Raw genomic sequence first — 221985 nt, 5'->3', positions numbered from 1 at the left:
GGACTGGCGGGCGCGATCATCTCGGAGGACTACCGCCAACTCAACTACTTCCGAGACCGCGCCGAAATCGGGCTCGCGTACGCGAATCTGCCGTGTATCGGCGCAGAGGTCCAGCTTCCCTTCGGCGGCGTCAAAAAGTCCGGCAACGGGTATCCGAGCGCCCGCGAGGCCATCGAAGCCGTCACCGAGCGGACGGCGTGGACGATGAACAACTCCAGGGAGATCGAGATGGCACAGGGGCTGTCGGCCGATATCAAGACGACCGAGGACTGACGGTAGTCGGCGAGCTATCGGTTCCGTGCCGATACGACGCTGACTCGCTCGCCAGTATCAACGAGCCACTCGACTTTCATTTTCTACCTCCGAACGAATCGCTTATCCGGGGATTCGTGGAAGGGAGGAGTACATGAAGGCAGTCGTTCTCGCGGCGGGTCAAGGGACACGGATGCGACCGTTGTCAGAATCGGTTCCGAAGCCCATGCTACCGGTCGCCGATCGACCGCTCGCGGCCCACACCGTCGACGCGGCGGTCGACGCTGGAGCCGACGAAATCGTCCTCGTAATCGGATACGAGGGCGAAACGGTCCGGAACTACTTCGGTGCCGAGCACCGCGGCGTCCCCGTTTCCTACGCCGTGCAGGAAGAACAGGCCGGGACCGCCGACGCGGTCAACGCCGCTCGAGACCACATCGAGGGTCCCTTCGCCGTGCTCAACGGCGACAATCTCTACGATCAGGCCGCGATCGACCGGTTGTTCGACGCCTGTCCGGCCGTGTGCGCGATCGAGGTCGACGAACCGAGCAACTACGGCGTTCTCAGTACCGACGGCGAGGACGGCCTGATAACGGAAATCGTCGAAAAGCCCGCCGATCCGCCGACGAACCTCGCCAACGCCGGGGCCTACGCCTTCCCCCCCGAAGCCCGCGAGTGGCTCGAGGTCCCCGCGAGCGAACGCGGCGAACACGAGATCACCGACGTCGTCGCGCGGGTGATCGACGAGTACGACGTGACGCCGATCACCCTCGAGCGGTGGCTCGACGTCGGCCGGCCCTGGGAGCTGCTCGAGGCCAACGAGTGGAAACTCGCGGAGATGGAGCGCCGGATCGACGGCGACGTGAGCGAAGATGCGACGCTCGAGGGAGCGGTCGTCGTCGAAGACGGCGCGACGGTCGAACCCGGCGTCGTGATCGAGGGACCGGCGCTGATCCGCGAGGGCGCTGAGATCGGGCCGAACGCGTACGTTCGCGGCGCGACGCTGGTCGGCCCGGACGCCGAAATCGGCCATTCGGTCGAGATCAAAAACAGCATCGTCTCGCGCGGAACGTCAGTCAGTCACCTCTCCTACGTCGGCGACAGCGTCCTCGGCCGCGACGTCAATTTCGGTGCGGGGACGAACGTGGCGAACCTCCGCCACGACGACGCCGATATCCGGTTTACGGTCAAGGGCGAGCGCGTCTCGACGGGCCGACGAAAGTTCGGCGTCGTCGCCGGCGACGAGGTCAAAACCGGGATCAACACGAGTCTCACACCCGGACTGAAACTCGAGACCGGAGCGACCACGATGTCCGGCGAAACCGTCGCACGGGATCGGTAACGGATCGGTTGCCGGCTCCGTCGAATCGTCCTCGGCGTCGTCGTCGGCTGCTGTAGTGTCTCAATTGCACTCCCATAGCCGACGGACGGCAATCACCCCTGGATATTCGATATCGAAACCAGCGATTCAACCCGTTCAGCGCCGAGACGCCGCCCCTTCCGGAAGTAGTTGCTCGAGGGCAACTATTTATGTAGCATTGGTATCAGTTACCACCCATGTCGACGGCGACGGTTCGCGGAACGATCAGGGGGATGGGAGAACGAGCGAATCCGGCCTTCGCGGTGGCTGTCGTGGTGGTGCCGCTGGCCGCGCTGGGTTACGCGGTGACGGTCGGGACGCTCCAACAACACACCTACGTGCACGTGATGGCGGGGATACTCTGGACCGGGTTCGATCTCTTCATCGGAGCGGTTCTCGGGCCGGTCATCGGCGGCCTCGACGACGACCAGAGTTCGGCCGTGTTCCAGCGACTCACGCCGAAGACGGCGTTTCTCCTTCCGTCACTGGCGTTCGTTACGATCGCCGGCGGCATCACATTGGCTCAGCGGATCGGCATGTTTCCCCACGCCGAGTCGTGGCTGGCGCTGTTCACCGCGGTGAACCTGATTCCAATCTTGCTCTTGCTCGGGTGGCGGCTGAACGCGTGGACCGACCGCCGCTGGCAGATTCCCTTCGCCGTCGCCACGATCGGCTCGCTGGCCTGGGTCGCGCTCACGATCGACGAGTTCGCGATGACCGAGCCGGCAATCGCTGTCGCGCTCGGTATCGTCACGATCCTCTCGGTACAGGGGTTCGGATTCTTGCTCCCCGGCGAGCTTCGGATGTACAAAGAGATGCGCTCGGCCACCCCCGATCCGTCGGTCATCGCCGCGATCGGCCAACAGAACGCGATGCTCGGCGGCGTTCAGGGCTTCTTCCAGCTCCTCTTGATCCTCGATATGGTGTATCTCCGATACGGCGGCTTCCCGTTCTGACTCGAGCGACAGTAGACAGCCGTCCACCGCAGTCTTGGTGACCTCCTCCTCGCCGTAAACGGCGAGGCTTCCCACGTCCGCACCGCAACGCTGGTTTGGGATATTTGCTGGTTGACGACCTGTCAGCATGACGGGCCGATGACGTGGCCACACCGCCGTTACTCCTCTCCCCGGCAGGGGGACTCAGAGTTATCTTGACCGAGACACCACAGCGGTTCGAGAGGGTGTCTCGAACGTTCTGGTTCTCGGAGTCCCCGATATTGTGCATTTAGGGTGGCGGTGAGACCGCCTCGGTATCCGTCATGTTACGACGTGATGACACTTAAATATCTGGAGTAGCGTCAAAATGAGGTTCGTGGAGGCATCGTCAGATTCACTCCCGCCGTAAACAGCGGGATTCTCTCCTCGAAGAAAGATTGCCCTCTCCTCAATACAGGGGAACTACATCTCACACCAAACCGACCATCCGGTGTCCGGTGGCGCGCGCTGGGCCGCGGTGAACTGCGAGGCCGGAACGAAGTGACGGCCTCGATGGTGTGAGCGGTGACCGCAGGGAGCCGCGAGCCACGGTGAACCGCGGCGCAACGTCGTGCGAGGTCTTCGCGAACTCGTGAGCGAAGGCTTGTCAGAGCTTGCTCTGACAGTGGATGAGCGAGAGAACGAAGTGAACGAGCGAATCGGCTGGGGAGGGCGTGGCCATTCCCTGTTGCCACGATAGCAGGACGCTTTGTCTCAACTGATCCCCTCAGAACACACCGTTCCATTCACAGATGGGGAGGGTAGTCACTTCGAATGGTCGGAGAACAATCTCTCTCGGTAAACTGTGCGCTGTATTCGGGTTCTGCTGAAGGTTCCACGTCGATCGAACTGACTCTCACTCGAGCGAACGGGCACGGAACTGAGATGAAAGGTGGGAGGCGAAAGGTGGGACGAGGCGGAGGAAGGTGCGGACGTGGTCGCTCGGTTCCCGCGGGAAACCGAGCGTGCGACGGGCCGGAGCGACGCGCTATGCCGGATAGACGTGAAAAGCGCCTGTGCCGGCATCCAAACCAAGGATCTGGTGAAGTAAAAAGTCAGCGGTCGGCGGCCGGTGACGGTCGCGGTGCAAAAGCGGTCACGGACGGCCGATTCCGAGCGGTCACAGCCGTCGATCCCGCAGCGCCGGGAACTCCGCGCGGACTCTGCCGACCGTTCCGGGGTCGATCTCCGTCGTGACCAGCGCTGGCTCGTCGCCGCTCGAGGCCAGCGAGACGCCCCAGGGATCGTAGACGCTCGAGCGCCCGAGCAACGTGGCGTCGTCGAACTCGCCGGCGCCGTTGATCGTCGCGACGTAGGCCTGATTCTCGATCGCGCGGGCTCGCGAGAGGGTCTCCCAGTGTTCGATACGCGGGTAGGGCCACGCGCTCGGGACGAGGACAAGTTCGACACCGTCGTCGACCAGTCGCCGGTAGAGTTCCGGAAACCGCAGATCGTAGCAGGTCGTCACGCCGACGGTGAAGTCGCCGATCGTCGCCGTCTCGAGGCGTTCGCCGGGGACGAGCAGTTCGGACTCCGCGGATTCGTAGCCGAAGAGGTGGTGCTTTCGGTAAACGAGTTGCAGGTCGCCGTCGGCGTCGAACAGCGCGGCGGTGTTCGCCAGTCCCTCGTCGGCCGGCGTCTCGACGCTATCGGTCGCCGCCAGATCCTCGACGATGCTCCCCGCGAGGACGGCAATATCGTGATCGTCGGCCGCCTCCCGAAGCCGAGTAAACGTCTCGCCGCCGAACGGTTCGGCGCTGCGCGCGTAGAGATCGAACGCGAAGTAGCCCACGGTGAACAGTTCCGGCAGGGCGACCAGGTCCGCGCCGCGATCAGCGGCCCGCGACACCGCCTCGAGCGCCCGGTCGACGTTCGCGTCGACCTCGCCGGCCTCGACGTGAATCTGTGCGAGTGCGAGCCTGAGCGAGTCGCCGGTCTCGGCGTCCGCAGCGGCGGCGTTCGCGTCAGCAGTCATCGTTCATCTGTGGCCGCCCCACCACCGTTACTGTGTCGGCTGCGGTACCGTGTCGACCGCATCACTGTGACAGCTGCGTTACTGCGTCGTCTGCAGGTCCCGCTCGAGCGCGCGCTGGAGGTTCTCGAGTTCCGAATCGAGATTTCGCTTGAAGAACCGTTCGACGCCCGGGAGCTTGCCGTTGACGACGAAGGCGTTCTCGAGGCGAGCACCGTCGTCGGTCTCGACGATCTCGTGTTCGCCGGTGACGTCCATCACTTTCGATTCGCCGACGAACTTGACGTACTCCGGCGGTCGTCGCGTGACGTCTTCGGTGTTGACGGTGACGGTTTTTCGAACGAGCGGGATCGGGAGCGAAACCTGCCAGGTCGCGCGCCGGCCTTCCGGATCGTCGATCGAATAGGATTCGACGACGCTGATCGCCTGGGCCCGGTTCGCCGGATCGACGATGAACTCCCAGACTCGTTCCCGCGACGCATCCACCGCAAATGATCGGTCGATCCGTACAGTCATGCCCGTACCTGTGCGATTGTCGGATAAAAAGACCGTGGACCGGCAGGGAAACCCGTCGCTGCGATCGTGGCGAGCCACAGCAAAATCGGGCGAGGGTGAGAAAGTCGAGCGATGGGACGTCGACGCCGATCAACTGATCGTGACTCGCCAGGTCGTCGACCGGGCGCGGCCCCATTTCTCGATATCGACATCGTCCGTTTTCTCCGCGAGGTGTGGCAGTCGAGCGCCGACCTGTTTCGACGAGAGTCCGATCGCGTCTGCGATGTTCTTCGCTCGGAAGTACTGCTCGCCGCGGGCAGCGCTCTCGCGGAGGTACGAGACAATTCGCCGCTCTTCGTCGGAGTAGTCGGTCATCGTCCGTACATCACTCTAGGTGGCCGTTGGTCTTAACTGTTAACGGCCGGGACGTGCCGGGTTCGGTACCGAGCGCCGGTCGATCGGCCGTCTCGAGCGCCGATTCGGTTCGAGCTGTCGATCCGATTCACCCGTCGATCCGTCGCTGCGCCTCGTCAGTCGAAGAGGTGAATGCCGACGACCGCGAGTGAGCTAAAGAGAACGGCCCCAGCGAAGCCCCACGCCGCCGTCACGTCCGGTGCACCAACGAGCATGACGAGTGCGCCGATCACTGCGAGTGCGCCCAGTGCGAGCGCCAGTCCGACGCCCTTGTCCGTCGTCTCGGTTTCCGTAGCCATGCTCGGGCGTTGTGTGTGGGGTCTCTTAACTTCTCTCTTTTGTGACCGAATGACGGCCGACAACGCCGGTCAAACCGGTGGCGCAGTCACTTGATCGTGGTGTGCTCGGACTCCTCGTTGAGCGAAAGGTTCGCCGCGATTTCGGCGTTTCGCATCGCGTACTGGGCGGTCTGCTGGAGGCTGACGAGCACTTCGCGGACCCGTAGCAGGTCTTCGTTATCCATCTCCGGTAACTCCGCGAGGATCTCCTGTTCGAGGTCGGAGATCTCGTGGAACAGCGCGCGGACCTCGTTGGACTTGTTGTAATCGCGTTCGACGGCCGCTTCGACGGCTCTGGACGTGATATCGTCGACCAGCTCGTTCAGTTCCCGAATGTCGCGCATCACGGAGCTGTCGACGTTGAGCGAGTGGCCTTCGGTCTCGATGACGATCTCGGCGATGTCCTCGCCGTTGTCAGCGGTCAGCTCGAGGTTCTTCGCGATCGAGCGGTAGCCGATCAGCGGGAAGCCCGTGTTGAGACCGACCGCTCGCGCGAGGTTCGGGTTCTGATAGGCCGTAAAGATCAGGCGAAGCAGGAGGACGAAGATCTTGTTCGCCTGTCGCTCCCTGTTCAGGGCGCGCTGGGCCAGATCGGGGTTGCCATGAGCTAGCGCCTTGATTCCCTCGCCGCGCATCGTCTGCCCGGTTCGCTCGAGGCGCTCGAGGAGGTTGTCGAGCGTGAAGTCATCGGGATCGACCGAGCAGCGGATCGAGATGCTCTCGGGGGTCTCCTCGATGACGCCCAGTCCCATCAGCTGGGTCTCGGCCTGATAGACGGCGTTGATGTGATCGGACTCGAGGGCGCCGTCCTCGCGCTCGATGCGGATGATGCGCCGCCCGAGGACGTACTGGGCGACGATCGCGCGCTCGACGGCGTCGGCGTCGAGTTCGTCGGTGTGGATGATCGCTTCGGTCTCCTCCGTGTTGGCCGACTCGGGCATCACAGTCAGTGTGCCCTTGCCGCTGGTCCGCAGCGATACTTCGTCGCCCTTTTCGACGGCGTGTTCGGACGCCCACTCCGCCGGGAGCGTCATGGCGAGCGTCGATGGACCGAGTCGTTGCACTTTCCGCGTTTCCATGTGACACCATACTACCGACTTGACCTTAATCTTGACTATATGGTCATTATCGTGAGTCCAATCGTTATATGGTTGCAGTCAGCGGCCGTTTCAACATCACCCTTATACAATTTGGTTCGCGGTCGTCCGTTGAGCGGTTTTCCGGGGTGCGGACGGCGGGGTTCGACCTGTGACCGAACCACGACGAGACGGTAACTGAGACGGCGACACTCGAGCGGACCAGAGAGGTCAGGCGACGGGAACCATCCGCGTGGTAAACCGACCCGTCCGAACCTGCAGCCACCCCTCGAGTCGGTCGTCGATCTCATCGTCGTCGGTATCGACGTGCAACGTATCGATTCCGTCCAGTTTCTCGTCGGCTGCGACGACCTCGATATCGTCGGCTCGGCGGATCACTGCCGGGGAAATCTGGTGGTTCCCCCGACCGAAAATGAACCCTTGCCCGCCGATCGGCGAGACGACGATGGTGACCGGATCCGCGAGCACCGCGAGGATATCCGACTCCGCGGCGTCGCGAGCGAGAACCGTACCGCGCTGGCCGGCAGACTCCGCATCACCTCCCTCCGTCCCGTCCGTTTCGCGCCCAGCGCGCCAGACATCGACGCCCAGCGGCGAGGGGTCGATTCCCAGTTCCCGCTCGATAGCCCCGACGGTGCTGCCGGGACCGAAGACGTAGGTCCGCCCCGGTTCGACTTCGCGAGCGAACCCGGCGGCCAGCGAGTCGACGCTGCCGCTCGAGACCTGCTTACCCGACTGCAACGCCGGCGCGACGGGGACCGGAACGATCGCCCGCAGTTCCGACCGGACCTCTCCCTCGCGGTAGGCCGCCTCGTCGATATCGTTGACCTCGCGGGGCTCGACGCGCTCGAACTCGGCGGCGATCCGGCCGGCGTCGGTCGGGGTGACGCCAAAGACCGACGAGTAGATCTTGACTCCGGCCGGCACGCCGAGCATCGGCGTCTCTTCCGCCGCTTCCTCGAGCACCGTGGCGACGTCGACCGCGGTGCCGTCGCCCCCGACGAACAGAACCAGGTCGACATCGCGCTCGAGCAGCGCGCGGACGGCAGCGCGGGTATCGTCCGCTGTCGTCTCGGCGGCTCCGGGATCGCCGGGTCTCGCCGGATCGCTCGAGTCGTCGTCGCCGGCCGCCGCCGGATCGTAGACGACCGTGGGCTCGAAGCCCGCGTCCTGGGCCGCCCGTTCGCCCAGCACGCCGGCGGCGGTGTAGACGGTGAGATCCGGTGCACGTTGGTAGAGCGAGCGCAACGCCTCGCGCGCTCGGTCCGGCGCTCGCGGCTCGGCACCCCGCCGGCGCGCCTCCTCGACGTTCCCGTCGGTCCCCTTCAATCCGACCCGACCGCCCATCCCCGCGATCGGGTTGACGACGACGCCGATTGACTCCATGGCTGGCTATCCGAACGCCAGTGGGAAAGCGGTATCGCAGCCGTCCGTCGGTCTCGCGCCGCGAGCGGTACTGCAACTGCCCTGTGACTCACTCGCGACTGCTCTACGATTCATCCACGACTGTCCCGGCCCAATCCGCAACTGTCCTGCAACTCACCTGCGACTCATCCACGCCTCGAGACCGACGAGCGACGACCTATCCGCTCGTTTTCTGAAGGATTAAGAGGGATGGGAACCGATCGCCGACCATGCCTGCACTGATCGACGCCGCCGTTCTCGCGACGGAAACGGAACTGCCCATGGATATCGTCGGCTGGAGCGCGCTCGCCCTGGGGCTGCTCGTAACGGTCGCCTGGATGGCCTACTTCTACCGCTGACGATCCGATCTGGTTACGGTGACTCGACTTGCTCGCGGAGCCACGCGGCCGCCTCCGCGACGGTCGCTTCGTCGGTTCCCGTGAGTTCGATCCGGACCGACTCGCCCGGATAGCTCCCGACGGAGACGTCGTAGCGCTCGCGGAGGGCGGCGATCCGATCGAGGAGCGCGCTTTCGGGTTCGTCGGCGACGACCGTCTTCCGGTAGGTCGGCGTCCCCGTGAACTCGTCGGCGATCATCTCGAACATCGCCTTCATCTCCGAGGGGACGCCGGGAAGCACGTACACGTCCTCGAGGACCGCGCCGGGAGCGACGCCGGTTTCGTTGTGCAGCGCCCGCGCACCCGCTGGGAGGTCGGCTGTCCCCGCCGCGAGGTCGTCACGAGTGTAGCCGTCCGTCTCGAGCCAGGCGAGGGCGTCGTCGTGTTCCTCGAGCGAGCGCCCGAGCGCGGCCGCGACGCCCTCCATCGTGAGGTCGTCGTGAGTCGGACCGAGCCCCCCGGTGACGATTACGGCGTCGTACTCGGCGCGGTACTCGTTGACGACGCGGGCGATGTCGTCGACCCGGTCGGGGAGCGTCGTCACGCGCTCGACGTCGACGCCGTGATCGTCGAGCTGCTCGCAGAGCCACGTTGCGTTGGTGTCCGCCGTTCGTCCGGCGAGCAGTTCGTCTCCGATCGTCACGACCGCGACGTTCATACCGCCTCGTTCGAGCCGAGTCCTCAAATGCGTCTCGCCCCTCGCCGACGCACGGATACACCACGCTACCAATGGGACCGACACCTCGGTCGTTTACTCTGCGAGTAGATATCACATTAGTTGTAGCCGTAATAACACTCTGTGAATGAGAGTGTTAATTGATCAGGTAATTCAGTATAACAGGTAACTCGTAATGACCAAAAGATTCAATTATGGTAATTGATAACGAGCGGAGTATGTCTCGCAGTCGGACGGAACGAACGGACGCGGATTCGGCCTCGGTGCTCTCCGCGCTAGGCAACAAATACAGCGCAGAAATACTCTGTGCGGCCGGAACGCCGAAATCGGCCCAATCACTGAGCGAAGCGATCGAGATTCCGATCGCGACCTGCTATCGGCGAATCGAAGAGCTCGTCGACGCCGGGCTGTTGACCTGCGAGGGCCGACAGCTCTCCGAGGAAGGACGACGAACGAACATCTACCGACGCACGCTCGACGAGATCGAGATCGACTTCTCGGACGACGCGCCCGAGTTTTCGCGCAAGCGTCGCACCGAGGCGAAAAATCGGCTCCAGGATCAACTCCAGGACTGATACGGACTGTTGTCAGTGCCGGAGCAACTGCGAACCGTTCTGCGATTGCTCCAGTGCACCGGTACAGCAGACCGTACGACGACGGCTTCGATACCGGGTCCTCGCTGCTTCGCCACCGATTGACGCCGTCCCTCGTTGCCGGGAACCGCCCCGTCGTCGACGCCGACCCCATTGGCCGTCCGTAATCGGCCATCTTTAAGTATTCTCTCGAGAATACCTGAATATGACTGAGTCAGTCGAAAGCCGCGAGTCCGGACCGGCTGCCATGGCGGACGACGGCGTCGTCGGGAGCCGTCGCGTCCTCCACGTCGGCCGCGACCGGCCGATCCGAATCAGCGCTGGTCACCGGATCAGACACCACGACGGCAAGTGTTCTCGGCCCCACGGACACAACTACGAGGTCGCAGTCACCGTCGCAGGCCACCTGACCGAGGAGGGATGGATCGCTGACAAAGGTGATATTACCGACGTAATATCCGAGTGGGACCACATGTTCCTCCTCGAGGCCGGCGACCCCCTCGTCGAGGCCTTCGAGACTGCCGGCGACGACGATGCCGTCGTCGTCCTCGAGCACCCGCCGACGGCCGAGGTGATGAGCGTGATTCTGGAGCGAAAACTCGAGGCGGCCCTGCCCGAGACGGTCACCGGCGTTTCCGTGCAGGTCAGCGAGACGCACGAACTCTGCGGCGGAAGCGGGTTCTGAGATGCCGGTTTCCGATTCAGTCGATCTCGAGAACGCGGCCGAGGACGCGGCCGAAGTCGACGCCGAGGACGGTCGTTCAACCGAGGGGCTCCCGATCAACGAACTGTTCTACTCGGTACAGGGAGAGGGAACGCTCGCGGGCATCCCCTCGGTATTCGTCCGGACGAGCGGCTGTAACCTCCGGTGTTGGTTCTGTGACTCCTATCACACCTCGTGGGAGCCGACCCACGCGTGGCTGGGACTCGAGGAAATTCTGGCGGAAATCGAGTCCCACGACGCCGATCACGTCGTCCTCACCGGCGGCGAACCGCTGATTCACGAGGAGAGCGTCGCCCTGCTCGAGGCGCTCGACGACCGCGGCTATCATACCACCGTCGAGACCAACGGGACGATCTACCGAGACGCGCCGATCGACCTCGCCTCCGTGAGCCCGAAACTCGAGAGCAGCACGCCGACGGCGGAGCGCGATCCCAACGGAGAGGGTGAGTGGGAAGCACGCCACGAGAGCGATCGAATCGAGATGGATTCGCTCGTTCGACTGGTCGAGAACTACGACGTTCAACTGAAGTTCGTCGTGACGGACGCCGAGGACATGCCGGAGATCCTCGCGTTACTTGACGACATCCGCACCGCCGCCGACGCTCCGATCAGCGACGACGACGTGCTCTTGATGCCCGAAGGGGCGACTCGAGAGCGCCTCGCAGAGACCCGCACCCAGGTGGCCGACCTCGCGATGGAGTACGGCTTCCGGTACACGCCGCGACTGCACGTCACCCTCTGGAACGACGCCCCCGAGACGTAATCACAGTTTTCGAGATCACTATGACCGAGACGACCACCGACTCCGCGACCGACGAATCGACCGCCAAACGCGCCGTCGTCCTTCTCTCGGGCGGCATGGACAGCGCCACCGCCGCCGCCGAAGCCCGCGAACGGGGATACGAGATCTACGCGCTGCACACCTCCTACGGCCAGCGAACGGAGGATCGCGAACTCGAGTGTGCGCGCCGACTCGCCGACGAGTTCGACGCGGCCGACTTCCTGCAGATCGAGACTGGTCACCTCTCGGCGATCGGGGCCTCGAGCCTCACCGACGACGAGATGGCCGTCGACGACGCCGACCTCGAGAGCGACGAGATCCCCTCGTCGTACGTCCCCTTCCGGAACGCGAACCTGCTCTCGATGGCGGTTTCCGCCGCCGAAGCGAACGATTGCGAGGCCGTCTTCATCGGTGCCCACAGCGAGGACTTTTCGGGGTATCCCGACTGCCGCCCCGAGTTCTTCGAGGCCTTCGAGGCGGTCGTCGATGTCGGCACGAAACCCGAGACCGAAATTTCGATCGAAGCACCCTTCGTCGACGACTCGAAGACCGACATCGCCGAGCGCGGCGTCGAACTCGAGGTCCCTTACGAACACACCTGGAGTTGCTACCGCGGGAACGAACCCGCCTGTGGCACCTGCGATTCGTGTGCGTTCCGGCTGCAGGCCTTCCAGACCATCGGCGTTCGCGACCCGATCGAGTACGCCGAGCGACCGTCGTACGCGGACGAAACCGGTGGTCAGTAGCCCGCTTGTAATACGTCAGGATCTATCGGGATCAGCCAGAATCAGACAGGGCTCGACAGAACCTGCCAGAAACCTCCGGGTTCCGGCACACGATGAAAACCTTCAATATCCGACACGTCGAACTGACTGCTCGTGACGCACCCCGTGTTTCGATGGTTCCGAGACGACGACGGGAGCTGGCAGTTCCCCGAGGGGCGTCGCGGCGAGTTCGTAACGCTCGCACTCTCTCTGCCGGCTCTGGCCACGTTCGTCCACATCGATGGGGGGCTTCCCCGGCCGCTCGAGTACTGGCCGGTCGTGATACTCGGTGTTTGTTCCGGCTTCCTGTACGTGACGTCTTTTCGAGAACCGATCCTCGAGCGCGTTCCCGATTGGGTCTCCGTCGGGCAGGTGATCTCCCTCCTGGCCGGCGGGCTCGGTCTCACGCTCCTCCGGCTCGTTCACGTCGCCGACCCCACGGTCCTGTTCATCCTCGCCGCCGGCGGGACGATCACGCTGGTCTACGGCGTCAGGTTGTGCTCGCCGTTCCACCCCGGTCTCGAGCCGCCGCGACGCGGGGTCGAACCGCCACCGGCGGTCGAATCGGGGTCGAAGATTCGGACGGAGACGACCGCGAACCGTGACCGCTGACCCCGACCGTCGCTACCGTGTCGCCTCGGGTCCGCGTTTCACTCGTTGCCGCCGGTCCGTCGGCGCAGCCACTCGAGGGCGAGTGCCCCGCCGGCGATGCTCGTCCCGGCGGTGAACCCGGGAGTTTCGTCGGCATCGTCGGACGATTCGGTATCGGTGTCGGCGGTCGATTCGTTCTCGGAGCCATCGATCGATTCGTTTCCGGCATCGGTCGATTCGTTCCCGTCGTCGGAAGAATTCTCGTCGCCGTCACCGCCTCCGTCGACTCGATCTTCGCCGTCGGTCCGAATCGCGAACAGGGAATCACCGCCGACGTAGACAGTTTCGCCGACGACCGCCACCTGCCGCGGCTCCGTCCCGGTGTCGACGCGCCACTCGCCGCGTCCGTCCGTTCGGGCGAACGCGGCCACGCCGGATTCCTCGAGCCCCACGTAGACGGAGTCATCATCGACGACCGCCGATGCGACCGATCCGTCGCCGTCCGACGGTTGCCAGACGCGATCCCCCGTCTCCGAATCGTAGCCGGTGACGGTCTTCCGGTCGCCGTCTTCGGCGTCGGTCACGGCGTACACGCGATCGTCGGTGAGGACGTCCAGCGAGTGGGTGGGTACCGTCGATCGCTCCGTACCGGTTTCGGCGTCGTATATCGTTACAACGCCGGCTTTGACGGCGGCGGCGACACCGTCGGCGGCGATCGGACGACCGGAGAACGTGCTCGAGGCCCAGTCGTCGACGCCGTCCGTCCACCGTTCGTCCCCGGTTTCGGCGTCCAGGGCGATCAGCCGCTTGTTGCTGAGGGCGAACACCGTTCCGCCGGCGACGGCGACGGAGTCTCGCTGCAGGTAATCGCCTCGTTCTCGCCCGTCGTCAGTCGTCACCGTGCCCGGTTCGAACTGCCAGCGCCGCTCACCGCCGTGTGCGTCGAGCGCGTACAGGACCTTGTCGGCGACGAGAAATACCAGTCCGCCCGCGACGGTGGGTGACAGATTCGTCTCGGACCCGAGCCCGCTCTCCTGCCAGCGGAGGTCTCCGGTTGCAACGTCGAGTGCGGTCAGATTCGGCTCGTCTCCCCTGCTGGTGACGTACACCGTGTCGTATGCGACCGCCGGTGGCCCCATGGCGCGCACCGGCTCCTCTCGACTCGCCGCCGCAATCTCGCTTTCCCACTCGAGCGAGCCGTCGACCGCGTCGATCGCGCGAACCTGCCCGTCGTCGGCGACGAGGTAAACCGTCCCGTCGACGACGGTGAACGTTCCCCCGTGATCGTCCTCCCAGGCGACGCTGACCGGCGGTTTCGGTCCTATCGAACCCGGAACGAAACCCGTGTTTCCCGCATCGCCGCGGATCGACGACCAGCCCCTCGAGCCGTCCGCAGTCACCGGTTCGTCGGTCGTCGATTCCCCGTCCGCGGTTTCGTCGCCCGCGGATCCGTCGGCGTCGGTTTTCTGGGCCGCTACCGTGCCCGTCGCCGCCCCCATTCCGGCAGCAAGCGTGAGCCCGGCGTACCGGAGAACGGTCCGTCTTTCGTGCTCGCTCATGATCTATCCGAACGGCGGTATCGAGCACTGTTATTTATCGGTCCGATAACAGCGTTCCGTCCCGGAAATGCGGGAGGTAGAACGGTTGCAACAGCGGAAATACTCGTCAGTGAAACGAGGTGCTGGCCGGTTTTTCGGCTCCTCACCACGCCCGCTCGAGCACGCCCTCGATTTCGTCGACGGTCGGCTCCAGTCCCGGTGGCGCGTTCGCCATGAACGCGTCGTTCAGAATCGCCTCTGCCACCGCGGGGAACGCCTCCGGGTCGGGGCCGTCGACGTCCCGTAGCCGCGAGGGAAGGCCGAGTCCGTCCCGAATTTCGGTGACCGCCTCGACGACCGCGGCCTCGTGATCCGCGGCGTCCCCGACCCCGAGCGCGTCCGCGAGCATCCCCGCTCGAGCGTCCACGCCGTCGCTCTCGAAGAGATACTCGAGGACGTGGGGGACGACGATGCCGTGGGCCGCCCCCTGCTGAACGTCGTCCGTCCGCGTGAGGCCGTGGCCGAAGGCGTGGACGATCGACGCCGTCGTCTCCCCGGGTCTCGAGATGCCGTACTGGACGAGGACGACCCCCTCGAGGATCGTCTCGAACGTCCCGATATCCCGCTCGCCGTCGCCGAACGCTCGCAGTCCGTCCTGGAGTGTCTCGAGGCCGTGGCGGGCGGTCGCATCGGTGATCGGCGTCGCGTTGCGCGCGTAGAGCGTCTCGATTCCCTTATCGAAGCCGTTCATGGCCGAGCCCGCGAGGATCGAGGCGGGCGTGGTCGCGACCAGTTCCGGATCGTAGACCGCCGCCGCGGGCATTAGTTCCGGATCGGCGATGCCGCCGCCGATCTCCTCGTCGACCAGCCCCGACTCGGGGGACGCGGTGACGCCGGCGACCATCGAGAGATCGGCCCCGGCCAGCGTCGTGGGAATCGCGACGATCGGAACCAGCCCCGAATCGGGGACCGTGATCGTCCCGGTCTCGGCGAACTCGGTGGCTACCTCCTGTGCCGTGCGATCGCTCGCCGCGAGGATACTGATGACTTTCGCGACGTCGAGGCTGCTGCCGCCGCCGAGGCTGACGAGCACGTCGGCGTCGTCCATTCGCAGCCGCTCGCGGCCGTCGATCGCCGTCGCGAGTCGTTTTGTCGGCGTCGTCTCGTCGAAGACGCCGGCCAGCCGATCACCCAGCCCCGTCCTGACCGGCTCGATCACGTCGGGCGTGCTCCCGACGGTCGAGCCGCAGACGACCAGCGCCCGCTCGAGACCCTGAGCCTCGAGTTCACCCTCGAGGTCGTCGATGCAGCCGGCTCCGAACCTAACGGTGGCGGGTTCGTACTCGAATCGGAAGGCCGGATCGCGGTCGCTCGAGTCGGATGCGGTCATGAGCATTCGTACGGGACGGGCAGTGTTAAAGGCGCGAGCAGCGGCGATCCGCTCGGACTCGTAGCCGGTTTGCAATCGCCCGTCGAGATCGACGCGTTATCGACCGGCTCGGTCGGCCCAGGGCCGCAAGATTGCGTGAACGGCCTCGTTCATCGGAACGTCGACATCGACCTCGCTCGCATGTCGAACGACGGAGCCGTGCAGTGCGTCGAGTTCCAGTCGCTTGTCGTGTGTCAGGTCGTAGTGGAGCGACGAGTACATGTCCGAATCCAACCCGCGCGCAAACTCAAGCCACTCGTCGACGGTTTCGTCGGGGTGATCGACGCCCTCCGCTCGAGCGACGGCACAGACCTCCTCGATGATCCGGCGGTACATCGTCCACGAAGCGTCCGTCTCGCGGAGTTCGCCGATCGGGAGCCGAGTCGTGGCGGTCATGCCCGCCTGCGCACAGATGAACGCGAACTTCCGCCAGAGTTCGACGCGGATGTCCGTGACAAGGACCGCGTCGATCCCATCGCTCGCCGACAGTGCGTCGTCGAGTCGTTCGATTCGGTCGGTTCGCTCGCCGTCGAGTTCGCCGTAGACGAACTGGGCCGGCCCGCCGGTGTGTTCGACGACGCCGGGCTCCCCGATGGTCGAGAAGATGTAGGCGACGCCACCGACGACGTGGTCCTCACCGATTTCGTCGGCGAGCCATCGTTCGTTGTCGACGCCGTTCTGGACGGAGACGACCGCCGTCCTCTCATCGAGTAGCGGGGCGAGATCCGCGGCCGCGTCTCGCGTATCGTGGGCCTTCACGCAGAACAGGACGACATCACACGGCCCGATATCCGCCGGGTCGTCGGTCGCCGGCAGCTCGACCGACGTATCGCCGCGGATGCTCTCGACGCGCAAACCGTCGGATCGGAGTGCAGCAAGGTGGTCGCCTCTCGCGATGAGATGGACCTCGTGGCCCGCGTCCGCGAGGCGAGCCCCGAGGTAGCCGCCAACGCCGCCGGCACCGAATACAGCGACTTTCATACCGTTCGTACGGAGAGATCAGTCAAAGGAATTGTGGGTTTCCGGCCCTCAGCGGCTCGAGTCAGTCCCCACTGGAGTCGACGTTCGGCCCCTCGAACTCGGGTAACTGGGCCTCGATCTCCTCGCGTTCGTTCTCGAGCCACCCCGGGAGCGCTAGCCGTTCGCCCAACTCCTCGAGGGCCTCGTCTTCCGTGAAGCCGGGCCCGGTCGTCGCCATCTCGAAGAGGACGCCGCCCGGTTCGCGCGTGTAGATCGACTGGAAGTACTTCCGGTCGATGACCTCGGAGGGCGACAGCCCCGCCGCGGCCAAGGCCTCGCGCCACTCCTCCTGTTCCTCGACGCTTTCCGCCATGAACGCGACGTGGTGAACGGTTCCGACGCCCATCTGCCCGCGTCCGGCATCGGTCTCGACGAGGTCGACCACCGAGCCCGGACCGCCCGTTGCGCTTCGGTAGCGCCGACGGCCGCCCGCTTCGGCCTCGAGTTCGTAGCCGAGGACGTCGGTCAGAATCGTCTCGGTCGGGCCGTAGTCGTCGACGGCGAGCGCGACGTTGTAGAAGCCCCGGAGCTGGTGCTCGGTCGGAACCGGGCCGTCCTCCCACGGCGTCGCGTCGAATACGTCATCGGTCGCGACGAGTTCGAGTTCGATCCCGTCCGGGTCCGAAAACCGGAGCACGGTCTCGTCGAACCGTTCTTCCGCCGTGAACTCGACGCCCCGGGACTCGAGGCGGTCGCGCCAGTAGTCGACCGAATCCGAAGCGATTCCGTAGGCAGTCGTCTGTGTCTGTCCAGCGCCGAATCGACCCTCGTGTCCCTGATCGGTCCACGGGAAGAAGGTGATATTCGTCCCGGGAGAGCCCTCGCCGTCGCCGAAGTAGAAGTGGTAGGTGCCCGTATCATCGTGGTTGACGGTCTTCTTCACGAATCGCAGGCCGAGCGTCCCGACGTAGAAGTCGGCGTTCGCCTGCGGGTCCCCGGCGATTGCCGTGACGTGGTGGAGTCCGGATGTGTTCGGTGACATTACCGCTGCTAGGGACCAAGCGCTTGAATCGTTTGCTCGCGTTCGCGTCACCGGGGGACACGCGGGTTACCGCTTATTCCAACTCGCCCAAAACCGGATCACTCGTGACTCGAGACGACGGTTCGGGACCGCACCTCGAGGTGGGCGACGGAAACAACAATGACTGGTAACGTATGCCATGGAACGTATGAGCTGTCCATCTCTCGAGTATCGTGACGGCGCCGAGAGCAACGCGCAACTGGTCGAACGCCGTTGTCCGCGTCGCGGCAGAACTGGGCCGCGAGGTCGCGACGCCGGCGCAGGCGTGGGAGATACTCGGGCTCTAGGTGTCGACCCGGTCGGCTGTGAAGCGCGACTCGGAACCGATGGAGAGCAGGAACCGTCCCATCAGGAATACACTGACGAGCGTCAGCGCGCCGAAGATGACGATTTGCGGGAGCGGTACCGGTTGCCCATCGCGGACCATGAACACCGACATCGCCAGCACAGCACCGCCGAGGGTCGCGATCTTGACGAGGAGGACAGCCGTGAACGCGTAGCCCCACGCCTGGCGCTGCCAGAGCCAGTACGCCGAGAGGGCGAACGCGGGAACGACGACGCCGAGATCGAGCGAGTAGATCACCGACGTCGGGAGTCCGGCGTCGGCGATGCTTGGCGGTGTCGTCCCCGAAACGGTCGCCGGCAGGATTTCCGACAGCCAGAGCAGCGAGATCAGGACGACCAGCAACAGCTGGAATCCGACGTACGCCCGGATCGACGTCTCACCGACCCGGCGTTTCAGCGCGGGCGCATCGAGACGGACCGTTCCGCCGACGAACGTAAACAGCGTCAGCCAGAGCAACGCGACGTAGACGAGGTAGAGTTCGTTGAACGCGGTCATGAACGCGTAGGAGGCGTACGTGTACAGCAGGTAGCCGGTGACGCCGAGCCACGAGACGTATCCTCTGAGCGAGCCGCGAGCGGCGAAGAACAGCGAGACGGCCAGCGCGGGGACGGCGACGACGAGCGTCAGCAGGTCCTGGCCGTATACCTGCGGGAGCAGTACCGGCGCGTCGCGGTAGAAGTCGGGGACGAACAGCCCCACCAGCGTCGCAACGACCGTCAGGACGAGTGTCACGAGCGATGCGATGCCGTACGAACGTGGAATGGGTGGGTGGGCGGCGGCCATTCGAGTCAGTTCGCGCTGCCTTCTTCGGGCGATCGCAGGCCGAGACGACCCTCGACGAACGCGGCGAAGTCCGCGGCAAAGGCCTCGACCTCGTCCCAGTCGGTGTACTCGTAGTCGCGGGAGGTGTCCGTATCGCCGGTTGCATCCGTGGCGATCCGTTTCATCATGAGCCGCTTGAGGAAGCCGTACTTCGAGTACCGGAGCGCGCCCCCGAAGCGGGCGATTCGGTCGGGCTGCCAGTCGGTCTCCTCGAGGAACGTCTCGACGTAGTCCGCCGCTTGCGCGCGTCGGGTTTCGTCGCTCACGGCATCGGACATGGACAACTGGAAGAACGCCGTCGGACGGGCGGCCAGCGTCTCGCGGTTGGTTCGCACGAAGTCCCGAACTGCCGGCTGGTGTTTCCCCATGTGGATCGACGCGCCGACGAGCACGGCATCGTACGCCTCGCAGTCGAAGTCCGCCGGAATCTCGTCGACGTTCATCACGGTGGCATCGTGCCCGCGGTCAGCGAACACGTCGCCGATTCGATCGGCGACCGTCGCCGTCTGTCCCTCACCGGTCCCGTAACTGACGAGAATCGAACCCATCGTTGCTCTCCGTTTCAGTACGGCCTACGAGCCGATAAAAGAGCAGGGCGGACCCCGCCCTCACCGCGCCGGACTCGAGCGATGGCCATGGACCCAAACGATTAGCCGGGTCCGGTAGTAGGTGCGGTATGGACGTTCTCGAGGCGCTCCGAGCGGAGTCGGGCATCGTCGCCGTCGTCGGTGCGGGCGGCAAGAAGACGACGCTCTATACGCTTGCCGAACGCGCCGCAAGCGATCGCTCCCTGCGAGCGGTCGTGACGGCGACGGTTCGGATCCCGATCTTCGATCGACACGTCGAGGAAGTCGCCGTGACTGACGACCCGGTTGCGACCCTCGAGCGAGCGGACGCGTGGCCCATCGGTGTCGTCCCGGAGCGGGAGGGCGAAGACCGATACGTGGGGTACGATCCTGATGTCGTCGACGACATCGCGACGGCCGACGTCGCCGATCTCGTTCTCGTCAAGGCCGATGGTGCGCGGACGCGGGAGTTCAAGGCGCCGAACGAGCGCGAACCGCAACTTCCCCGACACGTCGACACCGTCGTCCCGATCGCGAGCGTGCAGGCCGTCGGAAAACCGCTCTCGGCCGACCACGTCCACCGGCCGGAGCGAGTGGCGGCGATCACCGGGCTCGATCGCGGCGATGTGATCCGGCCCGAAGACGTCGCTCGAGTGCTCGCGAGCGATCGCGGCGGACACAAGGGAGTTCCGGACGGAGCGACGGTCGTCCCGCTCCTCAACAAGGTCGATGACGCCGAGATGCGGGATGTCGCAGCGGATATCGGACGGGAGTTGCTCGAGCGAGCGCCGGCCGTGAGGCAAGTTGTTTTGGCGCGGATGGTCGCTGAGGAACCGGTGATCGACGTCCTCGGGGCCTAGTTCCCGACTCGTGTCACAGTCCGAGGCCCAGGACGGGATCGGTTCGTTTCCTCGAGTCGATTCGTCGCTCTCTCGAACTCCTCGCGACTGTACTCGCGTTCTCTGGTCGAAAACGGGGTATGACGGAATCTCTCACGAGGAACGGACGACCCGGTCTTTCGACAGGTCCGATTCGAGCACGAATTGATACTGATTTCCCACCTGCCGTCGAGCGAGAATCCAGTGTGAACCAAAGAATTAGATATGTCTAATTTAATCTCGAGGAGTTGATAGCACGGTTGCATCGATCGAAGCGACTGTATCCAGAAAAAGCAGTGGTCGAATAACAGCTTCAGTTACTGTGGAACAAATGTGCAAGAATGTTCCAGTGGCGGTATATTGACCGAACTGTCCAGTCAGGCACGTCATCCGCGACTTCCCGTTTACCGATTGACTCGTTAGACGTTTTGATTAGACACGATCTAAATTTAGACGCGTCAAATTCATATAGAGGGTCGACTAACACCCGAACGTGAACGGACGAGTACCCAGATCGGAACCGAGACCATGCCATCACTAGAGTATACCAGCGCAGCTGAAATTACAGCACAGCTTGAGGACCGACTCGTCGAGGCAGTTGGGGAGAAACCGGACGTCAGCCGACGGTCTGTACTCGGCGGGCTCGGGGTTGCCGGGAGTGCAGCGGTCGGGATCGGGAGCACGCGGGCGGGTGCCGATTCCGGCCACGACGAGGACGAACACGGGACGTTCGGTGCCGTCGGCGAATACCGCGATTCGAATTTCGATCCCCACGAGTTCCTGACTACGTTCAACACCGGGGAGAGCGGCCAAGATGCCGTCCCACAGCGAATCTACGAGGAGAACGGCCGAACCGTTCGAGAGTTCGAGTTCACCGCAGTCGATACGACGATCACGATCGCGCCGGGCATCGAGTTCGAAGCCTGGGCGTTCAACGGGCAGGTACCGGGGCCGACGATCCGCGCCGTCGAGGGTGATCTCATTCGGGTCACGTTCGAAAACTTCGGGCGACACGCCCACACGATTCACCCGCACCTGAAGAATCTCGACCCCGAAATGGACGGCATTCCCCAGAACGGACCCGGCGTGCTCGAGACCGGCGAGTCGTACACCTACGAGTGGATCGCACAGCCCGCTGGCATGCACTTCTATCACTGCCACTCGCTGCCGTTGAAAGAGCACATCCACCGTGGCCTTTACGGCGCGATGATCGTCGATCCGGATCCCGAACGGGTCAGGGAGAACCCGGCCGATTACGTGACGGATCATCCGAGTCAGATCACCGACGCGATGGTCGACGATCTGGTCGACGAGGCCAAGACGCGCAACCACGAGTACGCCGAGAACGACGCCGTCAACGAGTTGGTGATCGTGATGAACTCGTTCGATACCAACTTCGACGGCGGAAACGAGGTCTACGCCGCGAACACCCGAGCCTTCGCCTACGGCGTCGGCGAGACCGACGGGAACGGCAACTGGACGGCTGGCGAGACGAAACGCCCCATCCGGATCGACAAGAACGAACGGCAGCGAGTGTATCTCGTGAACGCGACGGAGTTCGACCTTGTCAACTCTTTCCATACCCACTCGCAGTTCTTCGATTACTACGACCACGGGACGACGTTGCTGCCGACGCGCCAGACTGTCGACACGGTCATGCAGACGCAGGCCCAGCGAGGTATCATCGAACTCGACTACTCCGATCACGAGCCGGGGCTGTACATGTTCCACGCTCATCAGTCGGAGTTCGCCGAACTCGGCTGGATGAGCTTCTTCGAGGTGGTCTAAATGGCGGACGAACGGAAGGATACGACGACGGACGGAGGCCTACCGGCCGAAACCGAGGTCAGACAGCCACTCGGCGTCCCGCGATGGGTCACTGCGGTGCTCCCGATCGTATTGCTCGTCCTCGTCCTGGGCGCGTTCGTGTTCACCTCTCCCCTCGCGGGGATACAGAGCGGTGAACCGCTCCCCGACGTGACGGTTACTCACTCTACGCTGCCGAGCGATGACACCGTCGTCCTGCACGTCACGAACAACGGCCCGGAGGAAGTAACGATCTCGCAGGTCCTCGTCGACGAGGCCTACTGGAACTTCCGCGTCGAGGGCGCCGGCGGTGATCGGACGCTCGAGCCGCGAGAAAGCGCGCGCGTCGTCGTTCCGTATCACTGGAATCCGGGCTGGGACCTCGAAGTCGATCTCGTGCTCTCGGACGGCGCGACGGTCAGTCACGGTATCGAAGCGCCCCAGCAGAGTCCCGGCTTCGGCGCTGACATCCTGTGGACGCTGGCGCTTATCGGACTGTTCGTCGGGGTGATTCCCGTCGCGCTCGGCATGCTCTGGTTCCCGTACATCCGGACGATGAGCGACCGGACCTTGCACGCCGTTCTCCTGTTTGCCACCGGTGTGCTCGCGTTCCTCGCGTTCGACGCCGGATTCGAGGCGTTCGAACTCGCCGAGCGAATCCCGGGGGCTTACGAGGGCAACCTCCTGGTCGTCTCCGGGGTTCTCGGCGCACTGTTACTCGTGCAATCGATCAGTTCGTGGCGGGAGGGACGCGCCGCCGGCGACGGTCGAGCGGGCGGCGGTCTCTGGGTCGCGTATCTGGTGGCGCTTGGCATCGGCCTCCACAACCTCGCGGAGGGGCTCGCCATCGGGAGTTCGTTCGCGCTCGGTCGTGTCTCGCTCGGCGCGTTCCTCGTCATCGGGTTCATGCTCCACAACGTGACGGAAGGTCCGGCGGTCGTTGCGCCGGTCGCGCGTGACGAGCGCCCGGCCTGGTGGCACTTCGTGGCGCTCGGTCTCCTCGCCGGCGCACCGGTCATCCTCGGCGGATGGATCGGGAGCCTCGCCTACTCGCCGACGGTCGGTGCGTTCTTCCTCGCGATCGGCGTCGGTGCGATCCTGCAGGTCGTCTGGGAGATCACACGGATGGTTCGTGACGCGGGTGGACGCGTCGGCAGTGCGACGAATCTGCTGGCCTTCCTGATCGGCTTCGCCGTGATGTACGCGACCGATATATTCGTGGCGATCTGACACGGCCACGCTTCAATACCGTATTCATGCCATTCAACTGCGCTGATCGGCGGGCGATCCTCCGTCTCGGCGGTACCGCACTCGCGACGATCGGGACCGCCGGGTGTCTGCAGAGTCGGTCGTCGACCGATCGGACCGTTACGATGACCGGTGAGTTCGGGTTCGATCCGGCGGCGACGACGATAGCACCCGGACGGACCGTGACCTGGAAGAACACGAGCGACGTCGCTCACACGGTCACCGCCTCCGAAGCCGAGCTTCCGGACGGTGCCACGTACTTCGCGAGCGGCGGCTTCGAGTCCGAGCGCGCCGCGAGAAATACCCTGACAGCGGGTCTCATCGAACCGACTTCCGAGTACGAACGGACGTTCGAGGTGCCCGGCACGTACCACTACTACTGTATCCCCCACGAGAGTTCCGGGATGCTCGGGACCGTTCAGGTCGAGTAGGTCCGGACGCGAGTCTTCGCTGACACGGTGATTCAGTATCCACGAGAACGACCGCTGTGTTCCATCACAGTGGACTCATCAGTTGGCCCGGTTGGAATCGCGGTGTACCGAACCGATCCGCGCATTCCGATCGCGCGGGGGTCTGATTGTCCTCGAGCAGTGAGCAGTCAGACGTACTTGGCGTCACGCGCCGTCCTCCTTGAGTCGCTCGAGCGCCGCCTCGAACTCCTCGCGTGTGTTGACGTTCTCGAACGTCTCGAGCGGCGCGTACTCGCGTACCTCGTCCTCGTCGACGACGACGTAGTCGAGGTCCAGCAGGGGTTCAACGACTCTGCGCTCGTCGCGCTCGAGGGCGCGCTCGCAGGCTTCGGCCATCGGCCCGGCGCGATAGACGGCCTGGGTGGTCTGAAACCACTGGTCCTCGAGCCGCGGGACCGCGGCCTCGTGGCCGGCCGCTCGCTCGAAGAGGTGGTCGACGAGGGCTGGCTCGACGAAGGGCATGTCGCAGGCGATGACGACGGCGTACTCTCCGCTCGCGTCGCGAAGCCCAGTCATGATGCCCGCCATTGGCCCGCGGTCGGGGATCGGGTCGACCGCGAACGAGAACTCCGGTCCCCCCTCGAGGACCGAGCGGATCGCCGTCACCTGCTCGTCCCGGCAGTTGACGACGATTTCGTCGACCACGGGGTCGAGGCGATCGACGACGCGGCGGATCATCGGCGTCCCGGCGAGGTCGGCGACGGCCTTGTCCGCCTCGCCAAAGCGGGTCGAGTGACCGCCCGCGAGGATGATAGCCGTGCGCTCGTCTCGCCCGCTCTCGAGGGACATAGTCGACCGTTCGTCCAGCGATGGCAAAAGGGTCAGGGCGCGGTCCGGGTCGAATCGAACGGTGTCGCTCAGTCCGAGAGCCGCCAGAGCGCCCGATATAGCGTCCACAGATCGCAATCGAAGCGGTCGGCGAGCGAGCGACAGCGCTCGAGGTAGGTCTCGTACTGCGGAACCGACGGCGGATCCGGATACGAGTGAGAGAGTTCGTCCGCGTCCCGGAGCGTTGACCACTCGCGAGGACCGACGACGACGTACTTCGCTGGGTCGATAAACATGCAAAACGCCGAAGCGACGGGGACGTCGACGGCCTCGAGTTCGGTCAGCGAACTGATCCTCGCAGCGGCGTCGCTCGAGTCGTTTGTGTCGGCGGTATCGGTGGCGTCGGCGATGGCGTCTCTGACGGTTTCGAAGTCGTTGCTCCAGAATAGATCCTCCGCCTCGCGGCGTTCGTCGTCGGGGTAGCCGCCGAGAAATCGCCGGTAGTACCACCTGACGACCCAGGCCGCGTCCCGCCGGCCGTACTCGCCCGACTCGAACGCTGCCGGGAGCGTCTCGAGTTGTTCCGCCTCGACGGTGTACAGTGGCTCCCGCTCGAGGTACTCGCGCGCCTGGGATTCCACGAGCGACCGCGTGAGCTCCATCGCGTGACGCTTTCGCACGCGTGACCGTTAGCGTTTCCCCGTCGAGTACTCCCGGTTGATCCGTCGCTCGCTCCAACTTACCGTTTGCATGGTAGAAAGCCTCATGCACACTCGGATAGTGAGATGCGTCTAACGGGTGCGACACCTGGAGGCTATCCAATGTCCAGTGATCAGCAAGAGCCAGTCAAGACGATCTGTCCGTACTGTGGCGTCGGGTGTGGAATCAAGGTACAGCCGGGCGAGGAGCCCGGCGACGTCCAGTTCATGCCGTGGGGTGACGCCCCGGTCAACGAGGGGCGCATCTGCATTAAAGGCGGCGCGGCGACGGAGGTGGTCGACCACGAGGACCGACTCACCGACCCGCTGATCAAAGAAGAGGGGGAGTTCCGCGAGGCCTCCTGGGAGGAGGCCTACGAGTACATCGTCGGCGAACTCGAGCGGATTCGCGACGAGTACGGCCCGGACGCGATGGGCTTTTTCGGGTCCTCGAAGGTGATGAACGAGGAGAACTACCTCCTCCAGAAGCTGGCTCGCCGGTATGGCACCAACAACGTCGACAACTGCACGCGGATGTGTCACGCCTCGACGGTCTGGGCGCTCCGGACGAGTCTGGGCGCGGGCGCGATGACCAACAGCATGCGCGACCTCCGCGAGGAGGCCGACGTGTTCTGGATTCAGGGGGCGAACCCCGGCGAGCAACATCCGATCGCTAACAGCCAGTACTTCCGGCAGGCCGTCCTCGAGGGGGCGACCGTCATTCAGGTCGACCCGCACGCGAACAAGACGACGCGATCGTTCCAGATCGACGACACCGACCGACACCAGCACCTGCAGTTGAACCCCGGCACTGACATCCCGCTTCTCAATATCGTCCTCACGAAGATCCTCGAGCACCACGAGGACCACCCCGAGGACGGTTGGATCGACGAGGAGTTCATCGCGGCGCGCACCGAGGGGTTCGACCACCTGAAAGAGACCCTCGAGGATTTCGACACGGAAGCCGCGGCCGAGGAGTGTGGCGTGCCACTGGAAGCGATCGAACTCGCGGCCGAGAAGTACGCCGAAGCCGACAACGCGGCCATCTTCACCGGGATGGGGATGAGCCAGCACGCCTGCGGCGTCGATAACGTGCAAAACGAGATCAATCTCGCGCTGATCACGGGTAACCTTGGGCGACCCGGCACGGGCGTCAACCCGCTTCGCGGCCAGAACAACGTCCAGGGGACCTGCGACGTCGGCGCGATGCCGAACGTCCTGCCGGGCTACCAGCTCGTCGACGACGATGAAGCCCGCGAGTCCGTCGAGGAGGTCTGGGGCTTCGAGATTCCGGCCGAGCCCGGGCTGACGAACGTCGAAATCTCCTACGAGGCCGGCGACTCGATCAAGGGCCTCTACGTCATGGGCGAGAACCCCGTAATGAGCGAACCCGACGCTAACAACGTCGCCGACCGACTCGAAGACCTCGAGTTCACCGTCGTTCAGGACATCTTCCCGACCGAAACCGCGGAGTACGCCGACGTGATCCTCCCGGCGACGACCTGGGCCGAGCGCGGCGGCACCGTCACCAACACCGACCGCCGCGTCCAGCGGATGCGCGGCGTCGAGAAGGTCCACGAGAACACGAAACACGACCGCGAGATCGTGAGCGAGATCGGGACGCGCTTGTTCGATTCGGGCTTCGACTTCGAGGATCCCGAGGAAATCTTCGAGGAACTCCGGCAGGTCTGCCCGAGCTACCACGGGATGACCTACGATCTGCTGGGCGAGGAGGGGCTCCACTGGCCCTGCTATGAACCCGGCGACGAGGGCGACCCGTTCCTCTACGAACACGAGTTCGACACCGAGAGCGGCCTCGGCCGGATCGAGGGCGTCGCCCACCAGCCGCCGGCCGAGACGCCCGACGACGAGTACCCGCTGATCCTCACGACCGCGCGCCTCGAGGAACACTACAACACCGGGACGATGAGCACGCGATCGCCGACGCTCAACAAGCAGACCCCGGAGAACTTCGTCGACGTGCATCCGGCCGACGCCGAGCGCTACGGCATCGAGGACGGCGAGTACGTCCGCCTGCACTCGAGACGAGGCGAGATCACGCTCGAGGCCCACGTGACAGAAGACACCAAAGAGGGGGTCGTCTGGACGACGCCGCACTTCGCGGCCGCCTCGGCGAACAAGCTCACGAACCACGTGCTCGACGAGCGCTCGAAGATTCCCGAGTACAAAGCCGCCGCCGCGGAGATCGACGTCGATCTCGAACCCCTCGGCGAAACCGCGGATCCGGCGGCCGGGGACGACTGAGATGGCCGTATTACGCGGCTCGGTCTCTAGGGGGTGGACGCCGAGTCGTCCGCGACCGTCACCCCGGCTAACTCGAGCCACGGGTCGGCGCTCGACTCGGTGACGACGACCTCGACCAGCGGTCGATCACACGCCTCGCAGACCGATCGAATCCCGACGCGGGGCCGCCGACAGCAGTGCTCGAGGCGTTCGGCCGTCGTCGTCACCCCACTGTCACAGGCCGGACAGCGGTCTCGAAGCACTCGCAGTCCCGTCAGGAGGTCGCGACGCTCGTCGACCGCGAGCGCGTCCCATCCCTCGAGTCGGGTTCGGAGTTCGGCCGCCGCGGCTACGTCCGCCGCGAGCGCCGCGGTCGACTCCCATCGGACCTGTGTTCGACCGTCGAGAACGTACGATGCGTCGCCGAGTTGCCTGATTTCGTCCGCGCCGAGCATCGACCGCACGTCGTCCGAACGCGGTTCGGGAGCGCCGTCGCGCGGTAGTCGCTCGTTCCACTGCCGCTGAAAGGACGGTGCCAGTCGGATCTCGTCCCCGTGTTCAGTCGCAACGGTGGTGTCGGTCAGAACGGTCTCGAGGGTGTCGGGCGAGACCGTCTCGACCGTCAGGGCGTCCGACGGGGATTTGCCGAACACGGCGAGAAGGCGATCCGGAAAATACCGTCGGGTGATCGTCGGGGTGCCCGGAACGAGGTAGCCACGGAGGCGGATGAGTCCCAGAAAGACGGTGAGCGCGAGCGCGCCGACGGGTGCGGTGGTCGCGACACCGATCCCGACCGCGAGCGTAATCGCGATGACAACGTTGATCGCCGTACACGGGAGGCACCGGTTTTCACCGGTGTACGCGGGCTGCTCGAGTCGCGCGAGGACGTCGGGAAGATCGATCACCGGTCACCACTGTCGCCCGGTACGCGCCGGACGGTGAAAAACTGCTGCCGTCATCGCGTCGAGGACCGCGCTCGGTGGCGATACCGGTTCGCTGTCCCGATCGTATGCGACGGGCGGCGGTCACTTTCGGGAAGGCGACCGCTACAGGCCGTAATCGACACCGTACCGGACTCCGCCCGCTCTACGGGTTGGTCGCCGCCTGCGACGAGGGTCGAACGGACCGAAACCGGCTCTGTCCGCAACTTTATCTATTACAGTCTCACTCTCATTTAGACAGTCCGTAGCGATCCGGAATTCTTTGATAAGCATTATCAAAATACGTAATGGAGTTCTTTGTGGCGTGGTACCATGACACAAATATCCACTGCGTCAGATATGACGGTCGCGGAACAACGCGATCTGGCGACGGCTCTCGGCGTCGATACCCCAGGGGACGGGACGGTAACGTGGGAGCTACTCGCCGGACAGATCGAACCGCGGTCCGACTCGGCGTTCGCCTCTCGAGGCGAGGCGATCCGGGCCGACCTCGCCGGGCGACTCGATCAGGAGTTGCTCGAGCGAGAACGGGAGAACATCGCGGACGAAATCCGCCGTTTATCGGATGTCCGCGATGTCGGCGTCCCGGACGAACCGAGCGGACTGTATACGGACGTCGCAGCACCCGGCTGGCGACTGTACGACCACCTCCTCAAGGTGAACTTCTTCGAAAGTCTCGACGAGAACCTGCCGCGGTTCACGGCGGACCACATCGAGACCACGGCGCGCGAACTCCTCCTCGCGGACCCCCTGTCGTCGTCCCTCGACGACGTCGGGTTCGACGAGTCGGAGAAGACGGCGCTGTTGCTCGACGTGGCGAACAACGACGAGCGCCTCGCCCGCTGGGTCCCGTCGAATCAGATTCCGGACAGCGTCGAGTTCGAGACGGAAACCGTCCCGCCGCTCCACCAGCGCGCGATGGGCGGGGCGCTGCTGTGGATCCGCGGGCTCGACAGACACCTCTGGCAGAACGAGGTGATGATCACCGATGAGATCCTCGACGACGCGGTCAGGTACGTCAAGGCGATGCTGGGCGGACTGTTCGTGACGGCGACCGCTGCGTGCGACCTCGCCGGCGACGGGCAGTTCACGGACGAGCAGCTGACCGCCGCGCTCACCGCGGGTTCGGCCGTCCAGATTGTCAGCCAGGAGGAACTGCTGCATAGCGTCTTCTACATCAGAGACGACATGCGCGCTCCAAGCGAACTGAGGTGATTCCGTATGGCACTACGCAATGACAGGGCCGTTCAGGCCGCACGCGATATCGAACTGCAAGAAATCGAAGACGGCTATACCCTAGTCGGAGGCCCCGAGGAGGCGGTCACCGAACAGCATGACACCGACCGAATCCCCGAGGTCGACGTCGACCAGGAGATGCTGAGCAACACCGGGGACGATCCCGAGTCGTGGCTCATGTACGGCGGGAACTACGAACAGCACCGGGCCACACCCGCCGACGTCATTACGCCCGAGAACGTCTCCGACCTCGAGCTCGAGTACGAGCTGTCGGTCGGGACGGGCTCGAGCATGGAGGGAACGCCGATCGTCGTTCCGGGGGACCCGCCGGTGATGTACCAGACCAACGGACCGAATCACATGAAGGCGATCGATCCCCGCGAGGGGGAGGTCCTCTGGAGTTACACGTACGCGCCGCCGATCGGCGTCGAACTCTGTTGTGACGACAACAACCGCGGAGCGGCCGTTCTCGGCGACAAGGTGTACATGACGACGCTCGACTCGGGCGTCATCGCACTGGATCGCTACACCGGTGAGGAGGTCTGGCACACGAGTACAGCCGATCACGAGGAGGGGTACTCCGCGACGTGGGCTCCGGTGATCCGTGACGGGACGCTGTATACGGGCAGTGCCGGCGGCGAGTACGGCGTGCTCGGGTTCGTCGCCGCACTCGATGCGGAGAGCGGCGAAATGCAGTGGCAGACCGAGACGCTCCCGGAAGACGAGTGGGTCGGCGCGAGTCGAGAGCACGGCTGTGGGACGACCTGGATGACGCCGACGATCGACGAGGAGAGGGGCGTCCTCTACACAGCGGTCGCGAATCCCGGTCCCGACTTCGACGGCACGGTGCGGCCGGGACCGAACTTCCCCACCTGCGGAACCATCTCGCTGGACCTCGAGAGCGGCGAGTGGGAGTGGGGGTTCCAGAGCAGTCCGCACGACGTCTGGGACTACGACGCGGTCGCGCCGCGAGTGTTGGTACGCGACGTGGACGTCGAGGGCGAGTCGATGGACATCGTCGCTGGCTCGGACAAGACCGGCTGGGTCTACATGCTGGACGCCGAATCCGGCCAACTCCACGAGCGCAGCGAGGAGATCTGCCAACACATCAATATGTGGGAGATGATCCCACACATTAGCGAGGACGAGCGGATCCCGTTCGTCCCCGGTGCGCCGGGCGGCAACGACTGGCAGCCACCGTCGTACAACCCCGAAACGGGGCTAGTGTACGTCATCCACCAGAACTATCCGCAGGACCTCTACTGGCGCTACGAGGAGTTCAGCGAGGGCAACCCCTACTGGGGCGGCAACCTCGACGATCCGGCCAGCGAGTTCCCCGACGAGTGGAACGAGTCGATCACCGCCTTCGCGGCGGTCGATCCGGCGACGGGCGAGCGCGTCTGGCGCGAGTGGATCGAGAGCGAGGAAGAACGGTACATGTGGGGCGGCTCGCTGTCGACTGCGACCGGACTCGTCTTCAACGGGACCCAGAACGGCACCTTCGTCGCCTACGACGGCGAGAGCGGCGAGCGCCTCTGGGAACACGAGTTCGACGTGCCGATCAGTGCCTCGCCGATGAGCTGGTACGACCCCGACGAAGAGAAACAGTACGTCGCCGTGCAGGTCGGCGGCAGCGGCTGGCTCCGGCAGGGCCCGCGCGGCGACACGCTCGCCGTGTTCTCGATGGACGCCTGACCAGACAGACAATCGAATCCGACTGATACACGACACACCATGACGAACGAACAACGCTCACGCGTGGACGTTTCCCGTCGCGGCGTGCTGAAGGGAACGGCGACGATCGCCGGAGCGGCGGCGACCGCGGGTCGCGCAGGTGCGTATCGCGACCTCGATGTCACGTTGCCCGCTACCCAGAACGACGGCGAGGGCCGCACCTTTCAGTTACTCGGGATCGTCGGCGGCTGGATGGGGATCGCACCCCACGACGTCGACGCCGTCTCGAACCCGACGCTGCGATTGATCGAAGGCGAACAGCACGAAATCATCTGGACGAACGGCGACGGCGCGACCCACAACTTCAACATCACCAGCGGCAGCGCCGTCGGCGACAACGGCGAGGTGCTGGAAGCGACGGAGACGCTGACCGAACAGGGAGCGACCACCTCCCTCGAGTTCACTCCGCAGGAGGAGATGGAGGAGTACTTCTGTCAGCCGCATCCAGCCCAGATGCGCGGTCCGGTCGAACTGATCAGCCCTGACGAGGTCCGCGAGCTGGTGGTCCACGTCGAGGACGAGAACGGCGAGCCACTCGGCGCGGAGGTGCTCGTCGGCGACCGACACTCGTTCTCGAACATCGCCGCTCGGCCGACCCCGCCCGAGGAGACGTCGGACGAGCAGGCGATGGCTCGCTTCGACCTGCTCGAGGACGGCGAGTACGATATCGAGATCTGGACCTACGGCCACGAACGGATCACGGATACGGTGACGATCGATGGCAGCGACAGAGAGCTCGTCGCGACGCTATCACCCATCGAACCCGGCGAGCCGACCGAGACCTACTCGATGCGACTCGAGGAGGGCCAGTGGGTCGGCCAATCGCCCGACTCGATCGCCGACGAGACGAACCCGACGCTCGAACTTGAGGCGGGTGAAACCTACGCGGTCGAGTGGGAGAACGCGATCGGCCGCCACCAGCCGGAAGGGGAAAACAGACACTACGAACCCCTCCCCGGCCACAACTTCGCGATCGCAAGCAACGGTGAGACGAACCAGTGGGACACGTACGTCCGGTCGGACTTCACCGCCGACGAAGGCGCGACCCAGAGCGTCGAGTTCGTCGCCAAAGAAGAGATGGCCATCTATCTCGACCAGTCGCAACTCGATGCGCTCGGTGAAATCACCGTCAGCGGAGGGGACGGCGAAACAACCGGCGACTGAAACCGTTCCGCCGTTCGGCGATCATTTTTCTTCGGTGTGGTCCCGTTTCAGTCAGACCGTTCGATACGGATTCCAAGACTGTCGGGGCTGTCGCTCCGTCCGAATCGATGGAACTGACGCGGATCACACCGCTCGGACCGCATCATGCGACCGCGAATGAACACTTCAACGGTAGTCGGTCGGCCGCGATGCTCCAACGGTGGTCGGTCGGCCGCGATGAGGCGGCTCGACGGGAGTACCGGATCCTCGATCGAGTAGCCTCGGAGGCTGTCTAGGGGTCTGGAGCGTCACCAGCGAAGCCAACTCTGCCCGATTTCGGCGCGATAGTCCGGCCAGATACGGATGGACGAACACTCGTGGCGAGACGTTACGAAGAGAGTTCGTCGAATCTGTCGACGCCGGATTCCGCGACGTCCATGTCCTGCTCGACCGCTCCCCCGCTCACGCCGATCGACCCGACGACGTCACCGTCTCGAAGCAATGGGTAGCCGCCGCCGAAGATGACCATCCGGCCCTGGTTGGTGTTCTGCAGGCCGTACAGCGATTCGCCCGGACGGGTCGGGTCGGCCAGTTCGTCCGTCGGCATATCCAGGGCGGCCGCCGTGTAGGCCTTGTTCCGCGAAATGTCGACCGACGCGAGCCACGCGCCGTCCATCCGGTGTTGAGCGATGAGGTTTCCCTCGGAGTTCGCGACCGTTATCACCATTGGATTGTCGATCTCGTCGGCTCGCTGTTCGGCCGCGTCGATGACCTCCTTCGCTGTCTCGAGGCGTATTGTCTCTACCATGCGGGTTTCTCTCACACCCTAGAGCGCTATAAACACCCTCTATGAAAAAATTCATATATCTTGTATACTCACCTGTACTTTCCACTTAATGTAGCCATTTACACTCAGATAATGTGGTATTTATGTGTAATGGTAGTGTTCGCACGAACATTTACAACGGAGCTTGTGGTCCGTTCACCGGGGCTTGATAGCAAATGTCAATGGACGCCGTCGTCTACCAGGGACCGCACGACGTGGCCGTCGAAGCGGTTGACGAACCCGAGATCGAACACGAAAACGACATCATCGTCGATATCACGACCACGTGTATCTGTGGCTCGGACCTCCACATGTACGAGGGACGAACCGCGGCAGACCCGGGGATCGTCTTCGGTCACGAGAACATGGGGAACGTGATCGAGACCGGCGACGCCGTCACGTCGCTCGAGGAGGGCGACCGGGTCGTGATGCCGTTCAACGTGGCCTGCGGGTTCTGTCGGAACTGTGAGAACGGCTATACCGGATTCTGTACCAACGTCAACCCCGGCTTCGCCGGCGGTGCGTACGGATACGTCGCAATGGGACCGTACAAGGGCGGCCAGGCCGAGAAACTCCGGGTACCCTACGCCGACTTCAACGCGCTGAAGCTACCGGCGGGTGACGAACACGAGGACTCCTTCGCACTCCTCGCGGACATCTTCCCGACGGGGTGGCACGGCACCCGGCTCGCGAACCTCAAACCCGGCGAGTCGATCGCGATCTTCGGAGCCGGCCCCGTCGGCCTGATGGCCGCCTACAGCGCGAAGATTCAGGGAGCCTCCGAGATTTACGTCGTCGACCGCGTCGAGAGCCGCCTCGAGCTGGCCGAGGACCACTGCGACGCTCGCGCGATCAACTTCGAGGAGAGCGATCCCGTCGAACAGATCAAAGATTTGCACGGCGGGGGCGTCGACAACGGCGTCGATGCGGTGGGCTATCAGGCGATCGACCCCGAGACGGATCCGACCGACGACGCGTACGATCCGGCCCGCGAAAACCCTGCGGTCGTGCTCAACCAGCTCATCCAGACCGTGCGCCCGACCGGGGAACTCGGTATTCCGGGACTGTACGTCCCGTCGGACCCCGGTGCGCCCGACGAGATGGCGGCGCAGGGCCGTCTCGGCATCGACTTCGGGAAGCTCTTCGAGAAGGGACTGAAGCTGGGCACCGGCCAGTGTAACGTCAAGGAGTACAACCGGGAGCTTCGAGACATGATCATCGAGGGACGAGCCGATCCCAGCTGGGTCGTCTCCCACCGTGTCGACCTCGAGCGCGCGCCGGAGATGTACGAGAAGTTCGACGAACGCGAGGAAGGCGTCACCAAGGTCCTGCTCGAGCCCTAGCTGTTCCGGCCGGGCAGGATTTCGATCCGTCGGCAAAACCGACGTTAGCTCCGCAGCCACGCTGTCGGGTGTTCGTCGCGAAGGTGATCCTGATACCGTTTGATCAGCTCCGGATAGGATCCCGCAGCCTCGCGCCACTCGCAGCGATCGCACTCCCGTTCGACCCTGTCGGTCGCGCTACTGACGTAACCGCCCCGTCGGTTCATGCTCACCGTCGCGTTCTCACGTCGGCATAATCCTTCTGGTCCGACCGACGACCACCCGCGTTCGGTACCGCCGGGAGTTCGCTCCGCGCCTGCGATCGACTCGAGTGAGAGCGGCCGCTCGACCGGCAAAACTGGTATGGCAACGAACGACGTAGCCGATAGTATGTGCCAGTACTGCAGCTACTCCCTGCACGACGGCTGGACGCGGCTGCTCGAGTACGACGATATCTATCAGGACGCCCGTCCCGACCGGCCGACGGATCAGTCGATGCACGGCTTTCACGAATCCTGGGCGGAACTCAGTGACCAACTGGAGTCGTAGGGACGGCGTAACAGCTACAGCGGGAACGGATCGGCCGCGGCTTCCGTCCCGTCAGTCAGCTCCGTCTCGTCGCCGTCGATGACGCACGCCTCGAGGTCCTCGCGGATTCGCTCCTCGTTCATTTCTCGACCGATGAACACCAGTTGCGTCCGACGGTCGTCGTCCGGCCGCCACTCGCCGATCGGACCGGCCCTGACCGACGGCCCAGCCTGACTGACGCCGATCACCTCCTCGCGGTTCGCGACGTGACAGACGCCCTTTGCGCGGACGATCGCTCCGTCCCAGTCCTCGAGCCAGGCCGCGAGTCGCTCCGGGTGGAACGGTCGGTCGGACCGGAAGACGAACGAGGAGACGCCGTGGCGCTCGGCGGCGCGTCGCGCCTCGTCATGATCGTGCGCCTCGTGATCGTGGCCCTCCCCGCGCAGGTGACGTTTCCACCCCTGGGAGCGCTTCGCCGTCTCGAAGTCGAAGCGACCGGTGTCGAGAATGAGAGCCGGGTCCACCTCGCAGTGGGTCGTTCGGAGCCGTTTCGCCCGCGGCTGGAGGGTCTCGACGACCGATTCGATCTCCTCGAGGACGCCGTCGGGAACCATATCGGCCTTGTTGAGAAGCAGGACGTCGCAGAACTCGACTCCCTCGACGAGGACCTCGCTCAGGGGTCGGTCCTCGTCGGGCTGGGCGTCCTCCGGTAGCTGGGCCCCCGCGTCGAACTCCTTCCAGAAGCCGTACGTGTCGAGGACGGTCACCATCGTGTCCAGCCGAAAGAGGGTCGTCGGGTCCACGTTGCTGGCGTCCGTCCCCTCCGTGAACACCTGTGCAACGGGAATCGGTTCGCTGATCCCCGACGACTCGACCAGCAGGTAGTCGAACGCTCGGCTCTCCGCCAGTTGCGCTGCTTCCTCGAGGAGATCACCCTGTAACCGACAGCAGATACAGCCGTTCGAGAGGTCTACGATTCCCTCGTCGTCGTTCTCTCGTGCGATCAGCTTCGCGTCGACGTTCACCTCTCCCATGTCGTTGACGATCACCGCCACCCGTCGGCCGCCCGGATTCGACAGCACGTGATTGATCAGCGTCGTCTTTCCCGCACCGAGATAGCCGCTGACGACGGTGACTGGGGTCGTGACATCTTGTGACATGGTGTATCGGGCATCACGAGCGGAACGCTACTAAGGAACCGGGCGGTTCGCGCCGACAGTCTCGAGTGTGAGACTGTTCGTCGTCGGCCGGGACGCGCTCACGAAACGCTTTCGGCCTCGAAACCGCCCCTTCGCCGAATTCGTTACTGACCCCCTCTCGGACGATTCGAAAGACGCCGTTTCGCAGCCGAATTCGTCAGTCCGCCGTCCCGTGCCCTCGTTCCCGCTCGAGCGTCGTCACGAAGACCCCGGCGATCACGACGACGCCGCCGACGACCGTGATCGCATCGGGGACCTCCGCGAGTAAGACGAGCGCGAGCAGCGTCGCACCCACGGGCTCGCCGAGCCAGGCGACGCTGACGACGACCGACTCGAGGTGCTCGAGGACCCAGTTGCTCACCGTGTGGCCGAAGACGCCGGGCCCGACAGCAAGCCCGAGAAAGAGCAGCCACTCGCGAGCGGGGTAGCCGACGTACGAGTGGCCCTGCACATGGACGAGAACGAACAGGCTCACCGCGCAGGCCCCGTAGACGACTGTCACGTAGGGGAGGAGCGAAACGCGCTGGCGAATCGAGCGGCCGGCGAGCACGTAGCCGGCGACCGTCACCGCCCCCAGCAGCGCGAGCGCGTTGCCGTACGTCGTCGCCCCGGAGAGGGCCGCACGCCCGCCCTCCAGCGACATCGCGGCGGCCCCCACGATCGCGACAACGATACCGAGCACCGTCTCGCGGGAGATCCGTTCGCCGAGGAGGAGGCCCGCACCGAGCGCAACGAAGATCGGCTGGCTCTGGACGAGCGTGACGCTCGCGGCGACGCTGGTGTGCTCGAGGCTCTCGAACCAGGCCGCGAAGTGGACGGCCAGTGCAACGCCGGCGACGATGGCACCCGCGAGATCGCGCCGCGACAGTCGAGCGAAGGCTGCACGGTGGCGGATACCGGCGAGGGGTGCAACCAGCGCCGTCGTAAAGAGGACGCGGTAGAAGGCCGCGACCGAACTCGGGGCCGCGCTCCAGCGAACCAGAATCGCGCTGGTGCTCGTCGCGAACACCGCGACGGCGAGCGCGACCGCCGGCGTGACCTCGAGATCGACGTTCACGTCGTGTCCACTCGTCTCTTGGCGCAAACGAGTACCGAAATGATCGAGTCGTTACTCGTCGGGGAGCTGGCTCTCGCGATAGATCACCGCGATTTCCATGTCGACGTCCTCGAGGCCGACGATGATATCCTCCTCGGGTGTCAGGTCCTCCGCCTCCCACTCCTCGAGGAAGGCGACGGCGTCCTCGCGCTCGGCGTAGGGACGCGGATCGATCCCCATCGGGTCCTCGGCGGCCTCCTTGTCAGTGATGAGCACGAAGTGCGCCGCGGTCGCGTCGATGAGATCCCGGGTCTCGTAATCGGTCGTCCAGGCAGCCGCGATCGGCGAGTCGGGCGTCGACGACACCGTGTAGGCGAACAGACAGCCCGGCGAGTCGAAGACGGCTGCCTTCCCGTTTTCGTGGACGAGTTGCCCCGTTCCGAAGTACTTCTTCGCCGGCATTCCGCAGACCGCACAGCGCTCTCCGTCGGCGAAGTCGAACGGGCCGTCGCCGTCGAACTCGATTTCCATCGACGGCTCGTACACCTGCGCCTCGGAGTCATCGTTCCCGTCGCTTTCGGAACCGTCGTCGCCGAGACAGCCCCCGACGCACGCGGCCACGCCCACCCCGAGCGCGCCCAGCAGCCGCCGTCGCTCGAGTCCGTCCCGTTGAGTCATACCCCCAGTACGGAACCACCGATCAAAACCGACGTGGTTCGGGCATCGAATCCGACCGCATCGTCTCCGGTGACTGCGAGCGTGGCCCTCACTCGAGTTGCGCTTTCGCCAGTCGGTGGCGGGCCCGAAACATGGCTTCGAATCCCGGCTTCGAGACCGGTCCGACCGCGTCGCCGAGGCGACCGAACGGCAACTCGTAGTCGACTCGGTCCCGGATGACGGTCCGATCCCCGTCGGCGAAGAAGCTGTGCGTGTGCTCCCACCGATCGAACGGGCCGTGGACCATCTCGTCGCGGAAGTACGCCGAACCCTCGTCTCGCTCGCGGTCCGTGATCACCGAGGTCCAGTGCTGTCGCGGCCCCGCCCCGAACGGGCGCATTGAAAGTGCGACTTCCGAACCGGGCTCGAGCACGTTCGGATCCGGCTCGCCGTCGGGGCCGATCACGCGCTCGACGCGCAGATCCAGCCAGTCCGGCGTCACCGCCTCGAGGCCGGACACCTGTGAGTGAAACGCCCAAACGTCATCAAATGGCGAGTCGACAGTCGTTTCGCGTTCGTACGTCGGCATCGCTCGTGCGTCCTACGACGGCCAGCGGGAAAACGTTCGTCCCACGAACGGCGACGGCGGAGACGAGAGTCGAGCGACCTACTTCAACCGTTCCTGCAGGAACGAGGGATGCGCCGCGGTGACGCCGTCGATCTCGAGCAGTTCCTCGGAGATAATCTCGCCCAGCGAGTCGCCATCCTCGGCGCGCACTTCCGCCATCAGCATATGGTCCCCACTGGAGCTGTACAGCGCCTCGACCTCCTCGAGGTCCTTGATCGCCTGCGTCGCCTCGACGTAGCGTTCACTCGCGACGTCGAGCCCGACCAGGGCAATCGTCTGGCTCGAGAGTTTCTTCGGGTCGATGTCGGCCGAGTAGCCGATGATGACGCCGTCTTCCTCGAGTTGGTTGATATACTTCCGCACCGTCGGTTTCGAGACGTTCGCCCGGTCGGCGATCTCAGCGTAGGACGCCTGTGCGTCCTCTTCGAGAACCTCGAGGATACGATCTTCCGTCGCCTGAGTACTCATGGCCGTATGTTTTGCTCCGGCGGAAAAATATCTTTTGTATACGAAAACGACGGATATCCGAACGGAAGACGATGCGACGGCGGTTCCGACGGTTATCTACACGGGCACGTAACCGCCGGACTTATTCGCCCGCTGGCCGCAGGTTCGCTATCGATATGGTCGAACCGAATCTCGTCAGCGGTGCCGTCTGGGTCGTCTGCGGGCTCGCGATTCTCGGTCTCGGTTCGCTCATCGCGTTTCGTGGACGGGTGGACCTACACGCGAACTACGACGAGTCGGTCGACCCCGCACACGTCGCTCGCTGGGCCGGCGGGACGGCGCTGCTCATGGGGATTCTCGTCGTCGCCTACGGCGTTCGCGAGATGCGGTACGGATTCCAGCCCAGCCTGCTCGCCGGCCTGGTCGTTGCTCTGCTCGTTCTGAGCTACCTCTCGAAGCTCTTCGCTGGCGGCTTCGGTGCCGGTGAGTAGTCGACGGTAGTCGACTCGCTCCCGCCGTTGAACGGACCGATGCGTTAAAGAGACACGACAGGTGAAGTACAGAACATGTCCGTCGGTAATAGCGACATCCGGTCTGCGCTCCCCGTGCTGGCGCTGATACTGGTTTCCTTGACGGCTGGATGCGCCGCCCTTCCGAGTTCCGGTCCGACACCGGCGGACGTCGAGCAAGAGATTACCGCGGCCGACCCGCCCGACGAGGTCTCCGCGACGGTCGACGTCCGTCGGACGATCGACGGCGAAACGACCCGGTACACCGAGGACGTCTGGCTCCACGCAGACGGTCGGAGCCGCGTCGAAACGAGCGCCGACGGTACCGAGACCGTCGTCGTCGACGACGGCGACGGTCGCTGGCACTACGATGTCGCCTCCGAGTGGGCGACTCGCCTCGAGACCGACCCGAACGCGACGTCCTCCCTCGAGGGGATTTACGCACAGCAAGAACGGTACCTCGAGGCCTACGAGATCACGGGCGTCGAGGAGACGACGGTCGACGGCCGGGACACTTACCGCGTCACGTTCGATCCGCCGACCAACGAGACGATCGAGCGCTCGATCAGCGTCCTTATCGAGGACACCGAGTACGTCCTGCCGCTGGCGACCAGCGAGGGAGAAACCGCTCAGCGCGGCGCTGATCACGTCGAGGTCTGGTACGACCGGGAGACGCTGTTCCCGGTCAAACACACGATCGAGGGCGACGGCGTGACGCTGGAGCGAACCTATCGGAACCTCGAGATCGACGGCGGGATCGACGACGAGCGCTTCGCGTTTGATCCACAATCCGCGACGAGAAACGAGACGATCACGCTCCCGTCGATCAACTCCTACGAGACCGTCGACGCGGCCGACGAAGCAGTCCCGTTCGGTGTCGCCGAGCCGCCCGCGGACGCGCTGCCAGACGGGCTCGAACTCGACTCGATTACGGGCTATGAGTTCCACGGCGAGAACCGGACACAGGTGTCGCTCCAGTACCGGACGCCGGGCGACGAAACGGTATCGGTCGTCACGAGCGACGGCCCGCGGCGGTTCGCAGTCGGCGGTGACGCGGTCGCGATCGGGCGCGTCACGGGAACGATCGCCGAAACGGATCAGGGGACGGAGCTACAGTGGTCGTGTGGCGAGCGCTATCACTCGGTGTTCGCCAGTCACGCGTTCGACGACGGGACGGCGCTCCGGGTCGGGCAGTCGCTCGAAACCGGCTGTTAGCCGACTGAACGTCCTGCAAAACGGGACTGCGACTGACAGTCGGTACCGAGACGGCCTCCGACTGTCGGGCTATGGGAGCGGACCGCAATTCGGTGTGCGCTCAGGTGTGGCGCTCGAGCAGATCGTAGCTGCGCTCCCACTCGGCGTCTTCGTCGAAGTAGCGCTCGGCGAGGGGCTGGTCGGGGAGTTCGCCGACGGCCGACTTCTCTTCCTGGTAGGACGGCCGGTCTTCGTCGACGTAGTAGCGACCGGTCAGGACGGTGCCCTCGTTGAGGACGTCCTCGGTCTCGTGCATCATCTCGGCGGCCTCGCGTCGGTCGGTGATGTCGTGGTCGTAGTCCTCGGACTCCTGGATGTCGATGTAGGGGACGTACTGGCGAGCGTCCTTGTTCCAGGTCGGACACTGTGTCAGGAAGTCGACGTGGGCGAAGCCGTCGTGTTCGATGGCTTCCGCGATGATCTCCTTGGCCTGATTCGGGTTGACCGCAGCGGTGCGGGCGACGTAGCTCGCACCGGCGGTCAGCGACAGTGACAGCGGCCGGATCGGCGTCTTCGCGCTGCCCGAAGGCTGGGTCTTGGACTTGTGACCCTTCGGGCTCGTGGGCGAGGTCTGGCCCTTCGTCAGGCCGAAGATCTCGTTGTTGAACACGATATAGGTCATATCGTGGTTCTCCCGGGCCGTGTGGATGAAGTGGTTGCCGCCGATCCCATAGCCGTCGCCGTCACCGCCCGCCGCGATGACCTCGAGGTCGGTGTTCGCCAGCTTCGCGGCGCGAGCCACGGGCAGCGAACGGCCGTGGATCGTGTGGAAGCCGTAGGTGTCAAGATAACTGCTCAGTTTGCCCGAACAGCCGATCCCGGTGACCGTCAGCACCTCTTCGGGCGTCTTGCCGACTTCCGGCAGCGCCTGTTTCAGCGACTTCAGGACGCCGAAGTCGCCACAGCCTGGACACCAGGTCGGCTGGGGTTCGACGCCGGGGGTGAACTCCTCCCGGTCGATCTCTCGTTCCTCTCCGATTGCGTTGAATGCACTCATGGTTAGTCACCTGCCGCCGGTTCGATTCGTACCTGTGCGGTCGGTTCGCGGTCGTCGTCAGCGAGATTGACTTCGTAGCCCTCGACGATTTCGGCGGGCTCGAAGGGGTTGCCGTTGTACTTCAGCAGACTGGTCATCTTCTCGCCGAAGCGGCCCAGTTCCTTCTGGATCAGCCCGCGGAACTGCGCGGTGGCGTTCATCTCGACGACCATCGCCTCGTCGACGCTCTCGAGGAACTCCGTGACTTCGGCCTCGGGGAACGGCATCATGTCGGAGACGCTGACCCCCTTGACGGAGTGGCCGCTCTCGTTGAGCCGGTCGACCGCCTCGTTGACGGCACCGTGGGACGAGCCCCACGTGATGATGCCGTAGTCGGCCGTCTCGTCGCCGAAGTACGTCTGGTTGGAGTCGTGTTCCTCGTCGAGTTCCTCCCGGATGGTCTCGAGTTTCTCGATGCGCCGCGTCATCTGCGCGACGCGGTTGTCGGGATCCTCGCTAATGTGGCCCACTGGCGAGTGCTCGTTCCCGGTCGCGAGGTAGCGCCCGTCCTTCTGGCCAGGCAGCGACCGCGGGGCGACGTTGCTCTCGGTGTCCTCGTAGTTGAAGCGCTTGAACTTGCCGCTCGCGTCGTGGGCGGCTTCCGAGAGCTCGTCTTCGGTCAGCGTCGATCCCAGATCCGGCTGGGGCTCGCGGTCGAAGAACTCGACGTCGACGTTCTTGTTCTCGCCGGAGAGCTTCTGATCGTAGATGACGATCGCCGGAAGCTGGTAGTCCCACGCGATCTCGAACGCGAGTCTGGTCTGTTCGTAGGCCTCCTCGATGTTGCTCGGTGCGAAGACGACTCGCGAGGAGTCGCCCTGGCTCGTGTAGAGGACGAACTCGAGGTCGCCCTGCTCGGGCTTCGTCGGCATCCCGGTCGAGGGACCGGCCCGCATCGACTCGACGAGGACGAGCGGCGTCTCGGTCATCTCCGCCAGACCGAGCGGTTCGCTCATAAGCGCGAAGCCGCCGCCGGAGGAACCGGACATGGCCTTCGCGCCCGCGTGGCTCGCACCGAGTGCGAGCGCCGCGGCGGCGATCTCGTCTTCGACCTGTTCGGAGACGCCGCCCATGTCGGGGAAGTTCTGGGCGAGGATCGTGAACACGTCCGTCCACGGCGTCATCGGGTAGCCGGCGATGAATCGACAGCCGGCGTCGATCGCGCCGTAGGCGATCGCGTTCGAGCCCGACAGGAGCGCCTGCTCGGTCTCGTGAGAGCCCTCGGGTGCGCGAAGGTCGTGCTCGAACTCGTACTCCTCGTTGATCGTGTCGTAGGCCTCGTGGAGAATCTCGAGGTTCGCCTCGAGAACGTCGCCGCCCATGGCGTCGGACATCAGGTTCTCGATGTGCTCGAGATCCATGTCGAGCAGCGCCGCCGTGACGCCGACGCCGGCGGTGTTGCGCATGACTTCGCGGCCGTGTTCGCGTGCGAGCGACCGGAGGTCCATCGGGAAGACGTGCCAGTTGTTCTCCTCGGCGCGGGCCTCGAGATCGATCGCCTCGACGTCCTCCTCGCTGATGAGGCCCTCGTCGTAGACGATGATCCCGCCCTCGCGGAGGTCGTCTAAGTTCTCCGAGAGGGGTTTGATCTCCTCGTTTCCGTAGTAGGCCTCCTCCTGCGGGTTGCGGGCGAACGAGTCCCCCAGCGAGAGCAGGAAGTTGTAGCCGTCGCCGCGTGACTGTACCTCGCGGTCTGCGGCCCGAATTTCGACGTACGTGTGGCCACCGCGGATCCGCGACGGATAGTGGCGGTGGGTGAATACGTCGAGCCCCGAGCGCATCAGCGCCTTGGCAAAGTTCTGGCTCGTCGAGTCGATCCCGTCTCCGGAACCGCCCGCGATTCGCCAGATGAGTTCGTCGCTGCTCATATGTGGATCAGTGGCCTGTGGGCCAACCGTACTCGGAATTCGCACTACCGAACCTAAAGACTTTGCTATAGATTACCAAGGAACTTTCGTGAAGAATGGACATCCATTGAAGAATATGTGTGAAAGACCATTACTTTTGTCGCGAGGTCCGGCCATGATTGTTCACATTCGTTCATGGAACACGACCCCCGTTTCTCACTATTGAATTCAACGTGCGTTTCTCATCGTTGCTATGACGTTGACGTGATCCCGTCGGGGGTGACCGGCTCGAGGCCAGTCTCGTCGACGAACGCGGCAAGGAAGTCCGCGCGCTCGGGTATTTCGGTCGGGTGGTGGGAGTCGGTGCCGAGGGTGACGGCGACGTCGTGTTCGCGAAGCACCGTCAGGAACGACTCGGTGGGGTGGACGATCTCGGCGTCGGTCAGCGCCCGTCCGGCGTTGATCTCCGGGACCGTCCGCGAATCGGCGAGCGCTTGTGCCACCCGCCGATACTGGTCGGTCGTCGCCCGGCCCCGCAACGGCGGCGTTCGCTCGAGCAGATCCACGTGAGCCGCGATATCGAACAGTTCCGACTCGACGAGCGCAATCAGGGTCTCGAAGTACTCGTCGACGACCGCGTCGCGCTCGGCCTCGCTCATCTCGGCGAAGTGGGACGCGACCTGCACGTTGTTCCCGTCGATGTCGTGGACGCTTCCGATCGCGTAGTCGAAGCCAGCCTCCGAGAGGAACGCGTCGATGGCCGCCTCGTCGCGCGGATCGTAGTCCATCTCGATGGCGTCGTAGATCTCGAGGTCGAAATCCTGACGCAGGCGGTCGATTCCCCGCCGTCGTCGCTCGTAGGTCAGATCGAGATTGAACCCGTAGACGTTTCGCATCGACGCGTGGCGCTCGCGCGAGGCGACGTTACAGTGGTCGGCGAAGCCGACGCCCTCGAGGCCGACCGACTCGGCCGCTCGAACCATCGACCGGAGGAAGTCGCCGTCCGAGTAATTCGAGTGGACGTGAAAATCCCGCATATGTCGTCGACCATGGACTGCAGGTTAGGTGTTACGCTCGCGGAAGGCGTTTCGGAGTGGGGATCCGCCGGCGGTGTGGAGGGGGCACTCGTTCGCAGTCGACGGGGTGACCGGTTCGCTACGCAGGCGGAGTAACACTGGCGTAATCACCTAACACCGGTATCCGCGAGCGCTTAAGTCGATCTCGGCCCCAGACGAACGTACGGAACCACTAGATGTCACAGCAGAAATCCGATTACGTAGACGACGCCGAGATCGACGCGACGCTCGACGAACTGCCGACCGAGGAGGCCGTCGAGACGGCCGCAGAAAACCTCGAGGCCAACGGCTTCGAGGTCGTCGTCGCCGACTCGACCGAGGAAGCCCTCGAAACGATCCAGTCGCAAATCCCCGCTGGCGCATCGGTGATGAACGGCCACTCCACGACGCTCGAGGAGATCGGTTTCGCCGACTACCTCTCCGAGGGCGACCACGAGTGGGAAAGCCTGGCGGACGAGATCTGGAGCATCGACGACGACGCGAAGCGGCAGGCCGCCCGTCGCGAGGCACAGACCGCCGACTACTTCCTCGGCGGGATCAACGCGATCTCTCAGACCGGTGAACTCGTCGCGGCCGACCGCTCGGGCAGTCGGATCGGCGCGTACCCCTTCGCCGCGAGCAACGTCGTGATCGTCAGCGGCGTGAACAAGATCGTCCCGACGCTCGACGACGCGCTCGACCGCCTCGAGTCGGTGGCCTACCCCCTCGAGAACGAACGCGCACAGGAGGCCTACGGCGTCGATTCGGCCATCGCCAAGGAACTCATCTTCCGACAGGAACTCGAGGAGGGTCGCACGACCGTCGTCCTGATCCGCGATCAGCTGGGATACTAGCCCGATCGCGCTCGGAACGGTTCTCCGCGGTACGGAGACGCGCACTTGTTACGTCACTCCCGTTTCCGAACGCTCTCAATTCCGGCGTACCGTCTTCCTCTGGGGACAACCCCGTGAGACCAGGCTCCGACTGACGATCGGATCCCGACCGACGATCGGCTCCCGACTAACGACCGGCCCCCGACCGGCGAGCTACTCGTTGCGCGGACTGCTCGGGTGATAGTCAGTGTCGTACTCTCCGGGCTGATCGTCGACGCGGTCGGGGTTGAGCCGGCCCGACAGCAGCATGAAGTCCACCAGGGTCAGGGCGAGCATCGCCTCGACGACGGGGACACCTCGTGGCGGGAGAACGGGGTCGTGGCGGCCGATGACTTTCTCCTCTTTGAGTTCGCCGGTCTCCCAGTCCGCGGTCTGCTGGGACTTCGGGATCGACGTGGGCGCGTGCAGCGTCACTTCGCCGTAGATCGGCTCGCCGCTCGAGATGCCGCCCTGAATCCCGCCGTGGTCGTTCTCGACCGGCGTTGGATTCCCCTCACCGTCGAACTCCCAGTCGTCGTTCCGTTCCTTGCCTGTCCACTCGGCCGCGTCGGTGCCGAGACCGAATTCGAACGCCGTTGTCGCGGGGACGGCCATCATCGCCTGTCCTAGCCGGGCCGACAGCGAGTCAAATCGGGGCGCACCGAGGCCGACGGGAACGCCCTGCGCCTCGAAGTAGATGCTGCCGCCGATGGAGTCGCCTTCCTCCTGGTACTCCGCGATCAGCTCTTGCATCCGCTCGGCGGTCTCCGGATGAGCACAGCGGACGTCGTTTTCCTCCGAGTGCTCCACGATCTCCTCGAAGCTCACCTCGGGAGCCTCGATGTCGCCGATCTGGTTGACGTGGGCCGTGAGTTCGACGCCCTGTTGGGCGAGCAGTTTCTTCGCGATCGCACCCGCAGCGACCCAGTTGACCGTCTCGCGGGCCGACGAGCGGCCGCCGCCGCCCCAGTTGCGCGTCCCGAACTTCGCCGAGTAGGTGAAGTCGCCGTGAGAGGGACGGGGTGCGGTGATGAAGGGTTCGTACTTGCCCGAGCGGGCGTCCTTGTTCTGGATGACCAGCCCGATCGGCGTCCCGGTCGTGTAGCCGTCCTGAACGCCGGACTTGATCGAGACCGCGTCGGGTTCGCCGCGGCTGGTCGTGATCATCGACTGACCGGGCTTGCGCCGATCGAGGTCCTCCTGAATGTCCTCCTCGGAGAGCTCGAGGCCGGCGGGACAGCCCGAAACCGTACAGCCCATCGCCTCTCCGTGACTCTCGCCGAACGTGGTCACCTGAAAGAGGCGACCGAAGCGGTTGCCGTTCATTACCACGTCCTCGGTGGCGGGGCCACTTAGCGGTGCAGGATTCACGCAGGGCGTCCGAGATCGCTGCCTATCGAACTCGGTGATTATCGAACTCGCTGACTATCGAAGGCTCGGACCGGGTCGACGGCGGATCGTTCCCCCGCGTCGCTTCAGTTTCGAGCTGCCGATACACTCTTCACCATCGGAGTCATACAATCGTACTGGTATTTAATGGGACGACGCCGTCGGCGATCTCGAGGGGGGAGTACGAGACGCCGATTTCTCGCGAAGGGATCGCTCGTCGGCGGCGGAGTCTTGCTTTTCGGTGGGACGGGAGCGTTCTCACAGCTCGGCGCGAGCCGGGCCGTCTCGATAAACGCGACCGAGGACGGCAGCGCGTTGCTCGGACTCGACATCGCTTCGTCGGTGCGGGCCGGTACGGCCGACCAAAATCTGGTCGCCCTGACGAATAACTCGAGCGACACAATCGACGTCTCGCTCTCGCTCTCGAACCCCGGTCAGGGGACGCTCTCGCCGTCTTCCCTCTCGATCGAGAGCGGAGCGACTCGGTCCGTCTTCGTCTCCGTCGATGCCGACAGCCCGACCGGGAGCGACGCGCTGGCGTTCGACGTCATCGCATCGAACGAGACGCTAAGCGTGTCGCTGGAACGCCGCGTTACGGTCTCCGCTGGCCCGACGTTCAAACAGCAAATTCGCGACGATTCGCGGAACACCAACGCCGCGTTTACGATCTCCTACCGCGTGAGTCGACTTCCGAACTTCGACCGGGTGGAGCTCGAGGTCGAGAACCTCGACGCCGGTCACATCGGCACGACGACGTACGCCGAAGGAGTCACAGAGCAGACCCTCTCGTATCCGCCGGGAGGGGGCACCGACGGTGGCGCTGCCGGCGATACCTACGAGTTCCGGTTTCGGGTCTACGACGCCTCCGGCGAGGTCACCGATCGTTCCACGGTGGTCACGACGACCGCTGACGGTTCGAACCCGCCGGGCGACGATCTCGGTGACGAAGGCGATCCGACGCTCGTCGGATTCTCCGTCACGAACGATGTCCTGCATACGAACAATCGCTTCACCGTCGACTACGAAGTCGATCCGGGCGAGGACTTCGGGGAGGTCACCGTCGGTTTCGACAACACCGAACACGACTGGTCGGATGCCACGAAAACGAGCGATGCGGCACCGACCGGGACGGTCGTCTATCCGTCGGCGAATAACCGACAGGGCGGCGTCAACGGGGACACGTACGATGTCACCGTCTCCGTCTACAATCAAAGCGGTATCCCCGTCGACAGCGGTACCGTCTCTATCGTCGCCGGCTCCGGCGAAACGGTCGACTGGCCGTAATCGAACTCACTCGAGCGCCCCATCACCGTACAGCTATTTCAGTACAGCTCTCGTAGAATAACTAAATGGGCAACGACGAGTTCGAACCCGACCCGTTCGCCCTCGAAGCAGTGGCCGGTGAGCTCCCGGTCGATGACGTATTCCGACTGCTCGCGGATCGGCACGCCCGCTACGCGCTCATCTATCTTCACGACAACCCGACGCCGACGGTCGAGGAACTCGCGGACGTCCTCGCGGCCAAGGACGCGAGCGACCGAGCGACGATCGCGACGCCGGCCGATCGGAATCCGATCCGAATTCGGTTGTATCACGCGATACTCCCCTGGATCGACGCACTAGGGTTTATCGCGTTCGACCCCGGGACGAACGCCGTCACCGACACAGAGATCCCGACCGCAGTCACCGACGCCATGGGAGTAACCGATCCACCGCCATGAACTCGCTCGGAACCCTCATCGAGCGGATCGAACGACAGCGGAAAACGCTCGAGGTTCACACGGACGACGACGCGGTCGTCGCGGAACTGGGACGCCAGTTCGAGACGCGAACCGTCGACGTGACCCATCGATCGCTCGGCTCGCTCGACGATTCGGGGTTCGTGATCGTTCGGAGCGCCGACGGCGAGTTCCGCGGCGCGCTGGGGATTGACCAGTTTCGCGCGATTCTCTCGCCACAAATCCATCCACCCTGGGAACTCGCCGACGCCGATTACGATCGAGCGGAACTGTTCGATTTCCTCGAGAACACGCTGTTTACCACCTACGATCGCCGTCAGATGGTGGCCACAGCCCGCGAAATCGAAGAGCGGGCGTGGCGCGTCGGTTCCGGCCGGCTGTATACGGGGTTCCAGCGAGCGGCGGCGCTCGCTGCACAGACTGCGGTCTACGAACGACTGGGGAGCCACGGCTCGCTCGCGGTGGCAGTCTTCCTCGACGACGCGTGGGACGGGACGGAACCCGACGGCGTGACGGTCGTGTCCGAACCGGGCAGCGAACTCGGCGAGTTCTGGTTCGTGGCGTTCGATGGCGGTGACACCGAGATGGAATCCTGTGCGTTACTCGCTGAGGAACGCCGAGACGGCGAATTCTACGGCTTCTGGACGTACGACCCGTCGACGGTCGACGAGTTTGTTACGTATCTCGAGACGACGTACGACGTCTCATAGCTCCCGCTGATCGTCGCTCACTTCGTTTGCTCACGGCACGAAGTGCCGTTCGCACGGTATGCGGGACCAGAGGTCCCGCACTATTCGCGAAACGACCGAAAAACTCGGCGGAAGCGTCTCAGGGCAGTTCGAACTCGATCGCCGCTCCCTGTCCGAATCCGACGCACTCGGTCGCGATCCCGCGGTCGACCCCGCGGCGGTTCATCTCGTGGACGAGTGTCACCGGCAGGCGAGCGCCGGAACACCCCAGCGGGTGCCCGATCGCGATCGCGCCGCCGTTGACGTTGAGTTGGTCGTCCGGAATCCCGAGTTCGCGCTGGGAGTACAGCGTCTGACTCGCGAACGCTTCGTTGATCTCGACGAGGCCGTAGTCGTCGATCTCGCGGCCCGCTCGCTCGAGCAGGCCCTCGGTGGCGGGGACCGGGCCGACGCCCATGACGGTCGGATCGACGCCCGCGACGTAGCTGGTCCCGACCTCGGCGAGGACCTCGAGGTCGTTCTCATCGGCGAATTCTCGGCTGGTCAGCAGGACACCGGCCGCGCCGTCGGCGATCTGGGAGGCGTTGCCGGGCGTGACGGTGCCGTCTTCCTTGAAGACGGTCGGCAGTTCGGCGAGCTTTTCGGTAGTCGTTCCGGGACGCAGGCCCTCGTCCTCGTCGTGGACCCCCTCGTCGGTCTCGATGGGGACGATCTCGTCGTCGAACTTCCCGTCCTCGGTGGCCTCGACCGCACGCTGCTGGCTCCGCGCGCCGTACTCGTCCTGTTCCGCCCGGGAGATGTCGTGTTGCTCGGCGACCTTCTCCGCGGTCATCCCCATCTGGAGGTTCCGCATGCCGTACTCCTCGTCGAGTCCGGGGTACATTTCGCCGCTGTCGGCGGCCCCCATTTTGACGCGGCTCATGCTCTCGACGCCGCCGGCGATGACCGCGTGATGGCGTCCCGCGGCGATCGAGTCCGCGGCGCTGATGATCGCCTGCGCTGAGGAGGCACACTGGCGGTCGACGGTCGTCGCCGGAACCCCTTCGCCGAGTTCCGAGAAGAGCGCAATCTGTCGCGCGATGTTCGTCCGCTGTTCGGCTCGCTGCTGGGCACAGCCCCACATCAGGTCGTCGACGTCCTCGCCGTCGACGCCCGTCTCGGCGAGCATCTCGTCGACTAGCGGAATCGAGAGATCTTCGCTCCGGACGTCCGCGAGCGCACCGTCTTCTCTCCCCTGTGCCGTCCTAACAGCGCTAACGATTACCGGCGTATTGCTTGCCATTGTATGTCATAATTTTTCGAGGGCATAAATAGCTATCTCTCTGTCGGAACGCGAGGAGCGAACCCACTGAATCGCTGCCGGCGTCGCTCTCGAGCGGTCGGGACGGACGATACCCGAATCGTGACGCTCGCGGCCGACGACCAGGTCCGCGAACGCCACGACGCTCGAGACGGGGAACGCTGTCAATTCTGCCACGATCTCATCGTTCTGTCGCGTGCTATAGCACAAAATTCATTACATCACTTGGCATGTATTCCACACGATCCGCCGCCGCAAGATTCTGGTCGTGACAGTCGCCGCCGGAGCGGCCGGTATTGCGGGTTGCGTGAGCGACTCCCCCTCCGACGAACGCGCCGACAACAACGACGAGGACACCCCGTCGGATCTGGAGCCCACGGGCGACGGGGCCTATCGAGTCGATATAACCGCCCGTAGCGACCGATCGGCGTCGATCGATGACGTCAGTTATCGACCGTCGCTACTGCCGCCCGTCGCGCTCGAGTCCGACCCCTAACTCCTCGAGCATCCCGAAGAACCCCGGGAACGAGACGTCGACGTGGTCGGCCCCTTCGATAGTGGTTTCGCCGTCGGCGACCAGTCCCGCGAGCGCGAGCGCCATGATGATCCGGTGGTCGTCGCGTCCGGAGACGGTCGCTCCCGAGAGGCTCGAGTCGCCGCCGTGGACCGTCAGCGAGTCCCGTTCCTCGGTCGTTTCGACGCCCATCTTGCCCAACTCTTCGGCCATCGCGCTCACGCGGTCGGTCTCCTTGTACCGGACATGCTCCGCGTTCGTGATGTGCGTGTCGCCCTCCGCGACCGCACCGAGGGTCGCGATCGTCGGAAGCAGATCGGGCGTGTTCTCGACCTCGACTTCGATCCCGGAGAGCGGAGCCGTCGAAACGTCGATCGTTCCCGCGTCGCGGTCCCACTCCACGTCGGCACCCATGCGCTCGACGATGTCGACGATCGCGGTATCGCCCTGCGCGCTCGGATGAGCGCCCTCGATGCGGACGCCCTCGGTGCCGGCGATCGCACCCGCTGCCAGCGGATACGAGATCGACGAGAAGTCGCCGGGGACCGCGTAGTCGCCACCCGCGGGCGCGTAGGACTGCCCACCGTCGACCGCGAACCCGGCGTCCGTCTTCCGCGCCTCGACGCCGAAGTCGTCGAGCACCTCGAGCGTGATGTCGACGTACGGCGCGGACTTGAGTTCGGTCTCGAGTTCGATCGAAATCCCCTCGTCGGTGACTGCACCGGCCAGCAGCAAGGCGGTGATATACTGCGAGGAAACGTCGCCGGGGATCGACACGTCGCCGCCTGTGAGCGGGCCGGTGACGACCAGCGGGGCCTGGCCGTTCCCGCGGGTGCTGTCGGCTCGGGCACCGAGATCGGCGAGCGCCTCGAGCAGCGGGCCCTGGGGTCGCGAGCGCAGCGATCCGTCGCCGGTCAGCACCGAGGTACCGTCGGCCAGCGCCGCCGCGGCCGTGACGAGTCGTATCGTCGTCCCGCTGTTCGCGCAGTCGATGACGTTCGCCGGGACATCGGGTCGGCCGCCGAAGCCGTCGATCTCGAGGGTATCGGAGCCGTCCCCGTGCCGATCAACGGTCCCGCCGAACAGTTCCACCGCACGGGCGGTCGCCTGCGTGTCCGCGCTCCAGAGCGCGTCGCGGACGGTCGCCCCGTCGGCGTAGCCCGCCGCGAGGATTGCCCGGTGCGTGTAACTCTTCGAGGGCGGTGCTCGCGCCATCCCGCGGACGCTCGAGGGCGTGATAGTGACGTTCATGATCGCTCTGTGGAGGGGGCCCGCCTTACCGATACCGATCCCGTTAGTCCCGTCTCGAGAGAGATATCGACGAGCGAGTGATGGCGTGTTTCCGGGACTGCACCGCGCTTATCGGAATTCAGCAGATATCTCGGCGAACCTATAGTAGCCACTGCAAGTCACTGCATACCTGATCGCATGACAGCTGTGCGATCAGTGTGTAACTAGTTGCAGTTGTTACTATACTATCAAGCATCGTGTGAGAGGTGCTGTTCAGATAAGGCTGAAGGAGTGAGGCGTGGCGTTTTCAAAGTGATTCATGCCCGAAAACGCACGCCTCAGTCCTAGTATCGGCCAGTTCGACTTGGATTTTGTGGAGCGAGAAGCAACACCGCGGCTGTTGATGAAGCTCAGTATTCAACTCCATCTTGCTGGACTCTCGCTTTCGAATACTGTTCGAGTTCTCGAGATATTTGGTGTTGAACGGGCTCGATCGACGGTTCATAATTGGGTTCACAAGGCAGATTTACAGCCCGATCCCTGTCGAAGTCCGGATCACGTTGCGGTTGACGAGACGGTGATCCGGCTCGGCGATGAACAGTATTGGCTGTACGCCGCTGTCGATCCAGAGTCAAACGAATTACTGCATACAAAGCTTGAACCGACTAGAAACAAGGTCATAGCCAGTACGTTCTTCACGGAATTACGTGAGAAACACGACGTCGATGACGCCGTGTTTCTCGTCGATGGCGATAAATCGCTGAACTACGCTTGTCAACGACATGGCCTCGATTTCAGATACGAACGACATGGAAATCGGAACAGTATCGAACGTGTCTTTCGTGAGATAAAACGCCGAACCTCATCCTTCTCAAACTGCTTTAGTAACGCTCACGCAGACACTGCTGATCAGTGGCTCAGATCGTTCGCCTTCGCATGGAATCAGCTTATCTGAACACGATGGTGTGAGAGGACCCAATCGTTTTCACGTTCCTTAGCGTACCTCCATCATTGGGGAACGTTAACGTGAAACACTATACTAGAGACTCGCCGGTCGTCGACATAGCGTATCTCGCGCGGTCCGAACATCGCGTCCCGACGCTCGTCGCACTGACGGAGCGTCCCCGGAGCCGCTCCGAACTCTGCGAGTTGGCCGGGGTTTCGTCGTCCACGATGCGCCGGACGCTGGACGAATTCGACGACCGGCTCTGGATCCGCAAAGACGAGTACCAGTACGTCGCGACACGACTGGGAGAAGCTATCGCGTCCGGGATGGAGGACTTGATCGAACGGGTCGAAACCGAGCGAACGTTGCGTCACGTCTGGCACTGGCTCCCCGACGCGATTGGCGAGTTTCCGTTCGAGACGTGGTCGGAACTGACCGTAACCGTCGCCGAACCCGACGCTCCGTATCGTCCGGTGGGACGATTCGAGTCGCTTCTTCGGGAGACGACCACCGTACGGTCTCTTCGCCCGGAAGTCGCGCTGATGGATCCGTGTTTCGACGTGCTCCACCGACTGATCGACGAGGGCGTAGACGTGACGTTGATCGACCGGCCGGAGTGTCACGCGTACTTTATTTCGACGTACCCGGATCGCAGTTCGGCGATGATGCAACGGGACAATTTCACCGTTCTAGAGCACGATGACCTCCCTCCTTACGGAATCGGTCTGCTCGACGAACGCGTTACGATCAGTTGCTACGAGCAGGATAGTGGAACGGTACACGCACTGATCGACACCGACGCGCCGGCGGTCCGCGAGTGGGCGGCGTCCGCCTACGAAACCTACAGGTCCGATGCACGCCGCGTCGAACCGCAACCGAGCGTCGGGTAAGGCTTCCAGCGACGCAATCCGACCGATTACGTTCCACTCACTTTTGGCAGGAGTACGAGGCGTAACTGCTATAGTAGCCACTGAAAGTCATTGCACGCCTGATCGACCGACAGCTGTCCGATCAGTGTGTGAATCGTTTCGGTGGCTACTATAATTTACTGTGATCGGACTCGACGAGCGCCGGATTGCAGTCGGTGGTTCTTTTGCAGTGGGTGCATGAACGGCAGGAATTAGCGGTTTTTCACGAAATAGCTACTATACGCCAGGGTTCGTAATCACTCTCGCCGGCTGGAGACACAAAAAACGCTCTAACCGGGGGAGACACAAACAATGACTGACGAACGACAACTATTGCACGGTATCGACCTCGAAACACTCGAGGGGTTCGCCGCACACGCAGCGGAGAACCCCGAAGCCGTCCAGTTCGGCCTCGGGGCGTCCGCGACCTACGAGGGGACGGCCGCGCACAGCCTGGCGAAAGTCGATAGCTACGAGCTCGGGGGTGAGACGATTGCTCGTGAAACGCGCGAATACACGATTCCCTACGGTGCCTGGAAGGAAGTCTTGGACGCCGGTGGGTGGGTTGGCGGGACCGATCGGCTCGAACCGGTAGAAGCGGCGCTGTCGGCGCTGGCTGCCTGTATCAACGTCGGCATCACCATCAACGCCGCCGCGAACGGTGTGGATATCGACCACCTTCAGACGCACGTCCGGACCGATTTCGATCCAGCAGTTCTCTTCGGTCTCGAGGAACTCAAAGAGGCCGACTCGGTCTTCGAGAACCTCTCTGCCGAGGTCGAGATCGACGGCGAGGGTCTCGATCAGGACCTGATCGACGAATGGGCGCGGCGGGCACCCGTCTACACGTTCGTCTCTTTCGCCCAGGACGTCGATATGACCATCAACGCGCCCGCCGAGGTGGTGGGCGACGACTAACCGGTGACCACCAATGAGTAAATCGCTCGACACGGACAAACTCGAACGTGAGGTCAAGTCGATGTACCGGGACGTCGCCGAGTCCGTTGACGCGGCGTTTCACTTCGAGACGGGCCGCGACCTCGTCGACCGTCTCGGCTACGACCCCGACGATCTCGAGTACATTCCCGACGCGTCGATCGACTCGTTCGCGGGCGTCGGCTACCACTTCGATCTGGCTGAGCTCGAGCCGGGCGAGGCAGTGCTCGACCTCGGTAGCGGGTCGGGAATGGACACCTTCGTCGCGGGGGTACATGTCACTGAGACCGGCACGGTGACGGGTATCGATATGACCGACGAGCAGGTCGAGAAGGCTCGCAACCTGGCAGCGGATGCCGGCTTCCACAACGTAGAGTTCCACCAGGGGTACATCGAGACCCTTCCGTTCGAGGATGAATCGTTCGACGCGGCAATCTCGAACGGCGTGATCAACCTCTCGGCGGAGAAGGATCGTGTCTTCGAAGAGGTGAGCCGCGTGCTCAAGCCCGACGGTCGGTTAGCACTCTCGGATATCATCAGCGAGCAACGACTGTCTGAGAGCATCAAAACCAACGCGGACCTCTGGGCGGCCTGTATCGGTGGCGCCGAACAGGTCGACGACTACACGGCGATGATCGAAACACCTGGCTTCGAACTCATCGAAGTTCGGGATAACTCGCAGTACGAGTTCACCTCAGAACGGGCGCAGAGTGCGTGCCAGAAGTACGGCGTGAAAAGCATCTCACTCGTCGCTCGAAAGCGCTAACATCACTTTTCTATTGGACGGGTTCAGATCGTATGAAACGCCAGTACCGTGCTACATATAGTAGCCACTGCAAGTCACTGCACACCTGATCGCACGACAGCTGTGCGATCAGTGTGTAACTAGTTGCAGTTGGTACTATAGCTGCTCTCTGTTCAATACGCATTTCTAACGTCTTACTTATGTATCGGCTGTTGCTTCGGCACCTACCCAACCCGTACTGATCAGCGGGGCGTTCCTGGCTGAACGGCAGTCGAAGAGAGGCGTCTACGAACGAATCACGAACAGCCGATCGACGCCGCAATTTCGAGCAGCGGCGTATCGTCAGTGAGACTCGAGACCTCGTAGCTCAGGTCGTCGCACGTCCAGAAAATGCTTTGAATTCGCCCGTCGCGACGGTAGGCCGTGGTGCTGTCGACTTCGATTTCCTCCAGCGTCGGCGACGTCGGGCTGAACCGCTGGAACTCTCGGACGGCCACGTAGAGTTCGCGTGCGACCACGTTCGGATCGTTGTACCACAGCATCGCGGTGGTTCCACCGTACTCGTCTTCTCGATCGATGACGGTGATCCGATCGAGCGCGTACGCGTCCGGCACATCCGGTTCCGGAAGCTCGTACGGGAGGTGCGCTTCGGCGGACCCTCGATGCTCGAAGACACCTTCGGGCTCGCGGCCATCGGTAACGACGGTCACTCCGTTCGGTGGTTCGTACGTGAACGTCCCCGGTGCGAGCCCCTCGTCGATCGAGAGATCCTCGTACGTGACGGTCAGGTCGTGGCGCGTTTCGCCGTCTTCACGCATCGTGTTCCGTTCCTTGATCGGATACCGATACTCGTCGTCGATCCACACGGTTCGGGAGACATCCAGTTGCTCAAGATCTTGGATGATATTCACCGGCATGACGTACGTCGTGTCTCCGACGACGAGTTCGACCTTCGGGCCGATATCGTCGACCGGCGGTTTCGTCTCGACGACGTGTGCAGTGCGGCCGTCGACGGTCTCCGTCCCCTCGTAGCCGAGGCGGTACTCTTCGAGGAGGTTCTCGAGAACGAGGCGCGTCTGGTCGGTGTCGACCTTGTTCGGATGGTACTGTTTGTCCACCACCTCCGTTGACGGGTTGTACTCCCACGTGGTCGCCCGGTTCGTCACGGTGATTGAACCGACCGGGACGTCCGAATCGGTCGACTCGAGCACTTCGATCCGCTGTTTGGCCGGCGGCCGTCGAGCGATGTGCTCGACTCGTTCGACGGTCTCGTTCGAGGCGTCGACCGACACGGTTCGCCGGGCCTCGAGTGAACGCATGCGGCGGCGCATCTCGATCGCGTCTCGGACGAGATCCGCGCCCGTCGGCGTGCCGTCGTCGGAATCGCTGAGACAGCCGGCGAGTGCGACTGCGGCACTCGTTGCGAGGAGCCGACGACGGTTCATATCCGGGGATTACCATCACTATTGATAAGCTTGTGGGTATGAATCGATGGCCGGGAACCTCGGGATTATGTACGACGCTGTCACACGTGCGTCCATGAACCTCGACGTCGATCTCTCCGCCCTTCGCGAATTTCTCGAGGCCGAAGCGCCGGACGGCTATCTGATCGATGACGACGCCTCGGATTCCGACCAGCGGTACGTCTCCGGCTTCACGGCACCGGATCCCTTTCAGACGCTCGTGACCGCCGACGGAGTCCATCTGCTCGTCTCCGGCCTTGAGTACGGTCGCGCGAGCACGGCGGCGAGCGTCGACTCTGTCACTCGTCGAGCCGCGTACGAGTACCAGCAACTCGTGGCCGAGTACGGCCGCTACGAGGGGAAGATCCGTATGCTGGCGGCGTTTCTCGAGGATCACGACGTTGACTCGATCGCAGTCCCCCAGAACTTCCCGACGGGGACCGCAGACGGACTCCGCGAGCACGGTCTCGCGGTGACGGTCGAACGCGAGGGGATCGTGACGGACATTCGTGCGACGAAAACCGAGTGGGAGATCGACCAGATCCGGGCGAGCCAGCGTGCGAACGAGGCTGCGATGGCGAGAGCGGAGGAACTGATCGCCACCGCGGACGTCGAGGACGGCCTCCTCGTCCACGATGGCGAGGCGCTCACCAGCGAGCGCGTCACGGAGGAGATCGAGATCACCCTGCTCCGCCATGGCTGTGCGCTCGACGAGACCATCGTCGCCTGCGGAGCCGACGGCGCGGACCCCCACGACCGCGGGAGCGGGCCGCTCGAGTCCGACGAACTGATCGTGATCGACATCTTCCCGCGCGACAAGGAGACTGGCTACTTCGCCGATATGACCCGGACGTTCGCCCGCGGCGATCCCGGCGAGGAGGCCCGGCGACGCTACGAGGTCACGCGGGAGGCCTACGAGGCCGCGCTCGAGTCCGTCGCGGCCGGCGTGACGGGTGCCGACGTTCACGGTGCGGCCTGTGACGTGATCGAGGACGCGGGCTACGAGACGCTACGAAGCGATCCGAACACGGAGACGGGATTCATCCACAGCACCGGTCACGGCGTCGGCCTCGACATCCACGAGGAGCCCAGCGTCTCGCCCTCGGGCGGCGAGCTCGAGGCCGGCCACGTGATCTCGATCGAACCCGGCATCTACGATCCTGCGGTCGGCGGTGTCCGCATCGAGGATCTGATCGCCGTCACCGAGGACGGCTACGAGAACCTGACGGAGTATCGGATCGGACTCGAGCCGATGGTTGGCGGTGGACAGGACGGTGGGATGTCCGGGTGAAAGGGTCCAGCGGGAGACAGGGGGAAAACCCTGCATCCGTGACCGGGTCGTTCCCAGTCCCCCAGCAAAGCGGTGGGTATACACGGTCTCGGTTTGGCAGAACGGGACCTGCTGGTCCTCCTCGATAGCAACTCGGGAGAAAGGCTTCGCCGCCGAACGAAACACTGCCAGTCCGTGAGCGGGAGTACGATAGACGTCACCGCTGTACTTCTCTACAACTGCCGACAATGCCGAAATAGCGGTTGGTGTTCTCTCGTGTCGTCGCTACCACCGCTATTCGACCTGAATATCGGCAACCATCGTATTCGGATGGACCTCACAGATGTACGTGACCATCTCGCTGCTGGCCTCGAACTCGAGCCACTGGTCTTCGGGTTCGGTGACCCGCTCGGTCGCGAGGTCGCCGACGACAGCGTCGTTTTCGTCGTAGATTGCGATGTTGTGCTCGGCGCCGTCGCCGGTCGTCCAGCCGATCTCGTAGGTCTCCCCCTCCTGAAGGATGAGCGTCGGGTTCTCCTCGTCTGCGATCGAGTCGGGCGCGATGCCGAGCCAGCCGGCCGTCTGCCCGTCGAACTCGATCTGTGTGTCGGGATCGATTTCAATACCGCCGTTCCCACCGTTGCCGCCGTTCCCACCGTTGCCGCCGCCACTGCAGCCGGCGATGAACGCGATCGACGCTGTGGCACCCGTTAGCTCGAGCATCCGTCGTCGGGACACGCCTCTATCTTGTGTCATGACTCTCACTTCGGATCTAATAACGATAAGTAGCTGGAGAATTCCCCCAGAATGGGAACATGGTTCCAGCGACGAGTGACCAGTTCAGCGATAGTCGCCGCCGTCCGCGTCCCGCGCCGCGTTGATCCGCTCGAACTGGTCGTCGCTCAATTCGAATTCGACCGCACCGACGTTCTCCTCGAGTTGGTCGGACGTCCGCGCGCCGACGATCGGCACGCAGGTAAAGCGGTCCTGTTCCATCAGCCAGCGCAGCGAGACCTGGGCCGGCGTGGCGTCGACCTGCTCGGCGACGGACTCGACGGCCTCGAGCACTTCCCAGGCGGTCTCGCTGGTGTAGCGGTCCTCGAAGAGGTCCGAGAGGGTGCCCCGGGAGCCGTCGGGCGCGATCACGCTGCCGTCCTCGGCCCGTTCGTACTTCCCGGTGAGGAAGCCGCCCGCGAGCGGCGAGTACGGACAGACGGCGATATCCTGATCCGCACAGACCTCGAGGTAGTCGGTCACGTCGTCCGTATCGGCCGCGTTGAACATCGGCTGAGTCACGTCGAAGCGCTCGAGGCCCTCGACATCGCTTTCCCACAGCGCTTTCGTGAGCTTCCAGGCGGCCATGCTCGAGGCCCCGAGATAGTGGACTTTCCCCTCGCGGACGAGTTCGGTGAGCGTCTGCATCGTCTCCCGGATCGGCGTGTTCTCGTCCCAGCGGTGGATATAGTAGAGATCGAGGTAGTCGGTGCCCAGTCGCTCGAGGGTGCCCTCGATCTGTGCGCGGATGTGCTTGCGTCCCAGCCCGGAGTCGTTCGGACCGGGCTCGCCGCGACCGTCGAAGGGAAAGTAGACCTTCGAGGCGAGGACGATGTCCTCGCGGTGGATATCCCGGTCCGCGAGCCACTCGCCGATCCACTCCTCGCTGGTGCCGTTGGGATCGCCGTAGACGTTGGCGGTGTCGATGAAGTTGATGCCGCGATCCCAGGCGGTGTCGAGCAGTTCGCGGGCCTCCTCGCGGTCGGTTTCGACGGTGCCGTCGCTCTCCTTTCCGAAGCGCCAGGTGCCGAAGCAGAGCCTCGAGACTGTCGTGCCCGTCTCGCCGAGCGTCGTGTACTCCATGGGCACGGGTTCGTCCGCGGAGTGCAAAACGGATGGGGAAGCGGCGATCCGTCGCCAATCAGTATGTGAGAATCTCGAGGTCGTTGATTCGCTCGAAGTGGTCCGTATTGTTCGTCACGACCGGAACGTCGTTGACGAGGGCCGTCGCAGCGATCATCACGTCCGCGTCTTCGATCGGTGTCCCGTCTCGCTGCAGTGTCGTGTTGATTTCTCCGGCAGTCATCGCGCACTCTCGATCGAATGGGAGTTCTCGAACGTCGGTGAGCAAGTTTTCCATCACCCTCCGCTCTTGTTCGGACGAATCCGCGAGGTGAATTCCTTCCCACAGCTCCATCACCGTCACCGAACTCACCCGCGCTGTGGCGCTCTCGTCGACCGTCCGAACCGCCTTTTCTACCGTTTTCTCGCCTCTGAGTACGTCCACGAGGAGCGAGAATCGGTTCGATTACAGAACGTCGACTGCGACGGGACCGCTTATGGACTTTCCGAAGCTACAAAGCACTCGGCGGTCACCTCCCGATGATGAATTACTGGTGGCGGCGAATCGTTCTCTCGCTGGTCGCCGTCCTCGTGCTCGTCCTCGTCTACGCCGGACTCTATCAACTGGGGATGGCAGCCTTCGAAGGAGAGACCAAGACGTACGCGCAGTCGATCCAGGCCGTCATCGAGTCGCTGACGACGGCCGGTTTCGGCGGTGACGCGCCCTGGGAGAGCACCGCGATGAACCTGTTCGTGGTCGCGATGAACCTGACGGGCGTCCTGCTCGTTTTCCTCGCGCTACCGCTGATCGTCGTCCCGCTGTTCCAGCAGGCGCTCGAGGATCGACCACCGGAGTCGACCGACCTCCTCAATCACGTCGTCATCTGCTCGTACACGCCGCGATCAGACGTGCTCGCGGGGGAACTCGAGGCGGCGAACGTCCCCTACGTCTTCATCGATGACGACCCCCAACTCGTCGTCGAGCTCAACAGCGAGGGAATCAACGCCATCTATGGCGAGCTCGATCAGGAGGAGACGCTGCAGGCGGCGAACGCCGAGCAGGCCAGCGCCCTCGTTACCGACATCGACGAGGAGACCAACGCGATGGTGATCCTCACGGCCCGAGAGCTCTCGAGCGAGCTCAGAATCGTCAGCGTGGTCGAAGACGATGACGTCGCGAGCTATCACCGCTATGCCGGTGCCGACGAAATCGTCCGGCCGCGACGGGTGCTCGGACAGAGTCTGGCGACGAAGGCGACGACGACGGTCTCGGCGGATCTTCGTGACACGATCGAGCTCAGCGAGGAGCTCGCGGTGACCGAACTCCTCGTTCAGGAGCACAGCGACCTCGTCGGCCAGACGATTCCGGAATCGGGGATCCGGGACCGGATGGGGATCACCGTCATCGGCGCGTGGTTCAACGGGGAGTTCGTCCCCGTTCCGGGCCCTGACAACGTGATCGACGGCAACACGATCCTGCTCGTCGCGGGTCGCCGCGACAACCTGACGGAGCTAAAATCGCGGACGGTGTCGACGCTGCGGCACAATCCGGACCGCGTGGTCGTCGGCGGCTACGGCGTCGTCGGCCGAACCGCGGTCGAGACTCTGGCATCCGGCGGCGTCTCGACCTGCGTCGTCGATATCGCAGACGAGGCAGGTGTCGACGTCGTCGGCGACGTCACCGACGAATCGGTCCTCGAGGATGCAGCCGTCGATGATTCCCGTTCGATCATTCTCACCCTCGACGACGATGCGACGACGATCTATGCGACGCTGGTCCTCAGGCAGGTCGCTCCCGGCGTCGAGATCATCGCACGTGCAAACGAGACCGAGAGCATTCCAAAGCTCTACCGAGCGGGAGCCGAGTACGTCCTGTCACTGTCGACGGTGACCGGCCGAATGCTGGCCTCCATCCTGATTGAGGATGAAGAGATCCTCACGCCGGAGACCCAGTTCGAACTCGTCCGAACGACTGCCCCGCAGATCGTCGGTCGAAGTCTCGGCGACGTGGACCTGCGAGCGCGGACGGGGTGTACCGTCGTCGCCGTCGAGCGGAACGAGGACCTGCTGACCGATCTCGGACCGGAGTTCGTCGTCCGCGAAGACGACATGCTGATCGTCGCGGGGAGCGACGAGGCGATCAATCAGTTCGTCACGCTTGCGTGTTGATCCTCGGTGGCCCTGCTTATCCGAACGACGGCAGTACCTCCGTCTCGTAGAACTCGAGTGCCTTCTCTTGTTCCGGCCCGATCTGGTGGAAGTAGACGTGGTCGTAGCCGGCGTCGATCGCCTGCTCGATGCTGTCGATGTGGGCCTGCGGGTCCGGTTCGGTGGTGGTTCCGGCCTCGGCGATGTCCGCTTTCTCGACCATCTGGGCGGCCTGTTCGAAGTGTGCCGGCGTCGGCAACTCCTGGCCGAGTTCGCCCGAAATCGAGCCGTTGGGCCACTGCTCGTAGATCGTCTCGATCGCCGCCTCTTCGCTGTCGGCGTAGCAGCCGTGCAGCTGGGTGTACTTCGGTCCATCCCCGCCCGCGTCCTCGTAGGCCTCGACCAGCTCCGATTTGGGGCCGGAACACCAGAGTCCGTCCGCGGTTTCTGCGACCCACCCGGCGGTCTGCGGGCCGAACGCGCTTCCGATCGTCGTCGGCTGCTCGTCGGGAACGGTGAAGAGTCGCGCGTTTTCGACGGTGTAATACTCGCCGTGGTGGCTCGTCGTCTCGCCGGTCCAGAGCGAACGCATGACGTCCATCGCTTCGTCCAACATCTCGAGGCGGACGTCGTGTTCGGGCCAGCGTTCGCCCGTGACGTGTTCGTTCAGGTTCTCGCCGGTGCCGACACCGAAGGTAAAGCGGTCGCCGAACATCTCGTCAACAGTCGCGACGGCGTGGGCGACGTTGACTGGATGGATCCGGGTTGTCGGGCAGGTAACGCCGACGCCGACCTCGATCTGGTCGGTCGCCGCCGCGATGGCGCCGAGCGTCGACCAGACGAACGGCGATTCGCCCTGGGCCGAAATCCAGGGATGGAAGTGATCGGAAATCGAGAGAAAGTCGAAGCCGGCCTCCTCGGCTTGCACGGCGATATCGACCAGTTCCATCGGGCCGAACTCCTCGCTCGAGAGGGTGTATCCGAGTTTCGTCATTCCCGGTTTCGTATCAGGACCGGACGGGTAACGGTTGTACCTGCGACGGCAAGAGCGCGTGCGCGGTTCGGAGCGAGCGCGGTTCGGAGCGAACGCGGTTCGGAGCGAACGCGGTTCGGAGCGAACGCGGTTCGGAGCGAGAACCGCGGGGACGCGAACGGCGAGCGAAGCGAGCCGTGAGCGAACGCAGTGAGCGAGAACCGCGAGGTGAGCGGGGAACGAAGTGACCCGCGAACGGCGCGTCGAGCCGTGAGTAGGCGGCGAAACCGCGAGTGAGAACCGCGCATTGCGAACGGCCGTACAACGATCCACGAGCCCGGCCGGCGGAATCGAACCCCTTACCCGCGATGCGCGGAAACCCGTCGGTATGGAAGCCGTAGTCGAAGCGACGGACCTCGAGAAGGTCTACGGCGAGACGACGGCCCTTTCGGGGGCGTCGCTCTCCGTCGAGAGCGGCGAGGTCTTCGCGCTGATCGGTCCGAACGGGGCCGGGAAGACGACGCTCGTCCGCGCACTGACGGGGACGACCGAACCCGACGGCGGCAGTGCACGAATCCTCGGCGCATCGCCGTCGGCCGTCGATCGCGACCGGCTCGGCGTGCTACCACAGGAGTTTTCGCCGCCGGGCAGGCTCAGTGCGAGGGAACTGCTCGCATACTATTCGGGACTCTATGACGACGCGCGGGATTCCGACGACGTCCTCGCGGATGTCGGCCTCGTCGACGCCGGCGACACCTGGTATGAGAATCTCTCGGGCGGCCAGCAGCGCCGCGTCTGCGTCGGCTCCACGCTGGTCAACGGCCCCGATCTGCTCTTCCTCGACGAGCCGACGACGGGCATCGACCCCGCCGGCCGCCGTACCGTCTGGCGACTGATCGAGGACCTCGCCGCGGGCGGGACGACCGTCGTCCTGACCACCCACGATATGGCCGAAGCCGAGCGGCTGGCTGACCGCGTCGGCCTGCTCGCCAACGGCTCGATCGTCGCGCAGGGCACGCCCGAAAACCTCGTCCGGGAACACGGCGGCTCGAGCCGGCTCACGATCGAAACGGCGGCCGATCCGGAGGTCTTCGCGGATCTCGAGTATCCGGTCGAACGCCCGGAGCGCGGCCGGGGTCGAAGCCCCGATAGCGCGGTCGTCGTCCGCGACATCGATCCGGCCGCGATCGGCACCGTCGTCGACTATCTCGAGGCCCGCGACATCGAGTACACCGAACTCTCGTGGGCCGAACCGGACCTCGAGGACGTCTATCTCTCCCTGGCCGACGCGACCGAGCGGGAGAGAACCGATCGGCTCGCGGACGGGGAGCGTGGGGGAAGCGGGCAGAGCGATTCCGACGAGTCTGATATCGCGCAGGCGGGTGAGACGGCGTGAGCCGGATGGGACGCGTCGGGGCCGAGACGAGCGCCGGCTGGCGGTCGTTTATCCGCCGGCGGACGGCGGTCTTTTTCACCTTCTTCTTCCCGATGATCCTGATCGTCATCTTCGGCGCGCTGATCCGCACCGATCCGACCGGCGAGGGCCTGTTTACGGAGCCGGCGGCCTACTACGTCCCAGGCTACCTCGCCGTCGTCGTCCTCTTCACCCCGCTGTCGCGGATGGGAAGCGAGGTCGCGCGCCACCGCGAGGGGAGTCGCTTCGAAAAGCTTGCGACGACGCCGCTGACTCGAGGCGAGTGGTTGCTCGCCCAGACCGTCGTCAATGCAGCCATTATCGGACTCGCGAGCCTGCTCATCCTCGGGCTGGTGGTCCTGCTGACCGGCGCGGAAATCGCGTTCTCCCCGCTGCTGGTGCCCTACATCCTCGTCGGCGTCGTCTGCTTCTGTGGCGTCGGCGCGATGCTCGGGAGTTACACCGATTCGCAGGACGGCGCGGTCGCCGCGAGCAACGCGATCGGGCTCCCGCTGCTCTTCCTCTCGGAGACCTTCATCTCGCTTTCCCAACTGCCCGGCTGGTTCGAACCGCTCGTGAACCTCTCGCCGCTGACCTACTTCGCGCGGGGGGTGCGGGCCGCGACCTATTCGGGTGCGGAGACGTCCGCGGTCGCCGGCGTCGATCCCGCGCTCGCGAACCTCGGAATTCTCGCCGCGCTCGCGGTCGTCGCGTTCGCGCTGGGGGCGCGGTCGATCCCGCGGACGGACTGATCCCATCGCTCCGCGACGAAGCCGCGGGCCGTCGCTCGCCTCGAGAACGAACCGATTTACGCGCGGCACTCGAATCGACGGCAACCAGTATGCGCTCAGGCCACCCCACGGAGCAGGCCGTCGGTATGGAGTATTACGTCAGCGACGCGGACGGCGTCGGCGGCCGCCTCCGCGAGGACGACGCCGATTTCCGGGTGCGCGAACTCGAGCGCTTCGCCACGGAGCCCGTCGACGCGCCGACTGACGCCTATCCGCATCTCGTCTTTCGAGCGACGCTGCGGGGGTGGGACACCAACGATTTCGCCTCGCGACTCTCGGACGCGCTGGGAATCTCCCGTGAACGAGTCAACTGGGCCGGGACGAAGGACAAGTACGCCGTGACGACGCAGCTGTTCTCGGTCTACGGAGCCGACCCCGCGGAGCTGCCCGAGATCAACGGGGTCGACATCGAGGTTCTGGGGCGGGCCGGCCGAAACCTCGAGTTCGGCGACCTCGCGGGCAACGCGTTCGAACTCGTGGTCACCGATCCCGAGCGGCCCGAAAACGCCGAAACGATCACCGACGAGCTGGGGGAGTTCGGCGGGCTCGAGGACGGCGGTAGCGGCGTGTCGGCCGGCGATTCGGACGATGACTCCACAGTTTCGATCGGCGTCCCCAACTTCTTCGGCCAGCAGCGCTTCGGGAGTCGTCGGCCGGTCACGCACGAAGTCGGGCTCGCCATCGCTCGCGACGACTGGGAAGGTGCGGTGATGGCCTACCTCGGCAATCCGACGGACGCGGAACCCGAATCGACCCAGGAGGCCCGGACCTTCGTCGATCGCGAACTCCAACGGAGTTCGGATACCTCGAGCGGGGAGCAGCGAGACCCGCGAGAGGAGACGAGAGACTGGCAAGAGGCCCTCGAGCGGGTTCCAAACCGTCTCCGCTACGAGCGCTCGATGATCCACGCGCTCGCCGAGGACGACGGCGAGCCCGGCCCTGCGGAATTTCGGGAGGCCCTCGAGCGGGTCCCGTCGAACCTCCAGCGGCTGTTCGTCCATGCGGCCCAGTCCTACGCGTTCAATCTGATGCTGAGCGAGCGCCTCGAGCGCGGGCTGCCGTTCGATCGCCCCGTCGCGGGCGACGTGGTCTGTTTCTCGGATACCGATGCGCCCGACGGGCTCGAGCTTCCCGATACCGACCGACTCCAGCGCGTCGACGAGCGCCGGGTCGACTCGGTGACCCGCCACTGCGAGCGCGGCCGTGCGTTCGTCACCGCGCCGCTGGTCGGCACCGAGACGGACCTTGCCGACGGCGAGCAGGGCGAAATCGAGCGTGCCGTCCTCGAGGATCTCGGCCTCGAGCCCGCGGACTTCGATCTCCCCGGCGAATTTCACTCGAGTGGCACTCGGCGAGCGATGCTCCTGCGAACGGATCTGTCCCTCGAGACCGAGCCGCTGACGCTCGAGTTCGCGCTGCCCAAGGGGTCGTACGCCACAGTCGTCCTCCGGGAGTATCTGAAGGTGGATCCGGTCGACCTTGGGTAGGAGGCGGGCTTTCAATAGGGTCAGCCAGCCGTCACGGTCACCGCAGTTTTTAGGTCGCTGTCAGGAGTATCGAATGAACGACATGGACATCGCGACTCACTATACGTCGAAGCGATCGGGCCCGCGAGCATGATCGGGACGAACGAGGACCGCGAGATCGTCGACTGGCGAACGCTAACCGAAGACGGGCAGACGGTGTACGAGATCGAGTACACCGAGCCAGTGTCCGAACCGACGGGGAGATCGAAGTCGCTGTTCGGCGCGAGCAGCGGCGGGACGGTTCCGGCGGGCGAGCAGTACTTTCACCTGCCGGACGGAGAGCGGATTCCCGCGAGCGAAGCAGTGTTTGACGCCGACGGAACGACGTTGCGAGTCCGTCACGAACCGTCGGTGGTAGCTCGCCTTCGACGATACCTGCCGTGGTGACGGAGTCGACCGTTTCGGCCCGCTCCCGCTTCCGAGGGATCGGCTGTGGCGACCGTCCATAGCTGGACTGATCGCCTCGTCGCGTTGCACAAACATTATTTTACTGGTATGTGGGTGTATGGTATGCTCGAGCCGTTCTCGCTGTTCACGTCGGCGCTGTACGTCGTTCAGGGGCTGCTGGGACTGGCCGAGCAGCGCATCTATACCCGCGACCAGCGATCACGCGCACCGCTCGTCTCGAGGATACATCTCGCCGTCTCGGTACTGTGTACCGCGACCGGCGTCGCCAGCATGCTGTGGATACGATGGAACGGACTCCCCACGACGTGGTATCCGACGATTCTCGCCTGCGGGTTGCTCGGTTCGATTCTCGTCCAGGGGTGGATGTACCGATCGATGGACGTCTCGCACAGCCCGGTGATCGATCAGGTCTCGTCGCACGTGCGCTGAACCGAGCCAGTCCCACTCGAGATAGTCCCGGAGCACTGCACCGAAACCGGCGGTACCGATACAGATCGCGAGAATCGCGCCAACGCCGGTCACCACGAGGACGCCGTTGATTCCTGCATCGACCACCAGCGGCTTCTGTCAGCCCTGTCAGCTTTTGTCTATTCGACTCCTACCCTCCCTATGCGCAGCAAACACCTACAGCGGGAAGTCGACGACCTCGTGGCGCAGGGCTGGAAGATCGAGGAAGAAACGCCCGATCGCGTCGTGCTGGTCGACCGGGAGTTCGGCTCGGTGATCTCACACGTCCTGGTCGCCCTCCTGACGTTCTGGTTCTCGATGGGGCTGGGAAACGTCGTCTGGGGCGCGTACAACTACGTCTCGAACTCCCAGCGTCGCGTCCTCTGGGAGGACGATGGCGACTGTCCGTCCTGCGGTGCAGACGTGCCGTCGTCCGCGGACTACTGCCCGTCCTGTGGCGCGGACCTCGAGCCGGTCGCCGAACCGAACGGGGGTGTCGTCTGTCCCGAATGCGACGCAGTCGCCGCCGACGGGTCGCGGTACTGTCCGTCCTGCGGGACGAAACTCGCAGCCACGTTCGGTCGCTCGTCGTCGGGGAACCGAACTGATACGTAGCTCGCCCGCTATCGACCGAACAGGCAATGGAACTGGACTCGGACCCCCACATCCTCCTGACGAACGACGACGGGATCGACGCGCCTGGCATTCGGGCACTGCACGACGCGCTCACGGCGGTCGGTACGGTCACCGTCGTCGCACCCGATCGAAACCGGAGCGCCGTCGGCCGGTCGCTCTCCTACGGCCGGACGAAGTCGTCGGACGACGACTTCTCGATTGAACTGGAAACGGATTCGTTTACCTCGCCGGTTCCACACACCGATCACGAACTCGGCTACGCAGTCGACGGTACCCCCTGTGATTGTGCCATTGTCGGCACGAAAGGACTCGAGCCCCAACCCGACATCGTCGTTTCGGGCTGTAACTCGGGTGCAAACCTCGGGGCCTACGTCTTCTCCCGATCGGGAACCGTTAGCGCCGCGATGGAGGCGGCGTTCCTCGAGACGCCGTCGATCGCCGTCTCGATGGACACCCTCGGCTACGACCGGGACCTCGAGCCGGTCGACTTCGAGCGAGCGGGCGAGATTACCGCCGATCTCGTCGCCGGCGCCGCCGGGACCGGACTGTTCGACCGCGTCGATTATCTGAACGTCAACGTTCCCCGGCCGGATCGCGAGCCGAACGGGTTCGAACTGACCCGGCCGACCGAGGTCTACGAGATGGACGCCGCGTTCGAAAACGGCGCGTTCCAGTTGACCAACCGACTCTGGCAGCAGATGGCGAACCGGGACATCCCCGACGCCGAAGACACCGACCGCCACGCCCTGCTCGAGGAGCGGGTGTCGATCTCCCCGCTCCGGGTTCCCTACGAGGTCGTAGACAGCAAGCCGGTCCAGCGGATACTCGAGGACGTCCTGTAGTCCCGAGTACTAGCCGAAAAACACGGCCGTTTTACACGCCTACGTTCAATTGAGAGTATGGAGTGTCGCCACTGTGCATCGCCGCTCGAGAAACCCGGAGATTTCTGTCTGGTCTGCCGGGAGGCTAACACCGAGGCGATCGTCCTCGAGGCGGCACGCGACAGAGCGACCATCACGATGCTCGCCGGCGAACCCGACGAGCCGACCGATCGAGACCCCGAAACCGACCGCGACGAGCTAGTACTCGGCGAGACGACGATCACGACGACGCCGGAGGACGGCGAGAACGAGCCCATCGAACTCCGGAACTTCGCGGGGCTGATCGGCGACGAGATCCGCCGCAAGCGACCCGAGGAGGTCTACGCCGGCGGCGTCCGGACGGTGATTCGCGCCGTTCGCGATGACACTCACCACTCGTTCTATCGCGTCGACGACGACGATCCGGTTCGGGCGGTCCTCGAGCGCCGCGGGAATCGCGCGCTCGACGTCGTCGAGACGCCGCCGGCCGAGAAGATCGGCGGCAGCCACACGACCCTCATCGGGGGGCGGACCGGGATGCGGGCCATTCGGACCGTCGCGGACCATCCGCACGTCAAGAAGGTGATTCCCGGCCCGATCGACGCCGGTGGCAAGGGCTCTCAGTCCGGCATGCGCGCGAAGGTTACCCGCGCCGACGACGGCGGCAACGTACGGATGCTGTTGCGGGACGGCTCGAGCGTTCAGGAAAACCGCGTCGTGACGACCGCTCGCGACCGGGAGATGGGCGAGCGGATCCGCGATGATTTGAACGACGTGCTCACGGACGGGGAGTTTCAGTAGTTGCTATAGTAGCCACTGAAACGATTTACATACTGATCGCAACGCAGTCGTGCGATCAGGTGTGCAGTGACTTTCAGTGGCTACTACAGCTTCCGCCATCGATGGCAGTATCGTGGTCGGGAGATTCTTGAGGCAAGTATTGAGGCTTCCCGATGGCGGTGACAGGTGCTGCTGGTTCTCCCAGCCTTAATGGGACCGATGTAATTAGATATAATTAGCCATGCTCGAGCGACCGGACGCCGTCCTGACCCTGATTCCGCTGGTGGCGGTCAGCGGCCTCGCGATGCGAACGCTGATCGCGACCACGGGTATCGGAACGTGGCTACTCGGCGCGCCGCTTGCACCAGTCGGATACGTCGCCGCGCTCGCGCTCGTCTTTCTGGAGTTGCTGGCGTGGCCGGTCGCCGAGCGGATCGGCGAGTCGTAGCCGTCCCAATCCGACTGAACCGTCTCGACCGCGGTGGCTCGATCATCTCGTCTCACCGAGTCGCCTCGTCCCACGGCGTCACCTCGTCCCACCGCGATACGATCCCTCCGTACGAGCCGACGTGACTCAACAGGTTTAAGAATCCGCTGGCGATAGACAGCACTACTATGGCCAACAAAGGAGAGGTCGGTAGCGCCGGTCGGTTCGGAGCCCGCTACGGCCGCGTCGCACGGCGTCGCGTCAGCGAGATCGAAGACGACATGGAAAACGCCGAAGTCGACGGCGACGACGTCACCCGTGTCGGCACCGGCATCTGGAAGAACGAAGAGACCGGCGAGGTCTTCACCGGCGGCGCGTACCGCCCTGAGACCCCCGCCGGCCGCACAGTCAAGCGCTCCATCCGCGCTGCCCTCGCAGAAGACACCGAGGACGAGTAACCCGCTTCGAGATCAGTATGAGTTACAAATGCTCCCGCTGTAAACGCGACGTCCAGCTCGACGAGTACGGCGGCGTCCGCTGTCCCTACTGCGGTCACCGCGTGCTCCTGAAAGAGCGCAGCCGCGACGTGAAGGAAGTCGACGTCCAGTAACGCGTGTCTTCTCACGACGCGACTCTCGAGTTCGAGTACGAGACGCCGTCGCGTGCCCGACTCGTCGCCCGAAGCGTGGCCCGCGAAATCGGCGAGATCGACGACGAGCGCTCTCGAACGAGCCTCGAGCGAGATGGACAGCGCGTCCTGATCGATATCGTCGCCGCCGACGTGGTCGCCCTGCGAGCGGCGCTGAACACCTGGTTTTCGCTGATTGACGTGGCGGAACGGACCGCCGACGCGGGCGCACGGGTTCTCGAGTCGCGCTAACTCCTCGGTATCGACTCTGAGAACGCCCGTGATCCCGGAACAGGCAGGCACCGGCGTTTTTTATCGCTTCGTTCGAGGAACCAGTATGGCCGAACGTGACGAGACGTGGCTCGGATTGCGACGGGACGCCAAGCCGCTGGTGATCGCCGGCCTCGCACTCGGAGTGGGGTTAGGCGGCTTCTTCGATGGGATCGTCTTCCACCAGATCCTCCAGATTCACAATATGCTGTCGTCGTATCCCGACTCGAGCGTCGCGACGGATCTGGAACTCAACGTGATGGCCGACGGACTCTTCCACCTCGCGACGTACACCTTCACGATCATCGGGCTCGTCCTGTTTTCCCGTGCGTGGCGGTTCCATCCGGTGCCGAAATCCGGACGCATCGTGCTCGGCGCGGTGATCATGGGCTGGGGGGTGTTCAACGTCGTCGAGGGACTCGTCGATCACCAGCTACTCGGGCTGCACCACGTCTGGCCCGCCGGACCCGGCCCGATCATCCTGTGGGACGCAGCGTTCTTGCTCTGGGGTGCGCTCTTCACCGTCGGCGGCTATCTCGTGATTCGGACCGACAGCGCCGCTGTGCCGGGGACCAGCGGCGAAGCGGTTGCGGCGGACGGTAACGGCTCGGAGTAGCCCGTTCGGACGCTGCTGATAGGTTGGCAGCCGGTCCGCGGCCGAACGGCGAATCGGAAGACAAAGCTGGCCTTTATCAGTCCGGAGGGCGACGGTCGAGATATGCAAGGAAACCTGCCGCCCGAAGCACAGGAGAAAATCGAGCAGCTACAGGACCTTCAGGAGACGGCACAGGAAGTCGCCGTCCAGAAACAGGAAGCGGAGTCGGGACTCACCGAGGCCCAGAACGCTCTCGACGAACTCGAGAACATTGACGAGGGAACGACCATGTACCGGAACGTCGGCGAACTCCTCGTCGAGACGGACTACGACCAGGCCGAGGAGGACCTCGAGGAGAAGGTCGACACGCTCGAGATTCGCCTCGAGACCCTCGAGAAGCAAGAAGAGCGCGTGCAGGACCAGTTCGAGAGCCTCCAGGAGGAACTCGAGGACATGCTCGGCGGTGGCGGCGGCATGGGCGGTCCGGCCGGCCCCGGCGGCCCAGGCGCTGGCGGCGCATAAATGTCGACCGACGAGCCGTCTGACGAGACCGTCGTCCAGACGGCAGCCGACGCTGCAGAGGGCGTGATCTTCTCGCAGTACAAACAATCCGACGTGCGCGATTACGACGTGACCGTCGTCTTCGAGGACGGCGTTCTCGAGGTCGACGTCTACCTCAACGCGCCGGAGGATGAAGACGAGGCCGATCCCGAGCAGGTCGCCGACGACGCCGCGCTCGCGGCGCGACACGCGGTCGACGAACTGTTCGAGGCGTAGGGGATCGGTCTCGACTCGCCGGACGCTTCTGTGACGCGCTCACGACTGGCCAGCGGCCGGCTCGACGCGATTCGTTGGTTTCCGCGGATGATATCGGTGTGACGAACGGATCCCGTTGGCCGACCCTCAAGGCCGCGCTACCGAGTCAGCCGCCCGCCACCGACGTACGCGAGGCCGACGATACCGACGAACAGCGCAACGCTCGCGACGGCGTTCGGTACCTGAGAGATCGAGTCCCCGACGTACCCTGCGACGACGAGCACCGCGGTAACGAGCGTCGGGATCGGGTGTGCGGCCAGCTGTTCTCCGAAGGCCCGGAGCCGCCAGTGGATCATCCCGAGGCTCGAGGCCACGGTCGCTCCGAGCGGCCGGTTCCCGTCCGGGTTGGACGCCGGTTCGAACGCCTCGAGTTCCTCGTCGAGGACCGTCACGATCTCCCCGGTGTTGACCCGTCTCCCGTCGGCGTCCCCGACCCGGAGCAGGGTGACGGCGTCGTCGCTCGTTCCGACGACGCGGTAGATTCCCGCCGGGTAGTCGCCGCCGGTCGGGCGGACGTGATCACGTATGGAGAGCGACTGCATGCTGGTACGGCGTCGTCGGAACTACGTAATAGTGGAGGCTCGAGCCCCGTTGCTCGAACGGCACGGACAAAAATCGCGACCGCGGGCCGTCGAGGAGCTCGGTCCGGGCTCCCGGAGAGCACTGAACCGTGCGGAAATTTTACACGCGCACTCGGTGACGTGACCGACCATGTCGGACAGCATCGACACCGAGTTCGCCGATCGCGTCGTCACGATCACATTGGACGAGCCCGAGCGAGGGAACCCCCTCTCTCGAGACGATTATCTCGCGATCTACGACGCGTTGCAGGCGGCGCGCGACACCGAGGCGCGGTGTATCGTCCTGGAGGGTGCCGGGGACGCGTTCTCGTCGGGGTTCGACGTGGAGTCGATGGGTGAGTCGGACGCCGAGGGAGGATCGGTACACGACACCGTCGAGCAAATCCAGCGCCACGAGCACAGGCTCGTCCGGGAGATCATCACGCATCCGCTCCCCGTCATCGGGAAGATCGACGGACCGGCCATCGGCGATGCGGCGGGGTTCGCGATCGCGTGCGACGTGCCGCTCGCGAGCAAACGAACCAGGATCGGCTTTTCGCACGTGCGCTTCGGCCTGAGCATGGACTGTGGCATCTCGTACGTCCTCCCCCGGCTCGTCGGTCGCGGACTCGCCATGGAACTGACGATGACCGGCCGGATCGTCGACGGCGACCGCGCTTGCGACCTCGGACTCGTCAATCACGTCTTTCCGACCGACGAGTTCGAGGACCGGGCCGACGAGATCGTCGCGGAGATCGCGAACGGGCCGCCGATCGCTCTCAAACACATCAAGGAGCTCATCAGGACGAGTCACGAAACGAGCCTCGACGACGCGCTGGCGAACGAGGCGACGCGGCAGACGATCGTCTTCGAGACCGAAGACTATCAACGTGCGGTCGAGGCGCTACGCAACGGCGAGGAGCCGGAGTTCCGGGGGCAGTAACGGCCACTCGAGACCGGCCGGAACGCAGTTAGCGACCGTCGAACGAGGGATCGCGGTCCTCGCCGAACGCCTCGACGCCTTCTCGGTGGTCCCGCGTGCTACTGGCGAGGTTCTGGGACTGCGCTTCCCGCTCGACGACGTCCCGGATCGAACTGTTGTGCGATCGGTCGATGTTGCGAACGGAGTAGTGCAGCGCGACCGTCGGTCCGGTGGCGATCCGCTCGATCAGGTCGGCCGCCTCGTCCTCGAACTCGTCGGTCGGATACGCGTGGTTGATCAGCCCGATTTCGTCGGCCTCCTCGCCGGTGATCGTTTCGCCGGTGAGCGCCAGTTCCTTCGCGACGTACGGGCCGACGGCTCGCGTGACGAACAGCGACGTCGCGTAATCGAGTGTCAGCCCGATGTTCCGGAACGCGAGCCCGAACCGGGCGCGGTCGCTCGCCAGCACCATGTCACAGGACATCGCGACGCCGACGCCAGCCCCGACGCAGTAGCCGTCGACCGTCGCCACCGTCGGCAGCTCGAGGTTGTAGATGCGAATCGGGATCGCCGCGCAGTCCTCGACGATGCCTCGAGTGCGTTCGTGGTCCGTGTACTCGGCGTCGTCCATGCCGCTGATGTCGCCGCCAGCGCAGAACGCCTTCCCCGCCCCCTCGAAGACGACGACTCGCGCGTCGTCTCGGTCGGATACTTCGTCGAGCGCTTCCTCGATACCGGTTTTGATGCCCGCTGAGAGGGCGTTCATCCGATCCGGTTGGTTCAGCGTGACGGTCGCGATGCCGTTCTGTACGTCCAGGAGTACGTCTTCACCAAGCATACCAGCTCTATCCTCAACGGTGAGACGTATATCACTATCCCAGACTGTTTCGGTGGCCGAAGCGACGCGAGGGCGGCCCCGAGACTGCCGTCGTCAGCAGTTGCGCCTGCGGAACGAGGACCCCCTCCGAGAGACCGATACGGTCGCCCATCGCCTGGCGACCAACGTCACGGCGTGAGACGTGACCCTGTGCGGCGGTGGAGCGAGTCGCCGATGGTCCGGAGTAGCTGGTCGGCGTCACTCTCGAGTTCCGCACCAGTCGATAGCCGTCAGCGCGAGCGTCTGTGCCGTCTCGACGAGCGACTCGATCTCCACGTACTCGTCGGCACCGTGGATGTTTGCGCCGCGTGGACCGACCGAGGGACAGGGGATGTCGTAGTACCGATTATAGAACCGTTCGTCGTTGCCGGCGCTTCCGCCACCGAAGGTCGTTTCCTCGCCGGTAATCGTCTCCGCGTTCGCCCGCGCGAGCCGGACGATTTCCTCGTCGGTATCGAGTTCGTGCGGCGCGGCGTTCCAGCCGAACCACTCGAACTCGGGCGGGTGCTCCGACAGCCACTCGTCGTTCTCGGCGACGTCTCGCACGGCCGCTTCCACGTCGGCCCGGACCTCCTCGCGCGTTTCGCCGGGCGGCCAGCCGATCCGCCCCTCGAGTACCGCCTCGGACGGGACCGTCGAGGGCCAGTCGCCGCCGTCGATGTTGCCCACGTTCAGGTTGGTCTCATGACCGTCGAGTTTCGGGTTCTGCCGAACGGCCGGTTCGTAGGAGATGCGCGATTTCCGTTCCCGGTCCAGTTCGTCGAGCGCCCGATAGAGCTCCGTCGCCTTCCCGATGGCGTTTACGCCCGCATAGCCCTGCGCGGCGTGTGCCGACTTTCCGGGCAGGCGAACGCGGAAGTACATGACACCGGCGCTCGCCATCCCGATGTTCGGGAGCCCGGAGGGTTCGGTGATGATCGCCGCGTCGGGCCGATAGCCGCGCTCGAGCGCGGAGAGGACGCCGCCGGGGCCGCCGTCTTCCTCTTCGACGGTCGTCTGGATCGTGAGGTCGCCGGCCAGTTTGACGTCGAGGTCGTCGAGCACCTCGACGGCAACGAGAATGGACGCGACGCCGCCGAGCATGTCGTTGCTACCGCGTCCGTAGAGGCGACCGTCCTCGACCGTGGCGTCCCACGGATCGTAGCACCACTCGTCTTCGTCGACCGGAACGACGTCGACGTGTCCGCTCAGGGTTAGCGATCGCCCGTCTCCGACGCCGTTCCTCGTCGCTGCGACGTTCGGGCGGTCCTCGTACCCATACTCCGCGTAGGACGAGGTCTCGAAGAACCCGGGGTGGTCCCGTAGTTCGTCGGCGTCGGGTTCCCACGTGTCGACCTCGAGCCCGCGGGATTCCAATCGCGACATGACGACCTCCTGTGCGGGCTTTTCGTTGCCGGTCACGGACTCCTGAGCGATGAGTTCCTCGAGGAGATCGACGAGTTCCTCGCGCTTGTCCTCGACCCGATTACGGAGAATTTTCCTGTCTACTGTGGACATTTACCGTGTTATGTTACACCGTACCACATACTTACATCTTTCTCCGATGATCCCCCGGATCGGCGGTCGGGACTCGACAGTACCTCCCCAACGACATCCGCGAAAGGGACCGCGACCGCTGCGGAAGATGCCGAGCGCCCGCTACGCCCGATACCCACCGGGGGCGAGCAACTCGATCGGATGGGGAACCTCTCGCTCGAGCAGTGTCTCGAGCTGGTCCCCACAGGAGGTTCCCGACGCCACGACGGTCTCCGCGCCCTCGACTTCCGACGCCAGCCGCTCGCCGACGTCCATACTCAGCTCGTAGTACTCCCGCTTATAGCCGAACGAGCCCGCCATCCCGCAGCACTCGGCGCTGGAGGTCTCGGGTGCGTAGCCACAGCGCTCGAGGACGGCCACGGTCGGTGCCTCGAGGTCGAGCGTGCGCTGCTGGCAGTGGGAGTGATAGGCGACCGGTTCCGCGCCATCGCCGGTCGACAGCGCCGAGGGATCCGCGCCGTTCTCGAGCAGCCCGTAGACGTATTCACAGATCTCGTAGCTGTTCGCACGAAGGCGCTCGACGGACCCCTCGGGGAGCAAGCGCTCGTACTCGCGGTGCACGGCCGCCAGATCGGAGGGCTCGATCACGACCACGTCCCGGCCGGCGTCGAGATCCTCTGCCAGCGCGGCGTAGAGTCGGCTTGCCTGCCGGTCGGCCGTCGCGATCATTCCCTGAGAGAGCGCCGCGCGCCCGCTCTCGGGGAGGTCCGGCACGCGGACCGGCACGCCCAGCGCCTCGAGCGTCCGGACGGCGGCCTTCCCGCGATCGACGTCGACGTAGTTCGTGTAGACGTCGGGATAGAGCAGGACCTCGCGGTCGAGAGCGGTATCGCCATCGCCGGCGTCGACTCGAGAGGCAGCACGTTCGGCCCGTCGCCTCGAGGCGTCAGCGCCGCCCCGGTCTTCGAACCAATCGACGAGCGACTCCCGCTGGAACGAGGGAAGATCGCGCCGGCGATCGATTCCGAGGGTTCGCTCGAGTAGCCCACGGACGGGACCGGCGTCGGCGAGCCAGTTCGAGACTGGGGCGGTCGCGCTGGCGGCTTTCGCGACCGTCCCGATATTGCCGAAGAAGCGCTTGCCGGGATCGAGTCCGCCCTCCTCGAGGTCGGGTGTGAGGCCGTCGACGAGGAAGTCGTAGGATTCCGACTCGCCGCTCCGATTGACTCGATCCCGGACGACGGTGTTGATCCACGGAATGTCGATCTTCACCGGGCAGGCGTCCACACAGCGCGAACAGCCGGTACAGAGGTCGTTGAACTCGGCCGCGGACTCCTGCCCGTGGACGCCGGCCTCCCAGCCGGTGGCGATCCCGCCCGAATAGGTCTCGCCGCCGAAGCCGTGGCCGCCGACGGACTGAAAGTTCGCACACGAGTTCGAACAGGCTCCACAGCGAATGCAATAGAGGGTCTCCCGGAGCTGGTCGTCCTCGCGCATGTCCATGCGGCCGTTGTCGAGCAGGACGAGGTGGAAGTCCCGATCCGGGTTCCCCGTCTCGTCCGCCGGTTCCCCGCCCGCCGTAATCGACTCGTCCGGCGAATCGAAGTCCAGCGTCGGCGAATCCGTCGGCGGCGAGAGCATCGTCACGTACTGGGAGATCGGCTGGCCCGTCGCGCTCTTGGCGATGATATCGACGAACGGCTCGAGATCGGACAGTGTCGGAATCAGCTTCTCCACGCCCGCGATCGCGACGTGGGTATCGGGCGTGACCGCACACTTGCGCGCGTTGCCCTCGTTCGTGATAAGCGTGATCGTCCCGCTGTCGGCAACGATGAAGTTCGCGCCGGTGATCCCCACGTCGGCCGCGCGGATGTGCTCGCCGAGGTGGTCGCGGGCGAACCGAGTGAGTTCCTCGGCCGTCTCGAACGGCTCGTCGGGATCGAACCGCTCGTTGAACAGCTCGGCGATCTCCGGCCGCGAGATGTGCATTGCCGGGCCGACGATGTGGGAGGGCGTGTCGTCGGCGACCTGCAGCACCCACTCGCCGAGGTCGGTCTCGGTGACGTCGATCCCCTCGGCCTCGAGTCCCTCATTGAGGTCGATCTCCTCGGTCGTCATCGATTTGGACTTGACGACCGACGGAGTGTCGCCGTCCCCCGTCGTTCCGTTCGCATCGGTCCGTGACTCGACCACGTCGGCCACGTACGCGTTCGCATCCGCGGCGTCGTCGGCGACGTAGACGGTGCCACCGTTTTCCTCGACCGCCGCCCGAACCGTCTCGATCAGGTCGGGGAGCCGGTCGATAGCGTCTTCCTTGATCGTGCGTGCCTCGGTCCGCAGCGCCTCGAGGTCGTCGGTCGTGCCGTAGGTCTCGTACCGACGGGCATTCGATGCGCTCGCGTGGGCGTGGATGGCCTCGCCTTCGGTCTCGAGCAGGTGGCGGATCCGATCGGCCTGCTGCGATCGAGTGCGCTGGGCCATCCTATCGATCCTCCAGGACAATCACGTGGACGTCGCCGGGGCCGTGGACGCCGTGGACGAGATCGCCCATGTCGGCGGTAGCGCTCCGGCCAGTTGCGAAGACGACACTGTCCCGACCGTCCGCGAAGCCGTCGGCGAGGCGATCGAAACCGGCACTGATGTCCGGCACCACATCGCTCTCGGCGACGACGGCGACGTGGCGCTCCGGGTAGAGGCTAATCGGCTCTGCGCCGTCGGCCGTCGACTCGACGGCGACGCTGCCGTACTCCGCGATCGCGAAGCCGACCGGCGTGACGCCGGTCTCGGCCGCCTCGAGTTCGCGGTTCGTGGGCGCCGTCATCACCGAGTCGGGTAGCGCGACGCCCTCGAACGGCAGCGGTGCTCCGACGGCTGGCTCCTGTACGATGGTTTCGATCCGATCGGTCGCCTCGGCGGCCGGTACGCGCTCGAGTCCCACCTCGAGCCCCTCGAGTGCACGTTCGAACCGACCGACAGTGTCGACTGTCATCACCTCTCACATTCGGGCGGGCGGGCAAGATACTGACGGTCGATCCGGGTGACGACTGCTGTCGATCACCGATCCGCGTCCCGCTAATCGAACGAAGCGTCAGTTGTTGTATTTACGCTCGAGCTATCGGGTTCCATTGTGTGAACTACATAGAGTCGTTCGGGGAAGGGGTGACGTGGCATTTATGAACGATACAGAACTCGGCACCCACGAGTGGTGGAAGTCGTACAAGGAGACGGTCAACAGCGATCCGGAGATGAACGTCCGGGGACATCAGCAGTTCTCGGAGAACTTCTACGTCGAGATTGGGGACGAGCGGGTCCTCCTCGAGATGGACGGCGGCGAAATCGAGAACCTCGTCCCGAACCCGACGATGAACCACCAGTGGTCGTTCGGCGTTGAGGGCGACCGCGAGACCTGGGAGGAGTTCGTTCGGGAGACGCCGCCCGCCTTCAACCACGAAATCATCGCCTCGCACTATCGAACCGCGGTCCGCAACGAGGACGGCCACCTGCAGTTGACCGGCGACAACAAGCGAATCTTCCAGCACCTGCGCGCGTTCCAGCGGACGCTCGATCTGATGCGCGTCGCGCACAACGACGGAGGGAGCTAAAATGCCCGAGACGTACCAGCCGGGCGATGTCGAACCGATCAGCGGATCGTACGTTCACGTGGAGGTCGAGGGCGTCGACCACCGGATCTATTTCGAGGAGAACGGCCCCGAAGACGGGATCCCGCTGCTCTGCCAGCACACGGCCGGGAACAACTGTCAGGAGTGGCGCCACCTCCTGACCGACGAGGAACTCACCGAGGAGTTTCGCGTCATCGCCCACGACCTTCCCTATCACGGGAAGTCGGTGCCGCCGACCACGCAGGAGTGGTGGACCGAGGACTACACGATGACCGCCGAGAAGTTCACCGAGACGCTCGTGAACCTCGCCGATGCGCTCGAGCTCGAGGACCCCATCTACATGGGCTCGAGCATGGGCGGCAACATCGCTCTCGAACTGGCCGACTGGTACCCCGAGCGATTTCGGGCGCTGATCGGCCTCGAGTGCGGCGCTCACAGCCCGGGCTTCTACATCGACTGGCTCGACCACCCCGAAGTGAACACGACGGAGGTCAACGCCTACGCCTGCTGGGGGCTGATGGCTCCCCAGAGCCCAGAACAGACCCGACGGGAGACGATGTACCTCTACGAACAGGGCGCGACGGGCGTCTTCAAGGGCGACCTCTACTACTACTCAGTGGACCACGACTACCGGGACAAGCTCGATCAGGTCAACGCTGACGAGTGTCCCCTCTACATCGCCAACGGCGAGTACGACTACCTGACCACGCCCGAGGACGGCCGTCAGACCGCCGAGGGGATCGGCGAGGGCGCAACCGCGATCGAGTTCGCCGAGATCGGTCACTTCCCGATGAGCGAACACCCCGAACTGTTCAACGCCTACATCAAGGAGGTGCTCGCCGCCGTCACCGGCGACCGGGACGAGGAGCTTCCGGACGTCCTCGAGCCCGACGACGTTGGAATCGAACTTCACCAGCAGGGACCGGCGCGCGAGAAACCGGCCGAATAGCCACCGATCGCCCGATTTCCACCCGCTCGACGTATCGGTAACCGGGTTCCATCGTCCCGCTCGAACCGAGCGACCATTTCGCTCCGTTTCCCGATTGAGGGTCTCGCGATCGCCCGTTCGCCGTTCTTTCGCCCGGAGCCGTTGACCGCGGCGAGACACAAGAGCTATATCGTGTGTGTCTAGTTCTCATGGACGTTCCCAATGACGGAAACGACGTCCCGGCCCGGCCGATACGCCGAACGAGAGACGGACGACGGAGTCGTTCGCATCTTCGATACGACGAACGACGCGGCCTGGATCGAGTCGGACACGACGCTATCGGTCGCCTGGCAGACCTGACCGTCTCGCCGTGCGGTCTCGAAAAATACTGGATACGCGGCGGCGTTACTCGGAGACCGTCAGTTCGCCGTAATCGAACTCCTCGCCCATCTCCGAGAGGCTGTCGAGTTCGTCCTGTTCCTCTCGAAGGGTCTCCTCGAGGGCGTCGAGGAGTCGCTGCTCGGTGTAGTACGCGTGCGTGAGGCCGTCTCCGAAGAGATCTTCGGTCGAATCTACGGTCATACGCGCTCGTGTGAGTGGACAGCGCTGAGTTCGATACCCGAGTAGCTTGATCTGGGACGGACGATATCGACCGCCAACAAAACCGAATCGTCCGTACGCCTACTGCGATTCGCAGATTGCCAGGAAGTTCTCGAAAATTTCGTCGCCCTCCTCGGTGTGGGCGACCTCGGGGTGCCACTGGACGCCGTAGAGATCGCGGTCGGTATCGCTCATCGCTTCGACGTCGCAGACGTCACTCTTCGCCGTCAGTTCGAAGCCCTCGGGCAACTCTTTGACCTCGTCGGCGTGGCTCGCCCAGACGCGAGTCTCGGGATGCAGCGAGCCGGTCAGCGGATCCGCAGCGTCGACGATATCGACGTTAATGTCAGCGTAACCGCCGTACTCGCCGCCCCCGACGCGACCGCCCAGCTCTTTGGCGATCAGTTGCATTCCCAGGCAGATACCGAGGATGGGGACGTCCGCGTCGAGGTATTCCGCAGACCGTCCGATCCGATCCATATCCGGGCCGCCCGAGAGGACGACGCCGTCGGCGTCGACATCCGCGGGTGGCGTGTCGTTGTCGATCAACTCCGTGTCGACACCGAGGTCGCGAAGCGCCCGGTGCTCGAGGTGGGTGAACTGTCCGTGATTGTCCACCACGACGATAGTCGTCATTGGATGTTCGTAGCGGATCACCGGGTAAAAACGGTCCGAAACGCGTCCTCGAGTCGACCGATGCCCGCGATCGAGCGCCGGCGAACGGAAAAAGAACGACTCACTCGAGGCGCGGGTTTTTGACCCATCGATCCAATCCCGGCATCGAACCAATGGATCGGGCGAGCGCGGAAGCCGGCGATATGCGGTGGGGATGGCGCTGTCCGCTGTGCGAGACGGACGTATCGGTGACGAGAGACCCCCACTCGGAGACCTTCCGCTGGAAGTGCGACGACGATGACTGCGAGGCAACCGGCTTCGGGTTTACCTCGCGGTGCAGAGCGAGGCTCGCGCTGCGGGAGTACCGCGATCGATACGAGAACGTCTACCGGTAGTCGGCCCGGTCGCCGGACGCTCGCAGCCGGTCTCGAGTGCACTCTCGAGTCCCGTACTGACCGCGGGAGTCGGTGTTCCGGTACGTTTAAGCGTTCGTCACCGGATGGCAAGCACATGGCAGTCGATCTCGGAGAATTCGACCATCCGGCGTGGCTCACCGCGGCGGGAATGGGCATCGGGTACGGACTGATCCTCGCGGTGCTGACGCTGGCGCTGTTCATCGTGCCGTGGCTCGTCTTTTCGGCCCTGTAACGGCGAGATGGTGTACTGGCGGCTGATTTGACACTGCCGTTGCTCTTCATCACTATCTATCTACTCCGATCAGTGCAGGGGAGCTACGTCTCACTCCGACTAGCCAACCGGCGTGCGGCGGCGCGCGCTGGGCCGCGGCGAACGGAGGCGAGGCGTGAACGAAGTGAGCGCCTCGGAAAGCACGGTAACCGCAGGGAACCGTGAGCCGTGTGAGCCGCGGCACAATGCCGTGCGAGGTCTTCGCGAACTTTGTGAGTGACGGCTTGGAAGACGCTCGCGTCTTCCAGTGGATGAGTGAGCGCCGTGAGGCGCGATCGAATCGGCTGGGGAGGGCGTGGCGATACCCTGTTGCCACGATCGCAGGTCGCGTCGTCTCACTCGGTCACTAACAGAACCCACTGTTCCGTTCACAGAACGATTGAACAGCAATGGCACCGCCTCTCCTGTCGAGGCTGCCTACCTATAGACTCGAGTCCACGCCACTTTCGACCAGCCGCTACCGTTTACTCGAGCGCCGTTGCTCAGGCAGACGAAAAACGAAGCGAGAAACGACACCGACTCGAGAGCGAGCTCAGGCGAACGTCTTCGAGACCTCTTCAGTCTCGTCGGATTCGGCCTGAACCTTGTCCCAGGCGTTGTGGAAGTCTTCCATCCGGATCTCGGTGCGGTCGTCGCGGATGGCGAACATACCGGCCTCGGTACAGACGGCTTTGATGTCGGCACCGGAAGCCTCCTCGGCGTCTTCGGCCAGTTGGGCGAACTCGACGTCGTCCGCGACGTTCATCCCGCGGGTGTGGATCTCGAAGATGATCTCGCGACCCTCCGCGTTCGGCTTGGGCACCTCGATGAGGCGGTCGAACCGGCCGGGACGAAGGATGGCGCGGTCGAGCATATCGAAGCGGTTGGTGGCGGCGATGATACGGATCTCGCCGCGCTCCTCGAAGCCGTCCATCTCCGAGAGGAGCTGCATCATCGTCCGCTGGACCTCGGCGTCGCCGGAGGTCTTGGACTCCGTTCGCTTGGAGGCGATGGCGTCGATCTCGTCGATGAAGATGACGGCGGGTTCGTGCTCGCGGGCGACATCGAAGAGGTCGCGAACGAGCTTGGCACCCTCACCGATGAACTTGTGGACCAGCTCCGAGCCGGCCATCTTGATGAATGTGGCGTCGGTCTGGTTGGCGACGGCTTTGGCGAGCATCGTCTTGCCCGTCCCCGGCGGTCCGTAGAGGAGTACGCCGCTGGGCGGGTCGATCCCGACATCGTCGAACATCTCGGGCTTCTCGAGGGGCATCTCGACCGTCTCGCGGACCTCCTGCATCTGGTCCTCGAGGCCGCCGATGTCCTCGTAGCTGACCTCCGGGCTCTCGGTGACTTCCATCACGCGGGCGCGCACGTCAGTTTCGTTCGAGAGGGGTTTGACGATAGACAGCGAGTTGTTGACCGCGACCCGTGCGTCGGGTTCGAGATCGTCGCGCATCTCGTCGGTGACTTCGGTCAGCGCCTCCTGATTGTTCCCGTGTTGTTTGATGATGACGCCGTCGTCCGTGACTTCCTGGACGGTGGCGACGAACAGCGGGGACTGCTTGAGCTTCTTGTTCTCGTGCGTGAGCCGCTCGAGTTTCTGCTGGTACTTGTTGTTCTCGGCGTTAGCGTCGAGGAGTTTGTCGCGCATCTCCTCGTTTTGCGCCTCGAGGATCTCCAGCCGTTCCTCGAGTGACTGTATTTTCTCCTGTTGGGACGCCTCGTCCTCGTCATATGGGAGGTCGACGTCGTCCACGGTGTCGCTCATCACGCACCCTTTGGGTGTTGGTTCATAAGAGGCTTCGGGTAGGTGCACTCAACCACGAGATATTACTACAAAGCATTATACGGAATAGAAAATATTATCACTCTGTATTCGGAATGGGGAGGTAGGATGAGTGCTTCAGAGTCGCTTCGACAGGAACCCGACGAACGAGGAACGTGGGACGATGTTCGAGATCTTCCGCCAAGCGCGAAACTCGTCGCGAAGGTCCTCGAGTACAACGAGACAATGACCCAACAACAGATCGCCGACGAGACGCTCCTGCCCTCCCGAACGGTCCGCTACGCGCTCAATCGGCTCGATGAGGAGAACGTCATCGACTCCCGCTTTTCGTTCTCCGACGCCCGCAAGCGCCTGTACAGTCTCGATATCCGATCGTAACGGCCGATCGTCGCTCTCGGTGCCTCGATTCGTTTCGCTTCGATTTGTCGTCGCAGTCGATCCGAACGCGTCGCCACTGCAACGGCGGTTCATCAGGACGGTTCGACGCGATCGTCAATCTGGCGCGAGACGATCATCAGTACGGCGCGAGACGAGTGCTTCCTTCCGTTTCGCGTGACGTATCGATTCCACTTTCACTTCGGTCACGGAACCCCTTTAGGGTCGGCTCGCCAACGACTGGCCAATGACGCGGGTTATCCATACGGGCGATACCCACATCGGGTACCAGCAGTACAATTCGCCCGACCGACGACAGGACTTCCTCGAGGCCTTTCGGACCGTCATCGAGGACGCGGTCGCCGACGATGTCGACGCGGTCATCCACGCCGGCGACCTCTTTCACGACCGTCGGCCGTCGCTGATCGACCTGCAGGGAACCGTCGAAATTCTCCGGACGCTCTCTGACGCCGATATTCCCTTCCTCGCCGTCGTCGGCAACCACGAGTCGAAACGCGACGCACAGTGGCTCGACCTCTTCGCGGATCTCGGACTGGCGACCCGACTCGGTGCCGAGCCGGTCGTCGTCGACGACGTCGCCGTCTACGGACTCGACTTCGTCCCTCGATCGCGCCGGGAGGACCTCACCTACGACTTCGATTCGCTGCCGGACGAAGCGGAGCACGCGAGCCTGGTGAGCCACGGGCTCTTCGACCCCTTCGCGCACGCCGACTGGGACACCGAAACCGTCCTCGAGGAGTCGACCGTCGACTTCGACGCCGTCCTACTGGGGGACAACCACAAACCGGACACGGCGGAGGTGCTGGACACCTGGGTCACCTACTGCGGCTCGACCGAGCGCGCCAGCGCCAGCGAGCGCGAGGATCGAGGCTACAACATCGTCGACTTCGAGACCGACGGGACCGTCGCGATCAGTCGCCGCGGCCTCGCGTCGACCCGCGAGTTCGTCTTTGTCGACGTCGAACTCGAGGAAAGCGAGGGAATTGACCGCGTGCAGGAACGCGTCCGCCAGCACGACCTCGCGGACGCGGTCGTCATCGTCACCGTCGAGGGCGAGGGCAGACCGATCGCCCCGGCGGCCATCGAGGAACTCGCGATCGATCGCGGGGCGCTCGTCGCCCGCGTGAACGACCGACGGGACCTCCCCGACGAGGACGACGACGTGTCGGTGAGTTTCGCCAACCCGGACGAGGCCGTTCGCGAGCGGGTTCGCGAACTGGGACTCAGCAACGCCGCCCTCGAGATCGATGAGAGCGTCCGAAACGGTGATCTCGCCGATTCGAACGTCCGCGAATCCGTCGAACGACGGGTTCGCGAGTTGCTCGAGGACGACGAGTCGGCGTTCGACCCGGCGCCCGAACGCGAACCGGGCGACGAGGACGTGACGACGGTTGCCGATCAGCTCGCCGACGAGAGCGATTCGGCGGCCGACTCGGTCAATACCGAAGCGACCGAAGTGACCGAAACGGCCGAAGCGGACGGAGGCGCCGAGACGGCCGACGCGGACGGGGGATGCGAGACAGCAACCGCCGATACCAAAGGCGATGCGGCTGCACCGGCTTCCGACCCCGACGCGACGACGGCACCGTCCGACGGCGATGCGACGGAAGACATCGACGCGACGGAAGACAGCGACGAGCCCGAGGAGACTGCCGACGCCGACACCGCCTCGCTGGGTGATTTCGCGTGAGGGTCGACCGTGTCCGCCTGCTAAACTTCAAGTGTTACGGCGACGCCGACCTCTCGCTCGAGCGCGGCGTCACCGTCGTCCACGGCGTCAACGGCAGCGGGAAGTCGACGCTGCTCGAGGCGGTCTTCTTCGCGCTCTACGGCTCGAAAGCGCTAGACGAGCGCACGCTCGACGACGTCATTACGACTGGTCAGGAGGAGTGCGAGATCGAACTGTGGTTCACCCACGACGGCCGGGAATACCAGATCGAACGCCACCTCAAACTCCGCGGTGATCGCGCGACGACGACGAAGTGCGTCCTCGAGACGCCGACGGAGACCATCGAGGGCGCTCGAGACGTTCGTCGGGAGGTGACCGAACTCCTGCGGATGGACGCCGAGGCGTTCGTCAACTGCGCGTACGTCCGACAGGGCGAGGTGAACAAGCTCATTCACGCCTCGCCGAGCGATCGCCAGGACATGATCGACGACCTGCTCCAACTGGGCGCGCTCGAGGACTACCGCGAGAGAGCCAGCGACGCCCGACTCGGCGTCAAAACCGTCCTCGACGGCCAGCAGGAGGTGCTCGAGGACGTCCGAAAACAGGTCGACCAAAAGGAGGACAAGGAGCTCCACGAGCGACTGAACGGCCTCGAATCCCGCCGCACGGACATCACCGATGAGATCGATCGGTACGAATCACAGCGCGAACAGGCCCAGGAGACGCTCGAGACCGCCGCGGACGTCCTCGATCGACACGAGGAGACCCGCGAGGAGATCGAAACGCTCGACGAGGAAATCGAGGAACTGCGGTCGAAGATCACCGAAACCGAGCGCAAACGCGAGGACGCGAGCGACGAAATCAGCGAGATTCGGAGCCGGCGCGAAGCGCTCGCAGACGAACGCGCCGACCTCCTCGAGGGCGTCGATCTCGAGACTGACGATCCCGCCGAGGGAGCGATCGAGCGTCGAATCGCGGAGCTCGAGGGCCGCGACGAGGAGCTCCGGGACGACCTTGAGGACGTTCGCGTGACGATCACCGAAGGGACCAACGAGATCGAGCGGCTCCGCGAGGAGGCCGACGACCTCGATGACCGAGCCGAACAGGCTCGAACGGAGGCGGACGAACTCGAGGACCAGATCGAGGCCGATGAGGAAACGATCGCCGATCGCGAGGAGAAACTCGACGACCTCGACGAACAGATTGACGACGCGCGGGCGACGTTCGACGACGCGCCGGTCGAGTTCGGGGCGGCCGAATCACACCTTGAGGACCTCGAGGCCGAGCGGGAGGAACTGGTCTCGGCGCACAACGATATCACCGCCGATATCCGGACCGCCGAGAACGCGATCGAGGAGGGCGAACGGCTGCTCGAAGAGGGGAAGTGTCCCGAGTGTGGCCAGCCGGTCGAGGATTCTCCCCACGTCGACGTGCTGGACGAACGACGGGAGGAACTCGCCGACCTCGAGGCCGAGCGCGAGGAACTCGAGGCCGAGCGCGACGACGTCGACGACCGGATCGACCGCGCCGAGGAACTGCGAGCGGCCGAACGGCGGGTCGATCGACTCGAGGAGAACCGCGACAACATCGAACAGTTGCTCACGGAGAAACGCGAAAGCCTTGCAGACCGGCGTGACCAGCGCGACCAGTTGTGGGACGACGCCGAGGAGTACGAGGCCGACGCCGAGGAAAAGCGGGCCACAGCGGACGAGCGCGAGGAGGAGGTCGCCGACGCGCGAACCGAACTTGGGACGATCAACACCGAGCGCGGAGAAATCTCGGAGACGCTCGAGTCACTCGAGCGGAGCTCGGAAATCGCCGACGAGCGAGCCGACCTCGAGAGCGATATCGAAACTCTCCGCGAGCGCCTGCAGGACTGGGAGACGATGAACGACGAGCGCCGAGAGGGACTGGCCGAAAAGCGCGACCGCAAGCGCGAACTCGAATCGGCGTTCGACGAGGAGCGAGTCGAAACCGCGCGAGAGGACAAGCAAAACGCAGAGACGTACATCGAACAGGTCGACGAGAAACTCGCGGAGCTCGAGGAGCAACGAAACGGGATCCAGAACGCCATCGGCGCTGTCGAGAACGAACTCGAGGAACTCGAGCGCCTCCGGGAGCGCCTCGAGACGGTCGAGGCTCGGTGCGAGCAACTCGAGTCGCTCTACGACGAAGCTGAGACGCTGCAGACGACCTACGGGGAGCTACGGGCGGAACTGCGCCAGCGCAACGTCGAGACCTTAGAACGCCTGCTGAACGAGACGTTCGATCTGGTCTACCAGAATGACTCCTACGCGGCGATCGATCTCGACGGCGACTACCGGCTGACGGTCTATCAGAAAGACGGCGAGGCGCTCGAGCCCGAGCAGCTCTCGGGGGGCGAACGAGCACTGTTCAACCTTAGCCTGCGGTGTGCGATCTACCGACTGCTCGCCGAGGGTGTCGAGGGAACGGCCCCGATGCCGCCACTGATCCTCGACGAGCCGACGGTCTTCCTCGATTCGGGCCACGTCACGCAACTGGTCTCGCTGATCGAGGCGATGCGCAACGACTTCGGCGTCGAACAGATCGTCGTCGTCAGCCACGACGAGGAACTCGTCGGTGCGGCCGACTCGCTGGTCCGCGTCGAGAAAGACGCCACCTCGAACCGATCGCGACTCGAGCGCGGTCAGCCGCCGGAGGCGGAACTGCTCGCGTCGGACTGATACCAAACGACCAGTCGTCCCCGTCTCGAACCGGCCAGTTCGCTCGCGCTCAGGACTCTTCTACCGCCGACTCGTTCGTCGTCTCGAGATCCGTCCGGATCGCGTCGAGTGCGGTCTCACACGTCTCGGTGATTCGATAGCCGCGCTCGCCGGCGACGTCGGTTTCCTCGAGCAGCCCTGCGGCGGAGAGGACCGCGAATCGCCCGTGCAGATCGCTCTCACAGAAGTCGTAGGCGTCGAGCAGGCTGCGCACGCCGAGCGGTCCCCGCTCCGAGAGTTCGACCAGTAGACCTAGTGTTTCCTCGTCGTGGACATTCGTCAGTAGCGTCAAAACCGGATCGCTCACGCTTCGCGCAGCCGTCTCGAGGGCCGATTCATCGCCGACCGCCTCGAGGCGGTCGTTCTGGATGTAACACTCGTTACCGGTTTCGGGATCGCGAACGAGACTCGCCGTATCCGATCGTTTCCGAAGCAGGTACCGTTTGCCGGTGTCGTCTTCGACTGTTTTCATGAACGGTCGTTCCGGTTCGATGGCCGTTGTTGCGTCCCGTCTTCCGAAGCAGTTTCGGTTGTCTCGTCCGCCGTAAATCCGGCCGTTTCCGCGTTGGCAGTGGGGGTGTCGTCCGCCTCGGTGTCGCTCTCAGTGGTAGCGTCGCGTTCAGTGGGGATATCGCGTTCAGTGCTAGCGTCACGGTCAGTAGTTTCCCCGTCGGGAAATCCGCTGTATCGGCGACCGGCCAGCCCGAACAGAACGAGCCCGGCGATGAGAAGGATCCCGCCGCGCCTGAGGTCGCCCTCGAACGCGACTAGCATCAGACCAAGCGACACGACCAGAACGGCGACGTTGATAACCAACACCAGCACCCAGAAGGTTTCGATAACCTCGTCCGGGGCATCCATCTCGGAGGTGGAGACGCGAGGGATGTCGACTTCGACCGACTGTTCGTCCGGGTCGCCGTCCGACTCGTTTCCGGTCGTCACCTGTGGGATCGTCAACCCGTCACTGTCGGGGTCGTAAAACTCCTCCTCGGGGTCCCACTCCTCGGGCTCGTTCTCGTTCCGGTCGAGTACCACATACGGCCCGATGACCAGCGGGAGCAAAAACGTTCGCTTCGCGACTGCCCTTTCATACGGACTACTGTCAGTCATTTCTGGCGCACCCGCGACCCGCCATATGGGTGCGCCGGTACACAGTGACAGCAGACCGTCTCAGGCCAGATCCTCGAGCGTGAGCGTACGGGAGGTCTCTACCCACGCCAGCGGGTTCTCGGCGTCGTAGAAGACGACGCCGTCGTCGGTCTCGTAGGATTCGATCGTTGCGGTCCCCTCGGGTTCGCTGCTCGGTTCACTCCGATCCGTCGCATCGTCTTTCATGTGGGTGGACACATCGATCACCTGATTTCATGCTATGTGTTAGCAAGTTATAGTTCTTGTTGCTCCTGCAAACCTTCGATACAACATATAAACAGGCCCACTATGGAGAATAAATAATAATTTTTATAGTGGAATAATATTGCTAAAGTCACTATGGCTATGAAACGACGACTGTACGTTCGGGCCCCATTGGGAGCCGCGACCGGGAACCCGAACAGTCACCTCCGACCCGACTGGCCGCAGTTCACCGCAGGCGAGCAGACACAGGTGCGGCTCACCGAAGACGAGATCGTTCGGGAATCCGGCCCGAAACCGGAGTGTCAGCTCTGGGACCCGGTCTACAGGGACAACGTCGGTCTCTGAGTGGATCGTGGTCGCACCGTACACTCCCGTCGTGTCGGTCACAACAGTCGAGCGCTCCCATAGCAGCAGTCGAGCGCACCCCGTGTGACACCGCTCGCGGGCGGGGATTGCAGGGGTTTTTATCCGCCGACTGCAAATCTCGCTATCATGACTGAGGCGGGCCAGACCGGACTCACGGAGTTCGGCGGCGACTCCGAGGAGACCGACGACCGGCCGGCAGAAGAGGCGGTTGCCATCGCCGGTAACGGCGGATCGAACGCCGCAGAGGTGATCGACGTCGTCGAGGAGACCCTCCCCGAACCCGAGGGCGAACTCGAGCTCGCCGTGATGCAGGTCGACTACACGATCGCCGGCTACGGCGACGAGGAGCGACCGATCATGCACGTGTTCGGGCGGACCTCCGAGAACGAACTCGAGCACGTGCAGGTCGTCGGCTTCCAGCCGTACTTCTACGCGCCGACGGAGACGCTCGAGCGACCGCCCGAGGAGCAGTACGACCGGCTCACCGGCAGCGAGGAGTACAACGCGGACGGCGAGCCCTACGAGAGCATTCGGGGCGAGAAACTCACCAAGATCTTCGGCCAGACGCCCCGAGACGTCGGGCAGATCCGGGACGACTTCGATCACTTCGAGGCCGACATCCTATTCCCGAACCGGTTCCTGATCGACAATGACGTCCGGAGCGGCATTCGGGTCCCGGAGCGACGCGCGGACGACGATTCACTGGTCGTCCCCCACACCGAAGTCGAGGCGGCCGATGTCGACGCCGACCCCCGCGTGAACACGTTCGACATCGAGGTCGACGACCGGCAGGGGTTCCCCGAGGACGGCGAGGAGCCGATCGTCTGTCTGACGAGCCACGATTCCTACGACGACGAGTACATCATGTGGCTCTACGAGGCCCCAATCGGCGACGGCGAGATCCCCACCGAAATCGACGGCTACGACCCCATCGAGGGCGCGATCGACCACGAAGTCCGGTGCTTCGAGGAGGAGGAGGCCATGCTCGAGGCCTTTATCGAGTACATCGACGACACCGACCCGGACATCCTCACGGGCTGGAACTTCGAGGACTTCGACGCGCCGTACTTCCTCGACCGCCTCGAGGAACTGTCGGGTCCCCACCACGAGTACGACCTCTCCATCGACCAGCTCTCTCGGGTCGACGAGGTCTGGCGCAGCAACTGGGGCGGCCCGGACATCAAGGGCCGGATCGTCTTCGACCTGCTCTATGCCTACCAGCGGACGGTCTTCTCCGAACTCGACTCTTATCGGCTGGATGCGGTCGGCGAGGCCGAACTGGGCGTCGGCAAGGAACGGTACGCTGGCGACATCGGTGACCTCTGGGAAGGCGATCCGACGAGATTGCTCGAGTACAACCTCCGGGACGTGGAACTGTGCGTCGAACTCGACCGCCAGCAGGAAATCGTCACCTTCTGGGACGAGGTACGCTCGTTCGTCGGCTGTAAACTCGAGGACGCGCCGACGCCGGGCGACGCGGTCGACATGTACGTCCTCCACGAGGCCTATGGGCGGTTCGCGCTGCCCTCGAAAGGCCAACAGGAAGCCGGCGAGGAGTACGAGGGCGGCGCGGTGTTCGAGCCGATCACGGGCGTCAAGGAAAACGTCACCGTGCTCGACCTGAAGTCGCTGTATCCGATGTGCATGACGACGATTAACGCCTCGCCGGAGACGCGGGTCGATCCCAACGAGTACGACGGGGAGACCTACGTCGCGCCGACCAGACCCGAACCGACCCACTTCCGCAAGGAGCCCGACGGCGTCATGCGAGAGATGATCAACGAGTTGCTGGCCGAACGCGAGGAGAAGAAATCCCAGCGCAACGAGTACGAACCCGGTTCCCGGGAGTACGAGCAGTACGACCGCCAGCAGGGCGCGGTCAAGGTCATCATGAACTCGCTCTACGGGGTGTCGGGATGGGAACAATTCCGGCTCTATGATAAGGACGCGGCATCCGCGATCACCGCGACCGGTCGCGAAGTGATCGAGTTTACGGACACCGCCGCAGGCGAACTGGACTACACCGTTGCGTACGGGGACACCGACAGCGTCATGCTCGAGCTCGGCTCCGACGTGTCGAAAGAGGATGCCATCGAGCAGTCCTTCGAGATCGAGGAGTACATCAACGGTCGCTATGATGACTTCGCGAAAGACGACCTGAACGCCGAGGAACACCGCTTCCAGATCGAGTTCGAGAAGCTCTACCGCCGATTCTTCCAGGCCGGCAAGAAGAAACGCTACGCGGGCCACATCACCTGGAAGGAGGGCAAGGACGTCAACAACGTTGATATCGTCGGCTTCGAGTACCAGCGTTCGGATATCGCCCCGATCACCAAGGAGGTCCAGCACCGCGTCATCGAGATGATCGTCCGCGAGGGCGATATCGAAGGCGCGAAGGAGTACGTCAACGGCATCATCGAGGACGTTCTGGACGGTGACATCTCGCTCGAGGATATCGCGATTCCGGGCGGTATCGGCAAGCGACTGGACAACTACGATACCGACACGGCGCAGGTCCGCGGCGCGAAGTACGCCAACCTGTTGCTAGGGACTAACTTCCAGCGTGGGAGCAAACCCAAGCGGCTCTACCTCGACCGCGTCGATCCCTCGTTCTTCGAACGACTCGAGGCGGAAGAAGGGTTCGACGCCCGCACCGACCCGCTCTACGGCGCGTTCAAGCGCGATCCCGACGTCATCTGCTTCGAGTACGAAGACCAGATTCCCGAGGAGTTCGAGGTCGACTACGACAAGATGCTCGAGAAGACGCTGCAGGGGCCGATCGAACGCATCCTCGAGGCACTCGACATCTCGTGGGACGAAGTGAAAAACGGGCAGGAGCAAAAGGGTCTCGACAGCTTCATGTGAGTCGGTCGGTGACGACCTCGAAGCGAGCGCCGCCGTTCGTTTCCGCGATTGCCGAATGACCCCCCACTGTGCTCGAGCCTGTGGGTTTCCAAAACGAAAAATAATCTTCTCAAAATAGGACCGCATCCAATCGAACACGAAAACGTTATGGGGCGAACGCCCCTTGGTCCATACGACAGAATACTATGGCACGCCTCGAACTAAACAACCTGCATGCGGAAGTAGCGGAGGGCGACGAGACGATCCTTGAGGGTGTAAACCTCGAAGTACAGTCGGACGAGATCCACGCCCTGATGGGGCCGAACGGCTCCGGGAAGTCGACGACCGCGAAGGTCATCGCCGGCCACCCGGCCTACGAGGTCACCGACGGTGAAGTGTTGCTCCACCTCGAGGACGAGGAGTTCGGCGAGGACATCGAGATCGATGAGGACCAGCGAACCTGGAACCTGCTCGACCTCGAACCCAACGAGCGCGCCGCGCTCGGCATCTTCCTCGGCTTCCAGTATCCGGCCGAGATCGAGGGCGTCACGATGACGAACTTCCTCCGAACGGCACTGAACGCCAAGATCGAAGAGCGCGAGGAACTCTTCGAGGATGAGGACGGTGAGGAAGTCGAAGACGAGGACGACGGCTTCGAGACCTCGCCGATGGAAGGGAACGTCGACGAGGGCGAGGTCGGCGTCGCCGAGTTCCAGGGGATCTTGCAGGAGAAGATGGAACAGCTGGAGATGGACGAGAAGTTCGCCCAGCGCTACCTCAACGCCGGCTTCTCCGGCGGGGAGAAGAAGCAAAACGAAGTGCTGCAGGCTGCCATCCTCGAGCCCTCGATCGCCGTCCTCGACGAGATCGACTCCGGGCTCGACATCGACCGGCTGCAGGATGTCTCGAACGGGATCAACGCGCTGCGCGACGAGCAGGGCACCGGGATCCTCCAGATCACCCACTACCAGCGAATCCTCGACTACGTCGAGCCCGATCACGTCCACGTGATGCTCGACGGTCAGATCGCAAAGAGCGGCGGGCCGGAGCTCGCCGAGAAGCTCGAGGACAAGGGGTACGACTGGGTCCGCGAGGAAGTCTACGGCACCGCGTAACCGAATTCGACTAGAACAACCGTAATAACGCTGCAGCCGTAAACACAACTACATCAACCAATGAGTTCCGATCAAGACCACCTAAAAGAGACAGACACTGAGGCCCGGTTCGAGTTCAAGAAAGAAGAGAACTCCGCCGTTAGATCCGGGAAGGGCCTGACCGAGGAGGTCATCCGCATGATCTCCGACGACAAGGACGAGCCCGACTGGATGCTCGAGCGGCGTCTTCGAGCGCTCGAGCAGTACCAGAATATGCCGATGCCGTCCGACTGGCCCGGCATGCCCGATCTCTCCGAACTGGACGTCGAAGAGATCATCCCCTACATCCGCCCGGACGTCGACAAGCGCGAAGGCGTCGACGACTGGACGGAGCTGCCCGACGAGATCAAGGACACCTTCGACAAACTGGGCATTCCGGAAGCCGAGAAGAACGCACTCTCCGGCGTCGGTGCCCAGTACGAGTCCGAGGTCGTCTACCAGAACATGCAGGAGCAGTGGGAGGAGAAGGGCGTCATCTTCTGCAACATGGACAAGGCCGTTCAGGAGCACCCCGAAATCCTCAAAGAGCACTTCATGACGACCTGCGTGCCGCCAAGCGACAACAAGTTCGCGGCGCTGCACGGAGCCGTCTGGTCCGGCGGATCGTTCGTCTACGTCCCGGAGGACGTCACCGTCGAGATGCCAGTGCAGGCCTACTTCCGGATGAACTCGGAAGGGATGGGCCAGTTCGAGCACACGCTCATCATCGCCGAGGAAGGCTCTGAGGTTCACTACATCGAGGGTTGTTCCGCACCCAAGTACGGGACCCACAACCTCCACTCGGGTGGTGTCGAGGTCTTCGTCGGCGAGGACGCACACGTTCAGTACTCGACCGTGCAGAACTGGTCGAAGAACACGTTCAACCTGAATACCAAGCGCGCCATCGTCGAGGAAAACGGCACGATGGAGTGGGTCTCGGGCAGCATGGGATCGAAAGTGACCATGCTCTACCCGTGTACGATTCTCAAGGGTCGCGGCTCGACAGACACCCACATCACCATCGCCCTGGCGGGCGAGGGTCAGGACATCGACACCGGCGCGAAGGTCTACCACAACGCGCCCGAGACGAGTTCGACCATCGAATCCAAGTCGATCGCCAAGGACGGCGGCCGCACCAACTACCGCGGCCTCGTCCACATCGCCGACGGTGCCGAGAACTCGAGCACCGCCGTCGAGTGTGACGCCCTGATGTTCGACAACGAGTCCACGTCGGACACCATGCCGTACATGGAGATCGAGGAGTCGAAGGTCGACGTCGCTCACGAGGCGACCGTCGGCAAGATCGGCGACGAGGACATCTTCTACCTCCAGTCGCGCGGACTGGACGACGACGACGCCAAGAAGATGATCGTCGCCGGCTTCATCGAGCCGATCACGGAGGAACTGCCGATCGAGTACGCGGTCGAACTCAACCGCCTCATCGAACTCGAGATGGAGGGGAGCCTCGGATAATATGAGCGCAGGAACACAGGTACACGCCAATCTAACGGACGAACAGGTACGCGAAATCAGCGGCGACCTCGAGGAACCCGAGTGGCTCCTCGAGATCCGTCTCGAGGCCCTCGACGCCCTCGAGGACCTCGACATGCCCGACGTCATCCGGACGCCGGGTCAGGACTGGACGAACCTCCACGAACTGGACTTCGAGTCCCTCGTGGACCCGCTGAACGCAGCAGAAAACAAAGACCAGGTCGGTCCCGACGAGGCCGAGGTCCTCTCGTGGGCCGACGCGGTTCAAGAGCACGAGGACCTCCTGAAGGAACACTTCGGTACCACCGTGGACCCCCAGGAGAACTACCTGACGGCGCTCTCGACCGCCCTCTTCAGCACCGGGACGGTCGTCTACGTTCCAGAAGGCGTCGACGCCGAAGATGTCGCCATCCGAACGGAGCAAAACTCCCGCTCGCTGTTCAACTACACGCTCGTCGTCACCGAGGAATCGTCCTCGGTTACGATTCTCGAGCGCCAGTCTACCGGCGAAGCAGCCGAGGAGCAGTACTACAGCGGCGTCGTCGAAGTCGCCGCGGGCGAGAACAGCTACGTCCAGTACGGCAGCCTTCAGAACCTCTCGGAGGAGGCCTACAACTTCACAGTCAAGCGCGGCGTCGCCGACACCTACGCGACGATCGACTGGATCGAGGGCAACCTCGGTACCCAGCTGACGAAGACCGAGGTCTCGACGACCCTCAGCGGCGATAGCTCGGAAACGCAGATCGTCGGGGCGTTCTACGGCCACAACGATCAGCACTTCGACCTCGACGCGAAGGTCTGGCACCGCGCCGAACACACGACCGCCGACCTCGTCACCCGCGGCGTCATCGACGACGTCGCCCGTTCGGTCTACGAGGGCGTCCAGGACGTCGGCACCGACGCCTGGGACACGAGCTCTTACCAGCGCGAGAACACACTGATGCTAAGCGACGAGAGCGAGGCCGACGCCTCCCCGCAGCTGATCATCAACAACCACGACACCGAAGCCAGCCACTCCGCGACGGTCGGCCAGATCGACGCGGAGGATCTGTTCTACATGACCTCCCGTGGTGTCGACCCACGTTCGGCCCGCAACATGCTCGTCGAGGGCTTCTTCGTGCCCGTCCTCGAGGAGATCGATGTCGACGAACTCCGTGACGACCTCGAGAGTCTGATCGGTGCGCGTCTTCGGCAGCGAGACTAGCGAGGGGCTCGCGCAGCGAGACCCTCGAACGAACAGGGCGCTTTGCGCCCCGTGTATACCGAGACGCCGACCGCTCTCTTTCCGTTCTTCTGTTTCGATCCCGTTCTGACGCCCGTTCTCCGAGACGACTAAGTAACACCGGCCCTCTTGTCACGATATGAGTCTGGGACAGCGTGTCTCGAGCGACCACCAGTTGACCCGATTGCTGCAGATCGGGGTCGTACTGGAGGAACTCGTCGAGTCACGCGCCGCCCACCACATCGAGTCCCTGCCCCCCCAAGAGCGGGCGGAGTTCGACGAGGAGGTGGAGGAGTTGCTCGCCGAGGCGGCCGCCGAGTCGGCCGACCACCGCGAGCGACTCGAGGCGCTGATCGACGATCTCGAGGCTGAAACGGTCGGATACGAGGAGATAAACGCGCTGGTCGACGCCCAGTATGGGCCGCCGGAGGATACGGACGGCGTTCTCTACGATCAGTTGGCGAACGAGGAAACGGCCTACAAGTTTTATGACGACCTGATCGACGCGATCGAGGCGTCGGACGCCGGATTCGCTGTCGATCGGGAGCGGCTACTCGAGACACTGTACAGCATCCGCGAGGAGGAAAAAGAGGGCGTCGAGGAAGTGACCGAGATCATGGAGCACAGAGCATGATCGAGGGACGGACGACCGCGGCGGCCGCTATCAGCGGCTCGCCATCTGATGCCCGTATCGGTTCCCGGGTTCAGTTACACCGGCGCAACACGAACGCGATCCACGGCGGCCCCAGTGGAGGGAGAGCATGAACACCGCAGATCAATATCTCAAAGCGATCTACCTGGCGCAGCGAATCGAGGATGGCCCCGCATCGACCGGGACGCTCGCGGATCTGCTCGAGGTGAGTCCGGCCAGCGTCAACGAGATGGTCGGCAAACTCCAGGACCGCGAACTCGTCGACCACGAGAAGTACAAGGGAGCCAGTCTGACCGACGAGGGACTCGAACGCGCCCACAACGCCCTCCAGACCTACTGTATCATCGAGCGGTTCCTCGCGAACGTCCTCGAGGTCGAGGAGTTTCGCGACGAGGCCCGTGCCCTCGAAAGCGTCATCGACGACACCGTCGCAGAACGGCTGGACACGATCATCGACCGACCCGAGCAATGTCCCGACTGTTTCGACGCCGAAGCGGACTGCTGTGAACTGCTCGAACTCGAGGCCGGCAGTCACGCGGATTAAGAACTCCTTTTTGCTCTCTCAATCCCGTCCGAGTACACCGTATCATTCAAGCGACGGAACCCACGAGACGGCCGATTCGATTCGACAGTCACCGTCGGTCAGGTGCGGTCGGACAGCGTCTGATCACCGAACCGAATGTACCGCCGTCCGATAATCGCCGCAGCAGCGAGTGCAACGACGACCGCCACGCTGAGTCCGATCGGGAACGACCAGGTATCGCCCGACCAGTCGGAGTCGAACACGTCGGCGTAGTAGCTCGCAACCTGCTCGCCGTGGAGCGCGACGAGCACCTCGCGGTTGTTCTCGAGCGAGTTCGCGTTCCAGTTGGCACTGCCGACGATCACGACCTCCCGGTCGATCACCACCCCCTTGGCGTGGATTTTCTCGAATCGGTTGGTATCCTCGACGAGGCGGACCTCGAGCGGAAGGTCCGCTCGATCGGCGACCCGCTCGAGATCCGCCGCGAGGCGCTCGTTTTCATCTGTGTTGTACCACGCTGATCCGAGTAGAATTTTCACGTCAACGCCACGGCGGGCCGCCTCGAGGGTCGCTTCAAGCAACGAGACGTCGGCGGCGATACTGGGCTGAATGACCACGATTTCGTCGTCCGCACCGGCGAGTAGCTCCCGCAGTCGGCCCTCGGCGTTGTCCGGCGCGAGCAGGAGTTCGGCGGAGTCGACGGGGACCGTCGCAGGCTTGTGAGTCGTCGGGAACTCGGACCCGGCGTCGGACGAAAAACCCTGCTCCGTATCATCGACGAACGAGGCGTTCGCCCGGTAGGCGTCGCCCGATACCGTGTCCCAGCCCCGGAAATCGGCTCGAAAAACGCTCGCGAGATCGGTTGCGAGCGTCTCGTCCTCGAGTCGGACGCCCCAGCCGCGGCTGCTCTCGCCGCCGACGCCCGAGGGCTTCCAGTTCTCGCTGGTGACCAGCACGCGGTCGTCGGCGACGGCGTACTTGGGATGGTGATACCGGTAGCGCCCGCTTTCGCCGCCGATGACCCGCACGTCGACTCCGCTGGCTGCGAGCGTCTCGAGGACGCCCTCGGTCGCCGCCGGCGTGCCACCGACGGGGCTCGCCTCGAGGAGCACCGAGATGTCGACGCCACGCTCAGCCGCGTCGACGAGGTCCGCGGCGATCGTCTCCGAGGTGACGGTGTAGCCGGCCAGCAGGAGCCGCTCGTCGGCGTTCCGGATCGTCTCCCGCGGGATCTCGGGGCCGTCGGGGAGGATGAATGCAGTGGCCTCGTCGATCTCGGCGCTCGAGACGGGGAGACAGGTCGCGTCTCGCGGCCACCACTGGCCGTCGCCGTCGCTCTCCGCTGCGGCATCGGTCGACGCCGTTCGGTACCACCGTTCGGCTGCCGGCGCGCTGTCGTAGGAGACGGAATCGATCGTGATCGTCGCATTTCGGAGTTGTAGATTGTCGCCATCGTTCGCGAGCTGAAGGTGACCCCCGAGCCCGAGGACTGGGAGTTCGGTCAGCGCTTTCGTGACGTTCGGGGCAGTACTCACGACGACACGTCCGGTGACCGTCTCGTTCGGGAGTGTCGCCGTCGTATGGCCGTCCGTAAGTGCCAGAGTCTTGAGGCGGGTTTCGGGCGGGACCTCGAGAACGACGAACTCGCCGGCGTTGCCGTCGGTGGTGGGGTTTGGATAGAGGCCGACGATTTGGGGGTTCTTCGTCGTGTCAGTGGCGGTCGAATTCCGCTCCCCTGCTTGAGGCGGACAGGCGAGTTCGGACGGGCTCGGTGTTCCATCCGTGGCTGCTCGAGCGGCGGCCAGTTCGCGCCCCGACGTTCCGTTGGCGACCGGAAACCCGACGAGTATCGTTGCACTGGCAACGAGACAGCAGGCGAGTACGGCGACGAGGGCGGCTCGCCGGAGATCCATCGCTCCGTCTGGCCGCTTTTCCCTACTTAAACTATCGGAGCCAAAGGATTCTGGTCGCGAGTAAATCCGTCCGTAGTGCCGGGGTGCCGAGATTCAGTACTGGTCGTATTGTCCTCCCTGCTATCGGACGATCGAAGCGAAGCAAAAGACGGCTCTCCGAAATTTCGATCGTCAGGCCGCTGGCTCGAGGTCCACGCTCTCGGCTTCGGCCTGCACGAGGTAGGCGCGGTCGTCGTCGTAGTCGGCGACGATCTCGAGGGCGTCTTGGGTGCCGATGCGGTTGAGCGCCCACGCGGCGCTGGCCCGGACGCGATCGGAGTCATCGTCCGCGAGCACGTCCGCGAGCGGCTCGATGGCGCGGGTGTCACCGATCAGTCCCAGCGCGCGGGCGGCCCAGCTCCGGACGTCCGCCTCGTCGGCGACGAGCTGTTGAGCGATCGGTTCGACCGCGTCCGCGGCACCGATTTCGCCGAGGGCGCGGAACGCAGGCTGCTGGAGGTTCGGGTTGGAGTCGACGTAATCGACCAGCGTCTCGACGATCTCCTCGTCGTCGACGCCGATCTTCCCGAGGACGGCCATCGCGGCCTGATCGCGGCGGTTGGCCTTCTGGAGCATCGGGTCGATGGCCTCCTCGGGCCCCATCCGCTCGAGGGCCTCCATGCAGTGTTCTTCCATGAAGTCGGAGTCGAACGACTCGAGGGCGAGCAGGATCTGCTCGACGTTTCCCTGCTTCTCGTGGACCTTGAGCGCGTGCCACTCCGGCGGGAAGTCCTTGACGTGATCGAGCACGTCGTAGTAGCCCTCGCGGCGGAGCTGCTCGCGGATCTCGAGATCGGTCCACTCGGTCGCGTCGTCGATATCGCTCTGTAGATCGTCGGTCGCCTCGAGCAGGCCGGCGATCGTCTCGGCGTCGTCGTCGGCGTCGAGCGCGGCGTCTTCGACGGCCTCACTCGCGTCGTCGAGGGTCGCGTCGAGCTGCTCGGGCACCGTCTCGCCCCGATTGACCAGCGTGACCGAACTCTCGAGTAGCCCGTTCAATTCGTCGAGGAAGCCGTCGACTGCCTCAATCAGTTCGGCCTTGCCTTCCTCCGTCCAGCGGGTTCCCGTGATCGTTCCGCTGGCATCGTTGATCTCGCTCACGACGTCGTCCCCGTAGGGGCCCCGCTGGTCCTCGAGGTCGGACTCGAGGTCCGAGAGATCGCTCTCGATCTCGTCGTACTCCTGTTGTACCTCTTCTTCCGGCGCGGGTTCTTCGTCTTCGTCCGCCTCGTCCTCGTCGATTTCGGGCGGCTCCGGCACCTCGATGCTCTCGAGTTCGGTCCGGAACGACTCGAGGTCCGCCTCGACCACGTCGAGGTCGTCCTCGGTCTCGGCCGCCTCGAGGGTCGAATCGAGTCCCTCGAGATCAGCGGCCAGTGCCTCGAGTCGTCCGCGGATCTCCTCGAGGTCGGCGGGCTGCTCGTCGTCGCCCGGTTCGTCCTCGACGGCCCCGCCGTCACCGTTCGCCTCGTCCTCGCTCATCGTCCCACCTCGAGGCGACGCCGACGCGTGACAGTGTACATATCCTACGGTCGTGTCAGCACGGCCCTAAGCGTTTCCATGCACGTCGACCTCGCCGGTTCGCTCGGCGTCGCCCCAGTACAGCCAGGGGCTGAGCACCATGTACGCCAGCCCGAGTGTCAGGAGGGCGTACGGAAAGGTCCGACCGACGAAATCGGGAACGAGGATCGCGAGGGCGTGGATGACGCCCATGATAGCAGCGTCTCGAGCCAGCAGGTCGGGGTACTGGATCCGCGAGACCATCAGATAACAGAACGCGCCGGTGATCGCGAGCACGAGCCACGGCTGGGTCTCGCCAGCGAGGATCGCTGCACCGAGGATTGTCGCGGCCAGCGTCGTCTGAACCCCTTCCGTGTAGCTACCGGAGATGTCGTAAGCGGTGTACATTCCGAGTCGGGTGACGGCCATCGCGACGAACAGCGCACAGACCGTCGTCACGAGCAGGAGTTCGGGGGCGACCGCGCTGAAATCGATCTCGAGGCCCTCGGTGACGACGACGAAAGAGAGAACGGCGGGTGCGACGGCAAAGGAGGCAACGTCGGCGAGCGAATCGAGGTACGGGCCGGCGTCCGTGCCGCCATAGCGGCGTGCGAGGATACCGTCGAGGCCGTCCGCGATTGCCGCCAGGAGGATCAGCCGGGCTGCCAGATCGATGTCGACGACCGCGACGACGACCGCGACGAACCCCAGTGCGGCGTTGGCGATCGTCACCGCGTCGGCGACGCCGAGCCGACCGACGAACCGGGGGAGCATATGCCCGGAATCGACGGGGAGCTACCTTACGTGTTTTCGTTTCCAGAGCGTTCCCACATTCGAGGATTGAACCGGGGCGGTTATACCGCAACTCTCCTAACGATTGCGTATGCACCGGCGTGCCTATCTCGCTGCCGTCGGAACCGCCGCCTCGACCGGCCTCGCGGGCTGTTCGTCCGCGCTCAGCGTCCTCGAGGACGACCCCTGTACCGGCGACGACTGCCACATCGGGATGAACCGCACCGAGTTTCTCCCAGTAGAGTACGAGGTGTCCGTCGGCGACACGGTAATCTGGAAAAACACGAGCGAGGCCGACCACACCGTCACGGCCTACGAAACGCTCATTCCGGACGACGCCGAGTATTTCGCGTCCGGCGGCTACGAGAGTCAGGCGGCCGCATACGACGCCTGGGACGACCGCGGCGGCCGACTCGGGACGCGAGAGACGTTCGAGCACACCTTCGAGATCCCTGGCACGTACGAATACTTCTGCATTCCCCACGAAGGGGCCGAAATGACGGGCGAAATCGTCGTTTCGGAGTGACGGCCGCCAAGGGCCGCCGGCTCGAGCCTCGCGGACTACTTTTATCCCCTTCCGGTCGAACTATTCCGTTGGAATGATCGTTATTCACGCGAGTTTCCCGATCGACCCTGACCGGCGCGACGACGCGCTCGAATTGATCAAGGAACTCGTCATCGAGTCACAGCGAGAAGACGGGATAATCGACTACCGGGCGACCACGGACGTTTCCGATCCGAACCTCGTCCGCTTTTTCGAACAGTATGAAGACGAGGCGGCGTTCGGCGCACACTCCCAATCAGACCACTTCCAGGAGTTCTCCGCGGCGTTACCGGAACTGCTCGCCGGTGAGCCTACGGTGACCCGATTCGACGTGGAGTCGGCCGAAGAACTCGAGCTTTGAGAGGAACTCGAAGTCGGACAGCAGTGGCTGGAAACGGGCACGGTGATCGGAACGCGTCCGCTCGTTCTGGATCGGCCGTTACACGATCGCCACGGTACCGGTTGGCCTCACACTCACGCTCGGCCGAGAGTCGCGTTCCCGATTTTCGAGCGGTCGATCGCCTCGAGCAATCGGTCTCCGGTCGAGAACCGGTCGCAAACCGGCCGTCTCATTTATGATATTCCGGCAGAATGTGTTCGTGTGAGTAACGGTTCTCAATCGGAACGCGCCGAGCAGTTTCGTGCTCTCCACGAAACCACGCGCGAGATGATGGCAGGTGAGACGCGGGAGGCGGTCGCGGATATCGCTATCTGTGCGGCGTCGGATATTCTCGGGTTCAGTGCGAACGCGATTCATTTCTATGAGGACGAGCGCGGTCTCGTCCCGGTCGCTGCGACCGACAGGACGCGCGAAATCATCGGGGACGTGCCCGTGTTCGCCGAGGGGGAGAGTATCGCGTGGCGCGTCTATCGGACCGGGGAGGCGGCGATCGTCGAAGACGTCCACGCAGATCCCGACGTTTACAACCCGCAGACGCCGATTCGAAGTGAAATCCACCTCCCGCTCGGCACGCACGGAACTTTCATCGCGGGCTCTGAAACCCCGAGCGAGTTCGACGCGGCCGAACTCTCGCTGGGACAGGTGTTCGCCGCAAATATCGAATCGGCGCTCGAGCAAATCGAACGCAAGCAGGAACTGCTACGACAGAACGAGCGTCTCGAGGAGTTCGCCGGCGTCGTGTCACACGATCTCCGAAATCCGTTGACGCTCGCGCAGGGGTATCTCACCCTCGCGCGCCAGGAGGGGCTGCCGGAACAGTTCGACCGGATCGAAGAGGCTCATGATCGGATGGAACGAATCATCGACGACGTGCTCTATCTCGCTCGGGAAGGGGACGCTATCGGGGAGACTGAAGCGGTTTCCCTTTCCGCGGCGATCGATGCGGCGTGGACCATCGCGAGCGACGAGTCCGTGCCCGCGAATCTCGTGATAGCGGACGATATCTGTGCGGTGAACGCGGATTACGGCCGTCTCTGTCAACTGCTCGAAAATATCTTCCGGAACGCGATCGACCACGCTGGCCCGGACGTGACAGTGACAGTGGAACGGACCGAGTCGGGGTTCGCAGTCGCGGACGACGGCCCCGGAATTCCCGCCGCGGAGCGTGACCGGGCGTTCGAACGCGGCTACTCGACGCGAGAAGCGGGTACCGGATACGGTCTCCACATCGTCGCCGAAATCGTCGCGGCTCACGGCTGGGACGTTCGAGTGACCGAGAGCGACGCGGGCGGAGCACGGTTCGAAATCTCTGACACCGATTTAGCCTAACGCACCTCGATACGCGCGGTTAGATCCTCCGCAGCAACTACTTTCGGAGCGACTGCGACGCTCTCGAGTTCGCCATCGGTGGTCCGTCTCGATGCGCCCCGCGATCGCTGCGGCTCTCGGTCGCCGTGAGCGGTGCGGGGTCACTCCGAATCCTCGAGCGGATAAAAACGGCGTGTCAGCGAGAACCGATCGATTTCGCCGTCGAAATCAGTCGTCCGCAGCGACGTCTTCGTCGTCGACGTCGACCGCGGTCGCTTCCTCTTCGGCGACTTCCTCGGGGTGTGCCTCGAGGGTAGCCTTCTGGATCTCGACGCGGCGAAGCGGGTAGATTGTCTTGGATTCGCCGTAGATCGCGGAGGAGAGATGTCCCTCGACGACGCTGTCGATGATCTCCTCGAAGGAGCGTTCCTCGGCGGCGTCCTCGATCATCGCGACCATCTGCTCACGGATGGCCTTCTCCTGGCTCGCGTCGGCCTTTTTCGTCGTGAAGGCGACGGGCTGGATCTGGACGCGGTAGTCGTCCGTCGTGAGGACGGTGACGTAGGCCTCAATCTTCGAGGCACCGCGGCGGACGAGCGAGCGCAGGTAGTCCCGCGTCAGGGAGTGTTCGACGAACTCCGTGTACGCGCTGTCGCTCCCCACGTCGGTGATCTTGAAGGTGAGCTTCGTGTTGTTCTCGCTGGCGTTGTTGTTGAGGTCGCCGAGCGTCGTTTCGATGGTTCGGTCGTAGACCTTTTCCGGTTCGTCAGCGGGGGTTTCGCCGAGTTCCTGGCGGTCGAACTGCTCGGGTGCCAGGACGGTGTACCACCGCTTCTCCTGTTTCGCACGTGAAACTGATCGTTCACTCATTGTGTTGTATCGTGTGTTGAGTCGCTACCGCGTTCGGACACAGGTCCCGTGTCCGTCGGTTCCGCGTGCTGTACTGTCCGTGCCTGCAACATCACGTCGATCGCGACCTCGAGGTTGACGACGTAGTCGTCGACCGTCGATCGGAGGCCGCTCGTCGTCTCGCGGTCGATCCGCGTGACGATCGTGCCCGCCGTCCCGTCGGTCGCGTCCGCTGGCGTCTCGTCGCCTGCGGCGTCTGCCGTCGTCTCGTCGTCATCCGCGTCTGTCGTCTCACCGTCGCGCTCGACGGTCGTCGACATCTCGTCGGTGTTGTCCGGGCTGAGCGCCCGCGCGATGAGGGCCGCGTCCTCGTGATCCGTCCTGATCGTCGCGCGTCGACTCATCGGAACTCCCTCACTGCCGCGATGATCGCCGATTCGTCCACGTCCGGGTCGTATCGAAGGTAGCCGCGTCGGTGGCCGACGTCGTACTCGACGGCAGTGCCGGCGTCGGCAGCCGTCTCCGAGTCCGCGTCGGTCGCGCCGGTCTCGAGTTCGCGAGCGACGCCCTCGACGGTCGCACCGAGGGGGTCGGCGTCGCGGGTCGCGATGGCCGCCTCGCCGTTTCCGTCATCGGACTGCGTCCGATTGCTCGAGGGACCGTGTCCCTCGTTGACGGCGAGAACGGCCGACTCCGGCGACCGGTAGGCCGCCGCAATCTGCGCGACCGCTTCGACGGGACCGTCGTCGATCCCGACGACGAACAGGCCGTCGTAGCGTCCGGTCGAGGCGTCCGCGAGTGCAGCGTGAGCGCGGCGTCCGTGCTCGCGCCAGGCATCGAGTGCCGCCTCGCGGACGTCGTGTCCCATCGCGAGCGCCGTTCCCGTGCCCGGTTCGGTTCGGGCCAGGGCCTCGAGCACGTCGGCGAAGCCGCCGAGCGTCGCAAAGGGGCCGTCGGGCGTGGCGAACGGCCGTAGCGTGCGTCCGATCGACGACGCGGCGGCGTCGGCCGCCCCGTCAGAACCGACGACGTCGAGTGCAACCAGCGAGCCGATCGCACGGTGATCGTCCGCATCGAAGTTGGCGGGGTCGCCATCGGTGGCGTCCGCGAGCGCTTCGCGCGTTGCGTCGGGATCGCCCGACCACGGTGCGTGGAGGCGTGTCGAGTACGCGAGTCCGTCGACCGGATCGGCGGTCGGCACCGCGACGCCCGGTCGCTGTTCGACGAGGCCGCGTTCGTGCGCGGCCTCGAGGAGCCACTCGCTCTCGCCGGCACCGGGTTCGCTCCCGCCGGCGACGACGCCGGCGAGTGCGAGCACCGGATCCGGCGTCGCACCCATCCCGCGGACGAGATCGACGGCTTCCAGCGTCGCCGGTCGACTCGCGGCCGCGAGCCGGATGAAATCGTCCGTTTCGGCCGCGTTGGCGGCGCCGACGAGGATCGTGGCGTCGTCCTCGCCGCTCGAGGCCGGGACGCGCTCGGATCGCTCCGCGATCGTTTGGCCGACGGTCACCTGGTACGGCGTCTCGCGCTCGGCGAGGGCGCTCGCGAGGAGGCCGCTCGCAGCGAGTGCGTCGCCGTCGGCGCGGGCGATCAGGCGGACGAAGCCGGCGCTCTCGAGTGCGCTCGTGGCGGACGCCGGCTCGGCGGATCGACCCTCGGTGGACATGCGGTTTATTCGTCCTCGAGCTCGAGCAGCTCGGTCGCGACCTCGTAGGAGTACTGGAAGTCGGGCTCGATTTCGTCGCCGCGGTAGTACTTGACCAGGCGGCGAACCTTCGCTTCGGTGTTCTGCAGGGCGCGCTTGTTCTGGAAGTCCTGCTGGTTCTCACGGACGTGCTCGCGCAGGCGCACGGCACGGATCATGAGGTTCCGGAGATCTTCGGGGAACTCCGATTTCGCGTCGTTCTCCTCGAGGATCTCGGTAATCTTCTTCCCGGTCGCCAACTTGACGTCCGGGACGGGCGTGCCGGTGACGCCTTCGTCACGCAGCTTCATCCCGATCTGACTGGGATCGTGGCCCTGTTCTGCCAGTTCGACGACTCGGGCTTCGATATCGTCCGAGTCGACGTCGCTCCACTCCGGCGGTTCGTCTGCCGACGGCTTGTCCGAACCGGACGAGCCGCGACGGCGGGTGTGCATTCGTGCCATTGGTTGAGGATAGGAATCGCACTGACCGCGAGTGTCGTCTGTCGAGCGACAGTCACTGCTCCCGCGTCGGGAGTTGCGCTGTCCGACAGTACGTGGCTCTCGCCGTGCACTTCCGCAATCCCAAGCCACCCGAAAGAGGGGGTGACGCAGTCGGATTTGCGGCCGTGCGCTTCCCACTACCGCTTCCGTCGTCGGGGACTAAAGCGTTTCTACATCGACACCACAGTCGTCGGGCGGATGGGGAGTCCGCCGCGGCTGCCGCGGGGCTGCCGGTCAGAGCAAAATCGCGAAGACCAGCACGGAGAGCCCGATCATGGCGGCGGCGTGTTTCGTGCCCGCTCCGACATCCCCGGTGCTCAACTGGCCGGCGATTAACCCCGAGAACGTCCCCTGAACGAGGGTCGCGTGGTAGAAGAGCATGGCGTAGGCGTCGGCACTGACCTGAGAGAACCCACCCAGTCCGCTGATTCCGGAGCCGGACGCGGCGGGCAGCTCCGCACCGCCGGTCGGGAGGTTCGGGATTAGATACCCGGCGAGCACGGCGATGATGAACAGGAAGACCAGAAACGAGACGTAGACGACCACCATGTACTCGACCATCGCCTGCTTGCGCTCGCGCTCGAGACGTCGATCCGCCGCCGCTTGCCGCGCGGCGATTCGGAGGGTGGTCTCGAGGTTGCCGCTGGCCTTCATCGACTCGGTGAGCAGGGTGACGACCCGGGAGATCGAACGGGTGCCGACGCGCCCCTCGAATCGGCCGAGCGCCGTCTGGAGATCGGCACCCCACTGGATGTCGTTCCAGATCCGGTCGAGTTCGGGACCGAGCGGCCCGAGATCGGACCCTCGAACGCGGCCGATCGACGCGACGATCGACAGGCCGGCCTCGTTGACGCTGGCGAGTCGATCGAGCAGATCCGGAACCGCGCCTTCGATCGCCGCGAGCCGGCGACGGTGGAGTTCGTAGGCGATCGCGAAGATGGTCAGGACTCCGAAAGCCCCGACGGCGATGGTGTCGTCGACCGCAGTCGCGTCGAACCCGCCCTCGAGCGCCGTCGGAAGCTGACCGACCAGTGCTCCGAGCACGATCGGGACGGTAATCGCGAGCGTGAGCGTCGGCCGCTCGACGAGCGTTCGAATCGGGTGGCCGAACCGATCGCGGACCCCGGCCAGCAGGCGGTAGTACCGCACCCGTTCGACGTTCGGGTGCGGAATCGGGGTCGGTCCGGGGGCGGCGCCCTCGTCCGGTCCAGTCCCGCCGTCGGCCCGTCGTTCGACGCCGGACGGGACCGCGTCGACTGACGTGGTGTCGACGGCGGGTGATTCCCCGGCGACCTCGCTGCTGGGGTCGAGCTTGTCGGTCACCGTGCTCAGATACACCATGAACCCGACGTTCGCCAGGGGCAAGACGAGGTAGACGAACAGCCGTAACTGTCCGAACGTGTCGTCGCCAGCGATCCCCATGACGACGAGAATGGTGATCAGAAAGAGCGGCCCCGCGACCAGCACCGTGACATAGGCTTCGGCCAGCGTCCCGAGCAGATCGAGAGCGCTCTCCTGCTGGGATTCGGCGTCCTCGCGGTAGTCCTGATACTGTCGCTCGAGGAACGGCGAGAGTCCCTGCCCGCTCTGGAGGACGCTGACGAGGTTCTCGGTGAACTCGCGGAACTGCGGGCTGGGCGAGCGCCGCCCCATCGTCTGGAGGGCGGTGATGACGTCGGTGCCGAACGTGTCCATGCTCCGGAGCGCAACCGAAAACTCCGCGGCGGCCTCGCCGTAGGTGTCTTGCTGATCGGCGACGACGCGGACGACCACCGGGAACGCCATGCCGCTCCGCGAGAGCGCGTAGATAAAAGCGACCAGCGCGGGTAACCCTGCCTCGATCCGTCGGGCGCGGGCATCAGCGACGTACCCCGGATACCACCACCGGAACCAGTAGGCGGCGTAGCCGGCCACGGCCCCGAGCGTGAGCGCGGAACCACAGAAGAGGACCACGAGTTCGACCAGCGACAGGGACGGGAGCCCGCCCATGGCCGCGAGGAACCCGAGCGGGTCCGGGAGCGCCGCCCGAAGCGTGTCGGGATCGATCGAGAGGAGAACGAGGAGGCCCCAGATCGCGTAGATTCCGAGAATCGAGCCGGCGACGGCGGCGATGGCGGCGTACAGTAGCGTCTTCGACCCGTAATCGCGGCCGGTCGTCGGAACCCGTGCGGCTCGTAACGCCGCTTGCCTGTCCGGGCGCTCGCCGCGGACCGAATCGACAGTGCTCCCGAAGAGCCGGATCGCGATCCGACTCAGGGCTCGATCGACGCGGTCGGCGTATCTGGCGATCACGACCAGTGCACAGAGCATCACCGCGAACGCCAGCGGACCGACGGTGACGAGCCTCATCCGTCTCGAGCGTCGTCGGTCTCAGTTCGGGCCGATTCGTTGACGCTTCCCGGATCGAGGCGGGTGGGAGCGCTCTCGTCGTCACCGGTCGGATTATCGACGGTCTCGTCCGCAGCATCGTCAGCCCGGTTCGTCGCATCGTTCACGTCGTCCGCAGCAACAGCCATCTGGCCCGCAGCAATGTCTACATCGTCCACGTCGTCCGCAGCAACGTCTACAGCGTCCGCAGTCTCGTCCGCGATCGTCTCGAGGATCCGATCTGGGTCGCTGTAGTACTCGTTGACGAGCGCAGTAAAGCGCTGATAGTCGTCGATACCGTTGGCCTGTAGGTACTCGAGGAACCGCTTTCGGTTCGCGAGTTCGGTCAGTAGCTCCTGTTGGCTCCAGCCGCGTTCGTCCCGGATCTCCGAGAGGAGCTTGCTGCCGGCGCTCCGAAAGCTGTCGGTCTCGCTGTTCCACGTGTAGGCCATCGAGTAATCGAGTTCGCCAGTTCGCTGGTCGACGCCTTCGATTTCCGCGAGAACTTTGTTCCGGCGCACGCGCTGATCGCCCGTGCGTGTCAGCGTCTGCACCGCGAGCACGTCGAGGCTCTGGACCATCGACCGGGGAACGTTGATCGGCTCGTTCTCGAGCCGGTTGATGGCCGTCTGCACCGAATCGGCGTGCATCGTCGAGTACGTCGTGTGGCCGGTGTTCATCGCCTGAAAGAGCGTCATCGCTTCCTCGCCACGGACCTCGCCGACGACGATGTACTCGGGGCGGTGTCTGAGCGCGGATCGCAACAGGTCGTACATCGTCACGTCGGTTCCCTCGTGAACTCGCTCGCGCGTGATCGAGGAGAGCCAGTTGTCGTGAGACAGCTGGAGTTCGCGGGTGTCCTCGATCGTCACCACCTTCGATCGAGGCGGGATGAACATCGAGATGGCGTTCATGCTGGTCGTCTTCCCCGATGCGGTGCCGCCTGCGAAGAGCAGGCTCTTGTTGTGTTCGATCGCGAGCCAGAGGTAGGCCAACTGTTCGATGTCGAACGTGCCGTACTCGAGCAGATCGATCGGCGTGAACGGTTCGTCAGCGTACTTCCGGATCGTAAAGGCCGAGCCACGCGGCGTCACCTCCTCGCCCAGCGCGAGTTCGGCCCGGGAGCCGTCGGGCAGGGTCGTCTCGACCATCGGGTCGCCAATGGAGATGTGTCGGCCGGAGTGTTGGGCCAGTCGGACGACGAACCGATCGAGCGCGGACTTCTCGAAGGAGACGTTCGTCGCGATGTCGGTATACTCGTCGTGGTAGACGAAGAGGGGCAACTCGTAGCCGTCACAGGAGACATCCTCGACGTGCGGATCGTGCATGATCGGGTCGAGCCGGCCGTACCCCCGGAAGTCCCGGTGTATGAAATAAAACAGGCGGTAGAACGTCGCCGTGTCGATCTCCGCCCCGTAGCGCTCCAGAAATTCTTGGATCGTCTCCCGGAGCAGCGACTCGACGTCGTCGCCTTCGTTCTCGCGGTACAACAGCGGATCGCGGACGTCTTCGAGCAGCGTCTCGAGCAGGACCGCCTCCGCATCGCGGAGCGTCGGTTCGACGGTCCGGTACCGGTGTTCGCTGGCGTCGTGGTCGTAGCCGATCGAGACGAACGAGAACGGCGCGTCGACCCAGTAGCGGTCGATCTCCTCGAGCCCCTGGGGGCCGTCGAACGTGACCAGCGGACCGTGACTGCCTGGCTCGTAGGCGCCAATATCGACGGTTGACCCCCGGAGGGTCTCGACGACCCGTCGGAGCGTGCGCCGAGCGGCGTCGATCGTCGACTCGAGTCGGTCGCCGGCGGCTACATCCGAACCGTCGGTGTCAGTAGCCGCGGAATCATCGGACAGGCGGGTGTCGGCGTTGCTCTCGCCGTCGGTTCTCGCTCCGCCCGAGCCGTTGTGATCTGAGGAGTCCATCGATCGCGGGTTTCGTGACACGTCCGGACGCGACTGCCATAAAGGAGACGGCCGACCGACGTGTAGATTGCCCGCTTCGAGTCAGTGTGATGAATCACCGTGCTCACGATACCGTGGCGAATTGTCAACCACTATCGATGAATTGCGCTTCGAATTACGGCCGCTTACATAATTTGCCGTGCGTTACGTTCATACCGTGGGAGTCCGAAGCAACGGGTACGGAATGAGGCGCGAGCACTTCACGTTAGATGTCACTCATATTGACTGGGTCGAGACCGGCGGCGAACCCAAAAAGCCCGTGGTATCGATCGATTTCACCGGCCCGGCGACGATGCTTCGCGAGCGCCTGACCGGTCCCGGCGGCGACGTTCTCGAGGCGAGCGAAACGGACGTTGCCCTCCGATTACAGGGGCCGCTGGCTGACGACACTGCGGGGGTAGTGAGCGTCACTAATCGCATTACCGGCGAGTTCATTCTCGAACTCAACGAGGACGCCGCCGACGTCCTCCAGTTCATTCAGGCCGCGCGCGGGTACGGCGATGCCGCTGACGACGAGGGCCGGTACGCGGTCGAGATCACGCTCGATGGTGACTCGTTCGTCGACTACGAGAAACGAACGTTTCTCGTCTACGACGACGAGGGGAGCCTGCTCCGGCAACACAGTCTCATCCCCAGCGGCGTCGAACTCTGAGCGTCGAGTCAGGACTCCTCCCCCCCCTTTCGTCTTCCAGCGGCCCTCGCCTGTCTGTTCGAATCTGTCGTTCGAGACCCGTTTCTGTAGGCCGTCCCCGAATCGGTTTGACACGGCTGCTTTCATCTACACGATCGCTTTCGATTGCACAACCGTTTGCTCTCACCAGAATCATCGATCCGAATAGTCACGTTGATTGATGTTCACATGCGAGTCAGGGCTATGGCTACCAGGAGACGGATCGCGACGTACTGTGGGTTCGCCGGGCCGATCGTCTCACTGGGAGCGATCATGCTCGCCACGATCGTTGCACCGCCCGAGACGTTCACGTGGCACGGACGGGCGCTTTCCGATATGGGTCGATACGGCGCGCCGACGTTTCTCCTGTTCAACGGTGGACTGATCGTCGGCGGGCTGCTCGGTTTCCCCTTCGCGTGGCGGCTGTGGCTCGAGAGTCGAAACAGCCTCGAGCGCGTCGGCGTCGCGCTACTCGCGGTCGCCGTCATCGGGATGATCGGCGTCGGGATCTTCTTCCTCGAACATACGACCCTCTACCTCGAGACGAGTTTGCACGGCCTCGCGGCACTGACCGTGTTCGGCGTGGCCCCGTTTGCGGGGTGGATATACGGTACCGGTGCGGCGCTGGCCGGCGATGGCCGTCTCGCGGTCGCCTCGTTCTGGCTCGGAATCGTCCATCCGGTTGCGTGGCTGGGCTGGCTGGTGTCCCTCGGCGGCGCAATCGATACCGGGACGTGGTTCGCGGTCCCAGAGTTCGTCGCTGCCCTCGCGTTCGGCGGCTGGATCCTCTCGCTGGCACTCACCGTCTATCGTCGGGCTGACAGCGAACCGGACGTATCTGCCCACTGAGCGCTTCCGGTCGTTAGTGCGACCGTCGGCCACACAACGCTTAAATCGAAACCGTTCTTACACGTGGGTATGCATAAAGACGAACTCCTCGAGCTTCACGAAGAACTCGTCGTCATCATGGAGTACTTCTCGGAGCGCGAGGAGGTCGACGAGACGCTGTTCGACCACTACCGACAGCTCGATGTCGACCCCTCGCACGTCCACAAGTCAAAGAGTGAACACAAACACGCGGTCTTCGTCCTCGGCAACGCGCTCGCGAGCGCCATGAGCGAAGACGAGTTCTCGAGCGCCGGTCGGATCGGCAAGCGGATGAAGGAACTCGCCGAGGACGCAGAATCGAAGATATAGAAAATAGCGCGGTTGTCTAGGCGAAACGTATTTGGTGTGGTTCCCGCTTGTTGACGTATGGACTCGCGCACGCAAGAGCGCGTCGAGGAGTGGGACTCCCGCCCATTCAACGGCGGTTTCGACGGTCTCTCCGATCTCGCTGATGGTGATTTCTCCGGTGCAGTATCGGCGACGGGCACGTGGCTCTTTATGCTCAACGGCCGCATCGTCGGCGTCATCGATGGCGACATTGCGGACTTCGAGACTGCCTCGGGCACTCGGTACGAGGCCCCCCACCCGTCGCTCCCCTTACTCTGTACGATGGAAGAACGGGGCGGCGAGCCGCGGGCGAAATACTATACGAACGAGACACCGCTTCGCGAGGTCGACGGCACGCTGCAAAGCGGTTCGTTCACCGGCTACATCGAACTGAGTGAGAACGTACTCAGCGGCGACTACTACGCCGTCTACTACGGCGGTCGCCGCATGGCCGCGGCCTACATCGGCAACGCCGAACGGCTGCACACCGGGGACGATGCCTTCGAGCGAGCGGCCGACGAGGTCGGCATCTACGCAGTCACCGACGTTGAGATCGATGTCGTCGACGTTCCGGAGACGGCCGACGCCGACACCGGCTCGAGGTCGGAGACGGATCCGACAACGGACGCCGAGACGGTTGACCCACCCGTCGACGCGGGCGCTGCCGACCTGTCCCCGGCTCCCGATTCGGCGTCCGATCCGACCACTGACTCAGCTACTGACTCACCGACTCCGTCGATCGACCCGATCGACGTCTCGGACACTGACCCAGTCGCCACCGACGACGCGGCCGGGAGCGACGCGATCGAAGATGCTGCCGACGACGAGCCGACGCTGTCCTCGGAGATCGACCTGACGGGGGAGGCGACTGGTATCACGACGACCGACGAAAGCGAAACGGAGTCGGAGTCGGCCACTGCGGGCATTACCGATTCGGGGCTGTCCGTCGATCTCGATCCGGCCTCTGATCCGGACGAGACCGCTGCGGACAACGAACGCTCCCCAGCAGAGCAGGACACGCGCGCGGAGACCGAGTCGACAGCGTACGCGGATCCCGACACCGGATCCACTGGATCGATCGGCTCCAAATCGGAGTCGGAGTCGACACCGGCGGAGTCGGGAGTCGAAGGGTCGTCGGCCGAGGAGGGTACCGCGCCCGATCCGACGGACGCGGACAGCACTGAGAGCGAGCCGTCGACGACCACGGAGACGACTACAGCGTCCACCGAGACAGTCGTAGAACCGACCGAAACTGTGGATTCCGCTGAGGTCGACGGCGCCGACACCGATGATCCACGACCGACATCGGACGACGGGTCCGCTTCGAGTCCCGACCTCGCGGAGGTCGAGGCGGCGGCCGAGGAACTCGATCAGAATGATATTTCCTGGGTCGATGAGGACGACGCGGACGAGGACCGTGGGGCGGACGAGGACGAGACATCGGCAATGGAGTCGTCCGACGCCGACCCCGCAACCGCGGGCGAGGAGGCGAGCGCGGAGGACGGCCTCGAGGAACAGTTCGAACGGGAAGAAGAGTGGCGCGAGACGCGACGCATTCCCTCGATCGATCCGGAGAACAGCGAGGCGGTTTCCGACTCGAGTGCGGGCGGACGCGAGGCGAAACTGGATCGATCGTCGCCGGACCCATCCTCGTCGGAGCAGTCGTCGAACCCGGCCGACACGAGTACGGCCGACGCCCCGTCGAACGACGATCGAGCGGGCTCGAAGGACTCGGCGGCCGAGACGTCGGAGACGTCGCCCGCAGCCGCGTCCGGGTCGCGAACGGGACGATCCCAGGACCCAGAGTCGGCGCGTTCACGGAGTGAGGCCGCCGACGCGACCGACCCGAGCGACGAACGGGTCGTGGCCCTCACCGAGAAGGTTGAGACGCTACAGGAGCACCGCGACGCGCTCGTCGCGAAAGCCGACGAACTCGAGGCCGAACGCGACCGGCTGCAGTCGAAAAACGAGGATCTCTCCGGGACCGTCGAGCGGCTCCAGGCGCGGATCGAGGAACTCGAGACGGAACTGCAACGCGCCCGCCAGCGCGAGGTCAGCGAGACGGAAACCGGAGCGAGCGCGGGCACCCAGCTCTCGGCCCAGCAGGCGCTCTCGGGGACGAACCTCTTCGTTCGGTACGGGTCGAAGAGTCAGCCGACCCTCGAGACAGCTCACAGCGGCAACGCGGATCGCAGCGAGGTCGCGTCGAACCTCCGACTGGAACACCACACCGGGTTCGATTCGACCGACGCCGCCGTCGACGGGACGCCCTACGAGGAGTTCCTCGAGTCGACGATGGAGTACCGGTTCGTCGACTGGGTCACCGAGATGCTGCTCTACGAGATCCGCGACACCGGCAACGCGGATGGACTGGGCGACCTCTACGACGCGATTCCGCGGATCGACCGGGCCGAACTCGGCGCGACCATCTCGCTCGCGGACGACGAGACCGAGGACGTGCCCGATCAGGTCACCTTCGATGTCGTCGCCTACGACAAAATGGGGAATCCGCTCGTGCTGGTCACGCTCAACGACTCGCGGGAGCCGGCGACGCAGGAACTCCTCGGCGAACTCGAGGAAGCCGCGTCCGCAGTGAAGGCGAACTATCCGGATCTGGCGGCCGCGATCGCCGTCACCTCGAGTTACTTCGAACCCGGCGCGCTCGAGGTGGCCGAGCAGGCCACGAGCGGGGGCTTCCTCAGCCGGGGCTCGAAACTGAGTTACGTCAACCTCTCACGGAAGAACGGCTACCACCTCTGTCTGGTCGAGTCCCGTTCCGAAGGGTTCCACATGAACGTCCCCGAGCTGTAGGTCGTCGCCGTCGAATCCGGTCCGGTTTTGTCGTCGATAGCAGTTCTCACCATCGTACCGACGGTGCCTACTACTGATCCACCAAATCGGCCGCGGTGGCTCTCTCGGCGCAGCGACGCTCTGAGAGGGACAGGTGCGCTATAGTGGCCGCTGTCCGACAAAAAACGGCGGGAAGAAGTGTAGTTCGTCGGCGACGCACCGGCTGGTGGCTGCGGGGTCGGGCGACGGCGTCCGAACCGGACGCGAGACTAGCCTTCGATCTCTGCGACGTCTTCGATCTTCATGCCGTCGAGCTTCTCGACGATTTCGTCGAGTTTGCCGTCGAGTTCGTCGACGAACTCGACGGTGCGCTCGGTCTTGATCGCTCCCTGACTCGAGGGCTCGATCAGGTTCTCCTCCTCGAGGACTCGAAGCGAGTAGCGGACCTTGTGGTGGGGGTATCCCGTCTCGTTCGACATCTTGACGATCCCGATCGGTTCGTTCTCGATAACCATCTTCAGGACCTGCAGATGACGTTCCAACATATCGACTTCCTTCTCAAGTCGGTCTATCATGGCATTTGTTAACTTGTCTTTGGGCCTTTTAAAAGTTCCCCTCGAGAACCGGAACGTCCACTCTCAACTAGGTGTTTGTTCCTGTGAGTAGTTAACGCTTCCGGTGACGCCAGCACGTCGGAGGTGCCCGCGAGCGAGTCACCCGAATCGGTTGTTCCGGTACCCGAAGTGGTTGTCGGTCCGGTCGGGCCTCGAGTCACAGACCCGAGACCGGCAGGGAAGCGCGTTTGCGCGGACGCTGTCGCTCGGGTGGGGGACTCGCGGCCCTCGGTAGAGTCACCCGCATACCGTAATCTGTTTATCGGCCCGGCAAGAACCCGCCGCTGTTATGACCGTCACTATCGTCGGGTCGCAACTCGGCGACGAAGGCAAAGGTGGGGTCGTCGACCTCTATGGCGACGCCGCCGACGTCGTCGCCCGGTATCAGGGCGGCGACAACGCTGGCCACACCGTCGTTCACGACGGAACGAAGTACAAACTGTCGCTCGTGCCGTCGGGGGCCGTTCGAGGGAAGATCGGTGTCCTCGGCAACGGCTGCGTCGTCAACCCCGAGACGTTGTTCGACGAGATCGACACGCTGCGAGAGCGCGGCCTCGAGCCAGACGTTCGGGTCGCCGAGCGCGCCCACGTTATCCTCCCGTATCACCGCGCGCTCGACGGCATCGAGGAAGCGGAGAAGGAGGATCTCGCCGCTGGGACGACCAAACGCGGAATCGGCCCAACCTACGAGGACAAGGCCGGCCGCCGCGGCGTCCGCGTCGGCGACCTGCTTGACCCCGACGTGCTCCGCGAGCGCCTCGAGTACGTCGTCCCCCAGAAGAAAGCCCTCGCGGAGGAGGTCTTCGACAAGGAGACCGGCGAGGAGTTCGACATCGACCATCTCTATGAGACTTACCGGGAGTACGGCGAGCGCCTCGCCGAGGAGAACATGACCGTCGACTGCGGGACCTTCCTGCAAGAGCGGATCGACGCCGGCGAGAACGTCATGCTCGAGGGCGCGCAGGGAACCTCTCTCGACATCGACCACGGGGTCTACCCCTACGTCACCTCCTCGAACCCGACCGCAGGCGGCGCGACCGTCGGCACCGGCCTCGGCCCGACCGTCGTCGGCGACGGCGAGGTCATCGGCATCGTCAAGGCGTATCTCTCTCGAGTCGGGACCGGCCCGCTGCCGACCGAACTCGGCGGTGTCGAGGGCCAGACGCCCGACTACGAAAGCGATGCGGGCACGACCGCGGACGAGGAGGAACTCGCGACCTACATCCGCGACGAAGGTGGGGAGTACGGCACCGTCACCGGCCGCCCGCGCCGCGTCGGCTGGCTCGACATGCCGATGCTTCGCCACGCGGCTCGCGCGAACGGATTCACTGGACTGGCAGTCAATCACATCGACGTGCTCGCGGGCCTCGAGACGGTCGAGGTCGGCCACAGCTACGAGTTCGACACCGCCGAGCAAAGTTCGGCGAGCAATCAGAACTCGGGGAGTTCTGATGACGGTGAAGAAATCTTCACGATGCCGCCGACGACCGAACAGTGGGGGCGCTGTGAAGCCACGTTCAAATCGTTCGACGGCTGGCCCGAAGTCGACTGGGCCGCAGTCGCCGACGACGGCTACGAGGCCATCCCCGAGAACGCGCGGACCTACCTCGAGTACATCGCCGACGAACTCGACACGCCGGTCTACGCCGTCGGCGTCGGTCCCGGCCGCGAGGAGACCATCGTCGTCGAGAACCCGTACGAGTAGCGCGGCGGTCGGTTTCTTCTCTAGTAGCCACTGAAACGATTCACACTGATTGCATCGCTGTCATGCGATCAGGTGTGCAGTGAGTTTCAGTGACTGCGCTATCACCGTCAGTTCCGTGCTCGAACTGCGAGCAGAACGCTCGATTCGTCACCACTGCACCCACCACCACCCAGTCGCCCGTCCGCTCGCGAGCGACGTTCCCGAAACCTTTTGCTGGAGGCGACGAGCCTACGTAGTATGAAGGAGTCGTTGCTGGACATTCTCTGCTGTCCGCTCGATAAACACGACCTGGAACTCGAAGATGCCGAGTACGACGACGAGGAAGTCATCGCCGGTACCCTCGTCTGTTCCGAGTGCGGCGAGGAGTATCCCATCGAGGACGGCATTCCGAACCTGCTGCCGCCGGACATGCGCGAGGAAACGCCGGCCTGACCGGCCAGATCTACCGTGCCACCAACCGAGGTCACCGTCCACGTCAACCGCGGGTCCGCCGACGCGCTCGAGCCGTCGAGCACGTCGCTCGAGACCGACGACTCGTTTCTCCTCTTGCTGTCGGGTCACGAGTCGCCCGCGCACGTCCACTGCCGCCTCGCAGGTGACCTCGAACGGATCGCATCGCTCGAGGAGACGAACTACTTCGTCGAACCGGACGGCGTCACAACCGTTCCGATCGCCGTCAACGCCGACGTGATTGAACGTCCCGTCGACGGCCACCTCGAGGTACTGACGGGCTACGGCTCCGAGTCGATCTCGATTGCCGTCACCGTCGTCCCCGGCCCGCCGGATGTCGATGTCGACGAGTCCCTCGCCGAACCCGCCCGCTCGGAGCCCGAGCCGACGACGCTCGAGCGCGCGGTCGACCGGGTCACCGATGTCGCCGGGCTCGAGCCGGGAACACTGGCGGTGCTGGCACTCGGACTCGTCTCGGTCGGGATCGCCGCGCTGACGGCGGCATCGATCGGTAGTCCGGTCGTCACGGCGGGGCTCGCGATCGTCGTCGTCGGGTTTGCGGTCGCGTTGTTTCTGTTGATTCAGTAGACCGTTGCGTATCGTCGGTGTGGATTGTCGGTACAAATCCCCAGTACGAACCAGCCGACGGCTCGAAATTCGAGTTCCAGCGGGTCGCGGCCTCGAGTCCGAACCGCGAGCCGCGAGGCAGAATTCGAGTTACGACTCGGCGTCCGATTCAGTCGTCTACTTTCGTCGCCTCGAGCCCCTCCTCACCGAATCGCTTGGCTCGGAGGTACCGCGCCCGGTAGCGGTTCGCACCGTCGTTGACGTCGGCTTCGCGGATCTCGTCGACCCGCCCCTCAGCGACCGCGTCGACCAACTCCTCGAGTTGATTCAGTTCGCTGGTCGTCAACTCGAGCTCGTAGGTTCGTTCTTCCTCGGACTCGAGGATGGCCCACTTGCGAGCGGCCGCGATCACGAGCGAGCAGGGCTCGCGGCATGGGAAGGGGCCGTCGCCGCCATCGGCGTCGAGCTCGTCGCCGTCCTCGTACTCCCACTCCCGCCGACGGAGACACTGAGAGTCGACGCAGCAGGCCTCGGTCATCCACTCGACGGCCTCGCGGGGGAGTTCGTCGATCACGTCGTAGATCCCGGTCTGTCGCTCGGCGGTCTCGAGCCAGTGGTCGACGTCGAGGGCTCCCTGTCGTTCTCGATGCCAGTTGGCGATCGTTGCCGGATAGAAGAACCCGACCGCGTCGACGAGGTCGTCGCCCGAGAGACCGGTAAAGGCCCAGCCGGCGGGGAGCGTCGGGGCGGTCTTCAGCGGCCGATAGCGGCCGTCATCGTCGTGCGTCGCGATCTCCCGCGCGGCTCGCGGCTCGTCGTAGACCTCGAGGTCGGCGAGATCGCTGTCGGCATCGTCGACGTGCCACAGGTCGTAGACGCGCTCGCCGTCGGGATCGTCGATATCGACGAAGCGGGCGGTGATAGACAGCTGGCCCCACTCGCGGTCGATACCGTCGCGCAGCGCGTCATACCGTTCGGGGACGGCGAGTGGCGCGTCGACCGTGGCTTTCGCATCCGCTTGGTCCTCGGCGTCCGCGAGCGGCGCTCGTTCGCACCATCGGAGGAAGGCGCGTCGCGCGGTCCCCTCCCCGCCGACCGTCTCCTGCCAGTAGCGCCAGTTCGTGACGTACTCGTCGCTGGACTCGAGGGCGCGCCCCAACGCAGCCTCGTCGAGGCCGGGCCACCGGTTCTCGCCCGCCTCGAGGTTGTACCCGTCGTCCGTCTCGTCGATTCGGAGGCCGTCCAACGCGACGCCCGACGACGCGCGGTCGAGCAGCGCCTCGAGATCGTCCGCTGCCACTGTCACGCGTCTAATCCCCCGCGCCCGCTCCGGCGTTCGGTTCGGGTCCGGAATCGGCCTCGGTCCCTGCGACCGACGCGGCGAGTTTGCGGACCGCCTCGCGCGCGTCCCCGATATCGGCTCCGGCGTCGGCCGCCCGCTCGAGGAGGACGTCGGCCAGCAGATCCTCGGTGCCGACGGCGCCGGTGTACCAGATCTGGTGGCCGTCGACCTCGGCCGGCACGTCCCACCCGAGTCGATAGTCCTCGGTCAGCCCCATATCTTCGGGAATATCTTCCTGCGTGTGGTAGCCGTCGGCGATGAAGAGGGGCACGACGACGATGTCGTCGCTCTCGAAGTAGTCCGTGACGTCGTCGACCTCCGGATCCTCGTCCATGAACAGCGCCTTTACCTCGTCAAAGCGGTCTCGCTCGGCGATTCGGTCGCTGTGGTATTTGATAGCCTTTGCGGAGTTCTCGTTGCGGTCGGTACCGTGGCCGACGACCGAGAGGCCAAAGCCCTCCCCGACGTCCGGATTCTCGGTCGCGGTTTCGGCCCGCTGGACGATCACGTCCGTCATCGCATCGTGCGTGCCGACCGGCCCGCAGTAGTGGATCGTCTTGCCGACGTCCTCGGCCTCGAGCGTGGCCTGCGATGCGCTGGTGCCGTCCGACTCCCACCTGTCGGGATCCCACTCCTCGAGGCGCAGTTCCCGCGGGATAACCTGTTCCGTGAAGTAGCCTTCACTGATAAAGAGCGGGACGACGAACACCTCGTCGGACTCGAGGGTGCGGATCACCTCGCGGAAGTGGGGTTCTTCCTTCCAGAACGCCTCGCGGACCTCGTCGAACGCGCCCGTCTCGCGGATCGTATCCGCGTGGGCGTAGGTCGGGTCCGAGGCGTCCGGATTCAGATGCGATCCGTGTGCCGCGATGACCAGCGCTTGCATGGCCGGCGCTTAGTATGGAGACGGTATAGGGACTTCGCTGCCGGTCCTCGTCGCCGGGTCCGATGACGGCGATGGAACTGTTTCGACCCCATAAACGACGGATCTCACGACGACATCGAACCGGTGAGCGTCACGACGGCACCGAAACTGCGACTCTCACGGCGGTACCGACACATCAGTTCGCGCCTCGCAGGTCTCGTCGGTCGCTCGCAGCTCCGCAATCGCGGTGTACACTCCCGGCTGGGGGTCGGTCCACTCCGCCTCGTAGGTCACCGACTCGCCGGGGGCGAGGGTGTCCGAGCTGAGCACCTGCGCGAACGCTCGCCCGTCGGTGAATCGCCAGACTTCCTCCCCATCCACGGCGAGCACGAACTCCGCCGTACACGCGTCCATAAACTCGAGTTCGACCGTCTCGTCGCCCGCGTTGGCGACGGTAAACACGAACAACACGGCGTCACCCGCGTCGCCACCGGCCGTCTCGAGCGTTCCCTCGAGGCTCATGGCTCGATAGTAGGAACCGTCGCGGATAGGTCTTCCTCGGCGGCCGCCGAACGATCGGTCTGCACGTTCGAGATGCTGAATCCGGAGAGCGCTACGCCTATTTGCGCCCGGTCCCAACCCGAACCCGTGCAACTGGTCGGCTACCGCTCGAGCGGGAACGGCTCGTCGCTGCTGGTGAGCGACGCCGCTGGGGAGGTCGACCACCGACCGCTCGAGACCGGCGAGGAACTCGCGTACTCGCTCGGAGAGCGCCACTGTGCCGGCACCATCGACGAAGACGGCGCGCACGTCGCCTGTGATCGGCCGTCGGCCCCCTACTGCGAGTACCACACGAGCACGTGGGTCTGTGCCCGCTGTACCGGCACCTGCCTGAAAGACGAAATGGACTGTTACGAGGCGCACGCGGTCTACATCGCGGCCTTCGCCCCCGACACGTTCAAGGTCGGCGTCACCAAACGCCGGCGGCTCGAGACCCGACTGCGCGAGCAGGGGGCCGACCGCGCAGCCCACGTCCACACGGTCTCGAACGGCCGGATCGCCCGCGAGATCGAGGCCGAAATCGCCGAGCGACTGGTCGACCGCGTGCGAACGGGGCCGAAAGTCGCTGCGCTCGCGGCAGCCGTCGACGAGGCCGCGTGGGAGTCCGCCCTCGCGGAGTTCGACGTCCTCGAGCGGTTCGATTTCGACTACGGGATCGACCTCGAGGCACGGCCGGTTCCCGAGACGATCGCCTCGGGAACCGTCGTCGGCGTGAAAGGCCGGTTGGTCGCGCTCGCGAACGGCGGGACGACCTACGCCGTAGATATGCGCGATCTCGTGGGGTACGACCTCGCGGAGGGCCCGTCGAATCGCGATCTACAATCGTCGCTGGGATCGTTCGGGTAGGGATCACGTTCGGGCCGGCGTGCTCATCAGAGACATGGCAACCCTTTTCCCCGCCGCTCCAGAATCGGTTGGTATGACGGACGAAAACGATTCTCCCGACGGAGAAGACGCAGGCGAGAATAGCGAGGAGAAATCATTCCGCGAGCGAGTCGAGGAGATCCGCGAAAAGCGCGCCGAAGAGGGCGACGGCGAGGGAGAGGCTCCCGAGAGCCCGTTCGGCGGCGGTGGCGGTCCGGGTGGCCCCGGCGGTATGGGCGGCGGCAACCCGTTCGCCCAGATGATGGGCGGCATGATGGGCGGCGGTGGCGGCCCCGGTGCCGGCCCGGGCGGTCCGGGCGCAGGTCCCGGCGGTCCCGGTGCCGGTGGACAGGACGAGAGCAACGAAGAACTCGTGCGTGAGGTCCGACAGATGCGCGACGAACTGCGCGATCAGACGCGCGCACTCAAGCGCATCGCCGACGCGCTCGAGGATCGATAACGCCCACTGTCTCGTTTTCGCCGCTTCTTCACAGATGAGTGACGCGAGAAGCGCGTCCTCTGCGCTCACTGACGGGAACACGACGCGATTACTGTCTGACGCGGAGTCGATCCTGCTCGTCGTATCGGAAGCCAGCGTCTTCGAACGCCAGTTGTACCGCGTTGGCGTTCACCTCCCCGTCGGCCCCCAGGAACGGCGTTTCGGGGTCGCTCCCGTCCCACTCGAGGCTCTCGGGAACCCACTCGTCGATGACCGGCGTTGCCACGGGTCGCGCGTTTCCGTGGAACACCTCTTCGACTAGCCACTCCTTGTCGACCAACTGTGCGAGGACGCGCCGGAACCGCGGATTGCTGAACGGTGCGTTCCGCGCGTTGAAGCCGAGGAAGTAGAACGTCCACGACGGCGACTCGACCAACCGGCTACTGTCGGATCTGCTGACGCCGTCGATAACGTTCGTCTCGAGTGCCGACAGCGTGACGTCGGCGTCGTCGTTCTCGACGGCCTGAACCGCCGTCTTACTGCTCGGGGCGATTCCGACCGAGAACTCGTCGACGGTCGGTGCCGGTAGATCGACGCCGCGGTCGAGCGTGAAGTGGGAATCGAACCGCTCGAACGTGAGCTGTTCGCCTTCGGTTCGGTCCGCAAGTCGGAACGGGCCGCTTCCGACCGGTTCCGTATTGTCCGTGACGACCGCCCTCGTGGTCCCCTGAGCGATGCTGACAGCGCCTGGGCCCCTGGCGTCGGCTGCCCGGTCGCGCCAGACGTGTTCGGGAAGTATCGGAACGAGAAGGGCGCGTTCGCCGACCGCTCGATTCGTCTCGACCGTAATCTCGACGCGATTGCGGCGCCGAGCGTCGACCGCCTCGACGGATTCGATCTGGCCGCGAAAGCGGGGGGCTGGAGAGTCGATATCCCCGTCACCGAGGGACATGTCTTTGAGAAACTCGTACGTGAATTCGATGTCGCTGGCGGTTATCGACGTGCCGTCGTGAAACTCGCAGCCGTCTCGCAGTCGGATATCGATCGTCGCCCCGTCCCACTCCCACGATTTTGCGAGCCACGGGTGGACGGTGCCAGTGGGATCGTCCGTCGCCAGCGAGTCGTAAAGCAACTCGGTAATCGTTCCGCGACCGCGATAGTCGACCGCGAGCGGATTGAGGTTTTCCGTCGGTCTTGCATCCGTGTGGGTAGCGCGAAGCGTCTCGACGCCCGCCGACGGCTCGAGACCGAGATAGCCACGACGGGTCGCGAGGTGGTTTTCGCTCCAGCCGGTGAATCGATCCGTTCTGACGGCCCGGTGTTCCTCGGGGATGCAGATCGGAACGAACGGCTGTTCGACCGCGATCGCCTCGAGCGCGCTCGTGACAGCGTCGCGTCGTTCATCGCCCTCGGCGCGGCGTTGCTTCTCGAGGAGGTCGTCGACGGCCAGGTTGGTGTAGCCGAATGGGTTCTGCCAGCCCGATTCGTCGGCATAGCGCGAGTACAACGCCTGGTAGAGGTAGTCGGGATCGGTTCCGCCGGGGTGGCGACCGATACAGATGTCAAAGTCGTGGTTGTACAGCACCGTCCGGTGGAAGTCGATGCCCGATCGGACGTCCAAGGAGACGTCGATTCCGGCGGCTGTGAACGCCTGTTCCAGTTCGTTCGCGATCCTGATGGACGCCCGATCGTTTTCGGCGGGGAGGGTGATGATCGTCAGCGAGAGCTGGTCGATGTTGTCTCGAGTTACGAGATTCCGGAGGCGTTGCAGACAGCCGCTGGTCGAGACCGTCAGACCGGCGGTCGCAGCGAGTGCGGCTCGACGGCTGATGGATGTGCCGTCAGTGTCGCGACTACTGCGTTTCGGGACGCCACGTCGTCCGTTCATTATGGTCGTCTCTCATCATTACCCGCCGCGCTATAACAGTATTATGTTCCCTGTGGATATGAGTCGTCGGTGACGGCACTCGACTCGAGCGTATCGGCTGTGGGAACCCCATCGACGCAGTCGGACCGTGCCCGCCGCGTTCAATCCTGTTCCTGACTCGAGGGGAGCCGTTCCTGCAGCCAGAGGAACCGGTCGCCGTACTTCTCAGTTAGCTCTTCGAGCGACCAGCGGCCGACGAGCCGATGCGAGAGGGTGACACAGAGGGCAGCGAGCAGTAATCCCGCAGTGACGTCGATTCCCCAGTGAATTCCGAGATACATCGTCGAAATCGCGACGCTCGCCGCCAGCACGACCGCGACGGGGAGCCACTTCGGAAACTCGGACCGCGTTTGCCACGCGAACGCCGCCACGGTCGCCGAAAGCGAGGTGTGAAGCGACGGGAAGACGTTCGTGCTGGTGTTGACCTCGCGGGTGAGATACTGGTACTCCGGGTTCGTATCGTACAACATCCGCTCCATAAGCTCGGCGGGCATTAGGTTCCGGGGGCCGTACGCGATCACGAAGATATACAGGATGAGACCGATCGCGTAGTTGAGCGCGTAGGCCGCCAACAGGCGGCGGAAGACCCGGGTATCGGAGAGGGTAAAGTAGGCGATCACCGGGAAGATCAGCAGGAACGTGTAGCCGTAGACGTAGATCGATGAGAAGTACGCCGACGTCTCCGGGGTCTGAATCGCCTGAAAGACCAGGATAAACTCCCCTTCGATGTTGTAAAACGCCGATGTCAGGCGGATCCCGATCTGCCGCGATAGCTTCGGTGCGACCTGTCGGGCGACCCGGTTGATCAGTAAGACGACGATCAACACAGCGATCACCGGGGCAGTCGTCTTGAGCCGAGTCCGCCACTCCGAGCGCGTTCGAGCGAGGCGCTCTCGGCCGATGAAGACGATGATCGACACCGGCACTAGAATCGCGATTACAACGGCGACCTGAGTCAGCACCTCGGCAAGCATCGCACCTAGTAGCCTCCAAGCAACCGACCGTTATCATCGTACCGGAACCCGGCGCTCTCGAACGTCGCTTTCGCCGCTTCGACGTTGAGTTCTCCGTCCGACCCGAGGAACCGCAGTACGGGGTCTTCGCCGTTCCACTCGAGGCTCTCGGGAATCCACTCGTCGGTGACCGGCGTTGCGACGGGGGTCGCGTGTCCGTAGAACACGTCCTCGACGATCGCTTCCTTGTCGATCAATTGCGAAACCGCGCGTCGGAAGTGCGTGTTGCTGAAGGGTGCGTTGCGGACGTTGAATCCGATATGGTAGAAGGTTCTCGAGGTGGATTTCAACTGTTCGACGTCCGGGGTGTCGGGAATCGCGTCCAACGTGTATGCGGAGAGCATCGAGGCCGTCACGTCCGCATTCCCGTCGGCGACCTGCCTGATCGCTGACGAGCTGCTGGGGGCGATATCGAATCGGAGTTCGTCGACGGTCGGCCCGGGGAGATTGACGTCCTCACGGAGCGTAAAGTGGTCCTCGTATCTGGTGAGGCGGAGTTGCTTGTCTTGGGTTCGACTGTCGAACTGGAACGGGCCGCTTCCGACCGGCGGGATGTGGTCCCCCGTGACGGCGATCCACCGGCCTTGCGGTGCGATGAACTCGCCGTCGGCAGCCCGTCCGTCTACCAGATCGTGCCAGTAGTGTTTCGGCAGGATCGGGACGGTAAACGCCCGCTTTGCGGCCTCCCGCCCACCCTCGAACGAGAACAACAGCTCGTACTCGCCATCGACGGCGTCATCGTCGACCGAGATCTCATTGATCACGTCGACGTGGCCCTGATACCGCGGTGCCGGCGACGAGGGCGCTCGTCCAAGCGACGTGTCTTCGAGGAACCGATAGGTAAAGGCGACATCCTCGGGGGTCAGTGGCTCGCCGTCGTGGAACTGACAGTCTTCGCGGAGGGTGACCGTCGCGGTCAGCGTCGACGCCTGCTCGCTGGCATCCGGTTCCGTCCAGTCCCAGGACGTGGCCAGCCACGGCTCTATCTCGCCGTTGTTGACCGTCCCCAGCGAATCGAAGAGCAGGTCGATAGTCGTGTTTCGCTCACGCATCGTCGCCGAGAGCGGATTGAGGTTGCTCGTCGCGCGAGCGTCGGTTTTGAGCGCGTGGATCTGATCGACGCCGTCCGCCGGCTCGAGACCGAGATAGCCGTGGCGGGTCGTGAGATCGGCCTCGTTCCAGCCCTCGAACCGATCCGCTCTGGCAAGGCGATACTCGTCGGGCATACAGATGGGGTCAAACGGTTTCGCCTGTGCCAGCGCTTTCAGGACCGATTGGACGTCTCGCTTCCGCTCGTCGCCCTCGGAGTGGCGTTGTCGCTCCAGTAGCGTGTCGAACGCCATATTGGTGAGCCCGAAGGGGTTCTGCCAGCCGGCTTCGTTCGCGTACGTCGAGTGGAGCGTTTCGTAGAGGAAGTCCGGATCGTAATCGGCGGGGTGGAGGCCGACGTAGATATCGAAGTCGTGATCGATCAGGACCGCTTTCAGCATCTCCGATTGCGAACGGACGTCCAGTGTGACCGCCATGCCGGCCTTCTTGAGGTTGCTCTCGAGACGGCGAGCGATCTGGATGCTCTGCTTGTCGCCTTCCGCCGGGACCGTTGCAATAGAGAGCGATAGCTGATCGTCGCCGGCCTGACCGACCACGCTTCGCACGCTGTTCATACAGCCGCTCGTCGTGATTGCAGCCCCCGTTGCGCCGGCCGCCAGAAACGACCGCCTGCTGAGACCGTCGTCGGGGAGGGTGGGGTTCCAATTCATAGCGTTATGTAGCACCTCCTATCATGTGATATATAACAATATTGCGTACTATGATTGAAGACGTGTCACTGTAAAGAATCTTTCTACTCGAGAGCAGATCCGCCTTGGACGCGAAGTCGTGTGATAAGTTACCGATCAACTTGATAGCTGTCCGTGATCTGACGCCGGTTTCGGAGCGCAACATCAATAGGTCGACCGACGAAATGTCGGGTATGGATGTCGCCGCGGAACGAATCGAGCGGCTTCACGACCTCGCTCGAGCGGCGGCAGCGGACGGCGACGCCGATCGAGCTCGCTACTACGTCCGCCTCGCGCGGCGAGTCGCGGAGCGAAACCGCCTCACGCTGCCCCTCGCATTTCGCCGGTTCACGTGTGACCGGTGTGACGCGTATCTCCGGCCGGGAGCCAACGCTCGCGTCAGGTTACAGGACGGTCACGTCGTCATCACCTGCGACTGCGGTGCGCACGCGAGATATCCGTACGAGGACCGCGTCTCCGACGCAGACTGAACCGCGACCTGTGACTGCTACGACCTGTGACTGCCGCGACCGAACGACGGCCGAATCACGACGCAGTCACTCCGCTGCCCGTCCGTGCCGAATCGAGAAGATTGAAACCGCTCCTCTTCCTTTCACGGGTATGGATCAACAGGAACTCAAGCGCCGCGCACACGACCTCGACGTGACCGTCTGGGTCGGCAAGAGCGGTATCGATGCCGTCGTCGACGAACTCGACGACCAACTGGACGACAGGGACCTCGTGAAGGTAAAATTCCTGCGGGCCGCACGCGCCGGCAGTTCGACCGAGGAGAAAGCGGCCGACCTCGCCGACCACGTCCACGCGGATCTCATCGATACGCGCGGGCACACCGCAGTGTTGCATCGATGAGCGGTAGTCCCGCGCAGCTGCTACAGAACGGAACTGGAGATCTCGGCGTGATCGAAAACGCACTCGAGGACGCGGGACTCAACGCGGCACAGGCCGGGATGGCCGAGGGAGCGATCCGATTCGTCGTCGCGCTCGCGGCGATCTGGGTGATCGGTCGGCTGGTGTTCGTCCCGCTAGTCAAGCGGGCCCTCAACAGGCGCAAACTGGACAAACACGCCCAGAACCCGCTGTTATTGCTTACCCGGTTCGGAGTCGGATTCCTCGCGTTCGCTGTCGCCTTCGGCTTCGCCGGCTTCGGCAACTTTCTCGTCTCGATGGCCGGTATCGCGGCGGCTGGCGCGCTCGCCATCGGACTCGCGATGCAGAACGTGATCTCGAACTTCGTCGCCGGCGTGTTCATCTACACGGACAAGCCGTTCCGCATCGGCGACTGGATCGAGTGGGAGGACGGCACCTACTCGGGCATCGTCGAGGATATCAGCCTCCGCGTGACCCGCGTCCGGACGTTCGACAACGAACTGCTCACGGTCCCCAACTCGGCGCTCACCGAGGGCGTACTCAAAAACCCCGTCGAAGCTAACAAGCTCCGGCTGAAGTTCGTCTTCGGCATCGGCTACGACGACAATATCGAGCAGGCGACCGAGATCATCGTCGACGAGGCCGAACGCCACCCCGACATCATGGACGACCCCGAACCCTCCGTCCGCCTGACGGAACTGGGCGACTCCGACGTCGGCCTCCAGTCGCGGATCTGGATCTCGAACCCGTCTCGTGCCGACTTCGTTCGAACCCGCGGGGAGTACGTCACCGCGGTCAAACGTCGCTTCGACGAGGAGGAGATCGACATCCCCTACCCCGTCCGCACGCTCGAGGGCGGCCTCGACCTCGAGAGCGGCCAGAGCGTCGTCCAGCCGGCAGAATAGCGCTGGGGTGTGAGAGGCAGCCGTCTCACCACTCTTCGACCGTTGCGTTTTCCGGCGGCTCGAACGCGAACGTCTCGTCCTCGAGGCCGGTGTTGAACGCGACCGACACGAACCGTTCGGTCATGACGATGCGCTCGCCGTTTGGCTCCTCGAACACGACTCGCTCCTTGAGCGGGTAGTCGTACTCCGTGTCGATCCACAGCGTCTGTTCGACGGCCTGCAGTTCCTCTTTCGGGTCGCTCGTCTCGAGGGCGTAGACGTACTTGGTGTCGCCAATGATAGCCGAAATTCCGTTTTCGACGGTCTCGTTTTTCGCTTCGACATCGAGAACGTGTGCGTCCCGGCCCGCGATCTGTTCCGTGCCCTGATACTCGAGATCGTACTTCTCGACCTTCTCCGCGGCTATCTCGGCCCGGTCCGATCGGACCGCGTCATCGTCGAACGGCTCGTCCGGCTCGAAGTACTGAGCCACTCCCGAATCGGGGAAGTAGAACCAGTTCATCGTCGCGTTCGAGACGTAGATGTTCCCGATCGCGGCGGAGTCCGACGCCTCGAGCACCTCGGTCCGCTCGTCGACGTACGGCCGTTTCTGGACGCGTTCGACCTCGGTAACAGTCACCGACCCGTTGGTCACCTTGGTTGTCCGGTTCCCCTGCACGTCCTCGAGATTGTCGGCGTGAACGAACGCCCCCTCGAACACCGCCTCGGGATCGGGGTTGTCGGGATCATCGGGATCGTTGGGATCGCTCGAGGGGGAGTCGAATGCGACGCAGCCACTGAGGAGAACGCCCACGACAATGACTCCGAGAGCCGCTGCGAATCGACGAGTCGTCATTAGTGTGCACAGCTAGAAGAGTTACCGTAAGTATTTCTGTTACTGTGTCCAGATAGCGGGCTGCTTTGTGACTCGAGTTGAATCACACAGTCAGTGGCCGGGAGCGCGGCTCGAGCGATAGTGAGAGCCGCACGACCCGGGGAAGGGCAGGCGGTTACCCGGTACCGACCGCGAGCGAAGCCGTGCGCGGCGCTACGCGCCGCGAGAAGTCGAACGGCCGAAGGCCGTGAGACCGGCTGAGCGAGCGGGCCGACGACTGATGTGAGTGAAACGAACGGAAGGAGGAGTGCTTTTGATCGAAATTTTACCGAAGGCGCGGCGAAGCCGCGCCTGCAGAGTAAAATTTCGTTGCGTATGAATGCGGACAACCCCGATTGCCCGGCGTTCCGACCGGGGGAATCTCGGTTGCCTTCTCCACCCCGCAACCCGTCGAGCGACAGGTGTCCGGCGATCCACTGCTCGCTTCCGCGCCTGATGGGTTGTCGCCGACTAACCACGATGGGGCGTCCCTGCGGACAGCCATCGTAGACCGCTGTCCCCGACGGACGAGGCTTCTCTGTTGGCTCCCGAGGCCCCGGTCGGTCTGACCGGACGCCCGCGGTGTTCGGTCCCCGCTAATGACCATAGCGCGGGTAACGAGCAGGGCCAAACTGCCCGACCTAGTCCATCTCAATGGAGTCGGGTGAGACGTAAGGGTCTTTCGTCTTTCCCGCAGACGGCCGTGTGAAATCGGATGGAAAGAGAGCGGCCGAACAAGCCCCATACTCACCCGAGGCACGGTCCGTCATCTCTGCGCTAGCCGAAACGATCAATTACGAGTAGTATAGATACGTGACTGTCAGCTTCGGATATGAATCGGCGGAAGTTCATCAAAATGACAGGTGGGGGAACGATAGTCGGGAATGCGTTACCGTACTCGGCGGGACTCGCTCGAGGTACCTCGGGGATGCAGTGGCAGGCTCCTAGTATCGAGTGGTCCCAAACGTTCGATCGAGGCGGCGACGATATCGCGATAACGGCAGTGGACGGCTCAGGTGACGGCTACCTGTTCGCCGGCCAGACGACGAGTGGTAGCGGCGGTCGTGACGCGTGGGTGCTCAAAACCGACGGGAACGGTCGCAAAGCGTGGCAGGAGACGTTCGGCGGCGGCGCACACGACTGGATTTCGGCGGCGACGCCAGCCGACGGCGGCTCCCTCTTGGCTGGCCAGACCGCCTCTCGAGGGAACGGCCAACTCGACGCCTGGCTGGTGAAGCTCGCGGCCGACGGCACCGAACAGTGGCAGCGGCCCTACGGTGGCACGGGGGACGACCGCGCCTCGTCGGTACTGTCCGAACCCGGCGGCTACGTGTTCGCGGGCGGGACGAAATCCGCGGGGAGCGGCGGCGTCGACGCCTGGCTCATGCGGGTCGACGAGAGCGGAGACGGCGACTGGAACGAGGTCTACGGCGGGCCCGGCGACGACTGGGTGTTCGACCACGTCCGGACGGACGACGGGGGGTATCTGCTCGTCGGCGAAACCGACTCCGCTGGAAGCGGTGGCCGCGACGCGTGGGTGCTCGCAACCGACGGCGACGGGACTGCGCAGTGGAATCAGGTCTACGGCGGGAGCGAGGATGATTACGCCCGTGCCGTCGTGCCGGCTCACGACGACGGCTACGTGTTCGCGGGCGGGACGAAATCCGCGGGGAGCGGCGGGACGAAATCCGCGGGGAGCGGCGGGACGGACGGCCTGATCGTCGAGATCGATTCCACCGGCACAGAGACGTGGCGAAAGCGGGTCGGCGGACGCAACGACGACCGATTCACGTCACTGGTCCGGCACGGAGAGGGGTATCTCGCCGTCGGTTCGACCGCCTCGGCCGGTCGCGGCCAGCAGTCGACGTGGGTCGTGAAGCTCCTCGCCGACGGCAAGGTCGTCTGGCAGACCACGTACGAAACGAACGCCGTCGACTACGCGAACGCCGTCGTCGGCGGTGACGATCCGCTCGTGGTCGGAGCGCTCGAGCAGGGTGGAACTGAGAGCGCGCGGCTGGTGAAACTGGCGGGTGAATCGTCGACCCTCGAGCCGCAGATCGACTACGCGCCGTCGGATCCGGGGACGGGTGAAGACGTGACCTTCGATGCTGGGGGCTCGAGTGCACCCGCGGACGCTACCTACGAGTGGGACCTCGACGGGGACGATCGCTTCGAGACGACCGGTCGAAAGATTACTACGCAGTTCGACAACGCGGGCGAGCACAACGTCTCGCTACGCCTCCGGGTTACCGGCGACCAGCGGAAGACCACGGAACCGGTGACGGTCATGGAGCGACTGACACTCACCCCACAGTCGCTTCGCCCCGTGCAGGTCGTCGAAAACACCTACGTGAGTTCGAGCAGCGTCACGACGACTATCGACGACCCGGATATGGTCGCCGATCGCCCGACTTCGGTCCTGTTTACGGTCGATGCCGAGAACGAATCGACACTGGCGGACGACGACGAGGTGTCGGTGACGGTCACGCAGACTCACGCCGATGGGAGCACCACCGAGACAACGGGGACGATGCTCGGAGAGACGATACAGCGCATCACCCGTTCCGATCAGCCGTCGATGACTGCACCGGTCGAGCGAACGTTTCAGGACGCGCCGCCGGACAGACGGCCGCCGGTGTTCGAACTCGCCGGGGACACGGAGTCGATCAGCGTCTCGCTGTCCGCCGCCGACGAGTCGGGACCGTTGCGTATCGATGGCACGTCGGCTCCAATAGAGGCGGGGACAGACTTCGATATTGCGGAGATGGAGCCGTTGACGATCGGATTTATTGCCATACAAGCACCAGAAACGACGCTCAAGGAGAAATTCGAGGCGATGGGGTTCAGTCTCGAAGACATCGACGAGGACGACCGGGATGAACGACTCCCTGCGTACGGGGATTCGGACGGCACGATCAGCCTCGACGACGAACCCGATTCGCGAACGGCGTTCGAATCGATCGTCGAGGAGTCCGTTGACTACCTCCGGAGAACCTACCCGGTCCCATCAGTCGAGTACGAGATACATCCCGACTCCCTCAAAGGGAAGACCGCGAGCGGATTTCTGCCGGATATCGGAACACCGGACGGACTCGAGACGGATCTTCGGACCGCGTACGACGAGGTCAGTTCGGAGTTTTCGGAAACGTCGTTCGACGAAATCGTCGCAGTTGTCCCCTCTTACTATCACCTCTACCACTACAGGGCAGCGAGCGGGGTCCACCTCGGATCGTCCGGGGCATACGAGGCGGTGGAACTTTCCCAGCCACAAGCCGCGTGTACGGTCGAGGCGAACTCGTCTCGGGAACACATGGCGGCGGTCGCCGCACAGGAAATCGGCCATCATTTTCACGGATCGTTCGCATATCCGGACGAGTTGTCGATGCGAACGCGAGGCGACTCGAGTTCCTCGGTCGAGATAGATAACAGCCACGCCCGCACGGAGGAGCGCGACGATGCGACCGGTACGGTCTACGATTCGACGGCCCTTCGGTCTCGCGCGTTTGACCTCTCGAACGGGATCTATACGTTACTTCAGGAGAGCGGCGAATTCGCTGACGCCGATTCGAAGTACGCGCCGGATCACGATCAGTGGACGCTGGGCTCCTATATGAGCTATACACGCCAACAGCGCTGGGCCGACGCGTACATCTATCAGCAATCGATCGACGACGAGCTGAGTCCGACACCGCCGGTCGAGCAGCTCGGTTTGGACTCCGTTCCGATCCTGTCCGGGAACGGTGTCGTGACCGACGACGGTGAGATCGAAATCGGGCCCACCACCTCCCGGCAGGGCAAACCCATGGCGTCTAGCAGTGACGGCGAGATCACCCTCGAGATCAAGGCCGATGATGGTACCGTTATCAAGACGCAGACGGTCGCGGATTCGATCGAAATCCAGGGTCACGGCGGCAACAACGATCGCCTTGAGGGTCACTTTACGTTCGCTGCGCCGTTCCCTGAGGAGACGACAGAGCTGGCAGTGGAACATGACGGGACGGAGACTAAAACGTCGATCAACCCGCTTGAACGGACGCTCACCGGTGCAGTTCGGTCGGTACCCGATCACGGGTTCACCGACGCACCGGCAGACCGCAGGCAGCAACTCCTGTCGACGGTAGAGTCGTTCTACGACCGGATGAAAGACGGCGAATACGACGCGGCTAGAGAGAGGTTAGACTCGTTGACGGCGAATATCGAATCGTGGATCCAACCTGAGTACGAAACGGCCGCAAACGAATACACGCGAACGGAAATTCTGGCGCTGGTCGAGGATATGGCCGGCCGAACTGATCGTATTTCAAATACGAACGAGCGCTCCTCGCTAGTTCCCTCGTGGGGACCGCTCGTCGGCGGTGCCGGTCTCGGCGCGCTGGGTGGCGGTGCGGCGCTGTACAGGTACCTCTCGAAAGAGAGCGAATCGGACGCGGAGACGGACACGAATACGGGGACGGATGACTGATTTCACACGAGACGGCGACAGCGACAGGCGTAGCATTTCCCGACGGCGATTCGTTTCGACGACGGCCGCCGCCGGTGTACTTGCGACCGGACGCACGGCGGCACAGAACGACGACGACGGCGGGGGCGGGGACGGTGGCGGAAGCGCCGTCAACGTCGGAACCACCGACACGATCGAGAACGCCGACGAGGTCAGATTCGACGAGGCGATCCCCGTCGGCGAACTCGCGCAGTTGTTCATCGAGTTCGACACGGCCGATCACCCGGTCATCGGAACCGACATTCAGTTTCAGGGGGTCGTCCTCAATGCGGTGGCCTCGAACGAGGAGCGAACCGCCGTCTCCGCCAATCTCGAGTGGAACGAGTTCGAGTGGGAGGGAGATCGCATACTCAGCCCGCTGTTCGAGCCGATGGCGTGGGTGAGCGGCGGCGACGTTTCGCTCGAGTCGTCGTTCTACGACGAGTATCAGCTGGTGCGTCTCGCGGGAACCGCGGACGCGGATCAGCGCTTCTTCGATCGGTACGGATCCGTCCCCTACGTCTGGGGCGTCGTCCCCGCGACGGAGTCCGTTCAGCCCGGAACGGTGGTCGACGTGACCGGGACGGTCGAATACGCGGGGAGAGACGACAGTACGGTTGAGTTCGGCGCGAGCGGCGTCTATCTCACCGTCACCGGCCTGGTTGACCGTGGCCAGCGAACCACGATCTCGGCGAGTACCTCGAGCGGCGACCGTGCCTCGTTCCTCGGGACCCAGCTCCGAACGCAACCCCAGCTGACAACCGGCCTCGCCGACCTCGAGTATTCCTACGAGACCGAGTTCCCGCGGCCGGCGGGCGGCTCGATCGTCACTCACGAGGGGCAGGTCGACTCCACTGATTACGAGAGCGGTGGCGTCGATACGGCGTCGATGCGGACGACGGGACAGCGGATCGTCGTCGGGGAGACGCGCCCGGGACAGTGGGAAGCCGAAAGCGGAGACAGCGGCGATTCCGCGGAGCCCGAGTTTCCCAACACCGTCGCGGTACTGGACACGTCGGGAAGTATGGACCAGCGGGACACCGTCTCGGGAGACTCCCGAATAGCGGTGGCCAAGCAAAGCGCCCGATCGCTCGTCAACTTCGTCGAGAACGGCAACAAACTCGGCATCGTCGATTTCGATTATCGGGCAACGACGACCTCGTCACTCGAGTCACTCGATGAGGACGCTCGGGGCGTCATGAAAGACGATATCGATCGTCTCTCTCCGAGCGGGGGGACGTCGATCGGCGCGGGGCTGCGAGAGGCCCTCGATCTGCTTCGGGGCACGACCGGGCCGAAATCGATAATCTTGCTCTCGGACGGGGAACACAACGAGCCGCCGTCGCCGGATTCGATCCTGCCGGAGCTAAAGTCACTTGGCGTGACAATTTACACGATCGGGATGGGATCGTCAGCGGGGGAGACGCTCCTCGAGCGGCTCGCAGACGAAACCGGCGGCCAGTCCGCGTTCAGACCGGAACCGGGAGAGATTCGGCAGGTGTTCCAGCAGTTCTCGATTTCCGTCCAGAATCGCTCTCAGATCACTTCCGAGCGGGCGGAACTCACGGAGGGCGACACGGCTTCGGGCAGCGCCACCGTCGACGGCAGCTGTGACGAGGTGCAGTTCTCCCTCTCGTATCCCGGGAGTGAGATTACGTTGCAGCCCGAGACGCCCACTGGTGAACCGCTCTCCGAGGGCGACGGCGTTATTCACCGTGTCGGAGAGACGAGCGAGATCTGGACCGTCGAGGAGCCCGAAACCGGCGACTGGTCGTTCACCATGACCGGCGAACAGCTCTCCCGGCCCGAGGTGGCGACGACCGAGGTCAGTGCGGACTCGCCGATCGATGCCGACCTGTTCATCAACGATTTCCACTACGAGCAGACGGGGATGTTCCGCGTCGAGTTGAAGGCCACGAACGGAGAACAACGCTACACCGGCGGTGACGTGACGCTGACCGCAACCAACGGCGACGAGACCGAGGAGATTGCCCTCCGCGACGACCGCGGCGGTCCCGATCCGGTCGGTAACGACGGGATCTACACGGGGTATTTCCATCCGGAATCGACAGGCGAGTACACGTTTTCGGCCGCCATCACCGGCGGCGAGGTGGCCGATCTGCAGCGGGACTTCACCCGGCGACTGCGGGTCGACGAGGTCGTCGACCCCATCCGGCCGTACCGCGAACGCGAGCCGCTATCGAGTGATACGTCGTCGACCGGCCTGCTCGAGCGACTCGAGCAGTACGCGCCGATCGTCGGGGTCGCCGCCGTCGGGGCGATCCTGGCCAAGCGCTACTGGCTCGGCGGAGACGACGGAGCCGGAACTGCCGCCGAAATCGGGGCCGAGACCGATACCGGGAGCGATGCCGAGGCCGGGACCGACGCCGAGGCCGGGACCGACGCCGAGACTGGTTCTGAGACGGGTACTGCGACCGGAACTGACGCCGAGACCGGGATAGAAGTCGGAGGCGGCGAGCAGCAGTAAGTCGCGGTTGTCAACAGTTTCGAGGCCGTTTTGCGGTCGAATTCGGAGTTCGTAGTATCGATTTCTTTCACTGCGCAGGATGAACCAATTCTCGTCCCCGACAGCTGCGCCGGTCAGGATGGGACCGCTCACAACGAAAAACACCGCGAGCCGCGACGAACGGCATACCGGCGAACGGCCGCTCGGTTCGATACTCGAGCGGGCGGAGGAAAAGGCCCATTAGTTACCCGACACATCCTTCGGGTATGGGACTCGGAAGCACCGCAAAGAAGATTCAGGGCATCTCGGACCGAGCGGAAGCGATGTACAAGCAGGTACAGAAACTCCAGCAGCGTATTACGGGGCTGGAAGAGGAGATGGACGAAACCCACGACACGGTCACGCGCATGGACCACCAGCTCACCGAACAGCGCGCGCTCTTGCTCGCCATCGCCGAGGAACAGGGGCTCGACGGCGAGGAAATCCTGGCGGAGGCGGCGATCGACGAAGCCGAACTCGAGGAAACGGCCGACGCTGAGAACGCCGACGGATCGGCGACGAGTTCGGACGCGACGGCCGAGGCGACCGCGGGCGACACGACCGCAGAATAACGGCTCGAGACTCCCGCCGTTTCGTCCGTTCACGTTCCCTGCCTCGGGTACCGCTTCGGGACAAGAGCTAACAGCGGGGATACCTTCTGCCAGCACGATGACGACCCACGAGGAGCCGGCGGACTCGGTCCTCGAGACGATCGGTCGAACGCCGCTCGTTCGGCTGCAGGACGGGCCCGCGGACGTCCCCATCTACGCGAAACTCGAGACGTTCAATCCCGGAGCCAGTATCAAAGACCGGATCGGGAAGTACATGCTCGAGCGCATGCTCGAACGTGGCGACGTGCCACCGGGCGGAACGATCATCGAGCCGACGGCCGGCAACACGGGGATCGGGCTGGCGATCGCGGCCGAGCAACTGGGCCTCGAGTCGATCTTCGTCGTCCCCGAGCGGTTCAGCGTCGAGAAACAGCAGCTGATGGCGGCGCTCGGCGCGGAGGTCATCAACACGCCCTCCGACGACGGCATGGACGGTGCGATCGCGCGCGCTCACGAACTCGCCGCGGAACTCGAAGACGCCGCCGTCCCCCAGCAGTTCTCGAATCCGCTGAACACGGAAGCCCACTACGAGACGACTGCACCCGAGATCTTCGAGGCGCTCGACGGTCGGGTCGGCGCGGTCGTCGCCGGCTGTGGCACCGCCGGCACGCTCATGGGAATCGCTCGCTACGCGCTCGAGCGGGACCCGGAAACCCACATCGTCGCCGTCGAGCCCGAGGGATCGGTGTACGGCGAACTCCTCGGCGAGGAGCGCGCGGAAGCCGAGTACAAGACCGAGGGCATCGGCACCCACGACACCGCGACCAACGAGCTGTTCGAGCCCGAACTGGTCGACGCGGTCGACGCCGTCTCGGATCGGGCGGCCCACGCGGAACTCAAACGGCTCGCCCGCGAGGAGGGCCATCTGGTCGCCTCGAGTGCGGGTGCCGCGAGCGTGGCGTCGAAACGGGTCGCCGAACGGATCGACGACGGCGAGCTGGACGTTCCCCACGAGACGGTCGTCACGATCTTCCCCGACTCGAGCGAGCGCTATCTCTCGAAGGGAATCTACCGCTCGTTCGAGGAGTGGACGTCGTAGACCGCCCCCAGACCGGGACATCGATCGACCGACGGACCGACGATCGATCCGGATGCGGCCGCTAACCAGTACACTCTTTTGATTTCCCCGGAAGAAGTGGGTATGAGCCGGCTGTCGGACCCCCTCCAGTCCGAAGCGGACCTGCCTCCGGCCCTTCGGCCGAAAGTCGACGCCTACGCCGACCAGGGCGGCCTGTTGGGTACGTTCACGTACTTTTTCGCGTCGCTCGAGACCGACGATGAGGAACTCGCCGCGAGGCTCGCGTCGATCCCGACCGATCTCTTCGTCGCGAGCGCGCTCCACGACGACGCGATCGACGAGGCGGAGACGTGGGGCGCGGATCGCAAGCAGCGCCTGAACGAACACGTCTCGGTCGGCGACCTCGCCTTCACGAACGTCGCCGCCGCCATCGCCGAGACGCCGGCCGACGTCAACCTGCGCCCGGTACTCGAGACCGTCCGCGAAATCGGGTCGGGCCAGCTCGCGGAGGAAGTGTTCGACACGACGACGGCGACCGTCGACGATGCGATCGCTCGCATCGAGGAGCGCGGCGGCATCTGGGGCGAGCTCGCGGTCGAGATCATTGCGGCTCTGGGCCGCTATTCCGACGCGCAACTCGAGTACCTGCGGACAATCGCGACGAACGGCCTGTTCGTGTTGACTGTCATCGACGACCTCGCTGACCTGCCCGAAGATGTCGAGAACGGCGTCGCGACGTTGCCGCTCGTCTGCTTCGACGGGGATCCCGACGAGTACCGCTCGACCGAGACACTGATCGAGGCCGTCCTCGCGTCCGACGTTCCCGACCGACTCGAGGAACTCATCGCCCAGCGCCGGGCCGAAATCGACGCCGCCGCGTCCGACTTGTCTGCCTCGCTCGGCCGATCGAACGAAGCGCTGCTCGCGGCCGCCGCTCGAGCGCTGACGTGGTACTGTGAGTCGGTCTGTTCGGTTCCGGTCGCCGAGACCGTCTCGCCGGAGCAGCGACGAGACATCCGCGACCGGCTGACGGGGGACGAGCGCTCGACGCGTCGGTACGTTGCCGAGCGCGTCGAAGAATACCGGCACCCGACTGCCGTCGACGCCGACGAAATCGGTTCGACCGTCACCGAACTCCCCGACGAACCGGTCGTTCGAACGGCGATCCGCCTGCAACACCTCGAGTCGATCGTCGACGGTGTGATGCACACGACCCTCGAGGACGCGCTAGCCGATCTTCGAACGGCGTCCGGGTCGGTTTCGTAATCGATCGGTCTACGGCGGCTTCTCAGGACTGCAGTCTCCCTCTGGCCACCCTTCAGGCCATCAACCGTCGATGCTGGACCTTCATGCATTGATCCTGGACGACGGTTCGACCGTCGGTCTCAGCGCGGGCCGCCGCCTCGTCGTCGCGAATGCCCTGCTGGGTCCAGATGACTCGCACGTCGTCGCGCTCGAGGGCTGCGTCGACGATCTCGCTCACCTCGTCGCTCGGGCGGAAAATACAGACGATATCGATCTCCTCCTCGACGTCCGCGAGGGAGTCGTACACCTCGCGGCCGAATATTTCGTCCGCGAAGGGGTTGACCGGGATCACGTCGTAGCCGTGCTCGAGCAGGTACTTCGGTACGTCGTGGGCCGCCTTCCCGGGCGTGCTCGAGCAGCCGACGACGCCGATCGCGTCGTATCCGAGAATCGTCTCGAGTTCGTCCGCGGATTTGACTGACATACCGTAGCGTACGGGCTCGTGGAGTAAACCCCTCGGGATCGTGGCGGCAGTGAGTTGCGGCGCGGAGGTATGGCGGCAGTGAGTTGCGGCGCGGAGGTATGGCGGTAGTGAGTTGTAGCGTCGAGAATGTCGATCCTCGGGAGATCCGATGCCGCACCCACCCCGAAATCCCCATCGCGTTCGGCCCCGTTCGATTTCCCACTCGATAGCGGACGGGCGGTCGGCCGTTACAGCGCTGAAATCGCAGTGGCTACGGCTACCTCCGATTGAGGATGGAAAAGGCCGTGACTGACACCTACGTCGAAAGCCCGGCCGTCCGAATCGTGGGCTCCTCGCCGTCGGCCGCTTCCTCGAGTTCGATGACGGCGTCGAACAGCTGTTTGAGCGTGTTCATCGTCTGGTCGTCGTGAGCTGTCGAATCGATGACGTAGACGCCCAGCGCGTCTGCACTCTGGATTCGACCCGTGAAGACGTGGAGGAACCGGAAGACGGTCTGCAGATCGGAGTACATCAGCAGCGTCGAGACGGAGTGCAACAGAACGCGGTTCTGGGTGACCCCTCGCGTCTCGTAGAACTCCTGAAGGTACTCGGAGAGTTTGATTCCGATGCCGGTCATATCAACTGGCGAGGAGGCGTATTTGATCCGCGGATCGTCGTCGATGGTTCCGATGCCGCGTTGTTTCGTTACGCAGTCGACGACGCCGATGTCAGGTTCGACGCCCTCGTCGACGCGGTCGTCGAAGCTCTCGAGGACCTTGTCTGCGCTATCCTTCGTGGTGACGATGATCGAGCCGTCACCGCGGTTCGCGCCGCTCGCGAGGATATCGAAGGCGATCCGTCGTTTCCCCGTCAGTGGCGGGCCCGCAACGAGTACGTTCGTCCCCGGATCGAGTTTGGCGTCCGGCAGGACATCTGCGAGGTCATACATACGGGATACTCACATCCATCGCCGTGGCAACGAGCTGGTACCACAGCTCACTCCGATAGCCGGCGTGTTGTATGAGAATACGCGAAGCCGCTTATAGTACTTTTGATTAAAATACACGGCTCATTCGTTCAATCGTCCCACATGTCCGGGCTATCGTCCACTTCCGATCGCGCTATACCGGTGCAATCGCCACTATAGCGACAGTGACATCGAGAGGGCAGCACGACCGACGATAAACGCCACTGCGGCGAGAAACATCCCGTACTTGAGATGTGATTGGCCGGCGGTCGGGTCTTCGAAACTCTCGTAGGCAGCGACGAGCATGATTGCGTCTGCGGGGACGACAACGAGTAAATACGCGACCCCGAACTCCTCGCGAAGGTACGGCATCGGACTGGCGACGACTGCCGCTACGAGCAAGAGGGCCGCGATGGCGAGCGCCCTGCGTTCCCCGATCGCGATCGGGAGCGTGCGGAGTCCCTCCTCGCGATCGCCCTCGAGGTCTTCGACATCCTTGATGATCTCCCGGGTCAGCGTTGCGATCGCCGCGAGCACGAAGAGCACGACCGCTGGACCGATCTCGCCCCCCTCGATCGCTGCCGCGCCGAAGAGGAACGTGCTGCCGACGAGGTAGGCGACGAGCGCGTTGCCCAGTCCCGGAAGGCCCTTGAAGAACTCGGTGTACGCGATCAATGCCAGGAGATTGACGACCGCGATACCGATCGCCAGCCGGGGCAGTGCCAGCGCGAGGACGACCGCGCCGGCGAAGAGGACAACGCTGAACGCCAGCGCGCCGCGCGGACTCACCGCACCGCGGGGGATCGCCCGCTCGGGTTGGTTGATCCGGTCGATCTCCCGATCGAAGTAGTCGTTGATCGCGTTCCCCGCACCGACTGCCAACGCAGTGGCACCCACTGCTGCGGCGACCGCGATCGGCTCCTCAGTCACGCCGCCGGCGACGAACGAGCCGATGAACGTCAACACGCCCGCCGCGATCACGTTCACCGGCCGCGTCAACTCGAGCAACCCGCGACCAGTCTCCCCGCCTGTCATACGCTGGAGTGGTCATGCGGTCCGGTTAAACGGTGCGGTCCGCCGTCGGGAGGCCGTGTGCGCTCTCGGGTCGGTTGCTTCGGGGTCGGCTTGGCCGCTGGCAGCTTCGCCGTCGGTCAGCGCGATCGGCGCGTGCTGTGTCATTTCGGTGGGAACTCGAGTCGATCACTGGAGAAGGCGGAGGCGACACCGACTGGATTCCCTCGCAATCAGAACGAGACGGGAGTCGAACGAGAGCAAAACTGGCTTTCGTTTCGTCTCAGTCGCCGTTTCAGCGCCACTTCTCGAGGTCGCAGAGCACCTCGTCCTCGACCTCGAGCCACTTGCTCACCCGCTCGTCGCCGCTTGCGTCCGCGGGGACGGCGGTCCAGACGTACTCGTCGTCGGAGAGTAACTCGAGCGGGGGCGCACCGGACTGCACCTCGCCGGGGACGGGGGCCTCGGATTTCGTCATAGTACGTGTAGACATTGAGGCTACATAACAAAGACCCCTGACGGCGATTGTCAGTGGGTGAAAACTCTCGAGGCGTGAGCGTGTCTATCACTGTCGAAAGCGGTGAAAATCGAGTGACTTATACGGATACATCGGGAACGAAGCGATGCGGGCGCTTAGCTCAGTCTGGACAGAGTTCTTGGCTTCGGACCAAGCTGTCGCGGGTTCAAATCCTGCAGCGCCCATATTTTCGAAGGAGGTAATCGCCTGACAGCGGCGGGACGGTTGCTGAATCGAATGCAGCGCTATTGCTTTCGTTCGATGGTCAAACGACTGGTGATTTCCACCGGGATTCGCGTACAACCAAACAGGTGGCAGTCCAGAAAATCAATCGCCAATTGACGGACGGCCACCAAACTGGTCTCCAGTGGAGGCACGCGATACCTTTTTGCCGGGTGGTGTGCTAACTTGTAACATTATGGCGTGCGAAGACTTACCCCCCAAAACCAGACCCCGATGACGATGTGTTCGAGGTATGTCCCGTTGCCCGGGCATTCGAGATCGTCGGGTCAAAGTGGCGACTTACCATCCTCAGGAGCCTTCACCTGTACGGAGAACAACGATTCAGCGAACTTCAGGAAACGACAACGGCCGACTCGACGACCCTCTCTCGCGTGCTCTGCCTATGAATGGATCTCGAGCAAGTGAGTTCAGGCGCACATTCAACACCCATGCGGACCACTCACGCCGTCGCGGGTCACTATCTGGTGATGTGGCTACAAGAGAAACGAGGACAGCTAGGTCAAGTAAACCCCCTTGCAAACTTACCTCTAAGTTCCGTAATGGCGACCGGTCTGTCCAACTCTTACAGGCCCTGACGTAGCTATTACTCAGAGACCGATGCGTCGAACCTCGAACATTCCGGCGCGACTGGCCGACTACCCATGAAACGGACGGTCGTCCTCGGCGGTGGAGAGGCAGGTCTAATCGCCGCGGCGTACCTCGAGCGTATGAGCGAGACGGACACTGTCGTGGTTTCCGAGCGAGAGCGCCACGTGTTTTCATTCCTGCTCTATCGGGTGATGAAGGGAATGCCGTTCGACGAGGCGACACTCGACCTATGGGACGCGTTCTCAGACAGGGACGTCACCGTCGTCCGGGATCACGTTCAGGGACTGGACACAACTGAGAAGCGAGTCGACTTGCGGAGCGGGTCGATAGAGTACGACACCCTCCTGATCGCGCTCGGCGGTGTGACCAGACTCGACGCCGTCGACCGCAGTCGCGTGTCGGACGTTCGGACAGACGCCAGGGAAATTCAGCGTGCAGTACACTCCGGGAGTGTTCGCGATGTCGTTATCGTCGGTGGGGGCCCGGTCGGCGTCGAGACGGCGGCGACGCTCGGGTTCCTCGACGTCTCGCTGCTCACGTCGGGCGACCACCTGCTCGCTGACTTTCCGGAGCGTGCGGGACGCATCGCCGAGCGAGAGTTGGGGCGACGAGACGTCGACGTCCGGACGGAGACGCGCGCGACCAAAGCGACGGAGAACGGCGTCGTCCTGGACGGGGAGCGCGTCGAGCACAGCGACCTGACGATCTGGGCGGGCGGAGTCAAACCGAACCCGGTGATCGAGCGCTTCGACCTTCCGCGGACCAAGCGGGGCTTGCTCGTCGACGCGTCGTTGCGCTGTCGGGGCGCCGACGACGTATACGCTGTCGGAGACGTGGTCGACTATCCCGACAAAGTCAAAGACGGGTACTCGGCGGGGCTGGAAGCCAGACGAGCTGCGAAGAACGCGCTCCGAGAGCTCCGAGGACGGCGACCGAAAGAGTACGACGAGCGGTGGCATCCGAGCATCGTCTACCTCGGTCGGACCACCGCCCTGTTCGCGGCGGACGTGATCGTCCATTGCGGGGCGGGGCCGGCGATTCTACGAGCCATCGCCGCCAGAGGCTACCCGTTCTTCTGGAGCTACGTGTACTGACTGTGTCTGACGCGCTCGGGCAACCGCGGCGAGATGATTGTGCGTCGGGCGGTTGCCGAATGGCAAAGATCACCGGACGCGGGGATCACTGGACGTACTGGAGGACCCGCGCCATCCCGGATTCAAGGTGATAGAGGTTGTGGCAGTGGAACAGCCAGTCGCCGGGGTTGTCCGCAACGAAGTCGATCGTCACTTCGCCCATGTGGGGCGGGACAATCACGGTGTCCTTGACCACGTCACCGACCCGGAAGAAGTGCCCGTGGAGATGCATCGGGTGGGGTACCGGGCTGCGGTTCACCATCCGAATCCGGACGTGCTCGCCCTCGCGAACGCGCAGCGGGTCGGCGTCGGGGTAGGCCTGCCCGTCGATCAGCCACTCGACGGACCCGCGGGCGCGCGACAGCGTCAGGTCGAACTGGCGATCCGGCTGACCGTCGACGCCCTCCAGCGACGAGATGGCCTGAAGGTCGGAGTTCATATTTCTATCACTGCGTCGCCGCAGGCGTCGATAGACTATGTGTACTTGTGAGTTTCGTGCAATATACACTGTGCGGCCCAGGCAACTGATCGATTGGCGTACCGGCGTTTTACGCCCGTGGTCGGTGTAGCTGTTACACATGGATGTACTCGTAACGGGCGGCGATGGCTTCGTCGGCCGGCACCTCTGTTCCGAACTCCTCGACCGCGGCCATGACGTCACCTCGCTCTCGCGAACGCCCGACCCGTCGGTCCTGCCGAGCGAAGTGGACCTGCAGCAGGGTGACGTAACCGACTACGACTCCATCGAGGGCGCGTTCGAAGGGAAAGACGTCGCCGTCAACCTCGCGGCGCTGCCGCCGCTGCACCAGCCGCCGAAGGAGACCAGCCACGACAGCGTCTGCATCGGCGGGTCGATCAACGCCGTTGAGGCCGCCGAACAACACGGCGTTTCGAAGTTCGTCGAGATGAGCTCTCTGGGGGCGAATCCGAACGGCGACACCGCCTACTGGCGGACTCAGGGGCTCGGGGAGAAAGTCGTCCGCTACTCGGAGCTCGACTGGATCGTCTTCCGGCCGTCGTTCATCTTCGGCGAGGGCAGCGAGACGTTCACCTTCGTCAGGCGCCACACCACGCCGTACCTGACGGTGCTCCCGGACGGCGGAGACCGGCCGCGGTTCCAGCCGATCTGGATCGGCGACTGCGTCGACATTTTCGCGGACGGCATCGAGGACGACGCGTACGACGGTGAGGTCTACGAACTCGGCGGACCGGAGGTACTCTCGTTCGGTGACGTTACCCGTATGCTCTACGAGGCCGACGGGAAATCGATCGAGATCCTTCCGGTGCCGATGCGACTGGCGACGGTCGCGCTGCACGCAGTCGATCCGATTTCCTCGATTCCCCTCGGCGTCGATCAGGCGCGCGCCCTGAAGATGACGAACGTCGCCGACCACAACGACGTCGACGCGTTCGGGTACGACGAGTCGAACCTGACAACGCTCTCGGCGTATCTAAGGGGCGAGCAGCGACACCGCCCGCAGCGGCGCCCCGTTCCGAGCGACTGAGCCGACCAGTGCGTCTGGGCGGCGCAGTAGGCCATAGGGGACTCTATCTCCATCACAGTCGAGCGCGTAAGTGCGATCAAGAGGAACTATGGGCGACCACGACCATTGTCGCGTCCATGAGTACGGACATGACCACGACACGGCGTCCGACGAGGTGGTGCGCCAACAGTCGATAATCGATGACGAGGCCGAAGGGCGCCGATGAGGGAGGCTACCATGGAGCCTACGATTGCGAACACTAGAGTGATCCACTCGCTGCCGGTGACGCGGGGACAGAGAAGCTAAGCCACTCCTGGAGCGTCTCGCTGTACAGGATACCGGGATCGAGAGCAGCGTAGAGACAAAAAAGCGCCGGCGGAACATCTGCTCGTGGCCCGCGTGCATCCCGCCATGGCCCTCACCGTGCCCCTCGTGGGAACCGGAGTCGTGGCCCTCGCCGTCGTGTTCGGCGTGCGTATGGTGCTCTTGGTGAGTCGCTTCACCCTCTGCGGCTGGGTGAGTCTCTTCCGCTAGTAGCCCCTGTTCTCCCCGTTGCTCGTCAGACTCGTTGACCGCTTCATCGTGGTCGCCAGATCCGTGCTGGTGGTGACTGTCGTTGTCCTGCTGGTTTTCCCCTCCCGTGGGGTTCTCACGTGTATCGTTGTGGTCGTCCATAGGTCATGCTCTCTCTCTTGAGATGGATTCGCTGGCTTCCTGAATGTTCGGCCCCTGAAATCGTGCAGCAAGGTCTACGTGAACAAACGCCGAGGAGAACAGTGGGCCGTTCACCGAGGAGCGTTCTGTGCTGTCCTCAGATTGGGGGCGATCCTCAGGCGTGAGCGGTGTATCCGGCGTCTTCGATGGCCTCCACGAGGGCCGTGGCATCTGCGTCATCATCGACACTCGCCTGCTCGTTCTCCCGGTCGACAGTCACGTCGGTCACGCCGGAGACTCCCTGAAGCGCCTCTTCGACCGTCTGTTCACAGTGGCCGCACGTCATTCCCTCTACGGTGATGATTGTCGTCATACAAGAGTACGTACGTCCCCCTCTCTTTAGCGGATTTTCATTTCAATTATGCTGCTATGGAGACGCCCAGGCTTTGAATTAGAAATACATCTCCAATATAGTTTAGAAGATTGTCACTTTGACTGTTCGAGTTTGTCCCGACGGGTTTCGAACTCTTCGTCGGTGAGTTCGCCACGGGCGTACGCAGTGCGAAGCTCCTCCATCGCGGGATTCCGCGACGACCGCGAGTCCGTCACCCGGCGGAAGACGAGGTATCCCCCACCGAGTAGGACGAGGAGGAAGACTAGCTGGACGAGCATCCCGACGAGTGGCCACCACCCGCTGGTCGTTCCGTAGCCACCCATCATTCCACCGTATCCCATCATCCCGCCGAATCCCATCCCCATCATGAGCATGGGGAGGACGATGATCGCCCCCAGGATGAGGAGGATGAGAGTCGTGGTGTCGAGTTGGTTCGATGACGCCATCGGGTATTAGGCCTCCGAGGTGGATTCGAGTTCGGTGCCAACGCTCGAGAGGACGCGTTCGAACCGGTCGTGAACCTCGGTCGCAATCGAGTCGAGCGCCTCGTTGTCAGCGATACCGACGAGCTGTTGTGGGTCAACTGCGCTCACCATGACCTCACCGTCGTCGGTTTCGTAGACGATGATGTTACACGGGAGGAGCGCGCCGAGCTCGATTTCCTCGTTCAGGCCCTCGTGTGCTAGTCCCGGGTTGCACGCTCCGAGGATGCGGTACTGTCGGAATTCTTCGCCGAGCTTCTCTTTGAGTGTCGCCTGGACGTCGATGTCACAGAGGACGCCGAAGCCTTCGTCTTTGAGTGCCTCTTTGGCCGTCTCGACCACTTGGTCGAATTCACCGGCAACTGAAGTCTGTATTGTGTATTCCATGGAATATTATACCCCGTTTACGGGGGTAATGATTGGGTGCCGCAACGGCGGGTGTTGGGAGTGTGGTGAACCGGTTGGAACAGCAGCTGTTCCGGTCATCCGGTACGTTCGAGCTGTTTTCGCCGTCGATCGAATTCGTCATCCGAGAGCTCACCGCGGGCGTAGCGCTCGCGGAGAACCGACAGCGACTGCTCATCGTTCCCGCCGGATCCTCGGTTGAGCATCGCATGGGCGAGGTAGAGCGGGACGGCGATGAGGAGCCCCATCCAGAGGAGCCCCCAGAGTCCCATCGCTCCGCCGAAGAGCCCCCCGCCGCCGCCCATCATGCCGCCGCCGTAGCTCCCGCCACCGTGGGCAACAGCCGTTCCAGTCGCCGCGACCAGCAGCGGGACGGCGAGTATCGTGAGTCGACGAGCAGTGCGTCCGATGTGAGTGGTGAATTGCGTCATTATCTTGGGTTTGTGAGTCGTGGTGTTGGGTCGAAGCGATCGAAACGGTCAGGGTTGTCAGCAGTGGCCCTGCCCGTACATTCCGTCGTTGTAGTCGTCGTCAGCCATGTCCTGGGCCATCTCGTCGACGGTCACACCCATGTGGGACTCCATCCACTCGACGCTACCAGGGCCCATGTGGTCAGTCATGTGGCCTTCCATCCAGGCCGCCCAGTCGTCCACGGTCGCATTTCCGTCGTACGGTGGCGCGTCGTCAGCGGTCGTGTCGGTGCCGTGTGCGCTGACCACAGGCGGGGCAAACGCGAGTCCGACGATTGCGAGCGCCACGAGCAGCCAGCCGCCGAGTGTGAAGTTGGTCATTGTCGTTCTCCTCGGTTACTCGTAGAACCGCTTGGGGGATATCACGATGGGTGTAAATCCACACAGGAGATCGTTCGAGAACGTGTATAGGACGTTTTAATCGTTTTTGAGGAATGAGATCGTTCATCCACGTCGAATTCGGCGGGCTCCGAGCTCACGTCCTTGCTGCTTTGGAAAGACTACCGAGGAAACCGGTAGTCCGAGTTACAGTTTGGAGCGTTAGCCACAATTCCATAAAGTCGCCAGCCCCAATTATGTCCCATAGGAACGATACACTCCGCGACTGCAAGCTGTAACGAGACAGTTGGAGACTTCCCCCACAACGCTACCATGGCACTCCAAGAATACCTCGCACAGATCGAACACGCACTCGCACCAGTTCGACACGTTATGAAACCGATTCTGTCCGACCCACTCATAATGGGTTTCTGGGCGCTACCGGTCGTCGTGTCCGTCGGCACCCTCTGGTGGGACATCCGTAACCGCAATCAGGCGCTCCGGTCGTTGATGAAAGGCGTCTGGAAGTTGACGTTCTCTACTCTGGCCCGTTCGGCCTCGCGGTCTACTGGTATTCCGGTCGAACGCAAATCAGCAACGACTCGCTGTGGCGACGTGGATTTCGCTCGACGGCCCACTGTTATTTAGGGTGTGGCGCGGGAGAAGTCCTCGGATTCGCGCTGCTGGCGGGCCTGCTCGCACTCCAGAGTACGCTTCTCGTCGCCGCAGGCACGTTCGCACTCGCGTACCTATTCGGCTACGCGCTCACCGTCGGCCCACTTATGCAGGAGGGCGTCGAGTTCGGTGAAGCGATGCTCACCGCCCTCTATAGTGAGACACCGAGCATCACTATCATGGAGATCGCTGCCATCGGAACGGACCTGCTGATCGCCAGTCAAGCCCACATCTCTGATCTCCTGTTCTGGGGACCGCTGGCGTTCTCACTGTCCGTTGGATTCGTCTTTGCGGACCCGATCAACGCCACGCTCGTCTACTTCGGCGTCAAGGAGGGCATGAAGAACCCTGCCGAGATGGGGGCAGAGCCAGAGCACGGGACAGGCACAGGCCGCCGATTAACACGGTGCCCGATACTGCATCGGATACCTCACTGTCGGCCGATAGTTCCACTGGGCCTGAACTGCTGCCCCTGTGGCTAGTGCTCCTGATTCTGTCGCAGATCGTCGCTCGGATAGATACGGTACGTCCGCCCTTGACGTTCGCGATACAACAGACCCCGCCTCTCGAGAGCACTGACCGTCTGACTGACCTTGCTCTTCGAGAAGTTCGAGCGATCCCGTAATTCGATCTGCGTGATGCCGGGCGAGGAGACGATCGGTTCGAGAATCCGACGTTCGTCGTCCGGCAAGAGGTCCAACACGCGAGCCTGTGGCTGAGACTCTGGATTGATGGCCTCATCTGGCTGGGTGTCAGCCGCCGGTGCTGTGCTCTCAGGGTCGGCTGGTTCCGACATCTCCTTCTGTGAGCGGGCGTTTGCGTCTGTGCTGGTGAAGTCGTCGCGGACTGCGAGATACCCCCCACCGATGACAGCCGCGGCAAGAAAGGTCCAAAAGACGTACCAGAGCGGATTCGTTCCGTGAACCGCCCCCATCGACGTGCCCATCATCGAGCCCATTTGTTCGATGGCTTGCTGTTGCTGGTACGCTTGCCAGCTGAGCGCACCACCGACGATGAAGATGGCAGCGACGAGGAGACCGACCAGCGTGTCTGATCGATGTCGATTCATCCATCCCACCTCGATTTGTCGTGATCTCTGTTCATGCGTGATAGTTTGCGAGACAGCGCCGTACCAGTTGTGATTGGCCGACACAAAACTCGAAGCCGCTTGGTCTCGAGACACAGCAGTCAGTGATGTTCATGACTCTGAGAGGCTCCTATCCCTGAAACCTGTGGATGTTGATGGGCAAACTCGGAGGGGTGCTTCTCGAACGATCGCTTGCAGGTCTTCGAGCAGAAGTAGTACGTCTCGCCGTCGTGGGTGCTGCTCGGCCCGCTATCGTCGATCCGCATCCCACAGACCGGGTCACGATACTGGCCAGGTGCACCCAGTCCTCGGCGATAGACGTAGAGGAGGACTCCCGAGAGGGCGAACGCGACGAGGTTAAGGTAGAACGTGTAGTTGAGTTCGAAGTACGTCTGTTCGGTCGCTGTCTCACCACCGGCCAAATCCGGGACAATGTTCAGGGCGTCGAACAGTAGCTCCATGAGGAAGCCGGTGAACGCCATCGTGACGAAGAAGACGCCGAGGATGTACAGCATCACCTTCCAGCCGTAGTATTTCCGGTAAACGTTCAACACGGGAATCGTGATGAGGTCAGCGTAGACGAACGCGATGACGCCGGCAAAGCTGATGCCGCCGCCCCAGAGTGCAACGGCGAAGGGAACGTTGCCCATACTGCCGACGAAGCTGAGGACGGCAATTGCGACACCCATAATCGCGTTCTCGGCGGTCACGAGGAGGCCATCACCCTGGATGAACAGCGTATTCCAGACCCACTGCGGGACGAAGACGATAACGAACCCGGAGATGAGGAAGCCGGCGATGACGTCCTTCCAGATCATCGACCACTCCTTGCGGTACTGGTTCCCGACCTTGTACCAACCACCCCACGACAGCAACTCCTCGCGCCACCCACCACCGCTCGATGTCTCTTGGAGATACGTCTCCATACAGCCCTCCGAGCAGAATTTTAGCGTCTCACCGCCGTCAGTGGTGAGGGAATACTCGTCTTTGCCTTCCATCCCACAGGTCGGATCTTCCGTGACGCCCGATTTGCGGTCGCGTTCGTTGAGCGTCTCCCGGACTTCGTCGAAGAGGTTCTCAGGAAGCGTGAGATGGACGATGACCGCCATCACGGCGATGAGGATGAGACCGCCAAGCAGTTCCGCGACGAGGAACTCCCAGCCCAGCAGAATCAGAATCATCAGCCCGAGCTCAATGATGAGGTTCGTCGACGCGAACATGAACGCCAGGAAGTTCACCACGTGGGCACCCTTCTTGAACAACCCCTTCCCGATGGCGACGGCCCCGAAACTGCACCCACTGCTCGCCGCTCCGAAGGCGGTCGCCTTCGTGAGGCCGCTCAGGTCACCATCACCCAGGACCTGGGCCATTCGCTCCTTGGAGACGTAGACTTGGACGAGACTCGTGATCGTGAGCCCCATGATGATCGCCCACGCCGCCGTCCAGAGAAATCCAACACCGATGCGGAGGGATTCGAAGACTCCCTCAATCATCGTCGCCTGCATGGTTGTATCGACGTAAGCATCATCTATTGCAGTTCCCGTTAATATCCCTCTCTTCAGAGCCCCCTCGACTATGGATTCAAAAGTTGTACGGTTGGATTGCAGAGGGTTCGAAGGCGTAATCGCATTGAACCGTGACCACGTACTGGACACTAGAGGCTGACTCACGGAGGGACATATATGCCTGAAAATACGGAGGACACACGCTTGGTCACGATTCTCCTCATTATCATCGGTGCGTTCGTCATCTTCCCGATGTTCTTCATGGGATTCGGGCCGATGATGGGCGGTATGTGGGGCGGTGGAATGTGGAGCGACGGGACGATACCGGGCTGGATGTTCATCGTTGGAATCCTGATGCAACTCCTGTTCCTCGCTGCCCTCGTCGGCGGTGGCTATCTCATCTACAGGGTTGTAACGGGCAGTGAGAGTGGCTCAGACCAGGCGCTCGAAGAACTTCGGCTCGCATACGCTCGCGGCGAGCTGACCGACGAGGAGTACGAACAGCGACGGAGAGACTCTCCAACGCGACACGGAATCACGTCAGGATTGACCTGAAGGATGACGCTGACACCTGACCGCCGTTACATGACTGGCCAACCCTCGCTCCCAGCTTGGCTCGACCGATACACGACGCTGGGCCTCTACGGACTACTCATTGGAACGGGACTCTGCTTGGTCGCATTCATCACGAATCCGGTGCCAGACCCCTCGTTCCCGTGGGCGACGCTGTCGGAGTCACTTCGACTGCCGTTCGAGCAGCCTCGGATTGAGCACTGGCCAGTAAGCTATACCATCGGAATCTGGCTGTGGATTATCGGGTTTCCGTCGTTGTTCCTCGCTGGGTACAGACGATTCGGAACGCAGACGCCATTCGGATCGACGCTGTGGCTCGCTAGTCTCCCCACGTTGGCGATGGTTGGCTGGACGACATACTGTCGGTTCTTCTGGCCGAAACTCCATCCGCCGACGTGGAATGCCCCCTCCTATACGTTCGTCTGCTGGCTGTACTGCACCTCGTACGACGTGATCTGGAGTAATACCGCCTACGTGATTGCACTGTTCGGTATCGTCGCGACGATCTTTGCAGTACGACGACGAAAGGGGGCCGGGTACGTCCTTCTCGGGTTTGGGCTCCTCGCACTTCCCCTCGGACTGCCAGCTGTGTACGAGGGGTACCGACGAACGACGCAAACAGTCACCTGAACTTCCACCAATGGCGCGTGATCTCCCCCGGTCTAGCCGGTCACTCCAGACGAGATGCGGTTTTTCCGACTCTCGAACCGTACATGGGCTCTCAACGGGGTGAAAACGGGTACCAATAATAGCAACTAGATAACTATCTGAATAGTGGGCGCAAATGACGGCTGACATCGCGATTCACGACGCATACGTTCTCACGGTCGATGACCGAAATCGGCTCTACGAACGGGGTACGGTACTCATCGAGGATGGTCGCATCACCGATGTGCGATCCTCCCGGAACGACGATGCGGACATCGCGGCCGCCCGTGTCATCGACGGCGAGGGCACACTCGTGATGCCGGGGCTGGTCAACGCCCACACTCACCTCGAGCTGACGCCGCTGATCGGCGCGTTCAGCGACCTTGACCTGATGGAGATGATGAGCGGGATGACCGCCATCTTCGGCCACATCGCCGAGGGCGAGTACGACTACCTCACCGAGGCGGGGTACGAACTCGCCGCGCTCAACTTCCTCGCCGGCGGCGTCACCACCGTCAACTCGATGGACGTCCGTCCGAGCGCGGGCGCCGAGACGTTCGGCGAGGCGGGCCTCCGCGGGTTCTTCGGGATGGCATTCTCCGACCTCTTCTGGGACGTTCCCGTCGACGAGCAGTTCGCCCGTGCCCGCAGGTTCATCGACGAGTACCACGACACCTACGACGGACGGATTCGAGCGACGATCAACCCCCACGACGACTGGTCGTGTACCCGCAATCTGTGGGAGCGCACCGCTGATCTCGCCGCCGAGTACCCCGACCTGCTCGTTCACACTCACCTACTTGAACTCAAGGAGAGCAATACGATGGCACGGGCGAACGGTGCTGAGGACTCGCTTTCCCTCCTTGCCGATGTCGGACTCCTTGACGACCGACTAGTGGCCGCCCACTTCCGGCTTGCCGACAACGAGGACATCCGGCGGACTGCCGACGCGAACGCATCGATCGCGCACTGTCCGTCGATTTTCGCATACTGGAACACGAACGGTGACGTGCAGTGGACGCCGGTGCCAGAACTCCGTGCAGCGGGCGTCGACGTCGGCCTCGGCATCGACGACCACTACTGGCACGACTCGTACAGTATGTTCGGTGAGGCTCGGCAGGCTCGGCTCGCTGCGAATCTCAAGCGGTCGGCCGGTCAGTACGATTCGATGGAACTGGTGCGGATGCTCACCATCGAGGGAGCAGAGGCACTCGACGTCGGTGACGAGATCGGCAGCCTCGAACCCGGCAAGCGGGCCGACGTCATCCTGCTTGATGTCGAGCAGCCAAAGTTCATGCCGCTGACTAACATCCCGGCGCAGGTCGCCAACAACGCGGCGCCCGCAGACGTAGAAACGGTCATTGTGGACGGCAACGTGCTGATGCAAGATGACGAAGTGAAGACGATGGATGCCGAAGCGGTGCGCGACCGCGTCGAGACCGCGGTAGACCGCTTCGAGTCAGAGACGGACTGGAAATTCGGCATTGGGGTGAGCGAGCCACCAGGCGCTATGGATGTCGCCCGCGACCTGCCGAAGCGCGGTCCCGCCCAGTTGCTTGGCCGCCTCGCGTTCCAGTCGGTCAGGGACAGGTTCCCGTTTTGATCCTAATGTGATTGCAGAGCGCCAATAATACCGGATACACAGACACGGGAATTTGCGAATCTAACTATTCATTAGATTAGCAATAGCTTCCTTCGTCGGGATTCCACATACACGCCTCGCCTGCCGTGAGGTCGTTTTCGTCTCTGTATGGGACGATCTAGAGACAACAATCGCAGTGGGAACTGATTGAATAAGCTGCGATGCTGTGACTGTGAATTGAACAGGCGAGTTAGAAGACTCCGGTGATGAAACCAACTCCCATGATGATGAGGACCGCCGCGGAGAACGCTGGAAGATATGGCGTGTACTGCTCGACCTTCTCCTCTGAGTGCTGGTAGCCTGCAATCAACAGCATCGTCAGTCCGACGATCCCCGCGATGACGGTGAGGGCGTACGCACTCATCAGTTCGAGGCAGTGGGTTGACCCGGCGCAGAGCGCAATAATTTCGAACTCCTCTTCGTGGGCGAACCCGAGTACGAACGCGAACCACGCGATCCCGAGGAGGCCACGGTCAGCGGTCGCTTCGGGGTCATCGTGTGAGTGCGTGTGCTCACTGACAAAGGGAACGAGACCCTTCAAGCGAGGGATCAATCCATCGTTGTGCTCGTGCGAATGGCCCTGCTCATGAGAATGGCTTGAATGCTCGTCCAAATCGTGGTGGTGGTCGTGGCTGTGATGATCGGAGTGGCCGTCATCATCGTGATTGTCATGAGAATGCCCGTAGGAGTATTCACGAATCCCAAGCACGATGAGGAGGACACCGGCCACCAGACTGACCGGTCCACCGATTTGGATACCATCAAGTATCGTCATCGGCTCGTTGACCTGCGTGAGGTTGAAGTAGTTCTTCGCGTAGAAGAACACCCCCACCATCGCGATACTGCTGATAAGGTGACCGGTGCCGATGATGAGACTCGCCGCGAACCCGTACGCCCACTTGTTCGTCTGGTCGAGCGCGTACGAGGCGGCAACGGGCCACCCGTGACCCGGTTCGATGCCGTGAACGGCACCGAGCGCGATCGCACCGACGAAAAGGCCGAGTGCTTCACCGTGTAACATCCTGCTCGAGAATCTGCTACCGACGTGAATAACGGTTGTTACTACCGAAATGGGGGAATCGTCATACGAGACTCTCTTGTAGAACCCCGACGAGCCAGTACCTATGCGAACGAGTTTCAATATTCCAGACGAAGTCGTCGAAGAGTTCGACCGAGTCTGGCAAGAGCAGGATCTCGAAAACAGATCGCGAGCGGTCCGAGAAGCGATGCTGGAGTACATCGAGTCGCACTCCCGCCTCGAAGAGACAAGCGGGCAAGTCGTCGCGCTCGTCGCGTTCGATTATCGCCACCACGAGGTGATACAGGAACTCCACGCAGTCCAGCACGAATATCAAGATGTGATCCTCAACACGAGTCATACGCACCAAGGGGAATGGTGCCTCGAATCGCTATTTTGTCGAGGGCCAGCCGAGCAGGTACGTACCCTCACCTACCGACTCCGCGACTTTGACGGTGTAAACCGGGTCAAGGTGATGGTCATCCGGGACGGCGGGGAGTGACGAACCGCCAGAACACCCGAGAGATACACTCGCTATGTTCTCTACCTGTCTATAGCACCAGATGTGAAAGACCAGAAATTTAGAGGGGTTCAACAGAGTCTTTTAGTTGATCATGAGCGGCTTCACGGTTATTGAGGACTTGCGTCCCCTCTCCACGATCATTCTCCAATTTCTACTACCCACCGTCCCCAAACGTTATTACTCAATACACGAATTATGAATTGTATGTCGAAAGCCGCCGGGGACCCCGAGCGAGCCGTCAACGGCCTCCTGTCGGTCGCCCAGCTCTTGGAAGAGCCGCGACTGGCTCGGCTCTATACGTTCATCCTTCGCGAGGGCGAACTCACCATCGACGACATCACCGATGCACTAGAAATGCCACGGACGACCGCGTATTCAGATACTGGAACGCTCGTCGATCTTGGGGTGTTGACGCGCGATGAAGAACAGAAGACACACACGTATTCGGCGGTGCCGATCACCCTTACCGCTAACCTTGACGGGGACGAATACACGGTCACCCCGACCCTCATCGAGGCTTTCGGTCGCTCGCCGCACGATCAGGATCTCGATCTCTTGATCGAAAAGCACGGCTTGGGAAAACTCGCGGCCGCACTCACGTACGCGATTCCATACGCCGAAGGCAAGATGTCGGAGCGAGTTGCTGCCCGGGAACTAGATTTCCAGCACGCCTTTGCCATCGCCGTCTTGCAAGCTCTTCGAGAAGTTGTACTCGACATGCAGACGGTCGATCCGTACTTCGACGACATTCGAAGTGCCCGCGATCAACCTTCTGAGACGGAGGGCTAGCGGGTTGCAGAGATGAGCAGGTCTTTCGACTCGTTGGAAGAGGGTGTCGTCTGGGTCGCAGATACGGGGCTGTTCGTGGCTTGTGGACGTCAACAAAACAACAAGTACACCGCACTTGAAACGTTTGCCCACCGGAATGGCCTTTCGTTCGTGATTCCGCAACGTGTGTACGATGAACTCGGTGGGGCGCCAAATCGAAGTACACCTGGTCAAACCCCGATCGACAGCGCGATTAATGCAGGTTGGGTAACGGTGGCCGGGGAGCCAGACTATGCGAACAGCATCGTGTCGCAGGTGATGGATGACGTACGAACGTATATCGCCCAATCGTCAAACCGGCGGGAAGATCAGATCGAGAAAGCAGATACCGCACTCGCGGCCGTTGCGGCAGAACGGCTTACGGGCAGTGACGTCGAGTTCGCGTGCATCGTGACGACCGACATTGACGCCGGCGAAGGTATCGTTTCGGCGCTCTCACGAAACGGGTTTGACGAGCGCGTTCAGTTCAAAAATGGGTTCGAGTTGATTGAGGAAATTGCTTGACTCGTCGCGTTATAGGTTATCGAGGTAGTCCCTCCGCTGTTCCATCCGTTCGCGCTCTGTTCGACGGTCGTAGTGCATATCGATCACTTCTTGGCTGACGTTGGCCCGATCACTGACGACTTTGTCGGGCATGTCGTTGTTCAGACTGTGCGTGATACTCCCCCAACGAATCGCGTGGGGGCTGACCGACGACGGACACTTCGAGAGGTGGTCGCGCTCGGTCGCTTCGCACTCGTCGGGGTCTCGATCGTGCGGGCACTCTCCGTCATAGCGACAGGGCTGTGTCCACCTGTAGACGTACACTCTGAGCGTCGACTTGCAGGGACGACCCTGTGCAGTCGTTAAGAGAGGCTCCCGACCGCATTCATCCGTGACGTCGCGGCGCTGGCTCTCGATCCAGTCGTCGAGGAGTTCACAAAGGTCGACCGAGAGTGCAACGAGTCGTTCGCCGTCCTGCTGGTTCTCGATGGGCGTTGCTGTCTCAGGTCGATGCCTGACTTTCAGGTACTGTTCGTCCGGGTAGTAGTCCTCAAGGTCGAGAGCGTGAACCGACCCGACGCGCATCATTGTGTGCCACATAAGCGCGATCGTGACGTGTTCGATCGACGCGTAGTGGTACTTCTCGAGTTCAGCGAGCACGCTGGTAGCGCGGTCACTGTCCAGCATTACGTCGCGGGCGTTTTGCTCGGGCGTGATGTCCGGCGAGAGAACCTTCTCGCTGAGGTCCTGTTCGACGCCATCAACGGTCTCGAGCCAGCGAATGAACACACGGAGGGTGTCCATCTGAGTTTTCTCCGAGACTGGCGAGAGGTCCCCCTCGTCTCGCCGCCAGACGCGATAGCGCTGGAGCTGCCGCCCGCTGAGGTTGTTGGGGTTCTCGATGTCCTGCTGGTCGCACCAGCGGACGAAGTGACCGAGACGGTACTCGTGAGCTTCGAGCGAAGCTTCGGCAAGTTCGTTGCCCTTGTCCGCGAGGTAGAGTTCCAACGCGGTGTCGGGTTCGATTGGTTCCAGACTCATGGTTCGTGGTGGCGATCCAGAACCTATCAAGAATCTTTTATAGATTGTGCCTCAAACGGTGGAAACCGTGAGAGGGCGATGCTTTCGTCGATCGAAAGCAAGCCTACAGCGCCCATACATTTGACGAGATATAATCCCCTGACAGCGTAGAGGTTATCGATCGAATGGGCACAGATTTGCTTTCGTTCGATGGTCGAATGGGCGAGTGGCTGTCACCGGGATTCGCGTACAGCCAAACTGGTGGCGTTTCAGAAAATCAATCGCCGATTGACGGGATTCCCTTTCCGAGTCGTGCGTTTCTGACTCTGTTGAAACCCCGGCTACAGACCCAGTGTGCCCAGGTAAGTCCAGAGCGTGAACTACACGAGTGAGAAGTCCGATAACCCGAAGGGTACGATGTAGCGACCGCTACATTGACCCGCTCCGGCCGACCTCATCACGTACAACGTAGTAGAGAATCCAAACGACCGGACCACCGGAAAATGCGCCGAGGCCCCATGCGAGTTCGTGAGAACTTCCACGGCTGTCCGCGTCTCGGTAGATGTATAATGTCATGAGAAGAGCAAGAGCGACTGCGACAAGAGTTATCAATAATTCAGTGATGCCACCAGTGCCGGAGTCTACGAGCGTCATGACGAAATATCACAATGAAATGAGATAGAGATTGGGATGACCAAGCAACCCTACTGTGCGCCCGGATACACTACAGATAGTGTCGAACTACTACGATTACACCTGAACTGAGTTCCCCTATATGTCTCGCCGCTGGAACAGTACTTGGCTTACGATGAGCAATCCCAAAAATCCAGCAAGGAGAATTCCAGCGTCCATTACTTCGTACGTGCCGTCAATGAGAACCGGTGTTGGGGAGTAGTAATGGGTTGGGCTAATGTATTGAATCCACGAGAATTCCTCCGCCGCGCCAACTGCGGACTCAACGAGCCAAAGAGCGAACATCAGCCCGATAGCAGCCCGCTCTGCAACCGCCGCCCGGTTCACGAGTACCGAGAGAACTGTTCCAATCGCAGCGCAGACAAGGAGATACGGAATCGAGAGGAGATGCGCCAACACGAGATGCATCGGATCAATCGTTTCGCCGATCGCCACCACAAGACCGTACGTGACGCCACCCACAACTACGTTCAGCAGGATAAGTGGAAGCACCATCGATGCGAATTTTTCGAGAAGTAACTGGCTCCGAGAAACCGGGAATGAGAGCAATAGATCCATTCGATCATTCTCGATGTCACTTGCGATCTTCCCCGCCGCTGAGTATGCAAAGTAGATCCCGAGCCCCACCAACCAGACGAATGTGTAAATCTGCCCCCCAAGCCATCCTTCAATCGTTCCAATCGTTTGAATGCCGAACGCTTCCCTCATCGCAGGCGGCACTGAGTCCGCGATCTGCGCGTAGGCGGATGCGTCAACGAGAGAGAAATACCAGACGATAAAGGCTACGTAGAGGCTCACACCAATCGTCAGGATCACAGTTCCTCGAAGACGGCGGCTCGTCTCATATCGCGTGGTTTCAAGCATCCGATTGCACCTCCTGGTTGGATTCTCCTGCTCTGTCTGCCCCGTAGTAGTGCATGAAGACGTCTTCGAGCGGTGGTTCACTGATGTCGATTTCACGCACGTCATGTGTCGCAAGTTCGCGGAGGAGCGTGTTGTACTCGCCAGTGTAAATGAATTGGATTCCGTCAGCGAACGTCTGCACATCACTGACCCCATCGAGTGCTGTGAGTTCAGTTCTGGCCTCGTCAGTCGTTCGGAGCCGGACACGCTTTCCCCCTTGTTCCATCAACGTCTCGACATCCTCTAATCCGACGAGTTTTCCGTCGCGGAGTATCCCAACCCGATCACAGATGCGGCGGACTTCGCTCAGCACGTGAGATGAGAAGAATAGCGTCTTTCCTCGCTCGCATTCGTTCCTGGCGAACTCGTTAAACTCCTCTTGCTTAAGCGGATCGAGGCCGGATGTCGGTTCGTCCATAATCACGAGTTCGGGATCGTGCATGAAGGCCTGGATGATGCCGAGCATGCGTTTATTCCCGGATGAATACTCCCGGATCGGACGCTCCACCGGGGGCGTGAATATATCGAGGAGTTCGTCTCGCCGGTCACCACCCTTGACGGACGCATGATAGTCTAGGACTTCTGCACCCGTCACTTCCTCGTTGAATCCGAGATGCGCCGGTAAATACCCGATTCGCTGCTTGGCGTCGATAAGCGCGCCCTCATCGTGAACATCTGCACCGAGAACAGTCGCTGTTCCAGATGTCGGTTCGAGTAATCCCAGCAGTGTTCGAATCGTTGTCGTCTTCCCTGCACCATTTGGCCCGAGGTATCCGAAGATTTCGCCAGTTTCGACGGTGAACGAGACGTCGTCGTTAGCGAGAACGTCTCCATAATCCTTCGTCAACCCGTCAAGCTCGATTACTCCCATAACTCCCTCCTTTGTATGCACTCCATTTTGTTGTATCGGAGGTTACATTCGACGTACATAGACGGAACCGTCACGAGACGGTTGTGATCTGACTACGGGGCTGGAACTGCGGCCAATCACGGGACGAAGAAAGTGGACTCAACGGAGAGATATCGTTATTCTCTCCCCCAACCTACTATCGGCTTATGACCAGAGTTGGTTTCGTTCTCGTGGGGCTCATCATGGCCCTGGTTCCAGCACGAGTTCGGGAAGCGTTCGAGCAGCTCGCCCTCAAAAATTCTGATAAGGTGAGCCCCAGGCCCTCGTTTACGCCAGCGATTAGAGCGGAAGGCGTGATTTTCGTGGTCGTGAGTGTACTGGGAGGAACGGCGTATCGTGTGTCGATGTACGTCCTTGGACTGGCCGGTGCTATTGCACTCTTCGTTCCGAAGCGGGCACTCCAGTTCAGTATGAACATCTCGTACGAAAACCCAGAGACAGTCGAATGGAAGGACGGACTCGTTCCAGTAATCCGCGGGTTCGGCGTGCTGTATCTACTTATTTCGTTGGACGAGGTCAAAAACCGCAGCCGGGAGACGTGACTGGAATTTCGCGCCAGCGGCTTACAGATCCGACCCCGTGGTCGAATCCGGTTCCCGTTCGATTTGCTCGTACAGGTAGTACGAGTATACGGCAGTAACTCCGGCCGTCAGGAGCAGCGGGACGAGAAGGAAATAAATTGCTATAGTAGCCACTGAAACGATTCACACACTGAGCGTATAGCTGTCGTTCGATCAGGTGTGCAATGACTTTCAGTGGCTACTATAGGTCGCCGAAGAAGAGCCCGACCAGTGTGAGGACGGCGGTGAGTTTGAACAGCCAACTGCCGAGGGCATGGATCCGATCCCAGACCTCGTCGCTGCTGAGCGTCCACGGTGTCCGGATACCGGCGAACCAGTTCGGCTCGGCGTGCGGGAGGAAGATACCGACGTAATAGAACAGACCAGCCGCGCCGACCAAGATTAGGGTCGTGAAGTCGAACTCGTAGCCGAGGTTGAATGCGACGATCCCAGCGTGGGCGAGGAACAGATATCCGGTGAAGATGACGACGAACCAGTCGTAGTAGGCCCGGAACTCCGCGATGTTCTCACGGAGTGGACCGATCCGAGGAATCGTGGCGAACACAACGAACAGTCCCGCCGTCAGAGCAGGAAATAGCCAGAGTGCGAGTTGCTTCGACATGGTGGTGTCCGGTTCTCCCGCTGCGTTCCAGTGCGTGACGAGGTCGGTAGGGAGCGATGGAGCTGCGAACAGGCTCACGGTGCCTGATGATACCACGAGCGCAACACAGCGGGAGAAAAACGACGGCCTCGAGGACGAATACCCCGACGTCGAGTTTCGAGAGGTCGACATCCAGAAAGATCTGGAAACAGCCGAGGAGTACGGCGTCCGGAAGACGCCGACGACACTCATCTACGCGAACGGTGAACAGACCGCTGAATTCATCGGCATTATCGACCGGAACGACCTGGAGTCGGCTATCGAGAGCGCGACCCAGCAGTCATCTGGATTCGCCCAGCGCCTCGTCGATGTCGTGCGCGGATAACGAACCAGCGACCGATTCAACTCATATGGCGAACTATAGTCGACGATAGTCGACGTCAGTTCCTGGGCATTCACATAATTCCGGCGGCAGGATTCTAACGCGGTGCTGACTAGAGAGTCTGAGCGCGGCACTTAGTGGCCTGAGAGCACAACTGGTCCGAGTAAACAGTTCATTTTCCAATTGATGACGGGAAAGCAGATTGTCCCATCGGACCCGCACCGTTAACCCTGTCCAGGAGTAATGGTCATGATGGAGTATACCATACAAAACTCGGTGTCGGGTGATTTCGATGAAGTCATTGACTGAAGAGATTGAACTCGGGGCACTCCTCCCGTGAATACTATGCCCACGCGACGACGCTTGATCGCATTCACGAGCGGAGCAATTTCGACCAGTCTGGCAGGGTGTGTAACCAACAGTAATTCACCCGCTAGTTGCACCGACGACGGCAATAGCGGCGACTCTACTGACGACGGCAATGGCGAAGGAGCTACCAGCGGTAGCGATGAGCACGATCACGAGAGCGGTCACGAGCTCGGCCATCCAGAGACGCAGATAGACGTACGGATGGAATCGGATGGCGACTGTAACCACTTCGTCCCACACGTTGTCCACATTGAGGAGGGAGGAACGGTCAGGTGGGTTCTGGAGAGTGGCGCTCACGATACGGTTAGCTACCATCCGAACAATGCTGACTTGCTCCCATCAGCGACCGAGCGGCGGATGCCGGAAGAAGCCCGCCCGTGGCGGAGTGAGTTGTATCGGACCAGGGGAGAGACGTTTGAGCGAACGTTCGAAGAGGCGGGGATTTATGACTACACCTGTACCGTCGTCGAACATGGCCATGGACCCGACCGTGGACAAGGTCCCTATGGCCATCATCAAACACACGAAGCGACGGGCATGGTCGGACGCGTGATTGTCGGCAAGCCAGAACTCGATTCTGACGCTCAGCCTGCACTCCAGTCACCCGCAGATGGACTCCCTGACGCCGCAAAACGTGAACTTGAGGGGTTCAACAAACGAACCAGGGCAGCACTAGAGCATCCCGACGAACATTGAACACGTCGATCTCAGCCAATCCAGAGACGATCTCAGATACCACCCGCTCTCTGGTAGTTCTGGGCGAACTGGGCCTACGTGACTACGTGCAGCGTTGCCACGGATGTGTCCCTACTGATCGAGTCCTCAACCGCTTTGATCGAACGTTTGTGTCTGCTGAATACGCGCTGTGGGCCGTGTTTAGACGCGAAAATTCGAGAGTAACGAGATCCACAGACCGAGAGTAGACACATAGGTCTAACTAACCGGCTTTGTGAGGTACTGATTCTCCGCTCTGAATACGCGCCCTATATTCTTGCACGGGAAGTGCTGACTTCTCGAATAGGTATTAGAAACGGCGGTTTTGAGACGATCGTATTCGGCCGCCTCACGCCTGAAAGGACGATTCGTTCGACACTCGATCCGGAGCCTGCAGGCCCCTTCGTTTTGTGGGTAGTTGGAATCCAACTTCATGCTACAACACGACCCCAAGAGAACATTGGAGAGAACCGTCTCGTCTTGGCCACGATTTCTACACACCTTTCGAACACAGCATAACTGTGGCTTGCCGAAAAATGGCCCTCCAACTGCCGCGAGTTACTCGTCGACGTCGAGCCACGACCGGATCTGTTCGGTGATAGCAGCGGCGATGGCGTCACCGATGCGATCAGCCGACTCCGAGAGGTCCCACACGTGGTCGCCACCGCGAGACACCGTCACCCAGTCGACGTAGTCGTGACGGTCCAACTCGAGCAGGAGGTCCTTGAGAACCGTTTCGTCGAGCCGGCAGCCGAGCGCGGTCTCGATCGAGTCGGTCAACTGGGTCGTCGTCGCGAGAACGCGATCCTCGGGTCCGGTATTCGCGATCGCAGGCGCGGCAGTCGGTGTCGATGGGGATGGCGGCCGATCGGTCATTCTCGGCCACTGATTGTGGTGGTGGTAGTATTAATGCCGGTGGTAGTCGCGCGTGGCTGACGTCGGGTCGAAACGGAGTCGTCGAATCGGTCGATCGCAGACTATCGCCGCCAGCCGATCACTGACTGTAGCCGCCAGTTGATCGCTCACTCGGCGTCGACGAGCTTGTAGCCGCCACCGTCGGTATCGATATCCTCGTCGGACGAGTCTTCGTCGTCTTCCGGCGGGTTCGGCGCGCGTTCGGCGTAGTAGATTGCGCCGTCGATCACGCGCGGCGTGCTCGTGACGACGCCGTCGTTGTCGACCTCCCAGATCAGCTCACCGGTGCGTTTCTCGAGCGCGTAGAGCGTCGTGTCCTTCGAGCCGACGAGCACCCGCTGGTCGCAGACGGTCGGACAGCCCGTGATCGCGAGGTCGGTTTCGAACGACCAGTGTCGCTCGCCCGATTGCGCGTCGAGCGCGTACAGGTTGCCGTCGTGGCTCCCGATGAAGACCGTGTCCAGTTCGGGATCGAGCGCCGGCCCCGACATCACCAGGTTCCCCGTCTGGAACGACCAGTCTTCGGTGCCGTCCTCGAGGTTCACCCGGTAGACGTTGTGATCCCACGAGCCGAAGTAGGCCCCACCGTCGTAGGTCGCGATCGGCCCCTTGATCTCGCTGTTGTTGTCGTCTCGGTCGTCGGTCTCGAACGACCAGGCGAACTCGAGGTCGGGGAGGTCGGAGTAACGCCATCCGTACAGATTGCCGTCGTTCGATCCACAGACCAGATGGCCAGAGTCGGGATCGATCGCTGGCGTCGAGTGCGGGTGATCCGTCGGCCGTCCCTCGGGGTCCTCCCAGACGATCGATCCGTCCGCCGCGTCGACCGCGAACGTGCTTCCCTCGGGATCGTAGTATTCGACGGCGATGACGATGGTGCCGTCGTGATAGAGCGGGCTCGAACCGATGGCGTCGCCGAGGTCGTTTCGCCACTCGATGTCGCCGGTCTCGAGGTCGATGGCGTAGAGCACGCCGTCGTACGCACCGACGTACGCGCGGCCATCGGCGATCGCTGGGGTTCCGTGGATGCCGCGGCTGTCGGTGTCCGTCCCGGTGCGCCAGCGCTCGGTGCCGTCGGCGTCGAGCGCCACGAGATATCCCGTGTCGCCGGGGAAGACGAGACCACCGTCCGGCAAGGGGACGGCGCTGGCCTTCGCGGCGCCGTGAGAGCCCGTATTGAGTCGGTCGAGCCGCCACTCCCGTTCGACCTCGCCGGGAACCGTGGCGTCAGGATAGTATCCCCACCGCTCGAGCGAGTGTCTGAACTGGGCAACACCGTCGGGAACGGTCTGCTCGAGGCCAGTGTTCACCAGTGGAATTTCGTCCGTACCGCGTTGCCCGAGACAGCCCGCGATCCCGGCGGTCGCAACCGTTGCAGTGCCGACGGCCTGGAGTATTCGGCGCCGACTGTGTGCCGTCTCGAATCGCCCGTCGACGGCACGTGAATCGTCTGTCATCGTCACGACGGTCTCACTCGAAGGGTACCAGCTTTGCGTTCTTCGCGACGAGTCTCCGTGCCGATATGCCGTCGACTGGAACCGGATATCCCATTCGACGCCAAAGCAACCGAGTCCGTCGCACTGGTTGTATCCGAACGGAGAGCGACCGCTATCCATCCTGTCGTCCCAACGCTCGGTCGCTCATATCGCTCGGCGCCCGGAGTTTCGATTGCGAAACGGGCGACCGGCGTCGACGCTACTCGTCTGCTCGCCTCGAGCGACGCGTCACTTGGTGGGCAGTTCGTTGATGATGACGACGGCTTCGCCGTCGATAACCGTCTCGTCGTCCTCGTTGACGACCGCGGTGTGCAGCCGGTAGCGATCGCTGCCGAGATCCTCGACGATCTCACACTCGGCGGTGACCGTCTCGCCGATTCGGACCGGCCCCACGAACTCGAGGTCCTGCGAGAGGTAGACGGTCACCCCGGGCAGGCGGGCCAGTGCGGCGCTGATGGTACCGGCCACGAGCGTCCCGTGGGCGATCCGGCCACCGAACTGGGTGGCTTCGGCGAACTCGGGCTCGAGGTGAAGCCGGTTCGTATCGCCGGAAACCTGTGCGAACGCGGTGACGTCCACGTCCGCGATCGGCTTGCGAAAGCGGACGTAGTCGCCGACGCCGAGGGTATCGAAGTCGTCGGTCGACCGTTCCATGACCCAGTTCTCGTCGCCGAACGCGACCTCGACGGCCGGCGTCGATGTCGTCGTGTCCACGTCCGGCTGGGTGGCGGATGCCTCGCTCGGACGTGTCAACCCCATCGCGGCGAGGAAGGCGTTGTTGGCCTCGACGTAGCTGTTAAAGACGTGTCTCGAGATATTGGCCCACTGCTCAGTTGCTGGCGCGGAGTCGACGCTGTCGGTGTCCGTACAGTGACTACTCATTGATCTAGTTCTGGGTCGGCGTGTCATTCGAGTGACCTGCCGATTCCGCACGTGGGTACCACGGTTGATGTCTTCGGGGTATCGCCAAATCATGTTGGGCTGCCAACCGTGACTCTCGTGAGTGTTGACGGGTGACCCCGGACGGCGATCGGTGTCGACTGCGACTGACACTGTACCCGTGCGAGCGATTCACCGAAGCGGTTCGGCGAATCGATCCCTGACAGGGAGTGATCGCCTACGCAGCGGGGAGTTCCTCGAGAAAGTCGGTCGCCGCCGCGTTGAACGCTCGCGACCGGTCCTGATTGACCAGGTGTCCCGACTCCGCGAGCTCGAGTTGCGTGCCGTCGGCGACGGCCGAGGCGATCTGTCGGCCCTGTCGCTTGACCAGCGGGGCCTCCTGCTCGCCGTGGACGACGAGCGTCGGCGTTTCGATGCCGGATAGCTCGGGCGGATCGTACTGGTAGAGCGCGTCGAAGATCTTCCGGAACTCGGCCGACGGGATGTCGCCGACGGTGTCGATCGCGTCGGCCCTGGTACTGGGGTCGACCGACAGCCACCGTTCTCCGGTCGTCGCCTGTATCGAATACAGCATCGAACGGAAGGTCCCCGCCGACCCCGAGACCGACAGCGACGTGGCCAGCGCGGGCATCGGCGACCAGAACGACTTCACTCCTGACGGCAGTTCCACGGGGGGCATCGATCGCACTGCCCCGCCCAGAATCGCGCCCGCCGCGTCGTCGGAACGGCGATCCAGATACTCCTGGACGACCATCGACCCCAGCGAGAGCCCACAGAGGATTGGCCGTTCGATCTCGAGTCGCGAGAGCAGTGCCTCGAGGTCGTCGGTGAAGAGGTCGATCGAGTACTGATCGGGCTCCGTCACGCCGGTGTTGCCGTGGCCCCGCACGTCGAGCGTGACGACCCGATAGTCGTCGGCGAAGTGTTCGATCTGTGGCTCCCAGGTCGTCCCGTCCATCCAGCCGCCGTGGACAAACACGAGCGGCGGCCCGTCACCGATCGTCTCGTACCAGATGGTCCCGTCGTCGAGTTCGAGTTCTGCCATACAACGACTGGGGGCCGCTCGCTCTTAGAACGCCGGGTTGCGTACCACGGTTCGAGTGGCGGGTAAAACGGGATATGGTCCGCGCTCGTCGATGTCGCTCGAAGGCACCCTTGGGATCCCCCCTATCGCTCCGTCTCGTCGGCCGCGCGGTCGGCTCCCGTTCTGACGGTCTCGGCTGACAGCGACTCGAGGGCCACCAGTTCGCCGTCGGTTTCGCTGGCGACCAGTTCCGAGAGGCCGGCGCGGGTATCGTCGCCGGCGTCGACGACGATCACTCGAGTGTCGCCCGCCGCGAGCGCTCGGGCCGCGGTTCGCGTCGCCTCGGTCGGACTCCCGTCGGCGACGTTCGCTCGCCCGTCAGTAACGAGGACGACGACCGAGGCCTCAGTGTCGGCTCGCTCGAGGACGCGTCTCGAGGTCTCGAGACCGGCCGGAAGCGGCGTTCGATCGCCCGAGGGAAGGTCCTTCAGGTGGCGGGCGGCCAGCGAGACGCTGTCGGTTGGCGGGAGCAAGACGTCGGCGTCATCGCCGGCGAAGGCGACGAAGGAAACCTGATCGCGGTGTTGGTAACTGTCGCGCAGGAGTTCGAGGACGACGCCTTTCGCAGTTCGCATCGCGGGCCGCATCGACGCGCTGGCGTCGACGGCAAAGACGATCGTCACCGACGTCTCGCCGGTGCGAACGGACTGCTGGAGGTCCCGCTTGTCGACCCGCGACTCGCCGCGGGACGCGGCCGATCGCACCGACGCCGCGGCGTCGATTGGCCCCTCGCCGGACGCGGGTTCGGTCCGGACGCGAGCGCCTCGGTTGTCCGCACTCGGTGTCGTGCTCGCCCGCGTTCCCGTTGCGCTTGCGGCCGCACTCTCCGTTCTCTCTGCGGTCGGCGTCTCGAGATCCGGTGCCCGCGCTTCGCCGATCTTCGCGCGTTGCTGGCCGGGAACGAGCGGCTGGGCGGTTTCGTCTTCGTCACCGTCATCGGACGACCCGTCCGACTCCGAGTCGCGTTCGCTCGAGTCGTCGTCCGAACTGCCATCACCGGTGTCAGCACCGGTATCGGCGGACGACCGGTTCGGTGATGTCGGCTGGTCGCCGCTCTCTGGTCGTTGCTCGGGTCCGGAGTCGTCGCCGTCCACAGCGTCGGATTCGGGATCGGTGCCGTCGCTCGAGTCGTCGCCGTCCGCACCACCGTCATCATCGCCGGATCCGTCGTCTCCGCCCACCTCGCGATCACCGTGCTCGTCTCCGTCTCCCGCTTCGGGTTCTGACTCTGAATCTCCGCCGTCACTTCCATCACCGTCGTCCGCGTCACTTCCGTCGGACTCGTTTCTCTCTCCGTCGCCCTCGTCCGGCGACTCATCGTCGAACCGGTCCTCGAGCAGGTCGTCGAGCTCCGGTTCGTCCTCGAAGGGGGTGCTCCGGAGGCGGTGGGGGAGCGCGTACGTCGCGGCCTCGTGGATATCGAGCTCGATGACGGTCTCGCGGCCCTCGAGCGCGGCCAGCGTCATGGCGGTTCGAGCCGTCGCCACGTCGCCGCGGTGGCCGTCGACGCCGGCCTCGAGGCATAGTTGGGCGATCTCCGCTTTGAAATCGGGCGGGAGATTGACGCTCGAGAGGCGCTCGCGGGCCGCAGCGAGGTCGTCACGCAGTGTCTCGACCTCGTCGGCGTACTCCGTTCGCGGATCGGGAGCGCCGCCAGCGCCGCCGTCGGCCTCGAGTGCGCGGTCGATGATCTCGACGCGGTCGTCGATCTCGCGACAGCCCTCGACGGTAGCCTGGAGGGCGAAGCGATCCCGCAGTTGGGGGCGCAGATCGCCCTCCTCGGGGTTCATCGTCCCGATCAGGGTGAAGTTCGCGGGGTGAGAGACGCTGATCCCGTCGCGCTCGACGGTGTTGACGCCGCTCGCCGCCGAGTCGAGGATCACGTCGACGAGGTGGTCGTCGAGCAGGTTGACCTCGTCGACGTAGAGGATGCCGCGGTTTGCGCGAGCCAGCAAGCCGGGATCGAAGTCGGCCTCGCCGGCCAGCGCGTCTTCGACGGAGAGGGTGCCGACGACGCGGTCTCGAGTCGCACCGAGCGGAAGCGTGACGAGCGGGACCGGTCGCGTCTCGACCGGGAGGTCGTCGGAGTCGCGTTCGCGGCACTCATCGCACTGCAGATCGGGGTCGTCGGGCGAACAGCCGTATCGGCAGTCGGCGACGGCACGCTGCTCGGGCAGGAGATCGACGAGTGCCCGAACGGCGGTCGACTTCGCGGTTCCCTTCTCGCCGACGATCAGGGCCCCGTCGAGGCCGTCGTTGGCCGCGACGGCGAGCAGCACGCGCTTCAGTTCGTCCTGTCCGACGATCGCCGGAAAGGGGAGTGACGACAGCTTTTTGCCCCCGGCGTTTGCAACCATACTTGCGCTAATACAACCAGGGTTTAAAAACACGATGACACGGATCGGGATCTACACTGCGACGGAGAACGAACTCGGCTCGATCGGGCGGGCCGCACAGCGCCTCGAGGGGGTCGAGCTGGTCGTCCGGTCGGAGAGCGACCTCGAGGACGAAGCCGATGTCGAGGAGTTCGTCGAGGAATTGCACGACGCCGCGGCGGCCATCTTCTGGCTGCACGGTGCCGAAGACAGCATGCCGGGCTACGACTACGCGACGGGCGCGCTCGAGGAAGCGGGCGTCCCGCTGATCGTCAAGGCGACTGGCGACGCCTTCGCCGTCGAGGACACGACGGTTTCGGCGGCCCACCGAGACCGCGTCTCCGACTACCTCGAGAAGGGTGGGACGATCAACACCGCAAACCTGTGTCGGTTCCTCACCGCCGAGTACGAGGGCCACGATGTCGAATACGACGGTCCCACCGAACTGCCGACGGAGGGCGTCTACCACCCGGATCACCCGGGAATCGAGTACGAGGACCTGCTCGAGACGCACGATCCCGAGAAGCCGACGGTCGCGGTCTGGTTCTACGAGTCCCACTGGACCCACGAGAACACCCGGTACGTGGACGCGCAGGTCAGAGCGCTCGAGGAGCAAGGTGCCAACGCCCTGCCGATTTTCTGTAACCCGGCGACCGACACCGACGAGCAAGAAGACGCTGAATGGGTGACCGACAATTGGCTTATCGCTGACGACGGGAATTCGATCGCCGACGCCGTGCTCTCGTCCTTTATGTTCTCCCTCTCGATGGACGAGCGGGGCCGCAGCGCCGACGACGAAGGGAGTTCTGCTGAAGACGTCTTCCTCGATCGCCTCGGCGTGCCGGTCCTCCAGACGGTCACGACGATGCGCTCGCGGTCGCGCTACGAGTCCAGCGATACGGGCGTGATGGGCTTCGAACTCGCCCTCTCGGTCGCGCTGCCGGAGTTCGACGGGAACGTGATCACGCACCCGATTTCCGGGAAGGAACGCACCGACGACGAGGCCGGCATCGGCTCCGCGCCGAAACACCACTTCCCGATCGAGGACCGGATCGACCACGCGACCCGACTCGCAGTCAACTGGGCCGAGTTGCGACACACGCCCAACGAGGAGAAGCAGGTCGCTGTCGTCCTGCACAATTACCCGCCGAGCGACGACGGGATCGGGACCGCGTTCGGTCTCGATTCGCCGGAGTCGACGGTCAATCTACTCGATGAACTAGATGAGCGTGGGTACGACCTGGGTAGCGAGGCGCGAAGCGCCTCGGAAGTGTCGAGCGGGGAGCGGTGCGATCCACGAGACGACGAGATGCCGAAAGACGGGCAAACGTTAGTGGAGAAACTGACCGCACAGCTCACGCTCGAGGACCGCTGGGTCGCACCCGAAGACGTCCGCGACCTCTCGGTCGACGTCGTTTCACCGGACACGTACGAGCAGTGGTTCGCCGACGCCGACGACCGATTTCAGTCGAACATCGTAGAGGAATGGGGCGACCCACCCGACCGCCCGTTCGCGATTCCGGGCGTCGAGTTCGGGAACGTCCTCGTCACCGTCCAGCCCCCGCGCGGGTTCGGGATGGATCCCTCGAAGGTCTATCACGACTCGAACCTGCAGCCACCACACGACTACTACGCCTTCTACGGCTGGCTGCGCAACAGCTTCGAGACCGACGCGATAGTCCATCTGGGGACCCACGGCAGTCTCGAGTGGCTCCCCGGCAAGACCGTCGGACTCAACGGCGAGAGCGCACCGGATCAGCTGATCGACGATATCCCGAACGTCTACCCGTACATCGTCAATAACCCCGGCGAGGGGACCCAGGCCAAGCGCCGCTCCTACGCCGCGATCGTCGACTACCTCACGCCCGTCATGCGAAACGCCGGAACGTACGACGAACTCTCGGAACTCGAGGAACTCGCCAACCAGTACCGCGAGGCCGGGATGGAGGACGCCCGCGCCGACGACGGCGAGCACCTCGCAGACCTCATGCGCGAGAAAGTCGAGCAACTGGATCTCGCCGTCGAGTTGGGTATCACGGGCACGATTGACGAGAAGGCCGATGTTCGCGGGCCCGACGAGGCCGGCTCGACGCTCGAGGAAGGCGATGTCGAGGGCGACGAGGTCGATATCGACGAACTGGTCGAACGGATCCACGAGTACCTGACCGACGTGAAGACGACCCAGATTCGGCTGGGGCTGCACACCATGTCCGAGCCGCCGGAGGGCGAGCGCCTGACCGAGTATCTGGTCGCACTCACTCGGCTCGAGAACCCCGGTGCGCCGAGCCTTCGCGAGAGCGTCGCCGGCGCGCTGGGCGTCGACTACGAGAAGATGCTGAACGCGCCCGGTGAGTACGACGACGACCTCGGGATGACCTACGCCGAGGCCGCGGATATCGTCTACGAGACCAGCGTCGACCTGATCGAGACGCTCGCGGAACACGACTTCGACGTGCCGAAATCGGAGCGCGAGGCGCGCGCGATTCGGAACGAATCGCGAGGCGAAGGCGGTGAAACCGCTGGAGTGCCGGACGACGAGGTCAACATGAACCTACTCGTCGTCGACCTCGAGACGATCGGTGACGGCCGCGCGAAATCCGGCGCACACAACGATCTCCGGAAGGCCCTCGCGTACATCTGCGAGGAGGCCCAGCCCCGGGTGCAGGGGGCCGAAGACGAGATTCCCAGAACCGCCGACGCCCTCTCAGGCGAGTACGTGCCGCCGGGGGGCTCCGGCGCGCCGACTCGCGGCGGCGTCGACCTGCTGCCGACCGCGCGGAACTTCTACACGCTCGACCCGCGCAAGGTGCCGGCGAAGGCAGCCTGGCAGGTTGGAAGTGAGGTCGCGGAGGGCGTGCTCGAGCGCCACCACAGCGAAAACGACGAGTATCCCGAGGAGATCGGCGTCGTCGCCTGGGGAACGCCGACCGTACGCACCCGCGGCGAGACCATCGCCCAAGTGCTCGCGATGATGGGTGTCGAGCCGCAGTGGACGGACGCCGGTCGGATCGACGACGTCGAACCGATACCGCTCGAGGAACTGGATCGACCCCGAATCGACGTGACGACGCGCGTCTCCGGTCTCTTTCGGGATGCGTTCCCGGCGGCTGCGGGCGTCATCCACGACGCCGTCAACGCCGTCGTCGACCTCGACGAGCCCCTCGAGATGAACTACATCAAAAAGCACGTCGAGGCCGAACAGGCGGACCTCGAGGAGAAGGAAGGTCTCGACGAATCGGACGCTCGGAAGGCAGCAAAGCATCGGGTCTTCACGACCCGCCCCGGCGGCTATGGTGCCGGGACGAACAAGGCCGTCGACGAGGGCAACTGGGACGACCGCTCGGACCTCGCCGAGGTGTACATCCAGTGGGGCGGCTACGCCATGGGCTCGAGAGGCCGCGTCTCGGACGCCCACGCATCCTTCGAGCGCCGGCTCTCTTCCGTCGACGCGACGGTCAAGATCGAGGACACGATGGAGCAAGACGAGTTCGACTCCTCGGACTGGTACGCCTTCCACGGCGGCTTCATCTCCGCCGTGAGCGAGATTTCGGGTGAGGAGCCCGCCTCCTACGTCGGCGACTCCTCGGACCCGGACAACGTCGATGTCTACACCAATGAGGAGAAAGTTCGCAAGGCGATGCGTTCCCGCGTCCTCAATCCGGACTGGCTCGAGTCCATGGAGGAACACGGCTATAAGGGTGCGGGCGACCTCTCGACGACGGTCGACGTGACGCTGGGCTGGGACGCGACAACCGGCGTCGTCTCGGACACGCTGTGGGAGGAGGTCGCCGAGAAGTTCGCCTTCGACGAGGATCGCCAGGACTGGATGCGTGACGTGAACCCGTGGGCGCTCGAGTCCATCACGGATACCCTGCTCGAGGCCATCGAGCGGGACCTCTGGGACGCCGACGACGAAACGATCGATCGGCTTCGAGACCTGAACCTCGAGGTGGAAGGCGACCTCGAGGCGCGGACGACCAACGAGGCTGTGAGTGTGACCACTGATGACTGAACAAGAATTCGAAGCGGAGTACGCCGATCTGGGTGCAACGACGCAGAACGCGATGGACATCGCGGAGACGAGCATGGACATCGTCCGGCAGTTCGTGCCGGATGAGACTCTTGGAGACCGCATCCGACAAAAGGCGGTCCATTCAATGGGCGACATTGAATTCCAGCACTTGATCGAGTTCACCGGCAGCGACGAACTCGGCGACGACGAGGACGCGCCGGTCCGGGCCGGCGCTCGAGCCGTCCTCGAGGAGGCGACCATCGTCACGGACATCACGATGTCCAAAGCCGGAATCACCGGCCGCGGGCACAACTGCGAGAAGCGCAAGGCGATCGGGAACGGGGCTGAACTGGCCGAGGAAACGGGGATGACCCGGACCGCGGCCTCGGTGCTCGAGCTCGATAAGCAGGGCGTCTACGACGGCGCGATCGCGACGATCGGCAACGCGCCGACGGCCGCCTTCGCGCTGGCGGACTGCATCGAGGACGGCACCCGGCCGGCCGCCATCGTCGCGACCCCCGTCGGCTTCGTCAAGGCAGAAGAGAGTCGCCAGCGCATCCGCGAAGTCAGCGAAGAATACGATGTGCCGGCGATCACCAACGTCGGCCGCCGCGGCGGCAGCGGACTGGCGGCGGCGCTGACGAACGAACTGATTCACGTCGCGAAAGACGTCCGGACCGACGAAATCGACCTCGAGCTCGACGCCGAAACGCGAGCCGCGGACGGCCGGAACCGATGAGTGGCGAGTACGACCTCGATTCGGGACCGGATCCGGCGACGTTCGCCGCGGGAGCGGCCGAACCGGACATCGATGAAGAGACGGACAACCCGGTCTACGCCGTTGGCGTCGGGCCGGGGAACCCCGAATATCTCACCCCGCGGGGCGAGCGCGCGATCCGCGAGGCGGACGTCGTCGTCGGCTTCACGACGGTCGTGGAGTTCGTCGAGGACGAGACGGACGCCGACCTGCTGACCTGTGGCTACAAAGACGAGGCCGAGGCGCTCGAGGAGTTCGGCGAGCGCGTCGCTGCCGGCGAGTCGGGGACTGCGGTTGCGATGGGTGATCCGAACCACTCGGGCTACCAGTTCGTCGGCAAAGTGCAGGACGCCGTGGAACGGAGTTCCACGAGCCCTGACTCGCAGGCTCGTCAGGATGCAGTCGAGCACGGGGATCCCGATATCCCGGTCCGCGTGATTCCGGGTATCTCATCGATCCAGCTGGCCGCCAGTCGCGCCCGGACGCCGATGGAGGACACCGAGTTCGTCACGCTGCACAAGAGCGGCGACCTCGAGTCGGACATGGACCGTCTCGCCGCCGTAGCGACGGAAGACGAACGACACCTGCTGGTCCTCCCCCGACCCTACGACCGGATGCCCGGCGATATCGCGAAATTTTTGCTCGAGGCGGGGGCTGAACCCGACCTCGAGGCGCTGGTGCTCGAGAAGCTGACCCACGACGACGAGCGGATCCACCGGTTCACGCTCGGGGAACTGGCAGAACACGCCGGGGGGAACGGGAAAGACGACACGCCGTTTTCGGATCTGGTTGTGCTCGCGGTGCGACAGCCGGTATAACGGTCGCGTCGTCGTCTCGCCGCGGCCCGGTTCGAGACGGCCCCGTTCTCGAGCGCCGGGCGACCGTCAGTCGGCAACCCAGTAGTACAGTTCCTCCCGCGGTGCGGCGCACCCGGGACACGCCTCCGGCAGCTCTCCCTCGAGCCGTCCCATCTCGCCGCAGGACCGACAGCGCCACATGGTGTACCCGCGGCTCTCGGGCTCCTGGGCCTCGCCGATCGGGATCTCGGTCTCGTCTTTGTTACGCAGTTCGTCCGCGCTCGACGGGTGGTCGGTTTCGGGCTGCATCACGATCGTTCGTACACACCATGGTATGTTAAATCATACCGTGGATGGGGCTAGACATCGCTCGAGGTCGGAACTCAGAGACGACCTGTGGCATCGAAAATCGACTGTGAATGGTTCTATTCGTCCCCTTCGTACTCGCGCAGTACCGACGAGACGGTGTTCGACACTTCCTCGAGCGCGACGGCGTTGGTCTTCCTGAGAGTATCGTCGTCCTGTGCCTGACCCAGGTGACGAAGCGCCTCGCGGAGGTGCCGTTCGGTGTCGGTTCCGTTTGCTTCACTCATAGTTTGAGGGGGCGGTCGTAACCGATTCGAGCGGTTAAGTTCGTCGGTGGTCCGAACCCTCACTCGAGGGCGTCCGGACGGCCGACGGCTCACAGTCGCTGCGTCTCGATGACGGACAACTCGCCGTCGAGCGTACTCTCGAGCGTGTCGTCCTCGAGCGGAATCGACACGGCGATTCGCCAGGGATCCGTCGATCGGACGGTCGTGTACTCGTCGCTAACGCACCAGTCGAACTGCCAGTACCGCGCAGACTCGAGGTCGATGCCGTGATCGCGATAGAACGCGACGACAGCGGACTGGTCGAGCAGTGCGAGCCCGACTGTCGAACAGCGACTGTGGTGGCACTGTTCACAGGTATACACCGCCTGAAGGTCGACATCGAGACAGCAGTCGCCCTCACGGACGAGTTCGGTCCGCATTCGGCCGCTACACGCCGGACAGACGCCGTCCGTGGCGAGACAGTGTAGACGGCGGACGCGACGATCGAACGCGGTGAGAATCTCATCGCGGGTCCGGTCGAGGAGGCCGCCGGGCGGAAACGAGTACTCTCCGTGTGTCCGTCCGCAAGCGGGACAGTCGATGGCGAGTCGTTCGTCGTCGTAGCTCGCTCGTAGCGGCGACCCACACTGGGTGCAGTCGTCGCCGGTCTCGAACGGCTCGAGGTGAGGGTGAGCGTTGAACGACCCGGCGACGATCGCGCGGACGACGTGCTCGCCGGCCGTTCGGAGTTCGTAGCCGGCGTCGGTCTTCCGAACGAACTGTCCGGTGAGCCGCTTCAGGTGATAGTTGAACTGCGGGCTCGTGTCGGTCTCGACGGTTTCGTAGAGCCGCGAGAACGGTACTGGCGTGTCGTCGGCGTTCCAGAGGGCCTCGAGAATCGCGACCCTCGTTTCGTCGCCGATGAGGGAGAACGCCTCGGCAGGACGGAGACAGTGCTCCGACTCCTGAGCGCGTATCACTGCCTCCATTCGATTCATGATCGGACTGAGTGCGGGAAGCCGCTAAAGTGTTTCTTTTCAGCTACTTTCGGCCGTCATGCAGCGCGGACCGGAGGTGGGCTCACGTCGATCGGTCACCGCCGACCGTGAGGACGAGTTTCCCGCGGACGTGGCCGTCTTCGCTCTCCTGGTGAGCAGTGGCGGCATCGGAGAGCGGGTAGCTTCCGCTAACCGTTGTCCGGAGATGGTCGTCCTCGACGAGCGAACAGAGGGCCGCGAGCGTCGTCGCATCCGGCTCGACGCTGAACCAGTCGACGGTCGCGTTGTGCTCCCGCCGAGCCGTCTCGCTCACCGCCTCGGACGGCGGTTCCGGAAGCGTCACGATGCGACCACCGTCGGCCAGCACGGGTATCGATCGCTCGAGCGTGTCGCCGCCGACTGCGTCGAGTACGAGATCGACGGGGTTGACGACACGCTCGAACTGCTCTTCCCGATAGTTCACGAATTCGTCGACGCCGAGTTCCCGGAGGTATGCCTCGTTCTCGCTGGATGCAGTGCCGACGACGTGTGCCCCGGCGTGGGCCGCAAGCTGGACGGCCACGTGGCCGACGCCGCCGGCAGCGGCGTGGACGAGCACACGCTGACCGTCGCGGAGCGCTCCCGCGTCGAAGAGGGCACGCCACGCGGTGAGACCGACCATCGGAAGTCCGGCGGCCTCCGTGTGGCTGAGCGGTGCCGGCTTGGTGACGACCTCGTCCGCCGAGACGGCCGCATATTCGGCATAGGCTTCCCCCGGATCAGGCATCCCCACGAGACCGTAAACCTCGTCGCCGGGCCCGAATTCGGACACGTCCGGCCCGACCGTCTCGACGATGCCCGACAGATCCCAGCCGAGAATGGACGGCAGCGACGGTGAGAGCGCCTCGTCGGTGTAACCCTCGCGGATCATCCAGTCGATGGGGTTGACACCGGCGGCGCGAACGCGAACGAGCAGTTCGTCATCGCTGGGTTCGGGCCGGGGGACCGTCTCCGCCCTCAACACGTCCGAACCGCCGTGTTCGTGGATCCGAATCGCTCGCATTGCTCTCGCGCCCGACTGGTCGGCTGTCGATACGCTGTGTTCAGTCATCGGCCTCGGACTCCGTTTCTGTCGCCGTCCCTCGGGAGACCGTCTCGGGATAGCGCGACACGTCGGCGTACGCGACGAGGTCGCGGCCGAGCTGGCGGACCCGTTCGGCGACCGCTTCGTCGGCGATCTCCTCGTCGGTAATCATCGTGCGGGCGTTCGGGACAGCAACATCGGTCGGCAGCGGCCACGCGTGCAGCGTCCGGCTGACGGTCCGGAGATGTGCGATCGCCGATCCCGGAAACTCGCCGCCGGCCACCTCGAGCAAGCCGACGGTCGTTCCGGCGAACTCCTCGCGACGACAGTAGTCGAGGGCGTCCTTCAGCGATCCGGTGTACGATCCGTGATAGTTGGGCGTCCCGAGCGCGACGCTATCCGCGTCGTCGATCGTCGCTCGGAGGCGGTCGGCGTCCGGCGGCTCCGACTCAACGGCGTGCAGGCTCGGCAACTCGTACGATCGGAGATCGACGAGTTCCGTCGTCGCTCCCGTCTTCCGTGCGGTTTCGAGCAGCGATTCGAGGAGGACCTTCGTTCTGCTCTCGTCGCGCAAACTGCCACAGAGTGCGACGACGTGGGGCATGGATTCCCGTGTCATCACGGTCAGATACGACACCGGCGTGCTAAAACAGTCGCCAAAACGACGTTTTGTAACTCGATTTCCAAAACACGACTTTTGTGTCTGATGTGATAGTATGTCGCTTGGAGCGAGTGTCGCTGGCCATCTGTCCGGGCCCCCAATCCGATCAGTGCGGATCGTCGCTGCGATGAGCGGTGATCTGACCGGTCGGTGCCACCGATGGATTCAAGTTCAGTTGTTCTAATCCAAATGTAGTGATGAACGACCTCGAGACGACGACCCGATACGAACGGATCGCCGGAGCGGCGGATCAGATCCCGGGACGCAGACCATGAAGGGATTCGTCCTCGGCGGCGTCAGTTCCGGCGTCGGAAAAACGGTCGCGACGCTGTCGATTCTGCAGGCACTTGAGGACGCTGGCTACGAGGTCCAGCCAGCCAAGGCGGGCCCGGACTTCATCGATCCGAGCCACCACGAGGCGATCGCGGGCCGCCCCTCCCGAACACTCGACCTGTGGCTCTGCGGCGCGGACGGTCTCCGCCGGAATTACCGGCGCGGCGAGGGCGACGTCTGCGTCGTCGAGGGCGTGATGGGGCTCTACGACGGCGACGGCTCGAGCACCGCGATGGTCGCCGAAGCGCTCGACGTTCCCGTCGTCCTCGTGGTCGACGCCAAGGCCGGTATGGAGAGCGTCGCGGCGACCGCGCTGGGATTTCGCGAGTACGCCGCGACGATCGGCCGCGACATCGAGGTCGCGGGCGTCATTGCCCAGCGGGCCCACGGCGGCCGCCACGAGCAGGGGATCCGCGATGCGCTACCCGATGACCTCGAGTTCTTCGGCCGGATCCCGCCAAACGACGACCTCGAGATTCCCGATCGGCACCTCGGCCTCGAGATGGGCGAGGAGGCGGCGCTGCCGACCGCGGCGGTACGGGAGGCTGCCGAATCGCTCGAGGCCGACCGGCTGGCCGCCGTCGCGAGCGAGCCGCCGGCCCCCGAGACGGCATCGGCGAGGGCCACGAGCGCGGAGCCGGTCGACGCTACCGTCGCCGTCGCCAGCGACGCGGCGTTCTGTTTCCGGTATCCGGCGACCATCGAACGGTTCCGCGAGCGAGCTGACACCGTCGCGTTCTCGCCGGTCGCAGGCGATGCTGTCCCGGACGCGGATGCTGTCTATCTGCCCGGCGGCTACCCCGAACTCCACGCCGCGGAACTCGAGTCGGCGGGCACCCTCTCGGAGCTCGGTGACCTCGCGGCTGATGGGATGCCGGTACTCGGCGAGTGCGGTGGCCTGATGGCGATGAGCCAGTCGCTGACGACCGCCGAAGGCGAACAGGGCGAGATGGCCGGCATTCTCCCTGCAGACGTTACCATGCACGACCGCTATCAGGCGCTCGATCACGTCGAACTCGAGGCCACCGAGGAGACGCTGACGGCGAACGCTGACGAGACGATCCGCGGTCACGAGTTCCATTACTCGAGCGCGGCGGTCGACGACGACGCCCGATTCGCCTTCGAGACGGTTCGCGGTGACGGCATCGACGGCAACCACGACGGATTGACCGAGTACGAGTCGCTGGGCACCTACGTTCACGTCCATCCAGAGAGCGGGGCGTTCGATCGATTCCTTGAGTCGATCGCGAACTGAGCCCGTTCCAACGAGACGACGCTCGAACGTTCGTTCACACGTTCTGAAACGAGAGTCACGTCATTAACACGAATCGGCACGTAGGTTCCCGTATGGCCAAAACGATGCAGCGCCTCGAGCCCCTGGAGCGCCGTCCGCTGACCGATCGAACCTGTCTCGTTACCGGATCCTCGCGGGGGATCGGTCGCGAGATCGCGTTCGAACTCGCCCGGTGCGGTGCCGACGTGGCGGTGAACTACCGTTCGTCCGACGCAAAGGCCCGCGAGGTGACCGAGACCATCGAGGAAAACGGCGAGGCGGCAGTGCCCGTCCAGGCGGACATCTCCGAACCGGCGCAGGTCGAGCGGATGGCCGAGGAGATCCGGACTGAACTCGGCGAGATCGACGTGCTCGTCAACAATGCGGGGATCACCATCGATCGAACGTTCGAGAACATGACCTACGAGGACTGGCAGACAGTTATCGACGTCAACCTCACCGGGACGTTCAACTGCACGAAAGCGTTCTACGAGGACATCAAGACCTCCGATCACGGCCGGCTGATCAACATCTCGAGCGTCGTCGGCCAGCAGGGCAACTACGGACAGGCCAACTACGCGACCTCGAAAGGTGGCCTCTTCGCGTTCACTCGGACGCTTGCGCTCGAACTCGCCAGTCACAACTCCACGGCGAACTGCGTCGCGCCGGGTTTCACGGAGACGGACATGCTCGAGAAGGTGCCCGAGCGAGTCCAGGAGAAGATCCGGGAAGATATTCCGCTGGGCCGGTTCGCAACGACCGAGGACATCGTCGGGATGATCCGGTTCCTCGTCGGCGATCAGGCGGAGTACATGACCGGGCAGGTCCTCGGGATCAACGGTGGCATGGAGTGGTAGCGATACGGTTGAAGGAACTCGAACTGTCGTAGCCACAGAACATCACTACTGTGGTGGTGTGTCGGCCCGAGCAACGTCCAGTGGTCTCCGTTTCTACCTCGCTTCAGCAGTTCTCGACCGTGTTTTTCGCCCGAGACGAACGGTCGATCCGGAGATCAACCTCCATTGTTCTACTACAAGTCTACATGGACAATCGCAGTTGTTCTACCCCAAACAAAATTGTTTTAGGGACGGCCTCTGTTCCACCTGATGATGCCACCCATCGCGCTGCCACACGACGCGAAGGCCGGACCGACCAAGTCGGAGGTCCGCGCTGTCGTCGGCTCGAAGCTCGCGCTCGAGCCGGACGATCACTTCGCGGAGGTCGGCTCCTGTACGGGGGCCGTCACGATCGAAGCCGCACAGCGAGCCGGGCGAGTGACTGCCCTCGAGCGGAAACCCGAACGGGTCGAGACGACGGAGCAGAACCTCGCCGCGAACGAGGAGTCGGTCCGCGCCGACGTCGAACTGCGCAACGCGGAAGCGCCTGAGGGGCTGCCCGACGACGCCGACGCGCTCTTTCTCGGCGGAAGCCGCAACTTCGAGGAAGTGCTCGATCACGCAGTCGAGACCGAAATCGACCGCGTGATCATGAACGTGTCGCGACTCGAGGTCGCCGGCAAAGCGACCGAAGCCTTCCGCGAGCGGGACTTGCTCGAGGAGGTCGTCCAGTTTCAGGTGAGCCACGGCTACGAACTCGCCGGGGCGACGAGTTTCAACTCGGATAACCCGGTGTACATGCTGGTCGGGAGCGCGACGCCGGACGAAGATGCGGACGACGATGGCGGGAAGAAAGTCGCCGCAGACGGTAGCGGGAGGAGTCGACAATGACGCTGTACGGCGTCGGACTCGGCCCCGGCGAGGCCGATCTCGTGACCGTTCGCGGGAAGGAGGTCCTCGAGGAGTGCGACGTGGTTTACTCGCCGGGCCGCTTATCGCGGACGGTCGCGCTGAACCACGTCGACGAGTCGAAGATCGGGGACCTCGATTTCCCGATGACGAAAGACGAAGAGAAGCTGCGAACGGCGTGGAAGGCGGCCGCGGCGGAGATCGCCCCGAACGCTCGCGACGGCGACGTCGCCTTCGTGACGCTTGGCGATCCCAACGTCTACTCGACGTTCGGCCACCTGCGCCGGACGATTGACGCCTTTCATCCGGACGTCGAGTTGGAGATCGTCCCCGGCGTGAGCGCGGTGACGGCCTTCGCGACCGCGATGGGGGTCGAGATCGAGGCCGGTGCGGGGCTCTCCTTGCGAGAAGCTGCCAGCGGGGCGAGTCCGACCGGTCCGGATCGAATGATCCTGTTCAAGGTCACCGACGCGCCGGCGACTCACGAGGGCCTCCTCGAGGCCGGCTACGACGTGACCTACGGTCGCCGGCTGTTCATGGAGCAGGGCGAGACGATCGTTACCGACGACCCCGCGGAAATCGACGAGCGCGACTACTACACGCTCGCCTACGCCGAGAAGGAAGACCTCGAGGTCGAGCAGGCGACGGCGGCCTTTCAGACCGACGACGAGGCGGGGTCAGACGAAACGACCGCAGACGGTGAGCCGGTGACCGACGGCGGTCGGCTAATCGAGATCGAGCACGCTGAAGGCTGCGAGGGCGGCGACTGTGGCGGACACCGCGGAGGACACCGATGACTGACGACACACCGAACGACCCGCAGGACGCGATCGATTCCCAAGGCGAACGTCGCCGCGAGGAACTGGACGATCGGATCTTCGAGCACAGCGCCGGCGACGAACAGGAGGGCATTCCCTTCGTCGGTGCCGGCCCCGGAAACCCGCGCTTGTTGACCGTCGCCGGGAAGGAACTGCTCGAGGAAGCCGACCTCGTCGTCCACGCGGGTTCGCTGGTCAACAGCGAACTGCTCGACGAGTACTGTGCCCACGCCGAACTGGTGAACTCAGTCGGGAAGGACCTCGAGGAACTGATTCCCCTCATGCGGGATGCCTACGAGGACGGCGATAACGTCGTCCGACTCCACAGCGGCGATCCCGCCATCTACGGCGCGGCGCTCGAGCAGATGGACGCGCTGGAACACGAGGGAGTGCCAACTCACTTCGTCCCGGGCGTCACGTCGGCGTTCGCGGCCAGCGCGACGCTACGGACGCAACTGACGCTCAACGAAGTGTCGAACCACGTCGCGTTCACCCGGCCGCAGGGGAAGACCCTGACGCCGGAGGAAGACCACATCTCCGACTTCGTCGAGATGGGCGACGTGACGACCTGCATCTATCTGGGGACCCACGCGGTTCGGGACACGATGGATCGGTTGCTCGAGGACGACCACGACCCCGAGACGCCGGTCGCGGTGATCTACCACGCCTCCTGGCCGGACGAGGACGTGATCATCGGCTCCGTCGGGAACATCGCCGACAAGGTCGAGGAAGCGGGGTATCGGGCCTCGGCGCTGGTCGTCATCGGCGACGCCGTGACCGGCGCGGGCTACGAGCGCTCGTTCCTCTACGGCGACTGGGCGAATCGAGGATCGTCTTCGGGGAATGCCGGCGAGACGGAGGCCAGTAATGATTGAGCTGAGTCAGTACAACTGCAAACACGGTGAAAGCCCCCAGCCCCGTCGACTTGGGGGCCTCGCTGCGGTCCTCGGCCGTCGGCCTGCGGTCCTTACGTCGGCCGCCTTCGCCGACGGTGCTGGCCCCTTTCAGTCCCACCCCCGCGGTGGACAGGACGGGCCGTTCGAACGAGGACAGGACGATTTCGGTACCATGGAGGTTTCATCATGAGTTCAGGAACTGAGAACACGGATACGACGGACGACTCGAGTACGAATTCCGGCGGTGGCCACTGTTCGACGGCGGATTCGGACGGCGAGGTCGCAGAAGAGATCGCGATCATCTCCTTCGGCCGGAAGATGGACACCGCCGAGGAGATCAAAGCCGAGATCGGCGATCGCTACGAGGCGATCGACATCATCGAGTACCACGGTGACGTCTTCGAGGAACACTGGGGCGAGTACGACTGCTTCATCGGCCTGATGGCTTCGGGAATCGCGATGCGGAAGACGGCCCACCTGCTCGACGACAAATGGGAGGACCCCGCGATCTGCGTCGTCGACGAGGAGCTGACGTGGGCCATCCCAATCACGGGCGGCCACCACGGTGCGAACCAGGTCGCACAGGACCTCGCGACGATGGGGGCTGTGCCGGCGATGACGACCGCCAGCGAGGCGGCCGGCAAACAGGGCGTCGAGTCCCGCGCGAAGGCGATGGACACCCACGTCGTCAACGGCGACTCGACGGTGAAGACGAACCTCGCCGTCCTCGACGAGAACCTCGGGCCCGTGGCTCGGCTCGAGGGCCCCAGAGCGGTACTCGTCGGCGACGACGTGACCGTCCTGAAGCGAAACAAGAACGACGGCATCGTGATCGGGACCGGCAGCGTCTCCGGCGCGAGCACGGAGTCGTTCATCGCCGCGTGGGAGGAAGCACTCGAGCAGACCGACTACGGCTTCGACGACGTGGAGTTCGTCGGGACCGCGACCCGGAAGGAAGACGAGGAGGGCCTGCTCGAGGCCGCGCAGGAACTCGACCTCGGTGTGGTCGCCTTCGACAAGGAGACCCTGCTCGCACACGAGGGGCCGACCCCCTCCAAATCGAAGGAGCTGATCGGCTGGCCCGGCGTCTCCGAGGCGAGCGCGATCGCGGGCGGTGCCGAACAGGAACTCGTCCTCGAGAAGATCGGCTACGAGAACGAGGTCACGGTGGCGATCGGTCGATGAGTTCGGACGCCGAGTCCGCTGAGGCGGAGACGACTACGGACGCGACAGCCGGCGGCACCCCCGATGACCACGGCACCCTCTACGTCGTCGGCATCGGTCCCGGTCTGCCCGACCACATGACCAAGCGGGCCAAGGAGGTCATCGAGTCATCGGAGGTCGTCATCGCCTCGAGCCTCTATCAGGAGTTCCTGCGCGACGACGGCACCCTGCTGCCGGAAGCGGAGACGGACGAGGACGGCATCGCGGTCCGCGAGGACAGCACCGCAGCGCGAGCCGAAGGCGACCGCGAGGACGGCTTCGAGCAGGAGATCGTCCGCTCGACGATGGGCCGCCAGATCGAGCTCGCACGCGCGGCGTTCGACCACGTCCGAGAGGGGAAGGACGTGGCCCACGTCTCCGGCGGCGATCCGTCGGTCTACGGCAAGTCCGACCTCATCTTCAAGATGGCAGAGGAGGACGACGCCACCGATATTCCGATCGAGATCGTCCCCGGCCTGACGGCGGCACTGGGCGGGTCGGCGAACGTCGGCGCGCCGCTGTGCAACGACTTCTGTACGGTCTCGCTGTCGGACAAGTGGCGCGGCTGGGACGAGATCGAGGAGAAGCTTCGCGCAGCAGCGATCAGTGACTTCGTGATCGTCCTCTACAACTGCTGGCGGAACTACGAGAAAGCGGTCGACATCGTCCGCGAGGAGCGAACCGACGACGCCTACGTGGCCATCGTCAACGACGCCGGTCGCGCGGACGCCGGCCGCAACGGTGAGAGCCAGCATGTTACGACGCTCGGAGAGGCCGCCGACCACGACGACAAGGTGTCGGGAATGGGCACCTCGCTGATCATCGGCAACCACGAGACCGAAACCTGGCGCAACGACGATCGAACGTATCTCGTCACCCCGCGCGGCGGGCGTGACGTCGACGACTTCTAACCCACCATACACCACAACGATGAGTACTGACACAAACGCGGACGCAGACGACGAATCGACTTCCAACTGCGGTGCCTCGAGCACGGAGAACACCAGCGAAGCGAGCACCGATAGCTCGAGTTCGACGTGTGGCGCCTCGAGCAGTACCGACGACTCGAGCGACTCCACGTGCGGTGCCTCCTCGAGTTCCGGTTCCTCGTCTTCGTCCTCGAGTAGCTGCGGGGCCTCGAGTTCGGACGACAGTAGCTCCAACGAGAAGGAGGTCGGCTCCACGATCGAGGATTTCGATGCTGAGCCGGGCCAGCTGAGCGCCGTCGGCCTCGGTCCTGGCCACCCGGAGGGGATGACCGACCGCGCGAAGACGGCGCTGCTCGAGGCCGACCACATCGTCGGCTACACGACCTACATCGACCTCATTCCGGACGAGATCACGGAAGAGGCCGACGAACTGTACGACACGCCGATGTGCGGCGAAGTGTCCCGCACTGAGGAAGCCATCGACCGCGCGCTCGCGGGCCACGACGTCGCTATCGTCGGCAGCGGCGACCCCAACGTCTACGCGCTCGGCGGGCTCGCACTCGAGATCCTCGAGTCCAAGGGCGCGACGGCGTCGATGGTCGACTTCGAGGCCGTGCCCGGCGTCCCGGCGGCCCAGTCCTGTGCGGCCCGGCTGGGTGCCCCCCTCGTGAACGACACCGTCTCGATTTCCCTGTCGGACCACCTCGTTCCGATGCCCGAGATCGAGTCGCGCCTGCACTCCGCAGCCAAGGAGTCCTTCACGATCACGATCTACAACCCCTGGAGCCGCAAGCGCCGGGAGAACTTTGAGAAGTGCTGCGAGATCCTGCTGGCCCACCGCGACGCGGACACGCCGGTCGGCATCGTCCACGGTGCCGGCCGCGACGACGAGCAGGTGCTGATCACCGAACTCGGGGAACTCGAGGAACTCGGGGAAAGCGAGATCGTCGACATGACGACGACGATCGTCGTCGGCAACGAGGACACCTACGTCTGGGACGACCGGATGGTCACCCCGCGTGGCTACGAGACGAAGTACGACTACTGAGCGCAATTCGGAGCACATCCACAATGTCACGATACGAAGTTACCATCGAGAAAGACGCCTGCGACGGCATCTTTGCCTGCCTGACCCGCGACCCGCGATTCGTCGAGGGCGAAGACGGCCTCGCGACGATCGATCCCGGCGCGGATCCGGTCTACGACTGCGAGGGCGAGGTCACCGACACCGACGAACGGGTCGTCGCGACGTTCGACGACGACCGCATCGACGAGGCCCAGCAGGCCGCCGCGGCCTGTCCGACGGACGCGATCATCGTCGAGGAGGTGGGCGAATGAGCGACGCGGAATCCGCAATCGAAATCGAGGTCCCGTCGGACCCGCTCGCGGGTCACGCCGCGAGCGCGTACTTCTGGGGCCACGTCGCCGGAAGCGGCGCCGTGACTGATGACGGCATTGAGGTCGTCACCAATGACGAGGCGTCCGCGGAAGTGCTCGCCGCCATCGCGGGCGGCGACCTCGAGCACGAGACGACCACTCGCGACTACGCCCACGACACGTCCATTACGCGAACCGAGGACGAGTACACGCTCTCGATCGGCGGTGAGGGGGGAGAGGCGGCCGGCACCAACGACTCTGGCCTGCTCGGGCGCAGCGGCGCGCTCGGCCTCCCCGTCGATGGCCGTGGGAACTACCGCTTCGGGGCCTTTGCGAGCTACGATCGGGAACTGCTCCGCGGGCTGCTCGAGGGCTGTGGCACCATCTGCTTCAAGTCCTCGAGTGGTACCGTCGGCATCTCGTTCGTCCACGATGACGAGGAGTTGCTCGAGTTTGCCCGCGAGCTGATCGCGGAGTGCCCCATCGAGGTCGAAGACGATCGAAGATCGTCTGACCATCGGAAGACGAAGTCTTCCGAGACTCCGATGGGCGACCTCTCGGAAACCTCGTCGGGCGGCTACTGGTTTGGCGTCGACGACGACGCCGCGCCCGACTTCGGCACGTGGCTCTACGAGAACTGCGAGGAAACCGGCCTGTTCGCACCGAGTCGCCGCCGCAAACTCGAGAAGAGCCTCGAGCAGGCGTCGGCGTACGACGGCGACGAGACGTAGGACACCACAATCGATGAGCACACCCGACGAGATCACGCCCGCACCGACAGCCGGCTTCGACGACGAGGCCGTCCTGCTGATCGGCCACGGCTCCCGGCGCGAGAAATCCAACGAACAGGTCCGCAAACTGGCCGCCGACCTCGAGTCCCGGCTGGGGATCCCGGTCGACGCCGCGTTCCTCGAGCTCGCGGAGCCGGCGATCGACGAGGCCTTTGCGGGGCTCGAACCCGTCGCGTCGGAGGTTACCGTCGTCCACTGCTCGCTGTTCGCCGCGAGCCACGTCAAGAACGACGTTCCCCTGGCGATCGAACAGGCCCGGGCCGAGCGCGACCTCGAAATCGCCAACGGCGCGCATTTGGGAGTCCATCCCGCAATTCTGGACCTGCTGGACGATCGCGCCGCGGCCGTCGAACGCGAACTGGGCGTCGACCGCGAGGCGGACGATGTCGCGGTCGTCGTCTGCGGTCGCGGCTCGAGCGATCCGGACGCTAACGGCGACGTGCACAAGCTGGCCCGGCTGCTCTACGAGGGCCGCGAGTTCGACCGGGTTGAGGCTTCGTTCATCGGCGTCACCGAACCGACGCTCGAGGAGAGCCTTCACGGACTCTCGAAGCACCGACCCGACGCGGTCGTCGTCCTACCGTACATGCTCGGCGACGGCGTCCTCACCCAGCGGGTCCGGGACTGGACGGCGGACTTCGATGCCGAGTACCCCTACGTCGATGCGCTGGCCGGCGACCCGCTGGGGACCGACTCCCGGCTGCTGGACGTTTTCGCCGACCGCTGGGAAGAGGCCCGCACCGACAGCGTCGAGATGTCCTGTGATACGTGCAAGTACAAGGTCGACCTCGAGGGCTACGAGGAGGACGTCGGCGGGGCTCGAGCCATGCTGCGCGCGCTGGCTCATCAGGAGGCTCACGCCGACCGCGAGGACATCGACGACGAACCGCACAGTCACGACGCGCCGGAAAAGCACGTCGCGGTCTGTACCAACCAGACCTGTGCCAAGATGGGGTCGCCGGCGGTCCTCGAGCGCCTGCGCCAGGAAGTCCGGGATTCCGCGCACTGTGACGCCCGTATCACCCGCTCCTCGTGTCTCGGACGCTGCGGCGACGGGCCGATGGTCGCGGTGTATCCGGACGGGATCTGGTACGGCGGTGTCGAAGACGACGACGCCGAACGAATCGTGGCCGACCACCTCGACCGGGACCGCATCGTCAGCGACCTCGTCGATCAGACGCTGTAATCGAACCGACCGACGCGAAATCAACACTTCACAATATCCAACCAATGAGCTGCTACGAAATCGAAGCGCTACGACTCGGACTGATGACCGTCCTCGGCGTCGGGGACGACAGCACCCGCGATCACGCGGAGAACGAACTCGAGGGCCACCTCGAGGGCCCCATTCAGGGCCTCGCGGAGGCGGACAGCCTCGCGGAGATTGAACGCCACCTCGACGCGGCGCTGGTCGACTTAGAGGAGGAAGTCGCGTCGATGGACAGCGACGACCCCGAATACGACTACACGCGCGGGCGATTGCTGGCGGTCCGCGACGCCGAGCGGGCTGTCCAGCGGCTGAGCGCGCAGGGTGAGAGTATCGTAGACGGGCTGGGCGACGCCCACGATACGCTCCACGAAACATTCCCGGTCGAGGAGTGACGATGAGCGAAACTGTACCTGAAGCCGAACGCACGGTGGATTTCTGCCGGGTTCCACTCGGCCAGATCGAGACGGCCCGCAGCCGCCACATGTGGACTCGATCCGCGGTCCACGTCGCCGAGTCCGGTGGGCTTGTCGTCACGGGGACGTGGGACGGAACCGTCACCGCCCGCGACGCAGACACGCTCGAGGCCCGGTGGACGGCCGATCATCCGGATCACGCGGTCGGGATCGCGTCGCTCGAGGCCGCTATCGATGAGGGTGCGGACACGATCGTCGTCGCCGGCCGCGGCGAAATGGGGACGATCGCGGCCTACGACGCCGAAACGGGCGACCGGCGCTGGCGGTACGACACCGCCGACGACGTCGGCGAGGCGGTCAAGGAGACTGTTTTCTACCTGCCCTACGTCGTCGCGCTCGAGACCGGAACCGATTCCGACGGCAACGAGTGGCTGTACGCCGCCGCGCGACGCTACGAGCGCGACGGCGAAACCCGACGGTGGCACAGTACCGTCTACGCGTTCGACGCCGACGGCTCGGTCCGCTGGACGTACGAGACCGACGCCTCGCCGATCGCGCTCGATCTCGATTCGTCGGGCGAACGGCTCGCGGTCGGTTACAACCGCTGTATGGGCGAGCACGACACCGGACTCGTCGTCCTCGAGGCCGATTCGGGCGACCTCGAGTGGACCTGGGACCCCGGAACGGACGGCGACCGGCGCGTCGGCGACGTTTCCGTCGACGGGGACTCGATCGCTGTCTCGAGTCACGGCGACAAACGCGGCTACCTGCTCGGGCCTGGCGGTGCTGAGCGCTGGCACGTCGACCTCGCCGTCGAGACCGAAATTGAGGGAGAGACGCTGTACGCCTATCCGAATCACGCGTACGCGAACGAGGGCCGAGTGGCGTTCGTGACGGGCAATACCTACGCGGTCGAGAGCCGTGAGACCGAGAGTCGACACCCGAACGAACACCGTATCGCCGCGTTCGACGCCGACGGAGACCTCGTCTGGGACGACGACGTCCGTGGCTTCGTTCACGGGCTTGCCGCCGACGATGGGCGACTGGTCACCCCCTGCGCACAGAACTTCCGGGTTCGCGATCCAGATACCCACGCCGTTCGCTGGTTCGATCTCGAGTCCGGCGTAAGCGGTTACGAGCACCTCGACGGGATCGCGACGGCAGCCGCCGTCGGTGGTGGCACGATTGCCGCCATCGAGGAACCCGTCGAGTACCACGACGAGGGCGAGACGCGCGGCGAGTACGCGCTTCGCGTCGGTTCCCTCGAGTAACGCGGTCGATCGGTTCGGCCGTCCGCGGGATGTTCTGTCGCAGTCCGTCGGACAGTCGCATACGCAAGGCCAACCCCCACAACGCTCACTCTCGTCTGTGGTTCCGTATAATGATCGAGGATTTCGCATCCGACGGCGCCGAGGAACGTTCGGATCTCGACGGAGCCGAACGGGCCTCGAGCCGTCCCGACGAGGCCGAGTTGATGGCAGGACCGCCACGCCGGCTGCTCACCGATGGCGGGCAGGCGGAGATGGAAGAGTCCGACGCCGAACAAGACGATGACTCGAGCGAGGAAGCATCCGGAGATGAAGGGCAGGGTGTGGAAGAGCCCGAAGGCGACGCTGCGGAGGCGGAATCCGAAGACGAGCCAGAAACCGAGGACGAAGCGGAAACCGAGGACGAAGCGGAAACCGAGGATGAGTCGGAGACTGAAGACGAGTCGGCGGAGGAACCGGAGAGCGAAGCCGAAAGCGAGGGCGAGGATGCGGACGAAGACGAGGGTGAGGCGGACGAAAACGAGTACCACGTCGAGGGTGCCGACGAGGTCTACCAGGGCGACGACGCGTCGGGCGTCGTCCACCTTGATCTCGACGGGTTGTTCCTCGATCTGCTCGGACTCGAGGTCAACCTCGATCCGGTGACGCTGGATGTCTCGGCGCGACCGGGCGAGAACAATCTGCTGGGGAATCTGCTGTCGGCGGTATCGGGGCTGCTGGACGGCCCCGGCGCGATGATCGACACGGCGAAATCGCTGTTGAGCAAGCCGATCGAGTTCGTCAAGAACCTGCTGCACAAGCCCGTCGAAAAGCTCACGGGGCTCTTCGGCGGGGACGAGGAAGCGAGCGAGGCGGACGCCGAAGAGGAAGAAGCGTCCGAAAGCGAAGACGAGTCCCCCGGTCCGCTTTCGTCGGCGGTACAGCGTCTGAAGGACGGAGCCATGGGGGCGGCGAGTTGGGTGAGAGAGAAGCTAGCCGGACTCGTTCCCAGCCTCCCGACTGAGGAAATCGTGTCGGCGATCGTTAGCGCGGTGCTCGAACAGCTGCTCGAGCAACTCGAGCCGGATCAGGACGAAGAGGGCGGTGGACAGGCGGAGCCGTCACGGGCGGAGGCTGCATCATGAGTGACGACTCACTCACAGAGCGGGTCGATACCGAGAAGATCACCGATAACATCGACGTCGACGAACTGGTCGACGGAACGCAGTGGGAAGACGAGATCGACGGGGACAAGCCGCTCGGAGAGGCGCTGGGCGGACAGATCGGCGCAATCCTCGGCCGGGCGATCGGCGAATCCCTCGGTCGGACGATCGGGAACATGGTCGTCGACGAACTCCTCAGTTCCGGCGAGGAAGCGGGTGAAACGGACGAGGAGTCCGACGAAGAAAGCGCCGAAGATGGCGAGGAAGACGATGAAGCAGACGACGAGTCTGCGGACGAAAGCGCCGAAGACAGCGGTGAGTCCGACGAAGAAGACGACGCGGACGAAGAGGGTGCAGAAGAGACCGACGCCGAGAGTGACGGCGAGAGCGCCGAGGACGACGCCGACGAGAGCGAGGCGCAAGGCGACGACGAATCGGACGCGGCGGATGAGGAATCGGCGGACGACGAATCAGAGCAGACGGCCGAAGCCGAGGAATAAGACCGTGATTCAGGGAACGCACTCGCTCCACGAACCGACTCGAGGTGGTCGCTGTGAGTAACGAGTCCGGACTGAAGAGTATGGTCGCCGACGAGGTCAGCAACCAGATCGACGTCGCCGATATGCTCGGTGACGGGAGTCTCGAGGACAACATCGACGGCGGCGAGGTCGGCGCTGCGGTCGGTCGCGAGTTCGGCGAACGGTTCGGGCGCGAAGTCGGCGCGGCCATCGGTCGGGAGGTCCACGAGACGATCGCCGCGGGTGTCGAGGCAGGAAAGGAACTCGACGAGATCCGAACGGATCTCTCGGCGGCGATCAAGGACGCCCTCCGCGAGGCGGTCGCGAACGTGGAGGGCCGCGACTCGCTCGAGTCGATGGCCAAAGGCGTGACCGACGGCAGCAGTCTCGAGGGACTCCTCGACGGCGTCGGAAGCGACGAGAGCGACGACACTGATGAGGACGAAGCCGAGAGCGAAGAACAGGCGGAATCCGAGGACGAAGAGCAAACGGACGAAACGGACACACAGGACGACGGCACTGAAAGCGACGAAACGAGTACCACGGAGCCAGTCAAAGAGGCCGCCGATACGGCCAAAGAATCGGTCGAAGGCGCTGCCAGCAAAGCCAAAGAGACGGTCGGCGGCGGGAGCGAGGACGGCGAAGAGACAGCTGAGGAAAGCGACGAATCGGGCGACGAAGCCGAACCGCCCGAAGCGGGCGAGGACGAGCCGTCCGCGGAGGACCTCGAGGATCTCCGGAAGGACACGCTCGAGGACTTCCTCGGCGTGATGTCATACAGCGATCTGCAGTCGGTCGCGAAGGACGTCGGTGTGAAGGCGAACCTCAGCCGAGAGGAGATGACCGACGAGATCATCAAGGCGGTGACGGACGGGGGGTCAGATTCCACCACGAATGAGGAGTCGGACTCGGACGAGGAATCGGAAACGGAAGCGGAAGCCGAGTGACGACTGTCGGAGACGAGACGATCGACTACACTCCGTCGCTCCCGATCCGACTACCGCACACGACACGGCGGTAAAACCTGAAAACCACAGATGAGCGACTCACAACTCCACGATCGAGTGCACGAGGTTCTGAACGAAGCCGACGCGTTCAGCGGATCGATCGTTTCCAGCAGTGACTCGGATAGCGAGGACGACTCGAGCGACGAGAGCGAGTCGGCCGAGCGGGACCTGCTCGAAACCGCCCGAGAGGCGAGCGATTTGCTCGAGTCGGCCGACCCCGACGAACTACTCGCGGCGGTCGGACTGGACACGCTCGAAGACGGCTCCGAACCGAATTCGATCCCGGAGGCTATCGCTCGCGGCGAGCAGGAGAACCTCGAGGACCTCCAGCGATTGCTCCACCTCGCGAACCTCGCCGACCGGGCTGACGACGATAGCTTTGAAGGGGCTGTCGATGATCTCCAAGAAACGATGAGTGAACAGGCCGAATCCGATGCCGAAGAAGCGGAGGAAGAAGAGAGCAAAGCCGACGAGGACACGCCGGACGACGAATCCACGGCTACCGAGGACAAGGCGGCCGAATCGGAAGCAGACGAGACGGCTGACGATCTCGGCGACCGTCTTCGATCGTCGATGGAATCTTCGTTCGAGCAGTTCGGCGACGACGTCCAGCAGCTCAAGGATCGACTCGAGTCGGCGAGCGCCGGAAGCGCCGATAGTGATACCGCAGGCGACGCCGAGGACGCCGACGAAGCGACAGCCGATGACGCGGCGGACGAGGAGGGCGCTAATGAGGACGACGAGGGACTCTTAGGATCGGGTCTCGGCGGCGACGAGGATCGTGGAACGGCGTCCGGCGGCCCCAGCCGTCACTCGACGATGGCACCGCCGCCGTCCAAACGGGCGGATATGCGCAAGACCACGCGCCACTCGACGATGCCGGACAAGCACTGAGAGCGCGGATTCGGTTCACTCGCCCGATTCCGACTCGAGGCGAAAACCGGTGAACGGAACAGGAGCTATCCCGCTGAAGCCGTATCCTGCTGCTCGCTGACGGCCCTGTATGACGAGACACATCAGCGAAACGCAGGTCCGCCACTGGCTGGACGACACGGCCATCCGAAACGTGACTCCCCACTCCGACGAGGACACCGAGTTCAACTTTCAGGTCGAACTCTCGCAGCTGCCGGTCCACGTCGTCAAGGAGACCGAGTTCGGCCCGGTTCGGATCGTCGGCCGGAGCGGGTTCGACACCGAGCGGGCCCGAAACCTGCTCCGCGACGATCAGCGACGCGGCGAGTTACTCGAGTACGTCGGGCCGATGCTGGCGGCGACGCCGGGGTTCTATACGTTCCTCGATGCGGACGGCGTCTCCTGTCAGCTGCGCGAGGCGGAGACTGTCCAGGAGGAGCATCGGATCTATCCGGACGGTGCCTCACAGCAGGCGCTGATGGAGGGTATCATGGCCACCGCGACGAGCATGCGCTACGTCCGGAACGTCGTGGTAGCGGTGGCGGAGTCCGACTAGTTTTGATCGGGCGTCGATCGGATGTCGATCGGATCGATCCCATCAACGTAATCGGTTACAGTTACGTTTCCACTCGCATCCAGTCCGAGAGCGGTCTCGGTAACCACTGCCGGGTTCCCTGAGCGGTATGTTTATCACACTGTGTTCCATCGTTGTTCCCAATATGGAATATCGGCGACGAGAGCTACTCGGGGCGAGTGCGGTGGGGATCGCCGCAGCCATGGGCGGCTGTCTCGGGCTCGGGAGCGACCAGGGTGAGGGATCGATCACCGGCGAGGAACTCGCGCTCGCGACGACGACCAGCACGTACGATACGGGGCTGCTCGACGAGATCAACACTGCGTTCCAGGAGCGGTTCGGAACGCCCGTCGCGGCCAACGCTCAGGGGACGGGCGCCGCGATCGAGTCCGCTCGCAACGGCAACGCCGACGTAATTCTGGTTCACGCCCGTTCGCTCGAGGACGAGTTCATGCGTGACGGACACGGAGTCAACCGGCGGAGCCTGATGTTCAACGACTTCGTGATCGTCGGGCCGAGCGACGATCCAGCGGAGGTCGGCGACACAGAGCAGGCGACGGCGGCCTTCGAGGCCATCGCGAGCGCGCAGGCGCAGTTCGTTTCGCGCGGAGATGACTCGGGCACGCACACGAAAGAGGTAGCCATCTGGGACGAATCGGATGCTGAGCCCGGCGGTGAGTGGTACCAGGAACTCGGGAGCGGCATGGGAGAGACGCTGAACAACGCGAGCGAGTCGGGCTCGTACACGCTCGCCGATCGGGGAACGTTCCTCTCGATGCGGGACAACGTCGACCTCGAGATCCTGCTTCAGGGCCCGATCGAGGGCGGGCCGGAGCTGCTCGCGAACCCCTACGGGATCATGGCGGCCAATCCGGAGATCCACTCGAACGTCAACTACGACCTCGCGATGGCCTACATCGGCTTTTTCACGAGTCCGGAGGGACAGGAACTCGTCGGTGACTACACGGCGAACGGCGAACAGCTGTTCTACCCCGAGGCCCTGTCGGCGGACCCGAACTTCCAGCAGTACGTCCCGGAGGGATGGCAACCGGCCTCGAGCGAGGAGTGATCGACAGACCCACTACCCGGACGAAACGACTCACTATCCGGACGAAACGACTCACTATCCGGACGAAACAACTCACTATCCGGACGAAACAACTCACTATCCGGACGAAACAACCTGCTACCCGGACGAAACAACCTACCACCGATGCCATTCGAGTCCCTCGCCGAACCGAACTATCTCCGGAGCATCATTCAGGTCTCGCTGACGGTCAGCCTGACCGCCATCCTGTTGAGTACCCTCCTCAGTCTGCCGATCGCCTTCGTCGTCGGCTTCGCGGATTTCCGCGGAAAGCGACTGATCACGGCCGTCATCAACACGGGGATGGGCTTTCCGAGCGTCGTCGTCGGACTGCTCGTCCTGATGGCCCTCTCGAACAGCGGCCCGCTCGGGGCGCTCGAGCTCGTTTACACGCCCGAAGCCATGATCATCTCCCAGTGTGTCCTCGCCGCGCCGGTGATCACCGGTGTCGCTCTGTCGGCCATCGAGAGCGTCGACGACGCCGTCCGGGACGCGGCATACGGCGTCGGGGGGACCCGAACCGACGTCGCGCTGATAACCCTCAAGGAGGCGCGCTACGGCGTCGTGACCGGAATTCTCGCCGGCTTCGGCCGTGCGATCAGCGAGGTCGGCTCGGTTTTGATCGTTGGCGGCAACATCGCCTACGCCGATGGGACATCGAAAACCCGCACGATCACGACCGCGATCACGCTCGAGACGCGCCGCGGCGAGTTCGAGACGGCGCTGGTACTCGGCGCGGTGTTGCTCGTCCTCGTCTTGCTCGTCAACGGGATCGTCTTGCGGCTCGGAGGTCGATAATGATTCGAGCGACTGCAATGGAGGCGGATCAGCGATGAACCTCGAGCTCGAGCACGCGTCCTACGGCGTCGACGACACGGACATTCTGGACGATGTCTCGCTGACTCTCAGTTCCGGCGAAATCATGACGGTGATCGGCCCCTCGGGGGCCGGCAAGACGACGCTGTTGCGGCTGGCCGCGCTGTTCGAGCGGCCGACAGACGGTGTCGTCCGCTTTGACGGGATGGATCCCTGGTCGTTGTCGCGAGACGACCGACTCGAGTTCCGTCGGCGGATCGGCATGGTCTTCCAGCAAGCGAGCCTGTTCGAGACCTCGGTCGCGCGGAACGTCGATATCGGCCAACGGGTTCGACGGCCGTGGTCGCAGCGCATTCGGGGATTCATCCGACGGGTCGCAGACCGGTGGATCCGGAGCGCGCCGACGGTCGACGACCGGACGCTCGAGGCCCTCGACCTCGTCGGGCTCCGGGAGGCGTGGGATCGCGACGCGGGCTCGCTGTCGGGCGGCGAGGCACAGCGGGTGTCCTTCGCTCGCGCGCTCGCCGCCGGGCCGGACCTGCTGGTCCTCGACGAACCGACCTCGGATCTCGATCCGCGGAACACGGCCATCCTCGAGCGCGCGATCGAACGCGCCCGGGGGCGCGATCACGGCGTCTTGCTCGCGACCCACGATATGCACCAGGCCGAGCGGATCTCGGATCGCGTCGCCTTCCTGCTCGAGGGTGAACTGATCGAAGTGGGCCCGCCCGAGCGGATCTTCGACGATCCCCGCGACGAGCGAACCGCACGGTTCGTCAACGGAGACCTATTGTACGATGAAAACGAACTTCTCGCGTGAACGCCAAGAGAGGCTCGAGCGGCTCGGAAACCGCCTTCAATTCGAGTGGAACTGCCGCATAATTCACCGATGACCATGGAAAAGGAGTTCGACACTTACCTGCGGATCGAGGACATTGCCGTCGATCGCAGCGACGTCGCGATGTTGCGCGCGATCGACGACCGCGGCTCGCTGTCGGGGGCGGCCGACGCCCTCGAGCGATCCTACCCCCGCCTCCAGCAGCGGGTGGTGGCGCTCGAGGAGGCGATCGGCCCCCTGGTCGAGCGCACTCGTGGCGGAGCCAACGGCGGTGGCAGTTCGCTGACGCCGACGGCGCGTGAGCTGCTGGCGCGGTTCGACCGGCTGGTCGCGGCCTACGAGGGCGTCGCCCGCGTCGACGAGACGGTGCTCGGGGGAGCGGTTATCGACCGCGATGGAGAACTCGCGACCGTCGAGACCGCTGCGGGGGAGATTCTGGCTGTCGTTCCGGCCGACGCCGCGACGGCGTCCGTGACGATCCGCTCCGACGCCGTGAGTCTCCACGCGCCAAGCGACGTGCCGCGAGCCGAGGGGACGAGCGTTCGGAACCGGTTCCCGGGGACCGTCTCGTGGCTCGAGGCCGGAGACGCCGTCGCTCGGGTGGGAATCGACCTCGAGAGTGCGGACGGTGGCGACGGCGGGAGCGACACCGAACTCGTCGCGCTGGTCACGCGGCGGAGCGTCGAGACGCTGGGACTCGATCCCGGGCGATCGATCGTGGCCTCGGTGAAGGCGACGGCGGCGCGTGGTGTCGGGGTCGAAGATCGCTCACGGGAGGGGACTGGCGACTGACGGTGCTTCGAAGCCCATCGGCCGTCTCTCTCGAGACTCGCGAAGTCGAAATTATCGCTCTCCCTCGACACCGATCTCGCTCTCGAACTGTGCGAAGAAGTCGTCCATGAACTGTCGTCGCGAGTCGCCGAGACGCCGTCCCGGCGCGGTATACAGCTCGTTTAGACGCTCCCGGCCCCACTCCCGGAGGAGCGTGATGTCGGGACGGTCCGACGAATCCGCTCCGGACACCGATGCATCGTCGATGACCGCGTACTTTTCACCGGCGCTGCCCGACCGCTCGCCGACGATACAGGCCATTCGAACGATACCGCGCGCTCCAGCGGCGTCTAACTTGTCCGCATCGAAGAGCAGTTTGGCCTCGAGCGTCTCCGGCTCCGGAGAGTTCGCCCGAATACTGTGCGCCCGAATGCAGTGTGTGATCGCGTCGATTCGATCCGCCGTCACTCCGTCCGTCTCGAGAAGCTCCGCGGCTTCGGCCGCGGCCCACTCGTCGTGATCGTCGATCGCTCCCGTTCTTTCCCGCGGGCGACCGATATCGTGTAACCATGCCGCCGCGGAAAGGACGGCGCTGTCGACCTCGCTCTCACAGTCCGCTGCTAACCGAATCGATACGTCTCTGACTCGGGCGGCGTGGAACTGATCGTGCGCCGGAAGGGCGTCGTCGTAATAGGGCTTCGACAACTCTCGAGCACGGGAACCCAATTCCTGCGGCATTATACAACTGGTGACTCTTTGACGGGAAATAATTGTTCTGGAGCGTTCGGATGGCACTCGGAGGGCGCGGGTAACCACGTCCGAGGACGCCGCCCCGCGAGCCCCAATGCTTTCTCGAGGGGGCACGTACTGACGCCCATGTACGAGTCCATTCTGGTCGCGACCGACGGGAGCGAGGCCGCGGCGACCGCGGTCGATCACGCAATCGCGCTCGCCGAGCGCTTCGACGCGCCGCTGTACGGCATCGCCGTCGTCGACGAGCGCACCGAATACGATACCGGTATCGTCGATCCCGAAGAGGCACGCCAGCACCTTCAAGAGCGCGCGGCGGGCTGGCTCGAGGAACTGGAGTCGACGGCGACAGAGGCCGGCGTGACCGTCGAGACGACCGTTCAGTCCGGCGTTCCCCACGAGGAGATCCTCGACGAGGCGGCCGATCGGGACGCCGATGCGATCGTTCTCGGTTCCCGCGGCCGCTCGTCGTTCAGAGGGGCGCTACTCGGGAGCACCGTCGACAGAGTCGTCAGGATCGCGGCCCGGCCCGTGCTGGTCGTCGGTGGCGGCGAGCGGGTCGGTGACCGGTCGAACAGCGAGTCACCGCGCAACGCCGACGGGAGCGATGTCTGAGTGGGGTCGAGCGGAGGGAGAACATTTACCTCTGCTGTCGTATGAAATAGTCGTATGTCACTGCTCGTTCCATTCGACGGGTCGAAGTTAGCGACGAAAGCGCTCGAGCGAGCCGACGCGTTCGGCGACCTGCTCGACGAGGCGGTCATCGTGCTGACAGTGATTCCGGACGATGCCGAGTACGCGCGCGATCGCGGCTGGATCACGCAGGGCGAGCCGTTCGATCCGGACGCGATCGCGACGGGAATGCAGACCCGGGCCGAGGAGGTCGCGCCGGAGGCGACCGTTCGGATCGAGCGGGTCAGTTCCGATGAGCCCACTGCGACATCGACGACGAACGTCGTCCGCGAGATCCGACGGATCGCCGGCGAGATCGAGGCCTCCGTCGTCTTCATCGGCTCCGAGAACGCGGGGTCGGTCATCGCGCCCCAGTCGAGCGTCGGGAGCCCGGTCGCGAACGACCACCGATACGACGTCTACGTCGTTCGCGAACCAAGTCACGAGATCGATCCCGAGGAGATGGCCGATATCGATTCGACCCAGGACGATCTCTGATCGGCCCGAGGAACGTCACCTCGAGCAGCGGGATCGAGATCCGTACACTGCACGGCGATTGGGAGGAACGTTTATTCCTCTGACCGACTACCGTTCGGACGATACATGGTCGAACGGAACGGGCCGGATCGAGACGCGTCCGCACTGACCGGCTCCCCCTACAGTCCTCCCGACTCCTTCATCGAGCAGGCGAACGTCACCGATCCGACGCTCCATGAGACGTTCGAGAGGAACTGGCCGAACTGCTGGACGCGTGCGGCCGACCTCCTCTCGTGGGACGAGGCGTACGACACCGTCCTCGAGGCGGCGGACGCCCCGTTCTATCGCTGGTTCGCGGACGGTCGGCTCAACGCCTCGTATAACTGTCTGGATCGCCACCTCGAGTCGGGGCGCAAGAACCACGCCGCGATCCGCTGGGAGGGGAAACAGGGCGAGCGCCGGACCTACACCTATCGGGATCTCTACGTCGAAGTCAACGAGCTCGCGGCGGCCCTGTGCGACCTCGGCGTCGCGGAAGACGATGTCGTGACGATCTACCTGCCGATGATCCCCGAGTTGCCGATCGCGATGTTGGCCTGTGCCCGGATCGGTGCACCCCACAGCGTCGTCTTCGCCGGTCTCTCCGCGGATGCGCTCGCGACGCGGATGGATGCCGCGGACAGCGAGTTTCTCATCACCTGCGACGGCTACTACCGGCGGGGTGACGCCTTCAACCAGAAGAGCAAGGCCGACAACGCTCGCATCGACCTCGAGCAGGACGTGCGAACGGTCGTCGTCGACCGGCTCGGCGACGACCTCCCACACGTCCTCGGAGACGGCGAGTGGGACTACCACGAGCTTCGCGACGAGTTCGCGGGCGAAACGGTCGAGCCGGTCTCGCGCGACGCGGAGGACATGCTGTTCTTAATGTACACCTCTGGGACGACCGGCGAGCCAAAGGGCGTCGTCCACTCGACGGGGGGCTATCTCGCTCACGTCGCGTGGACGACGCACGCCGTCCTCGACGTCAAACCCGAAGACACCTACTGGTGTGCGGCCGACATCGGCTGGATCACGGGGCACTCCTACATCGTCTACGGGCCGCTCGCGCTGGGGACGACGACCGTGATGTACGAGGGGACGCCCGACTATCCCGACCGAGACCGACTCTGGGAGATCGTCGATCGGAACGCCGTCGACGTCTTCTACACCGCGCCGACGGCGATTCGTGCGTTCATGAAGTGGGGCTCGGACTACCCCACGCGCCACGACCTCTCGTCGCTGCGCCTGCTCGGCACGGTCGGCGAGCCGATCAGCCCCCGGCCCTGGAACTGGTATCGCGAACACATCGGGGGCGGGGACTGTCCGGTCGTCGACACCTGGTGGCAGACGGAGACCGGTGCGGTGACCATCTCGACGCTGCCGGGTATCGACGAGATGAAACCGGGCTCGGCGGGGCCGCCGTTGCCGGGGATCGACGCCCGCGTCGTCGACGCGCAGGGCGAGCAAGTCGCTCCCGGCGAGGCCGGCTACCTCACGATCGAGCGCCCGTGGCCGGGGATGGCGCGGACGCTGTACGACAACGACGAGCGGTTCGTCGCGGAGTACTGGCGGCGCTTCTCCGATCCCGAAACCGACGACTGGCGCTACTTTAGCGGCGATACGGCTCGAGCCGACGACGACGGCTACATCACCGTCCTCGGCCGGGTCGACGACGTAATCACCGTCTCCGGCCACCGACTCGGAACGATGGAGATCGAGGGCGCGATCGCCGACGTCCACGGCGTCGCCGAAGCCGCCGTCGTCGGCCGCTCGAGCGAGACCGAGGACACCGAGATCTACGCGTACGTCAGCACCGAGAGCGGCCACGAGTCCGACGCGACGATTCGGCGGGCGATCCTCGAGAGCATCGAATCCGCGATCGGCCCGATCGCCCACCCCGCGGAGTTGATCTTCACGCCGGAACTGCCCAAGACCCGCTCGGGCAAGATCATGCGCCGCCTGCTCGAGGACGTCGCCAACGGCGAGGAGTTGGGTGATACCAGCGCGCTCCGCAATCCGGAGATCGTCGGCGAAATTCAGGCCGAGATCGGCGACGAGAGCGACTTCGACTGATCTCGTTTCGCAGAACCCAGTATCGCGAAACCAGGACTATCCGCTCTCACCCGTCGAATCAGGCGAACGGTTACGACTATCGACGAGAGGCGATACAATTATGTTCGCGTCTCCAGAACGAGCGAACCATGAGTCTCGAGGGGGGGACCGAGACGGTACTCGAGCGTCGGGAGTACGAGTCGCTTCTCGACGCCGCCGAAACCTACCGCGAGGCGCTGGTGATCCGTCTCTGTGGCGACGTCGGGCTCCGACCGCCCGAACTGGCGCGGCTCACGATCGGCGATATCGAGCAGGTTCGGATCGATCCGCCGCGGTACCTGATTCGGGTGTCGACCGACGACGGCGCGCGGGACCGGACCGCGTACCTGCCGACCCGCGTCGAGCGCGAACTCCGACGATATGCCCGGAGTAACGATCTCTCGAGCGCCGATCGGATCTTTTCGGTCACGCCCCGTCGGCTCCAGATGCTGGTCTCGGACGTGGCCGAGCGAGCGAGCGACCTGTCCGACGAGGCCGGGCTCTCCGACGCCTCCACGAGCGACCTCCGGCAGTACTTCGCTCACACTTCCCTGGCCGAACACGACATCAACCCCCGGGTCGTCAAGACTGCGGGCGGCTGGCGCAGTTTCGAGGCCCTCGAGTCCTATCTGCCCGAGCCGACGGACGCCGAGATCGTCGACGCGTTCGATGCCGTCGAACGACCGTCGGGGGCCGACCGCGGACGATCGGGTGGTCGATCCGGGCCGGTGGTGGGCGACGACAGCGTCATCCGCCTGTTGCTGGCCGCAAGCGACCGATACGCGCTGCTCCGACTCGACGCGGACGGCTACGTCGAACGCTGGAATCGCAGCGCGGCCGCGATGTTCGGCTACCGGGCCGGCGAGATCGTCGGCACGCACGTCTCGACGTTCTATCCCGACGGCGCCGTCGAGGACGGCGCTCCCGAGCGGGCTCTCTCACAGGCCCTCGAGGAATCGGGCACCGAAACCGACGGGTGGCGCGTCCACGAGGACGGGTCGCAGTTCCGTGCGACCGAGGTCGTCTCGCCGCTGCGGGACGATCGGGGGGACCACCGGGGGTTCGCCGTCTTCGTCCGCGACGTCACGGCCGCACACGAGGAGTTAGCGAACGCGCGCGAACAACGCGACGAGCTCGATGGACTGTACGCCGTCGCCGGCCAGCACCGCGCCGTGACCCACGCGCTGCTCGATTCGACCGACCACGAGGAGATCGAGACGGCGACCTGTGGAGCGCTCGCCGACGGTCGAGCCTACGAGTTCGCGTGGATCGACCGCGCGACGGTGTCGGATCGCCGCCGCGAGTGGCGCGCATCTAGCGGGATCGATCCCGACGCGGTCGAGCGGATCGCCCCCGACGAGTGGGACGACGAGGAGCCGATCGCCGACCTCACGGACGCGACCGCGGTGTCCGATGACCGCTACGGGGACCGAACCGTGCTCGTCGCAGACGACGTGACGGCGACGCTCGAGGCCGATTCGTTCGAGAATGACGCGTTCGAGGGCACCGTCGCCCGGATTCCGCTGGCGTACGGCGATACCGTTTACGGGACGCTCTCCGTCGCGACCGAGCGCCCGGCGGCGTTCGGCGACGACGAGCGCGCGTGGCTTGCGACGATCGGTCGGCAGGTCGGCTACGCGATCGCTGCCATCCGCCGCCGGAACCTCCTGCTGTCCGACCGGGTGACCGAACTCGAGGTCGTCTGCCGCGACGATCGGTCGTTCTTCGTCGACGTTTCGCGCCGACTCGATTGTCGGTTCGAACTCGACTCGCTGGTCCCGATCGACGAGTCGACGCAACTCTACTACGTCCGCCTCGAGGACGCGTCGCCGGCCGACGTCTTCGACCTTGCCGACGACGAGCCCGGGATCGAGGACTGTCGGCTGGTCGAGACCGACGAGGAGGGCTGGCGCATCGAAGTCGTCGTCGACGGCTCCTGTCCCATCGTGACGCTCACGGAGTACGGTGTGACGGTTCACGAGGCGGTCTTCGAGGGCGGCACGGCGACGATCACCGGCGATTGCGCCGTCGACGCGGACCTTCGGACCATCGTCGACGGCCTCCGATCCGCGTTTCCGGACTCCGAACTGGTCGGAAAACGCGAGACCGAGCGGGCCGTCCAGACCGCCCGCGAGTTCCGAGAGGGGCTCGAGGATCGACTGACGGACCGACAGGAAGCCGCGCTCCGGGCGGCGTATTTCGGCGGCTACTACGACTGGCCCCGGGAGAGCACGGCCGAGGAAGTCGCGGACGCGATGGGCGTCTCCTCGCCGACGCTGCACAACCACTTGCGGAAGGGCCAACACGAGTTGCTTCGGACGTTCTTCGACGACCCGGGCGAGTAGTCACGGCGTCGCGAGGGATCGTCACCTGATCCGATGGGGGGCTACGTCTCTAGAGGTGCCATTCTATCCCCGCACGAAAATGTAGTATAAAAGCCCGCTTCGAGGGAGATCAGCTCGTTTCGCTCTCGATTCGTCCCGTTCGAGCGAGCGACGACCGAATATCAGGTCCTAATACAGTCAATATATGCTAGGTTCCCTTCCGCGTATCGGGTCGATTTTGCACAACTAGAGGCCGTCTTTACTATGCTCGTTAGAGATTGATTGGGTGTACCATGTCACAGGACAATGCCGATCTCGAGGCGCGACTCGAAGAACAGGAGGCGTTCGAGCCTCCCGAGTCGTTCGTCGAGCAGGCAAACGTCACTGATCAGGGGATCTACGAGGAGTTCGAGGAGAACTGGCCGGAGTGTTGGGAGCGTGCCGCCGACCTCCTCTCGTGGGACGAGGAGTACGATACGGTTCTCGAGGACGGGAACGCCCCGTTCTACGAGTGGTTTACCGGCGGTAAACTCAACGCGTCGTACAACTGCCTCGACCGACACATCGAGGAGGGGCGGGGCGACAGCGTCGCCATCGAGTGGGAGGGTGAACTCGGCGAGACGCGCACGTACACCTACGACGAACTGCTCGACGAGGTCGAGGACTTCGCGGCGACGCTGCGAGACCTCGGCGTCGAGGAGGACGACATCGTCACGCTGTACATGCCGATGGTTCCGGAGCTGCCGATCGCCATGCTGGCGTGTGCCCGCATCGGTGCGCCACACAGCGTGGTCTTCGCCGGCTTCTCGGCCGACGCGCTGGCCACCCGGATGAACTCGGCCGACAGCGAGTACCTCGTCACCTGCGACGGCTACTACCGTCGCGGCGACGCGCTCGATCATATCTCGAAGACCAACGAGGGTCTCGAGGGCGTCGAACACGAGGTCTCCGACGTCGTGGTCGTCGACCGACTCGGTGACGACCTCGATCACGAACTCGCGGACAACCAGCACGACTACGACGAGCTCGTGGCCGACCACGAGGGGTCGACGGTCGAGCCGGTCCCGCGCGACGCCGAGGACATGCTGTTCCTGATGTACACGTCGGGAACGACCGGCCAACCGAAGGGGGTCAAACACACCACCGGCGGCTACCTCGCGTACACGGCCTGGACGAGCCACGCGGTACTGGATATCGAGGCCGACGACACCTACTGGTGCTCGGCCGACATCGGCTGGATCACCGGCCACTCCTACATCGTCTACGGACCGATGGCGCTCGGCACGACGAGCGTGATGTACGAGGGGACGCCGGACTACCCCGACAAGGACCGGCTGTGGGATATCGTCGAGCGGAACGAGGTCGACATCTTCTACACCGCGCCGACGGCGATTCGCGCGTTCATGAAGTGGGGTGCCGAGTACACGGAGAACCACGACATCTCGAGCCTCCGCTTGCTCGGCACCGTCGGGGAGCCGATCAACCCGCGTGCGTGGAAGTGGTACTACAAGCACATCGGCAATGAGGAGTGCCCGATCGTCGACACCTGGTGGCAGACGGAAACCGGGGGGATGATGATCACGACGCTACCGGGGGTCAACACCATGAAACCGGGCTCGGCGGGGCCGCCGCTGCCGGGGATCGACGCCCGCGTGGTCGACGCGCAGGGCGAGGAAGTCGACGCGGGACAGGCCGGCTACGTGACGGTCAACAACCCCTGGCCCGGCATGCTTCGCACGCTGTACGACAACGACGAGCGGTTCCTCGAGGAGTACTGGCAGGAGTACTCCGACGAGGAGGCCGACGAGTGGGTCTACTTCCCCGAGGACGGCGCGAAGATCGACGACGACGACTACATCACCATCCTCGGCCGGGTCGACGACGTGATCAACGTCTCCGGCCACCGGCTGGGAACGATGGAGATCGAGTCGTCCGTCGTCGGCGTCGAAGGAATCGCCGAAGCCGCCGTCGTCGGCGGCGACCACGAGGTCAAAGGCGAGGCCGTCTACGTCTACGCCATCCCCGAGGACGGCTACGAGGACAGACACGCCGAACTCGAGGAGAAGGCCATGTCGGCCGTCCTCGACTCGATCGGGCCGATCGCCAAGCCCGAAGAGATCGTCTTCACGCACGAATTGCCCAAGACGCGCTCGGGCAAGATCATGCGCCGCCTGCTCGAGGACATCGCGAGCGGGAACGAACTCGGGAACACCTCGACGCTGCGCAATCCCGATGTCGTCGACGACATCGCGGAACAGGTCGAAACGGACTGAAGCGGTCCGTTGAGAACTATCTCTTCGAACTGAACGAAACAACGACACGAACTGAAACACGATACACGAAACCATGTCAGACAAAAACAGACACGATATGAACGACGATACCCACCAGATAGCGACCGACGGTGGGATGAGCGACGTCGAGCGCGAACGACAGATCGACTACATGGACGTCGAGATCAACCTGTTGAAGCCGGCGACCCCGTTCATGCGGGATCACCTGAAGATCATCTGGATCGGCTTTGGCATCTGGGTTTTGACGACGTTCGCACCGATCACGGCGACGCGTCTCGCACCCGATCTGATGACGCAGACGATGCCGCTCATCGGATTCCCGCTTCACTACTTCCTGCTCGCGATCGTCGGGCCGGGTGCCGCGCTTGTCCTCTCGGTGTGGTACGCGCGAAAGCGGGATCAAATCGACGAGAAGTACGGGATCGAACAGGGCGTTGCCGAACCGGAGACGACCGACACCGACTCCGTCCCGGACGACGCGGCCGCGACTGACGGAGGTATCGACGAATGATCGACGGCGCACCGATGCTGGCGGACCTCGCGATCGGAGCGATGGAGACGATACCGTTGCAGTCGAGCGAAGCACTGCTTCCGGAGGACCTGAACGTCTCGTTCAAGCTTCTCCCGGCGATCATCGTCATCGGGATGATGGGGCTGTTCATCGTCGCCGGCTTCATGTTCCAGGTTGCTGACACGGACGACATGTGGGTCGCCGGTCGGTCGATCGGGAACATCGAGAACGGGATGGCCATCGGGGCCAACTGGATGTCGGCTGCGACGTACCTCGGCGTGGCCGCGACCGTCGCGATTTCAGGGGTCTACGGCCTGGCGTACGTCATCGGCTGGACGACGGGCTACTTCATCCTGCTAATCTTTATGGCCGCCCAGATGCGGCGGTTCGGGAAGTACACCGCGCCGGACTTCGTCGGCGACCGCTTCAATTCCGACGCCGCGCGCGCCCTCGCGGCGCTCACCACGTTCCTGATCGGCTTCGTCTACGCGCTCGGTCAGGCTCGCGGGATGGGGCTCGTCGGACTGTACATCCTCGGCGACTGGTCGGCGATCACCGGCGGCGCGCTGTCCGCCTACCAGACGATGATGGTGATCTTCATGGTCATCACCGTCGCCTACCTCTCGCTGTCGGGGATGCTCGGCGCGACTAAGAACATGGTCCTGCAGTACATCATCCTCATCGTGGCGTTCCTGCTCGGACTGGTCGTGACCGGCTGGTCCGGCGGCTTCACGACGGTACTTCCGCAACTCGAGTACGGAACGATGATAGATACCCTCGGGAGCGAGTTCTCCGCCCCGTTCGCGGGCGGCAGCTACTACCTGTGGGTCGCAACCTGTTTCAGCCTGGTCTTCGGGACCTGTGGACTGCCCCACGTGCTGGTCAGGTTCTACACGGTCAAGAACGAGCGAGTCGCCCGCTGGTCGTGCACCTGGGGGCTGTTCTTCATCTCGCTGTTGTACCTCAGCGCGCCCGCCTTCGCCGCTGTCGGAACCGCGCTGTACGGCGAAGAGGTCGGTGCCGTCTACGGCGACCCCGGCATGACCAGCGCGGCCGGTGACGTTCTCGTCGTGTTGGCCGCACAGCTCGCGGGCCTGCCGTCGTGGTTCGTCGGCTTCGTCGCAGCGGGCGGCATCGCCGCGGCCGTGGCGACGACCGCCGGCCTGTTCATCGCCGCCTCATCGGCGATCTCCCACGACATCTACGCGAACATCATCAACGAAGACGCGACCCAGCGCCAGCAGGTGCTCGTCGGTCGCCTGAGCATCATCCTGATCGGTCTGCTCACGATCATCTTCGCACTGAACCCACAGCAGCCGATCGCGGCGCTCGTCGGGTTCGCGTTCTCGCTCGCGGCTATCGTGTTGTTCCCAATGTTCTTCCTCGGTCTCTGGTGGGAGAACACGAACCGGCCGGGTGCGCTCAGCGGGATGACGACCGGCATCATCGTCTGGTTCATCCCCATGTTGAACGAGGGGAACTTCGGCCTCATCGACGGTGGACTCGCCATCGACGTCATCTCGACGTGGATGCCCGCCATCGGCTCGGCGCTCGTCGGCACGCCCATCGTGTTCGCGGTCACGATCATCGTCTCGCTCGTGACCAGTGAACCGCCCCTCGAGACCAAACAGATGGTCCGGCAGTGTCACAGTCCGGACCCGATGCCGAGGGACAAGACCGCGGCGGACATCGTCGCCGAGAAGAACCGAGACGGAAACGCACCTGCGGATGACTGACCATGTACGAACGAATACTCGTTCCCACCGATGGGAGCAACGTCGCTGAGGCAGCGGTCGACCAGGCGATTGATATCGCCACGAAATACGACGCGGAAGTCCACTCGCTGTTCGTCGCCGACACGGACGCAATCGCGTACGGGTTAGGGACCGAACAGGTCGACCGGATCCGACAGGGTCAGTTCCAGGGGATGACCGAGCTGCGCGAAGACGCCGAGGCGGCGACCGGCTACGTTACGGACGCCGCCGAGGCGGCCGGCCTGACTGGCCACGAGCGTCACGCCGGCGGCCAGCCCCATCGGATGATCGCCGACTACGCCGAGGACAACGACATCGACCTCATCGTGATCGGCAGTCACGGTCGCTCCGGCGTCCGCCGGGCGCTGCTCGGGAGCGTCACCGAGCGCGTGCTCCGCTCGACGACCGTCCCCGTGCTGGTCGTCGACTACGACGACGAGGACTGACTCGGACGCACAAGACTGACGGACGACCGACTCCATTCTTTCGACATGCCACGACACCACTGCCCACGGACAGGAGGATCGCCGCAATGAGCGTCGTTGATCGCTTGCGCGAACACGTCGAGGAAAACGGAACCGGTATGGTCTACGATCTGCTATTCGCCGTCGTCTGGGTCGCGATAGTGAGCTTCCTCTTCGATTTCGTCTTCGTCGATGCGCCCAGGTGGGTGTTCTACATGTTCATGCTCGCCGGCATCGTCGCCTACTTCGGCTTCTTCTTCTCGCTCGAGCAGGCGAACCAACAGTGAGGACGGGCGGTGGTCCCGCTTCGGCACGGACTCCCCGTTCGATCGCGTCTCAGACGGACTGACAGCAGACCGTCTCAGTCGTCCTCTCGAGCCGCGACCGCTCGCTGGCGGAGGCGGAAACAGAGGAGGGCGACACCGGCGAAAATGATCGGTGTTAGCAGATCTGACGCGGATCCTGACAGGGCGGGCTGAACGGTCATTCCGGCCATGACAGCGAACAGCAGCGCCAACAGTCCGGCGATCGGAACGACGAATCCCTCCGTGAACGTCGACCACCGCTCGTCGTTCGGCTCGTTGCTCATACGGTTCGTTGGGTGCGTGCTAACTAATATCCATGCATTCCCGCACTCCCGCTCTCCTCGAGCGCCCCAGTGTGTCGAGTACTCGTTCTCCCCTCGTTCACCGGTTGCGCTCAGTCGATGAGTGGTCGCCGACGGTGAATTCACCCCTCGTAGAATTCGTCGACTTCGGCGTCTGGGAACGCCGGCGTCGCAGCGGAGACGTACTCGAGCGTTCGGTCGCCGGTGTTCTCGAGGCCGTGTTCGGTGTTCGCCGGAATGTGGACCAGATCGCCGGCCTCGACCGCGCGCTCGTCGTCGCCGACGGACATCACGCCCTCGCCGGAAATGATGACGTAGACCTGTTCTGGATCGTGTTCGTGGCGAACTTGCCGTGCACCTGGCTCGACGTCGACCCAGGTGATCGTCAGGTCCGTCTCCGACGCGTCCCGCTGGGAGTGCAGAATGTGGGACACGAGTCCGTCGTCTCGGCTCAGTGCCGGCGCATCAGATTTGTGTACCGATCGCATATCAGTAGAATATACCGAAGAGCAGTTAATTCTACCTTCGCGTTTCAGAATCGCTACTTGTCCCAGTACTCCGTCTCGTCATCGATGCGGTAGTAGCCCTCGAGCGACCGGTCGTCGCGACCACCTGGCGGCGAACCGACGAAGACGCCGAATTTCTTCATCTCTGGGTAGACCGTGATATCCGGCTCGTTCATCGTCGACATCGCCAGATATCGGAGTGGTTCGTCGCCGTCGTTGACGACCCGATGGCCGCCGCGCTCGTCGGCGGGAAAGGTGACGTAGTCGCCGGCCGTCAGGGGCTCGAGGCCGTCTTCCGTTTTGAGTTTGCCGTCGCCCGCTAGCACGTAGATCGCTTCCTCGTTGGCCGTGTGGTAGTGGTAGGGCCACGAGCGCATCCCGGGCGGGAGTTCATAGAGGCTGCAGCCGAGGTCCGAGGCGTCGACGGCGGTGGAGAGTTCCTTCCGCCGGAACGCTGTTTGCTCTCGATCGTACTCCTTCCAGTCGACGGTCGACTCGTTGATCGTTTCCATACCATCTATCACTCACGTCAATTACGTATAACTTCGTGTCGGCCTCGAGCGGCTTGGGCTGGGTCGCTGTTCAGTACACGTGCAGAAGTACCTTTTTCCGCCTCGGGTTCGCTCGCGGTGCTCGCTCACCTCTCGTCTGCTCACGGGTGCGTAGCGCCCGTTCGCATGGCCCGCGGGACCGGAGGTCCCGCGCTGGCGCAAAAATCTACGCTAAAAAGGCCGCCTCCACGGGATTTGCCCGTTTCGGCGGTGAACCGCTCGCTACGCTCGCGGATGCTGCTGTGGTAACGCCTTCGCCTCTACTGAGTGGCACCGTACACCGAACACCATCGGAATCGGCACGCTGAAAACGAAACCCCCTAACCGCCGCCGAGAGTGGATAGCGGTATGCACGACGATAGCGAGGTCGCCGTCCTTCGGCTCGGCCACCGCCCCGGCCGAGACGAGCGGATGACGACCCACGTCGGCCTGACCGCGCGGGCGCTGGGGGCCGACCGCGTCATCTTTCCCGACAACGCCGGCCAGTCGCTCGAGACGGTCGCGGACATCACCGATCGGTTCGGCGGCCCCTTCGCGGCCGAACTGACCGATTCGCCCCTTCGGATCATCCGGAACTGGGAGGGACGGGTCGTTCACCTCACGATGTACGGCGAGCGCGTTCAGGACGTGGAAGCCGGTATTCGGACGGCCCACCGTTCCGAGGGAGAGCCGCTCTTGCTCGTCGTCGGCTCCGAGAAGGTCCCCTTCGACGTCTACGAGGAAGCCGACTGGAACGTCGGCGTCACCAACCAGCCCCACTCCGAAGTGGCCGGACTGGCTGTCTTTCTCGACCGGCTCTTCGAGGGCCGGGAACTCGAGCGGGACTGGCAAAACGCCGACCGGCGCGTGATCCCGATGGAGACGGGCAAGCGCGTCGAGTCGTCGGAGCCGGACGCCGATTCGGAGCCGTAGTGTCCGTCACAAACGGAACCCGCGATTGAGGTTTGGATTCCGAACTCGTCGCTCGCTCGAGTGCGGATGTCTAAAGGAAAATCGTGTTAAATCATCCCGGCGTAGTCCCGTAATATGTGTTGCCTCGATCCGCGGGACGGCCATTCGCCTCTCGACCGGCAGGTCGAACGAACGCATCGCGACGGGAACCGAAATCGGTACCGAACGGGGCGAGGACCGTGGTCGAGATAACGATTCTCGCGGACAATACGGTCGCGAAGCCGATTCCAAAGGGGTTGCGCGGTGAGTGGGGCTTCGCGGCAGCCGTCGGCGATGTCCTGTTCGATACCGGCCAATCGGCGAGCGTCGTCCACAACGCCAGGCTCTTGGACGTTCCGACGACGTTCGACCAGATCGTCCTGAGCCACACCCACTTCGACCATACCGCCGGCCTCGATCAGTTCCTCGATCCGATGGAGAAACCGACGGTCTACTGCCATCCGGAGCTGTGGACCGATCGATACTCGACCGGCCCTCCCGGCGGCGGCGAATTCTCGGATCCGATCCATCTCGGAATCCCGTTTTCGCGAACCGAAGTCGAGAGCGGGGCCACGCTCGTCGAACGTCGGGATCCGGTCGAAGTCGCCGACGACGTGTTCGCGCTGGGAGAAATTCCGCGAGAACACCGCGAGACGACAACGGGCAAACGACGGGAAGGCGGAGAATTCGTGGCTGATACGGTCGACGATGATCAAGCGATCGCGATCCGAACGGGCGACGGGACGGCGCTCGTCCTCGGCTGTTGTCACGCCGGATTACGCAATTCGATCGAGTACGCCGAAGCCGTGACCGGTGACGACGTGCGCTACGTCATCGGCGGGACGCATCTCGTCGCGCTGGACGACGACGAGGTCCGCGAGATCGCCGACTGGCTCGCGGGCAAGCTCGAGCTCTTCGCCGGCACCCATTGCACCGGATTTCAGGCACAGCGGATCCTCGCGGACCGGCTCCCCGAAGCGTTCCGATCCGTCGGCGTCGGCAGTTCGATCGAACTTCCCTGACCGTCGACATTCGGTCACGGCGAACGGTCGGCGACCCCGATCGTCGCATCAGTTCGTTCGGACCCTCCTTCGCCGCCCGATCACCGAGTAACCGCTGGCCGAATCAACCGAATCGGCCGGAGCAGTCGCCGACCCACCATTCGAGCGAGCCCACCAATCCCCCTCTCGCTCTCGTCAATCACGTATCCGTTGTCGACCCGCTCGAGCGCTCCGGACTCGCCGTGGATCTCGAGAAGGCGTTCGAAGTCATCCTCTAGCAGCCCGGTTCGATCACAGAGCTCCGTTTTCGTGAGCGGGCGGTCGGCCTCGTGGAGTTCCTCGAGGAGCCAGCCGCTGTGGAGGGCGGCGAGGTGGTACTGGTTGTCCGTTAGTTCCTCGTCGGTGCCGCTCGAGCCGTCGGTCCGCCGCGCATACAGGCTGTCGAGACAGATCCAGCAGCCGATGGCGAGCAGCGACCCGCCGAACCAGTAGCCGCCTTCCCGTAGTTGGATCCCTCCAACAGCGACGGTGAACAGCCCGAGACCGAGCCAGGCGAGCGCCGGATCGACATCGTATCTGTCGAACGCACCCTCGAGAAGCGGCGCGCCGATTGCGATCCCGAGGAGCGTCCCGATGACGTTCAGATCGACCTCGAGAAACGAGAGAACGGCGGCGATACCGACGGCAGAGACGATATCGGAGAGCCCGATTTGGTCGTGAATCCAGGTGGCGAATTCGGGGACCATATATTGGGGATAAAACAGGATCGGTACTAAGTGTATCGCTCGAAAGGGGGGTGATCTGTTCGAGTGAACGGCCGGCTCGCGAACCCGGACGTGTAGCCGAGACGGGTGGCCGATTAGTTCCGCACCCGGGCTGTAAGATGGATACGATTTTAAGCGCGGGCTTCGGTATCACAAGTCATGGATCTGGAAGCGGTCGATCAGTCCGCGCGAGCGGGCAACGTCGCAAAACTGTTCGACCAGACCGCCGCACAACACGGGGATGCACAGGCGATGGAACACCACGGCCGGCGCTGGACTCACGAGGAGGTCCGCGACTGGACCGCCGAACTCGCCGGCGGACTCCACGATATCGGTCTCGAGCCCGGCGACCGAATGCTGCTCTTCTTGCCGAACTGTCCGCAGTACCTCGTCGCCTCGATCGGCGCGTTCAAGGCCGGCGTCGAGATCTCGCCGGTCAATCCACAGTACAAGCGCCGCGAAGTGGCCTACCAGCTGGAGGACACGGACGCGAGCGCGATCGTGACCCATCCGGCGCTACGGGAGGTCGTCGATCAAGCGATCGAGGACGCCGAGATGGAGCCCGAAATCATCACCATCCGGAGCGAGGACTGGCCGCGGGACGACGCGGACCGCGCCTTCGAGGAACTGCGCGGCGAGCCGACGCTGGTCGATCGTGCGGACGACGACGTGGCCCTGTTGCCATACACGTCCGGGACGACGGGCGACCCGAAAGGCGTCCAGCTCACCCACGAGAACACCCGGGCTCAGCTCATGTGGCCCCTGACCGCCTCGAACGTCGACGTCGAGCCCGAGGACGTCCGCAGCCTCACGTGGCTCCCCCTCTACCACATTACCGGCTTCACTCACACGGCGCTCCAGCCGCTGGTCGGCGGTGGCCGGCTCTACTTCCGCAGCGCCCTCGAGTGGGACGCCCAGGAGTGCATGCAACTCATCGAAGACGAGGGGATCACCCACTTCGTCGGCGTGACAACGATGTATGCCGACATGGTCGAGTCCGATGACTTCGGCGAGTACGATCTCAGCAGTCTCGAGTCGGCCTCCGAGGGCGGCGCGAAGCTCTCGACTGCGGTCCAAGAGCGGTTCGAGGAGACCGCGGGCGTCGACATTTCGGAGGGGTACGGCCTCACCGAGACCCACGGCGCGACCCACACCCAGAGCGGCTCGACGTTCGGCCTGAAACACGGCACGATCGGCCAGCCCCTGCGGATGACCGACTGCAAAATCGTCGACGAGGCCGGGGACGAGGTCGCGCCCGGCGAGGAAGGGGAACTCGTCGTCCGCGGCCCGCAGGTGATGACGGGGTACCACAACCTTCCCGAGGCCACCGAGCGGGCCTTCACCGAGCACGGCTACTTCCGGACCGGCGACATCGCCCGCCGCGACGGGAACAACTACTACGAGATCGTCGACCGGAAAAAGCACATGATCAACACCGCCGGCTACAACGTCTACCCCAGCGAACTCGAGAACCTTCTCCTCGAGCACGAGGCCGTCGCGGACGCGGCCGTCGTCGGGATCCCGGACGAACGACGCAACGAGGTGCCAAAGGCGTTCATCGTCCCCGCCGCCGGCGTCGAGCCCGGCAGCGACGTGACCGCCGAGGAGCTCACGGAGTTCTGTCTCGAGGAAGTGGCCAGCTACAAACACCCCCGCGAGATCGAGTTCATCGACGAACTCCCGCGGACGACGAGCGGGAAGATTCAGAAGTTCAAGCTCGAGGACGGCGAGGAGTAACGCGTTGGTTCTCCGCGTCGAGCCTGCGGCGCTGGGCGCTCGCTGTTAACTCACGTGGTCTCGTAGTACCGGACGCCGTCTCTCGTCTCGGACGAGACCCGATCCCGATTTTCGAGCGTACCGAGCGCTCCGATCGTGTCGAGTACCGGAGCCATATGCCGAACGTCGCCGACGCGCTCTTCGGCGATCTCGAGCGCCGTGGCGGGTTCGATCGCCGCGGTCGCCGCTCGCGTTTTCTCGAGGAGCGCGTCGAGTCGGTCGTGCGTCGTGCCGACGGTCCGCTGGGGATCCTCGAAGGTCGGGCCGTGGCCGGGGAAGACGTGAGTGGCAGTCGTCTCGGTCAGCCGATCCATCGCCTCGTAGTAGGCGTCGATGGCCTCATCGGCACCCCGATCGAGCCCGACCTGAAAGGCCCCGGCGCGGAACGGCTCGATGAGCGCGTCGCCCGAAAAGAGGACCGTCGTCCCCGCGATCGTCGTCTCGAAACACAGGTGATCGACCGCGTGGCCCGGCGTTTCGAACGTCTCGAACTCCTGGTCGCCGATCGCGACCGTCGCGTCGGGCTCGACGGCGCGGGCGGTCTCGGGGTCGACCAGCCGCCGATCGCGGTGCAGTTCCTCGAGTTCCTCCTCGACGACGTCCGTGCGCTCGTCGCCCACGTAGCCCGCTGCCGTCGTCATCTCATGAAAGCCCTCGCGGGCGGTCTCGAGATCGCGATCGAGTCTGGACAGCCCGGCTCGGGGGATGTGAACCGTCGCGCCGGCCGCTCTGAGAGCCGGTAGCTGCCCGATATGGTCGCTGTGAACGTGGGTCACGAGAACGTGGTCGATATCGGCTGGCTCGAAGCCGACGGCCTCGAGTCCCTCGCGCAGTTCCGCCTCGCCCACGTCGTCCGGCGCGCCCGCGTCGATCAGAATCGGTTCCGGCCCCTCGAGGAGGTAGGCGGCGACGTGTTTCGGTGGCCAGGGAACGTCGAACTCGAGGCGATGGATCTGCGAGAGAGCGTCGTCGGCTCGAACGGGGCTGCAAGCAGCGTCGGTAGTCATTATCTCGAGAAGTGCGATCCAGCTTCATAAACGTCGCGTCCGAACGCGCAGCCGACGGTCGGATTCATCGCGTTCGTGGCGGAATTTGCCTCGATCTGCTCAGTGGGCGTTTCATCGAACGGTCTCTCCGAGAGAGAAATGGAGTCTCGTCCCAGCGCGATACTACCCCTCCGGATCCCGACTCGAGGGGGAAGGGCACTTGACAAGCTTTAATGGCTCCATGCCGTTACATGGAGGTAATGGCTTTTGAGGACCTGCTCGAGGATCCGGTAATCCAGAAATATTTGCACGAGCTGGTCGGTCCCAAGGGGATGCCCGTCGCTGCGGCACCGCCGGACGGCGAAGTGACCGACGAGGAGCTCGCAGAGGAACTGGACCTCGAGTTGAACGACGTGCG

General features: G+C 63.9%; 230 protein-coding genes, 1 tRNA gene, 1 other RNA gene and 4 pseudogenes (2 of these 236 cut by a window edge). 136 read left to right on the top strand and 100 right to left on the bottom strand.

The genetic code is table 11. From position 1 onward, the window contains the following. From ACEWFR_RS04840 to ACEWFR_RS04825, 4 genes are all read left to right on the top strand, one after another. Positions 1–273 carry the 3' portion of an aldehyde dehydrogenase family protein gene (locus ACEWFR_RS04840; RefSeq protein ID WP_374059959.1) on the top strand. It extends 1413 nt beyond the left edge of the window, so the window shows 273 of its 1686 coding nt (coding positions 1414–1686); its start codon lies off the left edge, out of view; its stop codon occupies positions 271–273. Between the two features lie 133 nt (positions 274–406). Beyond that, entirely contained in the window at positions 407–1594 is a 1188-nt protein-coding gene (gene glmU, locus ACEWFR_RS04835) for a bifunctional sugar-1-phosphate nucleotidylyltransferase/acetyltransferase (RefSeq protein WP_374059958.1), read from the top strand. A gap of 251 nt (positions 1595–1845) precedes the next feature. Further along, positions 1846–2568 carry a hypothetical protein gene (locus ACEWFR_RS04830; protein ID WP_374060058.1) on the top strand — a complete coding sequence of 241 codons (723 nt, stop codon included), beginning with the start codon at positions 1846–1848 and terminating at the stop codon, positions 2566–2568. Positions 2569–3478: 910 nt separating this feature from the next. Then, positions 3479–3637: a hypothetical protein gene (locus ACEWFR_RS04825; protein WP_374059957.1), complete on the top strand. Its 159-nt coding sequence runs from the start codon at positions 3479–3481 to the stop codon at positions 3635–3637. Between the two features lie 69 nt (positions 3638–3706). On the opposite strand, the gene ACEWFR_RS04820 is transcribed toward ACEWFR_RS04825, so the two are convergent. From ACEWFR_RS04820 to ACEWFR_RS04795, 6 genes are all read right to left on the bottom strand, one after another. Then, positions 3707–4561, bottom strand: a complete 855-nt coding sequence (locus ACEWFR_RS04820) for a carbon-nitrogen family hydrolase (protein WP_374059956.1) — start codon at positions 4559–4561, stop codon at positions 3707–3709. A gap of 78 nt (positions 4562–4639) precedes the next feature. After that, entirely contained in the window at positions 4640–5074 is a 435-nt protein-coding gene (locus ACEWFR_RS04815; protein WP_374059955.1) for a CoxG family protein, read from the bottom strand. 129 nt (positions 5075–5203) lie between these two features. Beyond that, positions 5204–5428, bottom strand: coding sequence for a hypothetical protein (locus tag ACEWFR_RS04810; protein WP_098724144.1), 225 nt, complete (start codon positions 5426–5428; stop codon positions 5204–5206). Positions 5429–5583: 155 nt separating this feature from the next. Further along, on the bottom strand, positions 5584–5766 hold the full coding sequence (locus ACEWFR_RS04805; RefSeq protein WP_226041076.1) for a hypothetical protein: 183 nt from the start codon (positions 5764–5766) through the stop codon (positions 5584–5586). A gap of 86 nt (positions 5767–5852) precedes the next feature. Further along, a complete protein-coding gene (locus tag ACEWFR_RS04800) occupies positions 5853–6884 on the bottom strand; it encodes a PhoU domain-containing protein (RefSeq protein WP_374059954.1) in 1032 nt (343 codons plus the stop codon). Positions 6885–7112: 228 nt separating this feature from the next. Then, positions 7113–8288 carry an ATP-NAD kinase family protein gene (locus tag ACEWFR_RS04795; protein ID WP_374059953.1) on the bottom strand — a complete coding sequence of 392 codons (1176 nt, stop codon included), beginning with the start codon at positions 8286–8288 and terminating at the stop codon, positions 7113–7115. Between the two features lie 248 nt (positions 8289–8536). On the opposite strand from ACEWFR_RS04795, the gene ACEWFR_RS04790 reads away from it, so the two are divergent. After that, complete coding sequence (locus tag ACEWFR_RS04790) at positions 8537–8665, top strand: hypothetical protein (RefSeq protein WP_255291387.1); 129 nt, start codon at positions 8537–8539, stop codon at positions 8663–8665. Between the two features lie 13 nt (positions 8666–8678). Here the strand turns inward: ACEWFR_RS04790 and ACEWFR_RS04785 are convergent, their stop codons facing one another. Then, positions 8679–9362, bottom strand: coding sequence for a competence/damage-inducible protein A (locus ACEWFR_RS04785; RefSeq protein WP_374059952.1), 684 nt, complete (start codon positions 9360–9362; stop codon positions 8679–8681). Positions 9363–9598: 236 nt separating this feature from the next. On the opposite strand from ACEWFR_RS04785, the gene ACEWFR_RS04780 reads away from it, so the two are divergent. The 5 genes from ACEWFR_RS04780 (at position 9599) to ACEWFR_RS04760 (ending at position 12854) form a co-directional block, all read left to right on the top strand. Further along, entirely contained in the window at positions 9599–9955 is a 357-nt protein-coding gene (locus ACEWFR_RS04780) for a helix-turn-helix domain-containing protein (protein ID WP_374059951.1), read from the top strand. Between the two features lie 223 nt (positions 9956–10178). After that, positions 10179–10658, top strand: coding sequence for a 6-pyruvoyl tetrahydropterin synthase family protein (locus ACEWFR_RS04775; protein ID WP_374059950.1), 480 nt, complete (start codon positions 10179–10181; stop codon positions 10656–10658). Between the two features lies 1 nt (position 10659). Beyond that, a complete protein-coding gene (locus tag ACEWFR_RS04770) occupies positions 10660–11460 on the top strand; it encodes a 7-carboxy-7-deazaguanine synthase QueE (RefSeq protein WP_374059949.1) in 801 nt (266 codons plus the stop codon). Between the two features lie 20 nt (positions 11461–11480). After that, entirely contained in the window at positions 11481–12224 is a 744-nt protein-coding gene (gene queC, locus ACEWFR_RS04765) for a 7-cyano-7-deazaguanine synthase QueC (RefSeq protein ID WP_374059948.1), read from the top strand. 132 nt (positions 12225–12356) lie between these two features. After that, positions 12357–12854, top strand: a complete 498-nt coding sequence (locus ACEWFR_RS04760; RefSeq protein WP_374059947.1) for a hypothetical protein — start codon at positions 12357–12359, stop codon at positions 12852–12854. A gap of 38 nt (positions 12855–12892) precedes the next feature. Here the strand turns inward: ACEWFR_RS04760 and ACEWFR_RS04755 are convergent, their stop codons facing one another. From ACEWFR_RS04755 to ACEWFR_RS04730, 6 genes are all read right to left on the bottom strand, one after another. Then, positions 12893–14392, bottom strand: a complete 1500-nt coding sequence (locus ACEWFR_RS04755; RefSeq protein WP_374059946.1) for a PQQ-binding-like beta-propeller repeat protein — start codon at positions 14390–14392, stop codon at positions 12893–12895. A 142-nt stretch (positions 14393–14534) separates the two neighbouring features. Continuing rightward, positions 14535–15761 (bottom strand): iron-containing alcohol dehydrogenase family protein, encoded by a 1227-nt coding sequence (locus ACEWFR_RS04750; protein ID WP_374059945.1) that lies wholly within the window; start codon positions 15759–15761, stop codon positions 14535–14537. 96 nt (positions 15762–15857) lie between these two features. Next, on the bottom strand, positions 15858–16781 hold the full coding sequence (locus ACEWFR_RS04745) for a 2-dehydropantoate 2-reductase (protein WP_374059944.1): 924 nt from the start codon (positions 16779–16781) through the stop codon (positions 15858–15860). 61 nt (positions 16782–16842) lie between these two features. Further along, entirely contained in the window at positions 16843–17802 is a 960-nt protein-coding gene (locus tag ACEWFR_RS04740) for a ring-cleaving dioxygenase (RefSeq protein WP_374059943.1), read from the bottom strand. Between the two features lie 322 nt (positions 17803–18124). Further along, positions 18125–18970: a hypothetical protein gene (locus ACEWFR_RS04735; RefSeq protein ID WP_374059942.1), complete on the bottom strand. Its 846-nt coding sequence runs from the start codon at positions 18968–18970 to the stop codon at positions 18125–18127. A gap of 5 nt (positions 18971–18975) precedes the next feature. After that, on the bottom strand, positions 18976–19557 hold the full coding sequence (locus ACEWFR_RS04730) for a flavodoxin domain-containing protein (RefSeq protein ID WP_374059941.1): 582 nt from the start codon (positions 19555–19557) through the stop codon (positions 18976–18978). Positions 19558–19685: 128 nt separating this feature from the next. On the opposite strand from ACEWFR_RS04730, the gene yqeC reads away from it, so the two are divergent. The 4 genes from yqeC (at position 19686) to ACEWFR_RS04710 (ending at position 23938) form a co-directional block, all read left to right on the top strand. After that, entirely contained in the window at positions 19686–20435 is a 750-nt protein-coding gene (yqeC, locus tag ACEWFR_RS04725) for a selenium cofactor biosynthesis protein YqeC (RefSeq protein WP_374059940.1), read from the top strand. A 546-nt stretch (positions 20436–20981) separates the two neighbouring features. Continuing rightward, positions 20982–22241 carry a multicopper oxidase domain-containing protein gene (locus ACEWFR_RS04720; protein ID WP_374059939.1) on the top strand — a complete coding sequence of 420 codons (1260 nt, stop codon included), beginning with the start codon at positions 20982–20984 and terminating at the stop codon, positions 22239–22241. After that, complete coding sequence (locus ACEWFR_RS04715) at positions 22242–23489, top strand: ZIP family metal transporter (protein ID WP_374059938.1); 1248 nt, start codon at positions 22242–22244, stop codon at positions 23487–23489. A gap of 26 nt (positions 23490–23515) precedes the next feature. Further along, the gene (locus tag ACEWFR_RS04710) at positions 23516–23938 is read left to right on the top strand and encodes a plastocyanin/azurin family copper-binding protein (protein ID WP_374059937.1); all 423 of its coding nucleotides are present in this window, start codon (positions 23516–23518) and stop codon (positions 23936–23938) included. Positions 23939–24121: 183 nt separating this feature from the next. On the opposite strand, the gene ACEWFR_RS04705 is transcribed toward ACEWFR_RS04710, so the two are convergent. Continuing rightward, a complete protein-coding gene (locus ACEWFR_RS04705; protein ID WP_374059936.1) occupies positions 24122–24766 on the bottom strand; it encodes a molybdenum cofactor guanylyltransferase in 645 nt (214 codons plus the stop codon). Positions 24767–24834: 68 nt separating this feature from the next. Further along, positions 24835–25407 (bottom strand): hypothetical protein, encoded by a 573-nt coding sequence (locus ACEWFR_RS04700; protein ID WP_374059935.1) that lies wholly within the window; start codon positions 25405–25407, stop codon positions 24835–24837. Positions 25408–25566: 159 nt separating this feature from the next. Here ACEWFR_RS04700 and fdhF point away from each other — a divergent pair, with 159 nt between their 5' ends. Next, a complete protein-coding gene (gene fdhF, locus ACEWFR_RS04695) occupies positions 25567–27708 on the top strand; it encodes a formate dehydrogenase subunit alpha (RefSeq protein ID WP_374059934.1) in 2142 nt (713 codons plus the stop codon). A gap of 26 nt (positions 27709–27734) precedes the next feature. Here the strand turns inward: fdhF and ACEWFR_RS04690 are convergent, their stop codons facing one another. Then, positions 27735–28592, bottom strand: coding sequence for a hypothetical protein (locus ACEWFR_RS04690; RefSeq protein WP_374059933.1), 858 nt, complete (start codon positions 28590–28592; stop codon positions 27735–27737). Between the two features lie 348 nt (positions 28593–28940). Between ACEWFR_RS04690 and ACEWFR_RS04685 the strand changes: the two genes are divergently transcribed. The 3 genes from ACEWFR_RS04685 to ACEWFR_RS04675 are packed head-to-tail and all read left to right on the top strand — an operon-like array spanning position 28941 to position 32762. Then, entirely contained in the window at positions 28941–29843 is a 903-nt protein-coding gene (locus ACEWFR_RS04685) for a hypothetical protein (RefSeq protein WP_374059932.1), read from the top strand. Between the two features lie 6 nt (positions 29844–29849). Next, positions 29850–31559, top strand: a complete 1710-nt coding sequence (locus tag ACEWFR_RS04680) for a pyrroloquinoline quinone-dependent dehydrogenase (protein WP_374059931.1) — start codon at positions 29850–29852, stop codon at positions 31557–31559. A 39-nt stretch (positions 31560–31598) separates the two neighbouring features. Then, positions 31599–32762: a plastocyanin/azurin family copper-binding protein gene (locus tag ACEWFR_RS04675; protein ID WP_374059930.1), complete on the top strand. Its 1164-nt coding sequence runs from the start codon at positions 31599–31601 to the stop codon at positions 32760–32762. A 367-nt stretch (positions 32763–33129) separates the two neighbouring features. Here the strand turns inward: ACEWFR_RS04675 and ACEWFR_RS04670 are convergent, their stop codons facing one another. Further along, on the bottom strand, positions 33130–33549 hold the full coding sequence (locus ACEWFR_RS04670; RefSeq protein ID WP_374059929.1) for a heme-binding protein: 420 nt from the start codon (positions 33547–33549) through the stop codon (positions 33130–33132). Positions 33550–33749: 200 nt separating this feature from the next. On the opposite strand from ACEWFR_RS04670, the gene ACEWFR_RS04665 reads away from it, so the two are divergent. Then, positions 33750–34910 carry a glutathione-independent formaldehyde dehydrogenase gene (locus ACEWFR_RS04665; RefSeq protein ID WP_374060057.1) on the top strand — a complete coding sequence of 387 codons (1161 nt, stop codon included), beginning with the start codon at positions 33750–33752 and terminating at the stop codon, positions 34908–34910. Between the two features lie 44 nt (positions 34911–34954). On the opposite strand, the gene ACEWFR_RS04660 is transcribed toward ACEWFR_RS04665, so the two are convergent. Then, positions 34955–35116 (bottom strand): hypothetical protein, encoded by a 162-nt coding sequence (locus tag ACEWFR_RS04660; RefSeq protein WP_374059928.1) that lies wholly within the window; start codon positions 35114–35116, stop codon positions 34955–34957. 163 nt (positions 35117–35279) lie between these two features. Here ACEWFR_RS04660 and ACEWFR_RS04655 point away from each other — a divergent pair, with 163 nt between their 5' ends. Next, the gene (locus ACEWFR_RS04655) at positions 35280–35438 is read left to right on the top strand and encodes a hypothetical protein (RefSeq protein WP_374059927.1); all 159 of its coding nucleotides are present in this window, start codon (positions 35280–35282) and stop codon (positions 35436–35438) included. Positions 35439–35452: 14 nt separating this feature from the next. On the opposite strand, the gene ACEWFR_RS04650 is transcribed toward ACEWFR_RS04655, so the two are convergent. The 5 genes from ACEWFR_RS04650 to lrpA1 all read right to left on the bottom strand — a co-directional run bounded on the left by ACEWFR_RS04650 (position 35453) and on the right by lrpA1 (position 39405). Then, positions 35453–36577, bottom strand: coding sequence for a GTP-binding protein (locus ACEWFR_RS04650; protein ID WP_374059926.1), 1125 nt, complete (start codon positions 36575–36577; stop codon positions 35453–35455). Between the two features lie 196 nt (positions 36578–36773). Beyond that, positions 36774–37673 carry a DMT family transporter gene (locus tag ACEWFR_RS04645; protein ID WP_374059925.1) on the bottom strand — a complete coding sequence of 300 codons (900 nt, stop codon included), beginning with the start codon at positions 37671–37673 and terminating at the stop codon, positions 36774–36776. A 51-nt stretch (positions 37674–37724) separates the two neighbouring features. Continuing rightward, positions 37725–38330 carry a nitrous oxide reductase accessory protein NosL gene (locus ACEWFR_RS04640; protein WP_374059924.1) on the bottom strand — a complete coding sequence of 202 codons (606 nt, stop codon included), beginning with the start codon at positions 38328–38330 and terminating at the stop codon, positions 37725–37727. A gap of 88 nt (positions 38331–38418) precedes the next feature. Then, on the bottom strand, positions 38419–38898 hold the full coding sequence (locus tag ACEWFR_RS04635) for an SRPBCC family protein (RefSeq protein WP_374059923.1): 480 nt from the start codon (positions 38896–38898) through the stop codon (positions 38419–38421). Positions 38899–38976: 78 nt separating this feature from the next. Next, a complete protein-coding gene (gene lrpA1 / locus ACEWFR_RS04630; RefSeq protein ID WP_226041049.1) occupies positions 38977–39405 on the bottom strand; it encodes an HTH-type transcriptional regulator LrpA1 in 429 nt (142 codons plus the stop codon). Positions 39406–39560: 155 nt separating this feature from the next. Between lrpA1 and ACEWFR_RS04625 the strand changes: the two genes are divergently transcribed. Then, entirely contained in the window at positions 39561–39875 is a 315-nt protein-coding gene (locus ACEWFR_RS04625) for a hypothetical protein (protein WP_374059922.1), read from the top strand. A 75-nt stretch (positions 39876–39950) separates the two neighbouring features. Further along, positions 39951–41108, top strand: a complete 1158-nt coding sequence (locus tag ACEWFR_RS04620; RefSeq protein ID WP_374059921.1) for an outer membrane lipoprotein carrier protein LolA — start codon at positions 39951–39953, stop codon at positions 41106–41108. 100 nt (positions 41109–41208) lie between these two features. On the opposite strand, the gene ACEWFR_RS04615 is transcribed toward ACEWFR_RS04620, so the two are convergent. The 3 genes from ACEWFR_RS04615 to ACEWFR_RS04605 all read right to left on the bottom strand — a co-directional run bounded on the left by ACEWFR_RS04615 (position 41209) and on the right by ACEWFR_RS04605 (position 45067). After that, positions 41209–42144: a thiamine pyrophosphate-dependent enzyme gene (locus ACEWFR_RS04615; RefSeq protein WP_098724109.1), complete on the bottom strand. Its 936-nt coding sequence runs from the start codon at positions 42142–42144 to the stop codon at positions 41209–41211. A 2-nt stretch (positions 42145–42146) separates the two neighbouring features. After that, positions 42147–44051, bottom strand: coding sequence for a 2-oxoacid:acceptor oxidoreductase subunit alpha (locus tag ACEWFR_RS04610; protein ID WP_374059920.1), 1905 nt, complete (start codon positions 44049–44051; stop codon positions 42147–42149). Between the two features lie 230 nt (positions 44052–44281). After that, on the bottom strand, positions 44282–45067 hold the full coding sequence (locus ACEWFR_RS04605) for a PHP domain-containing protein (RefSeq protein ID WP_374059919.1): 786 nt from the start codon (positions 45065–45067) through the stop codon (positions 44282–44284). 215 nt (positions 45068–45282) lie between these two features. On the opposite strand from ACEWFR_RS04605, the gene ACEWFR_RS04600 reads away from it, so the two are divergent. Continuing rightward, entirely contained in the window at positions 45283–45939 is a 657-nt protein-coding gene (locus tag ACEWFR_RS04600; protein ID WP_374059918.1) for a lactate utilization protein, read from the top strand. Positions 45940–46131: 192 nt separating this feature from the next. On the opposite strand, the gene aroC is transcribed toward ACEWFR_RS04600, so the two are convergent. Further along, positions 46132–47283 carry a chorismate synthase gene (aroC, locus tag ACEWFR_RS04595; RefSeq protein WP_374059917.1) on the bottom strand — a complete coding sequence of 384 codons (1152 nt, stop codon included), beginning with the start codon at positions 47281–47283 and terminating at the stop codon, positions 46132–46134. 210 nt (positions 47284–47493) lie between these two features. Here aroC and ACEWFR_RS04590 point away from each other — a divergent pair, with 210 nt between their 5' ends. The 3 genes from ACEWFR_RS04590 (at position 47494) to ACEWFR_RS04580 (ending at position 49795) form a co-directional block, all read left to right on the top strand. Next, the gene (locus tag ACEWFR_RS04590; RefSeq protein WP_374059916.1) at positions 47494–48630 is read left to right on the top strand and encodes a hypothetical protein; all 1137 of its coding nucleotides are present in this window, start codon (positions 47494–47496) and stop codon (positions 48628–48630) included. Between the two features lie 65 nt (positions 48631–48695). Beyond that, positions 48696–49067: a hypothetical protein gene (locus ACEWFR_RS04585; protein WP_374059915.1), complete on the top strand. Its 372-nt coding sequence runs from the start codon at positions 48696–48698 to the stop codon at positions 49065–49067. After that, on the top strand, positions 49064–49795 hold the full coding sequence (locus tag ACEWFR_RS04580; RefSeq protein ID WP_374059914.1) for a DICT sensory domain-containing protein: 732 nt from the start codon (positions 49064–49066) through the stop codon (positions 49793–49795). The genes ACEWFR_RS04585 and ACEWFR_RS04580 overlap by 4 nt, the downstream gene beginning before the upstream one ends. Before the next feature lie 118 nt (positions 49796–49913). Here the strand turns inward: ACEWFR_RS04580 and ACEWFR_RS04575 are convergent, their stop codons facing one another. Both ACEWFR_RS04575 and ACEWFR_RS04570 read right to left on the bottom strand, forming a co-directional pair. Then, complete coding sequence (locus ACEWFR_RS04575; protein ID WP_374059913.1) at positions 49914–51056, bottom strand: acetyl-CoA C-acyltransferase; 1143 nt, start codon at positions 51054–51056, stop codon at positions 49914–49916. Positions 51057–51062: 6 nt separating this feature from the next. After that, on the bottom strand, positions 51063–51251 hold the full coding sequence (locus tag ACEWFR_RS04570; RefSeq protein WP_374059912.1) for a hypothetical protein: 189 nt from the start codon (positions 51249–51251) through the stop codon (positions 51063–51065). A 130-nt stretch (positions 51252–51381) separates the two neighbouring features. Between ACEWFR_RS04570 and ACEWFR_RS04565 the strand changes: the two genes are divergently transcribed. Continuing rightward, positions 51382–51570 carry a hypothetical protein gene (locus tag ACEWFR_RS04565; protein ID WP_374059911.1) on the top strand — a complete coding sequence of 63 codons (189 nt, stop codon included), beginning with the start codon at positions 51382–51384 and terminating at the stop codon, positions 51568–51570. Here ACEWFR_RS04565 and aroA read toward each other — a convergent pair. Beyond that, complete coding sequence (gene aroA / locus ACEWFR_RS04560) at positions 51535–52839, bottom strand: 3-phosphoshikimate 1-carboxyvinyltransferase (RefSeq protein WP_374059910.1); 1305 nt, start codon at positions 52837–52839, stop codon at positions 51535–51537. The two genes, ACEWFR_RS04565 and aroA, sit on opposite strands and share 36 nt — an antisense overlap. Positions 52840–53137: 298 nt before the next feature. Between aroA and ACEWFR_RS04555 the strand changes: the two genes are divergently transcribed. The 4 genes from ACEWFR_RS04555 (at position 53138) to ACEWFR_RS04540 (ending at position 56374) form a co-directional block, all read left to right on the top strand. Continuing rightward, the gene (locus ACEWFR_RS04555; RefSeq protein WP_374059909.1) at positions 53138–53773 is read left to right on the top strand and encodes an IS6 family transposase; all 636 of its coding nucleotides are present in this window, start codon (positions 53138–53140) and stop codon (positions 53771–53773) included. Positions 53774–53991: 218 nt separating this feature from the next. After that, entirely contained in the window at positions 53992–54654 is a 663-nt protein-coding gene (locus ACEWFR_RS04550; RefSeq protein WP_374059908.1) for a helix-turn-helix transcriptional regulator, read from the top strand. 330 nt (positions 54655–54984) lie between these two features. Further along, positions 54985–55590 carry an OsmC family protein gene (locus ACEWFR_RS04545; RefSeq protein ID WP_374059907.1) on the top strand — a complete coding sequence of 202 codons (606 nt, stop codon included), beginning with the start codon at positions 54985–54987 and terminating at the stop codon, positions 55588–55590. Positions 55591–55603: 13 nt separating this feature from the next. Then, positions 55604–56374, top strand: coding sequence for a methyltransferase domain-containing protein (locus tag ACEWFR_RS04540; protein ID WP_374059906.1), 771 nt, complete (start codon positions 55604–55606; stop codon positions 56372–56374). Positions 56375–56649: 275 nt separating this feature from the next. On the opposite strand, the gene ACEWFR_RS04535 is transcribed toward ACEWFR_RS04540, so the two are convergent. Continuing rightward, complete coding sequence (locus ACEWFR_RS04535) at positions 56650–57798, bottom strand: outer membrane lipoprotein carrier protein LolA (RefSeq protein ID WP_374059905.1); 1149 nt, start codon at positions 57796–57798, stop codon at positions 56650–56652. A 94-nt stretch (positions 57799–57892) separates the two neighbouring features. Between ACEWFR_RS04535 and ACEWFR_RS04530 the strand changes: the two genes are divergently transcribed. Then, positions 57893–59107, top strand: a complete 1215-nt coding sequence (locus tag ACEWFR_RS04530; RefSeq protein ID WP_374059904.1) for a M24 family metallopeptidase — start codon at positions 57893–57895, stop codon at positions 59105–59107. Between the two features lie 273 nt (positions 59108–59380). Here ACEWFR_RS04530 and ACEWFR_RS04525 read toward each other — a convergent pair whose 3' ends face one another. From ACEWFR_RS04525 to ACEWFR_RS04515, 3 genes are all read right to left on the bottom strand, one after another. After that, positions 59381–59842: a PKD domain-containing protein gene (locus ACEWFR_RS04525; RefSeq protein WP_374059903.1), complete on the bottom strand. Its 462-nt coding sequence runs from the start codon at positions 59840–59842 to the stop codon at positions 59381–59383. Between the two features lie 84 nt (positions 59843–59926). Beyond that, a complete protein-coding gene (locus ACEWFR_RS04520) occupies positions 59927–60943 on the bottom strand; it encodes an aldo/keto reductase (protein ID WP_374059902.1) in 1017 nt (338 codons plus the stop codon). Positions 60944–61001: 58 nt separating this feature from the next. Beyond that, on the bottom strand, positions 61002–61367 hold the full coding sequence (locus ACEWFR_RS04515) for a PIN domain-containing protein (protein ID WP_374059901.1): 366 nt from the start codon (positions 61365–61367) through the stop codon (positions 61002–61004). Positions 61368–61465: 98 nt separating this feature from the next. Here ACEWFR_RS04515 and ACEWFR_RS04510 point away from each other — a divergent pair, with 98 nt between their 5' ends. Next, the gene (locus ACEWFR_RS04510; protein WP_374059900.1) at positions 61466–63091 is read left to right on the top strand and encodes a TrkA family potassium uptake protein; all 1626 of its coding nucleotides are present in this window, start codon (positions 61466–61468) and stop codon (positions 63089–63091) included. A gap of 16 nt (positions 63092–63107) precedes the next feature. Here ACEWFR_RS04510 and ACEWFR_RS04505 read toward each other — a convergent pair whose 3' ends face one another. After that, entirely contained in the window at positions 63108–64064 is a 957-nt protein-coding gene (locus tag ACEWFR_RS04505; RefSeq protein WP_374059899.1) for a TIGR03557 family F420-dependent LLM class oxidoreductase, read from the bottom strand. A gap of 367 nt (positions 64065–64431) precedes the next feature. On the opposite strand from ACEWFR_RS04505, the gene ACEWFR_RS04500 reads away from it, so the two are divergent. The 15 genes from ACEWFR_RS04500 (at position 64432) to ACEWFR_RS04430 (ending at position 73602) form a co-directional block, all read left to right on the top strand. Then, a complete protein-coding gene (locus ACEWFR_RS04500) occupies positions 64432–65439 on the top strand; it encodes an ABC transporter ATP-binding protein (RefSeq protein WP_374059898.1) in 1008 nt (335 codons plus the stop codon). After that, a complete protein-coding gene (locus ACEWFR_RS04495) occupies positions 65436–66209 on the top strand; it encodes an ABC transporter permease (protein WP_374059897.1) in 774 nt (257 codons plus the stop codon). Before ACEWFR_RS04500 ends, ACEWFR_RS04495 begins: the two co-directional genes overlap by 4 nt. Before the next feature lie 89 nt (positions 66210–66298). Beyond that, positions 66299–67735: a tRNA pseudouridine(13) synthase TruD gene (gene truD / locus ACEWFR_RS04490; protein WP_374059896.1), complete on the top strand. Its 1437-nt coding sequence runs from the start codon at positions 66299–66301 to the stop codon at positions 67733–67735. 129 nt (positions 67736–67864) lie between these two features. Then, positions 67865–68161, top strand: a complete 297-nt coding sequence (locus tag ACEWFR_RS04485) for a hypothetical protein (protein ID WP_374059895.1) — start codon at positions 67865–67867, stop codon at positions 68159–68161. A gap of 123 nt (positions 68162–68284) precedes the next feature. Then, entirely contained in the window at positions 68285–68611 is a 327-nt protein-coding gene (locus tag ACEWFR_RS04480; RefSeq protein ID WP_374059894.1) for a hypothetical protein, read from the top strand. Between the two features lie 180 nt (positions 68612–68791). After that, positions 68792–69244: a zinc ribbon domain-containing protein gene (locus ACEWFR_RS04475; protein ID WP_374059893.1), complete on the top strand. Its 453-nt coding sequence runs from the start codon at positions 68792–68794 to the stop codon at positions 69242–69244. 26 nt (positions 69245–69270) lie between these two features. After that, positions 69271–70107 carry a 5'/3'-nucleotidase SurE gene (gene surE / locus ACEWFR_RS04470; RefSeq protein WP_374059892.1) on the top strand — a complete coding sequence of 279 codons (837 nt, stop codon included), beginning with the start codon at positions 69271–69273 and terminating at the stop codon, positions 70105–70107. Positions 70108–70164: 57 nt separating this feature from the next. Further along, complete coding sequence (locus ACEWFR_RS04465) at positions 70165–70926, top strand: DUF2103 domain-containing protein (protein ID WP_374059891.1); 762 nt, start codon at positions 70165–70167, stop codon at positions 70924–70926. Positions 70927–71146: 220 nt separating this feature from the next. Then, the gene (locus ACEWFR_RS04460; RefSeq protein ID WP_098724082.1) at positions 71147–71353 is read left to right on the top strand and encodes a hypothetical protein; all 207 of its coding nucleotides are present in this window, start codon (positions 71147–71149) and stop codon (positions 71351–71353) included. Between the two features lie 167 nt (positions 71354–71520). Continuing rightward, complete coding sequence (locus tag ACEWFR_RS04455) at positions 71521–71790, top strand: hypothetical protein (RefSeq protein WP_098724081.1); 270 nt, start codon at positions 71521–71523, stop codon at positions 71788–71790. Between the two features lie 17 nt (positions 71791–71807). Continuing rightward, a complete protein-coding gene (locus ACEWFR_RS04450; protein ID WP_006181151.1) occupies positions 71808–71942 on the top strand; it encodes a DNA-directed RNA polymerase subunit P in 135 nt (44 codons plus the stop codon). A 3-nt stretch (positions 71943–71945) separates the two neighbouring features. Further along, positions 71946–72212: a KEOPS complex subunit Pcc1 gene (locus tag ACEWFR_RS04445; protein ID WP_374059890.1), complete on the top strand. Its 267-nt coding sequence runs from the start codon at positions 71946–71948 to the stop codon at positions 72210–72212. An 85-nt stretch (positions 72213–72297) separates the two neighbouring features. Then, on the top strand, positions 72298–72846 hold the full coding sequence (locus ACEWFR_RS04440; protein ID WP_374059889.1) for a DUF2243 domain-containing protein: 549 nt from the start codon (positions 72298–72300) through the stop codon (positions 72844–72846). Positions 72847–72948: 102 nt separating this feature from the next. Continuing rightward, entirely contained in the window at positions 72949–73347 is a 399-nt protein-coding gene (locus ACEWFR_RS04435; protein WP_098724078.1) for a prefoldin subunit beta, read from the top strand. Continuing rightward, positions 73348–73602, top strand: coding sequence for a DUF3194 domain-containing protein (locus ACEWFR_RS04430; RefSeq protein ID WP_374059888.1), 255 nt, complete (start codon positions 73348–73350; stop codon positions 73600–73602). 137 nt (positions 73603–73739) lie between these two features. Here the strand turns inward: ACEWFR_RS04430 and ACEWFR_RS04425 are convergent, their stop codons facing one another. Then, positions 73740–74183, bottom strand: coding sequence for a hypothetical protein (locus ACEWFR_RS04425; RefSeq protein WP_374059886.1), 444 nt, complete (start codon positions 74181–74183; stop codon positions 73740–73742). Positions 74184–74352: 169 nt separating this feature from the next. Between ACEWFR_RS04425 and ACEWFR_RS04420 the strand changes: the two genes are divergently transcribed. Beyond that, entirely contained in the window at positions 74353–75144 is a 792-nt protein-coding gene (locus ACEWFR_RS04420) for an enoyl-CoA hydratase/isomerase family protein (protein WP_374059885.1), read from the top strand. A gap of 28 nt (positions 75145–75172) precedes the next feature. On the opposite strand, the gene ACEWFR_RS04415 is transcribed toward ACEWFR_RS04420, so the two are convergent. The 4 genes from ACEWFR_RS04415 to ACEWFR_RS04400 form a co-directional block, all read right to left on the bottom strand. Further along, positions 75173–75961: an enoyl-CoA hydratase/isomerase family protein gene (locus tag ACEWFR_RS04415; RefSeq protein ID WP_374059884.1), complete on the bottom strand. Its 789-nt coding sequence runs from the start codon at positions 75959–75961 to the stop codon at positions 75173–75175. Between the two features lie 237 nt (positions 75962–76198). After that, a complete protein-coding gene (locus tag ACEWFR_RS04410; RefSeq protein ID WP_374059883.1) occupies positions 76199–77497 on the bottom strand; it encodes an ArgE/DapE family deacylase in 1299 nt (432 codons plus the stop codon). 141 nt (positions 77498–77638) lie between these two features. After that, positions 77639–79957: an LUD domain-containing protein gene (locus ACEWFR_RS04405; RefSeq protein WP_374059882.1), complete on the bottom strand. Its 2319-nt coding sequence runs from the start codon at positions 79955–79957 to the stop codon at positions 77639–77641. Between the two features lies 1 nt (position 79958). Next, positions 79959–80465, bottom strand: a complete 507-nt coding sequence (locus tag ACEWFR_RS04400; RefSeq protein ID WP_374059881.1) for an LUD domain-containing protein — start codon at positions 80463–80465, stop codon at positions 79959–79961. A gap of 184 nt (positions 80466–80649) precedes the next feature. Here ACEWFR_RS04400 and ACEWFR_RS04395 point away from each other — a divergent pair, with 184 nt between their 5' ends. The 3 genes from ACEWFR_RS04395 to ACEWFR_RS04385 all read left to right on the top strand — a co-directional run bounded on the left by ACEWFR_RS04395 (position 80650) and on the right by ACEWFR_RS04385 (position 82384). Beyond that, positions 80650–81078 carry a hypothetical protein gene (locus tag ACEWFR_RS04395; protein ID WP_374059880.1) on the top strand — a complete coding sequence of 143 codons (429 nt, stop codon included), beginning with the start codon at positions 80650–80652 and terminating at the stop codon, positions 81076–81078. A 1-nt stretch (position 81079) separates the two neighbouring features. Next, the gene (locus ACEWFR_RS04390) at positions 81080–82045 is read left to right on the top strand and encodes an alpha/beta fold hydrolase (RefSeq protein ID WP_374059879.1); all 966 of its coding nucleotides are present in this window, start codon (positions 81080–81082) and stop codon (positions 82043–82045) included. A gap of 201 nt (positions 82046–82246) precedes the next feature. Beyond that, complete coding sequence (locus ACEWFR_RS04385) at positions 82247–82384, top strand: hypothetical protein (protein WP_374059878.1); 138 nt, start codon at positions 82247–82249, stop codon at positions 82382–82384. Between the two features lie 45 nt (positions 82385–82429). Here ACEWFR_RS04385 and ACEWFR_RS04380 read toward each other — a convergent pair whose 3' ends face one another. Both ACEWFR_RS04380 and ACEWFR_RS04375 read right to left on the bottom strand, forming a co-directional pair. Further along, positions 82430–82606, bottom strand: a complete 177-nt coding sequence (locus ACEWFR_RS04380) for a hypothetical protein (protein WP_374059877.1) — start codon at positions 82604–82606, stop codon at positions 82430–82432. A gap of 99 nt (positions 82607–82705) precedes the next feature. Then, the gene (locus ACEWFR_RS04375; protein WP_374059876.1) at positions 82706–83260 is read right to left on the bottom strand and encodes a GMP synthase subunit A; all 555 of its coding nucleotides are present in this window, start codon (positions 83258–83260) and stop codon (positions 82706–82708) included. A 152-nt stretch (positions 83261–83412) separates the two neighbouring features. On the opposite strand from ACEWFR_RS04375, the gene ACEWFR_RS04370 reads away from it, so the two are divergent. Further along, positions 83413–83634 (top strand): hypothetical protein, encoded by a 222-nt coding sequence (locus ACEWFR_RS04370; protein ID WP_374060056.1) that lies wholly within the window; start codon positions 83413–83415, stop codon positions 83632–83634. Between the two features lie 115 nt (positions 83635–83749). Then, on the top strand, positions 83750–83887 hold the full coding sequence (locus tag ACEWFR_RS04365) for a hypothetical protein (protein WP_374059875.1): 138 nt from the start codon (positions 83750–83752) through the stop codon (positions 83885–83887). A 571-nt stretch (positions 83888–84458) separates the two neighbouring features. Here the strand turns inward: ACEWFR_RS04365 and ACEWFR_RS04360 are convergent. Continuing rightward, positions 84459–85676 (bottom strand): proteasome-activating nucleotidase, encoded by a 1218-nt coding sequence (locus ACEWFR_RS04360; RefSeq protein WP_374059874.1) that lies wholly within the window; start codon positions 85674–85676, stop codon positions 84459–84461. A 126-nt stretch (positions 85677–85802) separates the two neighbouring features. Between ACEWFR_RS04360 and ACEWFR_RS04355 the strand changes: the two genes are divergently transcribed. The 3 genes from ACEWFR_RS04355 to rad50 all read left to right on the top strand — a co-directional run bounded on the left by ACEWFR_RS04355 (position 85803) and on the right by rad50 (position 90464). After that, positions 85803–86072, top strand: a complete 270-nt coding sequence (locus ACEWFR_RS04355; RefSeq protein ID WP_098724069.1) for a helix-turn-helix domain-containing protein — start codon at positions 85803–85805, stop codon at positions 86070–86072. Between the two features lie 244 nt (positions 86073–86316). Beyond that, a complete protein-coding gene (gene mre11 / locus ACEWFR_RS04350; RefSeq protein ID WP_374059873.1) occupies positions 86317–87780 on the top strand; it encodes a DNA double-strand break repair protein Mre11 in 1464 nt (487 codons plus the stop codon). Beyond that, positions 87777–90464 (top strand): DNA double-strand break repair ATPase Rad50, encoded by a 2688-nt coding sequence (rad50, locus tag ACEWFR_RS04345; protein WP_374059872.1) that lies wholly within the window; start codon positions 87777–87779, stop codon positions 90462–90464. Before mre11 ends, rad50 begins: the two co-directional genes overlap by 4 nt. A 49-nt stretch (positions 90465–90513) precedes the next feature. On the opposite strand, the gene ACEWFR_RS04340 is transcribed toward rad50, so the two are convergent. The 3 genes from ACEWFR_RS04340 to ACEWFR_RS04330 form a co-directional block, all read right to left on the bottom strand. Beyond that, on the bottom strand, positions 90514–90975 hold the full coding sequence (locus ACEWFR_RS04340) for a hypothetical protein (protein ID WP_374059871.1): 462 nt from the start codon (positions 90973–90975) through the stop codon (positions 90514–90516). After that, positions 90972–91538: a hypothetical protein gene (locus ACEWFR_RS04335; protein ID WP_374059870.1), complete on the bottom strand. Its 567-nt coding sequence runs from the start codon at positions 91536–91538 to the stop codon at positions 90972–90974. The genes ACEWFR_RS04340 and ACEWFR_RS04335 overlap by 4 nt, the downstream gene beginning before the upstream one ends. A 135-nt stretch (positions 91539–91673) precedes the next feature. Then, positions 91674–91859, bottom strand: a complete 186-nt coding sequence (locus tag ACEWFR_RS04330; protein ID WP_226042592.1) for a hypothetical protein — start codon at positions 91857–91859, stop codon at positions 91674–91676. Positions 91860–91991: 132 nt separating this feature from the next. On the opposite strand from ACEWFR_RS04330, the gene ACEWFR_RS04325 reads away from it, so the two are divergent. From ACEWFR_RS04325 to ACEWFR_RS04295, 7 genes are all read left to right on the top strand, one after another. After that, on the top strand, positions 91992–92201 hold the full coding sequence (locus tag ACEWFR_RS04325; protein ID WP_374059869.1) for a hypothetical protein: 210 nt from the start codon (positions 91992–91994) through the stop codon (positions 92199–92201). Positions 92202–92348: 147 nt separating this feature from the next. Then, positions 92349–95087 (top strand): DNA-directed DNA polymerase, encoded by a 2739-nt coding sequence (locus ACEWFR_RS04320; protein ID WP_374059868.1) that lies wholly within the window; start codon positions 92349–92351, stop codon positions 95085–95087. A 185-nt stretch (positions 95088–95272) separates the two neighbouring features. Continuing rightward, complete coding sequence (locus tag ACEWFR_RS04315) at positions 95273–96181, top strand: ABC transporter ATP-binding protein (protein ID WP_374059867.1); 909 nt, start codon at positions 95273–95275, stop codon at positions 96179–96181. Positions 96182–96241: 60 nt separating this feature from the next. Next, the gene (sufB, locus tag ACEWFR_RS04310) at positions 96242–97672 is read left to right on the top strand and encodes a Fe-S cluster assembly protein SufB (RefSeq protein WP_098724061.1); all 1431 of its coding nucleotides are present in this window, start codon (positions 96242–96244) and stop codon (positions 97670–97672) included. A 1-nt stretch (position 97673) separates the two neighbouring features. Further along, positions 97674–98894, top strand: coding sequence for a Fe-S cluster assembly protein SufD (gene sufD / locus ACEWFR_RS04305; protein WP_374059866.1), 1221 nt, complete (start codon positions 97674–97676; stop codon positions 98892–98894). A 157-nt stretch (positions 98895–99051) separates the two neighbouring features. Further along, complete coding sequence (locus ACEWFR_RS04300; RefSeq protein ID WP_374059865.1) at positions 99052–99546, top strand: ferritin-like domain-containing protein; 495 nt, start codon at positions 99052–99054, stop codon at positions 99544–99546. 127 nt (positions 99547–99673) lie between these two features. Further along, positions 99674–100108, top strand: a complete 435-nt coding sequence (locus tag ACEWFR_RS04295; protein WP_374059864.1) for a metal-dependent transcriptional regulator — start codon at positions 99674–99676, stop codon at positions 100106–100108. A 98-nt stretch (positions 100109–100206) separates the two neighbouring features. On the opposite strand, the gene ACEWFR_RS04290 is transcribed toward ACEWFR_RS04295, so the two are convergent. The 3 genes from ACEWFR_RS04290 to ACEWFR_RS04280 all read right to left on the bottom strand — a co-directional run bounded on the left by ACEWFR_RS04290 (position 100207) and on the right by ACEWFR_RS04280 (position 104313). Then, complete coding sequence (locus ACEWFR_RS04290; RefSeq protein ID WP_374059863.1) at positions 100207–102000, bottom strand: phosphatidylserine/phosphatidylglycerophosphate/cardiolipin synthase family protein; 1794 nt, start codon at positions 101998–102000, stop codon at positions 100207–100209. A gap of 171 nt (positions 102001–102171) precedes the next feature. Beyond that, positions 102172–103521, bottom strand: coding sequence for a HEAT repeat domain-containing protein (locus ACEWFR_RS04285; RefSeq protein ID WP_374059862.1), 1350 nt, complete (start codon positions 103519–103521; stop codon positions 102172–102174). A 66-nt stretch (positions 103522–103587) separates the two neighbouring features. Further along, positions 103588–104313, bottom strand: coding sequence for a protein sorting system archaetidylserine synthase (locus ACEWFR_RS04280; protein ID WP_098724055.1), 726 nt, complete (start codon positions 104311–104313; stop codon positions 103588–103590). A gap of 109 nt (positions 104314–104422) precedes the next feature. Between ACEWFR_RS04280 and ACEWFR_RS04275 the strand changes: the two genes are divergently transcribed. The 3 genes from ACEWFR_RS04275 to ACEWFR_RS04265 all read left to right on the top strand — a co-directional run bounded on the left by ACEWFR_RS04275 (position 104423) and on the right by ACEWFR_RS04265 (position 106604). Then, positions 104423–104857: a plastocyanin/azurin family copper-binding protein gene (locus ACEWFR_RS04275; RefSeq protein ID WP_374059861.1), complete on the top strand. Its 435-nt coding sequence runs from the start codon at positions 104423–104425 to the stop codon at positions 104855–104857. Positions 104858–104930: 73 nt separating this feature from the next. Further along, complete coding sequence (locus ACEWFR_RS04270; protein WP_374059860.1) at positions 104931–105236, top strand: putative quinol monooxygenase; 306 nt, start codon at positions 104931–104933, stop codon at positions 105234–105236. Positions 105237–105476: 240 nt separating this feature from the next. Further along, on the top strand, positions 105477–106604 hold the full coding sequence (locus tag ACEWFR_RS04265; RefSeq protein ID WP_374059859.1) for a sensor histidine kinase: 1128 nt from the start codon (positions 105477–105479) through the stop codon (positions 106602–106604). A 207-nt stretch (positions 106605–106811) separates the two neighbouring features. Here the strand turns inward: ACEWFR_RS04265 and ACEWFR_RS04260 are convergent, their stop codons facing one another. From ACEWFR_RS04260 to ACEWFR_RS04235, 6 genes are all read right to left on the bottom strand, one after another. Beyond that, positions 106812–107453, bottom strand: a complete 642-nt coding sequence (locus tag ACEWFR_RS04260; RefSeq protein ID WP_374059858.1) for a 30S ribosomal protein S3ae — start codon at positions 107451–107453, stop codon at positions 106812–106814. Continuing rightward, complete coding sequence (locus ACEWFR_RS04255; protein ID WP_098724049.1) at positions 107450–107836, bottom strand: KEOPS complex subunit Pcc1; 387 nt, start codon at positions 107834–107836, stop codon at positions 107450–107452. The genes ACEWFR_RS04260 and ACEWFR_RS04255 overlap by 4 nt, the downstream gene beginning before the upstream one ends. Continuing rightward, complete coding sequence (locus ACEWFR_RS04250; RefSeq protein ID WP_374059857.1) at positions 107833–109101, bottom strand: exonuclease; 1269 nt, start codon at positions 109099–109101, stop codon at positions 107833–107835. The genes ACEWFR_RS04255 and ACEWFR_RS04250 overlap by 4 nt, the downstream gene beginning before the upstream one ends. 5 nt (positions 109102–109106) lie before the next feature. Then, a complete protein-coding gene (locus ACEWFR_RS04245) occupies positions 109107–109583 on the bottom strand; it encodes a 30S ribosomal protein S15 (protein WP_374059856.1) in 477 nt (158 codons plus the stop codon). Between the two features lie 273 nt (positions 109584–109856). Then, positions 109857–111971 carry a type II secretion system F family protein gene (locus ACEWFR_RS04240; protein ID WP_374059855.1) on the bottom strand — a complete coding sequence of 705 codons (2115 nt, stop codon included), beginning with the start codon at positions 111969–111971 and terminating at the stop codon, positions 109857–109859. Next, the gene (locus ACEWFR_RS04235) at positions 111968–113908 is read right to left on the bottom strand and encodes a type II/IV secretion system ATPase subunit (RefSeq protein ID WP_374059854.1); all 1941 of its coding nucleotides are present in this window, start codon (positions 113906–113908) and stop codon (positions 111968–111970) included. Before ACEWFR_RS04235 ends, ACEWFR_RS04240 begins: the two co-directional genes overlap by 4 nt. A gap of 223 nt (positions 113909–114131) precedes the next feature. Here ACEWFR_RS04235 and ACEWFR_RS04230 point away from each other — a divergent pair, with 223 nt between their 5' ends. From ACEWFR_RS04230 to ACEWFR_RS04215, 4 genes are all read left to right on the top strand, one after another. Continuing rightward, positions 114132–114599 carry a DUF5793 family protein gene (locus ACEWFR_RS04230; RefSeq protein ID WP_098724044.1) on the top strand — a complete coding sequence of 156 codons (468 nt, stop codon included), beginning with the start codon at positions 114132–114134 and terminating at the stop codon, positions 114597–114599. Positions 114600–114821: 222 nt separating this feature from the next. Further along, positions 114822–115466, top strand: a complete 645-nt coding sequence (locus ACEWFR_RS04225) for a DUF998 domain-containing protein (protein ID WP_374059853.1) — start codon at positions 114822–114824, stop codon at positions 115464–115466. Between the two features lie 69 nt (positions 115467–115535). After that, a complete protein-coding gene (locus tag ACEWFR_RS04220; RefSeq protein WP_098724042.1) occupies positions 115536–115814 on the top strand; it encodes a UPF0058 family protein in 279 nt (92 codons plus the stop codon). A gap of 57 nt (positions 115815–115871) precedes the next feature. Beyond that, positions 115872–118643, top strand: coding sequence for a transcriptional regulator (locus ACEWFR_RS04215; protein WP_374059852.1), 2772 nt, complete (start codon positions 115872–115874; stop codon positions 118641–118643). Positions 118644–118891: 248 nt separating this feature from the next. On the opposite strand, the gene ACEWFR_RS04210 is transcribed toward ACEWFR_RS04215, so the two are convergent. After that, positions 118892–119197 carry a hypothetical protein gene (locus ACEWFR_RS04210; RefSeq protein ID WP_098724040.1) on the bottom strand — a complete coding sequence of 102 codons (306 nt, stop codon included), beginning with the start codon at positions 119195–119197 and terminating at the stop codon, positions 118892–118894. A gap of 328 nt (positions 119198–119525) precedes the next feature. Between ACEWFR_RS04210 and ACEWFR_RS04205 the strand changes: the two genes are divergently transcribed. From ACEWFR_RS04205 to ACEWFR_RS04195, 3 genes are all read left to right on the top strand, one after another. Continuing rightward, a complete protein-coding gene (locus tag ACEWFR_RS04205; RefSeq protein WP_374059851.1) occupies positions 119526–120941 on the top strand; it encodes an adenylosuccinate synthase in 1416 nt (471 codons plus the stop codon). 237 nt (positions 120942–121178) lie between these two features. Next, complete coding sequence (locus tag ACEWFR_RS04200; protein ID WP_098724038.1) at positions 121179–121373, top strand: methytransferase partner Trm112; 195 nt, start codon at positions 121179–121181, stop codon at positions 121371–121373. Between the two features lie 15 nt (positions 121374–121388). Beyond that, positions 121389–121979 (top strand): hypothetical protein, encoded by a 591-nt coding sequence (locus tag ACEWFR_RS04195; RefSeq protein ID WP_374059850.1) that lies wholly within the window; start codon positions 121389–121391, stop codon positions 121977–121979. A gap of 148 nt (positions 121980–122127) precedes the next feature. Here ACEWFR_RS04195 and ACEWFR_RS04190 read toward each other — a convergent pair whose 3' ends face one another. The 3 genes from ACEWFR_RS04190 to ACEWFR_RS04180 form a co-directional block, all read right to left on the bottom strand. Next, positions 122128–123264, bottom strand: coding sequence for a DR2241 family protein (locus ACEWFR_RS04190; RefSeq protein ID WP_374059849.1), 1137 nt, complete (start codon positions 123262–123264; stop codon positions 122128–122130). 4 nt (positions 123265–123268) lie between these two features. Continuing rightward, a complete protein-coding gene (locus ACEWFR_RS04185; protein ID WP_374059848.1) occupies positions 123269–124186 on the bottom strand; it encodes a CbiX/SirB N-terminal domain-containing protein in 918 nt (305 codons plus the stop codon). A 156-nt stretch (positions 124187–124342) separates the two neighbouring features. Next, complete coding sequence (locus tag ACEWFR_RS04180; RefSeq protein ID WP_374059847.1) at positions 124343–124687, bottom strand: BsuPI-related putative proteinase inhibitor; 345 nt, start codon at positions 124685–124687, stop codon at positions 124343–124345. 126 nt (positions 124688–124813) lie between these two features. Here ACEWFR_RS04180 and ACEWFR_RS04175 point away from each other — a divergent pair, with 126 nt between their 5' ends. Together ACEWFR_RS04175 and ACEWFR_RS04170 are read left to right on the top strand one after the other, a co-directional pair. After that, positions 124814–125572 carry a DUF2797 domain-containing protein gene (locus tag ACEWFR_RS04175; protein WP_374059846.1) on the top strand — a complete coding sequence of 253 codons (759 nt, stop codon included), beginning with the start codon at positions 124814–124816 and terminating at the stop codon, positions 125570–125572. 73 nt (positions 125573–125645) lie between these two features. Beyond that, positions 125646–126050: a hypothetical protein gene (locus ACEWFR_RS04170; protein ID WP_374059845.1), complete on the top strand. Its 405-nt coding sequence runs from the start codon at positions 125646–125648 to the stop codon at positions 126048–126050. A gap of 88 nt (positions 126051–126138) precedes the next feature. Here ACEWFR_RS04170 and ACEWFR_RS04165 read toward each other — a convergent pair whose 3' ends face one another. The 3 genes from ACEWFR_RS04165 to ACEWFR_RS04155 all read right to left on the bottom strand — a co-directional run bounded on the left by ACEWFR_RS04165 (position 126139) and on the right by ACEWFR_RS04155 (position 130729). Further along, on the bottom strand, positions 126139–127917 hold the full coding sequence (locus tag ACEWFR_RS04165) for an ABC transporter substrate-binding protein (protein WP_374059844.1): 1779 nt from the start codon (positions 127915–127917) through the stop codon (positions 126139–126141). Between the two features lie 140 nt (positions 127918–128057). After that, a complete protein-coding gene (locus tag ACEWFR_RS04160; protein WP_374059843.1) occupies positions 128058–128930 on the bottom strand; it encodes a phosphatase PAP2 family protein in 873 nt (290 codons plus the stop codon). 5 nt (positions 128931–128935) lie between these two features. After that, a complete protein-coding gene (locus ACEWFR_RS04155; RefSeq protein ID WP_374059842.1) occupies positions 128936–130729 on the bottom strand; it encodes an ABC transporter substrate-binding protein in 1794 nt (597 codons plus the stop codon). A gap of 212 nt (positions 130730–130941) precedes the next feature. On the opposite strand from ACEWFR_RS04155, the gene ACEWFR_RS04150 reads away from it, so the two are divergent. The 3 genes from ACEWFR_RS04150 to ACEWFR_RS04140 all read left to right on the top strand — a co-directional run bounded on the left by ACEWFR_RS04150 (position 130942) and on the right by ACEWFR_RS04140 (position 132540). Next, on the top strand, positions 130942–131238 hold the full coding sequence (locus tag ACEWFR_RS04150) for a ribonuclease P protein component 4 (RefSeq protein WP_374059841.1): 297 nt from the start codon (positions 130942–130944) through the stop codon (positions 131236–131238). A gap of 130 nt (positions 131239–131368) precedes the next feature. Continuing rightward, positions 131369–131617, top strand: coding sequence for a YhbY family RNA-binding protein (locus ACEWFR_RS04145; protein ID WP_098724026.1), 249 nt, complete (start codon positions 131369–131371; stop codon positions 131615–131617). Further along, positions 131614–132540 (top strand): mechanosensitive ion channel family protein, encoded by a 927-nt coding sequence (locus ACEWFR_RS04140; protein ID WP_374059840.1) that lies wholly within the window; start codon positions 131614–131616, stop codon positions 132538–132540. The genes ACEWFR_RS04145 and ACEWFR_RS04140 overlap by 4 nt, the downstream gene beginning before the upstream one ends. A gap of 25 nt (positions 132541–132565) precedes the next feature. On the opposite strand, the gene ACEWFR_RS04135 is transcribed toward ACEWFR_RS04140, so the two are convergent. Both ACEWFR_RS04135 and ffs read right to left on the bottom strand, forming a co-directional pair. Continuing rightward, on the bottom strand, positions 132566–133375 hold the full coding sequence (locus ACEWFR_RS04135) for an outer membrane lipoprotein carrier protein LolA (RefSeq protein WP_374059839.1): 810 nt from the start codon (positions 133373–133375) through the stop codon (positions 132566–132568). Between the two features lie 358 nt (positions 133376–133733). Beyond that, an RNA gene (ffs, locus tag ACEWFR_RS04130) (signal recognition particle sRNA) lies at positions 133734–134045 on the bottom strand. A gap of 204 nt (positions 134046–134249) precedes the next feature. On the opposite strand from ffs, the gene ACEWFR_RS04125 reads away from it, so the two are divergent. The 5 genes from ACEWFR_RS04125 (at position 134250) to ACEWFR_RS04105 (ending at position 143274) form a co-directional block, all read left to right on the top strand. Continuing rightward, positions 134250–137855: a hypothetical protein gene (locus ACEWFR_RS04125; protein ID WP_374059838.1), complete on the top strand. Its 3606-nt coding sequence runs from the start codon at positions 134250–134252 to the stop codon at positions 137853–137855. Continuing rightward, positions 137848–140361: a VWA domain-containing protein gene (locus ACEWFR_RS04120; RefSeq protein WP_374059837.1), complete on the top strand. Its 2514-nt coding sequence runs from the start codon at positions 137848–137850 to the stop codon at positions 140359–140361. Before ACEWFR_RS04125 ends, ACEWFR_RS04120 begins: the two co-directional genes overlap by 8 nt. A gap of 245 nt (positions 140362–140606) precedes the next feature. Further along, entirely contained in the window at positions 140607–140951 is a 345-nt protein-coding gene (locus tag ACEWFR_RS04115; RefSeq protein WP_374059836.1) for a DUF5798 family protein, read from the top strand. 97 nt (positions 140952–141048) lie between these two features. Continuing rightward, positions 141049–142029: a PLP-dependent cysteine synthase family protein gene (locus ACEWFR_RS04110; protein ID WP_374059835.1), complete on the top strand. Its 981-nt coding sequence runs from the start codon at positions 141049–141051 to the stop codon at positions 142027–142029. 102 nt (positions 142030–142131) lie between these two features. Beyond that, positions 142132–143274: a hypothetical protein gene (locus ACEWFR_RS04105; protein ID WP_374059834.1), complete on the top strand. Its 1143-nt coding sequence runs from the start codon at positions 142132–142134 to the stop codon at positions 143272–143274. A gap of 52 nt (positions 143275–143326) precedes the next feature. On the opposite strand, the gene ACEWFR_RS04100 is transcribed toward ACEWFR_RS04105, so the two are convergent. The 5 genes from ACEWFR_RS04100 to ACEWFR_RS04080 all read right to left on the bottom strand — a co-directional run bounded on the left by ACEWFR_RS04100 (position 143327) and on the right by ACEWFR_RS04080 (position 146172). Next, on the bottom strand, positions 143327–143737 hold the full coding sequence (locus ACEWFR_RS04100) for a CoA-binding protein (protein WP_374059833.1): 411 nt from the start codon (positions 143735–143737) through the stop codon (positions 143327–143329). A 295-nt stretch (positions 143738–144032) separates the two neighbouring features. After that, positions 144033–144665 (bottom strand): RAD55 family ATPase, encoded by a 633-nt coding sequence (locus ACEWFR_RS04095; protein ID WP_374059832.1) that lies wholly within the window; start codon positions 144663–144665, stop codon positions 144033–144035. 192 nt (positions 144666–144857) lie between these two features. Next, entirely contained in the window at positions 144858–145718 is an 861-nt protein-coding gene (locus ACEWFR_RS04090) for a geranylgeranylglycerol-phosphate geranylgeranyltransferase (protein ID WP_374059831.1), read from the bottom strand. Positions 145719–145730: 12 nt separating this feature from the next. Beyond that, on the bottom strand, positions 145731–145862 hold the full coding sequence (locus ACEWFR_RS04085) for a hypothetical protein (protein ID WP_374059830.1): 132 nt from the start codon (positions 145860–145862) through the stop codon (positions 145731–145733). A 127-nt stretch (positions 145863–145989) separates the two neighbouring features. Continuing rightward, positions 145990–146172: a hypothetical protein gene (locus ACEWFR_RS04080; protein WP_374059829.1), complete on the bottom strand. Its 183-nt coding sequence runs from the start codon at positions 146170–146172 to the stop codon at positions 145990–145992. A 149-nt stretch (positions 146173–146321) separates the two neighbouring features. On the opposite strand from ACEWFR_RS04080, the gene ACEWFR_RS04075 reads away from it, so the two are divergent. Both ACEWFR_RS04075 and ACEWFR_RS04070 read left to right on the top strand, forming a co-directional pair. After that, a tRNA-Arg gene (locus ACEWFR_RS04075) sits at positions 146322–146396 on the top strand. 699 nt (positions 146397–147095) lie between these two features. Then, positions 147096–148136: an NAD(P)/FAD-dependent oxidoreductase gene (locus ACEWFR_RS04070; RefSeq protein ID WP_374059828.1), complete on the top strand. Its 1041-nt coding sequence runs from the start codon at positions 147096–147098 to the stop codon at positions 148134–148136. An 85-nt stretch (positions 148137–148221) separates the two neighbouring features. On the opposite strand, the pseudogene ACEWFR_RS04065 reads toward ACEWFR_RS04070, so the two are convergent. Beyond that, positions 148222–148605: pseudogene (locus ACEWFR_RS04065) on the bottom strand (multicopper oxidase domain-containing protein); the annotation flags it as partial. Positions 148606–148753: 148 nt separating this feature from the next. Here ACEWFR_RS04065 and ACEWFR_RS04060 point away from each other — a divergent pair. After that, on the top strand, positions 148754–149680 hold the full coding sequence (locus ACEWFR_RS04060; RefSeq protein WP_374059827.1) for a complex I NDUFA9 subunit family protein: 927 nt from the start codon (positions 148754–148756) through the stop codon (positions 149678–149680). A gap of 224 nt (positions 149681–149904) precedes the next feature. Here the strand turns inward: ACEWFR_RS04060 and ACEWFR_RS04055 are convergent. From ACEWFR_RS04055 to ACEWFR_RS04030, 6 genes and pseudogenes are all read right to left on the bottom strand, one after another. Beyond that, positions 149905–150334, bottom strand: a pseudogene (locus ACEWFR_RS04055) (heavy metal translocating P-type ATPase); the annotation flags it as partial. 154 nt (positions 150335–150488) lie between these two features. Then, positions 150489–150686, bottom strand: a complete 198-nt coding sequence (locus ACEWFR_RS04050; protein ID WP_374059826.1) for a heavy-metal-associated domain-containing protein — start codon at positions 150684–150686, stop codon at positions 150489–150491. A gap of 113 nt (positions 150687–150799) precedes the next feature. Beyond that, positions 150800–151153 carry an SHOCT domain-containing protein gene (locus ACEWFR_RS04045; protein ID WP_374059825.1) on the bottom strand — a complete coding sequence of 118 codons (354 nt, stop codon included), beginning with the start codon at positions 151151–151153 and terminating at the stop codon, positions 150800–150802. 6 nt (positions 151154–151159) lie between these two features. Then, positions 151160–151576 (bottom strand): DUF302 domain-containing protein, encoded by a 417-nt coding sequence (locus ACEWFR_RS04040; RefSeq protein ID WP_374059824.1) that lies wholly within the window; start codon positions 151574–151576, stop codon positions 151160–151162. 95 nt (positions 151577–151671) lie between these two features. After that, positions 151672–152025: an SHOCT domain-containing protein gene (locus ACEWFR_RS04035; RefSeq protein ID WP_374059823.1), complete on the bottom strand. Its 354-nt coding sequence runs from the start codon at positions 152023–152025 to the stop codon at positions 151672–151674. A 57-nt stretch (positions 152026–152082) separates the two neighbouring features. Beyond that, positions 152083–152385 carry a hypothetical protein gene (locus ACEWFR_RS04030; RefSeq protein WP_374059822.1) on the bottom strand — a complete coding sequence of 101 codons (303 nt, stop codon included), beginning with the start codon at positions 152383–152385 and terminating at the stop codon, positions 152083–152085. Positions 152386–152715: 330 nt separating this feature from the next. Between ACEWFR_RS04030 and ACEWFR_RS04025 the strand changes: the two are divergent. Continuing rightward, positions 152716–153434, top strand: a pseudogene (locus ACEWFR_RS04025) (DUF4396 domain-containing protein); the annotation flags it as partial. 101 nt (positions 153435–153535) lie between these two features. Here ACEWFR_RS04025 and ACEWFR_RS04020 read toward each other — a convergent pair. Both ACEWFR_RS04020 and ACEWFR_RS04015 read right to left on the bottom strand, forming a co-directional pair. Continuing rightward, entirely contained in the window at positions 153536–154126 is a 591-nt protein-coding gene (locus ACEWFR_RS04020) for a MarR family transcriptional regulator (RefSeq protein ID WP_374059821.1), read from the bottom strand. 119 nt (positions 154127–154245) lie between these two features. Further along, a complete protein-coding gene (locus ACEWFR_RS04015; protein ID WP_374059820.1) occupies positions 154246–155649 on the bottom strand; it encodes a permease in 1404 nt (467 codons plus the stop codon). Positions 155650–155826: 177 nt separating this feature from the next. On the opposite strand from ACEWFR_RS04015, the gene ACEWFR_RS04010 reads away from it, so the two are divergent. The 3 genes from ACEWFR_RS04010 (at position 155827) to ACEWFR_RS04000 (ending at position 158473) form a co-directional block, all read left to right on the top strand. Further along, positions 155827–156204 carry an SHOCT domain-containing protein gene (locus ACEWFR_RS04010; RefSeq protein ID WP_374059819.1) on the top strand — a complete coding sequence of 126 codons (378 nt, stop codon included), beginning with the start codon at positions 155827–155829 and terminating at the stop codon, positions 156202–156204. A gap of 357 nt (positions 156205–156561) precedes the next feature. Then, positions 156562–156852: a hypothetical protein gene (locus ACEWFR_RS04005; RefSeq protein ID WP_374059818.1), complete on the top strand. Its 291-nt coding sequence runs from the start codon at positions 156562–156564 to the stop codon at positions 156850–156852. Positions 156853–157006: 154 nt separating this feature from the next. Further along, positions 157007–158473 carry an amidohydrolase family protein gene (locus tag ACEWFR_RS04000; protein WP_374059817.1) on the top strand — a complete coding sequence of 489 codons (1467 nt, stop codon included), beginning with the start codon at positions 157007–157009 and terminating at the stop codon, positions 158471–158473. A 229-nt stretch (positions 158474–158702) separates the two neighbouring features. Here ACEWFR_RS04000 and ACEWFR_RS03995 read toward each other — a convergent pair whose 3' ends face one another. Continuing rightward, positions 158703–159533: a hypothetical protein gene (locus ACEWFR_RS03995; protein ID WP_374060055.1), complete on the bottom strand. Its 831-nt coding sequence runs from the start codon at positions 159531–159533 to the stop codon at positions 158703–158705. Between the two features lie 103 nt (positions 159534–159636). Here ACEWFR_RS03995 and ACEWFR_RS03990 point away from each other — a divergent pair, with 103 nt between their 5' ends. From ACEWFR_RS03990 to ACEWFR_RS03980, 3 genes are all read left to right on the top strand, one after another. Next, positions 159637–160032, top strand: a complete 396-nt coding sequence (locus ACEWFR_RS03990) for a CopG family ribbon-helix-helix protein (protein WP_374059816.1) — start codon at positions 159637–159639, stop codon at positions 160030–160032. Positions 160033–160257: 225 nt separating this feature from the next. Next, on the top strand, positions 160258–160842 hold the full coding sequence (locus ACEWFR_RS03985; RefSeq protein WP_374059815.1) for a helix-turn-helix domain-containing protein: 585 nt from the start codon (positions 160258–160260) through the stop codon (positions 160840–160842). Between the two features lie 12 nt (positions 160843–160854). Continuing rightward, positions 160855–161385, top strand: a complete 531-nt coding sequence (locus tag ACEWFR_RS03980; RefSeq protein ID WP_374059814.1) for a hypothetical protein — start codon at positions 160855–160857, stop codon at positions 161383–161385. A 9-nt stretch (positions 161386–161394) separates the two neighbouring features. Here ACEWFR_RS03980 and ACEWFR_RS03975 read toward each other — a convergent pair whose 3' ends face one another. The 4 genes from ACEWFR_RS03975 to ACEWFR_RS03960 form a co-directional block, all read right to left on the bottom strand. Further along, complete coding sequence (locus ACEWFR_RS03975) at positions 161395–162405, bottom strand: tyrosine-type recombinase/integrase (RefSeq protein ID WP_374059813.1); 1011 nt, start codon at positions 162403–162405, stop codon at positions 161395–161397. 408 nt (positions 162406–162813) lie between these two features. Next, positions 162814–163038 carry a hypothetical protein gene (locus ACEWFR_RS03970; RefSeq protein ID WP_374059812.1) on the bottom strand — a complete coding sequence of 75 codons (225 nt, stop codon included), beginning with the start codon at positions 163036–163038 and terminating at the stop codon, positions 162814–162816. 117 nt (positions 163039–163155) lie between these two features. Further along, positions 163156–163941, bottom strand: coding sequence for an ABC transporter permease subunit (locus ACEWFR_RS03965; RefSeq protein WP_374059811.1), 786 nt, complete (start codon positions 163939–163941; stop codon positions 163156–163158). Further along, entirely contained in the window at positions 163934–164851 is a 918-nt protein-coding gene (locus ACEWFR_RS03960) for an ATP-binding cassette domain-containing protein (protein ID WP_374059810.1), read from the bottom strand. The genes ACEWFR_RS03965 and ACEWFR_RS03960 overlap by 8 nt, the downstream gene beginning before the upstream one ends. 185 nt (positions 164852–165036) lie before the next feature. On the opposite strand from ACEWFR_RS03960, the gene ACEWFR_RS03955 reads away from it, so the two are divergent. Next, the gene (locus ACEWFR_RS03955) at positions 165037–165432 is read left to right on the top strand and encodes a hypothetical protein (RefSeq protein WP_374059809.1); all 396 of its coding nucleotides are present in this window, start codon (positions 165037–165039) and stop codon (positions 165430–165432) included. Positions 165433–165453: 21 nt separating this feature from the next. Here the strand turns inward: ACEWFR_RS03955 and ACEWFR_RS03950 are convergent. Then, positions 165454–166243 (bottom strand): annotated as a pseudogene (locus ACEWFR_RS03950) (SdpI family protein). Between ACEWFR_RS03950 and ACEWFR_RS03945 the strand changes: the two are divergent. Together ACEWFR_RS03945 and ACEWFR_RS03940 are read left to right on the top strand one after the other, a co-directional pair. Then, positions 166152–166436, top strand: coding sequence for a thioredoxin family protein (locus tag ACEWFR_RS03945; RefSeq protein WP_374059808.1), 285 nt, complete (start codon positions 166152–166154; stop codon positions 166434–166436). The pseudogene ACEWFR_RS03950 and the gene ACEWFR_RS03945 overlap by 92 nt on opposite strands. Before the next feature lie 342 nt (positions 166437–166778). Then, positions 166779–167498, top strand: coding sequence for a plastocyanin/azurin family copper-binding protein (locus ACEWFR_RS03940; RefSeq protein ID WP_374059807.1), 720 nt, complete (start codon positions 166779–166781; stop codon positions 167496–167498). 576 nt (positions 167499–168074) lie between these two features. Here ACEWFR_RS03940 and ACEWFR_RS03935 read toward each other — a convergent pair. The 5 genes from ACEWFR_RS03935 to ACEWFR_RS03915 all read right to left on the bottom strand — a co-directional run bounded on the left by ACEWFR_RS03935 (position 168075) and on the right by ACEWFR_RS03915 (position 174268). Further along, on the bottom strand, positions 168075–168392 hold the full coding sequence (locus tag ACEWFR_RS03935) for a hypothetical protein (protein WP_374059806.1): 318 nt from the start codon (positions 168390–168392) through the stop codon (positions 168075–168077). 146 nt (positions 168393–168538) lie between these two features. After that, positions 168539–169888 (bottom strand): PQQ-binding-like beta-propeller repeat protein, encoded by a 1350-nt coding sequence (locus ACEWFR_RS03930; RefSeq protein WP_374059805.1) that lies wholly within the window; start codon positions 169886–169888, stop codon positions 168539–168541. A gap of 267 nt (positions 169889–170155) precedes the next feature. Continuing rightward, positions 170156–170809 carry a MaoC family dehydratase gene (locus ACEWFR_RS03925; protein WP_374059804.1) on the bottom strand — a complete coding sequence of 218 codons (654 nt, stop codon included), beginning with the start codon at positions 170807–170809 and terminating at the stop codon, positions 170156–170158. A 235-nt stretch (positions 170810–171044) separates the two neighbouring features. Next, complete coding sequence (locus ACEWFR_RS03920; RefSeq protein ID WP_374059803.1) at positions 171045–171872, bottom strand: alpha/beta fold hydrolase; 828 nt, start codon at positions 171870–171872, stop codon at positions 171045–171047. Positions 171873–171994: 122 nt separating this feature from the next. Then, positions 171995–174268, bottom strand: coding sequence for a VWA domain-containing protein (locus ACEWFR_RS03915; RefSeq protein ID WP_374059802.1), 2274 nt, complete (start codon positions 174266–174268; stop codon positions 171995–171997). 34 nt (positions 174269–174302) lie between these two features. Here ACEWFR_RS03915 and cobN point away from each other — a divergent pair, with 34 nt between their 5' ends. From cobN to ACEWFR_RS03900, 3 genes are read left to right on the top strand one after another with little or no spacing between them, the layout of a single operon-like run. Further along, entirely contained in the window at positions 174303–178298 is a 3996-nt protein-coding gene (gene cobN, locus ACEWFR_RS03910; protein ID WP_374059801.1) for a cobaltochelatase subunit CobN, read from the top strand. Further along, the gene (locus ACEWFR_RS03905) at positions 178291–179037 is read left to right on the top strand and encodes a precorrin-8X methylmutase (RefSeq protein ID WP_374059800.1); all 747 of its coding nucleotides are present in this window, start codon (positions 178291–178293) and stop codon (positions 179035–179037) included. Before cobN ends, ACEWFR_RS03905 begins: the two co-directional genes overlap by 8 nt. Continuing rightward, positions 179034–179873, top strand: coding sequence for a cobalt-precorrin-7 (C(5))-methyltransferase (locus ACEWFR_RS03900; protein ID WP_374059799.1), 840 nt, complete (start codon positions 179034–179036; stop codon positions 179871–179873). Before ACEWFR_RS03905 ends, ACEWFR_RS03900 begins: the two co-directional genes overlap by 4 nt. A gap of 66 nt (positions 179874–179939) precedes the next feature. Here the strand turns inward: ACEWFR_RS03900 and ACEWFR_RS03895 are convergent, their stop codons facing one another. The 5 genes from ACEWFR_RS03895 to ACEWFR_RS03875 all read right to left on the bottom strand — a co-directional run bounded on the left by ACEWFR_RS03895 (position 179940) and on the right by ACEWFR_RS03875 (position 183104). Beyond that, on the bottom strand, positions 179940–180161 hold the full coding sequence (locus ACEWFR_RS03895; RefSeq protein WP_374060054.1) for a rubredoxin-like domain-containing protein: 222 nt from the start codon (positions 180159–180161) through the stop codon (positions 179940–179942). 116 nt (positions 180162–180277) lie between these two features. Next, positions 180278–180445, bottom strand: a complete 168-nt coding sequence (locus ACEWFR_RS03890) for a hypothetical protein (RefSeq protein ID WP_176548088.1) — start codon at positions 180443–180445, stop codon at positions 180278–180280. Between the two features lie 89 nt (positions 180446–180534). Continuing rightward, the gene (locus ACEWFR_RS03885) at positions 180535–181413 is read right to left on the bottom strand and encodes an ArsR family transcriptional regulator (protein WP_374060053.1); all 879 of its coding nucleotides are present in this window, start codon (positions 181411–181413) and stop codon (positions 180535–180537) included. Between the two features lie 91 nt (positions 181414–181504). Beyond that, a complete protein-coding gene (locus ACEWFR_RS03880; protein ID WP_374059798.1) occupies positions 181505–182512 on the bottom strand; it encodes an NADP-dependent oxidoreductase in 1008 nt (335 codons plus the stop codon). Continuing rightward, positions 182505–183104, bottom strand: a complete 600-nt coding sequence (locus ACEWFR_RS03875; RefSeq protein WP_374059797.1) for an NADPH-dependent FMN reductase — start codon at positions 183102–183104, stop codon at positions 182505–182507. Before ACEWFR_RS03875 ends, ACEWFR_RS03880 begins: the two co-directional genes overlap by 8 nt. A 313-nt stretch (positions 183105–183417) precedes the next feature. Here ACEWFR_RS03875 and ACEWFR_RS03870 point away from each other — a divergent pair, with 313 nt between their 5' ends. From ACEWFR_RS03870 to ACEWFR_RS03760, 23 genes are all read left to right on the top strand, one after another. Then, complete coding sequence (locus ACEWFR_RS03870; RefSeq protein ID WP_374059796.1) at positions 183418–184734, top strand: cobyrinic acid a,c-diamide synthase; 1317 nt, start codon at positions 183418–183420, stop codon at positions 184732–184734. 92 nt (positions 184735–184826) lie between these two features. Next, positions 184827–185609: a 3-oxoacyl-ACP reductase family protein gene (locus ACEWFR_RS03865; protein WP_374059795.1), complete on the top strand. Its 783-nt coding sequence runs from the start codon at positions 184827–184829 to the stop codon at positions 185607–185609. 252 nt (positions 185610–185861) lie between these two features. After that, complete coding sequence (gene cbiT, locus ACEWFR_RS03860; RefSeq protein ID WP_374060052.1) at positions 185862–186479, top strand: precorrin-6Y C5,15-methyltransferase (decarboxylating) subunit CbiT; 618 nt, start codon at positions 185862–185864, stop codon at positions 186477–186479. Beyond that, positions 186476–187294 (top strand): cobalt-factor II C(20)-methyltransferase, encoded by an 819-nt coding sequence (locus tag ACEWFR_RS03855; protein WP_374059794.1) that lies wholly within the window; start codon positions 186476–186478, stop codon positions 187292–187294. Before cbiT ends, ACEWFR_RS03855 begins: the two co-directional genes overlap by 4 nt. After that, positions 187291–188190, top strand: coding sequence for a cobalt-precorrin-4/precorrin-4 C(11)-methyltransferase (locus ACEWFR_RS03850; RefSeq protein WP_374059793.1), 900 nt, complete (start codon positions 187291–187293; stop codon positions 188188–188190). The genes ACEWFR_RS03855 and ACEWFR_RS03850 overlap by 4 nt, the downstream gene beginning before the upstream one ends. After that, positions 188183–188401: a hypothetical protein gene (locus ACEWFR_RS03845; protein WP_374059792.1), complete on the top strand. Its 219-nt coding sequence runs from the start codon at positions 188183–188185 to the stop codon at positions 188399–188401. Before ACEWFR_RS03850 ends, ACEWFR_RS03845 begins: the two co-directional genes overlap by 8 nt. Next, positions 188398–189396, top strand: coding sequence for a cobalt-precorrin 5A hydrolase (gene cbiG / locus ACEWFR_RS03840; protein ID WP_374059791.1), 999 nt, complete (start codon positions 188398–188400; stop codon positions 189394–189396). Before ACEWFR_RS03845 ends, cbiG begins: the two co-directional genes overlap by 4 nt. Further along, on the top strand, positions 189393–190325 hold the full coding sequence (locus ACEWFR_RS03835) for a precorrin-3B C(17)-methyltransferase (RefSeq protein WP_374059790.1): 933 nt from the start codon (positions 189393–189395) through the stop codon (positions 190323–190325). Before cbiG ends, ACEWFR_RS03835 begins: the two co-directional genes overlap by 4 nt. 19 nt (positions 190326–190344) lie before the next feature. Further along, on the top strand, positions 190345–191391 hold the full coding sequence (cobJ, locus tag ACEWFR_RS03830; protein WP_374059789.1) for a precorrin-3B C(17)-methyltransferase: 1047 nt from the start codon (positions 190345–190347) through the stop codon (positions 191389–191391). Positions 191392–191414: 23 nt separating this feature from the next. Beyond that, complete coding sequence (locus ACEWFR_RS03825) at positions 191415–191681, top strand: ferredoxin (protein ID WP_098723960.1); 267 nt, start codon at positions 191415–191417, stop codon at positions 191679–191681. Continuing rightward, complete coding sequence (locus ACEWFR_RS03820; RefSeq protein WP_374059788.1) at positions 191678–192451, top strand: cobalamin biosynthesis protein; 774 nt, start codon at positions 191678–191680, stop codon at positions 192449–192451. The genes ACEWFR_RS03825 and ACEWFR_RS03820 overlap by 4 nt, the downstream gene beginning before the upstream one ends. A 13-nt stretch (positions 192452–192464) precedes the next feature. Further along, the gene (locus ACEWFR_RS03815; RefSeq protein WP_374059787.1) at positions 192465–193697 is read left to right on the top strand and encodes a CbiX/SirB N-terminal domain-containing protein; all 1233 of its coding nucleotides are present in this window, start codon (positions 192465–192467) and stop codon (positions 193695–193697) included. Between the two features lie 44 nt (positions 193698–193741). Next, on the top strand, positions 193742–194113 hold the full coding sequence (locus ACEWFR_RS03810; RefSeq protein WP_374059786.1) for a DUF3209 family protein: 372 nt from the start codon (positions 193742–193744) through the stop codon (positions 194111–194113). A 2-nt stretch (positions 194114–194115) separates the two neighbouring features. After that, positions 194116–195405 (top strand): PQQ-binding-like beta-propeller repeat protein, encoded by a 1290-nt coding sequence (locus ACEWFR_RS03805; RefSeq protein ID WP_374059785.1) that lies wholly within the window; start codon positions 194116–194118, stop codon positions 195403–195405. A 110-nt stretch (positions 195406–195515) separates the two neighbouring features. Next, positions 195516–196526, top strand: coding sequence for a hypothetical protein (locus ACEWFR_RS03800; protein WP_374059784.1), 1011 nt, complete (start codon positions 195516–195518; stop codon positions 196524–196526). Next, complete coding sequence (locus tag ACEWFR_RS03795; RefSeq protein ID WP_374059783.1) at positions 196523–197044, top strand: hypothetical protein; 522 nt, start codon at positions 196523–196525, stop codon at positions 197042–197044. The genes ACEWFR_RS03800 and ACEWFR_RS03795 overlap by 4 nt, the downstream gene beginning before the upstream one ends. A 44-nt stretch (positions 197045–197088) precedes the next feature. Beyond that, positions 197089–198009 (top strand): hypothetical protein, encoded by a 921-nt coding sequence (locus tag ACEWFR_RS03790; protein WP_374059782.1) that lies wholly within the window; start codon positions 197089–197091, stop codon positions 198007–198009. Between the two features lie 90 nt (positions 198010–198099). Further along, positions 198100–198963 (top strand): hypothetical protein, encoded by an 864-nt coding sequence (locus ACEWFR_RS03785; protein WP_374059781.1) that lies wholly within the window; start codon positions 198100–198102, stop codon positions 198961–198963. 109 nt (positions 198964–199072) lie between these two features. After that, positions 199073–199537, top strand: coding sequence for a hypothetical protein (locus ACEWFR_RS03780; protein WP_374059780.1), 465 nt, complete (start codon positions 199073–199075; stop codon positions 199535–199537). Positions 199538–199700: 163 nt separating this feature from the next. After that, the gene (locus ACEWFR_RS03775; RefSeq protein ID WP_374059779.1) at positions 199701–200624 is read left to right on the top strand and encodes a substrate-binding domain-containing protein; all 924 of its coding nucleotides are present in this window, start codon (positions 199701–199703) and stop codon (positions 200622–200624) included. Positions 200625–200768: 144 nt separating this feature from the next. After that, the gene (locus ACEWFR_RS03770; protein WP_374059778.1) at positions 200769–201440 is read left to right on the top strand and encodes an ABC transporter permease; all 672 of its coding nucleotides are present in this window, start codon (positions 200769–200771) and stop codon (positions 201438–201440) included. Positions 201441–201474: 34 nt separating this feature from the next. Further along, the gene (locus ACEWFR_RS03765) at positions 201475–202278 is read left to right on the top strand and encodes a phosphate ABC transporter ATP-binding protein (protein WP_374059777.1); all 804 of its coding nucleotides are present in this window, start codon (positions 201475–201477) and stop codon (positions 202276–202278) included. Between the two features lie 75 nt (positions 202279–202353). Then, entirely contained in the window at positions 202354–203088 is a 735-nt protein-coding gene (locus ACEWFR_RS03760) for a TOBE domain-containing protein (protein WP_374060051.1), read from the top strand. Between the two features lie 51 nt (positions 203089–203139). On the opposite strand, the gene ACEWFR_RS03755 is transcribed toward ACEWFR_RS03760, so the two are convergent. Continuing rightward, the gene (locus ACEWFR_RS03755; protein WP_374059776.1) at positions 203140–203805 is read right to left on the bottom strand and encodes an HD domain-containing protein; all 666 of its coding nucleotides are present in this window, start codon (positions 203803–203805) and stop codon (positions 203140–203142) included. A gap of 138 nt (positions 203806–203943) precedes the next feature. Between ACEWFR_RS03755 and ACEWFR_RS03750 the strand changes: the two genes are divergently transcribed. The 9 genes from ACEWFR_RS03750 to ACEWFR_RS03710 all read left to right on the top strand — a co-directional run bounded on the left by ACEWFR_RS03750 (position 203944) and on the right by ACEWFR_RS03710 (position 214733). Next, positions 203944–204432 carry a universal stress protein gene (locus ACEWFR_RS03750; protein ID WP_374059775.1) on the top strand — a complete coding sequence of 163 codons (489 nt, stop codon included), beginning with the start codon at positions 203944–203946 and terminating at the stop codon, positions 204430–204432. Between the two features lie 54 nt (positions 204433–204486). Continuing rightward, on the top strand, positions 204487–204987 hold the full coding sequence (locus tag ACEWFR_RS03745; protein ID WP_374059774.1) for a universal stress protein: 501 nt from the start codon (positions 204487–204489) through the stop codon (positions 204985–204987). 105 nt (positions 204988–205092) lie between these two features. Next, positions 205093–207081 (top strand): acetate--CoA ligase, encoded by a 1989-nt coding sequence (gene acs / locus ACEWFR_RS03740; RefSeq protein ID WP_374059773.1) that lies wholly within the window; start codon positions 205093–205095, stop codon positions 207079–207081. A gap of 128 nt (positions 207082–207209) precedes the next feature. Further along, a complete protein-coding gene (locus ACEWFR_RS03735; protein WP_374059772.1) occupies positions 207210–209444 on the top strand; it encodes a bacterio-opsin activator domain-containing protein in 2235 nt (744 codons plus the stop codon). A gap of 272 nt (positions 209445–209716) precedes the next feature. Continuing rightward, a complete protein-coding gene (acs, locus tag ACEWFR_RS03730) occupies positions 209717–211696 on the top strand; it encodes an acetate--CoA ligase (protein ID WP_374059771.1) in 1980 nt (659 codons plus the stop codon). A 73-nt stretch (positions 211697–211769) separates the two neighbouring features. Beyond that, positions 211770–212228, top strand: coding sequence for a DUF4212 domain-containing protein (locus tag ACEWFR_RS03725; RefSeq protein ID WP_176548087.1), 459 nt, complete (start codon positions 211770–211772; stop codon positions 212226–212228). Next, positions 212225–213964 (top strand): cation acetate symporter, encoded by a 1740-nt coding sequence (locus ACEWFR_RS03720; protein ID WP_374059770.1) that lies wholly within the window; start codon positions 212225–212227, stop codon positions 213962–213964. Before ACEWFR_RS03725 ends, ACEWFR_RS03720 begins: the two co-directional genes overlap by 4 nt. A gap of 2 nt (positions 213965–213966) precedes the next feature. Beyond that, complete coding sequence (locus tag ACEWFR_RS03715; RefSeq protein ID WP_374059769.1) at positions 213967–214428, top strand: universal stress protein; 462 nt, start codon at positions 213967–213969, stop codon at positions 214426–214428. A gap of 86 nt (positions 214429–214514) precedes the next feature. Beyond that, the gene (locus ACEWFR_RS03710; protein ID WP_374059768.1) at positions 214515–214733 is read left to right on the top strand and encodes a hypothetical protein; all 219 of its coding nucleotides are present in this window, start codon (positions 214515–214517) and stop codon (positions 214731–214733) included. A gap of 74 nt (positions 214734–214807) precedes the next feature. On the opposite strand, the gene ACEWFR_RS03705 is transcribed toward ACEWFR_RS03710, so the two are convergent. The 3 genes from ACEWFR_RS03705 to ACEWFR_RS03695 all read right to left on the bottom strand — a co-directional run bounded on the left by ACEWFR_RS03705 (position 214808) and on the right by ACEWFR_RS03695 (position 216071). Then, a complete protein-coding gene (locus tag ACEWFR_RS03705; protein WP_374059767.1) occupies positions 214808–215035 on the bottom strand; it encodes a hypothetical protein in 228 nt (75 codons plus the stop codon). 140 nt (positions 215036–215175) lie between these two features. Beyond that, positions 215176–215541 (bottom strand): cupin domain-containing protein, encoded by a 366-nt coding sequence (locus ACEWFR_RS03700; protein ID WP_374059766.1) that lies wholly within the window; start codon positions 215539–215541, stop codon positions 215176–215178. A 53-nt stretch (positions 215542–215594) separates the two neighbouring features. Continuing rightward, on the bottom strand, positions 215595–216071 hold the full coding sequence (locus ACEWFR_RS03695) for a cupin domain-containing protein (RefSeq protein ID WP_374059765.1): 477 nt from the start codon (positions 216069–216071) through the stop codon (positions 215595–215597). Between the two features lie 387 nt (positions 216072–216458). Here ACEWFR_RS03695 and ACEWFR_RS03690 point away from each other — a divergent pair, with 387 nt between their 5' ends. Both ACEWFR_RS03690 and ACEWFR_RS03685 read left to right on the top strand, forming a co-directional pair. Next, positions 216459–217022: a tRNA (cytidine(56)-2'-O)-methyltransferase gene (locus ACEWFR_RS03690; RefSeq protein WP_374059764.1), complete on the top strand. Its 564-nt coding sequence runs from the start codon at positions 216459–216461 to the stop codon at positions 217020–217022. A 218-nt stretch (positions 217023–217240) separates the two neighbouring features. Continuing rightward, positions 217241–218062: an MBL fold metallo-hydrolase gene (locus ACEWFR_RS03685; RefSeq protein ID WP_374059763.1), complete on the top strand. Its 822-nt coding sequence runs from the start codon at positions 217241–217243 to the stop codon at positions 218060–218062. Between the two features lie 80 nt (positions 218063–218142). On the opposite strand, the gene ACEWFR_RS03680 is transcribed toward ACEWFR_RS03685, so the two are convergent. Further along, positions 218143–218787, bottom strand: coding sequence for a hypothetical protein (locus ACEWFR_RS03680; protein WP_374059762.1), 645 nt, complete (start codon positions 218785–218787; stop codon positions 218143–218145). A 177-nt stretch (positions 218788–218964) separates the two neighbouring features. On the opposite strand from ACEWFR_RS03680, the gene ACEWFR_RS03675 reads away from it, so the two are divergent. Further along, entirely contained in the window at positions 218965–220542 is a 1578-nt protein-coding gene (locus ACEWFR_RS03675) for a class I adenylate-forming enzyme family protein (protein ID WP_374059761.1), read from the top strand. Between the two features lie 50 nt (positions 220543–220592). On the opposite strand, the gene ACEWFR_RS03670 is transcribed toward ACEWFR_RS03675, so the two are convergent. Next, complete coding sequence (locus ACEWFR_RS03670; RefSeq protein ID WP_374059760.1) at positions 220593–221588, bottom strand: MBL fold metallo-hydrolase; 996 nt, start codon at positions 221586–221588, stop codon at positions 220593–220595. 239 nt (positions 221589–221827) lie between these two features. Here ACEWFR_RS03670 and ACEWFR_RS03665 point away from each other — a divergent pair, with 239 nt between their 5' ends. Further along, positions 221828–221985, top strand: the start of a protein-coding gene (locus ACEWFR_RS03665) for a transcription factor (RefSeq protein ID WP_098723932.1). It continues 361 nt past the right edge of the window; 158 of the gene's 519 nt are visible here — the first part of the coding sequence; its start codon is at positions 221828–221830; the stop codon falls past the right edge of the window.

Source organism: Natrinema sp. H-ect4 (genome assembly GCF_041894845.1).
Taxonomy (GTDB): domain Archaea; phylum Halobacteriota; class Halobacteria; order Halobacteriales; family Natrialbaceae; genus Natrinema.
The sequence above is the reverse complement of the archived record's forward strand: the minus strand, read 5'-3'. Positions and strand labels throughout refer to the sequence as shown.

Coding starts and splice junctions, on each gene's coding strand:
- ACEWFR_RS04615 (WP_098724109.1), bottom strand. CDS start 42,144: ATGAGTGCATTCAACGCAATCGGAGAGGAACGAGAGATCGACCGGGAG.
- ACEWFR_RS04620 (WP_374059921.1), top strand. CDS start 39,951: ATGTCCGTCGGTAATAGCGACATCCGGTCTGCGCTCCCCGTGCTGGCG.
- ACEWFR_RS04820 (WP_374059956.1), bottom strand. CDS start 4,561: ATGACTGCTGACGCGAACGCCGCCGCTGCGGACGCCGAGACCGGCGAC.
- ACEWFR_RS04300 (WP_374059865.1), top strand. CDS start 99,052: ATGAGTCTGGGACAGCGTGTCTCGAGCGACCACCAGTTGACCCGATTG.
- ACEWFR_RS03695 (WP_374059765.1), bottom strand. CDS start 216,071: ATGGAAACGATCAACGAGTCGACCGTCGACTGGAAGGAGTACGATCGA.
- ACEWFR_RS04655 (WP_374059927.1), top strand. CDS start 35,280: ATGTGCCAGTACTGCAGCTACTCCCTGCACGACGGCTGGACGCGGCTG.
- mre11 (WP_374059873.1), top strand. CDS start 86,317: ATGACGCGGGTTATCCATACGGGCGATACCCACATCGGGTACCAGCAG.
- ACEWFR_RS04185 (WP_374059848.1), bottom strand. CDS start 124,186: ATGCAAGCGCTGGTCATCGCGGCACACGGATCGCATCTGAATCCGGAC.
- ACEWFR_RS04420 (WP_374059885.1), top strand. CDS start 74,353: ATGTCGGACAGCATCGACACCGAGTTCGCCGATCGCGTCGTCACGATC.
- ACEWFR_RS04590 (WP_374059916.1), top strand. CDS start 47,494: ATGGGACGACGCCGTCGGCGATCTCGAGGGGGGAGTACGAGACGCCGA.
- ACEWFR_RS04485 (WP_374059895.1), top strand. CDS start 67,865: ATGATCGGGACGAACGAGGACCGCGAGATCGTCGACTGGCGAACGCTA.
- acs (WP_374059771.1), top strand. CDS start 209,717: ATGTCACAGGACAATGCCGATCTCGAGGCGCGACTCGAAGAACAGGAG.
- lrpA1 (WP_226041049.1), bottom strand. CDS start 39,405: ATGAGTACTCAGGCGACGGAAGATCGTATCCTCGAGGTTCTCGAAGAG.
- cbiT (WP_374060052.1), top strand. CDS start 185,862: ATGCCACCCATCGCGCTGCCACACGACGCGAAGGCCGGACCGACCAAG.
- ACEWFR_RS04790 (WP_255291387.1), top strand. CDS start 8,537: ATGCCTGCACTGATCGACGCCGCCGTTCTCGCGACGGAAACGGAACTG.
- ACEWFR_RS03940 (WP_374059807.1), top strand. CDS start 166,779: ATGCCCACGCGACGACGCTTGATCGCATTCACGAGCGGAGCAATTTCG.
- ACEWFR_RS04375 (WP_374059876.1), bottom strand. CDS start 83,260: ATGACGACTATCGTCGTGGTGGACAATCACGGACAGTTCACCCACCTC.
- ACEWFR_RS03965 (WP_374059811.1), bottom strand. CDS start 163,941: ATGCTTGAAACCACGCGATATGAGACGAGCCGCCGTCTTCGAGGAACT.
- ACEWFR_RS04785 (WP_374059952.1), bottom strand. CDS start 9,362: ATGAACGTCGCGGTCGTGACGATCGGAGACGAACTGCTCGCCGGACGA.
- ACEWFR_RS04665 (WP_374060057.1), top strand. CDS start 33,750: ATGGACGCCGTCGTCTACCAGGGACCGCACGACGTGGCCGTCGAAGCG.
- ACEWFR_RS04170 (WP_374059845.1), top strand. CDS start 125,646: ATGACGGACGAAAACGATTCTCCCGACGGAGAAGACGCAGGCGAGAAT.
- ACEWFR_RS03680 (WP_374059762.1), bottom strand. CDS start 218,787: ATGGTCCCCGAATTCGCCACCTGGATTCACGACCAAATCGGGCTCTCC.
- ACEWFR_RS04660 (WP_374059928.1), bottom strand. CDS start 35,116: ATGAACCGACGGGGCGGTTACGTCAGTAGCGCGACCGACAGGGTCGAA.
- ACEWFR_RS04245 (WP_374059856.1), bottom strand. CDS start 109,583: ATGGCACGAATGCACACCCGCCGTCGCGGCTCGTCCGGTTCGGACAAG.
- ACEWFR_RS04285 (WP_374059862.1), bottom strand. CDS start 103,521: ATGAGCGAGGACGAGGCGAACGGTGACGGCGGGGCCGTCGAGGACGAA.
- sufD (WP_374059866.1), top strand. CDS start 97,674: ATGAGCGCAGGAACACAGGTACACGCCAATCTAACGGACGAACAGGTA.
- ACEWFR_RS03855 (WP_374059794.1), top strand. CDS start 186,476: ATGACGCTGTACGGCGTCGGACTCGGCCCCGGCGAGGCCGATCTCGTG.
- ACEWFR_RS04070 (WP_374059828.1), top strand. CDS start 147,096: ATGAAACGGACGGTCGTCCTCGGCGGTGGAGAGGCAGGTCTAATCGCC.
- ACEWFR_RS04145 (WP_098724026.1), top strand. CDS start 131,369: ATGGATCAACAGGAACTCAAGCGCCGCGCACACGACCTCGACGTGACC.
- ACEWFR_RS04035 (WP_374059823.1), bottom strand. CDS start 152,025: ATGACGCAATTCACCACTCACATCGGACGCACTGCTCGTCGACTCACG.
- surE (WP_374059892.1), top strand. CDS start 69,271: ATGGAACTGGACTCGGACCCCCACATCCTCCTGACGAACGACGACGGG.
- ACEWFR_RS04235 (WP_374059854.1), bottom strand. CDS start 113,908: ATGGACTCCTCAGATCACAACGGCTCGGGCGGAGCGAGAACCGACGGC.
- ACEWFR_RS04225 (WP_374059853.1), top strand. CDS start 114,822: ATGGCTACCAGGAGACGGATCGCGACGTACTGTGGGTTCGCCGGGCCG.
- ACEWFR_RS04585 (WP_374059915.1), top strand. CDS start 48,696: ATGGGCAACGACGAGTTCGAACCCGACCCGTTCGCCCTCGAAGCAGTG.
- ACEWFR_RS04315 (WP_374059867.1), top strand. CDS start 95,273: ATGGCACGCCTCGAACTAAACAACCTGCATGCGGAAGTAGCGGAGGGC.
- ACEWFR_RS03815 (WP_374059787.1), top strand. CDS start 192,465: ATGAGCACACCCGACGAGATCACGCCCGCACCGACAGCCGGCTTCGAC.
- yqeC (WP_374059940.1), top strand. CDS start 19,686: ATGGACGTTCTCGAGGCGCTCCGAGCGGAGTCGGGCATCGTCGCCGTC.
- ACEWFR_RS04430 (WP_374059888.1), top strand. CDS start 73,348: ATGTCGACCGACGAGCCGTCTGACGAGACCGTCGTCCAGACGGCAGCC.
- fdhF (WP_374059934.1), top strand. CDS start 25,567: ATGTCCAGTGATCAGCAAGAGCCAGTCAAGACGATCTGTCCGTACTGT.
- ACEWFR_RS04085 (WP_374059830.1), bottom strand. CDS start 145,862: ATGACACAGCACGCGCCGATCGCGCTGACCGACGGCGAAGCTGCCAGC.
- ACEWFR_RS04510 (WP_374059900.1), top strand. CDS start 61,466: ATGAATTACTGGTGGCGGCGAATCGTTCTCTCGCTGGTCGCCGTCCTC.
- ACEWFR_RS03670 (WP_374059760.1), bottom strand. CDS start 221,588: ATGACTACCGACGCTGCTTGCAGCCCCGTTCGAGCCGACGACGCTCTC.
- ACEWFR_RS04815 (WP_374059955.1), bottom strand. CDS start 5,074: ATGACTGTACGGATCGACCGATCATTTGCGGTGGATGCGTCGCGGGAA.
- ACEWFR_RS04770 (WP_374059949.1), top strand. CDS start 10,660: ATGCCGGTTTCCGATTCAGTCGATCTCGAGAACGCGGCCGAGGACGCG.
- ACEWFR_RS04030 (WP_374059822.1), bottom strand. CDS start 152,385: ATGACCAACTTCACACTCGGCGGCTGGCTGCTCGTGGCGCTCGCAATC.
- ACEWFR_RS03800 (WP_374059784.1), top strand. CDS start 195,516: ATGATCGAGGATTTCGCATCCGACGGCGCCGAGGAACGTTCGGATCTC.
- ACEWFR_RS04805 (WP_226041076.1), bottom strand. CDS start 5,766: ATGGCTACGGAAACCGAGACGACGGACAAGGGCGTCGGACTGGCGCTC.
- ACEWFR_RS04635 (WP_374059923.1), bottom strand. CDS start 38,898: ATGCCGACGTACGAACGCGAAACGACTGTCGACTCGCCATTTGATGAC.
- cobJ (WP_374059789.1), top strand. CDS start 190,345: ATGAGTACTGACACAAACGCGGACGCAGACGACGAATCGACTTCCAAC.
- ACEWFR_RS03895 (WP_374060054.1), bottom strand. CDS start 180,161: ATGCAGCCCGAAACCGACCACCCGTCGAGCGCGGACGAACTGCGTAAC.
- ACEWFR_RS04670 (WP_374059929.1), bottom strand. CDS start 33,549: ATGGTAGAGACAATACGCCTCGAGACAGCGAAGGAGGTCATCGACGCG.
- ACEWFR_RS04135 (WP_374059839.1), bottom strand. CDS start 133,375: ATGACGACTCGTCGATTCGCAGCGGCTCTCGGAGTCATTGTCGTGGGC.
- ACEWFR_RS03885 (WP_374060053.1), bottom strand. CDS start 181,413: ATGGAGGCAGTGATACGCGCTCAGGAGTCGGAGCACTGTCTCCGTCCT.
- ACEWFR_RS03705 (WP_374059767.1), bottom strand. CDS start 215,035: ATGAGCAACGAGCCGAACGACGAGCGGTGGTCGACGTTCACGGAGGGA.
- ACEWFR_RS03990 (WP_374059816.1), top strand. CDS start 159,637: ATGCGAACGAGTTTCAATATTCCAGACGAAGTCGTCGAAGAGTTCGAC.
- ACEWFR_RS03745 (WP_374059774.1), top strand. CDS start 204,487: ATGTCACTGCTCGTTCCATTCGACGGGTCGAAGTTAGCGACGAAAGCG.
- ACEWFR_RS03970 (WP_374059812.1), bottom strand. CDS start 163,038: ATGACGCTCGTAGACTCCGGCACTGGTGGCATCACTGAATTATTGATA.
- ACEWFR_RS03850 (WP_374059793.1), top strand. CDS start 187,291: ATGACTGACGACACACCGAACGACCCGCAGGACGCGATCGATTCCCAA.
- ACEWFR_RS04255 (WP_098724049.1), bottom strand. CDS start 107,836: ATGAGTCGACGCGCGACGATCAGGACGGATCACGAGGACGCGGCCCTC.
- ACEWFR_RS03795 (WP_374059783.1), top strand. CDS start 196,523: ATGAGTGACGACTCACTCACAGAGCGGGTCGATACCGAGAAGATCACC.
- ACEWFR_RS03865 (WP_374059795.1), top strand. CDS start 184,827: ATGGCCAAAACGATGCAGCGCCTCGAGCCCCTGGAGCGCCGTCCGCTG.
- ACEWFR_RS04685 (WP_374059932.1), top strand. CDS start 28,941: ATGACACAAATATCCACTGCGTCAGATATGACGGTCGCGGAACAACGC.
- ACEWFR_RS04600 (WP_374059918.1), top strand. CDS start 45,283: ATGTCACAGCAGAAATCCGATTACGTAGACGACGCCGAGATCGACGCG.
- ACEWFR_RS04155 (WP_374059842.1), bottom strand. CDS start 130,729: ATGAATTGGAACCCCACCCTCCCCGACGACGGTCTCAGCAGGCGGTCG.
- ACEWFR_RS04475 (WP_374059893.1), top strand. CDS start 68,792: ATGCGCAGCAAACACCTACAGCGGGAAGTCGACGACCTCGTGGCGCAG.
- ACEWFR_RS04715 (WP_374059938.1), top strand. CDS start 22,242: ATGGCGGACGAACGGAAGGATACGACGACGGACGGAGGCCTACCGGCC.
- ACEWFR_RS04125 (WP_374059838.1), top strand. CDS start 134,250: ATGACAGGTGGGGGAACGATAGTCGGGAATGCGTTACCGTACTCGGCG.
- ACEWFR_RS04395 (WP_374059880.1), top strand. CDS start 80,650: ATGAACGATACAGAACTCGGCACCCACGAGTGGTGGAAGTCGTACAAG.
- ACEWFR_RS03755 (WP_374059776.1), bottom strand. CDS start 203,805: ATGCCGCAGGAATTGGGTTCCCGTGCTCGAGAGTTGTCGAAGCCCTAT.
- ACEWFR_RS04295 (WP_374059864.1), top strand. CDS start 99,674: ATGAACACCGCAGATCAATATCTCAAAGCGATCTACCTGGCGCAGCGA.
- ACEWFR_RS03720 (WP_374059770.1), top strand. CDS start 212,225: ATGATCGACGGCGCACCGATGCTGGCGGACCTCGCGATCGGAGCGATG.
- ACEWFR_RS04200 (WP_098724038.1), top strand. CDS start 121,179: ATGAAGGAGTCGTTGCTGGACATTCTCTGCTGTCCGCTCGATAAACAC.
- ACEWFR_RS04580 (WP_374059914.1), top strand. CDS start 49,064: ATGAACTCGCTCGGAACCCTCATCGAGCGGATCGAACGACAGCGGAAA.
- ACEWFR_RS04215 (WP_374059852.1), top strand. CDS start 115,872: ATGGACTCGCGCACGCAAGAGCGCGTCGAGGAGTGGGACTCCCGCCCA.
- ACEWFR_RS03825 (WP_098723960.1), top strand. CDS start 191,415: ATGTCACGATACGAAGTTACCATCGAGAAAGACGCCTGCGACGGCATC.
- ACEWFR_RS03805 (WP_374059785.1), top strand. CDS start 194,116: ATGAGCGAAACTGTACCTGAAGCCGAACGCACGGTGGATTTCTGCCGG.
- ACEWFR_RS04720 (WP_374059939.1), top strand. CDS start 20,982: ATGCCATCACTAGAGTATACCAGCGCAGCTGAAATTACAGCACAGCTT.
- ACEWFR_RS03975 (WP_374059813.1), bottom strand. CDS start 162,405: ATGAGTCTGGAACCAATCGAACCCGACACCGCGTTGGAACTCTACCTC.
- ACEWFR_RS04050 (WP_374059826.1), bottom strand. CDS start 150,686: ATGACGACAATCATCACCGTAGAGGGAATGACGTGCGGCCACTGTGAA.
- ACEWFR_RS03715 (WP_374059769.1), top strand. CDS start 213,967: ATGTACGAACGAATACTCGTTCCCACCGATGGGAGCAACGTCGCTGAG.
- ACEWFR_RS04465 (WP_374059891.1), top strand. CDS start 70,165: ATGGAGTGTCGCCACTGTGCATCGCCGCTCGAGAAACCCGGAGATTTC.
- ACEWFR_RS04400 (WP_374059881.1), bottom strand. CDS start 80,465: ATGACAGTCGACACTGTCGGTCGGTTCGAACGTGCACTCGAGGGGCTC.
- ACEWFR_RS03935 (WP_374059806.1), bottom strand. CDS start 168,392: ATGACCGATCGGCCGCCATCCCCATCGACACCGACTGCCGCGCCTGCG.
- ACEWFR_RS04275 (WP_374059861.1), top strand. CDS start 104,423: ATGCACCGGCGTGCCTATCTCGCTGCCGTCGGAACCGCCGCCTCGACC.
- ACEWFR_RS04810 (WP_098724144.1), bottom strand. CDS start 5,428: ATGACCGACTACTCCGACGAAGAGCGGCGAATTGTCTCGTACCTCCGC.
- ACEWFR_RS04100 (WP_374059833.1), bottom strand. CDS start 143,737: ATGTCAGTCAAATCCGCGGACGAACTCGAGACGATTCTCGGATACGAC.
- ACEWFR_RS04365 (WP_374059875.1), top strand. CDS start 83,750: ATGGCAGTCGATCTCGGAGAATTCGACCATCCGGCGTGGCTCACCGCG.
- ACEWFR_RS04160 (WP_374059843.1), bottom strand. CDS start 128,930: ATGCTTGCCGAGGTGCTGACTCAGGTCGCCGTTGTAATCGCGATTCTA.
- ACEWFR_RS03920 (WP_374059803.1), bottom strand. CDS start 171,872: ATGGCAGAACTCGAACTCGACGACGGGACCATCTGGTACGAGACGATC.
- cobN (WP_374059801.1), top strand. CDS start 174,303: ATGACACGGATCGGGATCTACACTGCGACGGAGAACGAACTCGGCTCG.
- ACEWFR_RS03925 (WP_374059804.1), bottom strand. CDS start 170,809: ATGAGTAGTCACTGTACGGACACCGACAGCGTCGACTCCGCGCCAGCA.
- glmU (WP_374059958.1), top strand. CDS start 407: ATGAAGGCAGTCGTTCTCGCGGCGGGTCAAGGGACACGGATGCGACCG.
- ACEWFR_RS03890 (WP_176548088.1), bottom strand. CDS start 180,445: ATGAGTGAAGCAAACGGAACCGACACCGAACGGCACCTCCGCGAGGCG.
- ACEWFR_RS04355 (WP_098724069.1), top strand. CDS start 85,803: ATGAGTGCTTCAGAGTCGCTTCGACAGGAACCCGACGAACGAGGAACG.
- acs (WP_374059773.1), top strand. CDS start 205,093: ATGGTCGAACGGAACGGGCCGGATCGAGACGCGTCCGCACTGACCGGC.
- ACEWFR_RS04040 (WP_374059824.1), bottom strand. CDS start 151,576: ATGGAATACACAATACAGACTTCAGTTGCCGGTGAATTCGACCAAGTG.
- ACEWFR_RS04380 (WP_374059877.1), bottom strand. CDS start 82,606: ATGACCGTAGATTCGACCGAAGATCTCTTCGGAGACGGCCTCACGCAC.
- ACEWFR_RS04005 (WP_374059818.1), top strand. CDS start 156,562: ATGGTTGGCTGGACGACATACTGTCGGTTCTTCTGGCCGAAACTCCAT.
- ACEWFR_RS04520 (WP_374059902.1), bottom strand. CDS start 60,943: ATGGAGTACACGACGCTCGGCGAGACGGGCACGACAGTCTCGAGGCTC.
- ACEWFR_RS04320 (WP_374059868.1), top strand. CDS start 92,349: ATGACTGAGGCGGGCCAGACCGGACTCACGGAGTTCGGCGGCGACTCC.
- ACEWFR_RS04105 (WP_374059834.1), top strand. CDS start 142,132: ATGAGCCGGCTGTCGGACCCCCTCCAGTCCGAAGCGGACCTGCCTCCG.
- ACEWFR_RS04780 (WP_374059951.1), top strand. CDS start 9,599: ATGTCTCGCAGTCGGACGGAACGAACGGACGCGGATTCGGCCTCGGTG.
- ACEWFR_RS03820 (WP_374059788.1), top strand. CDS start 191,678: ATGAGCGACGCGGAATCCGCAATCGAAATCGAGGTCCCGTCGGACCCG.
- ACEWFR_RS04390 (WP_374059879.1), top strand. CDS start 81,080: ATGCCCGAGACGTACCAGCCGGGCGATGTCGAACCGATCAGCGGATCG.
- ACEWFR_RS04230 (WP_098724044.1), top strand. CDS start 114,132: ATGAGGCGCGAGCACTTCACGTTAGATGTCACTCATATTGACTGGGTC.
- ACEWFR_RS04010 (WP_374059819.1), top strand. CDS start 155,827: ATGCCTGAAAATACGGAGGACACACGCTTGGTCACGATTCTCCTCATT.
- ACEWFR_RS04610 (WP_374059920.1), bottom strand. CDS start 44,051: ATGAGCAGCGACGAACTCATCTGGCGAATCGCGGGCGGTTCCGGAGAC.
- ACEWFR_RS03955 (WP_374059809.1), top strand. CDS start 165,037: ATGACCAGAGTTGGTTTCGTTCTCGTGGGGCTCATCATGGCCCTGGTT.
- ACEWFR_RS04550 (WP_374059908.1), top strand. CDS start 53,992: ATGCGCCGGACGCTGGACGAATTCGACGACCGGCTCTGGATCCGCAAA.
- ACEWFR_RS04205 (WP_374059851.1), top strand. CDS start 119,526: ATGACCGTCACTATCGTCGGGTCGCAACTCGGCGACGAAGGCAAAGGT.
- ACEWFR_RS04240 (WP_374059855.1), bottom strand. CDS start 111,971: ATGAGGCTCGTCACCGTCGGTCCGCTGGCGTTCGCGGTGATGCTCTGT.
- ACEWFR_RS04440 (WP_374059889.1), top strand. CDS start 72,298: ATGGCCGAACGTGACGAGACGTGGCTCGGATTGCGACGGGACGCCAAG.
- ACEWFR_RS04325 (WP_374059869.1), top strand. CDS start 91,992: ATGGCTATGAAACGACGACTGTACGTTCGGGCCCCATTGGGAGCCGCG.
- ACEWFR_RS04260 (WP_374059858.1), bottom strand. CDS start 107,453: ATGAGTGAACGATCAGTTTCACGTGCGAAACAGGAGAAGCGGTGGTAC.
- ACEWFR_RS03870 (WP_374059796.1), top strand. CDS start 183,418: ATGAAGGGATTCGTCCTCGGCGGCGTCAGTTCCGGCGTCGGAAAAACG.
- ACEWFR_RS04140 (WP_374059840.1), top strand. CDS start 131,614: ATGAGCGGTAGTCCCGCGCAGCTGCTACAGAACGGAACTGGAGATCTC.
- ACEWFR_RS04095 (WP_374059832.1), bottom strand. CDS start 144,665: ATGTATGACCTCGCAGATGTCCTGCCGGACGCCAAACTCGATCCGGGG.
- ACEWFR_RS04410 (WP_374059883.1), bottom strand. CDS start 77,497: ATGTCCACAGTAGACAGGAAAATTCTCCGTAATCGGGTCGAGGACAAG.
- ACEWFR_RS04460 (WP_098724082.1), top strand. CDS start 71,147: ATGCTCGAGCGACCGGACGCCGTCCTGACCCTGATTCCGCTGGTGGCG.
- ACEWFR_RS03725 (WP_176548087.1), top strand. CDS start 211,770: ATGTCAGACAAAAACAGACACGATATGAACGACGATACCCACCAGATA.
- ACEWFR_RS04675 (WP_374059930.1), top strand. CDS start 31,599: ATGACGAACGAACAACGCTCACGCGTGGACGTTTCCCGTCGCGGCGTG.
- ACEWFR_RS04525 (WP_374059903.1), bottom strand. CDS start 59,842: ATGACACAAGATAGAGGCGTGTCCCGACGACGGATGCTCGAGCTAACG.
- ACEWFR_RS03835 (WP_374059790.1), top strand. CDS start 189,393: ATGAGTTCGGACGCCGAGTCCGCTGAGGCGGAGACGACTACGGACGCG.
- ACEWFR_RS04385 (WP_374059878.1), top strand. CDS start 82,247: ATGACGGAAACGACGTCCCGGCCCGGCCGATACGCCGAACGAGAGACG.
- ACEWFR_RS03915 (WP_374059802.1), bottom strand. CDS start 174,268: ATGGTTGCAAACGCCGGGGGCAAAAAGCTGTCGTCACTCCCCTTTCCG.
- ACEWFR_RS04000 (WP_374059817.1), top strand. CDS start 157,007: ATGACGGCTGACATCGCGATTCACGACGCATACGTTCTCACGGTCGAT.
- aroC (WP_374059917.1), bottom strand. CDS start 47,283: ATGAACGGCAACCGCTTCGGTCGCCTCTTTCAGGTGACCACGTTCGGC.
- ACEWFR_RS04290 (WP_374059863.1), bottom strand. CDS start 102,000: ATGGATCTCCGGCGAGCCGCCCTCGTCGCCGTACTCGCCTGCTGTCTC.
- ACEWFR_RS04625 (WP_374059922.1), top strand. CDS start 39,561: ATGGTCGAACCGAATCTCGTCAGCGGTGCCGTCTGGGTCGTCTGCGGG.
- ACEWFR_RS03780 (WP_374059780.1), top strand. CDS start 199,073: ATGACGAGACACATCAGCGAAACGCAGGTCCGCCACTGGCTGGACGAC.
- ACEWFR_RS04165 (WP_374059844.1), bottom strand. CDS start 127,917: ATGAACGGACGACGTGGCGTCCCGAAACGCAGTAGTCGCGACACTGAC.
- ACEWFR_RS03880 (WP_374059798.1), bottom strand. CDS start 182,512: ATGACTGAACACAGCGTATCGACAGCCGACCAGTCGGGCGCGAGAGCA.
- ACEWFR_RS04150 (WP_374059841.1), top strand. CDS start 130,942: ATGGATGTCGCCGCGGAACGAATCGAGCGGCTTCACGACCTCGCTCGA.
- ACEWFR_RS04710 (WP_374059937.1), top strand. CDS start 23,516: ATGCCATTCAACTGCGCTGATCGGCGGGCGATCCTCCGTCTCGGCGGT.
- ACEWFR_RS04730 (WP_374059941.1), bottom strand. CDS start 19,557: ATGGGTTCGATTCTCGTCAGTTACGGGACCGGTGAGGGACAGACGGCG.
- ACEWFR_RS03960 (WP_374059810.1), bottom strand. CDS start 164,851: ATGGGAGTAATCGAGCTTGACGGGTTGACGAAGGATTATGGAGACGTT.
- ACEWFR_RS04795 (WP_374059953.1), bottom strand. CDS start 8,288: ATGGAGTCAATCGGCGTCGTCGTCAACCCGATCGCGGGGATGGGCGGT.
- ACEWFR_RS03995 (WP_374060055.1), bottom strand. CDS start 159,533: ATGTTACACGGTGAAGCACTCGGCCTTTTCGTCGGTGCGATCGCGCTC.
- ACEWFR_RS04450 (WP_006181151.1), top strand. CDS start 71,808: ATGAGTTACAAATGCTCCCGCTGTAAACGCGACGTCCAGCTCGACGAG.
- ACEWFR_RS04575 (WP_374059913.1), bottom strand. CDS start 51,056: ATGGCAAGCAATACGCCGGTAATCGTTAGCGCTGTTAGGACGGCACAG.
- ACEWFR_RS04250 (WP_374059857.1), bottom strand. CDS start 109,101: ATGTCCACCGAGGGTCGATCCGCCGAGCCGGCGTCCGCCACGAGCGCA.
- ACEWFR_RS04360 (WP_374059874.1), bottom strand. CDS start 85,676: ATGAGCGACACCGTGGACGACGTCGACCTCCCATATGACGAGGACGAG.
- ACEWFR_RS04045 (WP_374059825.1), bottom strand. CDS start 151,153: ATGGCGTCATCGAACCAACTCGACACCACGACTCTCATCCTCCTCATC.
- ACEWFR_RS03700 (WP_374059766.1), bottom strand. CDS start 215,541: ATGCGATCGGTACACAAATCTGATGCGCCGGCACTGAGCCGAGACGAC.
- ACEWFR_RS04405 (WP_374059882.1), bottom strand. CDS start 79,957: ATGGCCCAGCGCACTCGATCGCAGCAGGCCGATCGGATCCGCCACCTG.
- ACEWFR_RS04640 (WP_374059924.1), bottom strand. CDS start 38,330: ATGACTCAACGGGACGGACTCGAGCGACGGCGGCTGCTGGGCGCGCTC.
- ACEWFR_RS04435 (WP_098724078.1), top strand. CDS start 72,949: ATGCAAGGAAACCTGCCGCCCGAAGCACAGGAGAAAATCGAGCAGCTA.
- ACEWFR_RS03690 (WP_374059764.1), top strand. CDS start 216,459: ATGCACGACGATAGCGAGGTCGCCGTCCTTCGGCTCGGCCACCGCCCC.
- ACEWFR_RS04535 (WP_374059905.1), bottom strand. CDS start 57,798: ATGAACCGTCGTCGGCTCCTCGCAACGAGTGCCGCAGTCGCACTCGCC.
- ACEWFR_RS04340 (WP_374059871.1), bottom strand. CDS start 90,975: ATGAAAACAGTCGAAGACGACACCGGCAAACGGTACCTGCTTCGGAAA.
- ACEWFR_RS04220 (WP_098724042.1), top strand. CDS start 115,536: ATGCATAAAGACGAACTCCTCGAGCTTCACGAAGAACTCGTCGTCATC.
- ACEWFR_RS04745 (WP_374059944.1), bottom strand. CDS start 16,781: ATGAAAGTCGCTGTATTCGGTGCCGGCGGCGTTGGCGGCTACCTCGGG.
- ACEWFR_RS04270 (WP_374059860.1), top strand. CDS start 104,931: ATGATCGTTATTCACGCGAGTTTCCCGATCGACCCTGACCGGCGCGAC.
- ACEWFR_RS04415 (WP_374059884.1), bottom strand. CDS start 75,961: ATGCTTGGTGAAGACGTACTCCTGGACGTACAGAACGGCATCGCGACC.
- ACEWFR_RS04020 (WP_374059821.1), bottom strand. CDS start 154,126: ATGAATCGACATCGATCAGACACGCTGGTCGGTCTCCTCGTCGCTGCC.
- ACEWFR_RS03735 (WP_374059772.1), top strand. CDS start 207,210: ATGAGTCTCGAGGGGGGGACCGAGACGGTACTCGAGCGTCGGGAGTAC.
- ACEWFR_RS03785 (WP_374059781.1), top strand. CDS start 198,100: ATGAGCGACTCACAACTCCACGATCGAGTGCACGAGGTTCTGAACGAA.
- truD (WP_374059896.1), top strand. CDS start 66,299: ATGCGCTCAGGCCACCCCACGGAGCAGGCCGTCGGTATGGAGTATTAC.
- ACEWFR_RS03770 (WP_374059778.1), top strand. CDS start 200,769: ATGCCATTCGAGTCCCTCGCCGAACCGAACTATCTCCGGAGCATCATT.
- ACEWFR_RS03875 (WP_374059797.1), bottom strand. CDS start 183,104: ATGACACGGGAATCCATGCCCCACGTCGTCGCACTCTGTGGCAGTTTG.
- ACEWFR_RS04605 (WP_374059919.1), bottom strand. CDS start 45,067: ATGCGGGATTTTCACGTCCACTCGAATTACTCGGACGGCGACTTCCTC.
- ACEWFR_RS03985 (WP_374059815.1), top strand. CDS start 160,258: ATGTCGAAAGCCGCCGGGGACCCCGAGCGAGCCGTCAACGGCCTCCTG.
- aroA (WP_374059910.1), bottom strand. CDS start 52,839: ATGAACGTCACTATCACGCCCTCGAGCGTCCGCGGGATGGCGCGAGCA.
- ACEWFR_RS04080 (WP_374059829.1), bottom strand. CDS start 146,172: ATGACGAAATCCGAGGCCCCCGTCCCCGGCGAGGTGCAGTCCGGTGCG.
- ACEWFR_RS04540 (WP_374059906.1), top strand. CDS start 55,604: ATGAGTAAATCGCTCGACACGGACAAACTCGAACGTGAGGTCAAGTCG.
- ACEWFR_RS03810 (WP_374059786.1), top strand. CDS start 193,742: ATGAGCTGCTACGAAATCGAAGCGCTACGACTCGGACTGATGACCGTC.
- ACEWFR_RS04210 (WP_098724040.1), bottom strand. CDS start 119,197: ATGATAGACCGACTTGAGAAGGAAGTCGATATGTTGGAACGTCATCTG.
- ACEWFR_RS04750 (WP_374059945.1), bottom strand. CDS start 15,761: ATGACCGCATCCGACTCGAGCGACCGCGATCCGGCCTTCCGATTCGAG.
- ACEWFR_RS04735 (WP_374059942.1), bottom strand. CDS start 18,970: ATGGCCGCCGCCCACCCACCCATTCCACGTTCGTACGGCATCGCATCG.
- ACEWFR_RS04830 (WP_374060058.1), top strand. CDS start 1,846: ATGGGAGAACGAGCGAATCCGGCCTTCGCGGTGGCTGTCGTGGTGGTG.
- ACEWFR_RS04740 (WP_374059943.1), bottom strand. CDS start 17,802: ATGTCACCGAACACATCCGGACTCCACCACGTCACGGCAATCGCCGGG.
- ACEWFR_RS04115 (WP_374059836.1), top strand. CDS start 140,607: ATGGGACTCGGAAGCACCGCAAAGAAGATTCAGGGCATCTCGGACCGA.
- sufB (WP_098724061.1), top strand. CDS start 96,242: ATGAGTTCCGATCAAGACCACCTAAAAGAGACAGACACTGAGGCCCGG.
- ACEWFR_RS04775 (WP_374059950.1), top strand. CDS start 10,179: ATGACTGAGTCAGTCGAAAGCCGCGAGTCCGGACCGGCTGCCATGGCG.
- ACEWFR_RS03710 (WP_374059768.1), top strand. CDS start 214,515: ATGAGCGTCGTTGATCGCTTGCGCGAACACGTCGAGGAAAACGGAACC.
- ACEWFR_RS03760 (WP_374060051.1), top strand. CDS start 202,354: ATGGAAAAGGAGTTCGACACTTACCTGCGGATCGAGGACATTGCCGTC.
- ACEWFR_RS04180 (WP_374059847.1), bottom strand. CDS start 124,687: ATGAGCCTCGAGGGAACGCTCGAGACGGCCGGTGGCGACGCGGGTGAC.
- ACEWFR_RS04705 (WP_374059936.1), bottom strand. CDS start 24,766: ATGTCCCTCGAGAGCGGGCGAGACGAGCGCACGGCTATCATCCTCGCG.
- ACEWFR_RS03750 (WP_374059775.1), top strand. CDS start 203,944: ATGTACGAGTCCATTCTGGTCGCGACCGACGGGAGCGAGGCCGCGGCG.
- ACEWFR_RS03980 (WP_374059814.1), top strand. CDS start 160,855: ATGAGCAGGTCTTTCGACTCGTTGGAAGAGGGTGTCGTCTGGGTCGCA.
- ACEWFR_RS04680 (WP_374059931.1), top strand. CDS start 29,850: ATGGCACTACGCAATGACAGGGCCGTTCAGGCCGCACGCGATATCGAA.
- ACEWFR_RS04545 (WP_374059907.1), top strand. CDS start 54,985: ATGACTGACGAACGACAACTATTGCACGGTATCGACCTCGAAACACTC.
- ACEWFR_RS03930 (WP_374059805.1), bottom strand. CDS start 169,888: ATGACAGACGATTCACGTGCCGTCGACGGGCGATTCGAGACGGCACAC.
- queC (WP_374059948.1), top strand. CDS start 11,481: ATGACCGAGACGACCACCGACTCCGCGACCGACGAATCGACCGCCAAA.
- ACEWFR_RS04480 (WP_374059894.1), top strand. CDS start 68,285: ATGCTCGAGCCGTTCTCGCTGTTCACGTCGGCGCTGTACGTCGTTCAG.
- ACEWFR_RS04800 (WP_374059954.1), bottom strand. CDS start 6,884: ATGGAAACGCGGAAAGTGCAACGACTCGGTCCATCGACGCTCGCCATG.
- ACEWFR_RS03765 (WP_374059777.1), top strand. CDS start 201,475: ATGAACCTCGAGCTCGAGCACGCGTCCTACGGCGTCGACGACACGGAC.
- ACEWFR_RS03900 (WP_374059799.1), top strand. CDS start 179,034: ATGAGTGGCGAGTACGACCTCGATTCGGGACCGGATCCGGCGACGTTC.
- ACEWFR_RS03775 (WP_374059779.1), top strand. CDS start 199,701: ATGGAATATCGGCGACGAGAGCTACTCGGGGCGAGTGCGGTGGGGATC.
- ACEWFR_RS04455 (WP_098724081.1), top strand. CDS start 71,521: ATGGCCAACAAAGGAGAGGTCGGTAGCGCCGGTCGGTTCGGAGCCCGC.
- ACEWFR_RS04755 (WP_374059946.1), bottom strand. CDS start 14,392: ATGAGCGAGCACGAAAGACGGACCGTTCTCCGGTACGCCGGGCTCACG.
- ACEWFR_RS04555 (WP_374059909.1), top strand. CDS start 53,138: ATGCCCGAAAACGCACGCCTCAGTCCTAGTATCGGCCAGTTCGACTTG.
- cbiG (WP_374059791.1), top strand. CDS start 188,398: ATGAGTTCAGGAACTGAGAACACGGATACGACGGACGACTCGAGTACG.
- ACEWFR_RS04370 (WP_374060056.1), top strand. CDS start 83,413: ATGGATCGGGCGAGCGCGGAAGCCGGCGATATGCGGTGGGGATGGCGC.
- ACEWFR_RS04425 (WP_374059886.1), bottom strand. CDS start 74,183: ATGCAGTCGCTCTCCATACGTGATCACGTCCGCCCGACCGGCGGCGAC.
- ACEWFR_RS04060 (WP_374059827.1), top strand. CDS start 148,754: ATGGATGTACTCGTAACGGGCGGCGATGGCTTCGTCGGCCGGCACCTC.
- ACEWFR_RS04120 (WP_374059837.1), top strand. CDS start 137,848: ATGACTGATTTCACACGAGACGGCGACAGCGACAGGCGTAGCATTTCC.
- ACEWFR_RS04280 (WP_098724055.1), bottom strand. CDS start 104,313: ATGCTCCCCCGGTTCGTCGGTCGGCTCGGCGTCGCCGACGCGGTGACG.
- ACEWFR_RS04500 (WP_374059898.1), top strand. CDS start 64,432: ATGGAAGCCGTAGTCGAAGCGACGGACCTCGAGAAGGTCTACGGCGAG.
- ACEWFR_RS04650 (WP_374059926.1), bottom strand. CDS start 36,577: ATGTCACAAGATGTCACGACCCCAGTCACCGTCGTCAGCGGCTATCTC.
- ACEWFR_RS04110 (WP_374059835.1), top strand. CDS start 141,049: ATGACGACCCACGAGGAGCCGGCGGACTCGGTCCTCGAGACGATCGGT.
- ACEWFR_RS04700 (WP_374059935.1), bottom strand. CDS start 25,407: ATGGAGCTCACGCGGTCGCTCGTGGAATCCCAGGCGCGCGAGTACCTC.
- ACEWFR_RS04015 (WP_374059820.1), bottom strand. CDS start 155,649: ATGCAGGCGACGATGATTGAGGGAGTCTTCGAATCCCTCCGCATCGGT.
- ACEWFR_RS03675 (WP_374059761.1), top strand. CDS start 218,965: ATGGATCTGGAAGCGGTCGATCAGTCCGCGCGAGCGGGCAACGTCGCA.
- ACEWFR_RS03845 (WP_374059792.1), top strand. CDS start 188,183: ATGATTGAGCTGAGTCAGTACAACTGCAAACACGGTGAAAGCCCCCAG.
- ACEWFR_RS03905 (WP_374059800.1), top strand. CDS start 178,291: ATGACTGAACAAGAATTCGAAGCGGAGTACGCCGATCTGGGTGCAACG.
- ACEWFR_RS04505 (WP_374059899.1), bottom strand. CDS start 64,064: ATGACGAAACTCGGATACACCCTCTCGAGCGAGGAGTTCGGCCCGATG.
- ACEWFR_RS04530 (WP_374059904.1), top strand. CDS start 57,893: ATGAACCTCGACGTCGATCTCTCCGCCCTTCGCGAATTTCTCGAGGCC.
- ACEWFR_RS04090 (WP_374059831.1), bottom strand. CDS start 145,718: ATGACAGGCGGGGAGACTGGTCGCGGGTTGCTCGAGTTGACGCGGCCG.